Genomic DNA, 230,686 nt, shown 5'->3' with positions numbered 1-230,686 from the left:
GCTTCGCCATAAGGGAACTTCTTATCAGTCTCAAAGCAAGGGACTTCCAGATCGAACCATCTCATGTCGTCCACATTGAGAAGTTCCTTTTTTCTTTGCAGATAATCCCTGAAAAGCGGTTGGCACTCTTCAAGAGCCGCGAGCATCGACTGGACGCTCTTCTCTTGTATACGATTTTGCTCAAGCGCTTCTTTCAACAAGTTGTCCCATCCTCGCTGTTGGTACAATTCCAGCCGGTAACCCGCAATCCGGTTCAAGATCACCGCGAACGTTTCTTCATCGGCGCTGCAAACTTGTGTGATGGCTTTTGCCGCTTGCGTCCGCTTTTTTCGGTCCTTATCATACAGCGCTTGGTTCAGCGCACTTCCAATCGAATGCTCTTTCGTCTGCCCGGTTTGCCCGAGAGGAATTTGTAATTGGTTGAACAGCTGGTTGTGAAGCTGTTCCCAGCCATCAAATCCGTTCACGGAAAGAGCGTTGATTGCCTGTTCGATTTCCAGCTGCAGGCGGTCTTTTACTTTCCGTCTGCGTTCTTCCAAAGAAAAAGCGATTTTTTCGATTCCCTCCTGGCTCAGCAGTTCTTGCCATTTGCCTTCATCCAGGTCTGCCAATGTTCGGTTTAGTAGGGCATGAAGCGTTTTCATCTTCGATTTCATCGTGTTGACTTGTTCCAACAACTGGGCAGCATGCGGATCTGCCGTATTCTGTGAGTAAATGCAGACGCTGAAATCCTCAATCTCCAGCCACCTGCTCATCACATACTGGATATCCCTTAGCATGACTGTCATTTTTTGTGCTTCTGAAGTGGCTGGTTTCAATGCTTCTGACAGACGGCTTATTTCAGAATCCAGACTGCTGATCTTTTCCTGTAATGCCGCCGAGGTGCTTCCTCCCTCATACAAAGCATCCAAATCCCAATTTCGGCTAATTGATGGCTTCAACTTTTTCGCCTCCTGGAAGAACTTTTCCTTATATTATAACTGAATGGAAAAGCGCTAAGTCACATAAATTTTAGGCTGTGTTAATGAATAGTGTTGGTTTGAACAAATAAAAAGAGACCTTCGTTTACTGGAGGTCTCCATTCGTTACACATTTATATTTCATCGGTTTCAGCGTATTCAATTAGTGTCGGAATTACAAATTCAGGAAGGGTTTGACTGATGTTTTCATAAGATGAAAATTCAAGTTGATTTGAGATTGTTGCAATGGAATCCCCATCATGGCCAATCCAGAAGACACTGGTATCTTCCTCCATTTTAACAACGACTGTTTTTTTAATCATTCCTTTATGAACCCCTGTCCATTCTCTGTTTTCCAGGCTGAATACGTTTTTCTTGCTGGACCACACCACCAATTCATTCGAAGTACCTTGTGTAATATATAGTGGGAAAATAGCCTTCAGCTGCTTTTCGTTTTCGATTTCAGAAACGAATAGGGAACTGCCTTTGCGTTGCTCCATACAACGGAATCGAATGCCCGAAGCGTTGCAAATTTGTTCAAATTCATCTTGCAAATAGGAATCAACTTCCACGCAGGAATAAATTGGAAATGCCTTAACATTAGTCATCCAGGAAGGGATAAAGTCATCATCGCATTCAGGTAAATAAATTCCCGAGAAGTCGAAAACATATTTTGTTACCCCATCTAGCGCAAATGGAAAAGACCCAGTAATATCAGGTTTTGAATCGTAGTAGCTTTTCGGGAAATAGCCAACGTCTATATTCATTTTTCTCACACCTTCCATTCCACTGTATCCAGTTTACTGTATCTTGAACTTTTTAGCTTTCCATAAAAGGGTTAGTGCTCCAGTCTTTTGCTTTTTGCGTAGGTAGAAAATTTGCGTATATATCAAATATCAACAGAGTTATTTAACATAGCTAAATTTTAAAAAGTAAATCGAATCCCTTGAGTTTGAAATTCGAGACAGCAGGCGTCAAGCCTCTTTGGTCACCAGCGCCCTCTTGTCTTTTTGTTTTTTGCCGTAAAGACCCGTATAGATGAATGCAGTTCCGGCCATGAGCAATATTCCCATATAGACAGACATCATAGTCGGAGCTAGATAGGCGCCGATGATGATTGAAGCCCTTGCGATCAATTCGGTGCCGCTGAACGATAGGCCGGTTAACGCAGAATAAGACTTCCGCTTATCTGCCGGCATCATATCCGCCTGCTCCGCATTGCGCACCGGTGGGTAGGCAAGTTCCCCGAAAGCGACAATGACGGTAAAAGGATCGGCACATGCCAAGAACTCGCAGAAGCCATTACGGCGTACCCGAATAAACATAGAACAAGGCCGCCTAAAAGAACGTACCGCTTGCTGAAACGGTTCGTAAAGTTATTGACCCAGAAAGTCCAGCATGCACCAAGCAGCATGTTGAGAATGTTGAGCAAACAGCCCGAAAATTTCTTTTCAGGAACCAAGCTGATGGTCATCATGAGAAGCAGGAGTGCATTTGAAGAAAAAGTGACCAGCAAAACTTTTTTTCGCGAAAAGCAGTCAGGGAAAATATTCCTTATGGTACACTTGCTGTTATTTTCTTCATTTAAAATGTGCCTCTTTGAAAACTTTGAAAAGGCAAGGATTTTTAGCATACTGCCGGAACCTCTCTTCCCACTCCTTCCAATAAGGAATTTGACCTCTTCAGGACAGTTTTTTTCGTTTTGTCTGTGATGCCCCTATAACTATTTAACCCTTTTTTTAATTTTCACATTAAACTTTGTTTGTTTACTATACAATCTAACTTTCCATTGCTAAAATCATAAAAGATGGAAGAACAAGAAATTTAAAGCATGGCTTTTATTTTTTGTAAGCGCTTTCCCATCTTGTTTTTCCTAAATCTATCAAAGGAGGAGTATGAAGAGGTTTTTCGAATGCTTTTACAAACCACATCACAAAGGAGATTGAAAACATGCTGAAAGTTCTGCGTAAACCATTGATGACCGGATTGGCCCTCTCTCTTTTATTGCCTGCAAGTATCGGAACCGCTGCTGACCCTGCTGTTGGCGACAGTGCATTTGACGTTCCTGAGCTGGACAACAGATATGAAAAGTCGTTTGATATCGGGGCAGCAGTAGAACCCAGCCAATTGGAAGGCAAGGATGGGGAAATGCTCAAACGCCATTACAACAGCATTGTGGCGGAAAATGTCATGAAACCTATCAACATTCAGCCTGAAGAAGGCAAATTCAATTTTGAGGAAGCAGACAAAATCGTTAAATTTGCCCGCGACAACAATATGGATCTGCGGTTTCATACGTTGATCTGGCACAGCCAGGTCCCTGAGTGGTTCTTCCTTGATAAAGACGGCAACAAGATGGTCGATGAAACCGATCCGAAGCAGCGTGAGAAAAACAAAAAGCTCCTGTTGAAACGAGTAGAAACGCATGTGAAAACGATTGTGAAACGCTATAAAAACGATGTTGAATCGTGGGACGTCGTTAACGAAGCCATTGATGACAATCCGCAAAATGCGAGAGGCCTCCGTGAATCTCCGTGGTACCAAATCACAGGCACCGATTTTATCAAAGTCGCATTTGAAACGGCCGACCGCTATGCCGGAAAAGACGCGAAATTATACATCAATGATTACAATACAGAAGTGGAACCGAAAAGAACCCATCTATTTAACTTGGTGAAAGATTTGTTGGAGCAAGGCGTGCCGATCGACGGCGTCGGCCATCAAGCCCACATCCAGATCGGTTGGCCATCAATCCAGGAAACACGCGATTCCATCAATATGTTCGCTAGCCTCGGTTTGGACAATCAGATCACGGAACTTGACGTGAGTTTATACGGCTGGCCACCGAAACCTGCCTATAAAACTTACGAGGAAATTCCTGATGAGGTATTCAAAGCTCAAGCGGACCGCTATGATGAACTGTTCAAGCTATACGAGGAATTGGATGATAAAATCAGCAGTGTCACGTTCTGGGGGATTACAGACAATCATACATGGCTCGATGACCGTGCAAAGCAATACAATGATGGAGTCGGCAAAGATGCTCCTTTTGTTTTTGATCCGGATTATAAAGTGAAACCTGCTTATTTGGCAATTATTGACTAAAAGCCGGCAATAGCAGCTCCATTTTGGATGGAGCTGCTTTTTTGTTTTAATTTAGTTGAAATTACTGCCGATAAACGTAAATCTTCTCCACAACTTCATCTTTACGGCCCTCAGTTGAAGTCCAGACATCCACTTTATCGCCTTTTCTTAATTCGCTTGTACTCGCTTTCGTCCCTTCTACCTTGGCGCTTTCTTCGATTTGCAGTTCATACGCCGGATAAGAAGCTTCAGGATCGGCAGCCGGCGGCCCTATTAATATGGAACCCCTTCCAATCTCAAGAATCAAGAGGCTTCCATAATCGGGTGCATTGAAAGTTTCCTCTCCCGTCTCATTTAAGGTGAAGGGTTCTTCTTTCGCTTTTTCGGTTTCTTGCGCGCAGCCATAAAACCCTGGAATGGCAACCAAAAATATATGAAATAGCTTCTTCAAAAAAACACCTCCTTCAGATTGGTCATTGCATAAAAAAGCGGCTTTACATTTAATAAAACCCCATTTTTTTCTAATTACTATATAATTATATCTATAAAGTAATATATGCATAAGGAAGTGTCTGAATGTCCCACAAAAAAACAAGTACTGAAAAAAGCGAAAAAGGCAAACCCCTTCCGACCGTTGAAGCATTGGATGCTTGTTTGGATTCGAGTGACGTAGCAATCACAAGTTCAGAGGTTTGCGAAGCTGTTAAGTCCGTTTTTGGAATTGATATCGGTTTGGCGGCTGTGCTTCACGCGGACTATGCCGATCTCGTTTATCCCAGAGCAGCTATCGAAAAATATTTGAAACAAGACAGCACGAGAACGGATGGCTCCGAAATCCGGACAATGATCAAATTGCTTTTCGGGATTAATCTGGTTGGAATTGCAGAGCTATACAAAGACCGTATCGCTTTATATTCCAAAAATCAATGGATTGTCAAAAACGATCAAGCACTATTTCTGGTGCGCACCGGGAAAAAGGATATCGATGTGAAAATTCTCTCCACTCCTTATTTCCAGAAACAAACCAATCTGTCGGAAATGCCGTTAAGTTTGCAGCAAGCCTTGGCACCCCTTGGCTACTCCTACAACGAAAAAGAGCAGACCCTTGACTATATCGATCCTGATGGCCAGCCTGTCTCCGGCCAGTTTAAAGTACAAACGATGAAAACCATAGCCAATATTGTCCATACTGAGTATGATGGTCTGTAGAAAGACCGAAACGAAAAATTCCCCCGAAAAAAATTCCCTTCCAGACAGAAAAAGTTAACGTTGTATGAGCGTCTTCCTTAACCGATAGTTCGCCAACCAGCTGCGCTTGCCGCGGGCGAGCGCCAAGCCTCCTCAGCCGCTTCGCGTCTTGCGGGGTCTCGGCTGTCTCGCTATCCCGCAGGCGTCTCCGCTGCTTGGTTTTCTATCTGGAGAGCAGGACACACTAACAGCGAATTTGCTCAAACAATCATGATTGCAGAGAATCTCTAAATGGAATGAAAAGAAGTACTATGCAGCGGAAGGCAGCGACTCCTGCGGGATTAGTGCGAGTCCTGAGACACCGCAGGGATGCAGGAGCACAATGTTTTCGAAGCGAGCGAGGAGGCTTAGGCCGCACTCCGCGGAAAGCGTCCGCCTGGAGCGCGATGAAAAAAGCTACCGAGAGTTTCTCGACAGCCTAAAAAAACCTCTACACAAAAGTGTAGAGGTTTTTTGCTATAGCTCTTATTTCTGAAAAGAAGAAAGGAATTTGACACGATCCCCCATTGGCGGAATGTTATTGTCGACCAGGGCCACTTCCAACACTGCCGGGCCGTTCAGTGAAGCGAGTTTTAGAACATCGTCCTGATTCAGATCATCCATGGAGTCCACTCTGAAGCTCGGGATATCCATAGCCGCTGCCATAGCGGAGATATTGATCGGCCGCTGTTCGAATGTTGCGTGGCTGCGCTTGTATTGCAGAGTATGGCCATGGTACACCATTCCAAGACGCGCATTGTTCAGCACTACAAACAAGATTGGCAAGTTGTTTTCTTTAGCCGCCAGGATCTCCATCCCGTGCATAAAGAAGCTGCCGTCTCCGGTGATCGCTACAACAGGGCGTTCAGGTTCTGCAAGTTTCGAGCCGATGGCTGAACCGATCCCGCTTCCCATTGCCCCGAAGTGGACATTAATATCGAACGTAAAAGGCTCATATACTTTCATGGAATGGATAACATAAGCCATGAATTCCCCGATATCGATTGTATAGCGTGTAGACGGCGGAAGGAATTCCTGCAGTTTAGCCAGAACGTTTTTCGTGTTGTATTCGTCCCCGCCTGCATAGTCGTCCTCTTTTTCAAACGGTTCTGCAGATTCCCGGGTCAAGCCGAGGTTTTTAAGCTCCTCGATCAAATACATCAAGCTTAAACTGATGTCTCCTAACACCGGCAAATCGATTTCGTATTTCCGGTTGAAGACAGAAGCATCAAAATCAAGTTGGACGGCAAAACGGTTTTTGGTCAAGTTCGTGTTGTAATTGTTGGTCGCGGTCTCTCCCAAACTTGAGCCGATGATCAGCAATGTGCTGGCTTCGCCGTCATTTATCAAAGCAGAAGCTTTTTCCGTTCCGGCAAAACCGAAGACTCCCGCAAACAGCGGATGATCGTTTTGCATCAATCCTTTTGCTTGAGGAGTGACAACCATCGGCCATTGCAGCATTTCGGCCAATTCCACCAATAGCTCCACTGAGTTCCTGGCACCTTGCCCCACAAAGATATAGCCGCTTTTCCTTTCAACAAGTTCCTTGGCTGCCCGCTGGATCACAGCCAGGTCAGGAGCAACCACTGTTTTTCGGACTACAGGAGGAACTTTTGCATCGATAAGTCCTTGCTGCACATCAATCGGCATGGCGATATGGACTGGCCCAGGCACACCCGAAACCGCAATTGTCGTCGCTTTTACCACTTCGTCCAACAAGTCTTTCGAATCTGTGACGGTGACGCTATATTTTGTGACTGACTTGAAAATGGGATCGGCGTCCAACTCTTGCGATGCATTCAAGCCCATTGTGCTTACCGGAACTGCTCCGGTTAAAAATAATACAGGAAGATGCTCGCGCATCGCATTGGCTGCCCCTGTCACTAGATTGGTTCCGCCAGGCCCGCTGCTGCCAATGCATACACTCAATTGGTTGGTGTATTTGGCATATGCCGCCGCCATATAGCCTGCAGCGCCTTCGTGCTTTGTCACGATGGGTGTTATTTCGGGAACATCGTACAGTCCGTCATAAAAAGCGTTGACGGATCCGGCAGGAATGCCGAATACATGCTTGACCCCCATATTTTTTAAATACTCAATTGACGCTTGAACTGCTTTCATTTTTTCCTCCTATTTTGGATCAGTATGGCCGCTCAAATATTTTCGTTCCAGTTCCTCGGCTTTGATCGGCCTGCTGAAGAAATAGCCTTGCATGATTGTGCAATTTTTAGACAAGAGAAACTCCAATTGCTCTGCTGTTTCTACCCCTTCAGCAATAACATTCAAATTCAGGTTTTGGGCCAGTGTAATGATGGTATTTGTGATTGCTGCGTTGTCATTGTCTTCGACCACATCTTGAATAAATGATTTATCGATTTTCAAAGCGTCGATCGGAAAGTCTTTCAAATATCCGAGCGACGAATAACCGGTGCCAAAATCGTCGATAGCAATCTTGACGCCCAAATCTTTCAGTTGCTTCATTTTTTGCATCGTGATTTTTGTGTTTTTGATGATCTGGTTTTCCGTCAATTCAATATGCAGATATTCAGGGGCAAGGCCGGCTTCTTCTAAAAGCTCCCTTACCATGACAACCAAATTATCTTCTTCGAATTGAAGGCCGGATAAGTTGACGGACATGCATAGTGTGGTATGCCCTTGTTCCTGCCATACTTTCAATTGTTTGCATGCATTCTTCAAAACCCATTCACCGATTGGTATGATCAAACCCGTTTCTTCTGCAATCGGGATAAAATCAGCAGGGGAAACGATGCCTTCAGACGGATGAATCCAGCGAAGCAAAGCTTCCACCCCGATGATCTCATTGGATTTGCTGTCGATTTGCGGCTGATAATAAATGACCAATTCATCATTGTCCAACGCTTTATAAAGCGCGTTTTCCAATTTGATGCTTTCCATATTGCGGTTGCTCATTTCAGTTTCGAAGAAATGATAATGGGTCCCGGATTTTTCTTTCGACCTGTACATCGCAGCATCTGCATTTTTTATCAGTGCTTCCGCTGTTTCGCCATCTTCCGGATACACACTGATGCCGATGCTCGTTTTCACGTAAACTTCATTGCCCTTGAGTGAAAATGGTTTTGCGAAAGAATCAATGACCTGCTCCACAACAGTCAATACATCGAGCTCACAGAAAATCCCAGGCAAGACGATGGTAAATTCATCTCCGCCCTGGCGCGAAACAATCGCTTTATCAGGCACGCTTGTAATCAGCCGTTTTGCCACTTCCCGCAAGAGCACATCCCCGTAGCTATGGCCAAGACTGTCATTGACAAGCTTGAAACGGTCCAAATCCAAGTAGAGAAGCGCTAGCTTTTTGCCGGTTCCCAGAAGTCCGTTCAGCTCCTGATTGATTTTATCGTTCAACAAGACCCGATTCGGAAGTTCGGTCAAACTGTCGTAATAAGCAAGGTGCTTAATTTCTTCTTCTAAATGCTTCCGTTCGGTGATGTCTTTGAAAGTGATGACTTCCCCAAGCACTTTGTCCCCTTCTTTAATGAGGGAGATAACATATTCCACCGAAAAGCTGGTTTGGTCTTTTTTATAGAATTTCTGGTTTACTTCAGGATAAACAGCCTTTGCAGCAGAATCCTTTTCCCGCTCAAAAATAATGCTGGAAGGCTTGCCGATCAGTTCGCCTTTTTCATATCCGAGCATCGTTTCACTGGCTGGATTGCAGAAGGTGATGTTCCCTTCCAAATCCAACCCGAAAATCCCTTCACCGGCAGAGTTCAGTATCAGTTCTCTTTCCCTGCTCAGGTTTTCCAGTTCCGAAACGACACGCTCAAGTTCATTGTTCTTGATCCGGATTTCGGAAGTCCGCTCCTCTATAATCATTTCCTGCTTTTCCATATACAGCAAATTGGATAACGTGGAAGCTGTAGCGTCCGCAATCGATTGCGCCAACTGGATATCAGCGGACGGAAAAGACATCCTGCTTTTTTCAAGCTCCGGGACCACCAATGCACCCAATACTTCTCCTGTTGCAACCAAAGGAAGCATGAGCATGCCTTTGACACCAAATTTTTTGCAGACATCGTGGTTCGGCCGCTTATCGGCAAAAACATCAGGAATAAGCAATGGCCGCTTGGTCCTTACGACCTCCTGGAGGACCGCGTCATTTGTCTGGTCGATTTGGTCATCTCCATGGGTCTTGATCCATTCTTCTTCCGTCCAGTCACTTTCCCTGCTTAAATTGGCGGGTTTTATTTTCATGCCGGCCATCGGATCCAGCAAATGCACACCAGTATTGAAGTTATTCAAAACCCTTCCAACATAATGGAAACATTTGTCGAGAACTTCCTGCATAGTCGAACACATTGACAAATCACGCGTCAAATCGAGCAATAATTGCTTTTCAGCTATCAAGTTTTCTTTTCGCGTCAAATTGGTCGCGTTACGGACCGCAACCCCTGCCATATTCACATAAGCTTCCACAGTCTGGATTTCATCTTCTGTCAAATCCATGGTGATGCCATAATCGAACAAATAAACCAAACCGAACAATTCGTCTTCATAGGTGATGGGAAGAACGAGCAGCGATTTGATTTTGAATCCTTCCACCGCTCGCGGATCCGGCCGCTTATCCTTTGAAGTGTCGGGAATGTAGATTGTTTTTTTTGTCTGGATCACTTCTTTTGCCAGCAAATCATAGTCCATGTCGATTACATGCATATCAAGCGTTATTCCATTGATGACTTCCGGTTTTCCTACATAACCCCTGAACTGTCCGTCAGCCTGAGGAAGATAAATCCCTACAGAATCGCACTGCACAATTTCTTCCGAAATGGCCAGTGTCACTTGTTCGAGCACTTCCCGCAATTGAAGCTTCGAATTGATTAGTTTGGTAATATGTGCAAGACGAGAGTATCTTGTCTGTTCTTCAAGCATTTATCCACTCTCCAATACTTTTCTATGTGTTCGATAAACTTAAGCCGCAAAATACGGAGTTCACCTTTTTGTGCGCTTTTTCTGACCAGCATCATTCGGACCAATCAACCTTCTCGCTATGTGTTTATAATACTGTATAGACGGGATTTTTAATATAAGGAAATAAAAATAAAATTTTTGTTAGATTTAGTAAAAAATATCTTGGATTGATTCGGCATCAAGCCTGTCCGCTTAGTTGACGCACCCGTCCATTTAAGGCAGAGGCTTTCATTTTCCCATAAAAAAAGAGGCCTGCTGTTGAAGCGGCTCCCCTTGTAAACACTCATATATCAATAATCGTTCCTATTTCCGTTATTTTCTTCTGCTTTTTTGCATTTACATGCCTTTTATTCAAGTTTCAAGTTCGTTTTTGAAATAGAAATCGCTTCAATCTCGGAACAGTAAAAACAGAGGGTGTTGTTTTCATGATCTTCAATTTCATACTTGATATTTTCCCAGCCATTTTTTCTTAAATCCCGAATAACAAGATCGACAGGCTGAAAGTAGCCTAAACTTTCAAACCGGATATTCTGGGGATCACGGAAACGGAGTTGCACGAGGAAGGACTCTCCTTTTGATTCCACTATAAAATCAATGTCCAGCAACGAGCTGTAAACATTAAAGTCTTTTAGAAAACTTAAATTGAAGTTCGTGATGCATTTGATATCGGCCCAGGAAAAGTCATCTATGTATCGAGCAAGCAGTCCCTTGTTTTTGATCAATGTTATCCCCTTCACATTCTGCTAAATGAAAGCTTAGCGTAATTATTATAAAGACCAATAAGCACCCAAACAAACTTTGCATTCTTCTATTAATCCATCCGGCAACCCCCATCCTCCAGCATTGCGGTGCTGCAGCCTTATTCGAGTTTGCTTGTTCAATACAATGGTTGCCGCGCCTGGTAGAATCAAGGTCCGGTGCCCGACCTTTTCGCGCAGTTCTGATCCATAATCCATATACCGCATTTCTTTTGCAAAAGCCAAGCTTATTGCTAGGTATTTTGTGATGTTTTTCATTTTGGTGATATTATCCTATTATTTATACTATAGAATATATCTAAAGATTTAAACATATTTTTTTATAAGACTTGTTATAAGAAGGGGGACTTTTATGATTAGGATCCATCGCCATCTGACCAGGGATGATTTTCAGGTGTGTTTTCAAAAAAATTGCAGGAATTATTCGCTGCGGAAAAGGGGTGTTTCTTTTGAGCGTTAAATGGCTGGAATGGGCTCAGCGAATCCAGTCCTTGTCCCAAGCGGGGCTGGCATATTCAAACAACGGCTATGATATTGAACGCTATGAAGAGCTAAGAACGATCAGCATTGAAATCATGAAAGAACATACCGGTCTTGAAATGGAGATACTTGAAAATTTATTTGCCGGCGAAACCGGTTACCAAACGCCAAAAGTCGATATTCGCGCCGCTGTCTTCCAAGATGGAAAAATTCTTATGGTAAAAGAAATCATTGACGGCAAATGGGCGCTGCCAGGCGGTTTTTGCGATATCGGTCTGTCCCCGGCTGAAAATATCGTCAAGGAAATCAAGGAAGAATCAGGTTTTGATGCAGTTCCTGTCAAACTTCTCGCGTTGCTTGATTTAAGAAAACACGGCCATCCACCGCAACCTTATCATTATTATAAAGTCTTTATTCAATGCAGCATTGCCGGCGGCCAAGCGGAAAATGGCCTTGAAACTACCGGCGTCCGATTTTTCAATGAACACAGCTTGCCGGAATTGTCGCTGGCCCGCAATACGGAATCCCAAATTTCCTTGCTTTTTGATTTTTTGCGGGACCCTCATAAAGAAGCCGTTTTTGATTGACAGCTGTTCCAAAGCCCGCCTATCTCTTATCGCCTTGAGTTCGGAAGCCGTATAAGAAGAAAACCAAAGAAGGTTGTTAATGTGGAATTGTTTACTGAAAAACTGTTGATGATTGCATTGTTCGTCTTGGTCATCCACTCGATTGAAACGCTTGCTTACGCTGTCCGGTTGTCAGGGGCCAGGGTAAGGCTGCTTGCTTCCGCATTATCCCTGTTCAATGTCATGGTCATGGTTTCCAGGCTTGCAAATATGATGCAGCAGCCATTTACGGGAAGTTTAGTCGACTCGGCTCCGCAAAACAATGCGCTGGCATTTGTCGAGAGCCAGTACCGAATCATTATCGGCTCTTCAACGCTCGGTACGATATTAGGCATTCTGCTCTTGCCGACATTCATCTCGCTTTTCTCAAGAGCCATCATCCACTTGTCCATGGAACGGGGCTCCTTACCCCGTTTGGCCAAAAAAGGAATGACGATGGAATACATAAAGCGTGGCTTCACCCATATCCGGATCCCTAAGCTGTCGTATTTAAAAAACATCTCTTTTAAAGACATGCCGGTAAAATTGTTCCTTATCAATATGATCATCACCGCCATTTACACAATCGGCGTTTTGGCTGCGCTGTATGCCGCTATCCTTGTACCTGAAAGAGCGGCGACTGCCATTATGGCTTCAGGATTGATCAACGGCTTGGCGACCATTTTGCTTATCGTATTCGTTGACCCTAAAATTTCTGTAATGGCGGATGACGTGCTCAATCAGCGCGGCAATTACCTGGGTCTGAAAAGCATGGCTTTGATAATGGTCGCCTCCCGTTTATGCGGGACCTTACTCGCGCAGCTTTTCTTTTTGCCCGGCGCAAACTACATCGCATGGTTCACCCAATTTATCGTTTGAAAAATGCCCGTTCATCTTCTGCGGAAGAACGGGTTTTTCCTTTTGCTTTTTCTTAGGGGAATTTTAGCGAGTGATGCTCAGGAGAATCGAGATATGCCGCTTCGCTCCATTCTTCCTTTGAAGCTCCAGCTTGCGTTTCGGTATTTTTCGGGCTGCCCCTGTGTCAAATGCAAATGAAACGTTCCCCTCTCCCAAAGGCTTCCTGAAAACCGTCACTGCAAAGCTATGCTGTATTTCTCTATCAAATCCTTGAAAGCCGGGCGTTCGTTGCCTCCACGCCCGACCACCGCTTCCGCTGTCACAAGACTATTCAGGACAGCTTCTTCTGCTGCTTCCCCGACAGCACGGAACGCCAAATCCAATTCCTCCTCATGAAGGCGCGGCATGCTCAGACGCCCTGCCGGTTTTTGATGCGGAATTCTGGCCGAGGTGGAAAATCCGATAACGATTTCCCCGCTGCCGTGAGCAATGATGGAACCTGTCCGCGACAAGCCTGCCACCGCCCGTTTAAGAATCCGGTTCAATTGCCTGTCTGATACAGGAAGATCCGTAGATACTATTACCATAACCGAGCCCTTATCTTTTTCTTCTTCCTCTTGTAAAATCTTTTCTTTCAGTTTCTGCCCGACCGCTTGGCCGTTTATGCGCAAATCACTCAGCATCCCGAAATTCGACAGCACCAGCACTCCCATAGTATAAGTTCCATCATCCATTTCCATCCGCCTGGAAGCGGACCCGATGCCGCCTTTCAGTGAATAACAAAGCATCCCTCTTCCCGCCCCTACTGCCCCTTCTTTGAATTCTGAAGATGCAGATTCAAGCGCCTGCAGAACATGTTCCGCTTTTACTGATTTTGCGCGTATATCGTTCAAGAACATGTCGTTGCATTCCCCGACAACCGGATTGACCGTGCCTGTAGTAACGCCTATCTCCGGATTTTTCTCGAGCATATAATCAATCAGCGTGTCAGCCGCGGACGCTATGCTCAATGTATTTGTCAGCAAAATCGGCGTTTCGAGCGTCCCAAGTTCCTCCAATTGAACGGTGCCCATCGTTTTTCCGAAGCCATTGATCACATGGCTTGAGGCAACTAATTTTTCTTTGAAAACATTTCCGGGATGGGGCAGGATGGCGGTAACACCGGTTTGTATATTTCCGTCGCTTAACGTTGCGTGGCCGACAGCCACTCCGGCTACATCGGTAATGGCGTTCAGCGGCCCTGGCTCCAAACTGCCGATCGCTACGCCATAATCGCGGATCCTCTTTTGGTTCAGCAAACAAACACCTTCTATTCCATATATTTGGGCCTTCAGCTTTTTTTCAACCCATCCAGTCTCTTCCTAACTATATCAAGAAGACAAAAAAACAAGCAATGCTTTCCCTGGTTGTTCCACAGGAAGCATTGCTTGTGCAATTTTTTCTATGGTTCGATCGGGCCTTCCAGCACAATCTTGCCTATGGTCCGGCCAGACATCAGCTTGCCATATGCTTGCTCTAAATTTGATGAATTGATCGGCGACATACGCTCGGTCATGGTGGTTTTGATCTTGCCGGCGTCAACCCAATCCGCCAGTTCATCCAGCAGCTCATGCTGTGCGGCCATATCTTCCGTATGGAACATTGAACGGGTGTACATCAATTCATAAGCAAATGTTACACTTTTTGAAAAAAGCGCGATATCCAGCGGCTTCTGTGCAGGCAAAATCGAGCAGATCCTTCCTTGCGGCAAGATCACTTTTGCCATATTGGACATGTGGTCATCGACATTGGTCAGGCAAAAAATATAGTGGACGCCGCCTAATCCAAGCGCTTCAAGCTGCGACTCGAACGGTTCCAGGTGATTGATCGTGTAATCGGCTCCATGCTGCATCGCCCATTCTTTTGTTTCAGGCCGTGATGCTGTTCCAATCACGGTCAATCCCACATGCTTGGCAATCTGGGTCGCGATCGATCCTACGCCCCCAGCAGCTCCGATGATCAAAATGCTTTTTCCGGCATTTCCTTCTACACTGCGGGAAATGCCCAATCGGTCGAAATACGCTTCCAACGCCGTAATGCTGGTGAGCGGCAGCGCTGCGGCTTCAGCAAAGTCCAGACTTTTCGGTTTCTTGCCGACCAGCCGCTCATCAACGAGATGGGCTTCGCTATGCCCGCCCGGTGCAATCGTAGTCCCGGCATAGTACACTTCATCACCCGCTTTGAACAATGTGCATTCTTCGCCTGCCTCCAAGACCACCCCAGAAACATCGCGGCCAACAATTGTCAAAGAATCATCGTTTTCATCTTTCGCATCGCGTGTTCTGAAATCGGTAGGATTCACCGATACGGCCCGCACTTCCACAAGCAATTTCTTCCCTGTGGCCGTCGGACGCGCCACGTCGATATATTCGAATTTCGGCGGTTCTGATTTTGGACCCGGCTTATAGAACCCGAGCGCTTTCATAGTTTGTTTGCTCAATGAGCTTCGCCTCGCTTTCTTTCGTTCAATCTATCGGGGAGATATCTTCCACATATGCATCAATGATAACAGGCTTCCCGCTTTGTTTCGCTTTTGCCAAAGCCGAATTCAATTCGGCCCGATTTTTGCAAGTATAGCCCTCGCCGCCGCAAGCGACGGCAAATGCCGCATAGTCGATATTGGCAATTTCAACATTTGTAGGCGTGTTGCCTTTTTCTTTTTGTTCATGTTCAATCAGCTGGATTTTCTGGTTGTTGAAAATGACAATGGTCATCGGCAGCTCGTACTTGACAGCTGTTGCGAAATCCTGCATGCCCATTGAAAAACCGCCGTCGCCGGTCAGCGCGACAACCTGTTTATCCGGATAGGCAATTTTTGCCGCAATCGCTCCAGGCAACCCGCATCCCATGGTCGCAAGCCAAGCGGACAAGACGAATTTTTGTTTGGAAAGTTTCAAATAGCGTGCTGTCCATATCGTCACACTGCCTACATCAAGCGAAACAGCAGCGTCCGGTTCAAGAATTTTCTGAACTTCGGCCAATACATGCTGCGGCTGCAAAATTTCCGTTCCCTTTTCCATATCGGCTTGCATTTCCTTATGCCAAGCCGACCGCTTTTCCATGTATTTTCTTAAGAAATCCGGTTCTTTCGGCTCCGTTTTCGAAATAAGTCCAGAAAGCGCCGGCTTCAACTCACTGGCAATGCCAATTGCTGCCGGATAATATTTACCGATCGCTTTCGGATCCCTGTCGATTTGAATCGCGGGAGCGTCCTTTGGAAGAAATTGGCGATATGGGTAGGCTGTACCGGCCAATATGACAAGGTCCGCTTCTTTCATCGCATCCGCTGCCGGTTTGGTTCCCAACTGTCCTAAATGCCCAAGGTTTTGCGGATGATCATCCGGTATAATGCCTTTCGAGGGAAAGGATGCGATCAATGGCGCCTTGATCTTTTCTGCAAATGCCAGCACTTCCGCAACGGCTCCTTGGGCCCCTTTTCCCGCAAGGATGACCGGCTTCTTTGACGCATTGACCAATTTGGCCGCTTCCGCTACATCCTCTTCGGCAGGCCGGATTTTAGGAGCGGCGAAGATTGCGGAGGTTCGCGGTTCATCCCGTTTTATTTTCACTGAGAACAGGTCATCCGGAACAATCAGCACCGCCGGCCCTTTTTCCGCGTACGCTGTCCGGATCGCTTGGTTTAACATGTCCGGAAGCTGTTCCGCCGACTGGACGCGCCGGTTGTAGACCGCAACATCTTCAAACATCGCTTCTAGCTTCAATTCCTGGAAGTTATCGGTCCCGACTTTCGTGCTTTCCACTTGTCCCACCAACGCCAAAACCGGCGTTTTATCTTTTTGCGCATCATACAGCCCGTTCAGCAAATGGACTGCTCCCGGCCCTGCAATTGATAGGCATACGCCGATTTTCCCGGTAAGCTTAGAATAGGCGGATGCGGCAAGTGCTCCTGTCTCTTCATGCCGAATCTGGATAAAACGGATGGATTGCTCTTTCCGCAGCTCCTCCATAAACTCATTGATTGAATCTCCCGGCATTCCATAGATGTGGTCGATATTCCATTCTTTCAAAAGATCCATGGCATAACTGCCAGCGGTACGGTCGAACATGGAAATTCCTCCTTTTCCGATAGATGCCAGAGATATTTTCCGTCCGGAAAAATTCTCTTTATCCCCTGAATTTACCTCCAACCCCTTCCCTTTAAACCAACTGCCTCTCTTTGGGCGTTTGCTGCTGCCAGAATCATCAATTGAATTCGCGATTCAGGATATGGACCAAAAGCTGATTCATTTCGACAGCGCTTTTTGTGAAGTCCTGTCTATGCCATTCTATGACCATTCCGAGGATGGCATTTGCCTGATAGGCACAAACCATTGCCAAATCGCTTTTTATCCGGGTTTGGATTTCCACATCTTTTTTCATCAATTCGCACACTTGCCCATGCAGCAAATAATAATAAGCGAGCGGCACTTGTTTTGATAATACGATCCGATAAAATTTCTTATAGCTCTCGATATGATGAAAAATCCGGATTGTAGCCGGATTCAAACTTTCCGGATCCACCGGTTTTCCATGCCGGTAAGGTTCCCTATAAGAAACCGCTAGATCCTCCATGATTTCTTCCAGATATTCTTCGAACAAATCCTCGATCTGTCCATAATGGGAATAGAACGTTCCACGGTTCACTTTGGCCAACTGACATATTTCGGTGACTGTTATTGCATTCAGTGCCTTAGTGTTTAAAAGTGCCAGCAAAGCCTCCCGCAGAGCTTCTTTTGTTTTTATGATCCTTAAGTCAGTCAGTTTCAAATAACATCCCTCCAAAATGTACAGTTTTTAATGTTCTGTTGATTAATGAACAGATCCTGCTTTTTTGTTTATTGTAAGCGCTTACTGTAAAGGATTATACTTTTTATTATACAACTGTTCAATAAAAATTAGGAGGTATAAACTATGAGATTGGAAGGCAAAGTGGCAATAATTACTGGAGCAGCATCAGGAATGGGAAAAGCGATTGCAGAAGGATATGCAAAAGAAGGCGCTAAAGTGGTCGTTTCCGACATGAACTTTGAAGGGGCAGCCGCTGTTGCCGATGCGATAAAAGCGAATGGGGCTGAAGCCGTTGCTGTACAAACAGACGTCACATCCACTGAAGATCTGGAACGGTTGTTCGATGAAACGAAAACAACTTTTGGCGCAATGGATATTCTAGTCAACAACGCCGGAATCATGGACGGCATGGAACCGGCAGGAGATGTTTCGGACGAGCGGTGGGATCGGGTATTTTCCGTCAACACTACAGCCGTCATGCGTTCGATGCGTTTGGCCATGCCAATTTTCCTCGAACAAGGCCATGGCGTTATCGTCAACAACATATCTGCTGGCGGCTTGTATGGAGCTCGAGCAGGCGCAGCTTACACCGCTTCAAAACATGCGGTTGTCGGTCTAACCAAGAACACGGCCTTTATGTATGCCGATAAAAACATTCGATGCAATGGCATTGCGCCCGGCGCGGTCGTTACGAATATCAGCAGCACAATGGCCAACATCAGCCAGGTTGGTGCCGCAAGGCAATCTTTGGGAATGGCGCTGAATCCGCGCGTCGGCCAACCAGAGGAGATTGCGAAACTGGCAATTTTTCTCGGTTCTGATGAAGCTAGTTTCATCAATGGCCAAGTGGTTGCTGTCGACGGCGGCTGGACAGCGTACTGACGCTCCCAGCTTTTAAAACCCATAAAAAGGGGCCATTCGCATCTTTTCGTGCGAATGGCCCCTTTTTGTTCCGATTGGCTAACGGGCTTTCCTTAACAACAGATCATATACATGGTTCTCAACCACATTGTGGGCTGGCACATCGCCATAACGGTAATTTAGGACAAGTTCTGTTTCGGCTTTATCCAACGAATGGGCAAGAAGATGTTTTTTCCCGATTTCATTTACCGCTAGTTTGAAAAAAGCGGCAGTTCCCAAACTGTCCGACAGAAGAACCAATTCGAGCTCTTCGAAATCCCGTTTGAATCTCCTGCCTGTATAAAATTCGAATTCTTGGATAACACCGCTAGAGGTGCGGTGGCTTTTCAGATTGGTTACCTTCTTTATTGAAAAATCCAATTGTTGGACGGCAAACAAAATTTTCTCAGCAGCTTCTGTCCCTACGACCTGAATGTAATTTTTGTCTCTCGGATCGCATTGAAAATCTACGTCGAGCTTTGTTTTTATCCAAACTTCGATTCTTTTGACAGTCATTGGCGTCTCGGGCGTTAAATAGAAGGAAAAAGGAATTGTTTTTTCCTCATTTGATGCGACGGTGAATTTTCCACTGGCTTTGATGCGTTGGACTTCAACTTCTTCCATCGTTTTTTTGCCTGCTTTTTTTGTCAATACAGAGGTCATTACAGAAAGATAAATGCCCTTCACTGTTTGTTCCGATTCGCCTCCCAGAACATACACTTCTCCTGAAATGGGAGTTCCTTGCCTTACTTTCACTTCTTCAATGTACGTGTCAACTTTTGCATTTCCAATTCCGGCACTCGCTTTTATCTTGTCGGAAACAGGCATGTTATCCCCCCTTAATTTTCTGTATTTTCTATTTATTATAGCATTAAAACCATTCATTTTATAAAAATTGTACGAAGTTTGAAGAGCATCTTCTTCTATCCATAAAAAAATGGAAGAGACATGGTCTCTTCCACTTTCAGGCAGACTATACACTTACCGGACATTTTTAAGAAGCGTATCGCGTAATTTACGGGCTACTTCCGAAACGCTTGCTGAATCCCTTTTCTCAAAACGAACGGAAAGCCGGGACTCGTCCATATCCAATGCTTGCGCGAGCAAGCCCCCTAACCCTTTCGCTTTATGGTCCATCTCAATATAAACGGTAGTTCCTGTTGTGTCGGAAAGAAAAATCAGTTCAAGTTCTGTAAAATGTTTTTTGAAATCAGGGCCTGGATAAAATTCGAATTCCTGAACGAAACCGCTTTTAGTCTGGCGGCTTTTCAAGTTTGCGGCAGATTTCAAAGTGAACCCCAATTCCCGGATAGCAGCCAGCACTTTTTCTGCAGCTTCTGTTCCGGCCACTTCGATGTAATCTTTATCTTTCGGATCGAGTGCAAACGGTACGTCCAAAACTGTGTCTAGCCAGACATCGTTTTTGCCAATGGTCATTGGGATTTCATAAGACAAAGCGAACGAAAAAGGCAGCACTTTCTCATCTTTTGCCGCGATTGTCAAAGCGTCGCTCACCTTTACATGCTGGATTTGGAAATCTTGCCGGTATTTGCGGTCATCTTGTTCCACCAGCACCGATGTTTCTATAGAAATTGAAATGGAGTTGATGGGCTGTTCTACTGAGCCGCCTTTTATCACTATTTCTCCTGCTACTTGTCCGCCTTGTTTCACTTTAGGCGTATTGATGCGCGTGTCCACTTTTGCATTGCCGATTCCTGCACTTGCCTTAACCTTATCAAAAAATGACATCGTTATCCCCCTTATTTTCTTTTGTCCTTTTGTTCATAATCTTCTGGTCCTCTGCAATAACTGGATGATCTCTTTATTTACGGTTGGAATTTCGGCAGGTTTCATCCCAACCTAAATTTTCGGGTGAATTTCGGCAAAAAAGCTAAAAAGATGACACTCCTCCACAGAAGCCGCCCTTCTAGGAAGATAAATCACTATATATCCAGAATTACAAAGCGGAGATCTCCTTTAAGGAACCAATAAAATATTTTTATGTATCGGCCGCTAGCTTTCATGTGTTGAACAATTCGCCATTCACCGCAGCAATATATCTCAGGGCCGACCTTTGGATCCGTTCGTTTGCATTTTCCTTCATAATCCGGTGAAAAGCATCATAAACCCGATCAAATTCCAACGGTTTCAGCTGTTCCGCCATCCTTTCGACAATCGCTGCCGGCAAAGGCAGAAAGTTGGGATAGCTATACATGAAAGCGGCCCAATTGGGATTTGCCGATATCCGGACAATGTCTCCGGTGAAGAGATGGCTATTTTTCCTTTGCAAAACGGCAGCCCCTTTAAAATGGCCGCCCAATCGGTGAAGCACCAACCCTTCCTGGACCTGGAGTGTTTCACCTGACCAGAGAACAATATTCTCACTTTGCCGGGTAATCCATTTCCGGTCGTCTTCGTGTATGTAGATCGGTGCGCCAAACACTTCCGCCCATTCTACTTGAGTGGAATAATAATGCGGATGGGACAAAGCGATCGCGTGGATTCCGCCCAGGCCCCTAATTTTTTCGATGGTAGGCGAATCCAGCAGTGTAATGCAATCCCAAAGCATATTGAAACCATTTTCCAAAATCAAATAAGCTGTCTGCCCAATGGCAAAATTCGGGATGGTGCGGATACTGAAAATTCCAGGTTCATCTTGGGTGAAATCGTTATGGAAAATCCCTGTTTCAACCATCTGCCGCAGAGTGGTCCAACTTTGCCCATCCAAGTTCACATACTGGCGTTCCTCGTCACAAATCAAGCACCCTTCCGGCTCTTGGGAAGCAAGATCGTACTGGACACCGCATGTTTCGCAAATATAATTCTCCATCCCGATCCTCCTTTAGCCATATTTGAAGCATCAGTTTCATCTCAGCAAGGTTCAGGAAGACTGATCAAGAAATTCAAGTCAAATCCATCCGCAGCCAATATCCGCAAATCGGAAATGTTTAATGCCACTAAAATCGATGTTCCGAAATCTTGGGCTGTACAGATGGATTCGCCTTCTTCATCCAAAACATCAAAATGGAAAAACGGCGAAAGCTGATTTTCGCATTTCTGGATTTGATGAAGCACATAATCCTTCATTTCAGGATTCAAGTCCACTTTCAGTAGACTCAAGCCATCAAAGTCAATTGTCAGGTTGTATTTCTTTGCCAGTTTCTTGGCTTCTTTTATTCCAAAGCTGGAATAGCCATTTCTTGCTGCCAAATCGCCAGACCAATATTTGAATGTAACAGAAGTTCCTTTTTCAAAGAACAAAAAGGCGAGCTGGCACCATAACACCTTGATTTTCCCTGACCGCAATTCAATAGTCTCTGCCTCATCCATCGGAAGGCTTGTGTCCAACCGGTAGGTGTACGCTATCATCGGCTTCCCGCCTATCTGTACTGTTCTTCAAACACCATTTTGAATCGGGGGTTGAAAGTGAATTCCAATACATTTTGATAGATTTCAGATTCTCCATGGAACAGCCGGATTTTTTGCTGATCGGGATTATCCACCAGTTCAAGTTTTTGGACGGAACGCAGCTCGAGATAAGACAAAGTTTCTTTTGTATCCTTATCTTCGACAGTCAATACGAATTTGTCGTAGAAAGGGGAGAGAATAATCCCGAACAGCTCTTTGTCATTTTCAAAAGCGAATGTTGATGTGTCATAGTGAAAGAATTCCGTTTTATCTTTTCTCACCGGCTTTGATCCGAAAAATGAAATCAACTTTATTTCTTCTGGTACATCCATTGATGCTCTCACTCCATATATCTCTTTTATTTTTCGCCATCTTCGTTTGAAAGAAAATTAAGACATTTCCTTTTTCAATTTTACCATCTTGCGGCGAACAAACAATAGGAGCTGCAAGTTTCTATTGTACACTTGGCATAAATCAACGGAGCCAAGACATCGTTTTATCTTGCTTGTCTTATCAGCTTTTCCAGTTCTTCGTCTATTCTCTTGATATCGTACCGCGCAAACAGCGGTTTAACGTCCGATATTCTTTCTGCTTCATTTCTGATGAAATTCCATTTTAATTCTTCAATTTTTAATGCCGTTTTTATCTCCCCGGTTGAAAACGGCAAAAACGGATGCAGAAGCTGAATCAGGTTATTGATGATCATCACGCATGTAGCGATGGTTTTTTCACACGACGGTGGATTGCTTTTGAGTTCTTTCCATGGTTCTTTCTCATCAAAATATTTGTTGGCGGAACGGACAAAGCTGAATATATCTTCCAGTGCCTGTTTCATATGGCCATTTTCAATATGCCTGCCTGCCTGTTTGTAAACAGCGGCAACCTGTTCTTCTATTTCGGGATCTGCCGCAGTTTGAGGAATGGCCCCTTCATAGCTTTTCTCGACAAACTTTAAAGTACGGTTGATGAAATTGCCATAGGCGCCGAGAAGTTCGCTATTATGGCTGTAGATGAATTCCCGCCACGAAAAGTCGGTGTCCCGATTTTCCGGTGCATTGACAGTGAGAAAATAGCGGATTGAGTCCGGATGGTAACGCTCCAGCAGTTCCGGCACCCACACTGCCCAATTTTTGCTTGTCGACAGTTTCTTTTTCTCGAGTGTCAAATATTCGTTGGAGACAATATGGGTCGGCAAACCAGGTATGCCGACCCCTTTTAATATCGCCGGCCATATAATCGTATGGAACGGGATATTATCTTTGCCGTGGACATAATATGCCCTTGTGTCTTTCTCCCAAAATGCTCCATCGTCTTTGTTTTGGAGTGCCGCCCATTCCTTGCTGGCGGAATAATAACCGGAAACCGCCTCAATCCATACATATATTTTCTTGTCTTCATATCCTTCTATCGGCAAACTGACTCCGTTCGGCAAATCACGTGACACTGCCCGGTCCAGCAGTCCCTCATTCAAATATCTTTGGGTCAGGTTGATCGCATTTTCACGCCATCTGTTGTCGTTCTTTGCATTTTCCACATACGCCTCAAGCTCCTTCTGAAAAGAACTGAGTCTAAAATAAAAATGTTCGCTTTTCTTGACCGTCGGCGGAGAGCCGCAAATCTTGCATTTCGGGTCCAATAATTCCAATGCATCCAGAATGGTCGAACAGTTGTCGCACTGGTCGCCCCGGGACTGGGCGCCGCAAACAGGGCATATCCCCTCAACAAAACGGTCGGGCAGAAACTGCTTGTCATACTCACAGTAAGTTTGGTCGATTTCCTTCTTATATATATAGCCGTTGTCCTTCAAATCAAGAAAAACTTTTTGGACGATCTCATGATGGAAAACGCCATCTGTCCGCGTGTATAAATCATACGAAAAGCCGAGATCTTCAAAGTTCTTTTGGAACTCAGCGTGATAGCGGTCAGCGATCGCCTTGACCGGCACCCCTTCCTGACCGGCTCTTATGGAGATAGGGGTTCCATTGCAGTCGCTGCCTGATACATACAATACACCTTCTCCTTTCAACCGGTAGTACCTCGCCAAAATATCGCCTGGCAGCAAAGCTGCGATATGCCCAAGATGCATCGGACCGTTCGCATAAGGCCACGCTCCTCCAATCAATACATTCATCTCCCTCACTCCTTCTTTAAAGTATAAAAACCCCGCCTTTATCGGTATACGATAAAGGCGGGGTTCATCCGCGGTTCCACTTTACTTTGCTTCCCGTTCACACAGGCAGCCTCATGAAGTACAGAGATTCTCCATACTGTGGCTTTGATAACAAGGGCCCATCCTCGCCGCGTCCTACTGGCTCCTTTTGGCAAAGTGTTCAGCGCGAAGCTCCGAGGCCATTGTTCAATTGTGCATTTCCGCTTCTTTTCAGCTGCCGAAGCTCTCTATAGAAAATGCTTGCAATCTACTTTTCCTCATCAAAGCTTTTTTGTTTTTCCATATTATATCAGATTAAGAAGCTGAATCAACCCATTATTCTAATAATTTTAATGATCCGGCTAGAAAAAAAGGGCAGCCGGTCCGGCGGCTGCCCTTTTTTTAGATTCGCAAATTTGTTTAGTATACTTTATCACCATTGAATATCGAGTTTTTAACGACTACGTAATCCACATTGCGAATAGCCATTAATTTGTCGCCGCCAGCATAGGAAATAGCCGACTGCAGATCCTGCTCCATCTCAACCAGAGTATCTTTCATCGACCCTTTGAATTCCACGTACATTTTCTTGCCTTCCACATTTTTCTTTTCGCCTTTTTGGAACTCGGAAGCAGAACCGAAATATTCCTTCAACAGCTTGCCGTCTTGCTCCACTGTTTGCCCCGGCGATTCTTCATGCCCGGCAAAAAGTGATCCGATCATCACCATTGAAGCGCCGAAACGGACAGATTTCGCGATATCGCCATGCGTCCGGATACCCCCATCCGCGATGATCGGTTTGCTTGCAGCTTTTGCGCACCAGCGAAGCGCGGCCAATTGCCAGCCTCCTGTACCAAAGCCTGTTTTAATTTTTGTGATGCAAACTTTCCCTGGGCCAATGCCCACCTTGGTCGCATCCGCTCCTGCATTTTCCAGTTCGCGTACAGCTTCCGGCGTACCGACGTTTCCGGCAATCACAAAACTGCCTGGCAAAAGTTTTTTGATATGTTTAATCATGTCTATAACGGAATTCGAATGGCCATGAGCCACATCGATGGTAATATACTCCGGCGTAATGCCAGCATCTACAAGTTCCTGTACAAAGTCATACTCTTCCGGTTTTACCCCGACACTGATTGAAGCGTAAAGGCCGCGTTCTTGCATTTCTTTTGCGAATGCCAAACGCTTTTCCGGTTCGAAACGGTGCATGATATAGAAATAATTGTTTTCCGCTAAAAATGTTGCTATCTTCTCGTCTACAATCGTCTGCATATTTGCCGGCACGACAGGCAACTTGAAAGTGCGTCCACCAAATTCCACGGAAGTATCGCATTCTGACCGGCTATTTACCACTGCCTTTGCAGGAACTAACTGAATATCTTCGTAATCAAACACATTTTCCATAATTAACACCCCTAAATACGAATAATAAACCTGTTTTAAACCTTTAATGTTCGTCCATATGATAATGTACTCTATTTGCCGGTGAATGTCAAAACTTCTTCACTTAAATTCAATCAGTGAAATTTCAAGTCATGGAAAATTCATAAGCTGCATTCGATCGTTAAAAAAAGGCCGTTAAAATGTTTTTCAACTTTTTTTATCTCGATGCCGGACTGTTCGAGAAGCTGGAGCGTCTCCCGATTCAAATGGCAGCCGTCGCACATGTTTTTCCAAATAGGCGTAAACAGGTCCTGAGCTTTTCCTAAGGACTTATGTTCCAAGCGCACATGTTCAAAAAGCAATAATTTCCCGCCGGATTTGCTTACCCGCCGTATTTCCTGCAATGCTTTCTTCGGCTCTGGAATCGTGCAAAAAACCAGAGTTCCGACAACCGAATCGAAAGTTCCATCTTCAAAAGGCAACTTCTCAGCTTTCGCCAAATACGTCTGGATTGGAACTTTCGCAGCCTTTTGGCGCTTTTCGGATTGTCTCATCATCACAGGGTCAGGTTCTATCGCATCAACTTGGTCGACAAACCGGTAATGCGGGAAGTTAGCGCCGGTACCTGAACCGATTTCCAAAACTTTGCCTGTCGCATTGCTGATTAAAGCAGCACGGATTTTCTTGAAACGCTTGTGTTCAAGCGGTGCCATCGCCCTGTCGTAAATGTGCGGAAACAACTTTCCCATTCACCATCACCTCCATGTTCCCTTCTACTGAAATAATACCCGAAATCAAAAAGAAAGCGGACTCATTTGAGTCCGCTTTCTTATTCAACTGCGACAGAAGTTTCGACCTCGTCGTCCCTGTTTTTCTTCGCTTTGATGTAGAACATCGCGACAACAATAGCGGTCAAGCCTAATCCGATGATGAACGAAGTATTCAAGTCCATGCTAAAGCCGATTTTTTGATTCAGGATGTAGACAAAAACCATATATGTGATGAACAGCGCAGGCGCCATCGCCACTAAATAATTTTTCCCTTGGATGTACAGGTACATTGCCGCAATCCATAAAGCGATGGCCGCAGTAGCTTGGTTGGCCCAAGAAAAATATCTCCACAGCAAGTTAAAGTCGATTTGCGTCAGCAAAGCCGACAGGACGAACAACGGAACCGCGATCATCAAGCGTTTCATCAGTTTTTGCTGATCTACCTTAATATAATCTGCGATGATGGACCGCGCCGCACGGAAAGCCGTATCGCCCGATGTGATCGGAAGCACGATGGCTCCTAGCACAGCGATTGTTCCGCCGACTGCTCCAAGCAATGTCATGGATACTTCATTGACGACCGCTGAAGGCGTACCGGAATTGATGATGCCGCTCAAAGTTTGGCCGTCAAAAATGCTCATGGCAGCCGCCGCCCAGATCATGGCGATAACCCCTTCTGCAATCATCATTCCATAAAAGATATAGCGGCCTTGCGATTCTTTTTCAACCGTCCTTGAAATGATCGGCGATTGTGTAGCGTGGAAACCGGATAACGCTCCACAGGTAATTGTGAAAAACAGCATCGGGAAGATCGGCAGGGCCGCCGGATGCATATTCGTAAGGGAAAGTTCAGGAATGCGGTAATCCGACATCAATAGCGCAATTCCGACTCCTGCGGTACCGACCAATAAGATTGCTCCAAAATATGGATACAACCGGCCGATAATTTTGTCGATCGGCAAAATGGTAGACAAGAAATAGTAGATGAATATAGCTGTGATGATAATGCCTACAGCTACTTTCCCATCCATCAGGAGAGCCAATAAGGAAGCGGGCGTTGTAACAAACACAGTGCCGACCAAAAGAAGCAGCAGCAAGGCGAAGAAATTCACAATATGCCGAGAAGCTTGGCCGAGAAACTTGCCTGCCAATTCCGGAATATGAGCTCCTTTGTTCCGGATCGAAATCATCCCAGTCAGGTAATCATGCACTGCTCCAGCGAAAATAGATCCAAGAACAATCCATAAAAAGGCGACAGGCCCGTAAAGCGCTCCCATAATCGGACCGAAGATCGGACCGGTTCCAGCGATATTCAAAAGTTGAATAAGCGCGTTTTTCTGCTTGTGCATAGGTACAAAATCCACGCCATCGGCATTTGCGTATGCAGGTGTTTTACGGGACTCTGCTGGATCAAACATTTTTTCAATAAACTTGCCGTATGTAAAATATGAAACAATTAATAGTGCTATTGCCACAAAAAAAAGTTACCATTCTCTCTACTCCATTCTTAAATTAGTAAACGCTTTCAATTCAGTTTAATATAATGAGAATATTGGATTGATATCAGCTCCCCAGGCAGGTTGTATGGCCAGTATCAGCCATGTCTCTACCCATTTTACCATTAAATTTCGAAATTGTCCTTTTTCTTCTAAATATTCCAACTAAATTTTTCCGGACTAAAAGCCGCTGCGGTGCAGCGGCCTTTGGTGAAAAGAAATTTTTTACAATGAACGGGCGCCTGCTGTCAGGCGTTTTTGTTTGCGCTTCCTGTCTCTTCTTTCATCGTTCTCGATTTTAGCAGAGATAAGACCAAGCGCAATGCCAAAAATCGCACCTCCCAGAACTTCTATCGGCTGATGGCCTAAAAGTTCTTTAAGTTCTTTCTCGCGTTTCACAAAAGTCATGCTTGGAAAATCTCCTGATATGGAAACAAAACTATCTTCCAAATCATTTACCAGCTGGGCAATTTCCCCCGTGTGACGGCGGATTCCTTGCGCATCATACATAACAATCGTACCAAATACTACCGCCAATGCCGTTTCCGTGTGCCTGGCCCCTTTGTTGGCGGCCACATAAGAAGCCAACGCGGATACTCCGGCTGAGTGGGAACTTGGCATGCCGCCTGTTGTAAAAGCCTGCTTCCAGTCCCATACTCCTGTTAATTTTTTGTGGGTCACAATTTTCAAAGCCTGTGCAATGCCAATTGCAGATAAAGAAGTTGCGATTCCCCGATTCATCTTGACCATTGTCACCATATTATCCATATCCCTCGTCCTCCGCTCTATGTATCAGTTTTCAACAAGTAAAAAGTTTTTACTGTTGGTCTTCAATACCCATTCTCTTCTCTTTTTATGCGAAATCCTGTGAAAAACCTTTTAACCAAAGGCATCAAAAAAAGAGCGGCGCAGTGTCGCGCCGCTCTTTCAATTGCTTGAAGGTCCTTTAGCCGTTTCTCGCGGATGGATATCAATGCCAGTAGTTTTCAATGTTTTCATAAGCAATTCATGCATCAGCTTATAGCCTTCCTCGTTGGGATGGATGGAATCAAGCCAAATGGATGGATTCTTGCCCATGACATCTGTTCTGGAAATAATGACCCCTTCTTCCCCGATCGCCGTATTCCATAAACGAAACAGCAAGTTGGTAAAGCCGAAGTATTGAAACTCTTTTTTCATGGAATTGTAAAGGTTGTTTTGGACGATCAATACATCGTCATTCAAGCTTCGGATATACTGATAAGTTTCCAGCAGATTTTTCCGGTAGGTACGCTTGAGCTGTGAAAACTGCCGGATCAGCCCTTTTGCTCCACTGCTGCGGAAACCGCGGAGCAAATCATTGCCTCCGATATTCAATAAAACCATGTCAGCTGAGGTTAAATAACGATCCCAAATGCCTGAACGCAGCCGCTCCACCAGTCCGTTGCTCGTAAGGCCATTAATGCCTAGATTGGTGACTGTGCATCCAGAAAACGCTTCTTTCAGGTATTTTGAAATGCCGCCTTTTGTGCCGTATCCATAGGCGACAGAATCTCCTAAAATGACAATGTTCTTTATATGAAACCTTTTTTGGTCTTTGTGAAAAGTTGAAAATGACGCTTCCTTAAAAAGGGCGCCAGGCCGAATTTTCTTTTTCAATCCGCTCCATCCCTTTCCTGATGCTTCACTATTTATTTTAACATATTTTTGCTTCTCCTAGCGATTCGGATGCATTTTTGGACTATGGAGAAAAGAAACCGGCACCATTCCAAAGACCTTCTTCAGTCCTGTGGTTCACTTCCCTTTTTTTAGATTCCGTTATCTTATCCGCAGTTCGGGTATACAGATTTTATCGAGTCCTTGATAAAATCTGTATACCCGAAAAAACCTTGCTTCATCATTCATCATCGCTTTGTAAAATGTAATGATTTGAAGGCATCACGCCTCCAATAACGATTCATATCAAGGCCTTCTCAAGCAAATGGCTTGAGACGGTTTTTCATTTTATCAGCAGCCTTTTACGGCCTATTCTCATAAAGGGAAAGGAAAAATGCACAGAACAACAAGAGAAGCTAGCCGAAAACTTGATTTGATAGAAGAAAACAAATAAAAAAAGGGGAATTCCGAAAAAGAACTCAGCTTTTTATGAAAACATACGGAGATGAGAGGATTCGAACCCCCGCGGCGCTTGCACGCCCTAGCTGATTTCGAGTCAGCCCCCTTCAGCCTCTTGGGTACATCTCCATCCGGCCAAAAAAATCTTAGCAATTGCTTGAAAAAAGCGCGACCAATTCAACCTGGCTGCTCTATGTGAAAATGTTTATAACTGACTGTACTGTTCCCTTCTTATGCCCAATGGAATTGAATTCAACCTACAACAAAGTTTTTTGGATAACCCGAAAAATTCATTAGCAAGCATAGTTCCGAAAGGAGGAAATATGGATTTAATTCTTTTAACACTTGGTATTTTGTTATTGATTGTTGGAACTTTGGACTTTTTTTGGACAGCGCTCTGGGTGGACGGCGGAGCGGGGCCGCTCACCAGAAGATTGGCGAACGCGCTATGGAAATCATTGAGAAAGATTAGTGGTGACCGGCCGCAAATGCTCAGTTTTTCAGGTCCGCTCATTTTATCGCTGACCCTATTATCATGGATTTTCTTCCTCTGGTTAGGGTGGACCCTTATTTTCCTGAGCGATCCAAATTCTTTGGCAGGATCACAAAACAATGAATATGCCAATTGGTCGGACAAATTATATTACACAGGTTATTTGGTATTCACGCTTGGGAATGGCGATTTCAAACCGACCAACGCCATCTGGCAAACCGCTACAGTGCTTGCCACAGGCTCCGGAATGTTGTTTATCACATTAGCTGTCACATATTTGCTTTCCGTGTTGAATGCCGTGACTTTGAAGCGGTCGTTTGCGGAGAGCGTGACTGGCATTGGCGGCAACGGAGGGGAAATCGTGAAGAATGCATGGAACGGGACCGATTTTCATGATATCAATTTGGTTTTAAACACTTATGCCACACAAATCAGCACACTTTGTGCCCAGCATAAGGCTTATCCAATTCTGCATTATTACCAAACCAGCAATGCCAAAGAGGCATTATCAGTCGCATTCGTCATTTTTGACGAAGCATTGACCATTTTCCAGCATGGAATTCCTGAGGGCTTCCAGCCGAACAAGCTGCTCTTGAAAGAATCACGTTCAAGTATCGACAGCTTTTTGGATACTATCAATCCGACTTATGTTTCTCCGTCAAAGAATCCGCCTTCCGCTTTGGAACTTGAAAGTCTAAGAAAAGCCGGTTTGCCGGTTGTTTCCAATGAGAAGTTTGCCCTGGCAGTGGGCGGATTGAAAGGCCGCCGACAGAAGCTGCTCGGCATCATCGAAGCGAACGCACGGCAATGGCCTGCCGAGAAGAAGTCGCAATAAGTAATTTCTGCGAATTCACATAGAAGCTGTTATGGCGACATGGCCTTCACTTATCCGTTTTTCGGCAAGAAATGAAAGGATATGAAAAAGCGAGAGAAAAAACATCTTCCCTCGCTTTTTTCAGCCTTTTAACCGTGATGCTTTTCCAAAAACTCCAGCATCGCACTATAGACTTTTATTTCATTTTCTTTTTTCGAGAACCCGTGGCCTTCATCCTCTAATACCAAGTATTCCACTTCCCGGCCTTTTTCTTGCAGTTTGGCAACGATTTGGTCGGATTCTTCTTTTACCACACGCGGATCTTTTGCCCCTTGGATAACGAGCATCGGTTTTTCCATGCCATCCAGATAAGTGACCGGGGAATCTTTTATAAACCTCTCTTTGTCCCGCACAGGATCACCCAGCCAGCGCTCCATGATCGGTTTCCAATGCGCTGGCACCGATTCAACAAACGTGAACAAATTTGAAACGCCAAAGATATCAACGACGGCTTTGAAATATTCCGGATGGCGCCCATGAAGAAGCAACGCCATATACCCGCCGTAGCTGCCGCCGATCAAAAACAGTTTATCCCGGTCCGCCAGCTTATTGTCAAACAGCCAGTTGATGGCGGCCAGGCAATCAAGCCGCGGCCCCTCTCCCCAATCCTGTTCCACAAGCTTTACAAAACTTGAACCATAGCCCGTGCTTCCACGGAAGTTCGGCGCGAATATAGTATAGCCGCGGTTCAAAAAGCACTGGAACATGGAGCGGAATTGTTTTCGTTCGGCATGCTGGGGACCGCCGTGCGGCCAGAAAATTGCATGGCCGTTGTCATTTTCCGGCTTCGGTCTAAACAGCAGCGCCTCAATCTCCAACCCGTCGAAAGATGTGAAGTTCACTTCTTCCGGATCGGCCAAATCGTCTTCGGACAATCCAAGAACCCGGTTGTCCGTCAATGATTTCCAGTCGGAATCCTCAAGCCATTGAAAAATATTAGGCGGTTTTGTGGCGCTGGTGCCAAGCAAGTACAGGTTGCCGGCTTTTGAAACGATAAATTTATTGATAATGTCGACAGGAGTGGGAATTTGCTCTAATTTTTCTGACTCAGGGGCGAATCGGTATAAAATGTCTATCACCCCTTTTTGGGTGTAAAAATAGAACATGTTTTGTTCTTTGTTCCACTTCATCATCTGAATGCTTTCATTTTCAATCATCAAGACTTTTGAGAACGATTTGTCTTCTAAATCGAAACGGGCCAAATAGACAAAATCACTGCCGTAATCCGTGAGAAAATAAATCGTTTGTTCATCGGTAAAAACGGAATCAAAGACAACGTGAACTTTTTCAGGGTCCGGCGTCAAGGAGTGGGTTTCCTCGCCGACTTTAACAAAACCTAAAACATACGTATTTGCAAATGATTGCGTATAGACAAACGCTCGTTCATCCTGAGAGACAGCTTCCAAATAAGTTGTGGTCTTCTCTCCTTCGTTCAATAACGTGTCTGACTGGTCTTTCAAATTGCGCATGCGGGTATTCAAAAACGACGGGTTCCCTTCGGATGTCAGGTAATACAAGCGTTCGCCGTCTTCACTCAAATGCGCGAAATAATATTTTTCCTGCGGATTCCCGGTGATGAGCGGAAACGGAAGGCCGCCGCCACTCGACAGCGCATATATCTGATGATTTTCATCTCCATCCCTGTCGAAACCGGCCAACACATACCGGTTTTGCGGATCGAACTTTATAAAATTCGTGGATTCGTCCCGGTGCGCGAACAAGTAAGGGTAAAGATTCGGCAAGTCCATTGCCCAAAGATTCACCTTGCCATTCAGATTGGAACTGAAAATCAGCTGCTTCTCATCATCGCGGACCGAAAAGTCAGTTATGGCGTATGTACGAAAAAATTGTTCTACTGTCGGTTTTGGAAATTGAATCATAATATCCCCCTCTTCATTTTTCAGAATTAATAAAATATGGCACCTGTTTCATTATAGCTTAATTTTGCCATTTCAAATAGAATGAAGGAATTTTCATTTTTTATAGCGAAAGAGTATAAAGCAGGATATTGAAAGGAGAACAGCATGATACATAAAATTGATTTGGCTTCAGAGAATTTGCACTCATCATTCAACAAAGACTACAAACCGATATTGACCATCGCTTCCGGAGATTCGATCCAATTGAAAACGCCCGACATCCAATGGGGCTATTCTGAAAAAGAAGGACAAGAACGCACTTTTTTCACTTCCCGGGAACGGGAAGAACAGCTTGGCCATCCGATTGTTGGCCCTATCGCCATCGAAGGCGCCAAACCTGGAATGGTGCTGGAAATCCGGACGAACGACGTTATTCCAGGGTGGTATGGCCGGAACTGGGCAGGAGGAGTGCCAAGCTGGCAAAACCAAAAATTAGGGTTGGCCAACAGCGAACGCCTAGAAGTGGATTGGAAATTGAATACTGAAACTTTGACCGGAAGCTGCGAAATCGGCAGCAAAGAATTCCGGGTCGGTTTGTCCCCTTTTCTTGGGCTTATGGGGGTCGCTCCCGCTGAACCTGGCACCCACCGGACAGCGCCGCCTCGCTATTGCGGCGGGAATATCGATTGCAAGGAACTGACAAAAGGAAGCAGCTTGTTTCTTCCCATCTCTGTAGAAGGTGCAATGTTTTCCTTAGGCGATGGCCACGCATTGCAAGGCGACGGCGAAAGTTCCGGCACCGCTATTGAATGTCCGATGGAGTTTGTGGATCTGACGCTGACTGTCCATGAAAATATGTCTCTGACCATGCCTCGCGCCAATACAGCTGCCGGATGGATCACCTTCGGCTTCAGCGAAGATTTGAACGAAGCGGCTGCCGTAGCGCTTGATGAAATGGTACAATTCATGCAATCTCTTTATGGCATCTCAAAAACCGAGGCTATGGCACTTTCCAGTGCTGCAGTCGACCTTCACGTCACCCAAGTTGTCAACGGCGTGAAAGGCGTACACGCCATTTTGCCACACGGCGTTATCCGTTAAAAACAAAACAGCAGCTGGCCTCTTTAAAAGGGGCCGGCTGCTGTTTTTTTCTTCTCTGCTGAGATTTTTCCGAGATGGAATCGATTCATGGTTCTTTGATGTGATTTCTTTATTTGGAGTTTTTTGGAACAATGCGGTTCTCCGTTTTCGGATTCACTTCTTCCAACGTTTTGATATAATTGATGAACATTTCCCAATCGACGTTGCCAGGTTCGCTGACCCGTCCATCTTCATACGCAGCTGCAAATGACGTATAGCCGTCTCCGCCTTTGGCAGTGAAAGTGTTTGTAGCTACTTTGTAAGTGTCTTTCTCTTTGAGCTTCTTGTACTTCCCATTCTTTTCAACTTGGACCTCCGTTACTCGAGAGCCCGCAGGAGCGCCGGGATCAAACGTAAACTTAAGGCCTGCTACATGAAGGAAGCCGCCAGACTCTTTTGGATAATCTTTCACAGAGTGTTCCAGAGCCGCTTTCAATTCAGTACCGGTCAATTCCATGATCGCCAAGGCGTTGCCAAAAGGCATCACTGTCAAAACCTCACCGACAGTAATATCCCCTTCATTGATCGAAGAGCGGATACCGCCGCCGTTTTGCAAAGCGATTGCCGTCTCGGGATCGATTGTTTTCGCAGTCGCCAGCATGCCATCGGTGATCAGATTGCCGAGGTTGGTTTCAGCATTCCGCACGCCCGCTTCACCTCGTTCGCCGTTCAAGAACACTTTCGCAACCGCTCCAGTGGACTGGTTTTTGATGGCGTCGATTTCATCCGCATAAGGTTTCAGCATTTCCAAAGCTTTGGCATCAGAAGCTGCTTTTGTTACATCATGCAGAGTGCCAGCATGATTTGTAATCACACCTGCTTCATTGAACGTTACATCCAATTGGCCAAGGAATTTATTGTACTGTTCCGCTTGGACGATCAAAGTCGGCTCACCGTGCGTGTTGTTTACGACTGGATCTGCTATTTTTGTGTGGGTGTGGCCACCAACGATCACATCGATTCCCGCAACTGCAGCAGCAAGCAGCTGATCGTTGTCGTAAGCTTCGGAATCGTCAAACCCGATGTGGGTCAGCGCTATGATCTTATTGACGCCAGCCGCTTCAAATGCCGCAACCGCTTCTTTGGCAGCTGCAATATAATTTGTGAATTCTACCGCTCCAGGGCTTGAAATGGCACGTGTCTCTTCAGTGGTCAGTCCGAAAATGCCGACTTCTTCCCCGGCAATTTCTTTGATGATGCCATTGTATATTTCACCGTTGCTGAATTCTTTTGCATACGTATTGTTGTCTAATGGTGCTAAATCTTTGTCATCCGCAACGTTGACATTTGCAGAAACAAATGGAAAGTCCGCTCCGCCGATAAACTCCCCTAAAGCCGCATGCCCTTCGGCGCTTGCCCCTAAGTCGAATTCATGGTTGCCGAATGTCATGGCATCATATTTCATCAAATTCATAAAGTCGAGGTCTGCCTGTCCTTGGAACGCGTTAAAGTAAAGGGTTCCGGAAAAGACGTCTCCAGCATCAAGCAATAAATTGTTTGGATGTTGAGCACGGATTTGGTTCACCAAAGTTACCCGCTGCGCGACCATGTCCAGATTCGCATGCGTATCATTCGTATGCATAATCGTCAGGTCAAAGTCCCCTTCGGCAGCATTTGCCGGAACTGCAGCCTGAATCCCGAGTGCACTTGCCGCTACAACTGAAGCTATTGCCGTCTTCATAAATTTACCGTTCATTCGACACCATCCTTATCGTATTTTGACAGCCGTGCCTACACATTTCCATGAAAGCGCGGCCATGCACCATCAGTTTAGCACGGCAGTTTATTTACAACAATAAGCATATTCCCACTATTCTCTTTCTTTAATTCGGAATGTACATTGTAAATCCTTCAGCGTTTTCTGATCCCGCACAGCTAAAGGCATATCCCGTATGAAAGTGGGATATGCCTTATGAAAAAGGAGCTTTATTAAATTTCCGTAAAAATTGTGCTTTTCTCAAGCAAAGGATTTTACCGTTCAACATCGGCTTTCAAATTTTAAAGATTTTCCCTGTCACCCGGTTGATCACTTTTTTAACTGCGCGGCGTGCCAACCTTTTGTGCAATGTCCCATTTTTGATAGCATTCAAATCACCTACAATCCGTCCTGATTTATAAAGAATGGATTCGATTTTTTTTATGTTCATACCCCTTGCTCCTCCCGAAAATGAAATCATTCAATCAATTCATGAAGTGTAACGCTTTCCAAATAGTTGACATAGCGTCTTAGTTCTTTTGCTTGCTCTCTTGTTATTTGTCCCTCGTCATACATTCTGAAGATTTCAGATCGGCCCATGTCCATGACGATAATGCGCAGTTCTTCTTTTTGAATATCATAATTTTCGTTGAACAAGGATTCCGGTTTCTTCAGGCCGCTTATCATCCGGTTATATTCCATGATCACAGTATCGATCGTTTCATCTTTCTCGTTTTCCTTATGGCCTTCTTCCAACCGATGGAGAGCAGCCTGCAAGGCGGCTAATTGGATGTCTTTGCCGATCTGAAGTTTGATCAGCCGGGTTTCTTCATCCTTTACGTAATGGCCGCGGAATCTTTTCCAAGCTCTCGTCAATTTGCCTTGCAGATAAATTGTGAAGGCTCTTACATTTTTTTCAATCGCTTGCTCTCTCCGGTCCAAGGATTTCTCGAATGCCTCATACATCTCTTGATCCATGCCTTGTTTCTGCTCAATGTCCTCTATATAATTTCTTTCTTCCTTTAAAGCCAATAACCGGGTTTCTTTCAACTTCCGCTGATACTTTTTGCTTTTTTGTTCCATCAATTTTTCATTCGGTTCCAGTTGGTTCAGCCTTAGTTTGTATTCATCCATCAATTCATAGGCGACCGGTTCGTTCTCTTCTGTCATCTCATCTTTGATTTTATTGATCGATGCCAGCAGCACACGCCGCCTCGCCTCTTCCAAGTTCATTTCCGGTTCACTTTCCCCTTCATCCAGCATTCCCCTGCTAAGAAGCGGGAGCAGGAGGGTCGCGGCAATCAAAGTAAACAGGATGGTTCCGGCAGCCAGGAAAAGGATAAGCGAACGGTTCGGGAAATCTTCGCCGCTTTCCAGCACGAACGGTATCGATAACACCCCGACCATTGTCACTGTTCCGCGAACCCCTGTCAAACTGACAAAAAGGGTCGTCTTTAAGTTGGGTTCTGCGAAATTTTCCGTTTTGCTGAACCGATACTCATATGCAGCAAACAGATAAGCCCATACAAAACGAATGCCTAAAATTACAGAGCCGATCAATATCACATATAACAGGAGGCGCCAAAGCCCTGAATCCGCATTTTCCAGGACTCCGCTCATTGAAGGAGGAATATTCAATCCCAATAACAGGAACACTATACCATTAAGAATGAACAGAATGATCTTCCAAATATCTTCTGTTAAAATTTGCTCTTCAGCGATGAATGTTTCCGTCCTTTCCCTGACCAGCGAATGGACAATCCCTGCAACAACAACCGCTATGACCCCGGAAGCATGCAAAAACTCTTCAGTTACGATAAAAATCAGGAATGGGGTCACAACGTGAAGCAAAGTGAAGAAAGTGACATCGCTGATGCCCTGTTTCCGCAAAAGATAACGGATGCCGATTATAAGCAAAGCCAGAAAAAGGCCCAAAAAAGCACCCGCTACAAATTTGTAAGAAAAATCCAGAACAGCTTCACGCAATGAAAAATAGCCGGTCACAACCGCTGCAACAGCATAGTTGAAAGCGACAAGGCCTGATGCGTCGTTGATCAAGGATTCGCCTCTTACCAAATTCAATACTTTTTCAGGAATATGGATCCGTTTCGCGATACCGTTCACGGCAACCGGATCAGTCGGCGATAAAATGGCGGCTAATGCAAAAGATGCTGTCAGAGGAATAGACGGAATGAGCCAGTGTATGAAATAGCCGCCTACAACAGTCGTCAGCAAGACAAGAATTATAGCGTTCCCTAGAATCGGGCCCCTCATTCTCCATAATTCTTCACGGGGAAAATGCCTTCCATCGTTGTAAAGAAGGGGTGCAATGAACAGCAGCAAAAACCATTCCGTTTCGATTTCAAAAGTGAAATCTTTGACAGCCACTACTAGGAGGATCCCTAAAGCTACTTGGATCAGCGCTGTTGGAATATAGGGAGTATAGTGGCTGACGATGTTAGAAATCAACAAGCAAAAAAGCAGCACCAAGACGGTTAGCAGCAAATCCATAAAAGTTCTCCAATCTTATCAAAGGTGGCATCATTTCATTGATGTGCTTTGTGTATACCCGATTTTCCTGCTTTATTGCCTATCAACTTCATAATTTATTCTACAGGATCGAACAAATTCCCTTCTATAAAACAGCGTCACTTCAATAAAGATTTTTATTCTCTTTAAAGCAAAACGGCTATCCAAGCATTGAAAAAATCGCCCTGATTCCGCTTGTTTAGCGAAGGACGGTTTTATTGCGTTCATTCAACAGTGGGACGGTTCAATATCCGTTTTCTCTTGTCCAAAAAAACATTGTTTTTATGCCAGCGGAAGAAAGGTTCATTTTCAGGATAAACGGCAACTTTCATTCTTTTTGCCAATCCATATAAAGGGTACTCTTCTTCCGCGATCTTTTTGGAAATCTGCAGGGTGCCGCTCGGGTTGATCGCCATATAGCCATCCCGGTAAAGTGCGTCATGATTGGCGCACAGGACGATGCCGTTATAAGGGTCCACTCTTTCCGGATCCACACTGTCTTTCCACGGTTTGGCGTAGCTGGCTTTCAATAACGCCCCGAGTTGAACGCCGCAAACTTGGCATTGCTGGTTCCACTTCGGCAACAGCAGCTCACGGAACCGCTGTTCGCTCCGTTCCATTTTAGTTTTCGCTTCAAGCACTGTTTCAGCAATGAGCGTAACAAGCGGATAATGCTCTTTTCTGCGCACCACTTCGATCGCCAGCTCAAGCTGTTCCGCCTCCTTGATAAAAACATTCCGGACGCTGATGATCTCCAGCAATTTGAGCAACAGTTCTTCATTGCAGGCATACAGATATCCCGGATTACCGCTTCCGTCTTCTTGGAAAGCGGAATATTTTTTCGGCAGAAAAGGGGCCAGTTCGATAATGTGCTCGTGTATGGCCACCGGAGTCTCCAATTCCCGGTACTCCGCAACGACCTTATAGCCATCCGCCTCATCCGCACCTTCCAATGAGTTCGGCCGTTTCGCTTTTTTGCAGTCTTCGGCCGCTCTGCTGATCGCGATAATTGCCCCTTTGACATAATGAAGGATGCGATCACCTTTTTTCACTTCTGTCATCCGTTTATACGAATGCGGAACCATGCCGGATTTATCCTGCTGCGGGGACCAAAGGATGCCCAACTTTTTTTCTTGCTGATATGTCTCTCCTTGCATAACGATGAAACTGTTCAATAAACTGCCTCCTAGATGTGCTTTCATATTCCTTGCAAATCTTCTTTCATCTAGTTTACCTTACTTTCTCCTTTTCGTGCGCAAGATGATCAGTTTCTTCGGTATGATAATGAAAAAGTGGCGCTGCCAATCTGGCGGCACAACTTTTCATCCCCATAAACTTATTTGATGCCGGAACTCACTACGCTTCTGACAAAGTATTTGTTTGCCGCCACAAAAATGATCAAGGCCGGCATGGTCGCCACTACGGTCGCTGCCATCATCCTGCCGGGATTGACAAAGTTGGCGCCTTGGACAAGGTTCGCGACCCCAACCGTCACCGTTTTCATCTCATCAGAACTTGTAACGATAGATGGCCAAAGGAAGTCGTTATAGATTGTCAGGAAAGTCAGCACAGACAAAGTAGCGACAACAGGCCGGATTGCCGGAAAAATAACAAAGCGCAATATTTGAAGCAGTGACGCGCCATCGATAAACGCCGCTTCTTCCAGATCTTTTGGAAAGCCCCTTAAAAAACTGTAAATCAGGAAGACGCCCATTGTATTCGCGGAGTAGATCAAAACCAGCGGAGCGTAAGTATCGATCAACGCATATTGCCGGAAAAGATAGAACGCAGGAAATAATGTGACGATGCCCGGCACCGTCAAAGCTGCGACAACAATGCTCAGGAAGAATTTCTTTCCGGGCAAGTTGAGCCTCGCCAAGGAATACGCCGCCAGGACATCGACAAAAACGACTAGGGCGGTTCCGGCTATCGTTACCAAGCCTGTATTGAAGAGCCACCGGAGGACGGGAACCTCGGCGCCAATCCCGAATATGCTGCCATAATTTTCTGCTGTCCATGATTTTGGCAGGAGCGCGGAAGAGGACATCGCCTCGCCAAGCGCCTTAAAGGAAGTGAAAATCATAAAGATCAGCGGAAGAAGGAACAAAAAAGCGATGATGGATGCTGCTATGACAACCAATGCCGTTTTAGTTTTTGACTTCTTCATGTTTCAACCTCCTTATTCTTTTCGGAACGAATAGAAATATTGGGCGGCGACAATCGCCATCATCACTATCCCCATGACAATTGCCATGGCCGAACCGATCCCCAAATTGTTTTGGGTAAAAACCATTTGCTGAATGACCATGATCAAAGACTGGGTGCTTTGTGCCGGCCCACCGGCTGTAATAAGCAGCGTTTGGCCGTACAAATTAAACGAAGCGATGACCGAGATGATCGTCAAAAAAACAAATACGCCTTTTATGGAAGGAAAAGTGATATAGGCGAACTTGTCCCACCAGTTTGCCCCGTCAAGGCTTGACGCCTCATACATGGTTTCGTCGACTTCATCTAATGCATTGATGAACAGGATCATATTAAAACCGATTGTCCACCATATCGTTGCAACCAAGATGGATACCCAGGCATAGGGCTGTTCATTCAGCCAATTGATGGGGCTTAGCCCGATTGAATTCATCAAGTTGTTTACATATCCCCCGTTTCCGGTAAACAGCCATTTGAAAATGGCCGAAACAGCGGTTACGGAAACTGCATAAGAGATAAAGAAGATTGTCCGAAAATACACTTTCAGTTTTTTAGGGATAGCATCCACCAGCAGTGCAAGGGCTAAACTGATCACCACCAGCGGAACGACACTGATCGCAACAAATATGAGTGTATTTTTTAGCCCTAGATAGAAGGAAGTGCTGTAGATGTTCCCTGGAGTCAGGATGGCTATGTAATTGTCAAAACCGACAAACCCGCCATTTCCACCAAACACAGACCAGCTATGCAGGCTGATCCAAATTCCATAAACCAACGGAACAATCAAAAAAAGAACGAAACAGATCAGAAAAGGCAAATACATCACTATGGACCATGTCCGCGAAATCCTCATAGTTCTTAATACACCCCCATCAGTTAAATAAAACGGCATTTCATCAGGCAAGAATGAAATGCCGCCCACCTATTTTTTATCCTTGTTATTGAGGTGCTGTTTCAGCTACCTGAGCAGCTTGGTCAGTCGCTTTTTGCAATTCCGACATCAGTTTATCTTTTGTCATCCCTTCATCCCCCACTAATTGCGGGAACACACTCTCTGTCATATAGCGTACTTGTTCCCGGTATTGGTATAGCTGCGGCGCCCCCACAAATGAATCAAATTGCTGGACGTTCTGTGCGGCGAGCGGATATTTTTCCGCATCTTGCTCAACCAGCTCAATTGTTGCCAAATGGGTCGGCGCTTGGCCGCTGTCCGCCCAGTTCAACAGGTTCTCAGGTGTATACATATATTTCAGAAACTCAGCAATGCCGGCTTTTTTCTCTTCATCTTGAACGGAAGATGGCAGCGCCACCGTATGGCCGCCCCCATAAACGCCCGGCTGGTTGCCCAGTTGAGGAGCTGAAGCAATTCCCAGATCATCTCCATAAGCTTCTTTTACCGCCTGGTAATACCATGGACCAGTGAGGGCGGTAGCAGTCTGGACTGCGCTTCCGCCTTCATCGACTTGCTTCATGAAAGCTTGGAATTCCCCATCGAGACCCAGTCCTGCCGGAGATATATTATCTTTATAAATCATGTCATGGTAAATCATCAATGCTTCCGCAAATTCGTCCTGAGCGAAATTCAGATGGTTGCCATCCACCAGATTGATGTTGTTCTGTGCCGCTATTGTCATATAAAACCATTCAGGCAAACCGCCGCTAGGTATGCCGGTCGCGTAAAGATTCGGATCTTGTTCCTGCAGATTCTGCGTTAAATCGATCATTGCGTCATAGGTCATAGGAGCTTCAGGAGAAAGTTTTTTGTTGTAAAACATGGTCATTGGATGGATATCAAGAGGAACAGCAAATGTCGCCCCATCAAAGGTCACTTGCTCTTTTGCCACCGGGTGAAAATCATCAGGGCTGATGCCGGCAGTTTCAAGCACACCGCCTATATCCTGGATCATATTATCCTGGCGATAAGTTTGGAGATTGTCGGAATGGATCAAGACTAAATCATAGTTGCCTGTTTTAAACTTGGTATAGTGATCTTTTTCTTGGGACTCTTCCACCACATACTGATCCTGTGATTCATTGAATCCATTGGTGATTTTTTTCATGTATTCGCCATCCCCGCCGGTAAAGCCGTTAATATACTTGATGACTATTTTGCCGTCTGCGGTTTCACCACTGGAGCCAGAGCCGCCGCCTCCTCCACATGCGCTCAATATCATCGCGACAATCAACAGTACAGATAAAAGCACCTTGCTCTTCATCAATGTTGCCCCCTTTTTAGGATAATAACGCTTACACAATTTGATGCGCGAGACAGTTCAAAGCACGATTGCACTTGACCCAAACCCAAACAACCACCCAAAATTTTGTTATTTTTCTTAATATTATAATAATTGAGTTTTTAAAGCAAATTCATATTCAAATCCTGTAAGTCTTGTAGGAAGAAATATTCATCCAACCTATAACTTTTACTCTCATATAGCCAGATCTTTCAAGCTCATGGTTCCGGCCTGACACCCTCTAGTTCTTGCAATACTCGCTTTTTCACCGGATTCTCTGCCTGCGTTCAAAGAAAATGCAAATTGGTAAAGTACAGGATTTGAACTCCCCCCTTATTAATGTATTCTTGGATTTGAGACAGCCCTCTTCCATTTTCTGTTTTTTCTGAAAACTATTCATCACTTACTGAATATCCTGACAACCCAGCCTTTAAACCGAACATTCAAAGAATAAATCCACCAACTTTCATGTAAGTCCCATTCTTTCTTTTGCTTTTGCAAAAATCTCCTAAAAAAACCTTGGAGCAGGGCTGCAAAAAAGCAGCCCGCTTCAAGGTTCTTTTCATCCATTACTGGCTATTCCGAGACAGGAACGGCGATATGCTGAAACTTTGCCATATCAAACAATCCGCAATCGGTGATTTTTAAATGCGGAATGACTGGCAGCGACAAAAAAGACAAGGTCAAAAACGCATTGAAATGGGTCGGTGCGCCAAGCTGCAGCAAGCTCTCATCCAGCGCTTTGATTCCTTCATAAACCTGCTGGAAACTCTCCTCCGACATCAGCCCTGCAACCGCCAAAGGCAAAGCTGCCAGCACATTTCCGCCTTCCACCACTGCCAATCCCCCTTCCATGCTTTGGAGGCTTTTGACCGCAGTCAAGATATCTTCATCGTTGGTGCCGGCTGCAATGATATTATGGGAATCATGGGCAACGGTTGTGGCGATGGCTCCTCTTTTTAGCCCGAGTCCTTTGACGATTCCAAGACCGATATTGCCTGTCGCGTTATGGCGTTCGATGACCGCAATTTTCAAAAGATCCTTTTCTGCGTTTGGAACAAAGCGGCCGTTTTCCGCTTCCACTTGTTCGACCAAATGCTCTGTCACCAAATTATTCGGATTGATGCCAATCACATTCGCTTTTACGCTTTCTGCCATCCCAATCTGCAGGCTGTTTTCCGTATAGCCGGAAATGTTCACTGTATCCCTTACCTCCTCGACAGCTGCCCTTTCGCCGACAGGGCCGGTATATGCCCCGTTTTGGCCGACCAGGACCCCGTTTTTATAAACTTCTGAAATGGAGAAGGCTTCAAGATCATCAAGCAAAATCAAATCCGCATCAAACCCTGGCGCAACCGCTCCTTTCATTTGCAGACCATAGCACTGCGCCGCATGGAGGCTTCCGATCGAAATGGCGGTGATCGGATCGATGCCTCGGCGTATAGCTGCCCGGACGTTATAATCAATGCTGCCTTCGTCAATCAGATCGTCCAGATGTTTATCATCGGTGCAAAACAGACAACGATGCGCATTTGCTTCAGTAACTGCTTCCAAAAGAGCCTCTAAATTTTTCGCGACCGATCCTTCCCGCAGCATCACATACATTCCCCGGCGCAGCCGTTCTATCATTTCTTCTTTTGTGACGCATTCATGGTCGGTTGAGATACCGGCTGTCCTGTAAACATTCAAGTCGTTATCCGTTAAACCTGCGGCATGTCCATCCCTTTGGGCACTGAGCATAAGTTTATCGAGCATTCCGCTATCCGCTCGAAGAACTGCAGGAAAATCCATCACTTCTGCAATACCCAGCACCCTTTGGTGACCGACGAATTGCTCCAGGTCTTTTGCGGCAAGAACGGCCCCTGAATTCTCAAAAGAAGTGGCAGGCACACAAGATGGCAGCATAACAAAGATATCTAGCATCACGGATTCTGAATCCTTAAGCATGAAATCGATCCCTGCCGCTCCCATAACATTTGCAATTTCATGTGGATCTGTAATGACCGAAGTGACCCCGTGCGGAAGGACAATCTGCGAGAACTGGTGGGGTGTGACCATCGAGGATTCGATATGGACATGGGCGTCGATCAAACCCGGGGCGACAAAGCGGCCTTCCGCATCGATTTCCTGAACTCCCTCATAGTCCCCGACTCCGATAATAACTCCGTCTGTAATCGCGATATCGCCGGCAGTCAGTTCTTTTGTGAACACGTTGACAATGCGCCCATTGCGGATCACCAAGTCCGCCGGCTTTTGCTTTGTAGAGGCTAGGATACGAGATGTTAATTGCTCTTTTTTCATGGCGATTCTCTCCTTTATTCCATATGATTTTTGGGTTATGTATTGGATTCCTTTCATCCACCGGATTAAAGAAGAAATCATTCATCAATCGATTGTAGATGAGACTAATTTTAACGAAAAGGCCTGTAATTGAATAGCCGGCAATTGTTTTTTTATCGACCCGTGTCCAAAGGGCGCTCGGTTCTCTCATAAAAAATATAGTCAGCTTCTCTAAAGTGAAATGGCTAGTATGGATGCCATGAATGAGCCACAAAAAAAGTTCCCGGCACTATAGGCACCGGGAACCCGTTTCGTCTTATCGCTTCATGTTATCCAATTGCTTCATGACAGCGGCAATCAATGGGTCGCCGGCTTCCAGTCCTGAAACGCTTTGCAGGGTTTTTTCATAGCCTTTTTCAGCAATTTGTTCCCGCAGCCGGCGCGCTTCGTCATCTTGGTCATTTTCATACAGTAAGACGCCTGCAATGACCGCCGCAAGATGAACGGGTTCTTTGCCGGTCAATTGGATGTACAGGCTAGCCGGGCGGATCAGGCGGTCGTTCTGTCCGAGTTTCCTGATCGGCCCCCTCGCTACGCGTGTAACATAATCAGAAACATAGGGATTGCGGAAACGGCCAATGATTTTTCGGATATATTCAGCATGCTCCTCTCTATCGAATTTATGCTGGCGGACAACCACTTCGCCGGTTTCAGCAAGCGCCCCCTGAAGGATAGTGTCAATTTCCTTGTCTCCCATAGCTTCATTGATCGTCGAATAATTTTTGTAATGGCCTAAATACGCTGGAACCGTATGGCCAGTATTGACCGTGAATAATTTGCGCTCGATATAAGGATTCAAATCATCGACATACGTGATTCCTGCAACGTCCGGCTTTTGGCCTTTGATGGCCGCCTCTTCGACCACCCATTCATAATAAGGCTCGACCGCCACCCCGAGGATATTCCCTGGCCGCTGATCTGGTACAATGCGGTCAACTGCAGCGTTGGGAAAACCAATCAATTGTTCTGCCGCTTGTTTTTCCTCTTCGTTTAAATATTCGTAAACGTGTTTTTTCAAGATTGAACTGCCATTGATCATGTTCTCGCATGCTATCACGTTAACCGGATCTTTCCGTGTCCGCATGCGCACTTTAAGGCCTTCTGCAAGAAGCCGAGCGATATGAGGCAAAACATTCGGCCCTACTGCGGCAGTGATCAAATCCGCTTTGCCTAGCGCTTCCGCCGCTTCTGCGGGATGGGTGCTGCTGTTGATGCCGCTGACGTTTTTGACTGAAATGATTTCCTGCTCCGTGCCCACCAATGTCACTTCATATGCCCGCTGCTGGTTCAACTCTTGTATGACCGTATCATTCACATCCAAGAAGAGGGTCTGGTACCCGGACTGATACAAAAGGGCACCGATAAATCCCCGGCCGATATTCCCGGCGCCAAAATGGACCGCCTGCATTTACTTCACCTCGCTGAAAAGTTCCATAATATCTTCTTCTGAAGTGGCATTAAGAATTTTGTCTATGTTTTCTTCTTCAGAGCAGACGATGGCGATATTTGAAAGAATCCCTAAATGTTCATCGCCTTTTCCGGCTATGCCGATCAAAATTTTTGCGATATTGCCGTCCCCGAAATCAACGCCTTCCGGTACAGTAACCACTGAAATACCGGTTTCAAACACATTTTGCTTCGCGTCTTCTGTGCCATGCGGAATCGCCAAGTAATTGCCCATATACGTAGTGGCCATTTCTTCGCGGTCATACATCTTATCGATATACCCCGCATCCACATAGCCGCCTTGAACAAGGATTTCACCCGTAAAGCGGATCGCTTCGGTTTTATCCGGAATTGCCACATTCAACTTGATATTTTCTTTGCTAAGAACCGGTTTCGCCACTTTCCTCACTCCTGTCCAATTTTTTGGTCAAGCCTTCTGCTGGTTGGCCCATAGAAAGCTTCGGAACAGACAATCAGTGGAGCGGAATATCCCCACGGATTGTCCTGCCTTTTATTCGCCCTGCTCTTTCAGCCGCTGCGCCAACTTATCATATTCAGGGCTGTTCATGAAGTTTTCCACCGAAATATGCTCCGCCTGCGGAAGTTTGGCTTTTGCACGGTCGGTCAGGTCTTTGTGAGTCACTACGACATCCGCGTCTGCCGGCAATTGATTGATTGCCGTATTCGACACCGGGATATCAATCTGCGCTTTTTTGAACTTGTTTCTGAGCAAGGATGCGCCCATCGCGCTTGAACCCATCCCCGCGTCACAAGCGAAAACAACTTTTTTGATTTCGCGTGAAGATTTCACGGGAGCCGACCCGACAGCTTGCGTATTATCGGAAGCCAAGTTCCTTGCGCCGGCATCGCCTATAACGCCTGCAGCCGGTTGGGGAGTCAAATAACCGGTGGCGTCGCTTTTCTTCCCTTTCATTTCCTGCATTCGGTTAGCCGCAGCAGACAAATCTTCTTCTTCCACTTTGCTTGTTTTCAAAACGACGGATGCTATGGCAAAAGAAACGGCCGCCGCTATAAGCACCCCCAGTATGACGCCCGGATAGTTCCCGGGAGGCGTCAGGGCCATCAAAGCGAAAATACTGCCGGGTGACGGTGTGGCCACAAGACCCGCGTTAAATAGCGTAAAAGTGAAGACGCCGCTGATTCCGCCTGCGATGACCGCTAAAAGCAGCATCGGTTTCATCAAGACATAAGGAAAGTAGATTTCATGGATTCCACCCAGGAACTGGATAATCGCAGCCCCTGGAGCCGAACTTTTTGAAATGCCTTTTCCAAAAACCGAAAAAGCAAGCAATATTCCGAGGCCAGGTCCTGGATTGCTTTCCAGCAGGAACAAAACGGATTTTCCTGCGTCCGCCGCTTGCTCAACGCCCAATGGGCTCAAAATCCCATGGTTGATTGCGTTGTTCAAGAAGAGGATTTTAGCGGGTTCAATGATGATGCTAGCCAAAGGAAGCAATCCCATATCCACGATCACTTCGACACCGGAAGCTAAGGCATTCGTCAAGCCGTTGACAAGAGGCCCGACAAAATAAACTGAAATACCGGCTAGAAAAGCCCCCAATATACCCGCAGAAAAGTTATTATAGAGCATTTCAAAGCCTGGACGGATTCGATGCTGAAATCCGCCGTCGATCAGTTTCATTGCGAAACCGGCCAGTGGCCCCATGATCATTGCGCCGAGGAACATCGGAATTTCGGCTCCGACGATTACCCCCATCGTTGCGATGGCTCCAAGCACACCGCCCCGGAAGTCATAAACCAAACGGCCGCCGGTAAAGCCGATCAACAGCGGCAATAAATACGTGATCATCGGGCCGACAAGAGTTGCCAATTTTTCATTCGGAATCCAACCATCCGGGATGAAAAGAGCTGTTATAAGACCCCAAGCAATAAAAGCGCCGATGTTCGGCATGATCATTCCGCTCAAATAGCTGCCGAAGCGCTGAATTCGAGCGCGAGTCGTTGCTTCTGCCATGATGTTCCCCTCTTTTCTTCAAAATAATTGCAGACACCAATTGCAGCTGAGAATTATTTTTCTTTAAAAGAAGACAAACCGCATCTTGTCCCACTTCCACTAGTCTTTTTTATTTCCTCCTTTCTGTTGATCAGGCATCATATAAAAGCATAAAGAAGACAGGCCGAAATTACTTACAAAGAAGCTGCCGTTTCTTCTTTCACCTTTTGGATTGGTGTCCATCCCGATTCTGTGCCTTCCTAAGTTGAAAGAATTTTCCTTTTTGGGCTATGCTTATTTGCATATGCTTGCTCCAGCTAAACAGAAATACTTTATTGAACCAATAGTATCACACGATAGGTTCATTTGTTCATTGTTATCTGAATTATCAGTCATAAAAGAAAAAAAAACAACCTCAAGGAAAGATAGGCAATCCAACCCTCAAAACAAGGCTGCATAGGAAACGAGGTTTCCTGGAGGAAGAGGAAACTTCAAGCCCAAAAGAAATAGGAAAAGCCGCCTATTCATAATTGAATCGGCAGCTTTTCCATACCATTGCTATTTAGGAAATAATTTATGATCAATAACTTAACGCTTTTTCATACATCCACATTTTTAAGTTGCCGATTGATGGAAATGAAACTTCTTCACCCGTGGTTTTGTTCTCGGCTTTCACAATCACGTCGAATTCATCAGGGACGAATGACCAGCCTTCACTCATTAAAGTCCGCGCCATTTTCACAATCATGCTTGATCCTTTGATCGATTCCATGTTCATTAAACTCCACCCCTCTCACTTGTAATGAATAGTTTAATATAATCTTATAATTAAAGTAAGATTAATGCTCAATTCCTTCTTTAAAATATTTTCAAACCACATATTATAAATAAATTAGTTAACATAATAAAAATATTTAATATTTTTTAAAAGTGAATAAATATGCATTTCTATAGCATAAAAAGAATAACCGCCATTTTCCTGCCGGAAATAGCGGTTATATCTCTTCTTCCTTGCATAATGAACTCAAATGATAACTGATGATTTCTTTTGCTTTGGCTTGAGTGTTCGGCTGCCGCAGGCTTTCCAATCCCAACCCATTGATGAGCGCATATAGCCTTTCGGTTTCGATAGTGGTGTCCAGATCTTTCTTCATGAGATTCAACAGCCGCAAGTTCGACAAAGCATTTTTCACAGCGAGATAAACATCGTCCTTCCCTTTCTCTTCAAAGACACCCGTTTTAAAAACTATCCTCACTCGCGTCTCATGCTCCAGTTCTCCGGTTGACGGCAACAGCGCCAACAACACCAGCAGAATTTTCTCCTTTGGGGGCTGGTCGCCGGAAAAAATTCTGTCCACTTTTTGCATTATCCTTTCCGAGGCCAGACCCTTTACATATGCCATCAATTCTTCTTGTGAATGAAAGCAATGACGCAACGAACCTAACGATAATCCAGCCTCTTCTGCAATGTTTCTTACTGATGCACCCGCAACCCCTTTTTCTAACATGATCTTCCATGTGGCTTTTGCAATTTCAGCTTTTCGGTTTTCGAGATCGATAAGTTTTGGCATAAGACTATTCTATCACAATAGCAAGAATTTTCAGATTTTTTAACACAGCTGTATTAACTCTTTTTTAGAGTCCATTTTGTTTTAAAACATTTGTATTATCAAAAACTTGATAACTTTCTGCTATTGTGGATAACAAGGACAACTGTGGGCTGCTCCACCACAGCCGAAGCATTCTGATAAAGAAAAGGGCCATGCTGTCAAAATGATTTACAAAACACCCAGCATAAACAGGCTCCTTAAAAGGCTTCACGGAACTTTTCTTTCGGCAGCTCAACAAAATAAACCCAATCCCTTAGCATGTGCAGCCATCAAAAAGCCTTTATCCACTTATGAATAAAGGCTGCTAGAATCTCATCATCCAATGATAGAGGACATCGTTTCCTTCAGCAAGGTTACTGAATGGTCAAACTGTTCCTTTTCCTTCGCATTCAAATCGACTTCCATCACCTCCCGGATTCCAGAGCGGTTGATGATAGCAGGTGCACCGATAAAAACATCGTCATGGCCATACTGTCCGTCCAAATAAACCGAAACCGGAAGGACACTGTTTTCGTTCCTTAAAATCGCATTGGTTATGCGGACAAGCGACATTCCTATTCCGTAATAGGTGGCTCCTTTTCGTTCTATCACGTGATATGCAGCATCCCGGACGTTAATGAAAATATCATCGAGATCTTCCTGGCTGTAGCTGCTGTTTCTGGCAAGCAGCGATTCAATGCTGTCCAGGCCGATGCTCGTCCGGCTCCAGACCGGCAATTCTGTATCGCCATGCTCCCCGATAATGGCCGCATGAACATTTCTTGAATCCACATGGAAATACTGTCCCAATAAATAACGGAACCGTGCTGAATCGAGCGTCGTTCCCGAACCGATGACGCGTTCTTTCGGGAGGCCCGATTCTTTCCAGGTCACGTACGTTAAAATATCGACCGGATTTGTCGCAATCAGGAAAATTCCATCAAAACCGCTGGCCATTACTTGCTTGATGATCTCCTTGAAAATCTGTGCATTTTTCGCCAACAAGTCCAACCGTGTCTCTCCCGGCTTTTGTGCCACACCGGCCGTTATGACGACCAATTCGGCTTTCCCGCAGTCAGCATAGGTCCCGCTCCAGACATTGACCGGAGAAGGAGCGAACGGGATTCCGTGGCTCAAATCCATCGCCTCCCCTTCCGCCCTTTTCTCGTTGACATCGATCAAGACCAGTTCTTCCGCAACACCTTGGTTGATGAATGAATAGGCATAGCTGCAGCCTACAGCCCCGGTGCCCACCAATACCACCCGATTGACATTTTGTCTTTTCATATAGCATACGCCCCTTTTCTTAAAAAATGGCTTTCTTTAAAGAGAAAAAGCATCGCCTGGACGATGCTTTTCAGTTCTGCTGATTATGCTTACAAATTTACCCCTCTCATGCCGGCTTCCGGGTATCGGGTCCCTGAGGCCACTCCTTTTGGTGCAATCTCATCGATACGGTCCAAATCTTCCTGTGACAGCTCCACTTCCAGGGCGCCCAAGTTTTCCTCAAGGTATTTGATCCGCTTTGTCCCTGGAATCGGGACGATATCTTCGGCCTGTGCAAGCAGCCAAGCTAGTGCAAGCTGTGCTGGCTGGCAATTTTTTTCGCCGGCCATCTCTTCCACTTTCTTCACCAAATCCATATTCTTTTGAAAGTTCTCTCCTTGAAAACGAGGAGAAACGCGGCGGTAATCATCTTCAGCCAAATCATCGAACGATTTGATCTGCCCGGTCAAGAAGCCTCTGCCGAGCGGGCTGTACGGCACGAACCCGATTCCGAGTTCGCGGACAGCCGGCAGGATTTCGTCTTCCACATCGCGGCTCCAAAGTGAATATTCGGTTTGGAGAGCTGTGATCGGATGAACCGATGCCGCTTTTTGGATGGTTTGGACGCCCGCTTCCGATAAACCGAGAAAACGGACTTTCCCCGTTGCGACCAAATCGCTCATGGCACCCACCGTTTCTTCGATAGGCACTTTCGGATCGACCCGGTGCTGATAATACAAGTCGATATGATCGACACCTAACCGCCGAAGGCTCGCATCACACGCTTGTTTGACATAATCCGGGTGGCCATTGATGCCCAGGAACGAGCCGTCTTCCCCCCGGACATTGCCGAATTTCGTTGCGATAATGACACCGTTGCGCCGTTCCTTGACGGCGCGCCCCACCAATTCTTCATTGGCACCTACACCGTACATATCCGCTGTGTCCAAAAACGTGATTCCCTGGTCAAGTGCATAATGGATCGTTTTGATTGATTCATTGTCATCGCGGCCGCTGTAAAAGTCAGACATGCCCATGCAGCCAAGGCCTATCGCTGATACTTCAAGCCCCTGAGTTCCAAGTTTTCTAGTTTTCATCGGTCATCACACTCTTTCCTTAGAATTTTCGGGCGTCCAAACGGTCGGTTCGCTGTTTGGCAAAGGCGCCCAACAAGCATCATCTGCGGTTTCCATTTTTAGCTGCCTGGTTAAATGCGCTTGTTATATGAGGCATTTTGCTGACTATATGAAAATAGACGGTTTGGCAGTAATTCTTCAAAACCTGTATTCCCCGATCGATTCATGGAACGGTAAATTTTCTAGTGCCAAAAATACATTCCTTACTATACCCCTTTTCATTTTGTTGAATCCGGAAGCACGAAAAACCCCTTCTGCTTTTTCTAAAGTTCTTCTTAGGAGACGAGGAGTTTTTCGAATAAGTCAGGGGAAATACACAAAGGTTTTCAACAAAACTACTTTAAAGAATGGCCAGAGAAAGCAGGTGGGTACGTCTTCTATCTCTTATTTAAAAGCACACTTTTACAAGGAAAGAAAAGAGCAGCGGTTTTTACAACGCTACTCTTCATAAGGATGGGAGCCTTAATAAAGCTCACTAAATTAGAATTTAGCTTAAACTTAAATTTAAAAAGAAATTTACTGTTCTTCCCTCCCTCTAACATAAATGGGCTTTGAGTTTGTTCGTTAAATTGATATTTTGCGAACATATAATCTGAGGAAGCCCTATAATCTGCACAGGCAGCAAAAAAGAAGCAGGCATTCATGGATTTCCATGAATGCCTGCTTCTTTAATATTGTCAAGCGCCTTAAGTTAATGACATTGACATAAGGTTGGGTGCTTTTAGAGAATAATAAATTATTCAGCGTTGTCGTCTTCATCAGTATCAACATCGTCTTCTTCTCTGCTTTTAACTGTGTCACCTTAACTTGCTGCAGTAATCTTATAAATCTTACCGCCATCAGTGGCTGCAATAAGCGCGCCATCCTCAGTTACAAGAATATCACGGAAACGTTCGCCTTCATCAGTTAATAGACGTTCTTCTCCAACAATGGTGTCACCTTCAATAACGACACGTGCAATATAGCTCGACACTAAACCACCGATGAACAAGTTGTTCTCCCATTCAGGAATTGCGTCGTTATCATAGAATGAACTACCACTTGGCGCACTTGTTGGATCCCAATAATATCTTGGTTCAATAAAGCCCTGCGCTTCGTGTTCTGAAATACCATCATTGATTAATTCACCAGTGTACTCGATACCATAAGAAACAATCGGCCATCCATAGTTATTGCCTGGTTCAACAATATTCAGTTCATCCCCAGCTTGTGGACCGAATTCAATAATCCATAAGTCTCCTGTTTCAGGGTGGAAGTCCACACCTTGAATATTACGGTGACCGTAGCTGTAAATACCATCCAGTGCGTCTTCATCTTCGACAAATGGATTCGTCTCTACTGCTTCTCCATCTTGTGTAATGTGAATGACTTTCCCTAAATAAGCATCCAAGTCTTGTGCACGTTCGCGAATTGGATCATCTGAACGCTCACCAGTTGTTAAGAACAGGTTGCTATCTTCATCAAAAATTATACGTCCACCATAGTGCAAGTCACCATCATATGCCGGTAATGCTTGGAAGATTGTTTCGAAATTTTCAAGTGAAGTTTCATCTTCTGATAAAACACCTTTACCGACAGCAGTTACAGTACCATCATCGGCATCTTCAGAATACGTCAAGAATACCATTCTTGATTCATCGAAATCAGGTGCAACGGCTACATCAAGTAAGCCACCCTGACCTGCGTTATTTACTTCTGGTGTACCTTCGATTGGTTCTGAAACAGAGCCATCTTCAAGGTTTACAATAAGAAGTTCTGCTTCATCTCTTTGCGTAACAAACAAGCGGTTTGGTTCAAACTCTTCCATACCCCAAGACACACCAAGACCCTCAGCAATAACTTCCACATCATATTCTGTTTCAGTCACCACTGCAGGTGCTCTTGTTTGTTCTGGAAATGCCGGTTCAAACTCAGTAACTTTTGGTTCAGATTCTGCACTTCCATCAGTGCCTTCTTCAGCGCCCTCGCCAGCGTCTTCTTCAGTGCCTTCCTCAGTACCTTCTGCTGTTTCAGGGCTCTCGTCAGCATCCTCATCAGTATTTTCTTCTGTTGTGTCACCCGTTGGTTCTTGGTCTGAAGTTTCATTATTGCCACCACATGCTGCCAAAGCCATTACAAAGATCAGCATCATAAGGAACAGTAATCTTGACCACGAAACTTTCGTCATCGTTTTTCCTCCCTTTCCTAAAATATTAAACTGAAAATATACTAAAATTCAGTCCCCTGAAACCCAGTACCAAAAATTGGTTAAGACCTTCATATCATAACTAAAAATATGAAACTCCTTTGAAAATAATGTTATCATAATTATATGAAAAAAACAAAATAATCTGACTATTTTTCATGATTAATGGAAATTATACTATTAGTGATTGGGATAACGGCCTTGAGAATTATGAGCCGCTTTCAGATATGGCCGTATTGTATGCCTTCTTGGAAGAGCTGAATAACTCAAAACCTCTATCCTATGAACAAAACTCCGACCCGATCGGAGACTCCCAGAATAATGAGGAATACAAAGAGCTGACTGTTCACTTGGATGACGGTTCAAGGATCCGCCTAACTCTACTCAAGGATGGATATATCTATTACGGGTTTATGGGTGTATAATTTGAAATGAATCAAAATGCGTTTGCCATAATGTGGAGCCTACTTCAGCAACAGCACTATGGAATACACGAATGCGTTTCCACACTAAGCGGTCGCATATGTACTTTTTAGGAAAAAATAACAAAGGGAGAGAAGATGTGCCTTATTGGCTTCTTCTCTCCCTTCTATTTTTGTAGTTTCAAATAATCCTTCATATGTAAACTGAAAATTATGAAGCACGTTCAGTATAACGATTTTGGACCTCTGTTTTCATTCCGGGGGTAATCGATTACTAAATTCTTGACAGATGATTTCTAGATAAAATTGAAAATCATTGTATAAAATTCGATTCTTCCTATTGAAATAGTTCTGAATTATAGTTTACTGAATCCTGTTCCAATTATTAGTAGATAAGCTATTCCCAACATAGTAATGTTTGATAAGGTGCCTATAAAAACATACCAAAATTCTTTGGAGGCCAAAGCAAACCCTATCCCTAATAACGAAATTAAACCAATTATGATTGCATCGATTTCATCATCTATTGGTAAAAAGAAGAAAATCACACTTATTACTGCTGCAATTATTGATAAATATCCTAAGATATTTCTTTTATTTTTCTTCATAATGATTTCCCCCTACCAACCCTGACTCCATTATTTTAGGTTAAAGATACCTTTTCCGGATTGTATATCTATTGGCAAGGATGAATGTTCGTGTGTTATAAGCCAAGACTCATTTATTTTTTTCAAACAAAATGTGAACCGGTCGAATTTTCTCTTCAACATTGTCTTTATATGCAGCGTACGTAACAGCACAATGAACAAAAGCAACATCCCTATTTTCCACGATAGTCACGTCGTTAAAATCTACATTCAGTAAATATCCGTCTTCATTCAGTTCATTAAACCAACCTACTACACTTTCTCGCCACAAAGAGATCCCCTGAGACTCCCACCTTCCCCAACAATCGTAAATGTGTACATCGTCAGCATAGGCAGATAAAAATTTTTCAGCATTTTTCTCATGAACAGCATCTTTGTAATTTTTAAGCATGTCCTCAACTCTAAGAATTGCATTTGCCATAAAATCACCCCCTTAATAAAAGTTGCCTATCAGAAAAAAGAAACTATCTGTCAGATTCATTGCATGTACTTCCCGTTAAGTTGGACGTATATTGGTTGGTTTCACAGTTTTACAGCCACACTGACCCACTTCAGAGTCAGTGTGTAAACCATTATGAATGACAAGAGCTACTTTATTAAGCTCACTTATTTATCATTCTTAAAGTAATGAACGGGACGAACCTCGATACGCCATCCCAACTCTTCTCCTTTGTCTACTTGTGTAGTCGGATGAATAGAGGCTAATTCAATCGCCTCATCCATATCCTCGGCTTCAAAAACGAATATACTGCCAATTAGCTCTTTCGTTTCTGTGAACGGTCCATCTGTTACGACAACTTTATCTTTAATACGCTGCAAATTCTTCATTTCTGACTCCAGACCGGCATCAAGCAGTACCTTACCACTCTCATAAAATTTCTGAATATGCGGTTGGCATTCTTCCATCACTGCCTCAATCTCTTCTGTCGGGCGTGCATTCATTTTCTCAGGGTTGAAATACCCCATACATAAAAACTGCATGATCATCTCTCCTTAATTACTCATATTTTGTTTCTATTAATACAACGATCAGCAAAATGAAAAATCGACAAAACTAATTTTCATTCCATACAATTTCTAACTTGTTTCAATAATAATTTTTGTTCTTGAACATTTTGCGTTAGCAAAGAAGCCCGCTGAAATTCTTCCATTGCTTCCCTCTTTCTTCCGAGCTTCAAAAGAAAATTACCTTTTACACTTGGAAGTAAATGATAATTCTTCAACTCTGGTTCCAACAGTAAAGAATCAACAATCTCCAACCCTGCTAATGGTCCATAAACCATTGATACGGCAACTGCTCGATTCAATTCAACGACTGGCGAAGGAGAGATTTCAGAGAGAGCATCGTAAAGAGCAGAAATTCGCTCCCAATTTGTTTTCTCTGGCGTTTCTGCTATTGCATGGCAAGCAGCTATAGAAGCTTGCAATGCATATATACCAAGTGTGCCTCCCGAGTCTTCTGCTTTTTTTAAAGAGTTTACCCCCCTTTTGATGTGTTCCTGATTCCACAAAGAGCGAGTTTGATCCAGCAGCAAAATCATTTCGCCTTCAGTATTCGTTCGTGCTTTAAACCGGGATATTTGTATTTCCATTAGAGCAACAAGACCATAAACTTCCGGTTCTGTATGAATGAGTTTTGCAAGAGCTCTTCCCATTCTTAACGCTTCATTACTAAGATTCATTCGAATTAAATTATCGCCCGAAGAAGCCGAATACCCTTCGTTGAACATAAGGTAGATTACTTCCAACACTGAAGAAAGCCGTTCCGCATAAGCACTCTTTTGCGGGACTTCAAATGGAACATTGGCAGCAACAAGCGTTCGTTTTGCCCGAACTATTCGCTGCGCAACCGTTGGTTCAGGCACGAGAAACGCATTTGCTATTTCTTCCGTCGTCAGGCCCCCAAGAAGTCTCAGCGTAAGAGCAACACGTGCATTTTTAGACAATATCGGATGACATGTCATAAAAATTAGCCGCAATAAATTGTCCTTAATATCTTCATCAAGGTGTTCAATCACATCAGGCTCGTAATGCTCGTTCATTTGATAAGCCATTTGTTCATATTTTTGATCCAGACTTTTTTTCCGACGAAGCGTATCAATAGCTTTCCTTTTTGCCACAGTCATCAACCAGGCACCAGGATTATTTGGAATACCCCTAATTGGCCAGCTTTCAAGCGCTTTAATCAGTGTGTCATGCGCAACATCTTCGGCTATACCGATATCCCCAACTACCCGCGTTATAGAAGCAACTATAATAGCTGATTCTGCTCTCCAAACTGCTTCAATCTTTTGACGGATGAAAAGCTCATTCATATACTTACTCCTCCTGTCTCCGAAGAATTCTCACCTCTATAAAGTCAACGAATGAAATTTGGTTTTATCGACATTTTTTTTGAACTTTTATCTTCTTATTTTTAGAAAAGCCTTTTCTTCTTTTAGGACTAAACCATTCAAATCTAAATTTTTTAAAAAAATTCAAATGCTAAGGCAAGGTCCTGGATATTACAAATAAAACCCTTCGCATACTCGTATTTACTTTAACACAAATGATTAATTATTCTGTTAATTGTTAAAGTGCGAAAGATTTTTTATGGTAAGGAACGAAAGAGCTAGCTTTCTAGAAGAACATTTTAATTAGCATTTTTCTTCATACACCAATCTAATATTTCCGATTTAGTATCTCATTTAAATTTTATTATTTAAGTTTTTAAATCCTTATTCATAAACTTGAACAATGACTGATAGTTAAACTTAGACATTCTACAAGCATGTAATGAAAAGTAAATATTATAAAATTATTTTACTTATTCTAAGTTAGCGTTCATAAGAGTATACTTACACGAACGAAAAGAAGGAGAGGATTCGTTATGAAGTCTCTTCCCTACGATAATCTCATATTATATTACATTCATTTCTAATAAAGTATTCCATTAAAGTTCCTATCTTTTTTTAAAAATGAAACTTTATGAAAATTAAATTGGTATAGTAAGGGCAAGCATGTTCCAGAAGGAGGAATGAAATTGAATCGAGCAATTGATTTTTTATTTATTTCATTATTTGTCCTGGTTTTTTTAAGTGGTTGTATTTCAAATGCGAAAAGTGCAGAAGCTGATTTATTTAGCTATAAAGGTTCATATGTAGGGGATAATAGTGCCGTAGTTAATACGGTTATCCAGTTGAAAGGTGCTGAACACTTTAGTGGAGTTGCACTTCAAACAAAGGAAGAACCATATGGGATAATTATCGATTATGATTGGGCAGCCTCAGAAGAAGATGAGCAAAAAACAGTTATTCATAATGCCTCCTATTTATTTGCATTGATCCAAAACGTGGACTGGGTAGTTCTAAATTTTGAAACAGCAGAAGGTGTGAAAGAGTTTAAAATCACAAGAGAAGAATTGGAAAGCTGGTACAACTTAAAATTAAGCGAAGTTGAGAATGAAGAGAAACTAACAGAGCTTATACAAACTCATTCAGAAGATGCTGAGGAGATAGCGCAGCTTTTAAAGTAAAGGCTCTAGTCCATATACATTAACGAGAAAGCCTTTTAAGCAGAAGGCTTTTATTATGCCTCTTATTATATATTTTACCCAATTTGAAAGTAACTTACTTGCTAATAAGTTACTTTCAAATTCAATAGAGAAATTCCCTTGCATATCTGTATTTCAGAAAAGATAAAACCTCGCTGGAAATAATTTGGTATAGTAGCCACATATAATTTAAAGCAAGGAGAGAGGCCAATGTTCACAGAGAAAATGCATCAGTACGAAACTTTAATTTTGGTTATTAGCGCTGCCTTAGGCGTAATATTGATGAGTTTTTATGAAAATGATTATACTAATACCCTTGCTATTCGACTGGCTTTATTCTCTCTTTTTGTCTTTCTTTTTACCGTTGCATTCAACCGAAGAGAAGGTAAATTGACTGTTTCAGTGGTGACTATTTTATATATTTGCCTTTTTTTATATTGGTTTAAATAAGTTTAATAATTAAAAAAATGCCTTCATAAAGCAAAGTTCTGAATGTAACTTACTTCACATTTAGTTACATTCAAAATTTAAAAAATTTATTCGTTAAGCTCTATAAACTGAGTGAGTTTGTAAAATGCTTCTGATAATTGAAACTCTTCATTTTCAAAAAGGGTTATAAGAGGATTTTCCTGAAGCATGGCGAACTGGTTAGTGAGTCTGAATTGAATATTTGCAACGAACTGCTCACTGCATACATTTGGAGGGACAATTATGAAGCTGAAAATGAACAGAAAAGATTTATTGACCAACGATGATATATGGAATGCTGTTATTACTGTGATTAGTGAAAAGGATTTCCCATTTGAAAGCAAGAGAGTCAATGAAACGTGGGTTGTATATCATTATTATTCAGAGCTTGAAAGCGGCGGTCATGAGATGCTTCTCCATTGGCTAGGAGATTATATCAAGGAAGTTGGGATCCAACAGTATCAGAAAGAACTTATAAACATCCTGGAAAAGATTGGCGCTGCTGATTATGCCGTCGTTGAAATGACTTACCTTGAACAATTGTGGCAACTGTACCAAGCCCTGGAAGAGAATGAAATCGAGGAAGAGAAATTTTACAGCAAGATAGAATCCGCGGATAGTGCGTATTACGCACAGGATGGGAAGTTAGGAACTTTGTTAGAAAGTTACTTTATAGAAATACATACTGACTTGATCAATATAGTGGAAGATTAATGAGTTTATGCAAATGGGAGAAGTATACCAATTATTCAACGGCACGACGACATTTGAAATTTCCAATTCATAGACATAAGAGATTATTCAAAATGATTCGATTGATGAAACAGCCCAATACATTGTAGCGTTTTTAGCTTCCCATGAATTATCGAGTAGCTCCTGATTGTTCAGGAGTTTTTTCTCGGATTAAATGCGCGAGAATTGGGTAAAAATCCTTTAGTTCGACTTGATATACTACTACGTCACTGAAGGAAAGAGCGTGCACGTTATGAAATTGAACTATATTAGAAATTTATTGCAGCTTTCGTGCACCTTCATTTTTTCTTCTATCAGTCATTCCTTCACGATTGGGGTGCAGGAAACGCTAACAGTGAAGTGCCTAAAAGGGACGTTCATACTGGAAGTGACCTCCAGTGAAAATCAGCAAGTCCAACATTATACGCCGGCTGATCAAGCAGCGGAAGCCCTCTATCAACGAATTCGTACCATTAAAGCGAACTGACTTCTTTAGAACAGGGGACAGTTCATTTTTTGCTATATTCGACCACTTATTCCGGCATTTGTAATTAATAGAAAGTGTTTGTAAAAGTAGACTTATACAGACAAAAGGGGAAAAGCAATGCTGATCAGCATTGCTTTTCCCCTTTTGTGTATTGCTATTAGAATACCTACTACTTCTAATAATCCCTCATATGTAAACTATAAAACTATGTTTAATTAACCAAAGGCTTCAAACCTCCGTTTGACTTTAATCTAATACAAAACTGTGCCCCCCAAGGCTAAAGAAAATTCAACTTGTGGGAGGCAGCATTTCTCATGTGCAACTACTAAACACTGTATTAAACAGATTTATGCTTCAGTCTTAATGCCATCGCGTTGACCGCAACGATCACAGTAGACACGGACATCAGAAAAGCGCCGACTGCAGGCGCTAATGTAATACCGATAGAAGCTAAAACACCGGCCGCTATGGGAATGGCAATAAAGTTATAGCCGGCTCCCCAAATTAGATTTTGTTTCATTTTGCTGGTCGTTTTGTTAGCCAGTTCGATAAAGGATGCGATATCTCCCGGATTTGACTGCGTCAATATTACATCAGCGGAATCAATCGCTACTTGTGTTCCGGCTCCAACTGCAACCCCGACGTCTGCCATCGCGAGGGAAGGGGCATCGTTTACTCCATCGCCGACCATAATCACTGTTTTCCCTTGATTCTTCAGTGATTCAACTAGATCATATTTATCTTGCGGGGATTGATTAGCTCTGTATTCTATGCCCAGTTCCTCAGCCACCCCTTGAGCGGCAGTTTCATTGTCACCGGTAGCCATAAACGGCTGTATATCGTTCTGTTTCAATGCTTGTATCAAAGCTTTGCTCGATTCTTTTAATTCATCACCTAATGCAACCGTGCCGATGGGTTTTCCATCTTCCACCAGAATACTTAATGTGGCACCTTTCGGAATTTCAACTGCCAAGTCCTTTCCAAATGCCTTTTGACTGATCAATTCATATTTACGGCCCTTGGCATTCCCTTCCACCCCGGCACCCGTGACAATATCAATCGAATCGAAACGGGCAGGCTGAATCCCCTGATTTTCAGCGTAATGGACAATAGATTGGGCAATCGGGTGGCTTGACCCGCCTTCGATCCCTCCCATAAGCGCTGCGATTTCTGATTCAGTATATTGTTCAGCCAGCGTTTCCATCCTCAATACTTTAAATTCTCCAGTGGTCAATGTGCCTGTTTTATCCAGTATCATGACATCTGCCTTGTTTGCCAGTTCCAACGCTTCCCGGTCTTTTACCAACAGCCCGCGACTTGCACCTAAACTGGTGCTTCGTGCAATCACTAAAGGAATGGCAAGACCGAGCGCATGCGGACAAGCGATAACCAACGTCGTAACCGTAAAAAGAATGGCTGTTTGAATGTCTGCGATGTACAGCCATACGACAAAAGCAATGACGGCCGCTGCAATTGCGATATAAAATAGCCAGCCGGCTACTTTTTGAGCTAGATTTTCAGCTCTGGAAGGCTGATCTTGAGCCTGTCCAATCAAGGCTTGGACTTGGGAAATGAAGGATTGGTCGCCTGTTTCCTGCACTTCCAGATACAAAACCCCTTCTCCGTTCGTAGAACCACCGATTGCTTTGTCTCCGATTCCTTTTTCAATGGGTTTGGATTCGCCTGTCAGCAAGGCTTCATTGATCCGCGAGGCTCCACGTTTGATGATGCCATCGGCAGGGACATTTTCACCGGCCTGGACACGTACAAGGTCTCCAACTTTTAAATTGGTTACCGGACGCGTCTCGATCGAATCGTCTTCCAGCACCACATGCGCATCTTTCGGCACTAATTCAGCGAGCGATTTTTGCGCGTCCCCCGCTTCTCCGACAGCTTTCATTTCAATCCAGTGGCCCAGAAGCATGATTAACAGCAAAGAAGCAAATTCAAAGAAAAAGTCCATGACGTGTGCGCCGGTTACATAGCGTGCTGCCACTGCGTAAATACTATAAACATACGAAACGGAAATCCCTAGAGAAACAAGGGCCATCATACCCGGAGCTTTTTGCTTGAATTCGGCTACTGCACCTTGAAAGAAAGGTTTTCCGCCATAAACCAATAAGATGGTTGCCAGTACAGCGACTAAAATGTCCGAGTACAAAAAAGTGAATTGAAAAGGAAGCCTAACGTCCATCATTGGCGACAATAACAGAATGATGATACCAATTGGCAGCGACTTCAGAAAAATTTCTTTGAAGTTCCCATGGTGCTGATGGTGATTATGTTCACCGTGATCATGGCCCTTCCGCATGTCATGACCACCATGATCTTGGTGATCTTGGTGCTGGGAAGGATTGCTGTAATCATGAATGCCCTCTTCTACTTGCGCTTCATGATAGGCATGTCCAACATGTTTCGAATGGTCCATCTTACTGTGATCTACCTGTTCATGGTGATGATTTTTCCCATTCCTTGCCATTAAGAACGCCTCCTTCGAAATGGTTACTTCCTTATGCCATATATCCCTACTTACATGATCACCTATGAGAATAACCTATGGATTCATTAACACTTGCGTCGCCGTTCTGTAAGTCTTTAGTTTGAAATTTTTTCGCTTCATCTTGATGCATCCTATTGAGTCGATGACTTTTCAAATGCCAAGTTGACATCCTCCTGTACAACGCTTGCCATCTTATTGATGCCTTTTTCAATCCGTTTGGCGCAGGTTAGACGCGTCATTGTGGTAATTTGGAATTTTTCTTCTTTTAACTCAATAGCCATTATAAATCTCCCAGAATACTCCTCGGGGGTATATTTCATTTAAAAGCAAAGAGTGCTGCGAAAGCACTCTTATACAACGTCATACCCTTGGTCTTCGATTGTTTCTTGGATTTCACTTAATGAAGTTTTGCTGGTGTCATACTCTACTGTTACTTCGCCCTGATCAAGGTTCACTTTTACAGAAGAAACTCCTTGAAGTTCGCCAACACTTGATTCAACTGCATTTACACAATGGCCGCAAGACATGCCTTGTACTTTTAATGTTTCATTCATTAGTTTTGCCTCCTCAATTATTATTTGTTCCCACTTTATCATACCCCCTTAGGGTATATCAACTGTTTTGCTTACCTTTTATTTTGTCATGGTTCTCAAAACATCCATCAGTTTATGGATTGCTTCTTCGCCTTTATTTTCTTTGACGGTATTGCAAATGCATATTTGTATTTTTCTATATGTTATGCACATGAAATTTTTATAAAATAAAAAAGAAATACAGATTGCTGGGCAACCTGTATTTCATTTCACTCCTCTTCTATATAAATAAATACTTTATTTTTGTAGCTAATGCTTCTGATAATTCGGGATATGTTAACCTAGTGCATATACCTAATACAAACTATTTAAGTAATTGAATCGATGCTCTTTGCTTTCCATTTTATCGAATATCTGTTATTCTAAAAAAGAATTATTTTTGTTCGTTTTCAGATTGAGAATAAAGTTTGTTTTTCGTCTAAGGTATTTGAGCAAGGGTAGTAACACATTGTGTGGATAGCCGCACTAGGAGGCAACAATTATGGAACAAGGTACAGTTAAGTGGTTTAATGCAGAAAAAGGTTTTGGATTTATCGAGCGTGAAGCAGGAGATGACGTATTCGTACATTTCTCAGCAATCCAAAGTGAAGGTTTCAAATCTTTAGACGAAGGTCAAAATGTAACGTTTGAAATTGAACAAGGACAACGTGGCCTACAAGCTACTAACGTTCAAAAAGCTTAATAATAGCTAAAAAAAAGACCCTACATGTGTAGGGTCTTTTTTTTATGTGCTTAAATTTGGGGTCAACTACTTCCGTGAACTGATTTTATCATATGGAATGAGAGATACTTTATAACTAATACTTAATTAACCGTTCGTAAAAGTACACCTTATCAGACATTTTGATTAATGCATCGCTATAATGAATAAAGAACTGTTGTTAGAGATTTGCTTTATTGAATTAAACTAACAGATAAACAAAAATGTCTCTTGAAATTTATCGGAAAAGGAAGAGTGCCCATGACTTCAACTCAACCAATTGAACCGATACAAGCAAAAGAAATTAGAGCGAGTTTGAAAGCAGATTGTTCTCAGTGTTTCGGTTTGTGCTGTACTGCACTCAACTTGATGGCTTCTAGCGACTTTGCAATCAATAAGCCTGCAGGAGTACCCTGTCCAAATTTACAGGATGATTTTCGTTGTCAAATCCACAGTGAATTGCGTGAAACCGGCTTTAAAGGGTGCACAGTCTTCGATTGCCTTGGCGCCGGCCAAATAATTGCACAATCTACATTTGGTGGACAGAGCTGGCGAACAAAGCCCGAGAACGCCGAGAAGATGTTTATGGCGTTTCCCGTTATGGAACAGCTGTTTGAAATGATCGCCTTTGTCGCAGAAGCGTTATCCTACAAACTCAGCCCCTACCTAAAGCAGGAACTGACAAATCAGTTAGATTTACTGCAAAGACTGACAAAACTCAGTGCTGATGAGTTGCTGAACCTGGATTTGATTTCGTATCGCTTTACAGTCAGTGAGCTCTTAGTAAAGACCAGTACAGAAATTCGAAATCAGGCAGCAAACAAAGCGGCTAAACGGAATGGTAAACGCGAATTGGAGCAACGGGGCGAAGACTGGATGGGTAAGAAATTAGCTGGCCAAGACTTGAGAGGAACAAATCTAAGAGGTGCTTATATGATTGCAGCTGATTTGCAAAAGTCCGATTTAAGAGGTGTCGATTTTATCGGTGCTGATTTACGGGATGCCAATCTAAATGGAGCGAACCTCTCTACAAGTCTTTTCTTGACGCAGATGCAAATCAATTCAGCAAACGGCAATAGGGAAACGCACTTGCCTGATCATTTGGATCTTCCCTCTCATTGGATAGCATAATCAAATGTTCATCAATAAAATGGTTATATTCATACACTACAGGAAGATCAAAAGCTTGCGGAAAAGCTACTTGATCTTCCTTTTGTTTTTGGAATACTCTTAATATGGAATTAAAAATCTATGTTAAATTTTAAAAATATTAAAACAAAACAATAGGATAGAATAAACAGGTCTTGTCATCAAAAAATTAAATTCAGATAGTTTTTTCAAGAGGAGAGGAAAAAGAGTGAAACAGCAACAGAGAGATTCTATATCGGCGGGTCGACGTCATACTGTTGGACTTCGTTCAGATGGCACCGTGACAGCTGCAGGTGATAACAAATACGGCCAATGTGAGGTCAAAGACTGGCACAACATTGTGGCAGTCTCGGCCGGCAGTGTTCACATGGCCCCAAACTCGGGAAATGCCCATACAGTTGGGCTTCGATCGGACGGAATCGTGACAGCAGTGGGATGGAATAACAATGGGCAATGCGACTTAAATCACTGGCGGGGTATTGTAGCGGTTGCTGCGGGTTGGCGTTGTACAATCGGGCTTCGATCGGATGGCACAGTGGTTGCAGTCGGACGAAATAATGAGGGTCAATGCAATGTCAGTGACTGGCAGGGTATTACGGCGATCGCTGCGGGAGATTGGCATACCATCGGTCTTCAATCAGACGGGACAGTGACAGCTGCCGGGACTAATCGGTATCGTCAATGTGAAGTAAGTGAGTGGCGTGACATTGTAGCGGTAGCTGCAGGTTATCTGCACACCATTGGCCTAGAAACGAATGGCACCGTGTTAGCTACGGGTGACAATAAGCTTGGCCAATGCCAGGTCAGCGATTGGCAAGATTTACTAGCGGTAGCTGCAGGCAGTAAACATACCGTTGGTCTTCAAGCAGACGGAACGGTCGTTGCGACTGGGTGGAATAAATATGGCCAATGCAATGTTACGGAGTGGTCTGATATAGTCGCGATAGCTGCAGGCTGTAGCCATACCATCGGAATTAGATCAAATGGGACGGTCGTCGCTGTTGGGGATAATGAGTATGGTCAATGTAATGTTCGTGATTGGAATGGAATCGACCAGATCAATAACCAATGAATCAAAGATTAAAGTACCTTTTTCTAAATAAAGCGTCCTTAAATACACTTAAACGAAAAGAAGGAAGGAAAGAAGCCACAACCTTATGCTTCTTTCCTTCCGATAACCTCATGATATGTAAACCTATTTCGTTTAAAAACTCTTACTTTGAAGCCGTTGAGAATAACCTTTTGAATGTATCTTTTTTCTAGTGAAATCAGTTTTTTTGATTTTCATAAAAAGCCTTTGGAATTAGGGATGTGAATGTAACTTAATTAGGATTATGTTACATTCAAATTAACCAATTCAATTAATTTCAGGTCTTTTTAATATATACCTCGGTGCTGGTCCAAATCCTTGCTCAGCTTCAAAATAGGCTAATTCACCAGGAACGCACAAAATGAGGGAAGGAAAACCAAAACCGACAGCCTGTTCCAAAGCTTCTTGCAGCGGTAGTTCTTTTCCATCTATCTTTTCATTGTAAGACAGGGAGTAGCACTTTTTTTCAGCTCCGTTTTTTATAAGCAGCTTGTAAATGTCTTGTGGGTCGGAGTTAGGCGGTGGAATTTCGACCATGTATTTCCCCTTCAACATTCTATGATATTCATGACAAAGCCGATTTAAAGCATGATCTCTTTTCTTTGATGAAAACAATTCATGAAGCACTCTTTCCCGAACGTTTTTTTCAAAGAAAGATTTCACAATCAGTTCTTCCATTTCCTTCTTCATTTTGCTTCCCTCCTATCCTATTTTTCTTGTTAAGCCTTTTCTAATTCAAGCTCTTCCGAATGTAACTTAATTTTCTATTAAGTTACATTCAGATTGACTAATCAATCTTCCTTTTTATAACTTTTGACTAATCATTTCCTTGAACTTTTTACGTGCAATTGAATTATGTAACACTTTTTTCAGTTTCCTCCTGGAAGTCAAATAGGCTTGTAGTTCATGATCATTTTTAATAAGTTGAACAAGAGATGGAGATTCAGAGACAAGTTGTTCAAACCAATACTTTTTTTGAAGTTGGCTTAAGTTAAATTCGATTTTCTGATCTTTAGAAAGAAGACTATATTTTATTCTCTCAAGAATTGACTTCAAAAGCTCCCAGAGACTTTCTGCACCTACATCTATCATTATTTTTATCTCCATTTTCTATTTATTTTGCTTAAAACTGAATGTAACTTAATTCACAATAAGCTACATTCAATCTCTTACTAAGCTCGTTATATACTAATGAGAAACATCATAGTTAATATTGCGGTAAGTAAAGAGCTGAAAAAATATACATTTTTTGTCCTTTCTCTGAATTCGGTATATTTAAATGGTGAATCTCGTAGTAACAACGAATAGGAGAGTAGAATCAGAAAAATCACGAAGCTTCTCATAGCGTCAGTAGCATTTAAATTAGTGAGAGGCCCGTGAATGTTTTCGGTCAAATAAACTATACAAAGAAAAAATATAGAATTTAAAAAGAAAAGATATAAAAAGTATTTCAAATGTGCCATGTTGGAAATAACTCCCTTAGTTAAAAATTAAATTTTAGCTTTCTTAATTATAATTTTTTGCTATTTCATTCTTAATAAAACCTGAATGTAATTTAACTGCACTTAAGTTACATTCACTTTCAAACATCATCTACATTTAGATTATCATTAATATTCCTAATATGTAGATGGAATAATTACCTTTGCTTTCTCGAATAAAAGCGTTCGTAAAAGTACACTTTTACGAACGCTTCAAAAGAGCTGAAAAGCGGCAAACATAGCGTTTGTAAATGTATCCACACACTTTACGAACGTTCACAAATTCACTGACACTTTTGCGAACGCATTTTATAGAAGGCAAGGGCTATTCCCCATTAATTAAGTTATTTGGAGGCTCAGGATGCGGTGATGATGAATTTAAAAGAAGGCTTCGAATTCCTGTCGTTCTCGCTTTTTCCTGTACAAGGCAAGTAATCAACAGATAAAAAACGCTTGGATCACCAAGCGTTTTTTCTTTTGATATAATGTTGTCTTTCTTGACGAAAAGGCAGTTACTTTCGCTTATCGTAATCCGCTTCGATGTCTTTTTTCCAGTTGCGTTCCAGTGTCGCCCCTTTTCGGATTGAAGAAATGGTTTCGCTCATGACTCTGTAGTTCAGTTCGGTGCCCTTTTCGTCTGCGTGGTAATCGACCGCAAAATCTTCATCTATTCCGAACTTGCCGGCAGTTGAGATGGCATCGATATTCGCGCCCATAAAAATAAATTCCCAATTGTATTTCTCTTTTTGGCTGGCGATCATGGTTTTGATTTTATGGTAATTGAATTCGCGGCTGGCGTTTTCCATGCCGTCTGTCGTAATGACGAAAATCACTTTTTCCGCGCGGTCTTCTTCCCGCGTCCGCTTTTGGGCATTGCCGATCTTTTGGATCGCAGCGCCGATGGCATCAAGCAGCGCCGTCGTGCCGCCCACTTCGTATTCCCTTTCGGTGATCGGCGATACGCTTTTCACCGGGATGCGATCGTGGAGCAGTTCAGATTGATGGTTGAACAATACGGTCGTTACCGTCGCATCGCCTTCCTCGCTTTTCTGCTTTTTCAGAAGTGCGTTGAACCCGCCGATTGTGTCCGCCTCGAGCCCCGCCATCGAGCCGCTTTTGTCGAGAATAAAAACCAGTTCCGTTTTGCTGTTTGCCATTTTGTATTCCTCCTTAAGCAAGTCTTAACACCTTAAGGATAGCTTTTAAAATCGCCTTGCTGGTCGCTTCGAAAGCGACAATTACGCACCAAGAAGCATTTGGTCATAGACAAATAACGCTTCATTGATCTCAAAAATGTTGTAGTTGTTTCTTTCGATGAAATACCGCACGATAACGTCGAATTTGCTGCTGTTGGAAAGCGCATATCCCGCCGTATTGAGCAGTTCGTTTGTTTTGTCAAGGTCCAGTTGGAGTGCGATGGCAAAAGCGACGATGGTCTTTTTTTGCGGCGTGTACGTTTTTGAATTCTTGATTTTATTGAAAAGCTTGCGGTCGATATTCGCTTTTTTGTAAGTTGCGACATCCGTCATCCCTTTTTCATCGATAAAACGGAGCAACCGCTCAGAAAACGATTCATCAATCTGCCCGAGTATATCTTCCAAGCTTCGGTCCTGCAGAACCTCAAGCTGGCTTTTCGGCGCCAGCTCTGATTGCATTTCAGCATACCGGCGGTCCCTTTTTGAAAAAATCATTGTTTGTTCATCGACATAATGCTCATCGATGTATTCATCGATTGAATTGAAAAGTTTTTCACTTAAGCGAAACGCTTTTTTATCGAAAACTACGATGTAGGCGAGCATTTCATGCTCCATCAAAAAAGCGCTGATTGCAGAAACTGCGACCTGCAGCGCCTGTTCTTTCGGATAGCCGTAGATGCCGGAAGAAATAAGCGGAAAAGCGATCGATTCATATCCATTGTCCGATGCAAGCTTCAAAGAGTTTTCGTAGCATGACCGCAAAAGCCTTTCTTCGTTTTGGCTGCCGCCGCGCCATATCGGACCCACTGTGTGGATGATGGATTTCGCGTCTAACCGGAAACCTTCCGTTATTACTGCGCCCCCGACCGGACAATGGCCGATTTTATCGCACGCCGCCTGCAGTTCCCTCGCGCCAGCAGCTTGGAAAATGGCGCCGCATACCCCGCCCCCCATCTGGAGTCCAGAATTTGCAGCATTGACTATGGCATCCACTTTCATTTTCGTGATATCGTTGCGGACAATTTCTAATGGCATGAGAGTTGGCTCCTTCTGATTCGATTTTTCTTGTCAAAGGTTTTTGCGGTTCTTTAAAAAATACTTGAAAAACACTTCATCCGGCCAGGCCAGCCGGTGCTTCAACTCACTCAAAAAAGCCAAAATCCGAAATGGCCCTTCCGTATTCCAGTCGAATTCAATGCCCTTTCTGTGCAAAAAATTCCACAGCGGCTTTACAGCGCCATAGTTCCGATTGCTGTATACATTCCGACTGCTGGCGGCAACCTCTTCTGCGAATTGTTCGATCCCCCGATTTTTCAATGCAGCATATTCAAAATCATCCACTACATAGGCGCACTGAAACAAAAGCCCGATGTCCCGGTTGGTCATTTTTTCAATACCTACAAACAAGAGGTATACTTCCCTTTCAAACTCCCGCAAAAAAGGAACATCTTCATTTCTGTCTTTCAACGCTTCAACGATACTCATGTAATACCACGATTGATCCCGTTTCCCGCGATTGAAGCGTGACCATACTGCATCGCCGTTTTTGTTGACATCCTGCTGAATTGAACGCAAGTTATGTAATTTGTCTGCCAATATCAGGGCGAGTTCTTCTTTTGAACGTCCATCAAGCGCATCCACCGTATGCTGTTTCCGTTCTTCCCAAGGAAGCGCCTTGTCCGGTTCAGATGCAGCACGGACCAAGCGATAGACTTTCTCCCCGAACAATTCCAGCAATTCCTCTTTTGTTGTGTCAGTGTCTTCCAATGTGTCGTGCAGCAGCCCTGCCGCAACCACTTCTTCCGGTTGCCTTTCGGCTTGCAGCATCATTGCCACTGCAAATGGATGAGTGATGTAAGGTATATTTGTCGATTTGCGCACCTGCCCAGCATGCTTGATAGCTGCGAACTGAATCGCATTGTCGGTCAACCGGCTCATTGTTCAGCCTCCCCAGTAACGTTTTGATTGAGATAATTGTAGCATAACCGGCAAGATTTCCGGGCAGATGAAAAGACAGAACAAAAAGTGTGCCCATTTTATGGGCACACTCCTTTCAAAGGGGTATTCAAATGCTGGTTTTTGAAGAAGCAATTTTCTCTCCACCCTCTTCTTTGGTTTTCAATCGAGTGATTAAAAACGCAGTAACCAATAAGAGCATGAAAGCCAGCAGCAGCCATGAGACAAAAGCTGGCATCAGTTGAAATGCCAGTGCTGACCAGGCGAAAAACAAAGCGGTTGGACTAGCTGCACGAAGCACTCTATAAAGGGTTTTAGTAAATCCTGTCTGGTATAAAGGCGTGGCTTCAAGCAGGAAAATAAACGGGTTGCAAAAGGTGCCGAAAGCGAGCGGAATGACAGCGTACAACGGTAGCTTTGCCAGAGTAGCCAGCTCCACCAAAAGGACCAGTCCGATTGAAAAAGCCTGCAAGATAAAATCCAAGTGCGCTGCTTTCAACTTTCTCGCATTCGTGAAAAATTGCTTTACATGCGGATTATTCAAGTAAAAGACGGCTCCGAGTGGCAATGATAAAAGAAGACCGACCATAAACAGGAAGGTTGCCCAATGCACGAGAAAATCATTCATTCTCCATCACTCTCCATTTGCTTTGGATATCTGCAAAGTGTTCAAACACTTCTTAAAGCATCGATCGGGTGCAACTTTGATGCTTTTCTTGCGGGCGCAATCCCGAATACGATTCCGATCACTGTGGAGAAGCCAAGCGCCAGCAAAACCGTTGAAAAAGACAAGGAGAAGCTGACGCCAATCAGTGAACACACAGTAAAGGAAAGCAATGTGCCGCTCAGCAAGCCCAGAATCCCGCCGATTGATGACAGAAATACCGCTTCGAGCAAGAATTGCTGTTGGATTCTTCTCGGTTCCGCGCCCAGCGCTTTCCTCAATCCGATTTCAGTGGTCCGCTCCGTCACAGAGACAAGCATCATGTTCATAATTCCGATGCCCCCCACTATAAGTGAAATGGAAGCAATGCCGCCGAGCATGAGAGAAAGCATAGTCGTCATCTGATTGATGGATGCTAACATGTCTTGCATATTCATGACGGAAAAGCCTTCTTCGTTATAGTTGAACGCTTCATTCAAAGCAGCTTCAATATCACTCGTGATTTTTTGGGATTCTTCCGCATCAGCCATATAAACATCTACATTTTTAATATATCCTGTACCCAGCAATTTCATCGATGCGGTATAGGGCACAATTACCGCATCGTTTGTAGAACTGCCTGAAAAAGAGTTTGATTCTTGCAATGTGCCGATTATGGTAAAGCTGACTCCTCCAATCACCAGCTTCTGGCCGATCGGATCTTCACCAAAAAACAAGTCTTTGGCTATTGCGGATCCAATGAGACCCACTTTGTTTTCACTCTCGATATCCAAAAGGTTGATGCCGCGCCCCGTATCCAGAAGGTCTTCTGTTTTTGAAAAATACACATCGCTTTTCCCTTGTACAGTTATATCTTTTTTTTCAATTCCATCAGCAGCGACAGATGCAACACCAGAAACAGTAGGGGAAACGCCTGCAATATTTTCAATCTCCGAAAGCCTCTGGATATCGCTGTCCAGAAGTCCTTGTTTCAACGGTGTCCCCATAACGGATACAGTGATTTTATCAGCGCCAAAAGAAGCGAATTCACCCGTCATTTCACTGGTGGCCCCTTTGACGATAGTGATGAGCGCGATGATGGAACCGACTCCGATGACAATTCCGAGAATTGTCAATGCCGAACGCATTTTATGATGGATGACATTCGTCCAGCTCATTTTCAGGTTTTCCTTGAACATCAGGCATGCTCCTCTCTCAGCCGGCCGTCGAGAATATGGACAATGCGGTCCGCATTTCTCGCGATATCCTGGTCATGCGTAATCATAATAATCGATTTCCCTTCCTTATTGATTTCATGAAAAAGCTCCATGATTTGCTGCCCCGTTCTTTGGTCGAGAGCTCCAGTCGGTTCATCGGCCAGAAGTATAGTGGGCTCTGTGACCATCGCACGGGCAATCGCCACCCGCTGTTGCTGTCCGCCGGAAAGCTGATTTGGTCGGTTGTCCATTTTTTCCGCTAATCCCACTCTTTCTAACATTTCCTCTGCCCGCTTTTTTCGGTCCTTTTCAGAAATCCCCGCATAAATAAGCGGCAACTCTACATTTTGCCTGGCACTTAAACGAGGCAACAATTGAAATTGCTGGAAAACAAAGCCGATTTCCTTGTTGCGGATTGCTGCCAGTTCGCTTTCATCCAGCTCATCGACTTTTTGACCCGATAAGCTGTAATCACCGCTCGAAGGTGAATCAAGGCAGCCGATCATGTTCATCAAAGTGGATTTTCCGGAACCCGACGGACCTAAAATTGCGATAAAGTCCCCTTTTTTGACAGTCAGGCTGACGTTTTGGAGTACAACTTGTTCCTCATCCCCCAGGAAATACGATTTGCTGATGTTTTGCATATTTAGTATTTGCCCGGCCATTATTGTTCCTCTCCCCGCATAGAAGCTGCCGCCTGCGCTTCCTCGTTGTCTGTATACATTACGCTATCCCCGGCAGAAATACCGCTTTTGATTTCAACTACCGTCCCATCATTGATCCCTGTCGAAATATATTTCTTAGTAGGCAAACTCTGTTCTGACGGCAACAGCACATAAGGTTTGTCGCTGCTGTCAAATTGGATCACTTTTATCGGCAAAGTTGTCACTTTTTTTGCTTCTTCTTTTAATATTTTCGCTTCCGCACTCATTCCTATTCGCAGTTCTTCATCTTTTGCAAGGTCGATAGTCGCTGTAAAATAAGATATGCCATTTTCGTTTGCCGCTTCTTTTGAAAGTTCCGATATGGAGCCTGCTATTTCTTTATCCAGCGCATTAATTGTGACATTGACTTTCCGGCCTTCTTCCAGGAATTTCAAACTATATTCATCGACTTTAACATTTGCCTGCAAATCGGAATAGTCAACAATTTCAAGCAACTCTATGCCAGACATCAATTCCGCGTTTTTCTCCACTAGGACTTTTGAAATTTCCCCATCCACTGACGCCTTTATTTCTTCTCCCATTGCCGTCATCAATAAAACATCTCCTGTTTTGACCTTGTCTCCTTCTTTCACTTGGATCTCACTGATCTGCATCGCTTTTTCGCTCATTACAGTTTCCCTGTTCTTAGCTTCAATCACTCCGGCAAAACTATAAAAAGTGGCAATATCTCCTGTTTCAGCAACCGCTTCTTGGAAAGCCCCTGTCCCCTTTGGCATGAAAACAGCGGCAACTGCTAACGCTGCGACCAAAATTCCGGCAAAACTCCAAACCACCAGCTTCTTTTTGCTTTTGTTCTTCTGCTTTTTGTTCATTTTCTTGCCCTCCTGTGTTTGTTGTAGCCTTACTATAAAATCTCATTGTGAACTGAATATGAACTTTAGGGAGAAATAGCAAAACTTTAAATTTGCGTTGTTTCATGTAAAACTACACATGCTACCATCCCACCTCCATCCAAGTAAGGACCATCAACAAAAAAGAAAAAGCGGCAAATACAGTTATGCTGAGGATTCCGCTCCAGGAGAGTGCGGAATCTTTTAAAAGAATGAAAAACGCATAAAGGATAGCAAGCAGGGCGAAGATGGAAAGGATCCTTCGAACTATCACTTCCATTTCGATCAAGGCTATCAAGCTGGAAAGAATGAGCGACAAAATTATAATCCGTCTAGCATTCATACCTGTTCCCCTTTGGATTTGTTCTATTGAAGCCACTATAATCGGCAAATATGAACTCAGTATGAATCGTGAACAAAAAAAGAGAAAGGGCCGGAGCCCTTTCTCTTCTTAGTTATTCCACTGTACAGGCAACACAACTGTGAATTTCGCCCCGCCCTTTGGCCCTTCTGAAACATGGATTTTCCCATGGTGCAAATCGACGATTTGTTTTACGATCGACAAGCCGAGGCCGTTTCCTTTTACAGCCGCGTCACGGGATCTATTCACTTTATAGAAGGGTTTGAAAATATCCTTCCGTTCTTCTAAAGGGATTCCCATACCGCTATCGGCAAACGATATGGAGATCGAGTTATAGCCGGATGAAGCTTTGATGCTGATTTCCCCATGTGCAGGCGTAAATTTAATGCTGTTGTTTAGGAGATTTGTCCATACTTGTTTGAGCTGGTCAGCATCCGCTTCAATCACAGCCGCCTCCAACTGGATGTTTAAAGCTAAATCCTTTACAGACCATTGCGGTTCGGAACTAATGATAACGTCGCGCAATTGTTCGTCCAACCGGAAAACCGTCAATTTCAATTGATGCTGGGAATGCTGCAAATGGGACAGCCGAAGCAGATTTCTGCCTAAACGCGACAAGCGGTCGCTTTCCTGCTCGATAATGTTCAAGTAACTGATTCTTTTTTCTTCACTTATCTGTTTTTGCTTTAACGCTTTTGAAAATCCGGATATTGATGTCAACGGCGACTGGATTTCATGGGAAACGTTGGCTACAAACTCTTGGCGCATTTGGTCGAATTGCTGGAGCTCCCGCGACATCTCATTGAAACTTGCACTCAATATGCCAATTTCGTCTCTCCGCTTGGTGGGAAGGACAACGTCAAAATTGCCATGCGCCATCTTCTTCGTCGCTTCTGTCAGTTTGATAAGCGGATGTACCACATAGCGGGCAGCAAAGATGATCAATAAGCTTCCAAAAAATAAAATGACAATATACATGATATGAATGGAATCCATGATTTCCGCTTCAACTGCATTTGGCTCCACCGTTAAAAATAGCGCATATTGCTCGCTTTCATCCTGGAAAGGTATTCCTACAATCGGATAATGGCTGTCCCTGTCATGGAGATTATCCGAGATCCCACCGGCAAGCACCGTTTCAATATCGGAATTGCTTACATCCATTTTACTGTCCAGAAGCGCATCACCTTCCAGATTGTAGAGCTGAAGGCGGGTTCCGGCAGTTCCGTTAAAAGCCTCCATATAAGAGTGCGCGTTATCCGCATTGGTAGTACGGTAAATTTCAATCACCTTCTCGGCATTTTCGATCAAGATATTCCGTACTTCATCGTGGATCCGCCCTTGGTACATCATATTGGTTCCGATATAGGCAATAACTAGGCTTAACATAACAATACTGACGAAAATGACGACAATGCGTGTATAAAGTGATTTAATCCTGATACACCTCCAGACGATAGCCAAGGCCGCGGATTGTCACTATTTTAAAATCCGATTCGTGTCCGGCAAACCGTTCCCGGAGCCGTTTGATATGAACATCAACCGTCCGCTCATCACCTTCATAATCCAACCCCCATATTTGCTCGATGAGATGGTCCCGCGTAAACAATTGGTTTGTGTAGCTCCCCAACTTATACAGCAGTTCGAATTCCTTCATTGGAATGGTCACCCGTTTGCCATCTGTGTAAATAACCTGGTATGTTTTGCGGTCCAGCACGATAGATCCGAGCCTGATGACATTGGATGCATTAAGGCGGTAACGTTTTAACAAAGCTTTGACCCTTAATACCAATTCCACTGGATCAAATGGTTTCACCAGATAATCATCAGTTCCCAGCTTGAACCCCTTTATCCTGTCTTGTGCTTCTCCTTTTGCAGTAATCATCAGTATCGGCATCTCATCCAGCTCACGCAGTCCACTGCACAATTCCCAGCCATCCACCTTCGGCATCATGATATCAATAATCGCCAAATCAACCGGCTGGTTCTCTGCGTATGCCAATGCATCTTCTCCATTCGATTTTTCAATAACCTCAAAGCCTTCATCTTCAAGATACAGCCGTACAAGCTCCCGAATATGCGCTTCATCGTCAACCACCAGAATTTTTGGCAATTGACTCCCTCCTTTATCCACAGTAGGATCAAAATCTCTTTTGTCTCCATATTTAATTTCATATTATCATGGTGTTTTTTATTTTCCGTACTTTTCTGAATATTAACACACAGTTTTTATGCGAAGTTTTGCTGTCCAGCCAACCTGCTAAATTTTTTTAATACAAACCTAAGATTTTTCCTGTTTCAGTAAACGATCGGTACTTGACTGAATAGATATGCTAATCGTGCTGTGCATGCAAGGCCTCATTCAACTGCATCTGCCACGGCTTGTTTCACTATATAAAAAAGAGGCCTTTCTGTTGAAAGGCCTCTTTTTCCTAAATACATGGTCCGGGCTATAAAATAGGGGCAACAAGTTTTGCTATTCGCTGTTTGGCATACTCGTAAAACGAACGGCCTTTGAACTCATCCAGCGTCAACTCCCCCGACAATTCTACGTCCTGAAGGAAAATCCGGACCATTTCTTCAGCTGCTTTTTCATCAAATGCAAAAATATTCGTTTCGTAATTCAACGAAAAACTTCGTATATCCATGTTCGCAGAACCAATAGAAAATGCTTTACTGTCTATCACCACTGTTTTAGCATGCAAAAATCCATTTTCATATTCGTATGCTTTGACACCAGCTGATAACAGCTCTTCGACGAATGACAAACTTGCGGTATGGACAAATAAATGGTCGGATTTGTTCGGGATCATGATTCTGACATCCACTCCGCTAAGCGAAGCGGTGCATAGCGCATCTAAAATTGATGGATCCGGAATAAAATAAGGAGTCTGTATATAAACAGAGTTCTCTGCGCGGGAAATCATTTTTAAAAAACCGTTTTTGATCTGATCTATTTTTTCATCCGGGCCGCTTCCGACCACTTGCATCGATATGCCTTCAAAGCCGGGACTGGCCGGGAAAAAGTTCTCGGCATATTTTAACTGATTCTTTTCACAAGCCATATTCCAGTCGGACAAAAATTGATTTTGCAGGGAATGGACAGCATCTCCTTCAATCCTGATATGGGTATCTCGCCAGTAACCGAATTTCCCCTTTTCCCCGAGATATTCGTCTCCAACATTAAAGCCGCCGACATACCCCACTTTGCCGTCTATAACAGCAATTTTCCTATGGTTCCGGTAATTGACGCGCGGATTGCCCATAGGGATTCTTGAAGGTAGCGAAGCAGCCGCTTTTCCTCCCGCTTTAAAAAAGGCGGAAAAGAATGATTTCGACAATGACTTTGAGCCAATGTCGTCATAAAGAACACAGACTTTGACTCCTTGCTTTGCTTTCTCGGTCAGCCGGCCGATCAATTGCCCGCCAATCCCATCGTCTCTCACAATGTAATATTGAAGATGGATATGGTCTGCGGCGGCTTCAATGTCTTTGAACAACGAATCGAATTTTAATTTGCCGTCAGTGTAGATATCCAGGCTGTTGTTGGCAGATAGCGGTGCTGTCGCGGTTTTCAGATTCATCCGGACAGTTTGCCTGAAGGCCTTCACCGCTTCCGGCAAATCCGTAAAAGCGCCTCGATCTATTTCCTGCAGTTGTTGCCGTGATGTTTTTTGCATGTTTTGATTGGAATAGACAGAAGACTGCTTTCCTTTGTTTTTCCTGTGCGGCAGGCCGAAAAACAAGTATAAGATCAGGCCGGCTACCGGCAGGAAAAACAAAAGGAGAACCCACGCCCAAATGGAAGTCGCACGTTTTTGTTCAAAAAAGAGGATGAAAAAAGCCAATGCGGTATTCGCTAACAAAATGATATTGCTGACGGTATTCCACCATTGAACAGAAATCCACCAATCGGAAGAAATGGCGGCCCACTCCTTTCGTTAGTTTTCGATGATTTTCACTTTTAACCCTGGTTCTGCTCCAACTGCTATAAGGACCAGTTGATAAGCAGCCCCGCATGGGTCAAGCCTCCGCCAAATCCATATAACAGCAGCTTATCATCCCTTTGGATTTTCCCTTCCCGCACGCCTTTATCCAGCGACAATGGAATCGTAGCGGCTGAAGTGTTCCCAAAGTGTTCAAGGCTGTAGATGGCGCGTTCAAGCGGAAGCCCGCTTCTGCTGCAGATCGATTCTATAATTCTTAAGTTTGCGCTATGGGGAACAAACCAATCCACTTCATCCAACTTCAACTCGGTTTTCCCCATCAATGCTTCCATGCCTTTCGGGACCGTATTGACAGCCCATTTGTAAACTTCTCGCCCATTCTGGGCAATAAATCCGTTGACGGGAAGTTCTTCGCCGAACATGCTGTCGGAAAGATCTGTACAATATAGATTTTTCCCCAATATTCCATCTGTACCCATATGTGAAGCGATAAAACTTGGCTGCTGCTCATCGTATTCCACGAGCACCGCACCGCCTCCGTCCCCGAATAAGATGCAGGTTGTACGGTCGCTGTAATCGATGATTTTAGAAAATGTCTCAGCACCGATCACCAGCACTTTCCTATGCAATCCGGCACTAACTAAGCCGTTCGCGACATGCAGGCCGTACGCGAAGCCAGCACAGGCAGCATTCAAATCTATAGCGCCTGTATTTTTTATTCCAAGCTTTGCCTGCACCAAAGCGGCTACGCTCGGAGTCTTGAAATCGGGAGTCATTGTGCAGACGATGATCATATCCACATCATCAACCGTTTTTTGATACCGCTCAATTAGATTTTCTACAGCTTTGATGCTGATATCACTTGTGTATTCATTGTCTGCAGCGATACGGCGTTCTTTGATCCCTGTTCGCTGGACAATCCATTCATCATTGGTATCCACCAATGCTTCCAGGTCATTGTTGGTTAATCTCTTTTTTGGAACATACGAACCGATGGCTGTGATTCTTGCGTTTGAAGTGTTCATAAGTTTCGCCCCTTTTTAACATACTAGCCCTATTCTAACACCACATATTAGTATTAGGTACTAATATCTCTAAAAACTTTTTATACCAAACACTATTGCAGGACATATAATAGAAGAAGCTTGAATTTCCATACTAAGGGGCGATGTCCGATGGCAAATGAACAGGCCCATCCTAGCGCTGTTATTTTGTTGCATGAGATATACGGCTTGAATGGCCATATGCGATATTATGAAAAACGCTTTTCCGAAATGGGCCTTCATGTTTTTTGTCCCGATCTGTTGAACCGGGAGCAAAGTTTTTCGTATTCGGAAGAAAAGCAAGCCTACCGGCATTTCACCCAGAATGTCGGTTTTGAAAAAGCGGCCCAACAAGTTTCAGAGCTGATTGATGAGCTTTCCAAACACCATGAGCGCATCTACCTGATAGGTTTCAGCGCGGGAGCCACTATTGCGTGGCTCTGCAGTGTGAAACAAGAGGTAACTGGCATAGTTGGCTATTACGGATCGCGTATCCGTGATTATTTGGAAATCTCGCCTGCTTGTCCTGCTCTTCTGTTTTTTGCTGAGCATGAACCTTCTTCCAGTACTGCTTCACTCTCAGAGCAGCTATCTAAGCGGAACATCGAAACCATCGTATTCGAAGCTGGCCACGGATACAGCGACCCCTATTCCAAGGGCTATGATGAGGAGAAAAGCACAGATTCATTTCGGCGAGCGGCCCGTTTCCTGAATATGCATGAAAAAAACACCTCCATGGACCGTTGATCCATCGGAGGTGTTTCGGCTTTTTTCATTGTCAGTCTAATGCATCAACAGCATCAATCAATCCGAATCCTGATTGCTTGTCATATCCTTGTTTGAATATATCTTCAGAAGAGGATTGGATAATGTGTTTCACTTGCGCTGGAGTCAGTTTGTCTTTGCCATGCTGGGCGATAATAACGCCTGCAAGGCCAGCCACTTTCGGTGCAGCCATGGAAGTTCCGCCTTTATAGCCGTATTTGCCGCCTGGAATTGTAGAATACGCTAAATATGAATTATCGCGCCCTGTCCCGGTTGACGGGTCATAATTCGGTCCCAAATCTCCGCCTGGTGCCATAACGTCGATCTTACCTACACCATAGTTTGAATAGAACGCCAGGTTCTTGTTGGCGCCGCCAGCTGAAACACGGATAAGCGTCTGGCTGCTTGGGCTCCGGTGCGTGGCACCAGCATCATCACCGGACAATTTGCCCGGGCTTGAAATGTCTAGGCCATTGTTGCCGGCAGATCCGACAACCGTAACTCCTTGCTGGATGGCATACTGGATCGCGCGGTTGAACAAGCGCATATCGGCCGCAACATCACTTGTTTCCTGATTTGGATCTTGCATCCAATCATAGCCGCCCAACGACATGTTCACGACGTCAACATTGTCATCCGCAGCAGTTCTCAAAGCTTCCGCAATGTTTGCAGTCGAAGCTCCGCCTGTAGGACCGAAGACGCGGTATGCTGCCACTTTAAGATCCGGCCCGACACCCATGGTCCGCCCGTTTGCCGCAATGGCGCCGGCTACATGTGTGCCGTGGCTGTTTTCATCCATCGCGTCCGGATAGCCTGGAACAAATGATTTTCCGTATGCGTAATTATCTTTCAGGTCCGGATGGTTATAGTCAATCCCAGTGTCCACAACCGCTACGACAATATCCTTTCCATCAACAGATTTCCCTGTTCCGCCAGGCAACTCCCAAGAAGCCCCATTTCCGGTCACTTGTTTGATATCCCATTGATAATCGTTATACAGATCGGCGCCATCCGCGATGCCTTCTTCCGAAGCTTCAACCGCTGCCGCAGGCGTTTCCGGATAAATCACTTTTTCAATGTCGACATCCAAGACAGCAGAGGATTTTTCGACCTCATCCATAAAGTTCGGATTAGCAGAAGACACTTCTACCGCTCCCAGTTTCGCCAATTTGGTTTTGACTTCGCCGCCTGCTTTTGCCAGTACGTTTTCATAGCCGCTTGGCAAGCTATTCTGGTTTTTATAAACTACGATATAATCCTCTTTTGAAGCTGCTTCTTCTGCGCTGACAGTGCTGCCTAACAATGAAGCCGCCCCAAGAGCCAAAGCGAATGTTCCCGCTGTAATTTTCTTTTTCATCGCCATTTCAAATGAACCCCCTGTAATTAGTTATATTTTTCATTCTATTTAAAATATTACAAATGTCAACGTGATATTCCCTTTTTCTGGAACGGATTGCAACTAAAAAATGTTTGTTAATCATTAATTTTATGTCCATAACAATAATATTTTATCTTTAAATTTTAGTAAGCGAAAAATATCTCATCAAAGCCTGACTAGCTGCCTATGGAAACTAAAATAAAAATAAGTGTATTTACCTGCGGTTTAATCCATGCAATTTTAACAGGCTTGTAGAAATCCTTGTAATGAAGCAGATGGAACTTGCATGGTTATTCAAAAGCATCAATTAACTTTTGACAAAAAACAGATTGTTCGAGAAAATAAAGGAAGTTAGTTTAATCATTAAACAAAGAGAGGATGTCAAAAATGGAATCAATCAATATTGGCATGGTCGGCTATAAATTTATGGGCAAAGCCCACAGCAATGCCTACCGCACATTGCCTATGTTCTTCTCGGAAAGCATGCAGCCACGGATGAAAGCAATATGCGGCAGAAATTTGGAAGCGGTTACAGCTGCAGCCGGACAATTTGGGTGGGAAGAAGCCACATCGGATTGGAGAAACCTATTGTCCCGAGCCGATATCGACGTGATCGACATCAATGCACCAAGCAATATCCATAAGGAGATTGCCATCGCTGCAGCAGAAGCCAAAAAACACCTGTACTGTGAGAAACCGCTGGCCCTTTCTCTGGAAGATTCCCGCGAAATGCTGGAAGCCGCTGAAAATGCAGGCGTCAAGCACATGGTCGGCTTCAACTACCGCTTTACTCCGGCCGTCATGCTGGCAAAGAAACTGATCGACGAAGGGCGTTTGGGTGATATCTATCACTTTCGGGCCTGGTTTATGCAGGACTGGATTGTCGATCCGGACTTCCCTCTTGTCTGGCGGCTTCAAGAGGAAATCGCCGGCTCAGGCGCCCATGGAGATTTAGGCGCCCACCTTATAGATTTAGCCCATTACCTCGTTGGCAGCATGGAGGAAGTGATCGGAATGAGTGAAACCTTCATCAAAGAAAGGCCTCTTCCTGAAGAAAGCGGCGGACTGAGCGCGACGGGCGGCCATACAGCCGAAAAAGGCCCTGTTACGGTTGATGATGCCACTTTGTTTTTGGCCCGCTTTACAAACGGTGCCCTTGGCAGCTTTGAAGCCACCCGTTTTGCGACCGGACACCGAAGCACCAATTCATTCGAAATCAATGGCAGCAAAGGCAGCGTCATATTCGACTTTGAACGCATGAACGAGCTGCAAGTGTATTTCACTGACGACCGGGACGATGTCCAAGGATTCCGCCGTGTCTTGGCAACGGATCCGGCACATGCCTATTCGGATGCCTGGTGGCCGGCGGGGCATCCAATTGGATATGAACATACATTCACCCATGCTTTTGTCGAGTTGCTGGAGGCCATCAAGGAAGATCGGCAGCCGATCCCTAATTTCAGCGACGGGGTGAAATGCCAGCAAGTTCTTGAAGCCGTGGAAATATCCATCAAAGAACGGAAATGGATCCAAGTTTCCAGTCTCTGAAAAACGAACATTATCCGAAAGGAATGGATAACTGATGAAGAAAAAGGCATTGATAGTACAAGGCGGATGGGATGGCCATGAACCTGAACAAGTTGCGAGGATATACGAAAACCTGCTGGCAGCAGAAAATTTTGAAGTTGAAATTTCCGATACGCTGGAAGCTTATGCAGATGCAGAAAAGTTGAAGGCGCTCGATTTGATTGTTCCACACTGGACAATGGGTGAAATTGAACCTCAATATGTGCGCAATGTATCTGAAGCCGTCATAAGCGGCGTCGGTCTCGCAGGCAGCCACGGCGGAATGTGCGACAGCTTCCGGAAAAACGTGGACTGGCAATTCATGACAGGCGGAAACTGGGTTGCGCATCCTGGAAACGATGGCATTGAATATCTGGTCAACATAAAATATTCTTCAAGTCCGCTGCTGGAAGGCCTCAATGATTTTAAAGTGGTCAGCGAACAATACTATCTGCATGTCGACCCGGCTGTTGAAGTGCTTGCCACCACACGCTTCCCCATTGCAGATGGTCCGCATGTTCTGAACAAGGCCGTCGATATGCCGGTTGTCTGGACAAAACGCTGGGGCGTCGGCCGGGTATTCTATAATTCTTTGGGCCATGCTGCGGATATTATCGCCATGCCTGAGGTTTCACTTATTATGAAAAGAGGATTCCTATGGGCCGCAGAAGGCAGAACGCTATCTGCCAATGCGGACGGTCTAAACTACTCGGCTGCCGGCAATGGGCAAAACTATACCGGCATGGGCGACAGCCAATGAAAGATGGAGGGATCGAATGAGCACATTAAAGATCGGCATAATCGGCTGTGGATGGATCAGTTCCGTCTATATGGAGAACATCCGCACCTATCCCAATTTATCCCTTGTCGCTTGCGCAGACCTAGACTTGGAAAAGGCGCGCGCTCAAGCCGAACGATACGGAATCCCGAAAGCGTGTACTGTCCAAGAACTGCTTGAGGATCCGGAAATCAGCCTGGTCATCAACTTGACGCTTCCAAAAGCGCATGCGGAAATCTGCCTGCAAGCTCTTGAAGCCGGCAAACATGTGTATGTTGAAAAACCGCTCTCCATCAGCCTTTCAGATGCAAAGCTGGTGTTGGAGAAAGCACAAGAAAAAGGGCTGCTTGTCGGCGGCGCCCCGGATACGTTTTTGGGAGCCGGCATCCAGACTGCCCTGCATCTGATAGAAAGCGGTGAAATCGGCGTTCCGATCGGCGCGTCCGCTTTTATGATAAATCGAGGGCATGAACACTGGCATCCGAATCCTGCCTTTTACTATGAAAAAGGCGGCGGTCCCATGTTTGATATGGGTCCATATTATTTAACCGCATTGATTGCGCTGCTCGGCCCCATCAAGCGGCTAGCCGGGGCTGCGCGGATCAGTTATCCGGAAAGGACGGTATCAAGCGAGCCTCATGCAGGCGAGAAGATTACGGTCTCAACCGAGACCCACATTTCCGGCACTGTTGAGTTCACGGGTGGTGCAATCGGAAGCATCACGACGAGTTTTGACGCGTTTGGCGGTTCTTCCCTTCCGCCGATTGAAATTTACGGCAGCGAAGGCACCCTGCTTGTGCCTGACCCGAACACTTTCGGCGGGCCTGTGCGGCTCCGGAAAAAAGGGGACGACCAATTCAGCGACATCCCATTGATATCCAAACTCGAAGAAAATGGGCGCGGCATCGGCGTAGCGGATATGGCACAGGCGATAGCAAATGGCACAGCCCATCGTGCGAACGGAGTACTCGCATACCATGTGCTCGAAGCTATGCATGGTTTTCATCAATCTGCGAAAACCGGTATATACTACCGGATGGAAAGCACATGTACAAAGCCCGATCCGTTTTCAATTTCAGCCGGGATTTCCACTTGACGTTTTGACGGTGCGGCCGATCCCCTTCAAATAGGTTTCGGCATTTTATGAGCAACGGCATCAAACAAACTTAGCCTAACCAAAAAGGAGGCGACCTCATCATGCCGGTCGCCTCCTTTTTTTCGTTCACTTCTTATTGCGGTACAAGTAAATCGTGACAGGTGCAAATATCGCAGTCATGGCAACAGAGGCGAGCAGAACCCACATCACCTGCCCCGCCGTCAAGCTGCCATGCATAGCCCCCCGTACTGCAGTGGCAAGAACCGAAACGGGATTGACTTCCACAAAACTTTGAAGCCATGATGGCAAGGTTTTCGGATCGACAAATACATTGCTGACAAAAGTTAAAGGAAACAATACCATAAAACTGATCATCATCAATGATTTTTCGGAGCGCACGACCAGCCCGACAGCCGTCCATATCCACGAAAAACTGAAAGAGAACACCAAAATCAGCGTAATGGCAACAAGTATCCCCATCATTCCGCCTTCAGGACGGAAGCCGAGCATAAACCCGAGCGCTATCATGATGACTGAGGCAATGGAGTAGCGGATGACATCGATCAGCAGCGCCCCGACCAATGCGGACGGCAGCCAGATCGGCAGAGTCCGAAAGCGGTCGAAAATGCCTTTGCGGATATCATTGTTCAAATCGATGCCGGTATACATCGTAATCTGCGAAACCGTCATGACGAGAATTCCCGGAAGCAGGAATTGAAGATATTCCGCAGTAGAACCAGCAATAGCGCCGCCGAACAAATACGTAAACATGAGCAGGAAAATAATCGGGAAAACTGTCACATCAAACATTTGTTCAGGAACATGTTTGATGCGCAAGAGTGCGCGTGTTGCAAATGTGAGAGTGGAAGAAAGGGCGCCAGGCGGTTTTGGGCGTTTGCTCGATGCAATGGAATCACGTAATTTGATCTCCTTCGTGCGGCTGCCGCTTTCGGTGAAATCGGTCATGATATTTCCTCCTCACGCTTTGCCTCTTCACCCGCTGCATGTCCGGTCAACGTCAAGAACACTTCATCAAGGCTTGGTCTGCCGAAAGAAAAATCACTGATTGCAATTCCTTCTTTTGCTAAAACACCCAAAGCACCCGCGACAAGCCCAGGATCATTTATCTGTGCGCTCAGCAATGTTGAATCCCGGGTATAGTGGACAGGCACAGAAAGCTGCTGTTCCAGAATTTCCGCTGCAGGCACTTGATCTGCAGCATCGATCAACTGGACATTCAATGTTCCGCTCCCTACCGATGCCTTCAATTCCCCGCTTGTGCCTTCCGCAATAATTTTCCCGTGATTGATTACTGCGATGCGGTCCGCCAATTGGTCTGCTTCATCCAAATATTGTGTCGTAAGCAAAACTGTCGTACCCGAACCGACAAGCGCCCTGATAATAGCCCAGACCTGATTTCGGCTTCTTGGGTCGAGTCCGGTTGTCGGTTCATCCAAAAACAGCAGGTCCGGTATTACCACTATGCTTGCGGCAATATCAATGCGACGGCGCATCCCTCCCGAATAGTTTTTCACCTGGCGTTTTGCTGCCTCCTCCAGCCCGAAAGCCCCCAGCAATTCCTTCGCCCGCACTTTTGCATCTTTGCGGCCATAGCCCATCAGCCTTGCCATCATGACAAGATTCTCCATACCGGTCAAGTCTTCATCAATGGAAGCATACTGTCCCGTCATGCTGATGCGGCTTCTGATCGCATCCCCTTCATCAATCAGGTCATGCCCGAAAATCCGTGCATTTCCGGCGTCGGGCTTTGTCAAGGTCGCTAACATACGGATGGTGGTTGTCTTCCCCGCTCCGTTCGGCCCCAAAAAACCATAAACCGTCCCTTTCCGAATCGCCAAATCCACTCCATCCACGGCCCGCTGCTTGCCGAATATTTTCACGAGCCCTTTCGCTTCAATCGCCAAATCGCCGGTTCCAAGAAACTGCCCTTCTTTTCCCATACCCTTCACCCTTTCCTTTCGGATCACCAAGCGGCGCAACAGGCGGTATCCAAGGTCATAACGGTCAGACAAAAGGAAAACCCCTAACTTTTCAATCACCCCAAAAAGAACGTATGTTCTACAACATTAAAATTCCCTTGTCTCAATGAATTAAACCCGATGCCATTTAAAGTTTTGTTTTTATTTTATTGGGATGCGGCCGACAATTCTTATTGAAAAGAAAAGCGAACATCTCGAATCATGTACAAAAAAGGGAATTCTTAAGCTTTTATCGAAGTTAACTTTATCGATGAAAAGGAGGAGAGGAAATGACTCGGAACTTTACCATATTGGAAGGCGCTGAACCTTATACAGCTGAGGGTGGCCGCATCGGCATTTTGGTTTCACACGGATTTACGGGCACCACCCAGAGCATGAGGCCGCTTGGAGAAGCTTTTGCCAAAGAAGGCTACACGGTATCTGTTCCAAGGCTCAAAGGACATGGCACTCATCACGAAGAAATGGAACAGACGACCTACCATGATTGGGTCGCTTCGATAGAAGAAGCCTATGCTTGGCTGCGCGAACGCTGCGATACCATTTTCATGGCAGGGTTATCGATGGGCGGGACGCTTGCATTGTACATAGCGGAAAATCATCCTGAAATCCAGGCGATTTCTTTGATCAATGCCGCAGTTGACGTACCTTCAATGGTGGCGGTAAACGATATGCAAGATGTCCGCTTCTTGGACGCCATCGGATCTGATATCAAAAAAGCGGGTGTAACGGAACTAGCCTATGAAATGACGCCAGTCGCTTCGGTCAAACAGCTGTTGAAATTCATGTCGGAAGTGCGCGCCGGCTTATCAAAAGTGCAATGCCCGGCGCTGATCTTCGTAGCGCCGGAAGATCATGTAGTGCCTGCGAACAATGCCCAAATTATCTTTGATGAAATCTCCTCCAAAGAAAAAGCCATTATTGAAATGCCGGACAGCTATCACGTTGCCACTCTCGATAACGACCAGCAGCGCATCATCAAAGAGACGCTCGCTTTTTTCCACAAGCATGAACCAGGAGACTCACCGGCAAAGAAAGACCAATAAAAAAGCGGGAGGCGAATTTCACTTTGCCTCCCGCTTTTTCTTTTTTGTCCCTGCTCGCATTTTAGCTGAAGAGACCATCTTAGGGCTTTACAAAAAACGCTCCTGAAAAAACATGCATCTCCATCGCTCCCTTGACTAAAGAATTCTCATTTCACAGGGACGATGCCTTCGGCGAAAAAGGGATTTTCGCACTGAAAATAGAACCTTTTCCGCCTTCACTCTCCACTTTTATTTCGCCTTCATGGGCAGCCGCAATCATTTTTGCAATGGACAAGCCAAGCCCGAATCCCCCTTCCTTTCTGGACCGGACTTTGTCTGTCCGGTAAAACCGTTCGAAAATCTTCAATTGATCTTCCGGAAGAATGCCGATGCCGGTATCCGAAACTGACAAGACAAATTCATCAAGCTTTTTGTTGCTGTGCTTATCCAAGGCCATTTCCACTTGGCCGCCGGCAGGCGTATATTTGATGGCATTATCCATCAGGATATACATCAATTGGGCAAGTTTATCACGGTCTCCGACAACAAAGACCCTCTCCGGTGCCGCCAGAATCAAGTTGATTTGTTTTTCGCTTCCAAGTTTGCTGAAAGATTCTACCACCTGTTCCGCAATCGGGCGAATATCAAAATGTTCTTTCTTCAATTCCACTGATGCCTGTTCTGAATCTGACCGGGCCAGCGCAAGCAATTCCGATATTAGGCTAGACATCCGCTTCACTTCATGTTTCAAAGTTCCCAGCACTTTCGCCGTAAAAGGATTGTCTTTGTCCGCTTCCATACTTAATGCTTCCACTGCCGATAAGATGACACTGAGAGGAGTCCGAAGTTCATGAGAAGCGTTTGAAACAAATTCCCTTTGCAGATTGTAAGCAAATTCAACAGGCTCGAGGGCGCGCTTTGACATCCAGTGGCTCAACACTACTCCGATGACAGCAAAGACAAGCGCAAAACCTACAAAAATAAGCACGATCCATTTGATGATGCTGCTGTAAAATGAATTGTCAATCGCCATATACAACATGGCAACCCGTTCGCCTTCATCCTTAACCGGCCGGGCAAGAAGCAGCAGTTCCATGTCGGTGTCCTGATAATCCACATAAAGCGGGTCATTTTCACTTATCTCGACCGTCGTCCTATTTACTTCAACTTCATCGGTGACCCATTCATCAACTAGGCTTAAGTAATGGTCTTGTAGATCTTCGTTATTGTCTTTATTGATCTTTAGGTCCCCGTCGTTTTCAATAACGTAATAAAACACTTGATTTTCCGCTAACATTCGGCGCTGCTGTTCTTTCCATGCCCCGCGGCTGCCGTCAAGTGCCCGTTCAGCCATATCGACTTCCCGGTCTGACAAGATTCGGAGAGTCTGTTCCTGTTCGTTTGTAATGACAAAGTAGAACACCAGCAATGCAATCCCAACAAAAACCGCAAGGAACAACGTAAGAATGGTGCTATAGAAAAGAGTCAAACGATTACGGGTCTGTGCAAACATGCTTTTTTCACTTTTCCTGAAAACCCTAGATTTTTTCAATTTCATACTCCATTCCCCTAACAGTTTCAATCCCATCCCCTCCTTTTTCACTGTAAACTTTCCCTAATATAACTTAACCGTTACCTCAATGGTTTTCATTGCCGATTCAACGTCATACAATGAGCCACTGGCGAATTCATACGAAGCTTTTTCACCCAGCCGGCCTTTTGGCTCTCTTTCTCTATAATAAATGAATCGCAAGTTCATCAAACGTCTCATCATTTTCAGCCAATAAAATCTTTGCAGTAAAATCCTTTCCACTCAACATTGCAAATCCTCTTCCTAGTTCACCATATGAATGTTAAAACCAGGATAAAAAACAAGTTTTTTAAAGAACAAGCCATTTTCATGACTGATTTTCATTACAAGCCATAATTTTTATACATGTTTTTGTTTAATTTTATAGAGCATTGATATGACTATTAAAAGGCTGCAGTTCCCTTTTAGGGGACTACAGCCTTTTGTTTGCAGTGAGTTCAAAATTATGGAGACAAACAAGATTGCTGCCCCCTTTCCTTTTCAAAGCTCTTTGTTGAAAAGCGAGCTAATATACAGGGATATTGCTTTTTGCTTCCAAGGAAACAACTTCAGTTTCATTAAAGCTTTTAAGGATGAGCCAAACCGCAAAGGTTATTTCATAGACTGCAATCGGCAGCGCCATCAGCCCCCCTGAAATTGAAACTTGCTGGATGGCACCGAATAGGACCAGCAAAGCACAGATAAAAACAAGTATGGCACCCGCCATGCCCAAAAGAGCGATAGCCGTTGGTACAAGTTTCGATCTATAGAAGATGAAGCTGTACATGATCGTATTGATGCCGAGGAAAAAAAGCGGCCATTCGAACACTTCCAACTCTGACTATTTGTGTATTATCGCTTTCTAATTTCATCATAGAATTTAATAAATCTAATTTCTAGCGTTCATAAGCGCAGCCGCTTTTGATTTAATTTCTTTTGTAATTGAAGAGTGCTTCGATGACATAACTTCTCTTAATGCATCTTCTTCCCAACCATTTTAAAAATTAAAAGCCGCTGATTACAGGGAAACATCTGTAATCAGCGGCTTTTTCATACTTCTTAAATGCGGCTCTCCTGAAGAAAATGATCCTTCAATTTCTCTTGCATCGCCGCTTTGTTTTCAGCGAATTGCTTGTGACGATGGCCGTTGCCGCCTGAAGGGTGCGGGAAACCAGACAGGATATTTTCCGTTGCCACTAGTCCTTGATCGCCCAAATAATTCAAGGCGTTCGAAACATTAACTCCTAACCGGTCGTTCTCCGGTTTCATAACGAGCTTGCTTATGAGCTTTTCAATTTTGATGCAGTCCCTCTTTTCTTTTGCGGGCTGAATATGGAAAGAGTAACGCCACTTTTTTTATGGGTTTTGCCAATGATTTGATACAAGTTTTTCTCAATATAACGTAGCTGTTGGTGATTTATTTTTTTTGTAGCAACGATATCGTATCCCCATAGAGGTGGCTTTAAGATATTTACATATTGATTGCTTTCTCTAACGCGCTTGAAGTGACGGTGCGAATGATCCCATACGATATAATGCTTCTCATACGTGCTCTCATGTTCGTTCTTTAGACAGGGCAACACGATATATACGTCTCCCTTTATTCCTTGAGTTCGCTGATGATGTATGTCAGCCGTTGCGGCTTGCCACGTGATATACGCTATACGATTTTTGTAATCCGAATTCGTCTCTTCTGCCATTTTCTTCGGATAAGTTGGTTTTTGTTTTCTCGAAAATAATTCAACAATGATAAAAGAAAAATCCCCCTCAGAATGAGACAAAAATCGCTGCTCCATATGCCTTACATCAATCCACTTTCCCTTCGTGTCTATATCCTTTACCATATCCCGCACAATCAACACAGCGGTGGATTCACTGCTTTTAACATATTCAATATAGGCGGCATCGTATTGTCGACTATTTATCAAGGGCGGTGGTTTAACTATATGTTGACCTTTTTGCTCTGCTTTACACGTAGCATAATCAATATATCTCTCAATGTAATAAGCTCGTGTTTCTCCCAAAGGCCCCTGTTTTCTTTTAGCTTTTCCTAGTTGTTTCTTACGCTTTTTCTGGTTCTCTATTTTTTGTAGAACTTCAGAATTATCTACAAGATTGTCATTCGTATACGATTCACTACAGTCATAACAGATTTTCCATTGTTTAATCCATCGATGCTTTACATCTAGTTCGCTGGTTGTTTTCAAATAATCTTTCACTTTCTTTTGCAACCGATTGTTTTCATTTACTACTTGTTTCCCACAAATGATACAGTCCATCGTACACCTCCAATCGTTGCGTTAGTTGAAGAAGGAAAAAGCTTTACTCCTTGTTCAAGTGAAGCACCCATTCAAAAACCACATTATAAATAATAATTACATCTATCATTAGAAAAGCTAAGAACACTAAGCATTTTAATAAGAGCCCGCTACGAGGCTTTTTTTTATATTATCATTTATTAGTAAATTGTTACATATTCACCAAGGATTCAAGGATTCATCTTTACTTACCTGTTTCTATATCACTAGACGTTTTAGTGCGGCAAACATCATATTTGATCAGTTAAACGTGATGTTTCGCGTTAAAATCGATACTTTTGATGATTTATTTAAATGTTTTTTCTATGGATAATTCTCTATTGTCTATATCAATATTTTAGAACGTAAAAAGCCATCCTCCAAAGAAGATGGCTTTCCTTTTTCCGACTCCTGTATCCTCGGGTCCTCATATATGATGAAGCAATTATTTATTCTTGCCGTGTTAATATCATTGGAACCTAGTTGGATTTTCTTTTCACCAATCCAAATTTCATCTATTTCACTAAAGTGATGCCTCTTTAATACATTACGTACTTGTAATACTGTTTTAAGAGATTCAATTTATTGCTCATATGCTTTCAACTTAGGCTCAATAAATATAGTTGAGTAATTAATTTTCGATTTCAAGAATAGCCTCGATTTCTTCTTGGATCTCTCTATTCACCAAAAGAGAACGTTTTTTTCTCAATTCAAGATCCATTTCTTTGTCAATGAAATTATTCGTATGTTTGTCAAAACAATTAAAACAAATAAAGTAAAAGTCTTTTTTCTCTTTCTTTAAAAAATTAAATTCCCACGTTTCAAGTTCCAAATAACTTACTTTATCTTTCGTTTCTTTTTCACATAATTCGCAAGTTGTTTTCATGATAAAAAAACCCTTTCATACATCTACTTTTTATTTTTTTCTAGCTGGCGATCTGTAATTCTTTTTAAACGCCCATGATATTTCAATATATTCGCTTGTGATTGTTTGGCATCTTCGCTAGTAGGTTGCAAGTTGGCAATATCCCAGTATTTAACAACTACATCTAATACTTGGTCAAAGTATTGTAGTGGTCCATAATTCGTATCTATTGCAATGGTTTTCATTCTCTCGTTAAAGTCTGGCATAACGGCACCTGGCATAGAGAAATTAATAATTACCTTCTCAAAATAAACAATGAAATTCGGATCAAGTTCAAGATGTGCTTTCACTGTATCGCGATAGAATGCATAATGAAGTGCTTCGTCTTTCGCTACACGTCGAAGTAATGTTGCTAAATCTTTGTCGTAAAGACCTGCTACCCTAGCTACATTATTATAAAAAACTAGTGTAGCTAACTCTTGCAAAGTAGTATAGGCCATTGTTGCTAGAGGATTAGTGAAGTCTGGAAACCAGCCACTTTCAACTACTCGTTTTCTTAATTCATGCAATCTTACGGGATTTACGTTTCGTGTCACCAATAAATACGTTTCAAGTAAGTTAGAGTGCTGATCTTCTTCAGCCGTCCAAGTGCGTACGAAATCATTTATTACTTCCATTGAATTTTTAAATGTATAATCCAAATGCGAAGTATACCAAGGTAAATTTACTTCTGTAAGTAATGCTGTTTCTACCGCAATAATTACACCTTCTGGAAGAGTTACTTGACTCTCATCCCAAGGAACTCGTTGGAAGGACATGGCCTTGTCCCATGGAATAAATTCGTGATAGCTCCAGTCAATATTTGCAGAACGTTCCTTGTGTAATTGGTATAATTCTTTAATTCGTGATTCTAAGCGTATATCCAAATCTGAATTTAACATTATCTTTTCTCCTTTAGGTGTTTTCCTAACTTTAAACCATTTGAATTTTTTTAACAATTATAATGTTAGAACGTTAGTGTAACCGCCAAGTAGGATAGATCAATTTTTCACAAATTCGATTTTTTAACTTTTATTATTAAATATAGACATTCCTCTATTGTTTTAACCAATGGAGATTAAATACATCTAACTTTCTTTAGATATTATAGTTTGAACATGCTTATTTTTTTCTTGACAAATACACAAGACAATACTTTTAATTATTCTAGCTTCTTTCAAGCCCGTCAATAATTAAGTAAAAATAGGTAAATCATTTACCTGTGTTTGCCTTGTCAATTAAGCTTTTAAAAACATCTCTGTCAGTTCGGTATGAGCTTGATTGAATGCCAATAGAAGTTGAAGATAACATGAATTGATGCCTACGATATCGTCATTATTGATTGGTGATTTTCCATTTGCCGATAAAATTTTTCAAAATCTCTTCGTCTAGGGTCTGTCTTTCTTCCCGGTCCGTGACAAGAACTCTATGGGAAAGACCGTGTGATAGATGCAGGCAGAAGACCTGATACTTAGCGTCTGGAAAGGCGGCAAAAGTACGATAGGTAATTCAAATGTTACTTCGACTTTCTCATAATCTTTTCAAACTTTGCATCATTATTTAGTCAACTGCCGATCCCTAACCGGCTCAATCCCAAGCGCATCCAACTGCACCCAAAGACTCTCTAAAGCTTTCGCCTTATCAAAATAAAACTCTCTTCCGAGTACCCGCCAGAATTTCCAGCCTGCGCGTTCCAAAGATTCCTGGCGCTTCATGTCTTCTTCGAATTTCTCGGGGCCTTGCCATCTTTCGCCGTCGCATTAGGCGGTCGCGGATGCCTTCGACGACCAAGTCGATCCGGTACTGGCCGCCTTTGACTTGCGGCGTGACTTTATAGCCGCGCGCTAAAAGCATACGCAGCACGTCCACTTCGAACGGCGAATCGCATTGCTCTTCGAGGTTCTGGACTTCCATATTGAAGCGGGTCGGGTTTTGGCAATAGCTCAGCAAACGGTAGCGAAGATCTTCCGGATTCAGCTCTTCCAAATCCACGGAATGGTAGAGCCGCATCTGGTTTTTCGCCCGGCTTACGGCAACGTTGAACCGCTGCATGTCGACATTTTTGGTCAACGCCATAAATCTCCGGTTCGGCGCTGACACCATCGACAGGAAGATGATGTCGCGCTCGTCACCTTGCAGCGTATACGGATTTCCGCAGATGATTTTCCGTTCGACAAATTCGCGGTCGCCGATTTCTTGGCGGATGCAGGATTCTAGCAGCTTGTGCTGATCCTGCCCGAGCAGCGTGATGACGCCGAACGTCTGCCCTTTCAGCTTCGGATCACGAATCATGGCTGCCATATCGGCGACGATTGCATCGATCTCGCCTTCGTTGACATCTTTTCGGTCATCGATGCGGCCGTCATTGACTTTGATCGCTGTGACCGGCGGGTCGATTTTGTCTTCTTCGAGCGGCAGGCGCAGCGGAATCATTTCGCCGCCGTAGCTCATGTCGTTCGAGAACTGGATGATTTCCGGCATGCAGCGGAAATGTTCGCGCAGCATCAATTTCCCTTCTTTCGAGAAAGTCTGTTCGGCAATCTCGTATAGGGAGAGATTGCCGTCAAACAAATCGGCATTCGGTATGCCTTTCAAGTGGCGGCGCAGCAATTCGTATACATCTTCTTGCTTCGTCCCGATGGATTGCGGGCTGATTTGTTCGTCGTCTCCGACAACTACGACCTTTTTCCCGCGGAGCAGCACATTGATCGAAAACAGATCGCATTGGCTGCTTTCATCGAATATGATGACGTCGAATTTCTCATTGGTGTCCGAACTGTTATATCCGCACTTTTCAGCCGCGAACCAGTTAGAAATCCGTTAAAGATTACGAATTGATGGTGTCGATATATGAACTTCTATCCTACTTCTTACTAAATTGCCTAGTGCATAAAATACTGCCTCTATGTACAATAAGAAAATGATTGGAAGTAAGTTCTTTTAAAATGGAAGGTTCGAGGAGGTGCACTATTGGAAGCCCATTTAATTTGTCAGAGCAGCTATTCAAACAAGTTTTGGAAAATAACTGTGGCAAAAAATTCGTTTGCCGTTACATACGGAAGAATAGGAACTGCTGGCACGATGAGAGCGAAAGATTTTTCTTCGCCGGAGGCTTGTCTGAAGGAAGCGCATCGGCTCATTGGATCCAAATTGAAAAAAGGCTACCGGCCGGCTGTGGCTGTTCCACACAAAATAGCAGAAAGTGCAATGACAGACTCCCGCTTCTGGGAGCTTTTAGAGGAATGCAAAGAGCATGGTGGAAATCCTTTCGAACCCTTGGAATGGCTCGTTTCTCATTTATCCGAAAAATCAGTGACAGACATTATCAGTTTCGACTCCTTTTTGCGTGAGCATTATAGCAAGTCGTATACAAAGGATTTATGGGCCGCTGCTACTATTGCCATGGGAGGATGTTCTGAAGAAGGCTTCCATTCATTTCGAGCATGGATGCTTTCCTTAGGGGAAACCATTTATTATGCGGCGATTAGAGACCCAGAATCCCTTCTTCCCTTTCTAAAATTGCTTGAAGAACGAGAAGGAAGTCCCCAGCTGAAAGCGTTGCTACGAGTCGCAAGCAACGCTTACGAAGTGAAAACCGGTTCAGGTTTCGAAGACTATAAGAGATTATACGAACAATTGATGGGTGAAGATTTTAACCTGAATGAGTTTGAAATAGTTTGGGAGGAAGATATGAAGGAAAGTTTACGCAGAACGCTTCCTCGTCTTTGGGCAGTTTTCGGAGAAAATCCGTTATAAATATTAAAAACGCCATGAAAAAATTTTCCCTTTCGTCTCATAAAGTAAATTCAGTCAACTATTGGCCTCTACCATAATGCTTTTACTGGTAATGGCATTTGCGTAGCTTTTATTTTTTAACTTCTCATTTTAATCAAATGAAACAGGGTATACCATATGAACGAGCCTGATTAATTCCAATTGGGAGCAACTTTTTTCAGAGATTTTTACTATTTAATTGAGGTGAATGGGATGCGAAGTGGAAATCCAAGTTTGAAAGCTGAAGCGTTTGAAAGATATAAGGACCAGGGATCGGGCCGAACTATGACCATTATGGGTACTGTCAACAAAACATTCATTTTGTTGTTGTTGCTGCTCGCTACTTTCGTCTATTCGTGGAATCAGTTTCTCGCCAGTCCAACTAGCGCAATGCCGCTAGTTCTTATTGGAGGGATCGGCGGTTTTCTCGTAGCCTTGGTGACGATTTTCCTTCCAAAAGCTTCGCCATTCACAGCTCCTCTCTATGCTTTGTTGGAGGGATTGTTCCTCGGGGCAATATCCGCCCGATATGAACTTCAATACGGCGGCATCGTGTTTCAGGCGGTGCTTCTTACTATTGCGGTGTTGCTGAGTTTGTTGGTCGTCTACAGATCTGGCCTCATTAAGGTCACACATAATTTCAGGCTGGGCGTGGCCGCCGCCACAGGTGCCATCTTTGTTGTGTACCTGGTCTCCTTTATCGGCCGATTTTTCGGGTTCCAGATCCCGCATCTGCACGAAGCGACGCCTCTCAGCATTGCGATTTCGGTCATCATCGTCATTATTGCCGCGCTGAATCTCGTATTGGACTTTGACTTCATTGAGAATGCATCAAAGAAGCGTGTCCCAAAATATTTTGAATGGTACGGCGCGTTCGGATTATTGGTGACATTAGTATGGCTATACCTCGAAATCCTTCGGCTGCTGTCAAAATTGCGCAGATAACAAACCAAACGTCCTTCGGGGCGTTTTTCTTTTTGCGTTTTTTATAAATCTGTATCGAGGATTCGAGAAGTTTAGCTCAGGAATCCTGGAGTATGAAGATTATAGTTTTGACTATTCAGAAGCCAAGTGCTTATATGTTTCAATAAAAAAAGTAAACCTAAATTGTCAAAATATTTGAAATAATTATAGTTTCGAGATAATCTTAAGGTGCTTGCTAAATTGATTGGAGGAATACATATGAGTAAATTACAAGGAAAAGTGGCGATTATTACAGGCGGCGCATCAGGCATCGGTGCGGCAACAGCGAGGCTTTTTGCGGAAAACGGTGCGAAACTGGTGATTGTGGATCTGAACGAAGAAAAAGGGGAAGTTTTCGCCAAAGAACTGCCGGACGCTGTTTTCATCAAGGCGAACATCACGGATGAAGCGCAAGTTCAAAGCGTCTACGAAAAAGCCGTTGAAAAATACGGCCAAATCGATATCGTCTTCAACAATGCAGGCATCGGGAAAGTGACGCCAACCCATGAACTTTCTTATGAAGAATGGAGAAACACAGTGAACGTTGACCTTGATGGCGTTTTCCTAGTGGCGCGCGAAGCGATCCGCGCATTCCAGAAATCTGGCGGGGGCATAATTATCAATACAGCCTCCATGTACGGGTGGGTCGGTTCCCCTGGTTCTGCCGCTTACAATGCAGCAAAAGGCGGGGTCGTCAACTTGACGCGGTCCCTTGCGCTTGAGTATGCCGAGCAAAACATCCGTGTGAATGCCTTGTGCCCTGGATTTATCGATACACCGATCATCCCCGAAGAAATGAAGCAATTCTTGTCTGATGCTACGCCGCTGAAGCGCCTTGGCCAAGCCGAAGAAATGGCAAAAGCGGTTCTGTTCCTCGCTTCGGATGATTCAAGCTTTATGACAGGCAGCAGCTTGATAATAGACGGCGGATATACAGCTCAGTAATGCCAGAGTCCCTGGTATTTGAGTGACGGAAAGAATTGGACAATTTTGCATGGCTAAAGCCTCTTTCTAAGCATTGCATGCCCTTCAAGACAATTTGTGAATTGGCACGAAAAAGCAAGATACTCTTTCAATGAGTGTCTTGCTTTTTTTGCAGACTCATACAACCACCCGTACGAGGTATCTTGAAAATGTAATGGCCAACCCTTGATCTGTCGCATGTTCTTTAAAAATGCAGCTGACTGCATCTGAATTTTCCCTTTGCAGCTCTTCAAAGATAGCGGGTGTCTGGCCGAAGCAGCGATACTTCAAAACATCCAATGGGGACTGCAAGAATTCTTTTGTCTCCACAAAATCGATAGCAGTTTTTGCGAATCCGCTCATATGCAAGCGGTCTTTTAGCAGCTGCAATACAGATGCTCCGGAATGCGGAGTAAAAAGATTTGGGAAAAGCGCATTGAGCTCTTTTCCTGTTGACTCCCCAGGATGAAGCCCTAAAACTTCTCCTCCTTTTCGGACCACCTTTTGAAGATTCGGATAAGCGGAGGTCGGTCCTTTCCGGATATAAGCGCAATCAAAAGTGTCCGAAGCAAACGGCAAGCCGTCCTTAGTGTTCCCTACTACAAAAGAAACGTTCGCCTTTCGTGACTGCAGGCCTTTTGAGACAAATTTGTCAGTAACATCAAGCCCTACAATCCCTTTCGCCTCCCTGGCGCTCTTCAAAGCGAACTCCCCGTGGCCGCATCCGACATCCAGCGCAATTCTGCCTTTGACCATATTCATCACTTCCCGGTCAAATAGCGATTCGCCATTCGGCTCTTCACGAATGGAATTCCATGGATACAAATAAGCGCCTTCTGTTTCGCCGAGCTGCTGGTACCAGGCAAGTGAATGAGGTATAAGCCAGCCGGGAAGGCGGGTTGGGTCGATGAGTTCCATAATATCGCTCCTGTTCTATTCATTTAGAAAAGCATTGTCCGTTATCCCCAAAAGAACCCTATGCCTAGGAAAATCAGCCAAAACCCTTCTGCTGACTTATGCTTCCGTTTTTGTCCTCTTCCATAGCCATATTCCATTGCATTTGGCAGGTTTCTCTCCCGGTAATCAGGAGGATTTGGAGTGCTTTTCTGTTTCCCCTGCATCCAAAATACTCCATGATGCAAACGCTTTTACTGCTCCAGACTATATTTTCAGCGAGTTTTATGCAAATCACAAGGCAAGCAGACAATAAAAGTGTATTATAAAGACTAGTTATTTTTATCAAGTCTTATTAAAAAGGGGCAACCAGATATGCAAAATAAGTTTGCAAAAAGAGCAAGTTCACTCCAACCTTCTGATATGCGCATCATCCTGACTGCAGGAGAGCGCCCAGAATTGATTTCTTTTGCGGGAGGTCTTCCGGCCCCGGATCTGTTTCCAATTGAGGCATTAAAAGCGGCAAGCGAGGCTGTTCTTTCAGAAGAAGGCCCTGCTTCCCTCCAATATAGTGCGACAGAAGGCTATATCCCACTTCGGCAGAAAATCATTGAACGGATGAAAGCTGTCAACATACCGGCGGAGTTGAGCCAGATCATGATCACTTCCGGCTCCCAGCAGGCGATCGACCTGACGGGCAGGCTCTTTTTGGACGAAGGGGATACAATCATTTGCGAAAGCCCTACTTACTTGGCAGCGATCAATGCGTTCAAAACATATGACGCCAATTTTGTGGAAGTGGACATGGATGAAGATGGCATGATCATGGAAGCTTTGGAAAAACGGCTTCAGGAAAATCCCCATACAAAATTCATCTACACCATTCCCGATTTCCAGAATCCGACGGGACGAACACTCAGCCTTGAAAGAAGAAAACGGATGATCGAGCTTGCCAATCGCTATGACGTGCTTGTCCTGGAAGATAATCCGTACGGAGCCATCCGCTTTTCGGGAACTCCAATTCCTCCGGTCAAGCATTTTGATACGGAAGGCCGAGTCATTTACTTGAGCTCGTTTTCTAAAATTTTCGCACCAGGGCTCCGGTTGGGCTGGATTTGCGCGGATCAGGTCTTCATTGAAAAATACATAGCCCTGAAAGAATCGTCGGATATGCATACCGATGGTTTTGCCCAGCGGCTTACATCTAAATATATGGAACAAAACGATATCGAGAAACATATTGCAAATATAAAAGCCGTCTATAAAGCGCGATGCACTACGATGATCCAATGCATCGAGGAGTTTTTCCCTGAAAACATCTCTTTCGTCAAGCCGGAAGGCGGCCTGTTCCTGTGGGTCGAGCTCCCGCCTTTGATGGATTCACGCAAAATCGCTTTGGAGTGCCTGGAAAACAATGTGGCTGTGATCCCCGGCGGCGCCTTTTTCGCCGATAAAGCAAAAACGAACACAGTGCGGCTGAATTTCTCGAACACTTCCGAAGAGCGCATCAAAGAAGGCATGAAACGCATCGGCAAAGTACTGCACCGCGAAATGGCTAGCGAACCGACTCACATCGAAACTGTGACATTGGGAGAAAACTCTCTTTCAACCAGCAGCTGAATGGACAATATAGAAAAGCAGCTTCATTATAAAATGAAGCTGCTTTTTTGTATCAAACACCCTTTTGCTACCGGACGTTTCTTTAAATGAACTGCCAGCTGGCGTTTATCTTTTGAATAAAATCGGTTTGCAGGCAGTTTTTTTCTTGTCTGCGGGTTTTGTTTTTTATATTTCCTTATGTAAATAAATACATTTACAATCTTTAACAAGATTTTCTTCTTATCACTCAAAATCCTTTTCCTAAATAGGACCAGTCGCATAAACGCGATGGCCCTACAGTTTTTAAGCGCTTTTTTTCTTGCAGGCGTTCAATTTCTTCTCAACAAGTTGCAATTCGGTCCCATAAGTCGGAACTGAGCATCTAATAGTTGGAACTCGCGCCTGCTAAGTCGCAACTCACCCCGAATAAGTTGGAACTCGCCTCGCTTCTGCCTTCCGCCCAAAAGGCACTCTTATAAAATCAGTTCATCAAAAGATCAATCCGCTCCACACCAGCAACATATTCAGCCCACCAATTGAAAACGCAATGCAAGCCGGCCACGGAAAGCCAAGGGAATAATGCTGGAGGCCAAAGCCCAAACTGGTTATTGCGACGGCCCATTTGTCGCCTAGGCGTTCGGAAAATCGCCCCAACAAAGCCCCCTCCAAACCAACTCTTCAAGCAGCGCATTCTTTCCGGAAAATGAGAAGGCAAGAAGCCAAAGTTTCTGGATGAGCGGTTCTTCGTTCCAGATGATAAAAGGCGCAAATACCGCTCTATTCACTGCCAATGCAATAACAAAGTTTCTGCGCTTTTCCTTTTTCATCTGACATTACACGCGCTTTTTTATCCCGACTGGGAAAATCGGATTCAGAAGGCCGGTTTCAAAGAAGTCCCTTGATGGGTCGGCCATTCTTCCAGCTTATAGGCCATATCAAAAAAAGCGTATTCATACTGGCAGCTCAAGATAAAATGCTCCTTCATCTTCTGCCTTTCTTGTTCCGATGCTCCTTCAGCCAAAAAATCCATTTTATTGATATAGGCATTCATTCTCGGTTCTTCTTGCGCGCCGTAAAAGCGGATCCAGTCATAAAATGGGTGCGCCGCCTCTGGTTCATAATCTTTGATGATCCGCTCACCGATATAAAGGTAAATCCACGGACAAGGCAGCGAAACAGCAATCGCTTCGCCAAGAGTCCCGGTTTGGGAAACTATCAGCATGTGGTTGATGTAATTGAGCGCTGTCGGTGCCAACGGAAATCCTTGAAGATCTTCATATTGCACTCCGGCAACTTCGCAGAAATTGCGGTGCGGATGCACTTCGCTATTGAGTATGAAACCGATGCTGGCATTGAACATTTCCATGTCTTCACGATTGGTGCATTTTGCCATCGCAAAAGCTTTTGTCTGGATCATCGCGTTCAAATATTCAAAGTCCTGTTTCACATAGTGGACCAGCTGCTCTTTGTCCACTTGGCCTTTTGCAATTCCTTGGACAAAAGGATGCTGGTAGCACGCTTCAAAAATCGGTTCCGCTTCTTGCCATAATTCCTCTGAAAAAGTCATCTTCCAACCTCCTAGTTTTTCTCAACACTTTCCACTGAACCAAACCAAAAAGGCCGCCCCAAATGGAGCGGCCTTCAAACAGGAAAAGAGCCGATCAGAAAAGAACGGGAATCTTTGGATCACTAGTTGAAAGAAATGATTGGACCGGCTCCACTTTCCTACGCTGGTGCTAACCAGATCAGGTTCAAAGGGACAAAGGAAACTCCTTATCTCAGCCATTGCGGCACCCCTAGCGGATTTCGTATCAAGTTGTTTTAACAATACCATAGTTGCCAATAACTGCAAGGGTTCTTTTTCAATCCCATTTATGAGGAATGTTGTTTTGCGCAGCCCAAATAAAAAAAGCAGAAGGCTAATTGAAAGCCTTCTGCCCGTTCTTTCGGTTGTTTGAAAGTCCATGCTTTTCTTAGTTCACCGTTTGTATTTTTTCATTCAATTCTGCAGAGAGCTCGATAAACCATTCTTCATCGCCTGTTGACAGCGCCAGGTCGATCAGGAACTCCAGCTGACCGGCATCTTTCGTATGGCCGGATGGAATGTTTTCGACCTGTTTGACCGACATCGGGATGGTTCTGCCGATCAACTCCTCGTTATCGCTTTTCACGACCGTAACATTCACCGCTTCTTTGGCAACGTTCATGGATTCGACAAACCCGATGATCAGCTCCCCGTGGCGGGAAACGCCTTTTACCCAATCGCTTGTTTTTAAAATGGTCTGATTTGTATTCAACATAGGTTTGCACCTCTTTTTTTAGTATCGTCTTAGCAGAATCCGTCTATTCCACAAGCAATTCCTTCAAAAAGAACTTGCGGTTTTTGCTTTTTCAGTTCTTCTTCGATAATCTGCTCGATCTTTTCTTTCGGGTGGATGCCGGCAATCGCTGTTTCACCGATAACAAATGTCGGCACCGCTGTGATGTTCGCCTCTTCATAAGCGTGCCGGAGGGCTTTCTGATGGGCTTCTTTGTACTTGCGTGTTTCAAGTGCCGACCGGTATTCTTCTTGATCCAGCCCAATTTCTCCAGCAAGCGCCGTCAGTATATCGACATTGCCGATATCAAGCCCTTCCTGGAAAAATGCCCGAAGCATCCGGTCGTTATAGGCTGTCGCTTTCCCGTTTGCCTTGGCGTATTGAAAGCCTTCAAACGCTAAATGGGTGTGCGGCTGGGGTGAAACGTCAGGCAGGACAATATCAATTCCCATGTTTTTCGCCATCGGGTATACCGATTGCGCCCAAGTGGTCTGGAGGTAATTTTCTTCCGGCCGCAAAGTCGGATTTGGCGCTGGGCGAAGTTCGAATGGCATCCATTCCACTTCTACATCTTTTCCTTTGATCGCTTCTTCAAGCGGCTGTTCAGCCAGGAAGCAAAACGGGCAAACATAATCGGAATATATTTTCACTTTTAAAGTCATATCTGAACCGTCCTTTCAAACGCAGAAAAAAGCTATATTTTGTTGCGGAAACCTTCTATTGCAACAAACTGAGGTTTTCCGTCTTTTAACAGAAGTTGTATCAAAAAAACGTTACTATGGCAGTAACTCTCAAACGCCAATCCAAGCAACGGCCGATAGAAATCATCTGTTGCCTGATTAGAATCTTCTTTTTTATTGGTGCTAAATAGAATTTTACGCCCAACAAAGCCTTATTACAATTTATTTGCTCTGAATTCGAGATAAGCTCATCTGTATATTAATATAAAGCTTTCCCTTTTTTTCTTAGACTAAACAAGCTTAAATGATCTTTCATTCAGTTGTAAAAAAACTTCCATAAAGCAGGTGCTATAATGTAAGTAAATGGTATATAATAGGCAAAAAGACACCCAGGAGGAATGTCATGGATAAAGAATTCTTTACGATCACTGAAGCTATGCCGATTTTTGGAGTCAGCCGTACAACAGTTACATACTGGATTACTGAAGAGATCATCAACGCCGAGAAGATAAAAGGGAAATGGATGATTGACGGCCATTCTGTGAAAAACTGGCAGGAATTTCAGGCTTCAGGATTTCCTGCCGGCAATAAAGTGATAAGGAAAAAATTTGAACTTGCTTTTAGAAAGAACAAAACTACCATCTAATGTTTTCCATGAAATTCATATAAACACATTCAACCTCTTCATCGATCTTTCAATAAGATCTTCTGACTAGTCCACTTTATCAATACGCTATGCCGAAAAATCCCTGCAGGTAAAGCTAATGCAAGCACGGCCAGTAAAAAGGAGCCGAAAAGAGCATATACATACTGTGCTATTCGTTTGCAAAAGACCTTATTGGCAATAGAGGATGCCCCGTTTTCCAAAGATATTAGTCGGGTCTCTGCGATATTAAAACTAATTCATTGATGAAATCCTTTTCTATAGAAGAAACCTGGATCCCCCCACTAATCCTCTTTCAACAATAAGTTCAGCAATTCATTCATCTAAATTCCGAATGAACGGAGAATGATTTCATTTTATTGAGATTACTCTCCGCTTATCGGAAGCTATCAAAATCCGGCAAATCTGTTGTCCTTAAAGTTCATCCGAGTTGTATTTCATGTTATCTATAAGTCCTTTATACGGAGTTCAGCATTGGTATAAGATTTCTTCCATGTTCGAAGAAGGAAATAGCACCTTACTAAAAACGTCTAAATAAATTTTCCCGAAACTTAGTTTGATTATTGAACTAACTCAAAAACCATGACATAATGAAAGCGCATACAAAATATTTTTGTTTGCATACTTTTTACTTGTTTAAGAAAATATGCAAACAAATGCGAAAGGTGGGTCGGGCACTCCTTTACACTGGAAACAGCAGATAGTTTATCTACATACCCGCAACAAGAATGGTAGTGAAAACGAATCTAAATGGAAAGGATGATTTTTCATGAAAAATTTACTGGTAGTTCCCCTGCTTCTTTTTTCCCTTTTATTGATGGGTTTCTCCCATCAACCGGCTTCAGCTAAAAAATCAACCGACATTGAAATTCCCGTACTGCTTTATCATGTTGTCTCCCATAATCCAGACCCGAACAATTTTTACCAGTACAGCGTAAAAGAGTTTGAGAAACAAATGGTTTACTTGAAGGAAAACGGCTATCGCACATTGACCATTAAACAATACTTCAACATTCTGGATGGAAAGGCGGCAATGCCGGCTAAACCGATCTTACTAACATTTGATGACAATTCCAGCGATTTTTATCCGAATGTCTATCCGATCCTGGACAAATATGATTTGAAAGCCACACAGTTTACAGTTTCCAATTGGGTGAATGGCAGCTGGAACATGACCGCCGAAGAAATCACAACTGTCATGGATAACGGTGTCGATATCCAAAACCACACAGTAACCCACCCATTCCTTAACCAAATGAGCTACGCTCAGCAATACACAGAAATCAATGATGCAACGGTGGCTCTCAAGTCGCTGACTGGCAAAACGGCCAACGTTTTCGCTTATCCGTACGGAGCTTATAACGCCGATACGATTTCAGTCCTTGAAAACCTAGGATTTGAAGGCGCGTTCACAGTAGCGGGCGGTTTAAGCACCGATGAGGGCAGCCGATTTGAAATTCCACGCATCATGATTCTGAACGGCGATACATTGGAAGATTTTGCACGAAAAATAACAACTGGATATTAAAATTGCCAACAAAAACAGCAGCTGGAGCCCCAGCTGCTGTTTTTGTTCGCCACTATTGTATATTCGTATGAAGGCATCGGTGTTAAAATCTGTCCCTTCTTTCCTTTCGCATTCAAGCAGCTTCTGAAAATTTCTGATATGCAAGCCTCTCTATCCAGTTGCTGGTTCAGATCATTCTTCTGCCCGCAAGAAATAACCTATCACGAAACAAATAAAATCAATTGAAAAATTAGTGAAAGGTGGCTAAATTGGGTGAGGTATATGATTACAAAGTTGCGTGGTGCAAAATATGGGAACAAGGCTGGATCACTATAGGAAAAGATAGCGTAACAGGTCGGTAGTATGTTTTGTATGAAGAGTGTGAAACGGAATGGAATCATTCCCGCATGCTCAATTCAATATAAAGATCAAAGATCCTAATCATCATCCGATAGTAAAGCCTTCGGCCGAAGCTGTTCAGGAAATTGGATGGGACCGATACATTTTCAACGAGTAATAAGGCTAATTTCGTAACCTAATGAATCGTATTGATCTCCTTCTTTACGCAACAATCGTAAAAGTGCATTCGCCAGTAACAGAAGAGAAGAAATTGCCTGGTTACCTACGGCTTCCCCAAAAATCCGACGTCGATGCATCCCTATTCTCTATAGCATGCTCTCTAATCTATCCCTTACCTTCGGCCATTCTCCATCTAGTATGCTGTAATAGACGGAATCCCGCACAAATCCATCGGGCAAGATCCGATGCTGTCGAAGAACCCCTTCTTTAACAGCCCCTAGTCTTTCAATAGCCTGTTGAGACCTTATATTGCGGCCATCTGTTTTGATTTGAACCCGGATGGCCCGAAGAGCCTCAAAGCAGTGTTTCAACAGAAGATACTTGCACTCAGTATTTACCTGGGTTTTCCAAACAACCGGAGACAGCCACGTCCACCCGACTTCCAAACTTTTATCATGGACAGATATATCAAGAAATCGGGTGCTCCCCACTATTTTCCCCAAGATTTTATCGAAGATAACAAAAGGAAACTCGGTCCCTTGCTCTTTCGCTTGAAGCGCTTTTTCTACAAGGCGCTTCATATCTTCGATCGATTCAACTTTCATTGGCATGTATGCCCATATATCGGCACTGTTTCCTGCATTGAACAAGTCCCGGACATGATGGATTTCCATAGGCAGCAAGATCACTCTTTCTCCTGCTAGCTTTACTGGTATGATCTTCATTATTCCCTCTCCTTTTTGATCCATTGCGGATTAAGCAGTCTTTTTATTGCTTTTCTTCCTTAAAAATTTCATCTGCCCGTTGCAAGGACTATACATTGAATTTTGGCTGCCGTAAACCATTCACAATGCCTGTTTGATTTCCGCCGCCATTAAGTTCTGGACATCAAGTTAACATGATCGGCTATATACTCGGAACTATACTGAATCCCTTTTTTAGCAGCCACATCAGGCTGCCTGTTGATGAAGCCACTTTAAAATCACTGGAAACATAATCCGGCGGCAAGGCATCTTCCTTTTCTCTATGCTTGATTCTAGAATTCTATGTATTCCCTTCTTTTCCACAAAAAGAATCTTAAGCAATAAAAATGAAAGTCGTATGATTAGGGATTGGCTTTCAATGGTGTTATGCTGGGTCTAAGTAACACATGGATTCTCTTAGACTTTTTTTAGTCACTTTCCATACGTGGAAAGGAGTGTTCATATGCAAGTGGATCACATCAAAGCGTTTCTGGAAACGATGTGCGAATACAATACGACGAGGATCAATCAGGTCTTCACTTCGGAAGAGGGACACAGCTTATCGATTCGTTGTCTTCCTGATACCCGCACTTTTGAAATAACCGATTCCCAGACCCAAGAAATTCGCTACAACGATTCTGTTGAGGAAACAGCCGAATACGTCATTGCGTTTCTAGCTTCTCATAATTTTTCCAGCAACTCCTGAATGTTCAGGAGTTTTTTTGATTAGCTGCCGGAAAAAAGGGTAAAAACCTTATAAATCGACTTGGAATCACTTACGGTTGAAACCAATACGTCACAAAAGAAGAGAGCGCGATCGTTATGAAGTTGGAACACATTAAAAGCCTTTTGGAGCTTTCGTGCACCTTTAATTTTTCTTTCATAAGCCATTCCTTCACGATTGGGGTGGAAGAGACGCTGACGGTCAAATGTCTAAAAGATACATATATCCTGGAAGTGACATCCACTGAAAACCAGCAGGTTGACTATTACACGTCGATTGATCAGGCGGCTGAAGCCCTCTATTACAAAATACACGGCCATGAAACGGATTGAGCGCGTTCGAAAAAGGCAGCTTTTCGTTTTTATAGTAGCGGGAAATGTATTTCCGTGTTTACTGCAAAAAAAGACCGCCTAAAATGGGGGTCTTTTTTTTGCTGGCTAATCATTGTGCATATTTCTATGAAGGCCCTCTGGTTTCTCTTTCTGATTCTCTTTTGCTAACCGGAACACGGTATACCCCCGGTCTTTCTCAAAGTTCCAGAACAAAAATGTTTCTTCAATGCTGCCCCTCAACACATTTTCCGGCCTTGCTTCTTGAAACGCTCTTCGTTCCAATTGTCGCTTGGATAATTTCAACTCATCCAGGAAGCCGTTTCGGATAAACTCTTTTTCAATTTCAAGCAGAATTCCGGAACGCTGGACCAAAAGCGTCCGGTCATTTAGCCAAAATATATCTGTATGCTCCGGAATTTTCTGTGCAATAAGGCTAGCCCGGTCTAGGTAGTCGCGCAACGCCTGTTCGTCTTCGGAATTTGGCCAGGGCATGGGTTGTTTTTCAAGTTCTTTGTTGATGATACCAATCATGAGGCCTGTCTCTTTCTCGAAATTCCAGTCGGTATAAAATTCTATAACTCCATATCCCGTAAGCTCTTCAATTTGTTGCATAATTTCGGGTGTGAGGTTGCGGATCACCATGTCTCGCGAAGCCAGTACACGTTTCACTTCATTTTGACCCAAGAGGTTTTTCTCCATCCCAGCCAAAAACCCAAGGAAATGAATCGTAATAAACGATTTTTCAATAGTGACATAGACTGCGGTGGGGCCTTTACCAAAATGGGTCCGGAATAAGTTCGAGATATACCCGCCAATTTCAATTTGAACCGTCTTATTATGTGACACGTGAATCCCTCCTGTAAGCCCTTTGCCTTCAATTTACGCAAAGCACATTTATTACCTCATTTTCCCGTTCCAAGATAAGGCTAATCAAATTAGAAGTCCAATAGATTTGAGCTGTCTTTGGGCATGATTTCAACTTCTGAATTAAGAATGGTTTTTGTCTGGTTTCTCTTTTACATCACAATCGATATGTAAAATGTGGATCAGAACCAAAGAAGCACAGGATCTCTAAAAATCAGAGATCCTGTGCTTCTTCTTGAGGTTTTCCATTCAATCTTCATGATCTAGCTTACGGGTTTCCTTCAGGAAGCAGCTTCGCCATTCCAACTCATCATGCCACCTTCGACATTCACAGTTTCAATTCCCTGCGATTCTAAAAATTCACATGCCTTGGCACTACGTTTTCCTGCTTTGCAAATCAAGTAAACAGGCCCAGTGTTTTCTAATTCCACAAAGCGCTCCGGCAATTGACCAAGCGGGATATGCTTTGCACCTGGCACCATTCCTAGTGCCACTTCTTCATCTTCACGGACATCGACCAACTCAATCTTGCGGCCATTCTCCAGAAGTGCCCGCAACTCATCTGTTGTAATGGACTTCATGATTCAATTCCTCCTTCTTAATAAATACTGATATGTATTAAGAAAAAGTATTGTTTTCACCTTGAATTATATACCTATTTTTCTTAATTTCAATGCAAAATTCCATTCCGCTGAACTATATTTTCCGGGAAATTCGACCATACCGCCGCATTTTCAGCAGTCAGACCATAACGCTTGCGCCAATTCTGCTGCCTCAACACCTGCACAAGCACTATCATCTGATACGGACCCTAATCCAATCCATGAAGTCAGAAAGAGACTTTTTAATATAGTTGACTGATGAAATTTTAAAAAACTAGAGAAGTTTTATTAATTTCCTTTTGGATTTTAAGGTTGGTTTAAGGTTGGTTTTTAATACTATAGTTAGAACCGCCATTTCCAGAAAGCATCTTGGTAGGGACCCTCTGCAAATCCCTAATTTGATCGAAGGAGATGCCGGCTCTATATCATGTATTGCTGAAATGAAAATAATCTATTTTAGGAGGAAGAAAAAATGAGAAAAAAATTATTTGCTTATGCTTTATCGGGAGCTTTGACTTTAGGGGCTATTGGAGGAACAATCACATACGCCGCTGAATCGACTGATACGGCAACACCATCCGCGGAAACAACCGGACAAACGAAACATGGTTTTGAAGAACTGGATGAAGCAACGAAAACCAAAGTAAAAGAGATTCAAACCCGCGTAACAGAAGAATTGGAAGCTCTAGGAGTTACAATCCCGGAAAAAGGTGAGGAACAAGACCTTTTTGCAGATCTGGACGCTGCAGCAAAAACGAAAGCACAAGCGATCTTGAAGCAGCTGAAGGAAGACACTCTGTCCCGCGAAGAAGCTCAGGAACAACTTGAGGCATTAGGCGCCGCTCTTCCCGAAAAACGCGGAAAACGTGATTTGTTTGCTGATTTAGACGAAGAAACCAAAACAAAAGCTGAAGCTATCCGGGATCAAGAAAAAGATGGCTCGCTCACCCATGAAGAAGCACAAGCGCAATTGGAAGCGTTAGGAGTAAGCTTGCCGGAAAAAGGTGAAAAACAGGAACTGTTTGCTGATTTGGATGAAGCGACCAAGAAGAAAGCACAGGCAATTGTCGATGAAGCGGAAGCTGAATTAGCGGAGCTGGGTGTTGATCGCCCTGTACTCGGGAAAGGCCATCATCACGGAGTGGGAAGAAAGTAAGATTCCCCTACCCCCAGATTTGAAAAAGTTGACAGGGAAACAAGCGGAAGATGAATAAATCGATAATAGCAAACGGCAGACCGCTTCTGATTGGACGGTCTGCCGGTTTTTTGATACAGAATTAATTCGAATCTAAACCGTTCGGAAAAGTATATATTTTTGAACAAAAGAAGGAAAAGAAACTGATTTTCCAGCTTCTTTTTTTGCGCTATACCATTGCAGCTCGGTTAAATTATCTCTATTTAAAGGTTTTAACGTTATATCTTACAGTAGGAAGCATCTTCTTGATGAAATAATGTAAAGGTAAAGTCAAAAAAACTAATCCCCACGATGTCGCATGAACAACCTGACACTGCTGAATAACCAAAAGTTAACGGATGTTAGATCGATCATGACCATACTCCTGCAAGTTGCCCAACAAAATTCTGCTGAGTACGAGACGAGAAAGATTGAGGCCAAAGTGGAAAAAATTTAAACGCCTCATCGTTATGGAAACGACGGACATCCATCCCTTTATCTCGAAATCAAATACAACAAAAGCTATCCCGCCAAGCCCGAACCCGATACTGTCCCATACGAGCGTAAGCAGCGAAAGCCCCTGCTCCAAAAGAGAATGCCTTGGTTATTCATTTGTAAACCGTTCATCCTTTGTTTTTCCCCTTGCATCATCATTCAAAATAGACCTCCCGTTAATTAGTCCATTAACGGGAGGTCTATTTTAAAAATTTGATCCTTAAAAGGATCTTTTGATTTGCGGGTCATCTAGCCAATTGGATTTTTGAAAGTTTTATTCGCAATATGACTTTTTTTATACCGTAATAAAAAACAACTGCTGAGAAAAGGGCGATTCCAATTTTGAATTCATCAACACCCTGTGATACCAACCCTTCCTGAATAAGGAAGTACAAACCGATAAAAATGAGATTCACTAATGCTGTCGCGATAGTAAAATGAGAAAGCCGGACATTGCTCATACCAGAAACGACATTAAGTATACTTGTCGGAGCAAGAGGAAAGAGCCTCGTACCCAATACGGACCAAAATCCGTTCCGTTCAAACTTGCCCAAAAAAGTCTTACTAGCTTTTTTCATCAGCAAATCTTGAAGGGCATATCGGGCACTTAAAAATACAATTACCGCACAAAGAGTACTAGTTAGAACACTCCACACCAGACCATATTGATAACCCAATAGGCTATTATTTATCAAAACGACTAGAAAAAGCGGAATAACAGGAATAGCATTATGAATTAGCATTATGATCAAAGTGATCATCAAAATGTAAGCTATATTCCCCTCATTCCCCATCTTTAAAGTAAAACCTTCTATATTTCCGGAGATAAGGTTTTGCAATAGTTCTGTATTCAAACCGAGGAAAAGCAAAATTATGAATGCAATTAAAATTATTATGTTCTTGTTCCTTTTCATCAAGAATCTTATCCTTCCTGAAATCCAGTTCAATTTTAGTCCATGCCATAAGCTTTGTTTTTAATTATGAAGAAGAACCCTTAAAAGAACCTTAAAGAAAACGTGAAACATATTGTGTGAAGTAATAAATAAAAAAAGGTTTTCCTATGGATCAGTTCTCAAAAAACACTATGCAAGCTCCAGCAAAGAAACTTCACTGCTTTCCATTTCCAATTGCCTCCATGATTGAAATCCCAGCTCATGTATATGAATTACTTAATCCTAGAGGCAGCTCTTTTTAGTCTTACGGCCCTCTATTTTATAATTTCCCGTTCTTTAGCAATACCAGGTAAACCGATGAGTTTCCCTCACTGAAAGTTATCTATCCTGTTATCAAGTTTGTCCGGTCCCAGTCAGATTCATAGGTTCTTGAAACCTATTATTAGATGCCAACCTTAAACAAACCTTAAAACTTTAGAAGAATAAGAAAAAGAGACCACCATGTTGTGATCTCATACTTGGCAATTCCACTTTGAAGGCTGTTCCTTGCTGCTTGTCGAAGCTGCACTGATTGTTCCTTAATGGCTGGCACCGATCCACTGGTCAATTAAGACATATTTTTTTGCAGGAAAAAACAACACACTTTATTCCTTCAGCCCGGCCTTTTCACTTCAGGCAGACACTTTCTGCGGGCTCGAGCCAAACCAGCTGGACACTGGGAATCAACATAAAACTCACCGACTGCACATTTCTTCCGGTTTTCTATCTAGAGATATTTTGAATGATTTCAAAAAGCGATACTGGAATGATTTCACCATTATCGCTTTTGTAAATATTCATATGCTATTTGATTGGAGAAATATTGAATTCATCTAGATATTTTTGTACTTTTTCCAATTCCTGAGCCCTTATCGTTAAAGCGATGTGACCGTCCGGCCTAATCAGCATTATAGAATTTTCTTTGATGCCAACTTCATCCATCTCTTTTTTCCATTGAAATACATACAAAGGAATCGCTATAGATTCTGCAATTTCACGAAGTTCGAGGATATCCTGTCCATAAACATGAAACTGCCAATCCATAGATTTCAAAGGTTCATGATTATCACTATTTCCGATGGCTACCCATGGCAAGCGATCTCCGCCGTGTATTTTCCCTACTTTTCCTTCACTTAAAACACTGTCTCTATACTTCACTTCGGTTTGTGAGACTTTTTTATACAATTTTTTTCTTAATCGCGAAAAAGTGATCAGTCTTGGCAGCATATAGGGAATGATAGCATTTTTAAAAAGTTTAGTCTCCACCCCTTTGCCTACAACTGAATTGAATGCTCGGTCGGTGGTTGATATCAACATCTTGGCAAACGCCATCCGTTCAGTTTCATACGTATCCAGTACCTTTTCATCCGTTTTTTTCAGTATGACAGCTGCAAGTTTCCAGCCAAGATTCACTGCATCGCCAATCCCGGTGTTCATTCCCTGTCCGCCGGCCGGACTATGGATATGTCCGGCATCACCCGCGAGGAAAATTCTTCCTTTTCTAAAGTGGTCACTTAACCTATGGTGGACTTTATAAGATGAGTACCAATTTACTCGTTCAATTTTTATCCCTACATTGTTCTCTATAAAAGGGATAACCGGGGCTAGTTCTGAAGGGATTCCGTGTTTTACTAGTTCTTCCGGAAAAATACCGATCAATCTCACATTCCCGTTTGGGAGTGGAATTAAGATGCAAAACCCTTCTTCAAACATGTTTCCGCTTATTCCGGCATATGGGACGGAACTTTTCACATCAGCTACATAGAAGGTCTGCGCATATGTCCCTCCTTCGAATCCAAAGCCCAGTTTTTTTCTCACGCTGCTATGCGCACCATCGCAACCGCAAAGGAATTCGAAATTTTCTTCTTCTGGAATTCCTTCTTTATCGATGACCACTTGTACATGATGGTCAATTTCTTCAAAGGATACTAACCGAGTGTTCCACTCTACTTCGACCCCTCTTTCCTTTAGTACGCGCACTAAAATCTCTTCATGTATATCTTGGGGTAAGCTCAGAATATATGGGAAGCGGCTAAGATTCTCACCTATATCCCCGATATTCATTTTTGCCTTTAAGTTCCCTTCCATAAAAATCCGTACGTTTTCGACTTTATTCCCCCGTTCAACTATCTTTTCTACAAAACCCATTTGACGGTAATGCTCCAATATTCGTGAATGTACTATCATTGCTCTAGAGGCAGTTCCTGATCCGCTGTTTTTTTCAATAATCCGAAACGGAATTTCCTGCTTTTGAAGCGCCAGCGCCAATGCTAGCCCAGTTGGACCAGCTCCAACGATCAATACTCGAGCTTTCATGCCATCTCCTCCCTAACTTGATAAATATTCGTCCTACAGAGAATTCTCCTTGAAGTTGACTGCCATAGTTGCTCAATCGAGAGGTCGGATGCTTGAAGCTATTAAAAGTGAAATTTTGGATTTATATTTTTGCTGGAGTTGCTTTAAAATGACAACAACATACCAATTCCAGAATGAGTATCTTTTCTTATTTATATACCCATCTCTTTGCTGATGATTCTTTGAATTACACTTTTACAGACCGAAAGGCAGAGTGGATTCTAACCTTAAGCACTTCTTCTCTACCTTCGTTACTTGATAGCTGATGATAACAGGTGATATGTAAACTATAGCTGCCAAGGCAGTTCATTTAGGAAGGCAAGTATATCTTCGTTCACTGCATTCATATCCTTGCCTACTGTCATTAAATGGATGGAGTTCGGATACCCCTTCACGTTTTTTTGATTCGATGCGACGCTTTGAAAAATTGCTTCGGCGCTCGCTTGATACAACGGTTCATCCAATTCCCCATATAAGATGTGAATCGGCGCGGTTAAACCGGCTAAGTTGTCTCTGATTCCATCAATGAGCTTTTGGAATTCAATCAATGAGTCGAGAGGCAGATGGCGAAGGTTTTCCATTTCCAGCCGGATTTGATCCTCATCCTTCCCTTCCAGTTGTTTGTATCGTTTTGCATAATAGAAGGCACGCTTTTGCAGAAAAGCCGCTTTCCTCTGGATCGGCACGGACATCGTCACCACACCAATCACCTCCAGTTCTTGCCCCGCTTTTAAGGCCAACACTCCGCCAAGTGACAGGCCGGCCACCGCTATTTTTTCAAACCCTTTGTTCTTCAGGAACTGATAACCGTTGCATGCATCCTGCCACCAATCGGAGGGGCCATACGTGAGAAGGTCTTCCGCTGGCAAGCCATGGCCGCTGTATACCGGGGCATAACAGGAATAATGGTTCTTCTGCAAATGCCTTCCCAACTTTTTCATATCGCTCGGATTGCTCGTGAAAGAATGCAGGAGCAGAACGGCTTTCTCGCCGCCTTCATAATAAAAGGGCTTAGGGGGCAGCAGTTTCCTCATCATTTCGAACACCTTCACTTTCCATTTTTTCTCGTTGATCAACTATCTGTACACCAAATTTTCAGCCTTTTCTTCAAGTGTTCCACCCTGTTGGCATTAAACGCATTTGTCCAATCGGTTTAAGCACATCTCTTCTTTATCTAGTAAGACAGATAACAGCTTTCAATCAACAAAAATTCAATTTTTAATTTTGTAGTATAACTAACGTAGCTTCTCGCCGATATTACCTAGTGCTGACAATTTTCATATAAGTGCGCCTCAATCAAGTTTCAATGGTTATCTCTTTGTTAAAGGGGTATAAAAACGCCTATTCGTATAGAATGGCGTTTTTCATTGTAATATGTTGAATGAGCACTTGTTCGGTTTCCAATAGAAGCACTTTTTCAATAGATTTAGTTACCCGGAACTCTTTTCTGTATGATGAACCCTTCTTCGTCTGTTCACCCATACTCGTTCAATGTAACCTGTACCGAACAGAACACCGAATACAATAAATGCAAATCCGATCAATTGTGGTATTGTAATGGATTCACTTAAAAAAAGTGCGGAAAACACAAGGCCGAAAAATGGAACAAAGTTATTGAATATGGCTGTTTGCCCAGCGCCAATTTTTTCGATGGCTGCATTAAAAACCATATATCCCACTCCTGTCGCCACAACTCCTGACACAATAAATAAAAAATAAGTAAAAGGAGAAGCTGAAGTCATCTGGCTGAGTCCCTCAGGCTCGGTGATCAAACTAATAATCAGCAAACCAATCGAGCCGATGAGGTACATGATGGTTGTGATTTGTTTTGAATCCAGTGTCGCTGTTGCCTTTTTCACGAAAATAAAACTAATCGCTTGGACCAACACGGCAAGGAACAAAAGCAATTCTCCTTGAGATAGCTGCATATCACCGAAAGAGCCTCCCTGAATAAAAAAGACACCGATCAAGGCAAGGATAAAACCAATGATCCGTAATTTAGTCAACTGTTCTCCTAGAATAAGGACCGCGAGTATGGCGGTTGTCAACGGTACTAAGGCAAGGATCAAGGAAGCGTTCGAAGCATCGATCATGGTTAACCCGACGGCTATCAGCAGATGATGGAGGACGACTCCGAACAACATCCCCAGCAATGTATAAATCCATTCTCTTTTTGATAAACGGCGAAATGATTTTCCAAGTACGATAATGATAAGTGCTGTGACCCCCGCCATCATAATCCGGAATGCTGTCATGGTTTGAGGCGGCAAATCTTCCACCAATACTTTGATGATGACCATGTTAAGTCCCCAAATAGCAGTGACTAAAAATACTGAGACGTATGTTAGTAATAATTTCTTTTGATTCACAAGGGATCCCCCATTCATTCTTTTTTATGAAGTTTTTTCAATATCCTTCGCCTAGGTTTCTATTAGCGTAGCACGCACAAAAATGCCACACAATAATATAATTGTATGGCATACAAAATAGTATATAAACGATTCGTGTTTTTACACAGCCAGCAATTTTTTTAAGATCACGAGAGCCGTCTCCAGTTCCGCTCTCGTTTCGGGCGTACAAATGGCTAAGCGTACAGCATTTGCCGGAGCAACATTTCCTACTGCAAAACGGCCACCGCTGTATACTTGTACCCCGTGGACTGAGGCAAGCTTTTCAAATTGATCACCTGTAAATGAACTCGGCAAATGTAACCATCGAAAAATCCCGGTGGCTTTTCCTATACAGTTCTCCTTGCCCAAATAATAATCCACTAATTGATTCCGGGCTTTGGTTTCCTCTTTATGGAGAGCAATCACCTGTTCGAATTGCTTCGACACTATGGCTCGTGCTGCCAACTCTGCAAATAGCGGCGACACGGAGATATTCAGATTATAGAGAGCTTTCCGGACCGGATCCAAAAATTTCAGAGGAAGGGCCACATATGCAAGCCGGAGCCCTGGTGCCATTGATTTCGATAAACTAACAACATAAATTGTCTGCTCAGGAGCGTATGATGCTACGGCAGGCAGCACTTCATCCTGAAGCAAGTGAAACATTCCATTCTCGATGATGAATAAATCATGCTGTATCGCAATCTCTGCAATCGCTTTGCGGGTCTCGGCACTCATTGTATACGTCAATGGATTCTGATAATCCGGAATCAGGTATAACCCTTTGATGTTTTCATTTTTGCATGCATATAAAAGAGCTTTCGGACTCATTTCATCTCCTTCCGACCGAATCGGAACAAGCTGGATCCCCAGCATTGCGGCAGCTGTCTTTAATCCCGGATAAGTATGGTGATCGACACCGATCCGATCGCCATGCTGGCAAAGTCCCGCAAGGGTTGCTGTAATGGCGTTTTGTCCGCCATTTGCCATCAAAATATGTTCCTTTTTCGTTTTGATCCTTGCATACTCCATCAGTTTGACTCCTGCATCTTTTTGCCAAACCGTATCGCCAGGCCGGCTGTAATCAAACCATCTGGCATAATCCGGCTCCTGCAGCATTGCTTGCAGCAGCTCGAATAATGGCCTATAGGATACCCGGTCCGTTAACATGGCACCCATTTCAATCAAATGTTTCGGTTTTTCTTCCGCAAGCAAATAGGCGTTGGAAACAGCATCATAGGAAACATACGTGCCGCTGCCGACCGTTGCACTGATGAGCCCTTTCAACTCAGCTACTTTAAACGCTTTCGATATTGTGCTTAAGTTCACTTCTAAATAATCCGCTAATTCCCGTTGCGGCGGCAACTTTGTGCCAGGCACCAGGTGGCCTTCTTTAATATCATCTTCCAGTTGCTTCGCCAATGCCTGATAAATAGGGCGCTCTATTCGAGTAATTGTCGGCTTCCAGCTCATGGGATAATTTTCAAACGAATTTGTTGGCATAGTTCCCATCCTTTTTCATACAATCATATAATTGTATAGCAACAACTTCAAAAACATAATTCCCTTATGAGAATTTCTATCGGAATAGATAACCATTTGTAAAAGTACATTTAGGCAGATAAAAGAGATTCCAAGATATATTTCAATGCTGATGTCCAGATATTTAGATAATACATTTTATCAAAATAAATTATGACTCCCAGCAGGACTATAATTGCTCCACCGAATTTCATTAGAACAGCTGAATATTTAAGAATAGATCGTGTCTTTCCAATAAAAAATGCCATGATAACAAATGGAATACAGAATCCGAGAGAATAAGCAGTGACAACCGCTATCGTGTGGGCTGGATTCACCAAACTGCCGTAGGTAATGATCGCACCGAATATGGGACCAATACAGGGCGTCCACCCAGCCGAAAAAACAAAGCCTACTATAAATGAATTCAAGTAATTGGTTGATTTTTTCTGGTGATTCAGCCGCTTTTCCTTAAACATGAATTCGGGTTTGATGATCCCCATCAAAAATAGGCCCATAAATACCAGGAAAATACCTCCAAGCATCTGAATCAATTTCTGGTTGGCCGCAAATAAGCCACCAATCGTACTGAGTGAAAACCCTAGCACAAAATAAATCACCGAAAATCCAAGTGAAAAGAAAAAAGAATGAAGCAACACTTTTTTTCGGAAAGAAGCCTGCTTGTTTTCTTTTAGTTCATTTACTGAAACCCCTGTGATATAAGAGACAAATGAAGGATATAAGGGCAAACAGCAAGGGGAGATAAAGGCCAGGAAACCGCCAGCCAGCGCTACAAATATCGTCATATTTTCCATAATTTACACCTCAATGATATTCTAGCATAGAGGCAAAATAGATATTCATCTTATTTCCAGCAACTATTACAATCTGATAGACAAGCTATTCATCCAATAAGTTATATTCAGACTTATGAAATCACCTCAAGCCCCCTATTCATAGCATAGGGGGCTTGTTTGATGAGGAACTTATCAAAGAGAAGAAGGGAAATGTTCAGCTCTCATAATCGCATATTCCGAAGTTTCCTGTTTGATACAGCTGAATATTTCTATTGGCACATGGAGCGGTCAAAACCAGTCTCACCTTATCTCCATATAAACAATAGTTCCTTTCAATTCAAGGTCCTGTCATTCTCACGTCTTCAAAATTTCCCATTAGAAAAATGCATGACCTAATATAGTTGCCGGCTTATCGGAATAAACGGCTTACCGAAGTTTCCTTGGCAAATCCAAAGCCAATATTTTATTTCTGTATTTCGACCTCAACAAGATTTACAGTTTTGTCAATACGGCTCTTGTACTGCTGTGGGCAGCTTGTTGGAACTGCTTTGCTTCCTATTTCGTCACAAAGCCCAAAGACAATATGACCTGTTTCTTCTTCGAGATTCCAAGTAACAGACAGGTCAGTTACGAGTATTCCCAAAGTTTTCTTTGCCTGTTTCTTAAGGGTTTTCTCCATAGCACGCATCAGTCCACCTCTTATTTTCAGGACCTGCTCTGTTTCGCTTCGCTTCAACAACGTTTTCTCAAACGGCATCACGAAATCTGAAAGGAAAACCGATAAACAAGAAGGTTCTATAATCGCTTTTACTGACGCAAAGCTGACATCAAAATATGTATGCAAAACATACGAAATATGATGTTCAAATTGGATCGTTCTATTTCTATTCACGGAATCTCTCCCAAATTAGAATTTATTATGAGTTTTTCACAAGCAGAATTATTCAATAAGAAGCCGCAATTTCAAAAAAATATTTGCACTTCGATCAAAAAGCGGCTCTATCTTCCATCAGTTTCCTGCTTACTGGTAGATATCCGTTAGCTGGCATGTTTTAGGTTCAAACCACCCTTCAACACTTTGTAAAGGTGCTTTTTATCATCAGAGAAAAAGGAGAAATGCAATAAGAAGTCCCTCCTCTTTCATCAAGCAAAAAAGTTGGATTCAAGTATTTGTCTATTTTCACCGTTAGCTTGCAAACCTTTTAAATCCATGTATATTCTTTCGGGAATATACATGGATGATTTTTTTTGCGTTTGTCTTATGAAAAGTTGAACGCACCTGGACACTTTATGATTTCCTTAGAATTGGATAAGTTAGGCCTTATGTGCGAAATGCTTTTCCAAAGCATCTACTATTTCTTCCATTAATTCGCTAGTTGTTAAAGGTTTTTTGGATTTTAAGGACAGGAGATGGGCAGAATGCTGCTGTGCTGGAGGATGTTCGATCAAAAGCACTTCGCCTTTTGCTTCCGAGCCATCATCAGAGAGGATGTATACCGAGTAGAGTCCGGTTTCCATGATGGTTTTTTGTATACGGTGGCTTGCAGCCAGTCCATGCAGGCCCATAACTTGAATAACATTATCTTTACAGGTCTTGAAACCTGTTCTCATACCACCACTCCTCCTTTATTTTCTAGTTGGCTACTTTAATGATTTCCCGCTGTACTAAAGACTAACCCTATTTCCCCCTTCAAAAGACACAAAAAGTTATACATATTGGCGGGATAAGCAAATTTGCAATTAAAAGACTTTTCAAGAAAGGGATTAAAAGGAAGAAAGGAGGGTAGTTTACTTAAGGCAAGGACAAAAATTGCAGAGGAGGAAATCAAATGAATCACGTAAAAGCACTTATTTTGAAATTCGTTATGATTGCAGTCGTACTTTTAGTCATCCTAACAGGAATCTACGACGTTGAAATCGAGAAAACCCTTTTGATTAGCCTCTTTTTGACACTGATTGCTTATGTACTAGGCGATTTGATGATCTTTAGAAAAGCCGGCAACGGCGCATCGGATAATCAAACTGGCAACAACCACTCAGCTGGCCACGATCGCCATGAAGACCATAAAAAACGAAACATGATGGCAACCATTGCCGATATCATCCTTTCGTTCCTGGTCATTTGGCTGATGGGCGACGCGTTGATCGAGAACGCGGAAGACATCATTCAAGCAGCTCTTATCTCCGCTTTAGTGATTGGCGTAGGGGAATGGTTCTTCCATAAATACCTGGATAAGAATGTCTTCCCTGAAAAAGATGGACGCGCTGTCTCAGGAAATACACATCGTTAATCAGTCGATAATGATATAGCAAACTGCCCTTCCTCGGTAATTCTTACTTGAGGAGGGCAGTTTTTCCTTTCCTGCTCTTCTTTATCTGCAATCATAGGTGTGGAAGTTTAAGGAGCACAAGATAAAAAGAACTAGGCAAAAAGCGAAATTCCTTATTAGTGGTTTCGCTTTCTTAGTGTGTCTTTTGCCTTTATTTCTGATGGCAAATCGCAAAAAGGACAGGCCTGCAGCCCACTTCATGAAGTGAGGCATTGAAATGAAGCGACAATTTTTGAATCAGTGATGTCAGAAGGAACAAACTATCCTTTCCTTAAGGAGACAAATAAAAAATCCCACTGCTATCATCGGCGGAGGGCTGTAAATTTGAAGACCAAACCAGCGTATCGTTTATACCAAATACACATAAGATGGACAGCAGGCCCACGACGCCAAAGAAAAAAGAAACAATTTGAAGCCGGTAGTGGGCGAATCGAAGAGGATTCCACAACCGGCGAGCGATGCAGCCGCTATCAACAGCAAGAAGCTGTTCTACATTTAATCCTTTATTAACTCATTATATAGGGCTTCATTGCTTGAAGCCCTTTCTCCATTCCGTAAAACTAAAGTATCTTCCAAACCAATCCGGATGCCGTAATTTTTTTTCAAAGCATTATCGACAATTGCCCATGTATTGATCCCTTCTCCATGATGCACCTGCTCCAATGTATTGTTGTGCTCTTTTAAAAAAGCACTAATTTGATTGGCTTGAAAAACTGCTTCTTCTTCCTCTTCAAAAAACATTTCAATCAGCGCACGTTCGCAATACTGATCCAGTTTATTCTTCACAAAAATTCTTGCGTCTTCCATCGTCCATATACCTGCTTCTGGCATAATTTCTTTTTCCTTCAACAGATTCCAAATTTCTAAGCTTCCTGGTTCTGATAGATTCACTGAAACATAATCCGTCTTGAATTTCCATTCGCTAATTTTTTCATGCCTGATCTCCGGGGTCATGCTATCAAACAAATTTGAACTTATGCCAATTTTAACACCTGGATAGCGCTCCCTTAAAACTTGCATTTGCGGTGCAAGCAACTGGTTATCGAACGTTTCTTTCCCATCGCTCCCCCTTAAGTGGACATGAAAATGCTCCACTCCAAATTTTTTCAAGACATGGATCTCTTTTATAATTTCATCGAGCGTAATAGGTATCTGTTCATGTTCTTGTTTAGTCCGGCCGCCATTCAAACAAACTTTAATAACCATTACTCCTACACCCCATATGTGAAAATTTAATTTTCATCCTTTACAAACAATTACTTATCTTACTTTTTATCATAGTCCACAATATTTGGCTCGCAATCAATCCTTTCCTCTCATAGCACAACCACAGTTTTTCTGCTTTTCTCATTACTATGAATAATTAAGGCAATCTTTTAAAGAAAGAGAACTTTCTTTAAATTGATTAAATAAATTTTTTGAAAACAATTCGTAAACGTATAGGTTTACAGACGAAAAGGGAGAGAAGATGTGGCTGTTCCCTCTTCTCTCCCTTCCTATTTAAATAGCTTACGATAACTACATGATATGTAATCTGCATTCTATTAGGATTTTTTCTTATTATGTTATTTGATTTAGCGGTCCTTAAATTTCTAAAATGAAGGATATTCTCTTATAACGAATTAATATTGTGCCAGAAAACACCTAAAATCGTCGATTTCAGAAGCCGCTAATACTTTCAGCTCCCTAGAAAGTTGCAGGAGTCGATTTTCCATCTCTTCCTTGTTGCCATACCGGATTCTTGTTTCCTCAGTTAAGTCTTCCGAAAGCAATTGAGAATGGCTGTATGCTGTTTCAAGCAATTTCAGCAGTTGTTCTCCCCTGACTTCGCTGGCGATTTGCGGGTTTCCTGCAATATATCCTTCTATGAATCCCTTTGCAATCATTTTCAAGTTCTCTTCGCACTCTTTAAACTGATGCTTTTGGTAGCGTTCAGTATGTGCCAAACTAATAAAGAAAGTCTCATAGAGATTCATGAAATTCCCGGCCATCGTTCTGGGATAATTAATGCTGGGGTAAGGATCGATCAAACAAACCCGATTGCCGTTCAGCAGGATATTTTCCGGTGAAGCATCCTGATTAACCAAAAGCGGTTTTGTGAATGTTTTTTTTCTATGAGCCACAGCCAACTGGATCGCTTCGCTGACTCTATTATCTTTGTATTCTGGATGCGCTGCACATAATGCTTGATAATCCGCAATTTGCTCATCACTTTCTTCCTTTAGAAATTCGCTTGCATCTCCTTTTATAGTGCCCTGCAATCCCTTCTCCTGCGACCAGTTCAAATAACCAAAACCATCTACGTTTAGCGGTACCTCTTCGGTCTTTCGGTAAATCTCTCCTATTTCTTTCCCGGTTTGAAAAGCTGTTTTTTCCGTCAATGCATGCAGGTCAATTTGTTTTCCTCCGTAAGATTCTAGTGTGTACGTCAGTTCAGATGACACATGGAATTCAAAAAACTGTGGCGCCGATCCTTCCACCGCTTTATTGACAGATCGGTAATAAAGTTGAGTACCTGCGTATTCTGCTTTTAATGCCTCTTCATTAAACGGGACTGGCTTACGATAGGCTACTGCTTTCGGAATTCGCAGCACTAATTCGTCGCTCCCTTTTAGGACTTTCCAAGCGAAGTGCCAAGCTCCTTCGCCAAGGAACCCTGTTACCTTGACACCTGAATGCTTTTGCACTGCTTCCAATTTTGCTCGATCCATTATAATCCCTTGCTTTCTGCGGTTATTCCCCTCAAGTTTTATTGAAAAATATCCCAATTATATTTTACCATATAATTCCTGAAACTAGATTTAGAATGACAGTTTTCAAGAATAACCTAGATTGAAAAACCGTCCGTAGAAGTACACAATCTCTTTTTCAAGGTCCTCTTGTCTTCCCTATTCACTATGCCCCCATGTTTGAAAAAAACTAACCTCTATGAAAGCGCCGCTGTGTATGTTATCAAAGCGCTGAATAACCGATATCTGGATAAATTTCCCTTCTTTCAAATAAAACTGGAGAACTAGCCGGACTAAGGGAGCATATCGCCCAGAAATTTATTCTAAGCTTTCACATACATAAGCTTCTCTTTGTATACCCTCTTATATCCATAGGTTGTGTTTCATCTCTTCTATAAGTGGTAGATAAACTAAGAACCTTTCAAATACTTAAACGAGGAGAGATAAAATGACGAATCTGCAGAATCCTAAAAGTCATTATACTACTGAAAATTTCCCGAAACAGTATCAAGAGCCTCCTGGCCTGCAAACCCAGATGAGCCCGAAACCTGATTGCGGCGAAACAAGCTATGTAGGGTCAGGCAGATTAAAAGGACGAAAAGCTCTTGTTACCGGCGGTGATTCAGGAATCGGCCGTGCAGCAGCGATTGCATATGCAAGAGAAGGGGCCGATGTTGCCTTAAATTATCTGCCCGAAGAACAACCGGATGCTGACGAGGTAAAAAAACTTATCGAAGCTGAAGGACAAAAGGCTGTTTTAATCCCAGGAGACTTGAGCGACGAGTCATTTTGCAAGGAACTTGTCGAACAGGCGCATTCTGAACTTGGTGGTTTGGACCTTCTTGCACTGGTTGCGGGAAAACAGCAAGCCGTGGAAAGCATCTTGGACTTGCCGACTGAGCAGTTAGAGAAAACATTTCAAATCAACGTCTATTCACTATACTGGACTGTAAAAGCTGCACTTCCCCACCTGCCAGAAGGAGCTTCAATTATCACCACGAGTTCCGTTGAAGGGTTTGATCCAAACCCTATTTTGCTCGATTATGCCGCTACAAAATTCGCTATCATCGGCTTTACTAAAGCTTTATCAAAACAACTGGCAGACAAGGGAATACGTGTAAACTCCGTAGCTCCAGGTCCTATTTGGACGCCTTTACAAATTTCAGGCGGGCAACCGCAGGAAAACATTCCAGAATTCGGAAAGAGCACACCTGCTACCCCGATTGGCCGTGCTGGGCAGCCTATAGAACTTTCTGCAACATATGTTTTCCTAGCTTCAACTGATTCCAGCTATGTTACTGGACAAATATACGGGATTACCGGCGGAATGCCGACAGTTTAATGAAATTTCCGATTTCAAATCAAAAAACGTACTGACCATTTGAAATCGGTCAGTACGTTTTTTCAATAAATTTCATACTAGCAATAAAAGCGGTATTAATAATCGTATTAGGTAGTTTTTGATACCATCTTTCTAAAGGCAGATAACTCCGATTCAATCTGTTCAGGTTGGTTTGATGGACCGGGTGTTAGCTATTCCTTCAATTGCCTATACCTATATACTTCCTTGATTTTATTCCAAGTTGAACTGCAGTCTGAGCAATAACCGGATTGAAACCTGTCAATGCTGTTTGAACTCCGATCATTTTAAGTCGATCAATCAATTGGAAAAGCTGCTGAGCTGCCACCATATCAACAGTGGCCACCCTGAAAGGTCGATAAACAGTTTAATCAACCTATGAAGCAAAGGCGCTGTTTACAAGCTAAAACGAGCAGCGGACACGCCAAATTTTTTTATTTTACCCACTGAACAATGTCACTCATCGGTTTTCTTGTTTTCGGGCGGGGTTCCTGGCTGCGATAGCCAAATGCCACCATTGCTGAAACTGCTAAATGGCCGTCTTCAAGCAAATCCGCTTCCTCAAGCACTTCTTGCACTTTCTCAAACTGGAAGCCTTCGATCGGACAAGAATCGATTCCGATTTGGGCAGCGGCTGTCATCATATTGGCGAGTGCAAGATACGTTTGCTTGCCAGCCCAATCAAGCATAGAGCGCTCACTTTCAAGTAGCTTAAGATCATTTTCCTGGAAGCTTTTATAGCGAACTTTCATTTGACCAAAAATATCTTCCGGAACTTTTTTTACATTCAGCATTAAATTTTCCACATATGCGGAATCATATTTCGTATCTTTTATTGTTCTCGCTAAGATTACCAAAAAATGGCTGGCTGTCGGCAGCTGACCTTGTGCTCCCCACGATACTTCCCGCAATTTCCCCCGAAGTTCTTCATTTTGAACAACAACAAACTTCCATGGCTCATAGCCGACAGAGCTTGGCGATAGCTGTCCTGTTTCCAAAATGAATTCGAAATCTTCATCGGAAATTTTCTTTTCTGGGTCAAATTGTTTTGTTGCATGTCTGAATTGAAAAGCTTCGAGTATTTCCTGCTTTTTTGCTTCTTTGTTGTTCATGGTTTTGCTCCTTCTTAAATTATAAGGTTGATTTATGGCTACTGCTGTTTGGCTGCTTCAAATACATGTGCTTCTAAAGGAGCAACCATAAACTCAGCAGCGTTGCTTACAAACAATTGAAAATGAGCCGATTCTTCATGAACTCGAATCGCTTCTTGGTCTTTCCATTCCTCAACCATCACAAACGAATTAGCTGTTAACGGATCTTCATAAAGATGATAGCTAATGTTGCCAGGTTCGGCTTTGGATTGTTGAATAAGAGTTTTCGCTTCATTTAAAAACAAATCACGTTTTTCCGACGAAATTTTTATATAAGCATGAATAATTTTCATTTTTTCTCTTCCTTTCACTTATGTTTAGTGGAAATTCATTATAGTATAAAAAAGCTTAAAAGTGAAAAATACTGCTTGATGCTGCAAGCATGGAGCAGCCATAGCCAGACAAAGGGACAAAATGGCTTTCAGGGTTTTGAATGTAATATACTAATATAACGAACTATTACTTATATTCCTTTACTGTGGAGCTTTGCTCGAATGAATTTGAGCTTTACCGAGGATATATGAAGTCTGAAAGCAGCATTCAATCAGAAGCACATCAATCAGGCGTGCCGGAATTTGTCACTGTTACGGAGGGAGAACTAGTCTTAGAAGCAGATGAAAAATCATACCCCTTGCTGAGTATGATTCCATTCGTTTTAAGGTGGACCGACCATATGAATACACAAACCCTTCTTTAAAGACAGCCATCCCTCACTTTCTTATTTCATATATAATTTTTAAAATCCCACTCAATAGAGCTAGATGACTAAAATCTAAAGAAGGCAAAGTTGAGAAGAATTTTTGAACGTTCGTAAAAGCACCCTTTTTTAAACGAAAATAGAGAGAAGAGGCTATGAGATCAGCTTTTCTCTCTATTCCTATTCAAGTAGCTTCCGATACGAAATCATATGTTAACTAAAACATAACAATAATAACAGAGCAAAATGTATATTGCCCTGTGCTTAGTTATTATTGTTATAGATAAAGGACAAAGACTACAAACGCTAGAATAGCCAAGCTTCTAGTAAAGCGAGATTCAATGGCATTAACACCAGGTGAATGCCGTGTTATGGCTATGTTCCGATTTGGCAAAACAGACCAATGGTGTCATTTTATCGGTTGATGGAGAATTCGTGGCAGGTAAATTGCAGAAATAAAAATACTATCCCAATAGGTTATACTCATGACCTTTTGGAATAGCTTTGTTTAATTTCATTTAGTATGTTATTGAGCGCCCAGTCCTCCATCAATGACGAACTCAGCTCCAGTGGAATAACTGGATTCGTCTGAAGCAAGATAAACGACGATATTCGTCACTTCATCGGGTTCGCCTGCACGACGAAGTGGGAAACTCGCTTCGAGTTCCGGTGTAACAAGCCCCTCTGTCATCGCTGTTTTGATAAAGCCAGGATGTACAGAGTTGACGCGGATGCCATATTGTCCAAGTTCCAAGGCAGCTGCTTTTGTCATTCCGCGCACAGCGAACTTGGAAGCAGTGTAGGCAATTTTCTGCGGAGCTCCAATAATTCCAGCCAATGAAGAAATATTGACGATTGAGCCGCCGCCATTTTTCCGCATGGAAGTTGTAGCATGTTTCATTCCCAAGAAGACCGAAAGTTGGTTAACATCGATAACTTTTTGATAAGAAGCGGTTTCCACTTTTTCAATTTCTTCGGCCGGCAAGTCGATCCCAGCGTTGTTGACCAATACATCAAGTGGACCAAATGTTTCTTCAGTATGTCGGATGACATCTATCCAGTCTTGTTCGTTTGATACATCTTGTTTGAAAAAACTAATGTTTTCACTGAATTCACTTTCAAGTTGTTTACCTGCTTCTTCGGAAATATCGGTAAATACCACTTTTGCTCCCTCAGATGACAATCTGCGTACTCCTGTTTCTCCCATACCGCGAGCACCACCAGTGATCAAAACGACTTTTCCCTCTAATCTTTTCATTTAAATCTCTCCTCCTTCATTTTTTAAAATACAAAATAATAGATAAGCTATGTCGAAAAGTCAAGCACCCATCAGGTTACTTGTACATATTGTTACGAACGAGAAATCCATCCGCCATCTACGACCAGTTCCAGTCCTGTTACATATTTTGATTCATCAGAAGCTAAGTATAGATACGCGTTCGCAATGTCAAAGGCTTCTCCGGCATAAGGCGCTAAAGCTGATCGGCCTTCATAATGTGTACCCATTTCTTCTTGGGATTTAATACCGGCACTTGCCACCATACCAGTATAAATCGCACCAGGATGCACTGAATTCACTCGGATATTATCTTTTCCAAACCACTGGGCTGCATGTTTAGTCAATGCGCGGACGGCTCCTTTAGAGGCGCTGTATGCTGCACCGTGCCCATCGCCCATGCCGCCGAGGATAGCAGCGATGGAAGAAGTATTGACAATCGAACCTCCTCTATTTTTTTGCATGTGAGGAATAACTGCCTGCATCCCTAACCATACGCCAGTAGAATTAATGGCCATCACTTTATTCCAGTCATCCATCTCGGCTTCCAAAATACCTTTGGCAATATGAATTCCTGCATTATTCACAAGAATATCGATTTTGCCATAAGTCTCAATGGTTTTTTCAATGACATCTTTCCATGAATCAGGTTGTGACACATCTAAACGAATGGCAATTGCTTCTCCGCCATTAGAATTTATTTCGTTAACTTTTTCTTCCAAAGTATCTGTTACGATATCCGTAGCAACAACTTTTGCTCCTTCTTTTGCAAACAAATTGGCACCTGCTAATCCCATCCCGCTTGCAGCCCCTGTAATAATTGCTACTTTCCCCTCTAGTCTTGGCATATTAATCCCCCTAATATATAGATTTTTCAGAATTATGAAAGCGCTTTAAATTCACTCTTATACCTAAGTCTAATATAATGAAAGAAAGGCTCAACCAACAAATCAGGAAGAATTTGTTGGGCAGCGCCAAAAGCTAAGAAAGTGCAGGTGGATGGTTGGATGCAAAGACAACATAGTAGTGCAAAGTCGAAAATTCAAAAAGCTTTGGTCACTTTGATGCTTAAAAAGCCATTTGAAACAATTACCATTTCGGATATTACGCTTCATGCTCGCGTTAATCGCAGTACTTACTATTATCACTATTATAGGAAAGAAGAAATTCTAGAAGAAGTGGTTAAAAAATCAGCCCATGATTTAGTTGCCGCTATGAAAGCTCCTTACCTAAGCGGCTCTGAATTCCTAATTAACGACTCAGTTTTACCATCCACTCAGACGCTGTTCGAACATGTCCATCAATACAGATACTATTATCAAGCATTATTGACCAAGGAAAAAAGTTTGAATTTCCAAAACGAATTCATCAAAATTCTTAAAGAGTTTTTGGAAAATGCAATTACAAATATATATAAAGGGAATGGTGATTCTTTAATCGATCAAGGCATTTTTACCAGCTATCAAGCCTATGCTGTACTCGGTATGCTCAAGCAATGGATTGAAGATGAGTTCCAACAATCCCCACAATATATGGCGGAGCAACTGACAAATATTCTTTACTTGAAAGTTGATAAAGTTCACTTTAATTTCACTTAATAATCGCGTCCCTGTGTCAGACCCAATTCAGTATATTAGCTACAATTGTATTGAGAAAAAGCCGTATCCAGTAACCTCATAGGTTAACGAAAACGGCTTTAGTATTTTTATCTGGGGAGTTAAATATTCATAATTGCTAGTAACAGGGTTGTTACCCATGTATCGTTTGTTCGATAGTTAAAAAATCATCGTAAGATTCTTGGATAGTGCTCAACATGACCACCATTGATTCCAGCAAGAGCTGTACGTGTTCAGACGTTTTTGACTCCATTTTTTCAGGTATAGTCACTTCCAAATATCCGTGATCTACCGTATGTTTTGGAACAATCTTCAACAATGCTTCTATTGAGTTAAATGTTCCAAATGTTACTGCCGATACACCAGCACAAACAATGTCCTTGCCATGCACGTCATAATTCGCATGCCCCATAGATCGATAAGACATGATTTTACCTTCAGGAACGCTTCTCGTAACTTCTACTTTAACCAATTCACTGTACCTCCTTTCATAATGGCAATTATCCTATATTGCCATTCATGAAATACCAGCGATCCCCTTTATTATGAAGGTTCCCTTTTTTCAGGGTCCTTAATTGTTCTAAAATAAAAGCTTGCGAATTCGTTTCTTCCGTTACTAATATATACTTTTTTACGCGTTTCCTGATTAGGGTGAAACCAGAAAGCATCACTGCATCAACTCGTATTTCTATAGCCATTCCTGGACTTGATGACTACTTTTCAAAGCGAACCAAAGAATAACGTCGCATTAATAAAATCTGCTGCGGATCGTCTTTTTAAAACAATCCGTGCCTAGCGGATCTTCGCCTCGATATTCGCTCAATTGCCCCGACCGACCTGCGGAGCGCGCCAGGCATTTTCAGTACCACATACCCGTCCATGAGCGCTGTACCGCAGATAATCTACTGGTCTGTTAACGGGTTTTTCCTGCTGGTCCGGTTGCGATGCGAGGGTCGAGTCCGTACTGCGCTGGCAGGCCCAGGTGGTCACGGAGGGTCTCCCCCTCGTATCCGTCGTGGAGGAGGCCGCGTTCGCGCAGGATCGGGACGACGCGATCGACGAAATCACCGATTCCGGTGTGGAAGTCGTCGAAGTTCGTCACAAACCCGTCCACTGCCTCGGCTTCAAACCATTCCTGAAGATGGTCGGCGATCTGCTCGGCGGTGCCTGCCACGTAAGGATTGGGGTCGAACACACCGTGGGCGAGTATGTCGCGCGGCGACCATCCTGCTTTGGCTAGCTCGACTGCGCGAACGGACCGTGCATCGTGTGGATGCGCCCGGACGGAAGCTAGCTGCGCCGCGGTGAGGGGCTCGTCGGGCCGGACGAGTTCCCCGTGCAGACCAAGATAGGCACTGAGGCGTGACAGCGGCCCATGTACATCTATCTGGTCATCGAGTGCACGACGTGCGTCAAGGGCTTGGCGTTCAGTGTCGCCGACGGTGTAACCGACGAATGCGACGAACTTGATTTCCTCGGGGTCCCGTCCGGCCTGTACTGCGGCCTCTCGCACGGTGTTGCGTAAGGCTCTGCCTTCCTCGATGCTGTTTGGCATGCCGATGACGACGTTCGCGTACATGCCGGCCGCTTGCAGGCCGTATCCGCTGCTGGCGGGCATCATGATGACCGGTTGGCCTTGCTCTGAAGGTGGGACGGGAAGGGGTCCACGTGTTCCGACGTGCTTGCCTTGCAGGTTGACCGGGCGGATATGGGACGGATCGGCGTACATGCCGGCTTGGTCGGGCTCACCCGCCTCATACCCCCAGCTTCCCCAGAGCGCATGGACGACCTGCATTGTTTCGTGGAGACGCTCGTACTTGTTCTCTCTAGGCGGCAGTGCCTTGCCGAAGTTCTCGAAGGCGGCGGATTCGTAGCTCGGCACGGCGTTCCATCCGGCACGGCCACGGCTAATGACGTCGAGGACCTTGAGCTGACGGGCAAGCAGGTATGGTTCGGTAAAAGAGGTCGACGCCGTGCCCATCAGTCCGATTCGTGCGGTCGCCTGTGCCACCGCCGACAGCGTAATGATCGGGTCCATGTTGAACATGGAAGCGGATGTGGGGTCGCCAGCCATGAAGAGACGGTCGGGCATGAAGACAAAATGCAGTCCCCCTCGTTCCGCCGTCCGTGCCTGCTCCACCGTGGCATCGATGTTCGTGTAGGACCGAGGGTCCACGTGCGGCATCCGCCATGTGGCGGGGTGCGTACCAAAGTTGTTCCCCAGGGTCACACCCAGGATCATTTGCTTGTTTTTCGTTTCCGACGTACCTTCGTCTGTTTTTGATTTTTTTCGATTATTCATTGATAAACCTTCTTTCTAATTAGAATACTTCAGAAAAACCTTCATATATATTGTGTTCTGGCACAATTCCCAACCATGCTTCTATTAGTAAGGCTATTGTGACTAGAGCGATTATGCTTTCATCAACTCAGCGAATAATGCATATCCTTTTAGTCGTGTACGCTGATCCGCATACCAATCCGCTATCATAATCTCGTCGATGCGTGCTGTACGTTCAAGTTCTTGAATTTGTGCCTTAACTTGCTCGGGGTTCCCAATAATGAAGCGCCCTTTATTTTGTTCACGGATGGCTAATTCATGCGGAGTAAAATCATAGTTAGCCGCTTCTTCCACCGACAATAATTGCAGTTCCTCTGTTTTTGCACCCATATACATTTTCATCCAGCTAATTTCAGCGGGTAATGCCGCAAACTTTGCCTCTTCCTCAGTGTCTGCTACAAAAATAAATTTCGATAGAATGCTATACGGCTTTTCTTTATGACCTTGCGCTTCAAAGCGCTGTCTATATAGGTTTAATAATTGTACCTCTTGATGCGGGTTTAATTGACCGGCAAAGGCGAATTTCAAACCAAATTTTGTTGCTAAGCTTAAGCCACCATCGGATGATCCCAACATAAACATATTCGGCTTATACGGTGCACCAGCAATTTTTAACGTTTCTAGTGGATGACCAGCCGGGAAGGATTTCGTTAAATGATAGATGATCTCTTGAATCTGATCAGCTGTATTCACCTCAATCATTTTCTCTCTTGTCATTTGGAGGGCAATTTTCGCTAAGAAGTCTGTGCCAGATGCACGTCCCATGCCTAAATCCACACGATTCGGAAACGCTGCTTCCAACAACGCAAAGTTTTCCGCCACTTTATAGGGGCTGTAATTAGGCAACATGATACCGCCTGCCCCGATGTTCATCTTTTTCGTCAATGTCCCTGCGAGCATCATTAATAGATCTGGTGCCATGCTAAATATGGTCGTTGCGTTATGGTGCTCAGTAAACCAGTAGCGTTTATACCCTAAAGAATCAGCTAATTGCAATGTTTCTTTTGTGTTTTCCAGTGCTTGTTGCGGTGTTTCTCCCCTAAAAATATGCACGTAATCAAGTATTGAATAATTCATATCGCCATCTCCTGTTTAACGGCCTTTAGTTAATTTAATAACGTGGCTATTTTTTAAAATTTTTCTGCATAACGATTCGGTATATAACGCAGAATTATTTAGCTAACTCCATAAAGTAATACAGTTGTTTTTTCGTACGTTTTAACGTGTCCACATCAATGATTGGAATTTCTCCCTGTTTATCAATTTGAGCGTCTACGAAATATAACCCTTTCAAGTTATGTGCTTTTAACGAGGCTAAGACTGGTTTTAATGTGTAGTCTAATGCCAGAAGATGTGTAGAACTGCCACCAGTCATTAAAGGAAGAACTGGTTTGTGTTTCAATACATCTTGCGGAAGTACGTCAATCAATGTTTTCAGGACCCCTGAATAGGCACCTTTATATACGGGTGACCCAATAATGACACCTTTCGCATTTTGGATTAAAGTTGCGATACTGCGAATTTCAGGACTGTCATATGCCCCTTCGAACAATATATCTTTTGAAACATCCCTTACTGAAATATGTTTGATTGAAAATCCTTCCTGCTCCACAATGGTCCCCAAATAATCAAGTACTTTCTTCGTTCTGGAAGTATCAGAAGGACTTCCAGAAATAATAATAATGTCACTCATAATTTTTCTATCCTTTCATTTCAGCGATTTTGTACTTCTATGAATAGTTAAATACCTGGTTTTTCTTCTATTTATATAAGAATAATATCCTCGATTTTCGATGATATCTTTTTATCATTTAATGCGATGAGTTGACTATCGCACGGTCGGTTACAACACGCCGGATAAAGAATCCGAAAATTAAACCAATCAAAGCGATAATCATCGTGAACAGGAACACATCATGAGAACCGGACGTCATCGCGTTTGCAAGTTCCGTCGGCTTGCCCGGCGCGGAAGAGCCGTGCAAATAGTTCTCCATCCCGCCCGTAAGAATGCTGATGGCCACCGCTGTCCCCATTGCGCCAACAACCTGTTGCAGCGTGTTCATGACTGCCGTACCGTGGGGATATAATTCCGGCGGCAGTTGATTCAATCCGTTCGTTTGAGAAGGCATCCAAATCATCGCCACCCCAACCATAAGCCCGATATGCAGAGCCACCATAAACGCCACTGACGAAGCAGTGGAAAGCGTGGTAAAAAACCATAACATCGTCGCAACGACAATCAGACCTGGAATAACGAGCCATTTCGGTCCGAATCGATCAAATAACCGGCCAATAAATGGGGAGAGCAGTCCGTTCAGCGCACTTCCGGGCAATAACATAAGCCCAGCAGTAAAGACCGAGAGCCCTGCACCTGTCTGCAGGAACATCGGCAGAATGATCATGCTCGACATAATAACCACCATACAAATCATCACCAAAAGCAGCCCGATAACGTACATCGGAAACTTGAAAACGCTCAGATTCAACATGGGATCGTTCATCGAATTCTGACGTAATACGAAGAAGAACAAAGCGACAAGTCCAATGATGATAGACATCACAACAACCATGCTGCCCCATCCCTCATCTCCTTCGCCTGCCTTACTGAAGCCATAGACCACTCCACCGAATCCGATGGTTGACAACAGGACGGAGAACAGATCGATCCGGGGTTTTGTCACTTCGGTCACGTTTTCCAGATACTTCAGCCCAATCAGCAGTCCGATGATCAGAAATGGCAGCGAGAACCAAAAGATAAAATGCCATGTTAAGTATTCGATGATTAGACCGCCTATCGTCGGTCCGGTTGCTGGTGCAAACATAATGACAAGTCCGACAAACCCCATGGCCGCCCCCCGTTTTTCCGGAGGGTAAATGACCAGAATGGTGTTGAACAGGAGAGGCAGCAATAAGCCCATGCCTGCCGCCTGCAAAACCCTGGCAACCATCAGCATCTCAAAGTTGATTGCAAGTGCCGCAACTAATGTCCCAACAATTAAACTGATAAGTGAACCCACGAACAGCTGCCTCGTCGTAAACATCTGCAGCAGCAAGCCGCTGATCGGCATTATGATGCCAAGCGTTAGCAAAAACCCGGTCGTCAGCCACTGTGCGGTTGCCGCCGAAATTTGGAACACGTCCATTAAATTCACCATGGCGATGTTTAAGGCAGTCTCACTGTACATGCCCACAAACCCGACGATAAGCAGCGACGCCAAAATCGCTTTTGTATTGTATTGTTTCTTCAATTTTCTCTCTCCCAGTAACCTAATTAACTTAATAATGGTTTATTTTTTTGCAAAGCCCTGTTTATTTAAGTACTCGCGCATGAAGGGCAGTTTACTTCTCTCCAAATGCTCTTCAATATGATCTGTCCATCCCTTTACTTTCCTTACACTAAAGGGCGCGCTAATCGGACGATTTTTGTAGTAGTCCCGCATCTGCTGGTCATAAGATGCTAATTTTTCATCATCCAATTTTCGATATTGATTATCAAACATAACCAGCGATTGAGGCAAGCGTGGCTTTAATCCTGGTTTCTCGCCTTTAGGATGACCAATGCATAATCCCACTAAAGGCACTACATACTCCGGCAAGTTCAATACTTCAGATAATTCATTGATATTATTTCTGACGCCGCCGATATATACGCCGCCAAGTCCCATTGATTCAGCTGCAGTCAAAGCATTTTGAGCCATTAATCCCGCATCGAATGAACCGATTAGCAGAAACTCAATATACTCGAGGTCTACATGAGGCGCAATTTGATGATTCCGGTTAAAATCGGCACAAAAAATCCAAAACTCCGCCGCCTCTTCAATGTAAGGTTGGTTGGCCGAGAGGTGCATCACTTTCTTCCGAAGTTCCGGATCGGTAATCCGAATGATTGAAACAGCCTGCAAGAGGCTGAAAGATGAGGTTTGGTTGGCTGCTTTAAAAATGGCTTCCCGTTGTGCCTCAGTCAACGGTTCGCTTGTATACGTTCGAACAGATGTGTGATTATGAAGCAAATCCACGGTATCTGTCATTTACATCCACTCCTTTATTGATTTTCAATCCCAGTTCTTCCGTATTGGTATGGAACGCCCATATGCTCACGCAGTGTTTCTCCTTCATATTCCTTATGGAACAAGCCGCGCTCCTGCAAAATTGGCACCACCTGTTCCACAAAATCGGCCACTCCATCATGTGCGATATCCGGAACAATCGAGAAACCGTCACAGGCGCCGGCCAAAAACCATTCTTCCAGGAAGTCCGCCACTTGCACAGCAGTCCCTGCAACGACAGGATGGTAGTTGATGACACCGTGGGCAAGAACATCACGAACGGACAGCCCTTGTTTCAGAAGCTTTAACGCGATGGCAGAACGTGGATCCTGTGGACTCGGATATGCCCGCTTCAACAAATCAGTTGCTAAAGGCTGGTCAATGTCTACTGAGTTTACTGAAAGATGCAAGCCGACCATGGAACCAAGGTAGCTTACCCGGCTTGGGATCTCATCCGGATTGAAACTCATCAGCTGTCTACGGCGTTCCAGCGCCTCTTCTTCCGTAGAAGCCAAGGAGAACATGAAACCCGCATACATCTTGATGTCATCCGGATTTCTTCCGTAACGAACCGCACTTTGTCGAATCATTTCTCTATGTAAGCGAGCCGACTCGATATCATAGGGATTGGCATAGACACCAGAGGCGTAGCTCCCCGCCAATTCCAACCCTTTCTCTCCCCCGCCAGCTTGGAAAATTACCGGCTGCCCTTGCTCAGATGGCGGGATTGGCAATGGACCACGAGAAGCATAATACTGACCTTGAAGATTGATCGGCTTTATTTTGTCCATGTCGGCAAACTTTCCACCTTCTACATCCAATGTCCAAGCATCTTGTTCCCAGCTTCCCCATAAAGCTTGGACAATCTGGATGGATTCATGAGCCATGTCATATCGTTCTTTGCGGCTGGCAACCTGAGCACCAAAATTTGCTGCCGCTGCTGGATCGGATGTTGTGACCGCATTCCACCCTGCACGTCCATGGCTGATCACATCCAGTGCCTTGAACTGACGCGCTATGTTATAGGGATAATTGAACGTCGTTGAGAGCGTAGCAACAAGCCCGATCCGTTTTGTTTCCCTGGCTACAGCCATTAGTGCCAACATAGGATCCATAGGGAAACTAGGGGTTTGAAGACCTAAATCATTGTTTAAAACCGGGGTATCCGCAATGAAAATCATCTGGAATTTCCCTTTTTCCGCTAATTTAGCCCGCTCTACGTAACTATCCGTGTTGGTGTAGGCTGCAGGATCAGTACCCGGCATCCGCCAAGCGCTGAATTCACCCCCATAGCCTGAAACCATCTGTAACGCTAATGCCATTTGTTTTTCTGTTTTCATGTCTTTTCGCTCCTGCCTTCTTTTTACACTAGAGCTATATTCATCAAAGATCCCTTATCGTCCCATGATGGGTTTAGCTTGTTGATTGTTGAATTCCTATCATATTGCCGCACACATTGAGCCTATTTTGAGAGAACCTCTTCTATTATGATTTCTCTATTTCATTGCGTTTCATGAAGTACCAGCGATCGCCTCTGTTATGAACATTCCTTTTTCTCTTTAGCGCACGCAATTGTTTAAAAATCAATCCTGGAGAGTTAGCTCTTTCTGTACTTAATGAATTGATTATTCCTGAATCCAAGCACGAAACAATCTTCTTGGCGCTGATTCCTGGTTGTTCTTTTATACAAGTAAGGATCATATCCTCCATTTTCATTGTTCACACCTCTTTAATGTAATTGACAGCGAACTTGAAGGTTCAAAGCTAGAGAGAATTTAAAAGCTCTTGTTATTTAGCCTGCTAAATATTTTCTTGGAAATCACGTAACAAAGACTGCCTTTTGGTATCCTTACTAAACTAATGGATATGAATCACTTTATCTTCTGGAAAGATGCAAGAAGTTGAAAAAATTCATATTGACGCTTCCGATATAATATAATTTACTCATTGAGAATAATTATTCTTTGCAGGATATCATGAAGAAAATCTTCTCCATGAAATTAAGAGAATACATGTTAGCCATAATACCGTCCATATTTTAGTGGGATCCCCAGGCTTCAACCGGTGCCCATAACATGTCCTTATCTAATGACCGTCCAAAAACATTTAGCAGGCTAAATATTAACTTGAAGAAAAATCAGAATAAGTTTTTCTCCATCCGCATCATTAGTTCTCTTAAAAATAAGCGTTCTTCCGCTGAAATCGAATGCAATAATTTTTCTTGCTGCTGTTTCCATTTGAAATCAACTGGCTTCTCTAACTGTTTTCCTTTATCTGTAAGGTATATTCGCATCACTCTTGCATCATGTTCATCACGTTTACGGTGTATGAATCCGTTTTGCTCCAGTGATTTGACCATATTCGTTACAGTAGGGGGCTCACATTTTAAATGTTCACATAGTTGCATCTGTGTGATTCCATCACCTGCCCATAGGCGAGAGAGCAAATTGTCCTGGCCTACATAGAGGTCAAGTTCTCTTAGACTTTCACTGTAATCTCGACGCATTCGGGATGAAATTTTATCTAAAGATTGGCGAATATCACAGTCCACCTTATTGTTCATAGATAAACCTCCGCTGCTTAAATATATTTAGCAGACTAAATATATCAAGTTAACATTTAGCTGTCAACTTATTCAGATAAACTTACCGTATTAATTTGCCCTCTTCCGTTAGCAAGGGCAAATATTATAATAAGATAAAGTAGTTTAAAAAGTTCGATTTTACATAAAAAAAGGAAGAATAGGTGCTGATCAAATTGCCTCTTCTCCCCCTTACTAGTTATGCAGCTTCCGATAACACTAATGATATTTTAACTTATCTTTTGTCAGCCCCTTTCTTGAAGAGCCTTTCGAATCACTGGTTCGAATATAACTATTTTATTTTTAAAGACCTAGATAATCACAATCCTGATTACCCAGAACTTCAAGATTCTGCATGTTATTTAATTCTAACAAGTTATATTCAACATCCGATTGATTAGATATTTAAAGATAAGAAGCAACTCAATATACTGATACAAATCCTTAATTCAATCTAGTTAGTAAAAACTTATATGTTCAAAAGTATTTTCACCCTTAATGTCGAATCCTTGATTTTTAATTTAACTGCTTACCCAGCCCCTACCAGTGAATCCCTTATCATTTATAATTCAGGCCTAACGATGATTAGTTTGTTTAGGGCTTATTCGATCGTTCCTGTTATCGGTTTAAAGCTATTTTGCTCTTTCAATTTCGTATCAATAGCTAAAAAACGTATACACTTCCGATGCTTCTATGCAGAAGTAGCCAATTAACATTTATGGCGACCCAATTCCTCCTCTCATAAAATAGTACGGTTAATAAAAATTTTATATAAACCCCAATCAAAAATAAAAATAAGAAAATACAAAAGAAAATTTTGAATGCATTTCTTGACCCTAAAACTGGCGATATATCTGATCATCCCTTCCTTTCTTGCCATTTTGTATGATGGATTTGCTTAACTGGTTATATTTACACGGAAATTTTTATAAAAAAATTACAGCAGAGCTTAAATGTACGTCTATCACTCTTCGGGCTAGTCTATATAGACCAAATTTAGTAAATATTCAAAAAACTATGGTATTTTATTGATATTTATTATAAAATAATCGAGCAAGCATCAAATTCCTATTATTTCTTAAAAATAACTGAAATACCACATTTTTGTTATTTAATTTATTGGAAAGAAAGGGTGATGAGTCTCTTAGAATACATTAATGATGAAAGTTTATACCTCTATATCCCTTGCCTAGAGAATAAACAAAATCCAATAATGAAATGGAGAGACAAAAAATGAAAAAATTCTTAACGATTATAATGGCTGTATTCCTCATGTTTGGCTTCTCAGCTAGTGCCACATTTGCTTCTGGTGATTATTCTGAGAACAAAGACTATTATGGTGATAAAGACTATTATGGTGACAAAGATAAAGATAAACGAAAAGATTATGGTAAAGGCAAAAAAGGTAAAGGTAAAAGCAAAGGGAATTATAAAGGCAAAGGCCATTACGGCGATAAAGATTATAGTAAAGGAAAAGGCAAGGGCAAAGGCAAAGGCAAAGGCAAAGGCAAAGGCAAAGGTAAAGGCAAAGGCAAAGGCAAGGGCCATTACAAAGGCAAAGGCAAAGGACATGAAAAAGGCAAAGGCAAAGGCCATTACTACGACAAATGATTTCAGACATTGAGAAATGAAACAAGGAACAAGCTCCTTTACTAAATAAGGGGTTTGTTCCTTTTCAATGTTTTAAGAATTTCGCATTATTTTTCAAATAACTTGGATCCTAGAACGCAAAATTCAGGTATGTAGAAGCCTATACACGACAACAAATCGATTGGGATGTACAGAGGCATTGTAGATAAATACAACCTTTTTCTCTAATTTAATTCCCTACATAAAGAAACTAAGACCACTACAGGAATCTTAGTTTCTCAAGAGAAAACGAGTGCAGAAGCAGCGGAAGAAACACCTGAAGAGGATTCTTTGGAAGAAAGTTCACCTGAAGCTAAGAACGGTACTGTCCTGATTTATTGTTAAATGGCTTTTTAGCAATGATTAACTTCATCATCTTCATAGAAATAGTAGCTTTGTTGAAATTCTACTTTAGTAGGAAAAAGGAAGAGAGAAGGCTCTGTAATTAGCCTCTTCTCTTCCTTTCTATTTATGTAGATTCCGATTACTGCTGATATGTAAACTATTTTTTCGCAAAGAAAAGCTTTATTAAAAAATATAAAATAATTTTTAATAGAGAAGCAAATCAAATGAGCACTAATTAACTCAAGCCGTTCGTAAAAGTACCCATTTATGAACAAAAAGAAAAAGAGTTAAGATAAAACAAAATAACTCGTTTCGATAAGTTAAAGGACAGACAGCTTTGATAAGCTGTCTGTCCTTTTTTATTGATTAATCTTTCCTATAGGTCGCAATTCATCCTTTTATTTTCATATTTGAAATTAAAAGGATATGGAGTTTCTTACATAACTTTTGACAAACCGACCGTCTTTTCAATGATGAGCAATGCAACGACTGAAAACACAATGAATATAACTGAAATTGCATTGATGCTTGGATCAAAGGTTTGTTCAATATAGCCAAATGTCCGGACTGGTACGGTGATTGTCGACGGAGACGAAACAAACAGGGAAATCGAGATTTCTCCGAACGACGTGACCGCTGCAAATACAGCCCCTGCAATGATTCCTGGCTTGATGAGCGGCAAAGTCACTTTGAAAAACGTTTGCATCGGGGTAGCGCCGAGATTCATCGAAGCGAGTTCCAGCCGCGGATCTAAGTTTGATACACTGACACTGACCGTCCTCACCACATACGGGAAACTGATCAGCATATGCCCGATGACAAGCCCTGTAATGGTGCCGATAATCCCCATTGTCGTAAACAAGTAGAGCAAAGCAATACCCAGAACAATTTGCGGGATCATTAATGGTGAGAGGACAAAGGCTTGAATTAATCCTTTTCCTTTAAACTCGAGCCTTGCAAGTGCATAGGAAGCCATCGTGCCCATGACTACGGTTATCGGCGTTACAATGAACAACAGCAAAATACTGATCCATAAGGAATCCATCCATTGCGGATTCGTGAAAATCGCTGTAAACCATTTGAGCGAGACTGCTTTCGGCGGAAATTCAGGATATTCACTCGGACTGAACGCCGAGATGGCGATGACGAAAACGGGAAGAATCATGAATAGATAAACCAGGATTCCAGAAGTCCAAACGATGAAATCAAGCAGGCTGAACCGTTTTTTACCCATTCATTTTCGCCTCCCAACGCTTAAGGATATACCCCAATAGACCAACAATGATAAATACGAGGACTAAGAGGCTGATTGACATAGCTGCGGCAAGCGGAAGATTGAATACTTGCATCACTTGCTGATAAATAGATAACGGCAATAACGGCTGCATCCGTCCCCCTACAAGAAGTGGGGTGATATAGCTTCCAGCTGCCAAAGAAAAGACTATAATCGCTCCGGTAATGGCTCCCGGTATGGTCAGCGGCAAGGTCACTTTCAAAAATGTCTGGATACGGTTCGCTCCTAGAATCATTGATGCGTTCCGCAGATTCACATGCGTTTCACTAAGCGACGTCGCAATCGGCAATACGGCAAACGGCAGCATGACCTGAACATACGCAATAATAACGGCCTTCATATTCCACAACATCGAAAGCGGTTCTTGGATAACATTCAATTTCAACAGAGAATCATTGATGAGCCCATTTTGCGCCAGCAGCACAATCCATGCGAACGTCCGAATGACCACACTTGTTAAAAGCGGGGATACAAGCAGAATATAAAACAATGCCCGCATCTTGCGGCTCGGTGCACGAACAAGCAAATAGGCTGCCGGATAAGCCAGCAGCAAACAAAAGACAGTCGTCAAGGCAGCAACCCAGATGGTGGACCAAATGGTTCCCAAGTAAACCGGGGAAGAAAACACTTCAATGTATTGAGACAAACTATACGTATTCAAGGTGATTAACATCGCATCTACATCTTGGAAACTCAATTTAATCAATAAGGCGAAAGGCAGGACTAGAAATACGCCGAAAAACAGCAGTGTCGGCAGCAAGAAGAGCCAATGGAACAATTGATTTTTCTTTTTCGTTGAGGTTTTCTTCATTCTACTCGCCCGCTTCCAAAGCGTATAAATCTTCCGGGTTCCAGTATACATAAAGCACATCGCCTGGTTTCGGCAGTTCCGCAAACATCGGATCTGGAGTATGGATGACCAATTCCCCTTTTGCCAACGCTACTTTCAACCGTAAGGCATTTCCTACATAGCTCATTTCCAACAAGCGAGTTTCCGCGTAGTTGGCGGTCAAGTCAAGTGGCACAAAAGCAAGTTGAATACGTTCAGGGCGTAGCATGAACAATGCCTGTCCATTTTTAAATTCCGGTTTCTGCGTTGCAGCTAGTGCTAATGGCTGAATGTTGCCGTCCATGTGGGAAATTGCCTCATAAGAAATTTCCCCGGCAGGAGAGGGCTGGTTCGTCTGGCTTAAAGCAACCTCAAAAAGGTTTACTTGGCCGATAAACTCCGCTACAAACTGATTTGCAGGCGCCCGGTATACTTCAAGCGGAGTGCCCACCTGCTGCAGCCGCCCTTTCCCGAGAATTCCGACCCGGTCCGATAAGCTTAAAGCTTCTTCCTGATCATGTGTCACCAGTATGGTCGTGATACCGACCCGCTGCTGAATATTGCGCAGTTCAAACTGCATTTCTTTCCGCAGCTTCGCGTCCAAATTGCTCAAGGGTTCATCAAGCAACAATACTGAAGGCCGAACGGCAAGCGCTCGTGCAATTGCCACCCGTTGCTGTTGCCCGCCGCTCAATTGATGAGGTCTACGTCCCGCAAACTGCTCAAGCTGTACAAGCGCTAAGCTCTCTTCGACCCGTTCCTTTATTTCTTGGCGGCTCATTTTTTTGATTTTGAGCCCGTAGGCGATGTTTTCAAATACGGTGAGATGCGGAAACAACGCATAGTTTTGAAAGACCATACCCAAATTCCGACGATAAGGAGGGAGATTGGTGACGTCTTTCCCACTTATATGCACTACTCCGTCTGTCGGTTCCAAAAAGCCGGCAATGATATTCAGTAAAGTCGATTTTCCACAGCCGCTTGGACCGAGAAGGGAGAAAAATTCCCCCTCCTTGATCGTCAAGCTCACATCGGCCAATGCGATATTGTCATCGAAATGACGGCTGACATGATCAATATGGATCTCACTCATCAATTACCACCCAGTACTTCTGTCCAGCGGTTTGTCCAATCTCCTAGCTGCTGTGTGGCGGTTTCATAATCCACCCATTTCAATGAGCTATAAGCTTCTTCCCCAACCTGTATTTTTCCTAGCAAAGTCTCGCTGTATTCGACATTTTCATTGGCCATGCCATAAAACGTCAAGTCGGAGAATTCTTTTTGGACTTCCGGACTGCTTAGGTGGTTCAACAAATCATATGCATTTTGTTCGTTCGGACTGCCTGTGGTAACTGCCCAGCTTGCGACTGCTGCCACTGCGCCTTCTTCCGGATAAGCAAATCCAAGATCTAAGCCGCTTTCCTGAAGGGCGAATATTCGACCATCCCAAAATGGTACAACCCACGCATCTCCACGCTCCAATAAAGTCTGGATGGAACCTGGATTATCCGGATACGCCACGATGTTTCCTTTTAACTCTCCAAGCTTTTCAAATGCTTGGTCCACATCTTCCGGATTGCTTTCTTCCCCGCCTTGTGCATTGATCAAGCCAGAAAGAAACTGCAGCCCAGCTGAATAAGTCGGAGAAGAAACCGCTACATGGCCTTTATACTCCGGGTTCCATAAATCAAGCCAAGCAGTCGGCTCAGCAGGCACTAAATCTTTGCGGTAAGCGAGGCCAAGTTGCCCGATACTGAATCCAGCTGCATATTGTTCACCATCAATTGTTAAACGTTCCTGAATGCTCGGATACAAATCTGCTGTATTCGGAGCTTTTTCCGCATCGATCGGCTGGATCAGCTTCGCCGCCACTGCCCGTTGAATTGTATCTGGCTGTAGAATCAGCAAATCGTATTGCGGGTTTTTGCCATTGGACGCTTTTAGTTTCGTAAACCATTCGGAATCGGCGCCCGCTACGATTTCCACATCAATTCCCGCTTCTTCCGCAAATGCTTCGATGCTCGGACGAATATTTTTCTCCCAATCGCCACCGTAAACCCCTACTACTACTTTATCTGTTTTTTCACTTTCTCCGCCTTCAGTAGTCGTGCCGGTTTCAGAAGAACATGCTCCCAGCAGCAACACCGTTGAAAGGGCGCCTGCCAGGAAAGTAGATAATTTTAATTTTCTCATTTGATGATTCACTCCATTTCTAGTTTTTCTAGGTTATTCAATTTTCTCATTCAGTAGCTGATCCAACTGGGTTTCCACTTCTTCTTTGTTCAATGGAGACATTCGATTTTCATTGTTCTTATGCATCAAGTGCTTATAATGCGACCGCTGATTGGCAGGCAGTTCGCGGAGCAGCCGTGCAAGCGTTGAACTGGCTTTCGGGGTCCACACTGCCTCATATGCTTCCCGCGCTTCGCCAAAGTTCCAGCTTGGTTCATAATGAGGTGTTCTTTCTTTCCGTTTTTGTTCTGTAGCTATTTCGTCAACCGACAGTCTGCCATCTGGACCAATAACGACGGAAACGCCATATAAAGATTCTGCGTTTTCCCGGCTCAATAGCCCGGCCTCCACTTCTTCCAAAACGAACCCGCTTTCCCGTTCAAGCGGATTTCCCCAACCACCGCCGCCAGGAGCACTGATGGAAATGACATCCCCTTTTTTCGGTCTCAGAATTTCGATTTTCGGCAACTGCACAGCATCAGGCTGTCCAGGATTCCGAACAACTTTTCCGACCGCTCCAGGTTGGCCGCCAAGCAAGCCCCACGGCTGGAAGCGGAGCCGCTCCATCCCCCGCGCAGTAACGATCGATTCCGGCTTCATGATTTCAAAATCCAGCTGAATCGCATGACCGCCGCGGTGGTAGCCCGCCCCTGCTGTATCGGCAACTAATTCATATTTATGGACAAAAATATCAATGTGCTGCTCCAAGCTTTCGATTGGTGTATTTTTCAAGAAACCGGAAGCATGATCGATGCCATCGACGCCATCCATATCAAATTGGCCGCCACCACCGCCGCCCATCGGTTCCACAACCGCCATTTTCCGCGCGCCCCCTGCACTTTCAGGCGTAGACAGCACCACGATTGCCGACTGGCCGGCCCCTGCAGCAGGAATCATTTCTGGAAGAGCTTGCGCCAGTGCACCCAAAATCACATTATACAGCCTCATCGTGATGGAGTGGCGAATTCCGACGGATGCAGGGTATTCCGGATTCACCAACGTCCCTCTTGGTGCAATTACGTGAACAGGTCTTGTCAATCCACCGTTTACCGGGATGAACGGATCACTGCTAATAATATAGTTGATGAGCCCTTGGAAGAGGAAAGAATGCCGCGAACCGTTGGTGACCAAATTGAATGCCGTCTGGACCTGGGGGTCGCAATCCGAGAAGTCCAGCGTAATCGTGCTGCCTTCGATCGTTACTGTGACTGCCAGACGGATTGGCACCTCGGACACCATATCGTCATCCAGGTAATCGGCAAATGAATACGTACCATTTGGAATTTCACGAATGATATTTTCTGAACGCATCTCGGCCTGTTCCAACAAATCCGTCATGGCATTTTCAACCGGTGTCATACCAAACTTCTCCACCATGCCCATGAAGCGGGTTTCCGCGGTATTGACCGCTGCAATCATGGCATTGATATCCCCGTAATTCAAATCTGGAACCCGGCTGTTGGCGTTTAGGAAAGCCAACACATCCTTATTTTCTTTTCCTGCCCGGTAAAGTTTCACCGGTGGAATTCGCAGACCTTCCTGATGAATATCCGTTGCCGTCGGCGAAATACTTGCAGGAACCAAACCGCCCACATCACTGATGTGAACGAATGCCCATGCATAGCTGGCAATCTTACCATCCACGAAAATAGGTTTGAAAACATGGATGTCCGGAAGATGTGTAGCTAACCCATCTGTTGAATAAGGATCATTGGTAATAATGATATCTCCCGGTTCCAGCTCGCCGCTTTCTTCAATAGCCCGCTTTAGCGTCAGACCCATAAAAATGGTCACACCTACGGTTTTCGGGTAAACGAAAAACTCACCATCCGGCGTTGCAAGAGCTGTTGCAAAATCGGCAGATTCCTTTACAAACGTCGTAAAAGAAGTCCGTTCAATGACATGCCCCATTCCAGACGCAATTGCGTTAAAATAACTTCTCATGATTTCTAATTGTGCCGGATCTGTACGCATCAAGACTCACTCTCCAAACGTTCGATAATCAGATTGCCTGCCAAATCTGTTCTGCCAGTCCATCCTGGAAGGATTACAGTTGTAGTATCGTCCTGTTCCACAATGGCTGGGCCTGCGACCCGATACCCTTGTTTCAGGTCTGTTCTTGCATAGACGTCCGCTTCGTGTTCGACGCCGTTCAATATGACATACCGTTTCGATACAATGTGCGGTTCTTCTTCGCCTGCCGCTTCGACTTGTTTAAAGAAAGGCTTTGGTGTATGGCCAATGATTCGGACGCGCAAATTGATCACTTCAATGTTTGTTTCCGGATCACTATGCCCATATTGACGTTGGTGAATTGCATGGAAGGAGTTTTCAATCTCCTGAATCCCAGCACCGCTTAACCATTCGGCAGAAAGTGGCAATTCGATTTCAAATGCTTGCCCTTTATAGCGCGCATCCATTGAGAACAACAACGTAGTACCTTCCAATATCGAAAGCTGCTGTTTTTTGATCCAGTCCTCGGCTTTATCAGTCAATTGCCCGAATTCCGCTTTCAGTTCATCGCTTGACAGGTTACTCAGCAAATCCTGCCGGGATGAAACAGCATCGTAGAGAAAATCGGCAGTCAAGGCGCCCAAGGCAGACAACGTTCCGGGACTCGGGGGCACCAGAACATTCTTTGCCTGGATTTCTTGCGCAAGGAAATTGGCTGTCACAGGTCCAGCGCCACCGAATGCCAGCATGCTGAAATCCCTTGGGTCGATGCCGTGTTGCTCCATCACATTGCTCAATTCCGTGTACATATTTGCCACAGCCACTTGAATCATCTGATCCGCTGTTTCCCGGACGCCTTTTCCTAAATAATCGGCAATCGGTCGAAGCGCTTGTTCAGATTTCTCTCGGTAAAGCGGAAGCCTTCCCGCAGCAAAACGGTCAGGATTCAAATAGTCGCAAACAAGGAACGCATCTGTCAGCGCCGCTAATTCTCCTTTTCCATAACAAGCCGGCCCTGGATCAGACCCTACCGATTCAGGCCCTATTTTCAAAAGGCCGCCCTTGTCAATCCAGGCGTAAGACCCTCCTCCCGCACCAATTGAATAAATGGAAACGGATGGAATCATAATTGGAATGCCAGCCAGCTGGTTGGTCTGGGTAAATGTCGCTTGCCCTTTTTCAATAATGGAAATATCGGCACTTGTACCGCCAAGATCAAATGTTAGGACGTTTTCAAATCCGGCTGATTCCGCTACCCGGATCGAACCGATAACGCCAGCAGCCGGGCCAGAGAAAAGCGTACGCACAGGGGCACTTGCCGCCGTTTCAATATCCATTAAGCCGCCGTTGGATTGGGTAATAAACGGGGTGGCTGCAATGCCTTCGTCCTGCAGCCGCTCCTTTAATGTGGCAAAGTACTTTTTCACATTCGGCTGAATGTATAGATTGGCAGACGCCATTACTGTACGTTCGTATTCTCTCATCTCGGACCAAAGCTCCGAAGACGTGACAATGTCCAACTGAGGCGCCCGTTGCCTGATGATTTCCGCTGCTTGTTGTTCGTGCATCGGATTTTTGTAACTATGTAAAAACGATACGACAATCCCTTCTATGCCGTTTGCTACAGCTTGATCCACTGCTGTTTCTATAGCCTTCACATCTAGTGGCCACCGTTCGGAACCATCATGGAGCAGTCTTCCATGGATTGGGTAGGTGTTTTTCCGGGGAATCAGTGATTCAGGAAGCCGAGATCTGAAATCATAAGGCACTGGCAAGCGCAGGCGCTGCAAGGATAGGATATCCCTAAAGCCTTCCGTAACGAATAATGCGATATCCGCTCCTCTCCGCTGAAGAAGAGTGTTTAACCCGATTGTCATGCCATGGACAAAATAATTGATTTCTAAAGGCTTGATGCCCTCTTCCTGCAATAGCGCTAATCCATTCGTAATGCCACGCGCGGGATCTTTCGGAACGGTAGGTGTTTTCAGACCCATAAATTCTCCCGTTTCAGTATTGAACAGGGTTAAATCAGTAAATGTTCCGCCAATATCAATTCCTAATCTATATATATTTTTCACCAACTGCTACATCCCCTTACATCATTCACCCATGAGTGATATTTATGTTGTATTGACTTAGTTATAAAAAAAAACAACCCTCTTTCTCAAATTTCGAGTAAAGAGGGTTGTAAATTTCTTAAATCCACTCTTATCTTCAAGAAAAAATTCTTGCAGGAATTAGCACCTTTCTGTGAATTCAGAGGTTGCTGAAGCTTCGACGGGCCTGTCCCTTTGCTTCTCTTGATAAGACTATTCAACTTAATACCAATTGTAATACTAGGTATTTAACGTGTCAACTTTATATTTCTATTGAAAGAGGATCAACTTGTTAATGCTTCTACTCTTCCTATAACCCCACATATGTAGACTTAACTTGGCTAATATTTATTTGTTAAGTTAAATTTTGCGAACAAATAAACCAGATTACTACAAAGGAGGCCAATCTGATATGGCATTGACACCTGAAGAACTCCAGATCCTCCTGCGGAATCAATTAAACCCCAGCAGCATCGAAACTACCTTCCTCTGCACCAAATTGTCCAACAAAGACAGTGAACAGGTCTTATCACGGATGGAAGCAAATCGTTTAACGCAATCGAACAGAGTAAAATAAATACAAGTAAAGGACAGATAGCTTGTTATGCTATCTGCCTTTTTTATTTAATATAAAACAATAATTGAAGTAGATAATGAACGGACTTGAAGAAATCTAAAACCTTTATCACTATACTCTTTTCACTTAATATAGAACATACTTCAAATAAACATCCAGTGCAGGTTATGCACCGCTAATCCTATCAGAAAAAATTCATGGAATTTTCACGTTTGTTTTAGTAACGGTTAATGGAACACGCTTAAAAGTGAACCAGCCATTCATTTTAGCTATTACAAATATGACAAGTCCAAAAGTAAGCGTAATTCCGATGAATAGCCAAGACTGGGAATTTACGATTAATAGCGGTGCAAAGGTGACGATTAAGATTTCTACTGGTGCAATTGGAATATAAGCCATCCCAAAATCATCCAAGGTATTACTCTCTAATTCCGGGTCTACAATCCGTAATAAAGCAATGCCCATAGCGACGGTGCCTGTTGTCCATCCCCATGTGAAAATGCCTTTTTCAAACCAGTGTTGTTGGAAGAAACGGCGAGAAAGGATGTAAAAGAACGTCCAAGCAAAAAACAAGCCAAAGGCAAATAAAATGGAGAGTGGCACAATATATTCAAGAACAACAGGTAAACTGATTGAAGCAATTCCGAATGCCACCAATAGGTCCGTGGCGCTTCCACTTATGCGGTTGATAACGTCCTTGCTGACATAGTGATCCGCCTTAGTTGAAGACAAAACTTTCTTGAAGGCAAGCCCTACTAAAAATGCAACAGAAAAAGCAGGTATTGCCAAATTCGGCAGCAAAGAAGCGACCCAACTGCTGATATAGTAACCAGTCATAGCTACTACAGCAATAATGGAACCATGAAAAATATAAGGATCAATGGAAATTGAAGAAACAGTATCTGTCTGTACATTTTTCCGTAAATGTTTAGGTACTAACCCGGTTTGCAATTCTTTAGGCAAGTCATCGAAGTTCCCGATAAAATTTGTATGACCTTTTGATGCGCCCCGTTTAATGAATACTAATCCGATTAAAATGGCACTAAGAATGCCGACTGTCGCAGATGTCATTGCCAAAGAGGTTGCATCTTCCCATCCTTGTTGAGCAAAAGTAGCGCCAATAGCCGCTGCAGTACCGTGCCCTCCGACAAATCCAGCAGCTAAAATCAATCCGAATCCGTTATGAAGGTCTCCCCAGATAGAGTTAAGCACTAATAAACTGAATAACAGACCACCGCCCCACATTAAAACCATGGCTGCCTGAGAATATGCCCACATCCCACCCACACGTTTCGAAATTTCCTTCCAATTAATTTTTGGAGAGACAAGCGGTAATGCTCCAAAAACGACAGCAATCAGCACTCCTGGATATGTACCTATTTGATCCGAAAAAGGAATTAAATTGAATCCACTCGGTCCGAACGCAAGCCCAATTATACCGGCTATAATGCTCGCTGGCAAAAAAAGCCGTTGGATTAGTGAGACTTTCGCGCGGATAATCGTACCTAACAGCAACAGTCCTGCAATCAATCCTAAATCAGTAAAAAAACCCCATGCAGTCATTCACAACACACTCCTTATATAGTTTTAATACTTTGTATATAGCGTTCCGGATTCAACGTTTCAGTCTGAAAATCCGACTGTTTTTCCATAATTAAATTAGCAGCAAGTTCTCCGAAAGCCGGAGCCATTTTGAAACCATGACCTGAAAACCCACTTAATGTATAAGTATTTGGCATATCAGGTACTTTGCCTACAATCGACTGATTATCTGGAGTAAAAGCATCCATATAAACATCTGCCCTCACAGGATCAGCTCGGACACCTCGGAAGTATTTCTGCACGATTACACTGCTATCCGCTAATTCTTCAAGACTTATAGGGGCTAACTGATCAGGAGACGCAACTTCAGAGCCAGGTTTACTTGTACCTATTTTAATCATAGATCCTTCAAGTGTAGGAGCTCCAAAAAAACGGTATCCTTCTGTTCTCCGAGTGAAGACCGGGAAATTCTTTGGGCCAAACAGCTCTATATCTTTAGCTGGAAACCATGTTAAAAAGATTCTTTTCACTGGTAAATAGGGTTGAAAAGCTGGAAGGAAATTTTTCGCCCAAGGGCCGGCAGTGATAAGCAATTTTCTTACTTTATAAGTTTGCCCCTTTGCTGTCACAGCAACATGATCGTTCTTCGGCTCTATCTTTTCAACAGTCGTATACCGCAAAATTTCTGCACCAAGATCTTCTGCTCGCGTCGCCGCAGTGACTACTGCTAATTCTGGCCGAATGTATCCGGCTTCTTTATCCAAAACCATAATTTCGTCCTTAGATAGCCGGTGCTGTGGATATCTCTTGCTGGCTGAAACATAGTCTAGAATTTCATGTTCTATCGAAAAATCGGTTACTGCCTTCAAGGAATTTTTCACCGTTTCCTCTTCTGGTTGTCCAATCGTCAATCCTCCATTAAGGTGTAACAAATAGCTGCTGGTCTCTTTTTCCAGTTGACGCCATAACTCTTGTGATCTCTTTAAAATCGGTACGTATTCCGGTCCCTCTTTATACGCCGTACGGAACAGCCTTGACTCTCCTCCAGCAGCCGAACGGTCATGCCCTATACCGAACTGCTCAAAACCAATTACGGATTTGCCCTTGCTCGACAGCTGCCATGCTGCCATGCTGCCCATTGTCCCAATTCCTATAATACCGACATCCCACATAGGTTCCTCACCTCACTCAAGATTAATAATGCTAATAATTTTGTAGCTTCTGATGCTTAGTGTTGGTTTAGCTGATTGAGTGTATCATATGCAAGTTCTCTGTTTCTGCGACATATCTTGCCTAGGTTGCTCTATGTTGCTTATTCATCGCATCACACTCCCACCTGATATTTTCAAAGATTCACCTACAATGTTCTTGGCTGCATCAGTCAAGAGAAACGCAATAGAATTCGCTACCTCATACGGTTTCGTCAAACGTCCTGATGGAATACTCTTTTCTGCATTCGCGAATGCTTCCTTATAGGTATTGCCGGAGTTTTCAGCGTTTTTTATAATCAGCATTTTCGCCATATCGGTTTCTACATAGCCTGGACAAACAGCATTAACTCTTATGTTATGTGCAATAGCTTCGACTGCCATGCACTGGCTCCACCCTACAACTGCGAATTTGCTGGCTGCATAGGCGCTATTGCCATAGGTCCCTCTTAACCCTGACAGAGAAGCGACGTTTACAATATCTCCTTCTTGTTGTTTGATCATGTCCGAATAGATGGACTGTGTCAGAAAAAAAGTGGATTTAAAATTTACATTCATCATATTTTCCATAAATTGCTCATCCAGTTCTTCCGTAACTTTAGTTCCTGCAATTCCAGAAGAATTTACCAAACCATTAATGAAGCCTAACTTTTCTTTCGCACCGCTAATTAATTCTTTTCGGCTCGCTTCATTTGTAAGATCAGCCTCTTTTGTAAAAACTTTATCTTCTTCTGTCAGTAGAAAAAGTTCAGTTTCCAGCTCATTAAGCTTTTCCCTATTTCTTCCCGTGATTGTTACTTTAGCTCCCATCTTGACTAACAGCTTTGCCGTTTCATAACCGATTCCACCTGTAGCTCCTGTAATCAACACATGTTTATGATTTAATGCTTCAGCCGAAAAGATACTCATGGGCTCCTCCTTCGGTTCAATATGCTTATTTGAAAAGTAGAGTTTTTTAAAAAGAATACTGTTTGGCATTCTCATTAAGACTACGGATAAATTGTTTGAATAATCTGACAACTAAGAGTACAAAAAGAGTATAAAGTGATTGTCGTCTCACATTTATTTCGTTGGATTTGATGGAAGAACATTACTAACACATTCTTGTTCGGGTCCCAGGATGCGGATCATGCAACTGGCGCCGAACTAAATCTGAAAGCAACTGAAGTGTTTTGTAAAAGCTAGTTTCTTTAGTTCAACTTTTATAGATGCTCATTAGTGGACGCTTCCTTATAGAAACGATTCAACTTTAAAAAAGATATATTAAGGTCTGTTTTACCTTCAATCGCTAAGTCAGTTAATATTTTTCCAATAACACTGGCGAATTTGAATCCGTGTCCAGAAAATCCACCTGCAATAACAAGATTGGAGTGTTCAGGGTGGAAGTCGATGATAAAATCATTATCTGGCGTCATAGAGAACAAGCAAACTTTCCCCTCATTTAATTGACCGTTTGCTTGAGGTAAAAATCGACTTAAAAATGAACGTAGATCATCTTCTTCATGAGAAGTTGTAAAAAAGTCGCGATTCACTTCATCTGGATCAACCACATCTCCTAAATCCATTCGTCCAACTTTCAAACCTTTGCCGTCATAGTCGGGAAAGCCATAATAATGACCGACGTTATGTGTATCAAAAACGAAACAAGGGAATTCGTTACCGTATAAATCTTCCTCTGATGTTTCGAACCATCCAAATGTTTTACGAAGAGGTTCTATATCCAAGTCTAGTTCAGGTAGTAATTTTGGAATCCAGGCACCTGCTGTGATAACAGCTTTGCGAGCTACTAAAGTTGCATCCGCTGTTACAATTTTCACTTCTGCCTCTGAAGTTTGAATATCTTCTACTCGCTGATTTTCAAGAATTGTTACACCTAATTTTATAGATTCTTCTTTATAAGTTTGGACGCATTCTTCGCTATAGAGAAAACCAGAATGCGGATCATAACAGGCTATGTAATCGTCGGGAACCAAAATACCTGGCCATCTGGCCATCAAGCTTTTAGCGTCTAACTTTTCATGAGTTAAATTGTATTGAAGAGAACTTTCAATAGTTTCCTTGACGAAATCGGAGCCAGGATGCCCGACGGAAATTGCACCTGTTTGATTAAATAATATTTTACCTGTTTCTTGTTCAAGGTCTTTCCATAAAACTAGGGCTTCTTTTACTAGAGGTACATAGATTCCGCCGTTTCCGTAACCAAGACGCAAAATTCGTGTTTCTCCGTGATGACTGCCAAAATTATTAGGAATAGAAAATTGATCGATAACTAAGACTTTTTGCTGCGCCTTAGCTAAATAGTACGCTGTTGCAATACCCATCGTTCCGCCTCCGATTATTGCAACATCATAAGTAATATCTTCCATTTCAGTTCCTCCCTTCTAATCTAATGTTACATCCAATTTAAATATTGCCTGCAATAAAACATTCGCTGCTTTTTCAATATCTTCCATTCTGCTATATTCTTCTGGGCAATGGCTTTTCCCATCAATACTTGGAACAAATAACATACCAGCCTTTGTAATAGAAGCTAGATGTGTTGCATCATGACCAGCCATGCTCCCTAAGAGAAGATAGTTTTCTTCAGGTGGAACAGCATTTTCAAATGCCCGGATGATTGTCTCATCCATTTTCGTTGGTGCTTGATCTAAAATGATATTTCTAGCAATTTCAAGAGGCTGTCGGCTCGTTAGTTCCTCAAATACTTTTTCAACTTTTTTAATAATATGTTTAATTTTTTCGGTCGTGTCTCCTCGAACTTCCATCAATAGTTTCACTTCATTTGGGATGATACTTGGAGCTCCAGGTGAAATAGAGAACTGACCAATTGTCCCTACCACTTCATCAGAAGGATCATTACGAACAATTTCTTCGAAAGCTACAACAAATTTTGATGCAGCTACAAGCGCATCGTTTCTCTCTGTCATTAATGTTGTCCCTGCATGATTTGCTTCACCTTTAAAAGTAATTTCTTCTCTATAAATTCCGGTTATAGCTGTAACAACCCCAATAGGAATTGACTGATTTAGGAGACGTTTGCCTTGTTCAATATGAACTTCTAAATATGCTGTTAAATCAAGTGAATTCTTTCTTGCAGTTTCAATTTCCTCAATAGAACCACCTGCTAATGCCAATGCAGTTTTTAGTGAAAGACCATCTTTTGTCTGAACATCTGCAATATCTGACTTTTTGAGTTTACCTGTAACAACTCGACTTCCAAAAGTAGAAAGGTTAAATGGATTAGGCTCTTCGGCGGTGAATGAAACCACCCCAATAGGATGTTGCATTTCAATTCTATTTTCAAGTATGGTCGTTAAAATTTCTAAGCCAATTAAAACTCCTAACGCACCATCATATTTACCACCGTTAGGTACAGTATCAAGATGTGAACCTATCATTATAGGATTTTTATCACTAGAATTAGGTGAGATGGCCCAGATATTTGCTGCAGCATCTATGTCATATCCAAGATTTAATGATTTCAATTGACTAATAAACCACTGTCTTGCTTCTAAATCATAGGAGGAAAAAGTGATACGGTCTAAGCCGTAGGATTCGTTCAATCCAATTTCGCCCAATTTTTCGATGTTAGTTTGTAACCGGGCTCCATTGATGGTTAAGGAAGTATTTCTAGAGATATTCTTCATTAAATTCCACCTAATTTCTTGTCATATTTAGAAAAAACTTGGTTTGTTTTATATGTTTCTTCAAGTTTCGTTAAACGGTCCTTTGTTTCCTCAAACTGTACATTACTCATAATATTTAGAAGGATGGTTAAGAAAGCGAAGGTAGATATATAAGAATCAAATAATGAATTCAATGTAATCGGGGTTACAATTGAGATTTTACCAATCCCTTGTTTCTCCAATAGCTTACTATCTGCAATCGTGACATACTCGAAATTTTCATTTTCTAAATAATGAAGCATAGAAACCATTTCCTTCGGGTAACGAGGAAACAAAAACATTACCACCAGAGCCTGAGAATCCTTAAAATTCTCTAAGACATCATAGGCTTCACTGCCGTCAGTAGTGTGAATAAATACAGATGGCCGAATTTTACGCAAGAAAAAATATAAGTAGTTAACTAATGGTGTTGCAGTTCGCGATCCTATAACGAGTACACTTTTAGCATTCATTATTTTCTTAGAAGTGGTGTCAATTTGGTCTTCATCGATAAATTTAAGCAAGGATTTCAAATTATCAATTTCTTTTTGCAGGAAATTTTCGACTGTCTCTAGTTGAGTAAATGAGTTTATACTTTGGCGTTCTACGGCCGTGATCTCATAATGCGTTAATTGCTTCATCTTATTGTTGAACAAAGAGAAACTTGGATACTCCAAAACATTTGTAACAAAACGAGTAATGGCTGGTTGACTGACGCCAATTTTCTCAGATAACTCCGAAGCTGTCATAAAGGCAATTGATTTATCGTTAAATAACATATATTCTGCAATTTTTCGGTTATTATTAGATAATTTTTTTCGTAAAATTACTTGAAGAATTTTATTAAACTTCTCGAGACTATCAATTTTATCCATAACATCACTCCGCTTTGAATAAAGTTATTCATTAATATTAACTCCAAATAAATTTATTTGATATGTTAGTTAATATAACATAGCATGTAAATATGTAAAGTTATTTTCTGAATATTTTATTTTTTAAAACTAGAATAAAAGGGGAAAACATATGAAATTAATTCAAAAAGACAAATTACATACTATCTACTGGAGCGGAGGGGCATCAACAGAAATAATGATTTATCCAGAATATACTTTCTACGCTGGGAAAAAATTTAAATGGCGAGTGAGCATAGCTACAATTGAGAAAGAGAAAACAATTTTTACACAATTACCGGGCTATAGCAGACGAACAATGGTGCTTGAAGGAAATTTAACATTGGTACACCGAGGTCATCACACTTCGACTTTGGCACCATTTGCTCAGGATAGATACGAAGGTGATTGGTATACAACCAGTGAAGGAATGGTAGTAAATCTCAATCTTATGACTGCACCTTTTATTTCCTCTCTCATGAAAGTGGAATTTTTTCATGAAAGATATGTAACCTATCCATTAAATTGTTTAAAAGAACAGAACAATGAAACTCACCTCTTATTAATAGCCCTAACTTCATTTGAAGTTCAAGGAACTGTAAACGTTTCTTTAAATAATGGAGACACCCTCTATTTTAAAAAAAATGATCTGACAGATAAAGACGAATTGAAGTTATATACAGAGACTAATTTTATTCGATTTGTTTACATAAAAATTATTGAAGAATAATGAACGCATAGACTATAAATATATTCAGATTACAAATATCCTGAGAAGTTATAATCTATATTGAAAACACCAACAATCAGTTTTATTCAAAATGTAAATAATTAAGTTATGAACCCTACTTTATATTCAATCGACTTTATCATGCTGGATATAAAGAAATCATTTTTCTGATTGCTCTGTCTCGGTTTACTTCACTAACTTATGAAGTAGCTGAACACTGTACTGAAAAGAATATTCCTATTTTATTGATTTCTGATAGTATGAAAATTTTATGCTGCCTTTTGCAAATCTAATTTAAGCATTTGCAAAAATACACGTTTACGAACAAAAAGAAAAAGAAGAGGCGCTTGAACCAGCCTCTTCTCTCCATTTAAATGCTTAAATTTATTCATGAAATTAATATTTTGCGAACATATATTAATAACCATCTAAAAGTAAATCTTTGATAACAAGTTATCCTTCCTTCCCCTCCAACCTTATATTTCAATTAAAATCACCTTATTACCAGGACGCCTCAACATAAGAACTGCCAGAAAAATCCTTTTTTCAAATAATATCTAGTGGAAGGAATTCAAGTACGTTAATTTCAACTTGATAAACAACATTCATATCGAGGAGGAAATAATTGAATATAACGCTATGAAAATGAAGATCGAATTGTATAGAAAAATAGGCTACTGATACCCAAAGAATTCAGGGCTCCAGCAGCCTAAGGCAATATTATAGATGGGTCTCAAATCACTAAATCAGTCTCGAGTAATCTGCACTTTTTAAAAGTACGATTGATGAAATTGACCCACCTTATTAAAAAAAATCATTGTTCAAAAGTTTAGACGCAATAGCAGTAAGCTTTAAGTCACTGAGTTACAGTAAGAGAAAAGACATTTAACTATTAATAAAAGAAAGACCGCTTTTTAGATTTGAAAAGAAAGTGGCATGTTTGAACTCCGAATGCAAAGAAATTGCTTTTCGAGCTAAGTCAGGACGCATGCCCGTGAAAACAACTTCAACACCAAGTAATTTTAAAGTTTGCGCTACACTAAGTAAATAAGAAGCTGCATTATGTGAAATGTCTGTAATACCAGATAAATCGATGACTAAATGTTCAAGATCAAGCCTTTTGCTTTCAAATAAAATCGTTTCCATCATTTGATTGCTTCGTTTAGCGTGAATATTTCCTATAACTGGAAGAACACCGACTCGAGCTGAGACCAAAACGACTGGAGTAGAGAGTTTCAATACCTCTTGGTATGCATTATCTACTTCTAGTATGTAGGTAAGCAAGTCAGCCATCCTCTTAAATAAAGAGATGTCTTTTTCTTGAAACTCGAATGGCACATCATCCATCCCGCATAATGTACCAAACTTCTTACCTGTCTTAGAAATGATGGGAATTCCGATCAATGATCCCCCTCCCCATCCTTTCGTGACTTCCATGTTTTTGGTTAAATCGTTTTCATTTAAATTCGGTATAATGAGCGGTTCCCGACCACTCCGAATAATATGTATTCAATAAGATTGATTGAATTCCGTTTGAAATCCTTCTTCCAGCAACAATTTTTCTCGGTTAAAAGCTTTTAGCACATCCACTGTATAGCCATCATTCTTTGCAATAAAGAACGTATTTACTCCAATACTATCTTTTAAAATATGGAATACAGTTTCAGCAGCTTCCTCAACATTTGAATATTCAATATCGAGCGTTGACATATAATCCCCTCCCAACTATTTGATTTTTATTCTATGTATAACTTTTCTTCATTATAGCTTTATAACTTTACCATACTTCTTGTAATATACCCTTGCTACTATACCTTAATCCTTCTTCCGATAAAGCGGTGAAATATAAACTAAATACCGACAAGTTTTCAGAAGCTTTTATAAATAGAATTTATATTTCTGAAAACCAGTTTTTTTTAAGGGTACTGTTTTTTTAGAGGCTGTGCAAATCAAAGTCTCCCTTCCTACTAGTCACTACTAAAAGATGTTTGACTACCGGTAGTTAAAGCAATAACTGTTATTTAATCAAAAGGGGAAATCCAATTGATAAGAAATTCAATTGCTTGTCACTTTAGGCGTTATTTTGCACTATAAGTAAATATAAAAAGCCCAATTTCTCAACATTAATTTGAGAAATCAGGCTTTTTCTGTGCACACTGATATATCAGTGTTTCTATTAACATTTTGAGAACCGTGGTGATTTACGTACTTTCTTAAGACCTGGTTTTTTACGCTCATAAAGAAGCACAGGCCATTATCAGCCTGTGCTCTATATTACTTCTATTAAGATAATCGTTTATCTACACCATATTGATAGGGCACACCAAGATTTTCTCTTAATGTCTCTCCATCATAATCTTCATGGAATACACCACGTTCCTGTAAGATAGGGACCACTTCTTCTACAAAACGTTTAAAGTCGGTTTCATAAGCATCTGGTAGTATCCAAAAGCCATCTGCTGCGCCACTTTCAAACATTTCAGTTAGGTAATCCGCAGTTTCTTTTGCATCACCTAATGTTGCAGGATGGTAATCAATCACAGAATGATAAATGATATCGCGTAATGTCCAACCTTCACGCGCCACCTTTAAAACATTCTCAGCACGAGGATCAGAGTAACGGTCGATTTTTACCTTGTCTAAAAGTTCTGGTGCGATCGGGCGTTCTAAATCTTGAGGAGTTAAGCTGATTCCTAATATCATTCCGATATGAAATGCACGTTGTTGTACTATATTTTCATCCATAAAACTTGCGTGACGATCTATTGCTTCACGTTTAGAATTTGCAACAACCGGCATGAGTCCTGCGATAAATTTAATCTCATCTGGTTTTCGACCCGCGTCTATCGCAGCCTGGCGTAGTGCATTTCTTGTAGCAATACCTTGTTCTTTCGTCCACACTTCACCAATCATTGCACTCGCATAGCGTCCTGCAAACGCAATACTATTTGGAGATCCACCAGAGTGAAAGATGACCGGTTGTCCTTGTGGTGAAGGTGGAATTGGCAAGGCTCCATTTGCCTGTATATGTTTACCAGATATATGAACAGGTTTTACTTGGCTATAATCCGCAAATACACCGGTTTCTTTATCAGCTTTTAGAGCATCTTTTCCCCATGTTGCCCATAAGTGCTGTACAGTTTCTACGAACTCATAATGACTTTCATAACGTGATCTACTATCCATTAGTTTTACACCAAAGTTTTCTGCTGCCTTTGGACTTGATCCCGTAACAGCATTCCAAGCAATACGTCCACCACTCATTAAATCTATCCCTTTAAATTGACGTGCTAAAGTAAAAGGATAATTCCACTGAGTATGTACAGTTGACGCCACACCAATGTGTTTTGTTTGTTGTAATATTGCAGTGGCAGTAATGATAGGTTCAATCGTCATCGCTGGCACCTCCCTGTTATCATCGGGTATTGCTCCAGGGAAATCACCTACAAATATAAATTGAAATTTACCTTTTTCGGCAAGTTGAGCATAGCGAATATCTGCATTAATATCTGGATAAGTAGTCACATTGACACCCTCACTTTTCCAAGCTTTAGCATTTGCACCGAATGCCCCTGTAAATCCTAAACCAAGCAACATTTGTTTTTTTTCAGACATAAATAATTCCCCCTAATTTATTTTCATATGGTATCTACTTGCTAATATGATTCAAAAATCTGAAATATGTTTTATTGAAAATCCTTCCAACTCCAAAATTGTCCCCAAATAGTCAAGAACCTTCTTCGTTTTTGAGATATCAGAAGGACTTCCAGAAATAATAATAATATCACTCATAATTTTTCTATCCTTTCATTTCAGCAATTTAGTATTTCTCTGAATATCTAAATACCTGGTCTTTCTTCTATATCAATTTATCTAAAAAACCGATCTTAAAAAGACCCTTTTTTATTAATTTCTTCAAGCAATTTCGATATTAATAGCTTTAGTGAAGAATTAACCTCATCTTTTATAAATTCCCCGTCTTCGTTCAATCTATTGTTTTCACCGGAAATTAATAAGGCTCCGCCATCGAACACATTCGCATTGACCATAGACAAATTAAGTTGCAAGGCTTGATGAGCATTTTCCCCATCACATGAAGCTGTAATAACCGCTACTGGTTTCGCATAAAGCTCGGCAGACGAAACCAACCATTCAATTGCATTTTTCAAAACTCCCGGCACTCCCTTTATATATTCGGGTGTACAGATAATGACTCCATCTGCTCTAGAAAGTAATTCTCTATATACTTCAACCTCTGCTGGAGGGTTATCATTATCTAATTCACGATTAAAATGTGGAAGTTTTTCAATGCCATCGTATATTTCATAATTAACATTGCTGGGTACGAATTTATTCAGGCTATTGAGCACTTTTAGAGTTGAAGATTTTTTCCGACTACTTCCGGATATGGCGATAATATTAATTTTTGTTTCCATAAGAATCTCTCCTTCGATAAACTGTATTTAAAATCTCTTCAGAATTGTTTGGAAATCGAAGCTTGCGGCTTCGTTTCTTCGGTTACTGTGAAACCGTTTGTTTTTGAATCCAAACATGAAACCACCTTCTTCGCACTCATTCCTGGGTGTTCTTCTATACAAGCGAGGATGATATCTTCTAGTTCCATTGGTCACACCTCTCTTCAATTTATTCAGATAGAATATCTATTTTGGGGATAAGGCAATCCTAAATTTCCTCGTAAGGTATTTGATTCATATTCTGTACGGAAGATGCCTCTATCCTGTAAAATTGGAACGACTAAATCAGCGAAATCTTTTAAAGCTGTTGGATGCTCTTGTTGAACCAGCAACATATCCATGGCACCTGCTTCATACCATTCCTGAATTTGATCGGCGACTTTCTCGGCCGAACCGAAAAATAAAGGTTTTGGAATTCGATACTGAGGGATTAAACTTTCCATTTCCCGGAATTTTTCTTCGGCTTCTTTTTCAGTTCTGCCAACAAGCACTTGCTGTGAAACCGCAACAATAAAGTCCTCAGAGGATCGTCCTTCCAATGCTACCTTTTTTTTAATTTTTGTCACAATTTCTTTTAAATGATCAACTGATTGAGCAAAGGTAAAGACGCCATCCGTATACTTCGCAGCATTATTCATAAAATTATCAGACATACCCGCCGTGAAGAGTACCGGTCTACCTTGGACTGAACGACTAAGATTCAATGGACCATCTACCGAGAAATAATTCCCCCTATAGTTTATGGGATGCATTTTTTGTGGATTTAAATAGATTCCATTTGCTTTATCTCGTATAAAAGCATCATCTTCATATGAATCCCATAAACCTAAGAGAATCTCCATAAATTCTTTTTGCATCGGGTACTGATCTGCTTTTGTTAGATGCCCTCTACTGTAATTCACCATTCCTCCCGGATTAGAGGTAATCGCATTTAGGGAGGCCCGGCCTTTGCTGATTTTGTCGAGGGATAATATCTGTCTTGCAGCAGAAAATGGATCTCCGTACGACGCAGCAATGGTTGCTGAAAGGCCAATATTCTTAGTAACCATGCTGAGCGCAGACATGATGCTGACCCCTTCAAACATACTCAAGTAATGCGGTATGTTTCCCGGCCCAACATGGCTGACATCGATTAAAAACAAAGTATCGAATTTCGCCTTTTCTGCAATTTTTGCTTGTTTTACATAGTAATCGATATTTTCACTCGCATCAGCAGGCATGTCAGGGTGTCGCCACCCCATATGGTTATAGCCCACCCCTTCAATAATAGCCCCCATTTTTAACATTTTTCTATTATCCACTCTTTTACCTTCTCTCTATCGGAATAAAATATGATGATTATCTTAAATTTTAAGTATTTATTTTCTTATGTTGAATGCAAGAATTCTTCTGCAAGCAAATTATAGGCTTTTAAACGCCCTTCTTGTTCCCCATAAAAATCAACAATCATAATTTCATCAACTAAAGTCTCTTTTGCCAGTGCTCTTAATTTTTGTGCGACTAACCTCTCTAACTATCTATTTACACATAATTCTTTAGGGTCTCTGTTAAGAAGATAGAGAGAATCTTTATATTTCTAGACAGTTGTTTAATAAGTTCAATTAAAGTCTTGCATTAAAGTATCAACCACTTCTTTTACGGTTCTGATTTCTTTGATTGGCGTAATTCCAGTACCTATAGAAATATAGCCATCCTCTGTATTGCCTTCCAGCATGCCGATACGCATTCCAATTGAGCCAACCATCGTTTTTGCTATTTCTTCACGACTAACACCTTGGTTATCCATTTCGACTAGTTTATATGCTAATTGAGTTGGTAAAGAACGATAGTATGCCGGCAAAGTACGGAACATCAGTAAATCTTCTGCTGTAGCATCTACAATCATTTGTTTCACGTTTTCTGCAGCTGGGTTTTCTTTTGTTGGAATAAAGACACTCCCAGCAAACACACCTTCAGCGCCTAAAGCAAATGCAGCCCGCACTCCTCTAACGTCTCCAATACCACCAGCTGCCATTACAGGAATATTTATCGCATCTGCAATCATTGGAACAATCGAAAATGTTCCTATGACTTGTTCTGGAACCGTCCCACCTTCATCAAATCCAGTCGCTACATAAACATCTACTCCAAATTCTTCTGCAGCTTTTGCATCTTTAATAGTAGGAGTAAGGGGTCTATAAACAATTTTAATATTGTTTTCTTTTAATGGTTTAAAGATTCTTTCATCCAGTAGACCGTTCACGATAACAACAGGAACTTTCTCCTCAATAACCATTTCTAAAATTGGCCATGTGTAAGCTAAATCAGAATGTACGATTACAGGTATTCCAAATGGCTTATTCGTTAAAGTTTTTATTTTTTGTATTTCAGTTCTCATTCGTTCCGCACTTATTTCAGGTGAACGAGTTGTATCAATCTGACCGGCATTTGGACCTAGAAAACCTAATCCCCCAGCATTGCTTACCGCTGCAACAAATTCGGCATTTGTAATCCAAGACATTGGGCCTTGTACAATTGGTTTTTCTATATTTAATATTTCGCATATCCTATTAGGCATTCTTACTGAAATCATTGACTACACTCCTTATAAAAAGTCAGCATAAGTCCGAGCATGGACCGATACTGACTTCAGAGAATACATGTTTTTTATATAATTGATTTATTCATCCACCAGCTGCGAAGAATTTATGCATTCCGTTCTCCTTTGATGAAATCAATGGATGGATGGCGCCGACTTATGGCTGGCAACTGTGTGACGGATGAAGAACGCGAAGACAATGCCTAGCAATGCAACGAACATTGCAACCAAGAAGACATTTTGTGAACCTGCAGTTATCGCTTTGGCGATTTCGGTTAGCTTTGTCGGATCGGAGGAGCCATGCAGGTACTTCTCCATACCACTCGTCAGGATACTGATGGCGACCGCTGTTCCAATCGCTCCCATAACCTGCTGCAGCGTGTTCAGAACGGCTGTACCGTGCGGGTATAATGCCGGCGGCAATTGGTTCAAACCGTTCGTTTGGGCTGGCATCCAAATCAAGGAGATCCCCACCATGAGCCCGATATGCAATAGTACAATAAAGGCCACGGAAGAAGCTGGGGATAGCGTGGCAAAGAACCAAAGCATAACCGCAACGAGAACAAGGCCTGGAATAACCAGCCATGTCGGTCCATACTTATCGAATAACCGTCCTACTAATGGTGACAGAATACCATTTAGCGCACTGCCCGGCAGAAGCATGAGTCCGGCGATGAATACTGAGAATCCGGCGCCAGTTTGAAGGAACATCGGCAAAATGATCATGCTTGACATAATAATCATCATGCAGATCAGGACCAGAAGCAGCCCAATGACGTACATGGGATACTTGAAAACGCTCAGGTTTAACATGGGATCTTTCATAGAAGTCTGACGCAGGACGAACAAGACTAAAGCAACGAGCCCGACGACAATGGAAGCGACCACCACTGTACTAGTCCAACCTTCCGAGCCTTCGCCTGCTTTGCTGAAGCCAAAGACCACTCCTCCAAAGCCGATGGTTGATAAGGCAATCGATAAGAGATCGATCCGGGGTTTTGTGACCTCGGTGACATTTTCCAAATACTTTAATCCAATCAATAACCCCACGACTAAAAGTGGCAGCGAGAACCAGAAAATGTAATGCCACGTAAAATACTGGATCAGTAAACCGCCGATGGTCGGTCCGGTCGCTGGTGCGAACATAATGACCAATCCGACGAATCCCATAGCTGCTCCCCGCTTTTCAGGGGGATAGATGACAAGAATCGTATTGAACAGGAGGGGAAGCAGCAAGCCCATGCCAACTGCCTGTAAAACCCGGGCAAACATCAACATTTCAAAATTGAACGCGAGCGCCGCAATCAATGTGCCCACAATTGAGCTTATTAGCGAACTTACAAACAGTTGTCTTGTAGTAAACTTCTGCAGCAGCAATCCGCTTACTGGCATCAAGATGCCGAGCGTCAGTAAGAACCCGGTCGTCAGCCACTGGGCAGTTGCAGCCGTAATCTGGAACACGTCCATTAAATTCGTCATGGCAATATTTAGGGCTGTTTCACTAAACATCCCCACAAAACCAACGATCAGCAGCGACGCCAAGATGGCACGCGTATTGTATTGTTTCTTCATCTTTTTCTCTCCCAGTAACCTGATTAACTTAATAACGGTTTATTTTTTGCAAAGCCTTAGTTCTTTAAATCGTTAAGTATGAATTGCTGCTTACTTTTTTCTTGATGAATCCCAATGCTTATTGTTATTAAATTGGTTTATCAATCTTCTCCTTTTCCATCTCGGTTCCCAGGAAATTGAAGAATCGCAAGTAAAGTGTCTCCATCTTCTTTCTACAGATTAAAGAGTATACAAATGTTTATTAAGCTACATAAACGTTTGTAATTCTGCAGGAAAGAAAATTTCTTTCCCTATATCTTTAGATACACCTGAAATTCATCCTTCTCAAGAGAACAAGCGATATAAAGGCATTGAATGTTTAGTTAGCTAAAGGTTGGTTTAGAAAAACCTTAGAATAAGTTTTTTCCATCCGAAGCACGAGTTCCCTTAACACCAAGCGTTCTTCTGATGAAATCGAATGCAGTAATTTTTCCTGCCATTTTTAGTATGAACGCTCTTCATAGACACCGCTAAGGGATTCCTGACGAAACATTAATGTTACGCCTGCACTTCTTTGCGCCGGACTACGCCACGGCGAATGAAGAATGCAGTGACCAAACCAATCAGTGCCAGGATAATCATGTACAAGAACACGTTATGTGATCCTGCCGACATCGCGTTTGCCATTTCAACCTGTCTGGCGGGAACGGAGAAGCTGTGCAGGTATTTATCCATACCACCCGTAAGGATACTGACAGCTACAGCAATTCCAATCGCCCCTGAAACCTGCGGCACTGTGTTGATGACTGCCGTACCGTGCGGATATAATTCTGGCGGTAATTGATTTAGTGCGTGCGTTTGAGCTGGCATTAATATCATGGCTGTCCCAATAGAGAGCCCTATATGCAAAGCCACCATTAAAGCTACTGAAGAAGCAGGAGATAGGGCAGTAAAGAACCATAACATGACTGATACGATCACGAATCCGGGAATAGCGAGCCATTTTGCGCCATATAGATCAAACAAGTGCCCTATTCGCGGGGAAAGAAGACCGAAAAGCGCACTGCCCGGCAACAGCATGAGCCCCGCAGTGAACGGAGATAAACCTGCACCCGTCTGCAGAAACATCGGCAGAATGATCAGGGTCGCCATAAAAATCATCGGGACTATCGCTACTAGAACCAGTCCCACAACGTACATCGGATACTTGAACACGCTCAGGTTCATCAATGGATTGCTCATAACGTTCTGACGCCACACGAACAGTGCCAGACCGACGAGGCCAACAAGAATCGAAGAAATCACAACTGGATTGCCCCAGCCTTCAGATCCTTCGCCCACCTGACTAAAACCATAAACAACTCCTCCGAATCCAATCGTTGACAGTAACACAGACAGTAAATCGATCTTTTGCTTTGTGACAGCGGTAACGTTCTCCAAATACCTTAACCCCATCAACAACCCTATCACTAAAAATGGGAGTGATAACCAGAAGATATACTGCCATGTTAAATATCCGACTACCAGACCACCAAAGGTCGGTCCGATTGCTGGGGCAAACATGGTAACAAGCCCGACTAACCCCATTGCAGCCCCCCGTTTATTCTGTGGATAGATAATGAGAACCGTATTGAACAGGAGTGGGATTAAGGTGCTCATACCTATTGCCTGGAAAATCCGGCCGAACATTAACATTTCAAAATTGAGCGCCAGCGCCGAAATCACTGTACCGACGATTAAGCTTGTGAGCGAAATTGTGAAGAGCTTTCGTGTAGAAAACATCTGCAGCAACATCGCACTTATTGGCGTTAAAATGCCTATAGTCAACATGTACCCAGTTGTTAACCATTGTACAGTTGCCGCTGAAACCTGGAATACTTCCATTAAATTAGTCATTGCAATATTGATGGCCGTTTCGCTCAAATAGCCGGAGAAACCGCAGAGCAGCAGCGCTGCCATAATGATACGTGTATTGTAGTTCTTTTCCATTTATATATATCTCCTTGTAAATCACTTTAAGTAAAAGCGTTTATTTTTTAGCAAATCCTTGCCTGTTCAACTATTCAAGCATGAAGGGCAGTATGTAACTCCATCATGGGCTCTATCCGGAAATTGTTTCAAAGTGAGTATCTATTTTCAGGATAAGGCAAACCCAAATTACCGCGTAAGGTGTTTGATTCATATTCCATACGGAAAATCCCCTTTTCCTGTAAAATAGGAACGACTAAATCAATAAAGTCATCAAATCCGGAAGGATGCTCCTGCCTGATCAGCAACATATCCAACGCCCCTGCCTCGTACCAGTGCTGTATTTGTTCTGCCACCTTTTCGGCTGAACCAAAAAATATCGGCTTCGGTATCCGATAAATCGGCATCAGGACCTGCAGTTCCTGAAATTTTTCTTCAGCCTCTCTTTCTGTTCGGCCGATAATCGGGTTTTGGGAAATGGTAAGCAGAAAATCATCAAACGAACGCCCTTCCAACTCCACCCTCTTCTTTAGCTCCTGACTGAAAGCTTTTGCATCTTCCAAACGTTCAGCCGGGAGAAATACTCCATCGGCATGTTTTGCAGCAAGGTCCATGAATTCCGGAGAGGTGCCCGCCTGGAAGATAACGGGCCTTCCTTGTCTCGAGCGGCTGATGTTGAGCGGACCATCGACGGAAAAATAATTTCCCCTGTAATTGAGTGGATGCATTTTTTGGTGATCAAAGAACACTCCGCTTTCTTTATCCCGTATAAAGGCATCATCCTCGTAGGAATCCCAAAGGCCTTCGACAATCTCTAAAAACTCTTTTTTCATCGGATACAAATCCGCTTTTGAAAGGTGCGTGCGGCTGTAATTCGCCATCCCTCCCGGATTGGACGTGACGGCATTCCATCCGGCTCGGCCATTGCTGATTTTATCAAGAGAAGCCATCTGACGGGCAACCGTAAAAGGATCCGCATAGGAAGTGGCAATTGTGGCAGTCAGCCCAATGGAATGTGTCACCATGCTTAAGGCAGACAGAATACTTACGCCTTCAAACATACTGAGATAATGCGGAATCATTCTTGGTCCGATATGGCTGACATCAGCTAAAAAGATCACGTCAAACTTTCCTTCTTCTAATCTTTTTGCTTTTTCTACATAATAATCAATGCTCTCGCTGGCGTTAGCCGGCATATCCGGGTGACGCCACCCCATATAATTAAAGCCTACTCCATCTATAATGCCGCCGATTTTAAGTCGTTTTTTCTCTGCCATTCACACCTTTCCCTTTCTTTTTGTCTATTTTGGTTAGTTCATTACCCGTAAGGTTAAATTTTCCATCTAGTAATTATTGTGTAACAGTGGAAAGATGGAATAGAATAACCATGTTTCGGCCTTCCACTGCTCCGCTTCTTAGTGCTGTTAAGTTTTGAGACATAACCTTTAACAGCTCAATGTTATGTAATTCTATGTTTCTAAAAATATAGAAATATAAATCAGTTGGATCTATTATTGCTCTAATCTTTATCGCCATACCAAAGTATAAAACAACCCTTCAAACGAATAAGTTCAAATTATTGTAATTTAAAGAGACGTCGTGTTATCAATCCTCCATTCCTTTTAGGATATAACATTTTATATTTCGAAAAAAATAGAAATAACAAACAAAAAAATAATTCCATAGGAATACAGAATTATTGTATTTATGATTTTAGTTTACCTGGTTTAATGGATATCGTATAGGTCAGGTACAAATTTCTTTGCAATATCCTCATTTAAACTATAAAAAATATAAGTTCCTCGCTTCTCAGGAATTAAAATTCCACAATCTGATAATTGCTTTAAATGATGAGATAATGTGGATAAAGGAATACCATCAAGACGGCCTTCAAGCTGTGCTGGACACAAACTATTTTCCTCACCGATAATTTGGATAACTTTGTATCGGGTACTATCCCCCAATGCTTTATAAACTTTAACAATTTGATCATTATCCATTTTTTATGCAGCCCTTTCTCAAATATAAAATGTTTTACCATAAAGTATTTCGATATAACTCGAATTAAACATTATCATGAAATAAATGTGATGTAAAGGATTCGGGTTTCCGACTATTGGATATCCATTTGTTCCTCATAACGCATAGGTGTTCTGATAACTGGAAGAAATCTATGTTTCCGTATCCGGACAGGAAATGTAATTAGACTATCTATTACATGACCAAAGTAGACACATAACGGAAATAACTTTGGAGGAGCATCTATCCTTTCACCAATAATTATCATTTTACTGTCTCCTTTTCTCCCTTGTATTCAAGGACCTTTTGATAATCTGATGATATATAAACCTTTATTCTGCTTATAAACAGCATCGCTGTTAATGTAAAATTGGATTTTCAGAAAACTCGATGATTGGAAATTCCGGGTTTTCCAACTCTTCATAATACTTCATGACAGCTTTTTCTTCTGTCGTTAACTCGGTTGTTGCATGCTTCATGTTCTGAATGGCTGTATCATCCTGCAAATAGACCCCATACCAATTTTCCTGATCTGCATCTTCCAATTCAACTGACACTGTCCTGTATTCTTCTTTTAGCAAAGCAAAAGAATCTGCAATTGATTTCTTCGCATCTTCTTCTCCTGAGCCTTCTGTCATAAGCTTGACTGCAATTAGGCTCTTATTAGCCCCTTCTTGTCTTTCCGTTTCATTAAATGGAGGGATGTTGTTTTCGTCCACACCCATTTCCTCATAGACTGAATTATTGCAGGCGGAAAGAAACAACACAGTTACAAATAAAACAGCGATTAATCTCTTTTTTTTAATAAACATTTATTTCCCTCTCCCTATAGTTAATGGCAACTATACAAAAACAACTTTCCATTTAATTACCATACCATAAACACCTCTTCTCTTCCTTCTCGATAATAAACCTTGAAAAATATCCAGTTGTGACCTTATTCGATACCCTACTATTGTAACCGTTCGTAAAAGTACAGGTAAGCAGACACATGAGGGCAAGCAATGCTGTCAGCACTGCTTGCCCCTTTGTGTTTTGCTATCAGAATAATAACTACTGATAATCCCTCATATATAAACTTAATTAAGATTGAGCAATAAACAACTTATAATCTAAGAGCGTAGGAAATCCCTTAGATTCCTTTTTAGACATTAGTTAAATGTTTCTTTTAATAGTAAGTTAATGCTCAAGCTTCCTGTTCTCTCTTTGCCTTCACATTTCTAAAGTCTGCGTAAATATTTCTATTGACAGATTCTCGTGATAATCTATCGGCTCGTATTGATATCACATACGCCTTATTTCTCCCTTGTCTAAATAAGTTTTCTTTAGCATACTAAAAAATATGCCATCTTCAATTTTCCACATAAATTTACTGGCATTCAAGGGTTTTTGTATTTGAAATAGTCTTTTTGCATACACGAGAGAATACAAAAGGAAAGCGATAGTAAAATCGCAAGACTCAGGTTGCTGAACCCTTCGAAAATAGTTTACACAGTATGTACAGAAAAAAACCAGCTATCTTCCTAAAGGAAGATAGCTGGTTTTTGCACGATTAAAAAGATGAAATGAAGTTTTTCAGCCACTAAAAATCTTGCTTTTACTTGCTCCTTAATCGCAGAGTCTGAAGGTAATTCAACTGATCAGTGACGCAATAACTCATGAATTTTTCCTTCGTTCACACTATTTGCCGCTTCAGGTTCAAATATATGGCTTCTAGTATCCAAACCCTTTATAGCATTCACTTCTTTATGGATCCTTTCCATATTTTTATCTAACGCTAAAGCAGAAAGTGCTGCTTCCTTAAGTTCTCTAGTAAATTTTTCTGGAATCGCTTCATTAAATTTATAATAGATTTTGTGCTCAAGACTCGCCCAAAAATCCATCGCAATCGTCCTGATTTGAACCTCTACATAAGTATGTTCCACGCTGTCAGACATGAAAACAGGAATTTTAATGATCATATGGAGACTTTGATACCCATTCGGTTTTGGATACTTGATATAGTCTTTATACTCAATTACCTCAATATCTTTTTGTTTTTGCAGCATTTCACAAACTGCATATACATCGGAAATAAATGAACAGGTAATGCGGATTCCCGCTATGTCTTTAATATTCTCTTTTATTGTTTCCAATGACAGCTCGCATTTCTTTCGCTTCGCCTTCTGCAGTATACTCTCTGACGACTTTACCCGTGAGCTGATATTTTCAATTGGGTTGTAGTCGTGGATATATTTAAACTCTTCATTCAAAATGTTGATCTTTGTATTAACTTCATCGATCGCGAATTTGTATATCATGAGAAACTTCAGCAGATCATTCCGTGTTAATTGCATTTTAAGGTCATCTAAAGAAGCCGTAGTCATTTTAATCCCCTCCCCACATCCATCTATTAATAGCATCTGCTTTCCACAAATAAAGAACTTACAGCATCAAAACAAGTTGAGGCCTTTTACAGGTTTGGGCATTCACACCCTTTTCTTGAAGCTTTTGTACAATGGCATATAGATTTATCCTTTTTTCTTTCTTAGATTCTTTAGGCTTCATTTTTTAGCACTCCTTAAGAATAGTGTTCTTTAAAAGACTGAGTAACGCGCATGCTTTCCAATTTTCTTCTATCAGGTTTCTGCCCGTGAAAATGAGCGTGGATAATCAAAAATCTCTTCCATACCCCAAGGTATATTCCTGTTCAGCAACAAGAGATTTTTTCTCTCCTTTATGCTTCTTGAAACTTTATATTTTTATGATTATTAGTGCTTTCTATAAAACCCTTTTGAAAGGAAGTAAGGGTAACCGATGATAATAAAGGGAGCTGCCAAAGCCAAGAGCCCTTTACAGTCTTTGCGTCCCGTATCCTTCACTACCCATCCAAAGACGATCAACCCCAAAAGCAAGTAACTTAAAATGCTGAATCCTACTACCATAACACCCCTCCTCCCTTTCAAAATGAGTCTTTATAGGCTTTTCTTTGACATGATGCTGTTTTTACAAGACTCAATGTCCGCTTTTTTTACACAAGATCTTCCGATGGCTGCTTTTGCACCATTGGTTTCTTTTCCTTTTCTGTCATAAGTGTCGTGCCTTCAATGTCAATATTAGGAAGTATGCGGTCTAACCATTTTGGCAAATACCACGAAGATTTGCCCATCAATGTCATTACGGCCGGAACAATGGTCAATCTGACAACGAATGCATCAAATAATACACCGAATGTAAGCGCTAAGCCCATCTGTTTGATAATGGGATCGCTGGCCAGGATAAAGCCTGCAAATACCACGGCCATAATCAATCCTGCTGCTGTGACAATTGGTCCGTTTTCTTTCATCCCAACAAAAATGGCTTTTTTTGCATCTCCTGTATGCGTATAGACTTCGCGCATCTTACTAACCAGGAATACTTCATAATCCATTGCCAAACCGAACAGAATTCCGATGCTTAAGATTGGCAATAGGAATAAAATAGCTGTAGGTCCAGGAAGTCCGAATAGATCCTGCAGATAACCATCCTGTACGACCAAGACGGTAAATCCGAACGTGGCCGCCATGGATAGAACAAAACCAAGAACTGCCTTTAATGGGATTAACAACGATCTGAACACGACCATCAATAATAAATAAGCGAACAGGATGATCAAAGCCGCAAATATAGGCAGTGCGTCCATAATTTTTTGGGAAATATCAATGTTAATGGCTGTAGAGCCGGTGACCATTAATTCTGCATTCCCGGATTTGGAAAGTTCACGGATTTCTTTGACCAAATCCTTGGTTTCGGCATGGTTTGGCCCGTGTGTAGGTGTGACACTGATGATGAACATGTCCCCAGATTCATTTGGCATTGCCGGAGATACGCTTTTCACATGAGTCAAACCGCCAATATCTTCAACCACTTGGTTTATCTTGTCCGGGAATTCTTGCGCAGCGCCTTCCGGTTCTGCCAATACCGCTAGTGTCGCATGGACCCCATCCCCGTATCCTTCGGTCATCAACTCATAGCCTTGTCTTTCTGTTTTATCGAGCGTCTTATCTCCTTTGTTTGGCAGCCCAAGTTCCATATGGAAGAAAGGAACACTCATGACCACCAGAAGTACGATACCGAGAATCGCTACAGTTAACGGTTTGCTTGTAACAAATCTCCCCCATTTATTGCTGGAGGCGGCTTTTTTCTTATCTGTTCTTGTAATCAAGTTGATCACTCTGTTCTTTCTTGTCGCTGCCATTTTATGGCCGAATAAACCCAAAATCGCTGGCAGTAAGGTAAGCGAGACGAAAATCGTCCCTAGTACTACCGCAGCTGCTGCAATTCCCATCGAACCAATGAATGGGATTTCCATGACAACCAGCCCTAACAATCCAATTATGACGGTTACGCCGGCAAAGACCACTGCGCTTCCCGCAGTTCCAGTTGCGATGGCAACCGATTCTGTTACGGAATTCTCTTTTTTCATTTCCAGTCTAAATCGTGAAATAATGAATAATGCATAATCGATTCCTACTGCTATTCCTAACATTGCTGCCAAGGTAAGCGAAATCGAAGGAACATCAAAGAAATTTGTTCCAATGAGGACCAGTAAAACACCCATTCCTAAACCGAAAAGCGCCATAATGATCGGCATTCCAGCTACCAGCAACGAAGTAAAGGTAATAGCTAACACTACGTATGCAGCGATGATACCCATCACTTCTGAACCGCCGCCTGTTGTCACATCAAATTCCACTGTTCCACCGAGTTCTGTCTGAATGCCGGCATCACGGGTAATCTGCAAATTGTCTTCGACAATCCCCTTGGACTCATCAGACACTTCTGCCGCTGGCGTGTCATATGTAATCACAGCATAGCCGATTTGTTTGTCCGGGTTGATGTTCTTTAGTTCTGCCGGTGTCGCAACTGAGGTTACTGCCTGATCTTCCTGTATTTTTTCAAGAGCCTCCTGGATCAGTTTATTGTTTTCTGCTGAATCCAACGTTTCATTTTCCGGAGCTTTCATCACCAGATAAGCTTGCCCTCCGCTATCTCCACTTTGAAATTCCTTTTCCAATACCTTCATCGCTTCTTCAGATTCTGTTCCTGGAATTGCCAAATCATCATTAAAGGATATTCCCATGCCAAGAGCGGCAGCTCCCAAACCTCCCAAGATCAGCAGCGTCATCAATATGACTTTTATGCCGTTTAAACTCGACCACTTTCCGATATTATATAAAATTTTCGCCATTTTCCTCTTCCTCCTTTTGATTTCTTTTTTTCGTCAATACTTGTCCAGAAATTACTGAAAACACTAATGCTGTTGTTAAAAAACCTGCTATTAATTTCATTATTGCCGTCATCTCATTTCTCCTTTACTTAGTGGGTTTCCTAAATTCACCTTTCTTTGCGTTTGATTATTTCTTCAACCACTAGGATTATCGCGTCAATTTGTTTGTGGAATGTCAAAGAAATGTTTATGAAATGTTAAATGATACGCTTTTAAAAGTATTTTTATAAAACGAATTTGAATGGTTAATCTCTTTGACTCTTCGATTATGTCTCTCAGTTGTTTGTAAGATGTCAAAGATATGTGTGGGAAATGTTAATTGGTTTTTTTAAAAAATCATGACAACAAAATAAAAAGCAGTTCCAATCCCTGTTTTTCTAGGGTCTGAAACTGCTTAGCATCTGGTAAGCCTAATCAATACTCTTTTTTGTCTTTAGAACAATTGTAAATGCTGTTCCCGATCCTGGAAGGTTCTTCACTGATATCCGGCCGGCCAGTAAATCAATCACCTTCAAAGATAGCGCGAGGCCGAGCCCATTGCCTTTTTTCGAATGGAAACTGTCGGCCCTGATAAAATTTATCGAAAATGTGCTTGATTGTCTCTTCGCTCATTCCCGGTCCATTATCTTCTATTATAACCGTTACCTTATCAGCATCTGATGTCTGCGTTAGTTTGAGTGTGCCGCCAGGGTCAATAAACTTCACGGCATTGGCAAGCAAGTTGTTCCAGACAATTTCTTACATCTCCTCATCTGCATGAATCATTGCCCGCTCTTCAACTTCTGCGATAAATGCATTGTTCTTTTGCTCCCATGACTCTTCAAAGGACAATGCACAATCGATAAGTTGCCGGCATACATTATAAGGGTTTGCTGACGATATGATTTCCTTATTCTCCACCTTATTAAACTTGAGAATATTAGTCACCAATGTAGTCAACTTTTTAGAGGGTGTTATGATCGTCTCCATATATTCCTTTTCCTTTGTCAGATCTTTTTTGCAATGCTACAGCATAGCATTGGACTCTTCAATCATCACTTCCACATAATCCTTTTTGCCATCCTTGCGAAGAGGCGAAATCCGGACAGAACAATCGCCTTCCGCCATTTTTTCCGCCTTGCTAAGGATCGACATTGGCTTGTCATAAGCCACATGCCGCTGACTTGCACTTATCCGAGAAAAACCAAGGAAATGATGACCCAGTATGCAACTGTTCGCCTCTTCCATGTAATTTTGTTCTTCCATATAACAATGCGATAAATTTTAAATTCATTAGGTAACGGACTTTATCTTATCTATAAAAACTATGTTAATAGACTGAATATCACATTTAACATTTCAAAAACATTTTTTTGACATTTCTCAAACAAAATCAAGAAATAATACAATTATTAAAGAAACTATAGTCAAGAGATAACTATTGATGTGTTTTTAGCAGAAAAGAAAGCATAAGTGCCATCGATTTTTTTAATGGAAAGTGTAAAAAGCCTTTTTGAAAACATAAAATGATGAAGGAGATGGAGTGTATGTTAATCAAATACAAAAAATCATATGAAAAAATCGCTATGGGCTTGCTGTCATTTATGCCAAAAGAGCGGACGCTTAAAAATCTTCTGCAAACGATGAAACAATATAATCTTGCTCCGGACTGGCAGTTTTACCTATGGAAATACCAAGAAGATATTATTGGATTGATCGGTGTTGAAGTAAAGGAAGACTTTGTCACGGTCCAACATGCTTCTGTTAATCCTTCCCATCGCGGAGAAGGAGTCGGCCGGACTATGGTGGAAGAAATTCATCGTCTCATGCCTCATCATAAAATGCGAGCAACCAAAGAGACGGAATCGTTCCTTCTAAAGTGCTATAAGTAAACAATTTGCTGTTAAGTCAATGGAAGTAATTCAGAACGCTCATGAAATAAACCAGGAATGGATGTGTATACGATGAACCAAATGGAGACAATTGCAGAAAAAGTAACTTTTCTCTTAAAAGCAAATATGATCTTGTGTGAAGAAAAATGCATCCTTAAAAAGAAAAGAACCATTTCAATCCATGATGGCCATGTCTGCATCAATTGTCAGCTTAATCATCACATGTCATTTGAACGGCTACAGGAGAATGGTTTTGCCTTTAACCAGGCAGAAATCCTTCTTCTTCCCGAAGAATTTCCAACATTCGCTTACGCTCTCCAAGACCATCAACTTCCATTTCCGAGCACCTACAGACAATCGCAAGGAAACCATCCTCATCTTATCGTATTTTTCATAGAATCAATAGAGCCCCCGGATCAATTTGCTGAAAGGCTTTCAACCGCCCTGCACACTCTTGAACAATGCTCCACCTCTCATCTAAGCTAGAACGGACCTATATCCCCTTTTGCTTCATTACTATACGCATTTTGCTACATTTATCTATTATGAAAACTAGTCGTTCTATATGAAAATCCAATACAGAACCATTTTAGTCGTGAGTTTGTTTACGATGATCGCTGGATTCTTTTTGTTCTGACTATTTCGGCTGACAGCTCTCTTGTTCTCTTTGGCGTTTGTGCTGGTATTTTAGGGGCAGGCATGGGAATGTTGATGCCTACTTTAACTACATTAACGCAAGAACTCGTTCCCAAAGAGGATATCGGTTCTGCAACAGCTTCCATCAACCTGTTCCGTTCACTAGGAGCTACAATTGGAGTGAGTGTTTTGGGAGCTGTCCTGAACAATCGATTGGCAACGAACTTGCAAGCAACGATAGATGAAAATCCGGAATATGCTTCCGCCTTATCGCTGAATATACAAGAATTATTACGCAATGGAAGCGGCCTCTCTCCTGAAGTTTATAGTGATTTGCTGAATTTGTTTATCGATAGTCTGAATGTATTATTTGTTCTTTCAGCAGCCTTACTTGCTGTGGCTGTTTTTGCCTCTCTTTTTGTCGGGAATGGAAAACTTGCTACTCAAAATCCGAATGATTGAGAAATAGTTGAGCGTTCTATTTTGAACTTACAGATACGCATGCACTTCGAATCGAATAGTAAGGAAACTGATAGAATGTCCAGTATTTTTATTACTTGATAAACAACTAAGCTTCCATCCCCCTTTCAGACTTCTATAAATTTTTTAAGAGCCAAAGATGCTGAACCCTTATTTATAAAGGTTCAGCATCTTTGGCTCTTTGACATTTCCGGCCGATCTGTAGGGCTGTATTTTAAAATTTATCCTCACTGTAATAAATTCACCTGTCGAAATCTTACAGACCACGCATTATCATAAGGTGCACTGCTTGCCACCTTACCTATTCTCCATTAACAATTTGCAAACATTTCACTGACAACTCCTAAACATCTATTCCATATAATCCGAATGTAAAAATAAAAAATATGAATAAACTTTAGATTCTTATAGTCAAATTACATGGAGGTGATATGCGTTGAGAGCTACAACTGACTTAACTATCGATAATCATCAAGATGACCGAATCTCTAAACCAAGAGGTTTATTTGCAATATCAATTTCTGTGAGTTTACATCTCTTAGTCGGCACCACATTGATCCATGCCGCGGTGCAAGGGAACTCAAATGATGTGGCAACTTGTCTTAAAATCTTGTTCTTGTTCAACTTACCTTTACTAATTGAAAACTTTTTAAAATTTAAACTATCAGCTCTCTTATTTGTAACAATTCAATTATTTATATTCGCATCGATGCTGCTTGGTGAAATCAATGCCTTTTACATAAAATTCCCTTACTGGGATACGATGCTGCATACTGTAAACGGATTTCTATTTGCTGCGTTAGGATATATACTGCTGAAATTAATTAGTGAACAAAATCATTCTGGTAGGCAGGCTGCCAAATCGATCTATTTTATTATCACAGCATTTTGTTTCTCTATGACTGTGGGTGTTTTATGGGAGTTCTATGAAATTACGATGGACACCTTTTTTGGAAGAGATATGCAGAAGGACACGATTATACAGACGATCAATTCCATGAAAATCAATGAATCCACACAAGCAATGACCGTCTTTAACAATATAAATGATGTATCTGTAAATGGACAAAATCTTGCTCTTGATGGTTATCTTGATATAGGCCTCTACGATACCATGAGCGACCTTTTTGTTAACTTGGTCGGAGCATCCTTCTTCTGCCTTTTAAGCTACCTTGAATACCAACTATCTCCTAAATTCAAGATCTTCAGTAATCTAATTAATTGTTCTAAAATCAAATGAAGTTCATGCTGTTAAAAAGATTTCTTAATGCAGCCAATGGACTGGTATAAACCCAAAAACCTGCTTATACCAATCAATTTTTAATCGATGCGCTCGTGGATGCGGCAAGCAATACACCTTTCATATTCAAGCTTCATTTCTTCACAAGAGTTGTTTACTTTCTCTTTGAAATCTTATTTTTGATGATTCCGCTCCCCCCTTAGAATCTTCTCAAAATATGCATTATTTTTTACTGTTTATAAAACTAATACAAATCAGAAGTCATTGGTAAGCCAACTTTCATTTTTATTGAACGAGGATAAGAAAATAAAAAATTGGTTTAATCATAGTAAAAGCCACCTAATCGTAAAGATAAGGTGGCTACATCAGCTTACAGCTCTTATTGAATATTTTGATCGGTTGTGCCGGCTTACTTTTGATTCATCAATTCATTGCTCAACTCCATAATTTGAGGAGCTAGTTTTTCCCGCCGTTTCATCGTCATTTTTGTGTAAACGGGATAGGCTGCTGCCATAGAAGCTATTCCGATTACTCCGATAGCTACTCCAAGAGCAAATAAATCTGACCAGATCAAGATACAGCATAATCCTAAGCCTAATAAAACGGAACCCATTAAGCCAATAATCAATGCCGCAATCATTCCAGGCCGTTCTGCTCTTTTGTCCAACTTCTTTAACTGGGTCATTTTATTTTCTTCTAGAGGCGCATATTTTTTAATGATATGTTTGATTTCTTCCTGCTGTTTTCCTGAATACGTATATGAGAAAAATTCATTTTTATTATCCATTTGCTCTCCTCCTTTGATTCATAACTATAGTATGCCTGCTTATTGTTCATGAAATGATTGTATTATGTTTTCGAACTGTTAATCATGATCGTTTTTAGTTTTTTATTTGCTTGGAGAACCATATAAGCTGCCATGTAAATGACAATAAAGCAGATGATGGCGCCCGTAAGTGCATTCATAACTCTTCGAAAAATATCTCCACCACCAAATTCAGCAAACATAGCGGTTTGTAAAACAAAAAGCGACATCAAAGCAGATACAAAATTCATCATTTTTACGGCTGTAAGTATCGGACTATTTTTTTTACGAAATTTTACCATATTCACAATCACGATAAACAAGCGACAAAATGTAAACCCTGCTGCCCCATAAATTACCAAACCTACATATACATAGCTTTTGTCCTGCCATATTATTTGAAAAACGATTCCTGTCATTGTGAGGTTAAGCAAGAATAAAAGAAACCCGCATAACCGATAGCTATAAAGTTCCTGTATTTGCCGTCCAACACCTTGTTCCTGACTGAATATCTTCCGAGACTTTCTTATGAGGACAAAATAGATCAAGCTGAGAACCATGTAATAGATTGCTACAGCCCCGTACCAAATAGAATGATATATAAAGCAAGTCACCACGTTGAATAAGACATACAATAAATTGATTGCCATTCCGGAGTACATAAAAAGCATGGCCCGATAGTTTACTTCAGTTAAAAAACGCGAGCCAAAAGGATTGTTGTAAACTAGCAGTTTCCCGCTTTTGATTACAGAGGGAATGCCGACAACCATTATTATGAGTGTATATGCCGACACTACATAGCCCATATAAGCAACAGGCGAAAATTGGTTTCCCCATAAAAAAATATATACAAGGACTGATGCCGACAATAACGTCAAAAGAACTTTGAAAACATTGCTAGGAAAAAGAAATTTATCTGTCGTTTTCTTGGCCCGCTCCATCTGTTCTTCTCCTTAATCGCACTATGAAAGTACTGCCTTCCCCCAATTTGCTTTGTACAGAAATTTCACCTTTCATAATGTCTATGACCCGTTTTACGAGTGCAAGACCCAGACCATTCCCTTGTGTTGCGTGAGAAGTATCACCTTGATAAAATCTTTCAAAGATATGCGCACCAACTTCGGCGCTCATTCCACAACCGGTATCCGATATTTGAACAACAGCTGTATCATTGTCGCTTTTCAAGCTTACCGAAATTCTGCCTCCCGGTTTTGTGAATTTAATTGCATTTGAAAGCAGGTTATTCCATACAAGGCTCATTAATTCGGGATCAGCGTTTATGGCTATATCCTCTGCAATATCGGTTTCGATTTCAAGATTCTTCTTTTCCCATATGCTTTCAAAAGAAAGAAAGCATTCGCAAAGTTGTTCACCCAAATCATATTTTTGCTCTTCAGGAAAAATTTGCTGGTTTTCAAGTCGATTCAGTTTAAGAATATTGGTTATTAAATCCGCCAAACGACGAGAAGCTTCTGTCAGTCCTTTTGCATATTCCAGCCGTTTTTCATCAGCCAAATCAGGCGCTTGCAGCATGGTCCCGTAATTTTGTATGATCGCCAGTGGTGTTTTTAATTCATGGGATACATTGGCGACAAAATCCGTTCTTAGCGTCTCTATGCCGGATAACTCTTTTGCCATTTTGTTAAAATTTTCAATAATAAGATCAAACTCATTTCCCTTTCCAGACGTTCGAAAAGGCTCGTTATTTATATTAAAATCTCCTTCAGAGATTCTGTGTGTCATTTCCAAAATTCGTTTGACCGGGCGTTCCACAGTGATTTTTCTGCGGAGACCGTCTATTAATGTGAAAACCAAGGTCAAAAACAAAATATTGAAAAAGGTAGTACTAGCGTTATCTATTATCAATTCCTCTTTAATATCTATTGAATTTAAAAATAAAAAAAAGCTGCAGGTGACAACAAAGGCAATTAGAAGAAAGAAGATCAAATATCGATAAAAAGAAAATAAACTTTTACGCAGGAGCCTCCTCCCTGCTGTTTTGTCTTTCGTCACTTTAGCACCGCCTTATATCCCATACCGTGAACCGTAACAATCTCAAAATCGTCACACTCAGAGAACTTATCACGGATCTTTGTTATATAAACGTCTACAGCTCTCGACCCTGTAGAGGTTTCTACATCCCAAAATTCATCCATTAACTGAGAACGGGTAAAAGTCTTTTTTGGGTAAGAAAGCAATTTGTATAATATGTTAAATTCCCGAACGGTCAAGGGAATTTCTGTTTCGTTCAAATAGGCGATGTGCTCATCAGCATCCAGTAACAGACTACCAACAGCCAGCCTTTTGCTTGTTGCAATTTTTGCACGGCGAAGCAGTGCACCAATTCTCAAGAGAAGTTCATCCAAATCAACGGGTTTTACAAGATAATCATCGATACCGGCACGAAATCCTTTTTGTTTAGCTGAAAAGTCATTTCGAGCGGTCATGAATAGAATTGGAATCTCTTTATTGAGATCACGAACGGTTTGCGCAAATTCAAACCCATCAATATTGGGCATCATAATATCGGAGATTATTAAATCAAACAGATTGCCGTACATGGTATTATAAGCATCGTTGGCATCCAGACAGCCGATTGCTTCATAGCCGTTCTGATTTAAAAAAGTGCACACGGTGCGATTTAGTTCTATATCATCTTCTACGAGTAATATTTTTAGCATAAGCAATTCTCCTTGGAATTTTTGTTTATTATACTATAGAATTGTTAAAGTTTTGTTTCTGTTTCCTCGTCTTGAACAGGTTTTCTAATTAAAAAAAAGGAGCGGCTGATGCCACTCCCTCCTGTTTTTCTAGCGATAGTTCCAGTTGCGCGCTCGATTGCATTTCTAAATATTCTTTCTGTTGCATTTGAAATATTGATTTTTGCCATTTAGCAAACAACTGTCATAAATATTTTAATTTGTTCAGTTTAACTTGTTCACTTTTTAACGTATATTTTTTAATAGAATAACAGTTATGGCAATTGTAGATACCATACCGGCAGCTTTGATAAATTTTTTCACTTTATTGGCCTCCTTCTACTAATTCAAGTTTTTTATAGACAGGAATTGAGCAAATCGAAATCAAAATGCCAACAACGCCGACAACAATGCCTGCTACTATCATATCTTCCCATAGCATCACCATACACATGCCAACCCCTAATGCTAATGCCCCAGCTATGCCAAAGGTGAATGTCGCAATCACTTTTGGATTGAGGCGAATTGCCGGTTTCCCTTCCATTTTGCGACGAACAATCAGCATAGCCAGTAGAACCACTATACCGGCACAGGCAACTCCTATCCCTTCGTTGAAGACATCCCATTCCGGAAGCAGGGTCATGCACATGCCGATGGCAAACAGGATCCCTCCAACGGTGCCAGAAATCAGCGATACAAAATTTTTCTTTTCCATAATAAACGACCTCCTTATTTAGTTGATAGTTGTATTCTGCATGTCATTTGTTCAGAAGATTTTAAAGAAATGTTTGAAACTTGTTAATCCTTAAACTTTGCTCTACATTTCAAAAGTCCTTTGGTTGCATATCTAAATTGTTTTATTTAAAAACAGTTTTTGGGAGCAAAAGATAATCATATTTGTGCTGTTATGAAATAAGTTGTCGCTCTTTCCCTTAAAAAGAAAATGAATTTCCACTTTTAATGGAAGCATCATTTTCTTTTTGTGGGTAAACTTATAAGATGTCTTTTCGCTTTAACGCTTTAGCGCCTAATGCGGAGCAGACAGCCGCCCAAAGAACACTGCCGATAAGTATGGTAATAAATACAGATCCTTGGAACTCCAGATTGGCTTGTCCGGAAAGCCCAGAAATTGTGTATTTGGATACGTCAGTAATAAAACTAAACTCTAGATATTCACCGAGTACACTAAGGAGACTGCTAATAGTGCCTGTTGCTACAAGAACGCCTATTATCATTGCAAGAGCAATATGGCGAGTGAAAAGGTATACCATTAGAATCAGTGCTGCAAGTGCTCCTGCTACAAATATCTTTTCAATCAAATACGCAAACAGTCCAAGGTAACCGCCTGTCAAGCTAACGCCCGTTCCGGTGAATTCAAACAGGAGCATGGAAACTGCCGTATGGGCAATGATGGCGATCGCTCCAATAACGGTTAAGGAAAGTAGTTTTCCGCCAATGTAGCGGATAGGATTTGTGTGCCGGGAGAATATGTTTTTTGAGAATCCACTGGAAAAGTCAGTCGAAATGCCGATCGCAAACAAGATGCTCAATATAATAAACACCATTCCAACACCCATCATGGTGCTCATCATATCCGTTTCACCGCCAACACTTCCCGTAGCTGCAGCAAAATCCGGAAGCATACCAAAAAGTATCATCGTTCCTGAAACAGTAAGCAGAAAGGCAATACAGCTATAGAGTGCCTTTGAGCGAAATAAGCGTCGCATATCCATGTTAAATATATTAAGCAAGCTGAAAACCTCCCATTTGGGCGAGAAAATATTCTTCTAAATCTTGCTGATGCCGGTAAATTTCATCTACGGCCAACCCGTTTTTCCAGAGCATCTCGTTTACCGCTCTGGAGTTGTCAACACCAAACACACGCACACTATCCTCAAGAACAGTACATTCAGTTGGATTCATCTTTTCCATTATCAAACGATGAGCCTCTTGGCTATCACTCACCCGGATTTGCAGATAGTCGCGGCTTTTTTCTGCCAGTTCTTTTGCGCTCAACTGCTGGATAAGCTTTCCATCGTGAAGGATGCCATAATGTGTGGCTATGCGGCTCAATTCTCCAAGAATGTGTGAACTGATAAAGATGGTGATCCCCATTTCCTTGTTTAGCCGTTCAAAGACTCCGCGCATCTCAATGATCCCCTCCGGATCAAGCCCATTGATTGGTTCATCCAAGATAAGAAGGTTCGGAGAAGCCATCATAGCAACTGCTACGCCCAGCCGCTGCCTCATGCCCAAAGAAAGCTGCTTTGCTTTTTTATTTGCCGCTTTGGTCAGGTCTACTAACTCAAGGCTTTTCTTTGCCTGTTCTTTTGGATTTTTAATTCCCGTATTATGCCCTTGCAGTATTAGGTTTTCGTATGCGGATAACTCTGCGAACAATGCAGGTTCTTCAATTAATACACCAATCTGATCCCGTACATCCTGTGACTCAACTGATTTACCAAACAGCTTGATTGAGCCGGAAGTTGGGCGGGCAAGCCCGCTGATCATTTTCTGCGTTGTTGTCTTACCGGAACCGTTGCGGCCGATAAAACCATAGATGGAACCCTTAGGCACAACAAGGTCAATATTGTCCACCACTGGTTTGTTTCCATAATGCTTGGTTAAACTTACTGTTTCAATGGCATTCATAAAATTCCCCTCGCTTCAAAAGTATTGCCCTTAGGATATAAAAGGTATGTATCTGAAATGTTAGGGAACTGTTTCTAAGATGTTAATGGAATCTCTTATCTCAAATAACGGATTTGTAGGTTGCGTTAGAAGGTTCGATAAAGTCTTTGGCCTTGAATTGAAGAAGGGAAAAAGCAGGTGTAATTATCAGTTAACAGTAGAGATATTCTTGAAACTATTAATCAAAAAGTGCCTGTCACTCCTAGTTTCCTCTTGCTTCCTATTAAATTCAGCAAAAAACTTTTTAATTAATGAAACGTTTAACTAAAGGGAAAAAAGAAGCTTCTTGTATCTACCTTTACATCTTTTTCTCTATTTGGATAACAGTTTGTAAAAGTATACTTTTACAGACAAAAGAGGAAGACGGACACTAATCAGCATCTACCTTCCTCTTTTGTGTTTTGCTATTGTAACTCCTACTTCCGATAATTCGGGATATGTAAACTAATAGCCTAGTCGAAAATATCTTCTTAAACTTATCATTTGAAAGAAGGATACCCTTGCCTCTGTTTATTCATTTTCTACTATTGTACCTTTAGGCAACTGGCTAATGAGTCTTTCCAATGTTTTGTATCGTTCATTACTCGTATAAAGATTAAACCCTTGTCCATCATGCCAAGTCGTTTTAACTGTAGAATCTTCCTCCATCTGAAAGTAAGGCAACATATAAGGCTTCTCTTTTCTCCCTAGTATTTTTTTCATGATCAATTTGTACGTGCAGTTATCGGTAAAGGAAAAGGCGAAAAATTGATTGGCAGCTGCCATCCAAAACGTCTCTTCTAAGACAAGCTGCAAATCTTGTTTATTCTTCAGCGTGATTGTGAAAACGGGAAACGTTCTGTTTCCAATACCTTCTACACGAGAGGTATAAGAAATCGTATTGTCGTTAAGCAACTTTTCAAATTTCACTGATTGATCACTGTAAGGTTCAAAGGTGAGAAAAACGGGGAACGAATCCTGCGTGCAAATAAAGTCAGACAAGAATTCACGGGTTCTATCATCATAGTCTTCATATTCTGAAGGTCCAATATACCATTTCGAAACCTTCTGAAAATCATTAAATATAATAAACTCTTCTTCCGAGCCCCATTCTTCCTGACTTATGTAAATCTTGCCCATAGTCTATCACCTCTTTAGATTTTCTAACGCCTTTGAACCACAAAGAGCTCTATTCTGCTTTTTAACAATTCCAGTACTTTACCGTTTAACTTTATGCCATGTGTACATATTATTTAATTCACCTAAATATCTCGAATTCCTTTTTCAAAAACTTCTATTTCACTTTTCAAAGCGTTCGTAAAAGTACACGTTTCCGAACTCTTCAAATAGGCCAGAAACCAATAAAAAATACGTTCGCAAACGTGCAAGTGCACTTTACGAACGTTCATCTTCCTCAATCCACTTTTACGAACAGCTGCAAGCCTTTTCTTTATCTCTGCACAATCAAAACCACAGAATTACCGTCTGACTCTCTGGAATATATTCGTTTCCATGTCGCGAAATGGAACGGACCCGAGGTTATTGGTTTAAAAAATCAGGCCATTGAAAACCCCGCTCCTTGTAGACCAAAGAACGGGGTTTTTCTCTGAAACTATGAGGTCCTTCACACCACAACCAGCCTTGCCGGTTTCTTCTTCCAATGGTTCATAAAAAGGCTTGGCCTTACTTTACCAGCATCAACTCCTCGAGCTCTCTCATGGCCGCAGCCACTTTTTCCGCTGTGACAGGCTCTTCTTGCAGCACATGGATGGTCTCGTTCTCGCGCGTCGATTGAACCGCTATCGCCTCGATCCAAGTGGAAGGAATGTTCAGGTCCTCCAAAGAGACCGGCAAACCGATTTTCTTGTAGAATGCCGCCAATTTCTCTATTTCATCGAATTTCCTTTCCAACACCAATTGAACGAGAACTCCGTACGCAACTTTGTCACCATGGAGCGCATGGTGCGATTCCGGGGAGAGGGTCATGCCGTTATGGATGGCGTGTGCTCCAGCAACCCTGCCGTATTTATCGCCGAATCCGCCGACCATGCCGCCAAGCATGATGATGGTTTCAACAACCTTGATAAATGGCTGCGACAGCTTGCCTTGTTCGGCGTCCGCAATCGCTGATTCCGCGTTCTGGAACATTTCATCGGCGCAAAGTTTCGCGGTGTAATGGGAAACCTTCAAGGCAATTGGCGGATCTTCAAAGCGGCTGATTTGCACGTCCGCTTCGTACCATTTGGCGATTGTGTCCCCGATGCCGGCGACAAGGAGCGAAACCGGCGCGTCAAGCAAAATTCGCGGCTCGACCAGCAACAGATCGACGCTTTCAGGATAGACCGTAAAATGGGTCATCGTCCCTTCTTCCGAATAGACCACACTAAGCGGCGTCCACGGTGCGCAATTGGATGCGAGCGTCGGGACCAGCACCGATCTGATGCTGTTGTCATGGGCGACTCCTTTGGCAATGTCGAGCACCTTGCCGCCGCCGGCCCCGATAATGGCATCGGCCTCTACAGCTTTGGCAATTTGGCCTATCCTCGCAATTTCAGCCAGTGAACTTTCCCCGCAATATTTTACGATCGTCAGGTCCACCGCCTCCAGGACAGGGAAATAAGGCTGCAGCGCTTTCCACGATTTATCGCCAGTCAGGAGCAGCGCTTTACGGATGCCCCTGGCGGACAGTTTTTCTTCGAGTTCTCCAAGGACGCCGACTTTGCAGATGTATTCAGCCGGTGCTCCTTTTACTACGATTCCTTCCATAATGACCCTTCTTTCCTAGCGAGATTTCATCCATTCCGGTTTTCCGAATCCTTCGAATTCCGCATCGATCAATTCTTCAAATTCCGGCGACTCGACAATTTCCACCAAGTCTTTTGCCAGCTCTGAATCTTTGTTTTCTGTCTTCACCGCAACCAGATTGCGGTACTGGTCCGGCATATCTTCCAGCACCAAGGCATCAAGCAGATCCATTTCCGCCGCCAAAGCGAAGTTTCCTGGAACAGCTGCTAAATCAGAGCTTTCAACAGCACGCGGCAAACCGCCGGCTTCGATCGGCTGGAACACCAGGTTCTTTGAATTTGATTGGATGTCTTTTTCTGAAACTGTCAGTTCTTCAGCTGCCGGGTCTAATGTGATCAATCCATGGTCCTGCAAAATCAGGAAAGTGCGTGCAGCGTTGACCGGATCGTTCGGAATGGCGATTGTCGCACCGTCTTTCACTTCTTCGATCGATTTGAATACGTTGGAATAGATGCCCATCGGCGCAGTCGGTACGGTGATAAGCCCCGTCAAGTCCATATTGTTCTCTTTCGAGAAATTCTCCAAGTATACAGAGTGCTGGAACAGGTTCGCGTCAAGGTCGCCGTTGTTCAGCGCATTGTTCGGCTGGATGTAATCGCTGAATTCAGTGATTTCCACCGTGTAGCCTTTTTCTTCCAAAGCCGGTTTGAACGCTTTGTTCAGCATGTCGCTATAAGGTCCGGCAGTTCCTCCGAGCTTCACCGTTTTGCTGTCGGCGCTGGATTCCTCTCCGCCGCAAGCGGCAAGCAGTGCAAGTAAGACGAGTAAGATGGCTGGCAAAAAGAATTTTTTCATGTGTTTTTCTCCCCTTTTTATCGTTTGTCTATTGCTTTTGACGTCCAGTCCCCAAGTTGCTGGAGAATCTGGACGAGAACAATCAAGATGATGACCGTGACAATCATGATGGTGTTGTCATAGCGGTAATAGCCGAAACGGATCGCCAAATCGCCGATGCCGCCGCCTCCGACAACTCCTGCCATGGCCGAGTAGGCGACCAATGATATGATGGTGATGGTGATGCCCTGGACGATGCCCGTTTTCGCTTCCGGAAGCAGCACATCTTTGATGATCATCCAAGGAGTGGCGCCGACCGCCACTGCGGCTTCAATGACCCCTTTGTCGATTTCCCGGAGCGATGTCTCGACGATGCGGGCAAAAAACGGAATCGCTGCAACAGACAGCGACACGCTTGCCGCCGCGGGACCGATTGTCGAGTCCACCAACAGCTTTGTCAGCGGAATAAGCGCAACCAATAGAATGATGAACGGGATCGAACGCACCATATTCACAACGAACCCGAGAACAGATTTGACAAAACGGTTTTCCAGGAACAATCCCTTGTCCGTTACAAAAAGCACAATGCCCAGCGGCAAGCCGATGACAATGGCAATCGCCAAAGAGATTCCGATCATATACAAGGTCTCGCCGAACGCCTTTGATATGTCCGGCCAAAGTTCCATCATATGCTGAAAATCAAAGCCCATTTTGCATCACCTCCACATTTGCTCCCCGGCCTTCCATATATGTGATGGCCCGGTTGATATTCGCCGGATCCCCCTGGATTTCCATCAAAAACAGTCCAAGCGGCTTTTCTTGTATGTATTCGATAGACCCATGGAGGAAGTTGCCTTTCACGTCGAAATGCTGGACGGTATCGGTGATGACCCCTTCTCCCGCTACAGCCCCTTTGAACTGCACTTTGATGATGCTGCCTGTGCAAGCGGCCAGGATCGGTTGGGGCACGTCGAACGACACAACAGACGAAATGAATTCTTTCGTCAAATCGGCTTTTGGCTCCGAGAAGATATCGTAGACCTCCCCTTCTTCTATGACACGGCCCCTTTGCATGATCGCCATGCGGTCGCATATTTCTTTTACGACATTCATTTCATGGGTGATGAGGACGATTGTGATATTCAGCTCCCGGTTGATTTTCTTTAACAGGCGCAGTATGGACAAAGTCGTATTTGGGTCGAGTGCGGACGTCGCTTCGTCGCAGAGCAGGACGGACGGGTTATTGGCAAGCGCCCGCGCAATGCCGACGCGCTGCTTTTGCCCGCCGCTGAGTTGTGCCGGATAGACGTTTTTCTTGTCTGATAGCCCGACCATTTCAAGAAGCTCATCGACCCGCTTCGCAGTTTGCTCTTTCGGCAGTCTGGCCGCTTTCAGGGCAAAGGCCACATTTTCCGCAACGGTCTTTTGGCTGATCAAGTAGAAATGCTGGAATATCATGCCGATCTTCAATCGGGCTTGCCGCAGTTTCTCGCCTTTCAAGCCAGTCAAATCCAATCCATCCACTTGGATTTCGCCGCTCGTCGGCCGCTCCAGCAAATTGATGCAGCGAAGCAGCGAGCTTTTGCCGGCACCGGAATAGCCGACAATGCCGAAAATTTCGCCTTCATTGACCGTCAGTGTTACATCATCGACGCCCTTGACTGTGCCGGTTTTCGTCTTGTAGTCTTTCGATAGATTTTTGATGCTGATCATAATGCGCTCTCCTCTTTCCAATAAAAAATGCCCCTTTCATTCTGAAAGAGGCACCGAAAGTGGATTTGGTTTATCTCCCAGAATGAAATCATCCTGCAGGAATTAGCACCTTTCCAGATTGCTCTGGAGGTTGCTGGACGTCTTAGGGCCTGTCCCTCGGTCTCTCTTGATAAGTTTCCATATGTAGTTGTTTGAAGCATGTACCAAACTTTATATGAAAACCGAAGAGCCGTCAATCATTTTTTGAAAAAATTTTATTTTCCCGCTTTTTTTGCAACTGCCCTCAAAAAAGTGCCAGATTATGAACTGGCACGCGCCGCCTGAATGGGGCCGTGCAACTGCCGGTCCTCAATCTTCCCTTTACTTCCCGCTTTCCATCCGCTACACTGAAGCTATCGGGACCACCCGTTACACAAAAAACTGCATACCGTTTTCTGCACTAGGGGTGCCCATTTTGGCTGAGATGCAAGCGCAAGCTTCGATCCCTTATGACTCGATCCAGGTAATACTGGCGTGAGGAAGTGCGGCGCATTTCTTGGATAAATCCTTTTTGAATTTATTGGCATAGAGATAGTGGCTGCTTCTTCGCGGATGCAGCCTTTTTTTGTGCAAATTTTTAAGGAGGAAGATAGATATGGAACCATTGCAATGCGGCACGAGCCCGATTGTGGGATTTCGCTTTTCCCTGCACCCTATGACCGGGGATTTTATCAAAGTAATCAAAGGAGCACTCCAGGAGACGGACACTTCGAACGTCTGGATGCATACGGATGATGTGTCGACGGTTATCCGCGGCAAACAGAATCATGTTTTCAATGTGGCAAAAGCGCTAACTCTGCACGCAGCGAAAACCGGCGAACACGTTGCCCTTTCAGGCACTTTCTCAATCGGCTGCCCGGGAGATTCAGCGGGGGATGTGTATTTGGATAAAGACGATAGGCTGTTGAATACAGATTCCACCAAGCAATACGTATCATCCCAGTTTGCGCTTTATCCGATGAACAACCCTGATTACATGGCGGTCATTTACCGAGAAGTCGACCGGGCGAAACAGCGCGGCGTCTTTAACGAATCAATGCATTACGCGAGCGGCATCCACGGGGATATCCATGATGTGTTCGCATTTTATGAAGAGGCTTTTACCAATGCACGGTCGGACGAGCACCGCCATTTGGTGATGACTGTCTCGATGAGCATCAACAGCCCATCGCACCGAGGTGCTTGACATGCTGAAAACCTGGAAATTGAAAGAGATCGTATTAATGTCCTTGTTTGGCGTAGTCTTCGGCATCGTATACTTGCTTGCTGTCCACTTGGGCAATATTTGGGCCGCCGCAATCGGGCCGATTGCCTATGAATGGATGTTCGGCATTTGGTTTATCGTCTCGATCATCTCGATGCACATTATCCGTAAACCCGGGGCCGCGGTGCTTCCGGAAACGCTCGCTGCGATAATCGAAGTGATGCTTGGGAACGCGGCGGGCCCAAGGCTCATCCTATCCGGCGTTATCCAAGGTCTGGGTGCGGAAGCCGCCTTTGCTTTGACCGGCTACAAGCGCTTCAACTTGGCCATCTTCATGCTTGCTGGTGCAGGTTCGGCCGTGTTCAGTTTTGTCTATGGCTACTTCGTGTCCGGCTATGCAGCGCTCGACCCTTCTTTTGTGGCATTGATGTTCACGCTCCGGGTGCTTAGCGGGATGATCATCGCGGGAATTGGCGGCAAATATCTGGCCGATAGCCTGCTTGCGACCGGATCGCTCCGCGGCTACGCTATTGCCCGCGCGAAAAAAGGTGATGCGGGTGCATGAAGACCTCTTTTTGCTGCAGAATGCATCATTCCGTTTTCCGGAAGATGCCAAAAATACGCTGAATGGCGTTTCCTTTAGTGTTCGCCAAGGGGAGAAACTTGTGATTTCCGGTCCAAGCGGCAGCGGCAAAAGCACATTGCTGTATTTGCTGAACCGCTTGTATCCGGCAAACTGCGACGGCATCGTTGGAGGTGAAATCCGCCTCTTCGGCAAGCAGGCCGATGAATACATGCCCGGTGAAATAAACCACCGGGTGGCGACCGTCTTCCAGGATCCGGATTCGCAGTTTTGCATGCCGACGGTCGAAGAAGAACTGGCTTTTACATTGGAGAATCTTCACATTCCCCGTATCGCGATGGAAGGAAGGATTGCAGAAGTATTGGAATTGACCGGCTTGTCGGCCCTTCGGCATTCTATTATCCAGTCACTTTCCAGCGGCATGAAACAGCGTGTGGCAACAGCCTGCGCTCTTGCCATGAAACCGGAAGTGCTGCTGCTGGATGAACCGCTGTCACACCTTGATCCTTTCACGGCCCAGCAATTCATCATCTGGCTCGACGGGCTGCAAAAAAAGGCCGGCTTGACAGTCATAGCAGTAGAACACCGCCTGGATTTATGGGACGCTTTTTTCGACCGAGAACTGTCAATGGGTCGCTCCGGCCGCATAACAGCAGATGAACTTTTCCAGCCAAAAAATCCGGTCCTTTTTCCTGAACGGGTTTCAGCCGTTGAATCTTCAACCGCATTAGCTGTAGACCAAGTTTCAGTGGAGATCAAAAACAAAAAGCTCCTTTCCTCCCTATCGTTTGAGGCGAAACGCGGCGAAGTGCTGGTCATCGCCGGCCCGAACGGCAGCGGAAAATCGACGCTGTTGAAAGCGCTGTGCGGGATTTACAAGCGCTCATCCGGCACCATCCAATCCTCCGGAATCGGCTACGTGCCTCAGTCGCCAGAGTTTTTATTTTTAGCGCAGACTGTCGAAAAAGAGCTGGCTTTTTCCGGCACCAGCTCTCCATCAGAAGTCGCAGAATTGCTGGACCGCTTGGCGCTCGTACAGCTGAAGGATGCACACCCATTTTCAGTAAGCCATGGCCAAAAACGGCGTGTCGCAATTGGGGCGATGCTTGCCGACAACCATCCGGTGCTCTTGATGGATGAACCGACTTCCGGCCAGGATTCCGCAGCGTTACAGGAGTTGTTTGCATTGATCCATGAACGGGTGCAAGAAGGCCTTACCTTTTTAATTGTCACCCATGATATGGAATTTGCAGCTGCAGTGGCGGATTCCGTCTTGCTCATCAAAGACGGCAAAATGACAGGCAAGTTTTCGGCAAGCGAAGTCTGGGGCGATGAACAGCTCCTTGCTTCCCACCAACTTTTGCCGCCAAAAGGAGCTGATCGCTATGCAGGATCTTTTGCATGAAATGAATCCGTCAATAAAATTCGTCCTTGTGACAGGATCCATGTTGACGCTGGCGTTTTTCTTTGATCCTTGGACACCGGCCATCTTCTGGCTCGCCATCGTGTTGATGCAGCTGTTCTTAAGCCGCGTGAACTGGAAACTCTGGTGCTTGATGATGCTGCCTTTTACTCTCGGGTCTTTCGGTTATTTATGGACCACTTTAGTATTTGGCGCAGACGACACCAGTGAAATCCTTTGGACGTTCGCCGGAATTTCGGTGACTGAAGAGCAGTGGAAACACGCTTTGTCGTTGTCTTTCCGTGTAATGGCCTTGTCGACCCTTTCACTGTTGTTCGCCCTGACGACAGATCCGGTGAAATTTGTCATGAGCTTGATGCAGCAATTGAAACTTCCACCTAAACTTGCATACAGTGTAATGGTCAGTTATCAATTTTTGCCCGTCCTGAAAGACGAATTCATCCAAATCCAGCAAGCCCAGCGCCTTCGCGGCGTCCTTGTCGAAAAGCACTGGTGGCAGCGGCTTTTGAACCTACGCCGCCTTCTCCTGCCGATGCTTGCCGGCGCTGTCCGCAAAGCGGAACGCGCGGCATTCGCCATGGAAGCTCGTGGTTTTACGGGTGCTGCCCGGACAGAATTTTTTCGTCCGGTCACGGTGACCCGGACAGATCTTTTCATGGCCATTCTTTTTTCATCAGTCCTGGTCGGCAGCTGTGCCGCAGGCATAGTTCTAAGCAACTGATTTTTTCCGTCTGCTTTTGCAGACGGTTTTTTCTTGTTTGCTTGTTTTGTTTTTCAATATTACCTTATGTAATTTATTACATTTATTTCTCCGAACAAACTTTTCCTCCAACCAATGATTTTTGAACGGCCTGGCCCTGAAATCCATCCACCCCTTCAGCTATCGGACAGAAATCTGTTTTCCATGAAAGGCCTTCGCTGATCCAAGTAAAAGCGCCAGTAGTTCCTGTTAAAACTTCATTTCTGCATGAAGCGATTTTATTATCTCTCTTTCTGAAGTTTCCATCCTTTTTCCGTCCATGAAAAAAAGAGGGCTGGAATCAGCCCTCCCCTTTTCCGTATGTAATTTCATCTTCGTCTTCAACATCTATGCCGTTGTCGATATGGACTATTGTACGTACAATAAGCTTCGTTTTTTCGTTGTTGAAAAGCCAGCGTTCATCCGGGACAATCTCAAACTGCCTCATGATGGTTTCTTTTGATTTGACGGATCCCGCAAATTCTATCGACTGCTTGCCGACCACGGTTTCGATATAGTCGAAATCACTGTCTTCACGGTAATCCTCCACCAATTTGATCACTTTCAATTCGACGTATTCGACATCTTGTTCTCCATCGCCGCCATGGAAGTAAATCGTGCCATTCAAGGTTTCCCCTTCATCCAGATGCGGCCTTTCAATTACCGTTTCAACTTTCATGGAACCAAAACCTATGCTTGTTAAAAACTCGCGGAACTTCATATAGTGACAACCTCCAAGTATAAGTAATCAATATTTACCACAACACAGGCTTCTTTAAACCGTCAAAGAAGCTCTGTGTAGTCGTAATGATTTTCCAGATTGGCTTCATGTTTGTTATAGCGGCGCTTGAACAACTTATACATATGGGCCACCAGTACTTTGACCAGCGCATATGCCGGTATACCGAATATTACACCGACAATGCCAAACAATGAGCCTGCTGTCAGGAGCACAAAAATGATGGTGATCGGGTGGATAATCATCGTTTTCCCCATGACTTGAGGGGAAATGATGTTGCTTTCCAGTATTTGGACAATGGTCCATACAATACCGACCTTCACGAGCATGAAGGGGGAAATGACGATCGCCACAATGGCAGCTGGCGCAAACGCAATGGCTGGGCCGATATATGGCACAATGCTCGTCACCCCTGCGATAAAACCGAACAGCAGCGCATAATCCAGGCCAATGATCAGGAACCCTATATACACCATGACGCCGATAAAAGCACCGACGATCAGTTTTCCTTGTATATAAGCACCGATTTGCTTGTCCGCCTCTTTCAGCACCACCCGAGTGTCCTGGCGGAAACGGGGCGGCAACGCGTGAATGAAAGTTTCAGGCAGTTTTTCACCGTCTTTCAGCAAATAGAACAAGATGAACGGCACGATGATAATCGATAGGATCACGCCCGTCACAGTGGAAATAAATCCTGTAATGCCTGTCAGCACCGTAGTCGCTGTCGTCTCGAACGTTTCATTGATCGTGTCCGGCAGCGTTGTCAGCAGCTCCTCGATATTGAAGCTCGAATTGACATAATACTCGCCGATATATGCATTATTGCGCAAGAATGCATCCGTATCTGTCAGCAGCTGCATGAAATAGGTTGGAAACTCCATGATCAGCGTCTGGGTCTGCTCCCTTAAAAAAGGCACCACCAGTACGATCAATAAGGTCAACATGCCTGTCACCCCAACAAATATGATGACTATCCCCCAGATTCTCGGGATTTTCAGGCCTTCAAGCAACCGCAGCACCGGACGGAGCAAGTAATACAAAACGAGCGCCAATATGACTGGCAGCACGATTGTCTTCATGAACACGAGCAGTGGATTGAAAATAAATGACACTTCACGGAAGATGAAAATGACCAAACCGATCAAAACAAGCGCAATCAAGGCAAATAACGTGTTTGTGCCACCGAGAAAACGAATGAAATTAGTTGAGAAGAAAGATTGTTTTTCCGGCTCCATTCCACTCCTACTTTCTATGTCTGTTGTAACCCCAATCTAATTTTAACATATTATCAGACTCTTTAATCAAGCGGTTGTGATAAAAATCCGCTCAAAGCCTGCTTGTTTTGCTCGATATCCATGTCAATGACAGAACCGGCATGCGCATAATTCGTGAACGTATAGCTGTTTTCAACCGGAAGCGTCAAGCGCTCCACGCCTGTCCCGCCGTTCATCGCGATGCTCGTCGCCATTTTGATCTGGTCGGCGGCGGTCAAATCCGTCTGGATATAGCCTTGGGCAGCTCCCGCCAGTTTCGGGTATTTCGGAATTGCCGAAACGGAAATCAGTTCGTCTTTCATGGCTGAGACTACTTGCTGCTGGCGCCGCACACGGCCAAAGTCGCCTTCATCATCAGCACGGAAACGCGCATAGCCAAGAAGTTCTTTGCCGTTCAATTTTTGGACGCCTGGAGTTAACGTCACGCCGATGTTTTTGGACATCTCCTTTTCGACATCAATTTCTACGCCATCCGGTGCCGAGATATCGACCAGCTTTTCAAAACTCTTGAAGTCGATCAGCGCAAAATGCTGAATCTCCAGCCCGAACATCGTGCGCAAAGTGTCGGCCAGCAAATCCACTCCGCCTTCCATTCCGCCTTCGACTGCCCCCAGATAATAAGCTGTGTTCAATTTGTATGATTGATAGCCGGGAATGGTCGCATAAATATCGCGCATGAAGGAAGTGACTATCACTTCGTCTGTTTTTTTATTGTGCGATACGAGCATCATCGTATCCGTGCGGGAAGTTTCTTCGCCGCGGGCATCTACACCCAGCACCAGGATGTTTGAATAATCTTCATTTTCAGGATCCCCATCAAATGCGATGGTCGGCAATTCCGAATTTTCTTCAGCAAGTTTATGGCCGCTTTGGAATTGCAAAAATACATAAGCGCCTATCGCCAAAAAGGCAATCAGCAGCAAGAAAAGCAATCCGCGCAGACGAAATCTTTTTTTCTTGCGCCGGTTTCTTCTTATTTGTTGTTCTTGTTCCATTGGATGACATTCCTTTCTACAATTCCTATAGCCATAAGACGTCCATTCGCACCAGGAAGTTTCTTTTTTTTGTTTAAAACATTTTGTTTGTCGGAAAACCACGGTAATGATAAAATTCACCTTATACAGGCGAGAGGAGACAACCATTCATGACAGAAAAAGCGACATTCGCAGGCGGCTGTTTTTGGTGCATGGTCAAACCGTTCGACCAGTTTGACGGCATCGAAAAGGTGGTTTCAGGCTATACAGGCGGACATGTTGAAAACCCGACTTACGAACAGGTGAAAACCGGAACAACTGGACATTTGGAAGCAGTGGAAATCACATTCCAGCCAGACGTTTTTCCATATGAGCAATTGCTTGAGATATTCTGGCAGCAAATCGATCCGACCGACAACGAAGGCCAATTCCAGGACCGGGGGCTGCAGTACCGTCCCGCCATATTCGTCCACAGCGAAAAGCAGCGCGAACTGGCGGAACAATCGAAACAGGCGCTGGCTGACAGCGGCCGCTTCCAAAAGCCGGTTGTCACGGAAATATTGGACGCCGCTCCATTCTATGATGCAGAAGATTACCATCAGGACTTCTACAAGAAAAGTCCCGAAGAATACAAAGAAGATTTGGCGAAATCCGGCAGAGTGGAATTCATCGAAGAGAATTGGAAAAAAGTTGACGCGTGATGCGTCAGCTTTTTTCTTTTGTCCCGGAAATGATTTCCGCAAGTTCTGAAAGATGTTGGATTTCATAAGTCGGTGAGAATGCCGTCAGATTTTCCTTTTGCAGAGGATTGAACCAGCAAGTGTCGATGCCGTAATTTATGCCTCCCTGGATGTCCGATTGAAGCGAATCGCCCACCATCAGCACTTTGCTCTTATCCGTAAGCTGCAGTTTTTTGAATGCGTAATCGAAAATTCCTTGGTGCGGTTTTTGATAGCCGGTTTCTTCCGATACGATGATATGCTCAAAGAAATTGCAAAGCGGCGAATTTCGAATCCGGGCATGCTGCACTTCGCCGAAGCCGTTTGTGATGATCGCCAGCCGATACCCGGAGAGCTGTCTGCAGAGTTCAGACGCCCCCGGCATCAAATGAGATTCATTGCCCAGATTTCCAAGATAGGAACGGTTGAAAAGCAAAGCATCCGTTTCCAGTTGGTGTTCCAGGAACAGGCGTTTGAAGCGTTCGATGCCAAGGTCTCTCAGACCGATTTCCCCGTTTTCCAGATCACTCCACAGCTTGTGGCTGATTTGCCGGTAGCTCTCATGATAGTCGGATAATCCTTCAGGCATTTTGTATTCCATAAAAGTATTATGTAAAGCATTAATCTCTGATTTTTTAAAGTCAAATAATGTATCGTCCACATCAAACAATATCGTGTTGTATTTATCCATTTTTTTCTCTCCCATACAAATTTCCTGTTCTATTTTAGCTGAAAAACACTCTAAAGAAGAGCAATTTATCAATTTAGAAAATATAACCATTGACAGACATTTCTGTTTATTTAAAATCAAATTAGGAGAATATAGCTTCCCCTCTTCTATATATCATTTTAGGCATCCAGGAGGAGTTTTTGTGAACCTAATTGAAACCATCGATCCGTTCATCATGCAAGTCGTGTTTGTTCCGCTTGTAGTTATTGGCATTGGAATCTTCGCTGCAGCGGCCAGCAAAAAAATATACATGGGGCCGATAACAACGCTTGCGGTGACTTTGGCTTACAACAGCTGGTATTTCCCGCATACGTTTCCTGGAGCTCCGATCCCGATTGCCATGATTTTTTCCTGGTGCATCATCTTCCCTTTTTTTTCGCTAGTTCTTTCCTGGTTTTTCGTTTCTTATGCAAGGGCCTTCAGAGATTTTTTGATTCTGGTTGCTAGGGAAAAGAGTTTCTATTCGAAATGAACAGGCGCTGCGCTTTGCAGCGCTTTTCTTATTGGCGTTTTTGATAAAGCAGGAATGCAAAGATTCCCAATATGGCGATGAATCCTAAAAACAGGGCAAGGGTGATGCTGTGCGTAGCATAGTGGTCGTACAGCACTCCGATTGCGAAAGGCATCACACTGGAAACAAGATAGCCGCCCGTTTGGATCATGGCTGTCCAGCTGTTGACCCCTTCCGCTGAAGTGTTTTCATCAAGCGGCATAAGCAGAGCCAACGGGAACAAGCCCCCCAGCATCAGCCCAAGCAGAGCCGCAGCAATCCAGACGGAGGCTGTTCCGCCGGCTAACAGCAGGATGGTCCCGGCTGCACCGGCAGCAAGGCTGAGCCCGATCCATAACAGGCGGCCCGGAAACCTTTCAAGCAGCAGCGGAATGGATAGATTGCCCAAAAGCTGGACAGCGGACATCAATGTCAAAACGGCTCCCGCAGCGAGCACCGACAACCCTTTGTCTATAGCAATGGGAGCAAGCCACGTGATCGCCGAGAAAAAAAGCGATGATTGAAACGCGAAAAAGATAAGCATAAGCCATGCCCGTCTGCTTTTCCATGGTGACCTTGCAGCCGGCACTTCTCCCATTTCTTCTTTTCCCGCCTGCTGCTCAGGGGGGTTGACGCGGAGCCATAAACTGATGGCGGCAATCGCCAGCAAGCTCCAGACCGCCAATGCGAACGGCCAACCTGCCCCAGCATAAAAGATGCCGGTAAGCCCCGCAGCCAATGTCGCGCCAAAACCGAGGCCGAATGAATAAACTCCGATCAGCGGAGCTGTCCGCGTCGGGAAATTCCGTTTGATCATGGCGGAAAGCAGCGGACCGATGACCGCAATCGAAAGGCCGATGAAAAAAGAGCTGATAAACAAGACAGTATAGGATGGAACAAGCCCACGGAGCAAAGTGGACAAGCCGATCGCTGCCAACAAAATCGTGATGCCGCTTTTGATGCCGAACTTTCGATTGACCCATACCGCAAACGGCGCAAAAAGCCCCATGCAAAAAACCGGAATCGACGTCAGCAGGCTCACTTCGCTGTTGGTCAACTCCAAGTCGCTCCGTATCGTTTCCAGAAGCGGACCGATGGATGAAATGGCCGGGCGCAGGTTCAGTGAAATGAGAAATATAGCCGCAACCATCAAGCCTAAAGCTGATTTTCGGGGTTGAACTGCCACGTGGAATTCCCTCCAGACATATGTATATATACAAACTTGTGTTCCCCGCCGCTTTTGATTAAGATAGAGGTGTGAAAGGCAGGTAACCCGATGAAACTGATAAATTGGAGCTATGCGAAACGCTACAATATTAAAGCTGTTTTCGATGAATTTCCGCACGTAGTGGTGCTGTTCCGCCAGATCGGCGGCTATTATTTCATCTTTTCCATGAAAGGTTTGACAAAGGAGCATATTCCAAATCGCAAAGACTATGTCCGGATGGAATATTTGTTGAACAAAGACCTTGGCTTGCTCGATGCTTACAAAGAGAGAAAATATAAATAGAAAAAAACATTCTGCTTAAGTTTATCCCAGACGACGGTCGATTGCTATCGATTTCCCGCCGTTTCGTGGTATACTCTTCTTATTGTGAAATTTAGGAGGTACGTAAAAATGATAGCAGTAAATGATGTAAGTCTTCGCTTTGGCGACCGCAAATTGTTTGAAGACGTGAACATTCAATTCAACCCAGGAAATTGCTACGGTTTGATCGGTGCAAACGGCGCCGGGAAATCGACGTTCATCAAAATCTTGTCCGGTGATATTGAAGCACAATCCGGAAATGTTACGATGGGTTCCGGCGAACGCTTGGCCGTATTGAAGCAGGACCACTTTGAGTACGAAGAACATGCTGTCCTTGAAACGGTCATCATGGGCCATAAGAAGCTTTACGAGATTATGTCCGAAAAAAATGCCATCTATATGAAAGAAGATTTCTCAGATGAAGACGGCATGCGCGCTGCTGAACTTGAAGGCGAATTCGCGGAACTGAACGGCTGGGAAGCTGAATCGGAAGCGGCAATCCTCTTGCAGGGCCTTGGGATAACCGAGGATCTGCACGACAAGAAAATGGCCGAATTGTCCGGTTCTGACAAAGTGAAAGTGTTGCTTGCCCAAGCCCTGTTCGGCAAACCGGATGTTCTTTTGCTGGATGAGCCAACCAACCATCTGGACTTGAATGCCATCAAATGGCTTGAAGAATTCCTGATCAACTTTGAAAACACCGTTATCGTCGTATCCCATGACCGCCACTTCCTAAACAAAGTGTGCACGCACATTGCGGATTTGGATTTCGGTAAAATCCAGCTATATGTCGGAAACTACGACTTCTGGTACGAATCCAGCCAGTTAGCGACACGCTTGGCTTCTGACCAAAACTCGAAAAAAGAAGAAAAGATCAAAGAGCTTCAGGCGTTTATCGCCCGTTTCTCGGCGAACGCTTCCAAATCGAAGCAAGCAACATCCCGGAAGAAAATGCTTGATAAAATCCAATTGGATGATATCCGCCCTTCTTCCCGGAAATACCCGTTCGTCAATTTCACGATCGGCCGTGAAATCGGCAACGACGTACTGGCGGTAAAAGACTTGAGCCAGCAAGTTGACGGCAATCAGCTGTTGAACAACATCAACTTCAATATGAACAAAGACGATAAAATCGTTTTGCTCGGCGATCCATTGGCGAAATCGGCGCTTCTCCGCATACTCGCTGAAGAAGACGAGCCGGCTGCAGGGTCTATCCGCTGGGGTGTCACAACTTCCCGCGCATACTTGCCGATCGACAATACCGCTTACTTCGAAGGCAATGAATTATCGCTAGTGGACTGGCTGCGCCAGTATTCCCCTGAAGATGAAAGCGAAACTTTCCTTCGCGGATTCCTTGGAAGAATGCTGTTCTCCGGCGAAGAAGTGAAAAAGAAACCATCTGTCCTGTCAGGCGGCGAAAAAGTCCGCTGCATGCTGTCGAGAATGATGCTATCCCATGCCAACGTCTTGTTGCTGGATGAGCCGACCAACCACTTGGATCTGGAATCCATCCAAGCCTTGAACAACGGCTTGATCGCCTTCAAAGGCGCCATGGTCTTCACTTCCCATGACCATCAATTTATCCAGACCATTGCCAACCGAGTGATTGAAATCCGTGAAGACGGATCGATCCTTGACAAGCAATTGACTTATGATGAATTTTTGGAGTGGAAAGAAACACAAGGCATCACCAACTAAACACTTTCAAAAGCCTTCACTTCCCATATGGATCTGAAGGCTTTTGATTTTCCCTGGTCAAACAAAGGTGGAATCCCCTGTTCTAAAGTCGGAACCCATCTTCTTTCCATTCCGGGTTCCCATAACAAAACCCGCGGCTTTGCTAGCCGCGGGTTTTTCATTATTTCAAGAATCGTTTGACCAGCCGTCCTGCAGGCAGTTTTGAAACGAATTTGCTGCCTGAATCCGAAATGCCTCGGACAACGCTTAGCAGTTCTTCATCCCCTGCCCAATGTTCTTCGATGATTTCACTCGGGAACTTGTTAAGGAGCGTATTGACGATATAGACCGCAACCACTACGTCATCGGCAAATCCTCCAGGTCCAACCAGAATCTCCGGAAGGAAATCCAATGGAGCGAAAAAGTATAAAATACCGGCGCCGACCATGCCTTTGCTTTTTGCGTCGATCCGGTTATCGAACATCATTTTTGTCAACAGATGAAACAAGTCAGGCGCAAACAGCACATACTTGCCCAGTTTTCCTACCATACCTGATTTATTGTCAAGCCATGTCTGCACTTTTGCGCGCAGTTTCTGGTAGAAGTCCTGCTGTTCTTCTACGCTTGGCAGCGGCTTGCTTAAATATTCGTTCGTCATCTTATCTCCCCTCTCAATTTCTATAAGCTTCTATACCTTTTTTCCTAACAATCAAAACTTCTGATATGCGGAACGGCAGCGTCTTTGAAAAATCGGAAAAGACCGCCTTTTTCAAAAGGAAGCCGCAGTTCTTCAGAAGGCCATATTAACATTCGTGGCGATCCGTTCCTTTTCAGGCGTTCCTTGGATAATGGTGAAAGTGACTTGCTGACCAGGCATCAGCACTTCCAAATCCATATCGATATTGATTTTTTCGACGAAGAGCAACTCCCCGTCCTCTCCTTCGATAAAGCCATTTCCTATGTCTGCATCAAATGATTTCACATGCCCTCTCCCGTTGTTCAACCATAAAACCTCCGATTTGTACTTTTCAATGTCTTTCTTTATACCCTGAACGGAACATCCGTCAAACTTAGGAGCAGGGAGGCGTCAAAATCACCCGCTTGCTGTCTTCGCCCTCTTCCCGTCCCCCTTGTTTCTGCCCATAAAAGAAAAGAACCGTCCAAAAACGGTTCTTTTCCAGCCCAATTCACTTTAACCCGACCGCTGCAAAGGCCGCTTTCACACTGGCAACTTCTTTGCTCGATGCTCCGTACAAATCGGTTGCCGCTTGGACGGCTGCAGCCTGATATTGCCGGTATGTCGTATTGGGAGTCAAATATTGGGACAGTGTACGGTAAAGGACCTTTCCAGTTTTGCCTGCGCCGATCCCTTCTACGGTCACGCTGTAATGGGTCCCGCCATTGGCCATCAAAAACGCAGCTTTGTTGCCGATCCCTGAATTGATGTGGACACCCCCGTAATCATCCGTTCCTCTGTAGATTTTTGTGTAATGGTCCGGCTGTCCTTGCACGGTGGGGTCAGCCAGTGAACGAAGCGCATCGCCTTTCTGTTTTGGCGTATAGATGTCCTCGCCGATCAACCAGTCAGGACGTTTGCCGTAATGGCCTTCCACCAACGCGCCGAACACATCGGAAATCGACTCGTTGATCGCCCCTGAATCCCCTTGGTAAACCAGATTTGCTGTCGAAGCGGTGACTGCATGGGTCAACTCATGGGCGACCACGTCAAGAGAGCCTGACAGCGGGCTGAAAAGTATGCCATCCCCATCTCCGTAAACCATCTGCGATCCGCTCCAAAAAGCATTGTTGTAATCCGTTCCATAATGTACAGTCGAAATCACGCGGGCGCCTTTGCCATCGTAGCTCGTACGGCCATGTAGAGTCTTGAAATAATCATATGTCTGGCCAGCGTATACATGGGCATCAACTGCCGCACCGTCATAAGCTTTGTTGAAAACACCATCCCCGTCTTTCCAGAGCTTGCCCGGCAATTCAAGCAGATTAGCGCCATCATATGTCAGTATGCCTTTGCCGCGCGTCCGGTCCATCAAAAATGTCCCTTCACCATTTTTAACAGTTTGAACGGATTTTTTATCGCCCCTTAGCCCTTTTCCGGCCGCAACGGCATCTTTTCCTACCGGATCCACTTGATGGATTTGGTTATAGGCTGTTAGAATTCCGGCGTTCTCCGCGTCTATAAAATAACGCATATTTCCTGGTTCAGGATCCAGAAATTCAACTTCGCTGCTATAGGCCAGCCTCGCTTTGCCAGCCTCGACAAAGATGACAAGGGATGGATTTTCCGCCTGGACGATTTTGGGAGCAGAACCCAGCTTTGCCGCCAAATCCGCTGAAACCGCTGCCGCTGCCTTTGCAGGCGGCAAAAAAGCGCTTGTACCAACTGTCTCGAGCAGCGAAACCGGAACCAGGTTTCCTGAAACGGCAGTCAATACCCCTGTTTTATCGATATGCGCAGATAAAACTGAACCGGCTACAGGAATGCCATTATACAGCTGCTGCAGCTTAAGATTGGTGAAACCCAACTCGTCTGTCGTTTCGCTGATGATTTCAAACGACTCTGCCCGGGGATTTTCAATGGAATAGAGTTTCGCTTTCTCTGCCAAATAAGAACGGACAATTTCATCCGGTTTGTCTTGTGAAGGAACTGTCAATTTCCCGGCGATGAAATTTGGCAGGCCTGTTTCGGAATCGATGATGGCCTTTTCGGAGATGCTGCTGGCAGATGCGGCTGCTGCAGATGGAAAGTTCAATAACGTCAAAACAACTACAAAACAAAAGCTAATTGTCCGGTTCTTTTTCACAGGGCTTCTCTCCTTCGCTTTATTCAAAATGATAACTAATTATATCCATAATAAAGCTCCGAATAGTCAGAATATATAGTTTCCTTCGGCTGTTTTTATCTTTTTTGAGCGGGTATAAATACCTGAACTGCTTCTTTAAAACGCAAAAGAAGGCATCTGCGGCCTTCTCTTGTATTGGGATCTGACAGATTCAGCAAACCATTGCAGCGGATTGCATAAAAAAAGACCCGCTCATGGATGAGCGGGTCTTGGAGATTAGATTTTAGTTACATTTGTAGCTTGAGGTCCGCGGTTGCCTTCCTCTACTTCAAATTCTACTTTTTGTCCTTCATCAAGCGTTTTAAAGCCTTCGCCTTGGATCGCTGAGAAGTGAACGAATACGTCATCTCCGCCTTCAACTTCAATAAATCCGAAACCTTTTTCTGAATTGAACCATTTTACTGTACCTTGTTGCATGTGAACAACCTCCTGAGAATAAAAAATTTGCAATATGGAATTCCCATAAAAAAATTCACATATTCAAAAAAGTACCAACACGTGCTGATCACTTTTTTGAATAGGTGAATAGCTCTTTGTGGTGCGTGTTTTTAATTCTTAATTGAATTATATCAATTTTTCATAAAAAGTCAAATAAATCTAAAAACTTACTAAAATTTTAACTTTTCTGCACATTTTTGAAATTCTTTTAGTCTTTTGGACTCAAACTTATTAAAAAAAACGTTTTTTATCAATATCTCCTCATCTCTTTCTACTATAAATTGTCTCAAAAAGCGATTTGATTGTCCACCTTTTTTTAAATTTTCTGATAGTCCGCAAGTTTGTATTGGCCTTCCCTTTCCCGTAAAATAAGAATATGCAAGCAGATCGACGAAACTTTTTATTCGGCGAAACGTATAAAGAGTAAGCAGAGAAGGAGGACCTTTTCATGAAGCCATTTGAAAAATTCGTCATTCGGCATGGAGTCAGCCTGCCAATCATGACAGCCGTTTTTCCTGTTCTTTATTTGGGGGCTGAAATAGGCATAATCGCATCCGGGGCTGTGGCAGCCGGTTCTTATATCGCAAGCACCTCCACCATAAAGCAATTTCAGTTTTCTTCCGACTCAAAAAGGTTTCATATGACACGAAGCGAATATAAACATGTACGGACACAACTCAAAGAAGCAAAAACGAAAATCAAACAACTGCAAGGAACTTATTATCGGGTCCGTTCGATTTCTTATTACAAGCAGATCAGGGAAATGGTCCGCTTGGGACAAAAGATCATCACGCATGTCCAGCACAACCCGCGAAAGTTTTATCTTGTAGAGCCGTTTTTCTATTCCCATTTGGATTCGGCGCTTGAATTGACAGAGAAGTACTCGCTTCTTGTCGGGCAGCCGGTCAAAGACAAAGAATTGAAAATCGCCCTGCAGGATACCCGGGATACGCTCGGTTCAATGATCGGCGTCATGGAGAAGGATTTGAAAAAAGTCTTGTCCACAGACGTTGAACAGCTGCGGATGGAATTGGAATATGCACAAATGACCCTCGGCAAGCAGGAAACCCCGCCGCTCAATATGCCAGCTCAAACAGACAGTGAAGGAGACATGGACCATGACAGAAAATCGATCAACACAAAGTGAACTGGATGATTTGCTCGGATCGCCTTTCGGCAATCAGCCCCAAAAAACGGAAGCGAATATTGCAGAAAAAAACAACGGACAGCCTGTCGCTTTGATGGAACGCCTGTCAAAAGACGAACAAGAAAAAGCGCGCAACCTGGCCAAGCAGATTCCTGCGGGAAATTACGAAGCGATTTTGACGTACGGTGCCAACGCCCAAAATCAGTTGGGCCAGTTTTCCCATAAAATGCTGGACCATGTCCAATCGAAGGATATTGGACCGGTCGGCGATGTGCTGCACGATTTGATGAAAAAACTACAAGAACTGAATCCGGAAGAATTGTCCCAGAAAAAGAAATCCGGCCTTCGCAAAATGTTCGCGAAAGCGAAATACTCTGTCCAGGAAATGATGACCAAATACCAGAAGTTGAGCACCCAGGTCGACCGCATCAGCATTCAGCTTGACCATGCCAAGCGCGGGCTGCTTGAAGATGTCCAAATGCTGGATCAGCTGTATGACCAGAACAAGACTTATTTCCAGGCACTTAATGTCTATATAGCAGCTGCTGAACTCAAGCGAGACGAAATCATGAATGAGACCATTCCGGCCCTCCGCAAAAAAGCGGAAGCTTCGAACGACCAGATGGCTTATCAGGAAGTCAACGATATGGCACAATTTTTAGACCGGCTGGAAAAACGCCTGTACGACCTGCAGCTGTCGCGCCAAATCACCATCCAGAGCGCGCCGCAAATCCGCATGATCCAACAAACGAACCAAACACTTGCCGAAAAAATCCAATCGTCTATCATGACTTCCATTCCGTTATGGAAAAACCAGATTGCTATCGCTTTAACGCTTAACCGCCAAATGAAGGCTGTGGAAGCCCAAAAGCAAGTGACTGCTACAACCAATGAATTGTTATTGAAAAACTCCGAAATGCTGAAAATGAATTCGATTGAAACAGCCAAAGAAAATGAACGGGGCATCGTTGAAATCGAGACATTGAAACAAACCCAGGAGAACTTGCTGACAACAATCGAAGAAACGCTCCGCATCCAGGCGGAAGGCCGCAGGAACCGCAAAGCTGCAGAAGTGGAAATTGGCAAAATGGAAGAAGACCTTAAGCAACGACTGCTCGCCATACATGACGGCCAAGAAGAAAAAACTCCCTATTAAAAGCGAGACCCCGGAAAGCATAAGCTTTCCGGGGTTTTCTTTGAACAAGCCAAAGCCGATTCTTTTCTTTTGAAACAATTTGGCTTTTGCCGCCCCCAGCCGCGTCATCCAGATTGGATCACCAGATGCAGCGTCCGCTTCAGCAGCCTTAGCGTTTGTTCGACAAACTGTTCCAGTGAATCGGCGCTGACGGATTTATTGCCATACATCATGCGGTAGAAAGCGGCTTGCTCATCGGAAATCGGATCGCTGCTCAAAAACAAATGCAGCACTTCAATCCCATGTTTTTTTGCTTCCGCTACTGCATTTGCCGTGTCGACAATGCCATTTTCCGCATAATTGTAGGCAGACGGCTCCCCGTCGGAAAACACCAGCATGAACCGGTGCTTTTCTTCCCTTCTTTTCATGCGTTGGGACATCCAGCGGATAGCAAAGCCATCCCGATTGTCCTCATGTGCTTCCATGGAAAAGATGGCCTGTGAATGATCGCGATTTCCATCTTCCAATTTGTGAAGCCATTCAAAATAATTCGGCTGGCTGGCGTCGCTCGCTTCAAAAGCATCTTCGTAGAATAGCACAATTTCATGCGGCACGTTCAAGCCCCTCAGCACATCGTGGAACAGGAGGACCGCTTGTTTTGTTTCATCAAGCTTGTCGATCATCGATGCAGAGCCGTCAATTAACAGGCAAAACACTGCATCCAGTTCTTTTGACGGCGCAGTTTTCCTATAAAATGGCTTTGGGCGCTCGTCAATGAGAAGAGGCATCAAGTTTTTTGATAAGCGGCCCGCGTTCAAATTTTGGCGGACGCTTTCCTGCCGCTGATTCATTCGTTTTTTTAATTCCTTCAACAATGCCTTTACGAACGGCGCCTGCTTTTTACGCCAACTGTCGATAAGCGGCTGTCCATCGGGCTTGATATGGATGCGGCTTTCGCTATAGACAACCTGGTCATTGGCCGAGCCGAATTTGCCATTCGCTGTTTTCGGGGCCTTGTCCATCTGGCGGTCTTCTTCCTCGTTCTCTTCCAAATGGTCGCCTTGTGATGCGCCACGGGCCGTTTGCTGCACTTCCGCATCGCCTTGCTCTTCCCTGCCGCCTTCTGCAAACTGGGAATCTCCACGCTCAAGCTCAAATTCCATTGCAGGCGCTTCTGAAAGTTCTGTTTCACGATGCCAGGATTGAAACCATTCTTCTATCGTTTCTATTTCCTCTTCCTTTTCCGTTTGCTCGGCCTCGACGCCTTCATGATAATGGAAAGGCGGCACCTTTTCAGCAGATTCTCCGAAAGTGTAATAAGTATGGATCATATCCGTTTCCATCTGATACTCGAGCTTCATCATCAACTGTTCGACAACCCGGACCGAATCGCTGGTCGATCGGCTGTCGAACAAATGGGTCCACGTATAAAATAACGGCTCCAGCGCATCACTCACGACAGCTTCTTCTCCGCGCAGCCGCAAATAGGCGGCATTCAAGAAAGCATCCGCCGCAAAGCCTTTCTGCCGGTTCTGCTGAAACTGGTTTTTGTGGTAGTCGGCATAGACAGTTTCCCTTACTGAAAAAGCGCCCGCCGTTCCCGGCCGCTCTTTGGCAACTTTCTCCGTCAGCCGGAATTCTTCTGCACATAACAGCAATTGTTCCTTAAGTTCGGGAAGCCTGGATTCTGCCCGGGCAAAATTGCGCCAAGCTTTCAAGTCAAAATGGCGCCAATAGCCTGCTCCCAGCAAATACACATCCGATTTGTACCCCATGCGTTCAACATGCTTCGGGCGGTGCTTCCAAAAGACACTAATGGAAATGGCCGATTCGGAAGGGCGCACTTCCATCAATTTCCGGGTGGTCACTTTAAGATATGGGGCATCTGCCAACGCACCGGCAAGCATTTCCATTTGATGAAGCATTTTTGTATCCAATGTTTCGTTATTGAATTGAATAAAGCGGTTTACCGAAGCCATTCTTATCACCTACTTTTTCCAAGTATGGGCCAAGTCCATAAACAATTCGCGTTCGCTTTCGTCTTCCAGTTTTTCTGCTATCGCGTACTGGACTGCGCGCAGGGGATCCATATGCATGGACAATGCCGTAGCGTCCAGCAAACTGCGAATTGAAGCCGCCTCTTCAGACAGCAAACCGTTTTCCACTTGTTTCATCAGGTCTGCCGCAAGTTCAAGCATGAACCCTTTCAATTGGCGTGGAGCTTCCGGGAACTCCCGATCCCATAATTCAGCCAGCTGGCTGCCGGACAGATAAGGAATCGGGTACGCGATAAAACGGTTTTTCAACGCTTCATTCATCGGCGTCGTGCCGATATACCCTTCATTGATGGCGGCGATCACTCCGAAGTCCGGATGTGCCTGGATGACTTCTCCTGTGAACGGATTGGTCATCATGCGGCGATGGTCCAAGGCGCTGTGTAAAATCGGCAATGTTTCAGCTTTTGCCATATTGATTTCATCAATATAAAGGAAGTGGCCGTTTTTCATCGCGGTCACCACAGGCCCTTCAACAAATTCGATGGCGCTTTGGCCGTCTCGTTGAACGAGTGTCTTAAACCCAAGCAATGCTTCCGCATCCAGATCAACAGAGCAATTGATGCTTTGCATCGGCTGGGAAAAAGCTGCGGAAATGCTTTCCGCAAGCTTTGTTTTGCCTGCACCGGTGGGCCCTTTCAAAAGGACAGGTTTGCGCAAGACGACTGCTGACATTATATCCTGCCATAAATATTCGTCCGGCGCGATATAGCCTCCTTCTCCGATCAATGTGCTGTATTCCCCGTGGACACGGCCACTTCTTGTTTCGATATCTTTTTCGATTAACGACATTTCTGTCCCCTCTTTTCCATAGAAAAAACCGATGAACAGTCATCGGTTTTTTGTTTTTCGGCTTGGACCAGTCAGCTCCGGCACCCAGCTCCTCGAGGTCGCTTCGGTCTGGCTGCTAATGGCTCAAAACCGCCATTATCTTCCAGTCCTCCAGCGCTTGTCGGAGCTTCCTCAAGTGCCTCCGCTTTTCTTATTCAAAATATGTTTTGTAGTAGCCGCCGACTTTTCCTGTGTTGTCTACAACAAAGATGAATTCTTCGGTTTCGTTTTTCACTTCGTAGGTGTTTCCTTCAGTCAATACATTAGAGACCAGAAATTTTGAAGCGTTTGTATGTTTGCAGGTTACCATTTTGATGGTTTCTCTTTCTTGCCATTCGTTGTGAATCACAGTCCTCATCCTTTGCTATCTGTTTATCCTTCTAGTATAAGGAAAAAAGCGGTGAATATCAAACAAGCTATTTGCGGGCAATTTTGGATTGGTATAAATAGCGGACCAGAAAAAACAAAATAATCAAGCCCGATAATGAGACAAGAACCGCTTGCAAATTTCCTAGGATTTTTTCATATGCAAAAGGAAAGGCCCTCCCTATATTAAAATATATAAGCAGCCAGAGGCTTCCTGCTGGATAGGCATATAGAACATAACGGAAAAAAGGGAACCGATTGGCACCTACAACATAGGGCATCGCCCAGCGGATGCCCGGCAGGAAAAAACTGAATGAAATCGCCCAACGCCCGTGCTTTTCCAAAAAAGCGCTAAAACGTTCAACCGATTTTTTCAACAATGTTTGATCCAGGCGGACGAGCAATCGATGCCCGAACACTTGACCGATAAAGAACGCAAATGTATTGCTTGATATCAACCCGAGGTAAGCTGCAATATAGGCATAAACTGGATTGAAAGATCTGATCTCCGTCAGAACACCGGAAAAAGCAGCAGCCAATTCGTTTGGAAGCGGTACTCCCAAAACGAGGATCCAATTGAACAGGAACATGGCAAAATAGCCGAATTTGTCTGCCAGTTTCACCAATATGTCTATATCCATCGCTCCACCCGCCTTTCGCCGATACCCATACTTATATCTATAATGGCAAAAAAAAGAAAGCCCTGCAACACAGGGCTTTCTTCAGTCGATATTTTAAGACTCAAGCAGCAAGTCTTCCGGGTTTTCAATCAAATCTTTAACCATTTTCAAGAAACCGACAGAATCGCTTCCGTCAATTACGCGGTGGTCGTAGGAAAGCGCCACATACATCATTGGACGGATTTCGATCGAATCCCCAACTGCTACCGGACGTTTTTGAATGGTATGCATGCCAAGGATTCCGACTTGTGTACCATTCAAGATTGGAGTGGACATCAATGAACCGAAAACTCCACCGTTTGTGATTGTGAAAGAACCGCCTGTCATATCAGCGATCGACAATTTTTTGTCGCGTGCTTTTTTAGCAAGATCCGCGATGCTTGCTTCAATTTCAGCGAAGTTTTTCTTGTCGGTATCGCGGACGATCGGAACAACAAGTCCTTCTTCAGTTGATACCGCAACGCCAACATCGTAGAATTGCTTCAGCAATACATCATTGCCGTCAAGCTCAGCATTGACGTATGGATATTTTTTAAGTGCAGCAGTTACTGCTTTCGTAAAGAATGACATAAAGCCTAAACGTGTGCCATTGTGATCTTGTTGGAACTTGTCTTTTTTGCGGCTGCGAAGCGCCATCACGTTCGTCATATCGATTTCGTTGAACGTAGTCAACATTGCTGTCGATTGTTTCACTTCAAGCAATCGTTTGGCAATTGTTTGGCGGCGTCTTGACATTTTCTCGCGTACGATGCGGCCGTTTTCTTCATCAGAAGATGGAGCGGCAGCGGCTTTTGGAGCTTCAGCTTTAGCTGCAGGTGCGCTTGCTGCTGCAGGCTGTGCACTGTGAGCTTCCACGTCTTGAACACGTACTCGGCCCATCGGGTCTACAGGTGAAATCGCCGCAAGGTCGATGCCTTTTTCGCGCGCCAATTTACGGGCTGCCGGGCTGGCGATTGTGCGGTCAGCAGAAGTCTGTTCTTCTGCAGCCACATCTTTTGCGACCGGCTCCATTGTAGCTGGAGCTTCCGCTTTAGCTGTTGGTTCTGCAGGCGCCTCTTCAGCTTTTGAAGCTGGAGCAGAGCTTGCGCCAGAAGCAGCACCGACAATTGCAATCACTTGTCCGACTTCAACTGTGTCGCCTTCTTTAGCCAGGTGTTCTTGAACAACTCCCGCTTCTTCCGAGATGACTTCAACGTTCACTTTGTCTGTTTCCAGTTCAACGATGAATTCACCTTTCTCCACTGTTTCACCCGGCTGTTTAAGCCACTGGGCGATTGTTCCTTCAGTAATCGATTCCGCTAATTCAGGTACTTTGATTTCTGCCACAAAAAATTCCTCCTTAGATTATCCCGCTTCAAGCAGCAACCGCTTCCCGCATTTCGAGGAGGAAACCGGTTGTCCTTTAAAGCCCGATTGCTTCAATTAACAAATGCTTTTTATCCATCCGGGAGCCTTCCCGGCGAATGATGATGTTTTTAAATGATCAAGATTGCGCCAAAGCCCCATCAAGGATTCTTGCCTGTTCAGCTTTGTGCGCTTCTCCGTCGCCTTCCGCAGGGCTTGAGCGTTTGATGCGTCCATGGTAATTCACCGGCTTGCCGTTTGCGATTTCACGCAGATACGGTTCAGCGAATGACCATGATCCCATGTTTTGCGGCTCTTCTTGAACCCATGCAAGTTCTTTGGCGTTAGGATAACGATCCACGATCGCCTGGATTTTTTCAGCCGGGAAAGGATACAGCTGCTCGACGCGGACGATATGCGCCCACTCAAAACCAGCTCCATCTTTTACGCGCTCAGCCAAATCGATCGCCATTTTCCCGCTTGCGAAAAGGATGCGCTCCACTTTCTCCGCTTCTTGGCCCATTCCCGGCTGTTCGATAACAGTCTGGAAATGTCCTTGGGCCAAATCGTCAACTTCCGCCCCCACTAGAGGATGGCGAAGCAAGGATTTCGGCGTCACGATAATCAGCGGGCGGATTGAATCTTCCCCAAGCATCTTCGCTTGTCTGCGCATGATGTGGAAATAGTTTGCCGCGCTGGAAAGGTTGGCCACAGTCCAGTTGTTTTCGCCGCCCATTTGCAGGAATCTTTCCAACCGGGCGCTCGAGTGCTCTGGCCCTTGCCCTTCGTATGCATGCGGCAGGAGCATAACCAAACCGGATTTCTGGCCCCATTTTGCATGGCTTGCAGAAATAAACTGGTCAAACATCATTTGCGCCATGTTCGCGAAGTCGCCATATTGCGCTTCCCAAACAACGAGCGCTTTTTCGTTTTCCACATTATAGCCGTACTCATAACCAAGAATTGCGGCTTCGCTAAGCGGGCTGTTGTAGACGACGAATGAGGCTTTTGCGTCTGAGATATGGTGAAGCGGAACAAGTTCAGCCCCTGTTTTGTCATCATGCAGCACAAGATGGCGATGAGCGAAAGTACCGCGCTGTGCATCTTGTCCGGTAAGGCGGATCGGATTTCCTTCTTGGAGGATCGAGCCGAACGCTAATACTTCAGCATGCGCCCAGTCAATTTTCCCTTTGCCGGTAAACGGTTCTTCCCGGCGTTTCAAAATACGCGCCAATTTCGAGAACACGCTGAAATCGGCCGGCCATGAAAGCAACTCTTCGTTCAGTTTTGTTAAAACGGCTTTGTCTATGCCTGTTGGAACTTCAGGGAAGCCGTTCAATACTGCTTCTGGAATTTGGTTGTTGGCGTCATGCGAGCTATTTTCCTTCACTCGGTCATACGCTTCCTGCATTTCTTTTTGCGTATCCGCATCAAGTTTTTTAACATCATCTTCAGCTAAGATGTTCTCGCCTGTCAATTGGCGGCCATACAATTCGCGCACGGTCGGGTGCTTATGGATGCCGTGGTACATCAACGGGTTCGTGACCAAAGGCTCGTCCATTTCATTATGGCCGTAGCGGCGGTAGCCGATCAAGTCGATCAAAATGTCCTTGCCGAATTTTTCACGGTATTCAAATGCCAGACGCGCAACTGCTACTACCGCTTCCGGATCGTCCGCGTTCACATGGATAACCGGAATTTCATAGCCTTTCGCTGGATCTGAAGAATAGTGGGTGGATCTCGAGTCGTATTGCTCAGTCGTAAATCCGATCAGGTTGTTGGCGATCACGTGGATGGATCCGCCGGTCTGATATCCCGGAATGCGGCTGAAGTTCAAGGTTTCCGTTACAACGCCCTGTCCCGGGAATGCAGCATCACCATGCACAAGAATCGCATATGCTTTTTTCGAATCGATGGCAGGCTTGCCTTTTTGGTTTGTCAGCTCTTGTGCCGCACGCGTTTGCCCCGCGACAACCGGGCTGACAACTTCCAGGTGGGAAGGGTTGTATGCAAGTTTAATGGTAGGGCCGGCAGGCGAAGTGTACGCTGCACCCATATGGTACTTCACATCGCCAAACCAGCCTTTTGTGATTTTCAGCGAGCCGTCTTCCGGCAGAAATGCTTCGTCGCCTACATGGGCGAATCCGGCGAACATCATCTCATACGGTTTGTTCAATACATGTGTAAGCACATTTAAACGACCGCGATGCGCCATCCCGATCATGATGTTTTCTTTTGATTCGGACAAACGGACAAGTTCATCCATCAATACCACCAAAGTATCGAGCCCTTCGATAGAAAAGCGTTTTTGGCCGACGAATGTGCGGTGGATGAATTTCTCAAAGCCTTCGACATGCGTCAGCAGGTTTAAGAGTTCTTTCTTCTTTTCCGCTGAAAGCGGCAGCTTGACTTGGCCTGATTCGATTTTCGATTGGATCCAGCTGCGTTCCTGCGGCTGTACGATATGTGAAAATTCATATGCAACTTTATCGGTATAAAGAGAACGCAAATACGTGATAGCTTCTAAACCGTCTTTGACCGAGCTTGGTGCATCAGGCAACAAAAGTGAAACAGGCACTTCTTTCAAGTCCTGTTCTGTCAATCCATATGCAGATGGCTCTAAACGTGAAGCGTCTTTCGGCCGGTCGTTCAATGGATAGATATTCGAAGCAAGATGGCCGTGCGCGCGGATGGCATCTGCCAATTGAACCGCTGCCAGCACTTTTCCGAATTTGTCTGCAGACACATCAGCAGTCGCTGAAGGCGCTGCAGCTGCCGGTTGTTCAACTATTTCAAGGGGTGATCCATACTGTCTGAAAAGCTCAGCAAATTCCGGGTCGATTGCTTCCGGAGATTCCTGAAAAATGTCATACATTTCCATTACATATCCAAGGTTGGGGCCAGTAATGGAACTCCATGGGGAGTTTGCATCTGTAAACTTGCTAGACATAAAAAAACCTCCAACTATTTGCCTACTGGCATTTACTTGTACTATACTGAGTCCTCTATATTTTATCACGCATTCCGCTAGACATAAAGCAGAAGGCGCTTCTACAATGAAGAACGAATTTCCCTATCAATCTTACTACTTCCCTGAAAAAAAACAAACCTTTTTCGTGAAAATATTCACACACATCGCTTTTGACGCTTTTTGCCCGTTCCATTTCCGGAAACACTGCTCCATTTACACTCTTCAACGCAATATCCGCTGAATTTCATGCAATCTCTTCTGCCCAAGCTTGGAAGTGGCGCCCATCCAAAATTTGCAGCGGCCTGCTTGATAAGAACCCGCATTACTGGGGTTCCAATACGGCAAAGCCGCCTGCTGCCCCTTTGCTACTGCACAAATTGGCCGGACACAGAAGAAGTCTGTTCGATAAACTTCTCGTACAGCGCCTGTTCATCAAGTTCTTCCACTGACTTGAAGGTGCTGTCGTCCACTTTTTCTTCCCAAAGGAATTGATGGACGGATAAAACGGTCGCATTGCCAGTCAGCAGAAGTTTGATCTCTTCTTCATTTTTCTCAACTTGGCACTGGACCATGCCGCCTGGATTATAAACGTAGACATTGCCATATGGCACAAGCCCCGCCATGCAGCTGATCAAAGCGGAAGCCGTCATTGCAGTCCCGCAGGCGTTGGTGAAACCGACACCGCGCTCGAAAGTCCGCACAAAAATTCCTTCTTTGACTTTGGTGACGTAGCTGACATTGACGCCATCCGAAAAATGTTCATTGGGGCCGTTAAACCGTTCAGCCCATTTCTGCTGGTGGCTTTGGTCGGCTTGGTATGCTGCCGGCACAATGCCGATCAGATGCGGATTCGGTACAGCTACTGCCGAATAGACGATGTCCTCAGAAATGAACGGCAATGGCTTGAGGAGCCACTCCTCGTTGCCTTCATATTCCATCGGCAAATCTGCCAGTTTGAACGAAACCGGCGAAATTTCAACTGAATATCTCGCAATGCCGTCCATCAAAGTTTTTTCCTTTTTCACTTGAAGCGGAGCTTTCATCGTCTCGATGACTCCTTCTTCAATTCCGTCCCGCTCACAAACATACCTTGCCACACAGCGAAGCCCGTTGCCGCACATGGACGCTTCGGAACCGTCCCGGTTGAAGACGCGCATCTTGGCATCCGCATCAGCTGCGGGCAAAACGACAAGCAATCCATCAATATCCGGATCAATTGCTGCCAACTGCAGTGCCAGCTGGTCATAATCATCGCGTTCTGGCCCGTCGACCATATAAAATGTGTTCATCGAACCATGAACTTTCTGTAAAGTTATTTCCATCATTGTCACCTCTTATATCGGATTTACCGTTTTTTTGTATGGGCCGCCACCAATTTGGCCATTTCATATGCCGTTTTCGGCGGTTCCGCGCCGATCATATTCTCTACCAGAAGTTCTTCATCAGCACGCAGCTGATCCATAGCCTTCATAAAACTTTCCGGTGTTAAATCCTCTTCTTCAATCACATGGGCAAAGCCCTGCCGGCGGAACAATTCCGCATTCAACAGCTGATCCCCCCGGCTTTTGAGTTTCGAAAGCGGAATCAGCAGCATCGGTTTTTTTAATGCAAGAAACTCGAAAATCGAGTTTGAACCCGCCCGGGAAACCACAAAATCTGTCATGTGAAGCAAATGGGAAAGTTCATCAGTAACATACTCGAACTGGCAATAATTCTCTTTGCTGCGCAGTGCTTCATCAAAATTGCCTTTGCCGCATAAATGGATAATGTTGAATTGCCCGCTCAATTCGGGAAGGTTTGCCCGGATTGCATCGTTGATGACAGCAGAACCTTGGCTGCCGCCCATAACCATTAATACAGGCATGTCGTTTTCAAAGCTGCAAATCTCTTTGCCTTTGGCAGCAGATCCGTCCATAAGCTCGCTTCGGATGACTGATCCTGTGCACGTGGATTTTTCAGCCGGAACATATTTCATCGTTTCTTTGAAAACCGTGAAGATATGGTCAGCAAACGGCATTGCGATTTTATTGGCCAGCCCCGGCGTCACATCCGATTCATGGATGATGACCGGAACCGACATCAGTTTGCCTGCCATCGCAACTGGAACCGATACAAAACCGCCTTTTGAAAAAATGGCGGCAGGTTTTGTTTTGCGGATGATGTTCAGCGCCTGCATCAACCCTGCCCCTACACGGAAAGGATCCGTGAAGTTTTTCATCGAGAAGTAGCGGCGCAGCTTGCCGCTCGGGATGGCATGGTATTTCACATCAGGAAACGCCTCTGAAATGATCTCGTATTCTATGCCGCCTTTCGAGCCGATATATTCGACATTGTAATTCATGTTCTTCAATTCCGGAATCAGCGCCTGGTTCAACGATACGTGCCCAGCGGTACCGCCTCCGGTCAACAGAATGGTTCTTTTATTCATGTACTGTCCTACTCTCTCATGTATATATTCACTTTTACCAGCCGCTTTAAAGCGATATTTTCTATGCTATACTTGTTTTTGTTGTTTAAAGGGATATTGGAGGATGAAACATGTACGAAACCGAAACAAAAAAAAAGAAAATGAAATTATTATTGAAAATCGTTTTCCCTATTTTAGTTACCCAAGTGGCAATGTATTTGGTGACCTTTTTTGACATTTACATGACCGCACGCTACGGAACCGACGATCTCGCCGGAGTTTCCATCGGTTCGTCTTTTTGGGTTCCCGTCTACATCGGCCTTGCCGGCATTTTGATGTCCATCACTCCAATTGTAGCACAATTGATGGGCGCTAAGAAAAAAGATCGAGTAAAAGATACAGTCCAGCAAGGGATTTATCTGGCGCTCCTGCTCGCCATCGCCGTATTTTTCTTTTTCGTATTCGGCATTGGTTTTCTGCTTGGATTTATGGAGCTGGAGCCTGCAGTCGCTGATGTGGCGACCGAGTATATTTTAGCGATGAGCCTCGGCCTGATTCCGTTGTTTGCATACAACGCTTTGCGTTCTTATATGGACGCTCTTGGTTCAACCCGCATCACAATGTTCATATCGCTCATTTCCGCTCCGATCAACGTCTTCTTCAACTACTTGCTGATCTTCGGGAATTTCGGCTTCCCTGAACTCGGCGGCGCGGGTGCCGGTTACGCTTCAGCCATCACTTATTGGCTGGTTTTGTTTATAACGGTATGGATCATCCGCACGAAAAAACCGTTTGCGTCTTTTGCTATCTTCAAAGGCTGGCCAAAACCTTCCTTATCAAAAATCGGCGAAATCAGCCGTATTGGCGTCCCGATCGGCATTTCGATATTTGCCGAGACCAGCATCTTTTCTGCCGTCACGCTGATGATGAGCACATACGGGACTATCACCATCGCCGCCCACCAGATTGCCATCAACTTCACGTCGCTCTTATACATGCTGCCGCTCAGCATTTCGATGGGCGCAACCATTCTAGTAGGATTTGAAGTCGGCGCCAGACGCTACCGCGACGCAAAACAGTACAGTTGGCTGGGTGTCGGTGCAGCGGTCGCATTCAGTTTCATCTCTGCCTGCATCCTGTTTTTCATGCGCGAACATATTGCCGGCCTGTATTCGAATGATCCTGCTGTCATTGAACTTGCCGTGCAATTCTTGGTCTTCGCGGCGCTTTTCCAGCTGTCGGACGCCATCCAAGCTCCGGTCCAAGGGGCTCTGCGCGGCTACAAAGATGTGAACATCACTTTCATAATGGCCTTGATCTCTTATTGGGTCATCGGATTGCCTGTAGGCTACCTGCTTGCCGGATTCACCGGCTTCGGAGCGTTCGGCTTCTGGATCGGGCTCATCGCTGGCCTTACAGCCGGCGCGGTCACTTTATCCATCCGCCTCATCACTATACAAAAAAAGATTGCGGCTCAATGAGCCGCAATCTTTTTATATAGTTCAGCCAATTCTTTTTTCTCGTCATCGGCCAAGTCCGATTGCCTGATCCGCTCCAGCGCCAGCCCGAGTTTTTCTTCCTTGGTTTTCCTTACCCGCGGGTGCGTCAATTCGTCGTTCAATTCAACTCTCACATACCTTTCGAGTTCTTCCATGCTGCGGATCCCATCCACAGCCGCTCGCTGCGGCCACAGCTTTTTGAACGCTTCGATCATGGCAGCTCCACCCCTTCCAGCCCTTCCCCGATGACGACAATTTGCGGCTGCATCTTCATATATTCAGGCAGCCACTGGGCCATGCCGTATGCATATTGGAAAGCGTGGGGGTATTTGTCCCCGTCCAATGGCACATATCCCTTGATGCGGTAGACGGTTTCCGGAAGCGCACGCAGCCATTCTTCAAAACGCTCCCTTTTAACGCCTGACTGGAAACGCAATACTTTGGTATCCAGGTTCAATTTCGCCACCGGCGCTTTTACGGCCTCACCGGATTTTTTCGCCGCAGTCTTTTCCAATTGTTTGAAAGGCACTTTCGAGTGGACCGTCTGGATGATTTGGGCAGTGGGGTTCAGCGATTGAAGCTCAAACACCGTTTTCGCTTGTTCACCTTCCGTCAGCAAATCCGATTTGTTTGCCAGAATCAGATCGGCATGGCGGATTTGCTCCAGAAACAGGGAACGGATTTGCGGGGACAATTCATCCCGGCTCATCCAGCGTTTGCTGTCGGCGACGGTGACAATGCCTTTGAAATTCAATCGGTCCGCAAAAAGCGGAGAAAAAACAGCATCCAGGGCTTCAACAGGGTGAGCGGCCCCCGTCGTCTCGATCAGTAAGACATCGAATGTCTCCTCGGCAAGCAATGTCTGGATCTGGGCTTCCGACTTTTCCGACCCCGAGCAGCATATACAGCCGTCAAGAAGCTCTTTTAGCGGCACCCCGTCCTCCACTGCATCCGAATCGAAATTCATTTGCCCCAGCTCATTCATAAAAACAGCCGGTTTTAATCCTTGGTCCTTCACTTGTTGAATCATATGTTTCAATAAGGTCGTTTTGCCGCTTCCTAAAAAGCCGCTGAACAAGTAAACGTCAATCATCCAATCATCCTTTGCTGTTCAGGCTAAGAAAAGGCCCGCAAATGCGGGCCTTTTCGCTTTCTTCACTATTGCTGATTGAAGCTTGTGTTATTCCGCTTCTTTCAAGATGATCTCTTGCGCTTCCTGCAGCATCGGATCATCTTTTTCAATTTTTTCGCGGAGGGCTGTCATAACCGCATACGTGCTGTCGCCTGTTAAAACGCCATCCGCTTCTAATTCTTTGTCTTCTTGGAAAGCCTTGACGGCCGTTTCCATTTCCTCTTCAAAGACCCCATCAACTTCTCCAACTTCATAGCCCAGCGCTTCCAGCATTTTTTCTGCTGTGCGCACTTGTTCCGATATTGTGCCATCTTTCAATTCGACACTCGGATCCAGCACAGGCAATGATGCATATTCAGGATATTCCACTTTCACATCAGGTTCGATGCCTTTTTCATGGATCCAGTTTCCATCAGGAGTCAGCCATTTGGCAGTCGTGAATTTCAGATTGGATCCATCCGACATATTGTTCGCTGTTTGCACAGTCCCTTTGCCGAAAGTTTTTTCTCCGATCAGTTGGACATCTCCTGATTCGCTGACTGCACCTGCCAAAATTTCCGCCGCAGAGGCGCTTCCGCCGTCGATCAGCAGCGTCACCGGAACTTCCACTTTTGTATCAGAAGTAGCTGTATAAATTTCCGGTTCCTGGCCTTTTGCCTGCACTTCGAACAAGGTCTTCCCTTCTTCCACAAACAGATTGGAAATGTCCAGTGCAGAAGTCAGCAAGCCTCCCGGGTTTTGGCGGACGTCCAGGACCATCGCTTTCATGCCCTGTTTTTCCAAATCCTCGATTGCCGCAAGCAGCTCATCGTATGTCTTTTCCGCAAAGCTGGTGATTTGAATATGCGCGACCTTGTCATCGCCCATTTCGGAATAAACCGTTTCTATCGGAATTTCGTCACGGACAATTTCAATTTCGATCGGTTCTGAGTTTTCTCCGCGCCGGATGGTCAAAGTGACCTTCGTGCCTTTTTCCCCCCGGATTAGCATAACCGCTTCGGAAGAACTGAAGCCTTGAATGCTCTTTCCATCCACTTCAAGAATCAAGTCATTCGGCAAGATCCCCGCTTTTTCAGCAGGTGAGTTTTTGATTGGAGACACGACAGCCACATAGCCGCTGCGCTCTTGCACTTCCGCTCCGATTCCTTCAAAGCTGGAAGAAATGCCTTCTGTAAACTGGGCCGCTTCCTCTTCGTTCATGTAATCGGAATAAGGATCTCCGAGGGCCTCGATCATGCCGTTGATTGCGCCATTGACCAATGTATCGCTTTCAACTTCTTCGTAATATTCGCTTTCAATCTGGTCATATGCCGCATATAGCTTTTGAAACTCTTGCCGTTCAGGCGAATTCACCTGGACCGCTTTATCATCGCCGAAAGTCAACGCAAAAATCGTTACCCCGGCCGTCAGCAATATCACTGTAAAGACGAGCATGATAAATGAGAAAGTCTTCATCCGGATAAAATGAGACGGAGTTTCTTCAACAGGAGGGATTTGTTCCTGATTTTCATCAGGACGCTTTTCGTCCATTTTCTTCACCACTTTCATTATTGCCTTGCTTGTTCTTGCTAAAATCCCATTTCCAAAGCCTTAAAAGAAAAAGACTGGCTAAGCAGTCTTTTCCCTTATTCTTGAATTGCAGCGTCCAAAGCAACTACGATCATGTCGTTGAACGTCGTCTGGCGTTCTTCGGCAGTCGTTACTTCACCAGTCAACAGATGGTCGCTGACTGTCAAAATGGCCAATGCTTGGCGTCCGAATTTCGCAGCCAGCGTATAAAGGGCTGCTGATTCCATTTCCAAGCCAAGAACACCATATTGTGCCCATTTTTCATGTTCTGCAAATTCGTTATAGAATACATCTTCAGTGAAAACATTTCCGACACGCAAGTTCAATCCTTTTTCAACCCCTGCATTGTAGGCTTTCAGAAGCAAATCGAAATTCGCTGTCGGTGCGTAAGAAATGCCATTGAAAATAAGTTCGTTCATTTTTGAGTTTGTAGAGGCGCTTTGAGCGATAATGACATCACGCAATTTCACATCTTTGTGGATAGAGCCGCATGTGCCGACACGGATCAATTTTTGGACACCGTATTCCTGCATCAATTCTGTTACATAAATAGAAATGGATGGTACGCCCATGCCGGTTCCTTGAACAGAAATGCGTTTTCCTTTATATGTACCCGTATAGCCGAACATATTGCGCACTTCGTTATAGCACGTCACATCTTCCAAAAATGTTTCCGCGATGTATTTTGCGCGAAGCGGATCTCCTGGCAATAAGATTGTATCTGCAATATCGCCTTGTTTTGCATTGATATGAACACTCATTTAAAAAACCTCACTTTAATATAGTCGGTATAATCATACTGGTTTTTCAACCGGAGTGCAATGACTAGCCCTATTGGCCAGAATAGTCTTCCCATATTTGGTCGAACGTCGAAGCCCTCATGACCGGATGGGCTTTTTCTTCAATGTACCGCGACAGTTTTTCAAAATCCTGTGATGCTTTCGGGAAACTTGGGTCCATAAACATTGCATCCGCAAAACGCGAAAAATCATCGGGATTGATCTTGCCGCGATAATTCAAAGCGAAATGGTAAAATGAACGGTCCATAGCAATCTCCTTTCTTAATCGGCGAACAAAAAACCCGGACTCTGGTCCGGGTTTCCATCACTCAAACAATTGTTTGTATTCGGACAAACCTTCTGCATCCAATTGGTCTTTCGGCACGAAACGGAGCGCTGCAGAATTGATGCAATAGCGGAGTCCGCCAAGTGATGACGGGCCGTCCGGGAACAAATGCCCCAAATGGGAATCAGCGGTTGCCGACCGGACCTCTGTGCGCCTCATGCCATGGCTTGTATCAAAGTTTTCTTTGATTTCTTCACTTTCCAGCGGCTTTGCAAAACTCGGCCAGCCGCAATGCGAGTCGAATTTGTCTTTAGAGCTGAAAAGCGGCTTTCCGGATACGATATCCACGTAGATGCCTTCTTCAAAATGCTGGTCATACTCGTTGCGGAATGGAGGTTCTGTACCATTCTCCTGTGTAACGTGATACTGCATCGGCGTCAATTTTGCTTTCAATTCGTCTTTCATTGTCCCACGCCCCAATTCTTTTCGATAAATCCGGCTCGACCGGAACCGACAGAATAACGGTTATAATGAGCCGGGTTTTTCTTATAGTAATCCTGATGGTATTCCTCTGCCAAATAGAACGGCTTGGCTTCCAGAATCTGCGTAGCCACCGGCTTTGAAAACTTGCCGGAATTGTCCAATTCCTGCCTGGATTTTTCTGCCGCTATACGCTGTTCTTCAGTATGGTAGAAAATTGCCGTCTGATAAGAAGCTCCGCGGTCAAAAAACTGTCCGCCGGCATCCGTTGGATCGATTTGTGTCCAAAACACATCCAGCAGTTTCTCATAAGGAAAAACGTCAGGCTGGAACGTGATTTGGACAGCTTCTACGTGCCCTGTCGCGTTCGAACAGACTTGCTCATAGGTCGGGTTCTGCAAATCGCCTCCCGTATAGCCGCTTACCACTTCTTCAATTCCCGGAAGCGTATCGAAAGGTTTGACCATGCACCAAAAACATCCTCCGGCAAATGTAGCTTTTTCAGTCTTCATGCTCCCACTCCCATCTTTATGGCCGGACGGTCACTTCAAGGCGGATATCATCTTCTTCCAGATCAAAAGAAGAGGCTCTCACTGAAATGCCGTCTTCCAACGGTATTTCCGTCAATTTCAGCAATACTTGTTTTTCTCCTGGATTCACTTCCATAAAATCGGGAAGCTCAACTGAATCTCTTAACAACTTTAACGCAGATTCGGGTGGAATATCCAGCATTCCGATTTCCACTGATCGCTGCTCAAGCAACAAATTCCCATCTTCTTGCACATGGGGTTCGAATTTCATCAATATCGGCAAAGCTTGTGAAAACACCACCAACTCCGTGGAAAGGTTCACTTCGCCATTCAAAGTCAGCGTTAACGGCACTGGTGAATCTGCCATTTCTTTTCGGATATACGTATTGGCGATCCCTTCAAAATCCGCTTTTGTCGTGCGGACCATGAGAGAATTCCCTTCAATCTGGTCTCTCTTGACAGCCTCGAACGCACTGTAATCAGTGGCCGGAGTCGTTACGTACAGAAAGAACCCAACTATCGCTACTATGTTTATTGCAAGCAGTGCGAAAAAAGCGATTTGCCATTTTTTCACTCGCTTACACCCCCTCCCTACTCTTGGAAGCTGAATCCGCATTCTTCCATGCGTTCAAAAATGCGTTCTGCCATCAAATCATAACCTTTGCTGTTCGGATGAAAAAAATCAGTATGATAAACCAAATTATCGTTGCCCATAAACAAATCGTTGACGGGTACAAAACACGCTTGCGGATCGGTTTCGGCCACTTCTTGCATTGAACTGTTGTACTCTGCAATGATTTCCTCAAATTCCTTGACGTCCCGGGTAATCAAAGAAAATGGGTTGTAGATGCCTAATACGATAACCGGGACAGTGGGATTGATGGAGCGGATGGATGAGAAAATTGTTCGATACCGATTTTCGTATAGGATCAATTCGTCTTTGAAAGCTTCAACGGTCAACGAAAACAAATCGCGTTTCACAATCCGCATCACATCATTTCCGCCAATCGTCATCACCACGTAATCCGCTTGCGCTACCGGCCCCGTCAATTCCCCTTGCTGGAACATTGCGAGCAATTGGTCGCTGCGCCGGCCGCGCTTGGCCGTGTTTTCCACGACCGCTCCCTGTACGCCGGGCCATTCCCTCATTTCCTGGGTCAGCCTGCCGACATAGCCGCCGATGTTTTTTTCATCTCCGACTCCCTGTGACAACGAATCCCCGATAGCTGTCACAAGCAATGCCTGTGGCACAAAGTTGGGCGGAACTGTATAAGCCGAAAAAGCAGATGGAATTCTCGGTTCCGCTTCTTCATTTCCGAAAATGAAAGGTGAATTGCATCCCGCCAAGAAAACCATGACTGCTATTAAGATAAACAGGATGCGTTTCACATCATTCTCCCCTTTTGGACATCAATCCGTGTAATACATAAAACCGACAGCGCCAACCCCTGTATGAGTGGAGATGACCGGCGTCGTAAAATCATACTTTATGTTGGAGTATCCCGCTTCTAGGAGCTGCTGGCGAAGCGGCTCTGCCATTGCCTGTCCGCCGGCATGGGCAATGCCGATGCCTTTGACCGTTTTGCCTGCTGTTTTCTCCTTTATATCGTGCATCAAATACTGCACTGCCTGTTTATGGCTTCTCGCCTTAGCGACAGGCGTGTATTCCCCGTCGTCAAGCGAAGCAATCGGCTTGATCTTCAGGAAAGAACCAACCATGGCCCGGCCTTTCCCGATACGGCCGCCTTTCACAAGGTTGTCGAGCGTATCCACCACTACATACAGCTTTGTATGCTGCCGGATCTTTTCAATCCGGGCAGTGATTTCCTCCACCGATTTTCCCTCCATCGCCATTTCAGCAGCTTCTATCACTTGGAAACCTAGTGCATGGGTAATATAACGGGAATCGATTACAGTAACATCCGAATCCGACAGCTCCGCAGCGGTGCGTGCCGATTCGACAGTGCCGCTCATACCGCCAGTCATATGGATTGATATGATTTTATCTCCATTTCCGCCAAGCTTGTCATATAGGTTTTTGAATACGCCAGGTGCAGGCTGGGAACTTTTCGGCAACTCCGGAGACTTCTCCATCAATTGCAAAAAGGATTCCGGCTCCAAGTCCACACGGTCCAAATAAGTTTTCCCTTCTATTTGTATCGTCAGCGGAACAACATGCAAATTGTATTTGCTGATGATGTCATCTTTCAAATCTGCTGTAGAGTCTGTCACAATGTGAATCTTCGGCATTTCTTCACTTCCTTTTATCTTTAATCCTATTGTAAAAATTATTGATATATGCCGCAAACGATATGTGCTTTTCTGTAAATCCTATAAAAAACAGACCTTTTCAGATCTGTTTTTCGTCTAACGGCCATTTTCTTTATGGGACCGTTCATAGATCAAATACGAAAAAGGAATTCCATTTGAAACCAATTCTTCGGATTCCGACACCGCTTGCCATTCGGTTCCATACTCGGGGAAGAAAGTGTCCCCCTCGAACGGTTTTTTGATCATTGTGATATAAAGGCGGTCCGCACGCGGCAAAACCGACCGGAAAACTTCTTCTCCGCCAATGACCATAATTTC

At 43.5% G+C, this 230,686-nt stretch carries 221 protein-coding genes, 1 tRNA gene, 2 pseudogenes, 4 riboswitches and 1 other annotated feature (1 of these 229 cut by a window edge); of the genes and pseudogenes, 48 read left to right on the top strand and 176 right to left on the bottom strand.

The window, feature by feature from the left end; genetic code table 11:
- The 3 genes from FQV30_RS08970 to FQV30_RS08960 all read right to left on the bottom strand — a co-directional run.
- A protein-coding gene (locus tag FQV30_RS08970) for a M3 family oligoendopeptidase (RefSeq protein WP_146499819.1) crosses the window boundary here: on the bottom strand, nucleotides 1-941 show its 5' portion. Its footprint begins 853 nt before the window's first position; only the first 941 of its 1,794 coding nucleotides appear in the window; the start codon lies at nucleotides 939-941; the stop codon falls past the left edge of the window.
- Between the two features lie 152 nt (nucleotides 942-1,093).
- The gene (locus FQV30_RS08965; RefSeq protein ID WP_146499818.1) at nucleotides 1,094-1,726 is read right to left on the bottom strand and encodes a hypothetical protein; all 633 of its coding nucleotides are present in this window, start codon (nucleotides 1,724-1,726) and stop codon (nucleotides 1,094-1,096) included.
- Nucleotides 1,727-1,933: 207 nt separating this feature from the next.
- The gene (locus tag FQV30_RS08960) at nucleotides 1,934-2,284 is read right to left on the bottom strand and encodes an MFS transporter (RefSeq protein WP_146499817.1); all 351 of its coding nucleotides are present in this window, start codon (nucleotides 2,282-2,284) and stop codon (nucleotides 1,934-1,936) included.
- A gap of 625 nt (nucleotides 2,285-2,909) precedes the next feature.
- Between FQV30_RS08960 and FQV30_RS08950 the strand changes: the two genes are divergently transcribed.
- The gene (locus tag FQV30_RS08950; RefSeq protein WP_146499815.1) at nucleotides 2,910-4,064 is read left to right on the top strand and encodes an endo-1,4-beta-xylanase; all 1,155 of its coding nucleotides are present in this window, start codon (nucleotides 2,910-2,912) and stop codon (nucleotides 4,062-4,064) included.
- A 61-nt stretch (nucleotides 4,065-4,125) separates the two neighbouring features.
- Here FQV30_RS08950 and FQV30_RS08945 read toward each other — a convergent pair whose 3' ends face one another.
- A complete protein-coding gene (locus tag FQV30_RS08945) occupies nucleotides 4,126-4,494 on the bottom strand; it encodes a hypothetical protein (protein WP_146499814.1) in 369 nt (122 codons plus the stop codon).
- 125 nt (nucleotides 4,495-4,619) lie between these two features.
- On the opposite strand from FQV30_RS08945, the gene FQV30_RS08940 reads away from it, so the two are divergent.
- Nucleotides 4,620-5,252 (top strand): hypothetical protein, encoded by a 633-nt coding sequence (locus FQV30_RS08940; RefSeq protein WP_146499813.1) that lies wholly within the window; start codon nucleotides 4,620-4,622, stop codon nucleotides 5,250-5,252.
- A 504-nt stretch (nucleotides 5,253-5,756) separates the two neighbouring features.
- On the opposite strand, the gene FQV30_RS08935 is transcribed toward FQV30_RS08940, so the two are convergent.
- The 4 genes from FQV30_RS08935 to FQV30_RS08920 all read right to left on the bottom strand — a co-directional run bounded on the left by FQV30_RS08935 (nucleotide 5,757) and on the right by FQV30_RS08920 (nucleotide 11,233).
- Nucleotides 5,757-7,391, bottom strand: coding sequence for a thiamine pyrophosphate-binding protein (locus tag FQV30_RS08935; protein WP_146499812.1), 1,635 nt, complete (start codon nucleotides 7,389-7,391; stop codon nucleotides 5,757-5,759).
- 9 nt (nucleotides 7,392-7,400) lie between these two features.
- Entirely contained in the window at nucleotides 7,401-10,178 is a 2,778-nt protein-coding gene (locus FQV30_RS08930) for a sensor domain-containing phosphodiesterase (protein ID WP_146499811.1), read from the bottom strand.
- Between the two features lie 386 nt (nucleotides 10,179-10,564).
- Nucleotides 10,565-10,939 (bottom strand): hypothetical protein, encoded by a 375-nt coding sequence (locus FQV30_RS08925; protein ID WP_146499810.1) that lies wholly within the window; start codon nucleotides 10,937-10,939, stop codon nucleotides 10,565-10,567.
- 45 nt (nucleotides 10,940-10,984) lie between these two features.
- Complete coding sequence (locus FQV30_RS08920) at nucleotides 10,985-11,233, bottom strand: NUDIX hydrolase (protein ID WP_146499809.1); 249 nt, start codon at nucleotides 11,231-11,233, stop codon at nucleotides 10,985-10,987.
- A gap of 191 nt (nucleotides 11,234-11,424) precedes the next feature.
- On the opposite strand from FQV30_RS08920, the gene FQV30_RS08915 reads away from it, so the two are divergent.
- Entirely contained in the window at nucleotides 11,425-12,042 is a 618-nt protein-coding gene (locus FQV30_RS08915) for an NUDIX hydrolase (RefSeq protein ID WP_146499808.1), read from the top strand.
- A gap of 81 nt (nucleotides 12,043-12,123) precedes the next feature.
- On the top strand, nucleotides 12,124-12,939 hold the full coding sequence (locus FQV30_RS08910; RefSeq protein WP_304608846.1) for a lipid II flippase Amj family protein: 816 nt from the start codon (nucleotides 12,124-12,126) through the stop codon (nucleotides 12,937-12,939).
- A gap of 212 nt (nucleotides 12,940-13,151) precedes the next feature.
- Here FQV30_RS08910 and FQV30_RS08905 read toward each other — a convergent pair whose 3' ends face one another.
- The 4 genes from FQV30_RS08905 to FQV30_RS08890 all read right to left on the bottom strand — a co-directional run bounded on the left by FQV30_RS08905 (nucleotide 13,152) and on the right by FQV30_RS08890 (nucleotide 17,724).
- Nucleotides 13,152-14,216, bottom strand: a complete 1,065-nt coding sequence (locus FQV30_RS08905; protein WP_146499807.1) for a DmpA family aminopeptidase — start codon at nucleotides 14,214-14,216, stop codon at nucleotides 13,152-13,154.
- A gap of 143 nt (nucleotides 14,217-14,359) precedes the next feature.
- Nucleotides 14,360-15,382 (bottom strand): zinc-binding alcohol dehydrogenase family protein, encoded by a 1,023-nt coding sequence (locus tag FQV30_RS08900; protein WP_146500358.1) that lies wholly within the window; start codon nucleotides 15,380-15,382, stop codon nucleotides 14,360-14,362.
- Nucleotides 15,383-15,422: 40 nt separating this feature from the next.
- The gene (locus FQV30_RS08895) at nucleotides 15,423-17,024 is read right to left on the bottom strand and encodes a pyruvate oxidase (protein ID WP_146499806.1); all 1,602 of its coding nucleotides are present in this window, start codon (nucleotides 17,022-17,024) and stop codon (nucleotides 15,423-15,425) included.
- A 136-nt stretch (nucleotides 17,025-17,160) separates the two neighbouring features.
- Nucleotides 17,161-17,724, bottom strand: coding sequence for a TetR/AcrR family transcriptional regulator (locus tag FQV30_RS08890; RefSeq protein ID WP_146499805.1), 564 nt, complete (start codon nucleotides 17,722-17,724; stop codon nucleotides 17,161-17,163).
- Between the two features lie 144 nt (nucleotides 17,725-17,868).
- Here FQV30_RS08890 and FQV30_RS08885 point away from each other — a divergent pair, with 144 nt between their 5' ends.
- A complete protein-coding gene (locus tag FQV30_RS08885; RefSeq protein ID WP_146499804.1) occupies nucleotides 17,869-18,627 on the top strand; it encodes an SDR family oxidoreductase in 759 nt (252 codons plus the stop codon).
- A 78-nt stretch (nucleotides 18,628-18,705) separates the two neighbouring features.
- Here the strand turns inward: FQV30_RS08885 and FQV30_RS08880 are convergent, their stop codons facing one another.
- The 12 genes from FQV30_RS08880 to FQV30_RS08825 all read right to left on the bottom strand — a co-directional run bounded on the left by FQV30_RS08880 (nucleotide 18,706) and on the right by FQV30_RS08825 (nucleotide 30,074).
- The gene (locus FQV30_RS08880) at nucleotides 18,706-19,473 is read right to left on the bottom strand and encodes a sporulation protein (protein WP_186725596.1); all 768 of its coding nucleotides are present in this window, start codon (nucleotides 19,471-19,473) and stop codon (nucleotides 18,706-18,708) included.
- Between the two features lie 153 nt (nucleotides 19,474-19,626).
- Nucleotides 19,627-20,394, bottom strand: a complete 768-nt coding sequence (locus FQV30_RS08875; protein WP_146499802.1) for a sporulation protein — start codon at nucleotides 20,392-20,394, stop codon at nucleotides 19,627-19,629.
- Between the two features lie 271 nt (nucleotides 20,395-20,665).
- A complete protein-coding gene (locus FQV30_RS08870; protein WP_146499801.1) occupies nucleotides 20,666-21,475 on the bottom strand; it encodes an MBL fold metallo-hydrolase in 810 nt (269 codons plus the stop codon).
- Nucleotides 21,476-21,516: 41 nt separating this feature from the next.
- Nucleotides 21,517-22,014, bottom strand: a complete 498-nt coding sequence (locus FQV30_RS08865) for a hypothetical protein (RefSeq protein ID WP_146499800.1) — start codon at nucleotides 22,012-22,014, stop codon at nucleotides 21,517-21,519.
- 11 nt (nucleotides 22,015-22,025) lie between these two features.
- On the bottom strand, nucleotides 22,026-22,397 hold the full coding sequence (locus tag FQV30_RS08860; protein ID WP_186725594.1) for a hypothetical protein: 372 nt from the start codon (nucleotides 22,395-22,397) through the stop codon (nucleotides 22,026-22,028).
- A gap of 152 nt (nucleotides 22,398-22,549) precedes the next feature.
- Entirely contained in the window at nucleotides 22,550-24,184 is a 1,635-nt protein-coding gene (gene metG / locus FQV30_RS08855; RefSeq protein WP_146499798.1) for a methionine--tRNA ligase, read from the bottom strand.
- A gap of 50 nt (nucleotides 24,185-24,234) precedes the next feature.
- Nucleotides 24,235-24,496 (bottom strand) — a binding site (T-box leader).
- Nucleotides 24,497-24,622: 126 nt separating this feature from the next.
- Nucleotides 24,623-25,606, bottom strand: a complete 984-nt coding sequence (guaC, locus tag FQV30_RS08850) for a GMP reductase (RefSeq protein WP_146499797.1) — start codon at nucleotides 25,604-25,606, stop codon at nucleotides 24,623-24,625.
- A gap of 140 nt (nucleotides 25,607-25,746) precedes the next feature.
- A complete protein-coding gene (locus tag FQV30_RS08845) occupies nucleotides 25,747-26,334 on the bottom strand; it encodes a class I SAM-dependent methyltransferase (RefSeq protein ID WP_146499796.1) in 588 nt (195 codons plus the stop codon).
- 80 nt (nucleotides 26,335-26,414) lie between these two features.
- A complete protein-coding gene (locus FQV30_RS08840) occupies nucleotides 26,415-27,830 on the bottom strand; it encodes a carbon starvation CstA family protein (RefSeq protein ID WP_255473377.1) in 1,416 nt (471 codons plus the stop codon).
- A gap of 246 nt (nucleotides 27,831-28,076) precedes the next feature.
- On the bottom strand, nucleotides 28,077-28,601 hold the full coding sequence (locus FQV30_RS08835) for a divergent PAP2 family protein (protein WP_146500357.1): 525 nt from the start codon (nucleotides 28,599-28,601) through the stop codon (nucleotides 28,077-28,079).
- 177 nt (nucleotides 28,602-28,778) lie between these two features.
- A complete protein-coding gene (locus tag FQV30_RS08830) occupies nucleotides 28,779-29,489 on the bottom strand; it encodes a GDSL-type esterase/lipase family protein (protein WP_186725593.1) in 711 nt (236 codons plus the stop codon).
- A 497-nt stretch (nucleotides 29,490-29,986) separates the two neighbouring features.
- A tRNA-Ser gene (locus FQV30_RS08825) sits at nucleotides 29,987-30,074 on the bottom strand.
- A gap of 194 nt (nucleotides 30,075-30,268) precedes the next feature.
- Between FQV30_RS08825 and FQV30_RS08820 the strand changes: the two genes are divergently transcribed.
- Nucleotides 30,269-31,273, top strand: a complete 1,005-nt coding sequence (locus FQV30_RS08820; RefSeq protein ID WP_146499794.1) for a potassium channel family protein — start codon at nucleotides 30,269-30,271, stop codon at nucleotides 31,271-31,273.
- 128 nt (nucleotides 31,274-31,401) lie between these two features.
- Here FQV30_RS08820 and FQV30_RS08815 read toward each other — a convergent pair whose 3' ends face one another.
- Nucleotides 31,402-33,192 (bottom strand): S9 family peptidase, encoded by a 1,791-nt coding sequence (locus FQV30_RS08815; protein ID WP_146499793.1) that lies wholly within the window; start codon nucleotides 33,190-33,192, stop codon nucleotides 31,402-31,404.
- Between the two features lie 144 nt (nucleotides 33,193-33,336).
- Here FQV30_RS08815 and FQV30_RS08810 point away from each other — a divergent pair, with 144 nt between their 5' ends.
- A complete protein-coding gene (locus FQV30_RS08810; protein WP_146499792.1) occupies nucleotides 33,337-34,272 on the top strand; it encodes an acetamidase/formamidase family protein in 936 nt (311 codons plus the stop codon).
- A 109-nt stretch (nucleotides 34,273-34,381) separates the two neighbouring features.
- On the opposite strand, the gene FQV30_RS08805 is transcribed toward FQV30_RS08810, so the two are convergent.
- The 20 genes from FQV30_RS08805 to FQV30_RS08705 form a co-directional block, all read right to left on the bottom strand.
- Nucleotides 34,382-36,007, bottom strand: a complete 1,626-nt coding sequence (locus FQV30_RS08805) for a bifunctional metallophosphatase/5'-nucleotidase (RefSeq protein ID WP_146499791.1) — start codon at nucleotides 36,005-36,007, stop codon at nucleotides 34,382-34,384.
- Between the two features lie 295 nt (nucleotides 36,008-36,302).
- Complete coding sequence (locus tag FQV30_RS17955) at nucleotides 36,303-36,458, bottom strand: hypothetical protein (protein ID WP_186725591.1); 156 nt, start codon at nucleotides 36,456-36,458, stop codon at nucleotides 36,303-36,305.
- A gap of 26 nt (nucleotides 36,459-36,484) precedes the next feature.
- Complete coding sequence (locus FQV30_RS08800; protein ID WP_146499790.1) at nucleotides 36,485-38,518, bottom strand: Na+/H+ antiporter; 2,034 nt, start codon at nucleotides 38,516-38,518, stop codon at nucleotides 36,485-36,487.
- A gap of 242 nt (nucleotides 38,519-38,760) precedes the next feature.
- Complete coding sequence (locus FQV30_RS08795; RefSeq protein ID WP_146499789.1) at nucleotides 38,761-39,711, bottom strand: HNH endonuclease; 951 nt, start codon at nucleotides 39,709-39,711, stop codon at nucleotides 38,761-38,763.
- 161 nt (nucleotides 39,712-39,872) lie between these two features.
- Complete coding sequence (locus tag FQV30_RS08790; protein ID WP_146499788.1) at nucleotides 39,873-40,703, bottom strand: carbohydrate ABC transporter permease; 831 nt, start codon at nucleotides 40,701-40,703, stop codon at nucleotides 39,873-39,875.
- A gap of 12 nt (nucleotides 40,704-40,715) precedes the next feature.
- Nucleotides 40,716-41,594 carry a carbohydrate ABC transporter permease gene (locus FQV30_RS08785; protein WP_146499787.1) on the bottom strand — a complete coding sequence of 293 codons (879 nt, stop codon included), beginning with the start codon at nucleotides 41,592-41,594 and terminating at the stop codon, nucleotides 40,716-40,718.
- 85 nt (nucleotides 41,595-41,679) lie between these two features.
- A complete protein-coding gene (locus FQV30_RS08780; RefSeq protein WP_146499786.1) occupies nucleotides 41,680-42,957 on the bottom strand; it encodes an extracellular solute-binding protein in 1,278 nt (425 codons plus the stop codon).
- 594 nt (nucleotides 42,958-43,551) lie between these two features.
- Complete coding sequence (ade, locus tag FQV30_RS08775) at nucleotides 43,552-45,276, bottom strand: adenine deaminase (protein ID WP_146499785.1); 1,725 nt, start codon at nucleotides 45,274-45,276, stop codon at nucleotides 43,552-43,554.
- A gap of 295 nt (nucleotides 45,277-45,571) precedes the next feature.
- Nucleotides 45,572-46,723 carry a mannitol-1-phosphate 5-dehydrogenase gene (locus tag FQV30_RS08770; RefSeq protein ID WP_146499784.1) on the bottom strand — a complete coding sequence of 384 codons (1,152 nt, stop codon included), beginning with the start codon at nucleotides 46,721-46,723 and terminating at the stop codon, nucleotides 45,572-45,574.
- A complete protein-coding gene (locus tag FQV30_RS08765) occupies nucleotides 46,724-47,161 on the bottom strand; it encodes a PTS mannitol transporter subunit IIA (RefSeq protein WP_146499783.1) in 438 nt (145 codons plus the stop codon).
- A gap of 111 nt (nucleotides 47,162-47,272) precedes the next feature.
- On the bottom strand, nucleotides 47,273-48,757 hold the full coding sequence (locus FQV30_RS08760; RefSeq protein WP_146499782.1) for a PTS mannitol transporter subunit IIBC: 1,485 nt from the start codon (nucleotides 48,755-48,757) through the stop codon (nucleotides 47,273-47,275).
- Between the two features lie 559 nt (nucleotides 48,758-49,316).
- On the bottom strand, nucleotides 49,317-49,514 hold the full coding sequence (locus tag FQV30_RS08755) for a hypothetical protein (protein ID WP_146499781.1): 198 nt from the start codon (nucleotides 49,512-49,514) through the stop codon (nucleotides 49,317-49,319).
- Nucleotides 49,515-49,731: 217 nt separating this feature from the next.
- Entirely contained in the window at nucleotides 49,732-50,307 is a 576-nt protein-coding gene (locus FQV30_RS08750; RefSeq protein ID WP_146499780.1) for a TetR/AcrR family transcriptional regulator, read from the bottom strand.
- A gap of 354 nt (nucleotides 50,308-50,661) precedes the next feature.
- A complete protein-coding gene (locus tag FQV30_RS08745) occupies nucleotides 50,662-51,612 on the bottom strand; it encodes an L-lactate dehydrogenase (RefSeq protein ID WP_146499779.1) in 951 nt (316 codons plus the stop codon).
- Nucleotides 51,613-51,701: 89 nt separating this feature from the next.
- Nucleotides 51,702-52,688 carry an aldo/keto reductase gene (locus tag FQV30_RS08740; protein WP_146499778.1) on the bottom strand — a complete coding sequence of 329 codons (987 nt, stop codon included), beginning with the start codon at nucleotides 52,686-52,688 and terminating at the stop codon, nucleotides 51,702-51,704.
- 841 nt (nucleotides 52,689-53,529) lie between these two features.
- Nucleotides 53,530-54,894 carry a PQQ-dependent sugar dehydrogenase gene (locus FQV30_RS08735; RefSeq protein WP_146499777.1) on the bottom strand — a complete coding sequence of 455 codons (1,365 nt, stop codon included), beginning with the start codon at nucleotides 54,892-54,894 and terminating at the stop codon, nucleotides 53,530-53,532.
- A 796-nt stretch (nucleotides 54,895-55,690) separates the two neighbouring features.
- Nucleotides 55,691-55,942, bottom strand: a complete 252-nt coding sequence (locus FQV30_RS08725; protein ID WP_146499775.1) for a hypothetical protein — start codon at nucleotides 55,940-55,942, stop codon at nucleotides 55,691-55,693.
- A 109-nt stretch (nucleotides 55,943-56,051) separates the two neighbouring features.
- On the bottom strand, nucleotides 56,052-56,402 hold the full coding sequence (locus FQV30_RS08715) for a nuclear transport factor 2 family protein (RefSeq protein ID WP_146499773.1): 351 nt from the start codon (nucleotides 56,400-56,402) through the stop codon (nucleotides 56,052-56,054).
- A gap of 185 nt (nucleotides 56,403-56,587) precedes the next feature.
- Entirely contained in the window at nucleotides 56,588-56,962 is a 375-nt protein-coding gene (locus tag FQV30_RS08710; RefSeq protein ID WP_146499772.1) for a YciI family protein, read from the bottom strand.
- Between the two features lie 80 nt (nucleotides 56,963-57,042).
- Nucleotides 57,043-58,296, bottom strand: a complete 1,254-nt coding sequence (locus FQV30_RS08705) for an RNA polymerase sigma factor (RefSeq protein WP_146499771.1) — start codon at nucleotides 58,294-58,296, stop codon at nucleotides 57,043-57,045.
- A gap of 701 nt (nucleotides 58,297-58,997) precedes the next feature.
- On the opposite strand from FQV30_RS08705, the gene FQV30_RS08700 reads away from it, so the two are divergent.
- The 4 genes from FQV30_RS08700 (at nucleotide 58,998) to FQV30_RS18200 (ending at nucleotide 61,200) form a co-directional block, all read left to right on the top strand.
- Nucleotides 58,998-59,495 (top strand): DUF4825 domain-containing protein, encoded by a 498-nt coding sequence (locus tag FQV30_RS08700; RefSeq protein WP_146499770.1) that lies wholly within the window; start codon nucleotides 58,998-59,000, stop codon nucleotides 59,493-59,495.
- A 228-nt stretch (nucleotides 59,496-59,723) separates the two neighbouring features.
- The gene (locus FQV30_RS08695; protein ID WP_146499769.1) at nucleotides 59,724-59,963 is read left to right on the top strand and encodes a hypothetical protein; all 240 of its coding nucleotides are present in this window, start codon (nucleotides 59,724-59,726) and stop codon (nucleotides 59,961-59,963) included.
- A gap of 261 nt (nucleotides 59,964-60,224) precedes the next feature.
- The gene (locus FQV30_RS08690) at nucleotides 60,225-60,695 is read left to right on the top strand and encodes a hypothetical protein (protein ID WP_146499768.1); all 471 of its coding nucleotides are present in this window, start codon (nucleotides 60,225-60,227) and stop codon (nucleotides 60,693-60,695) included.
- Between the two features lie 373 nt (nucleotides 60,696-61,068).
- Complete coding sequence (locus FQV30_RS18200) at nucleotides 61,069-61,200, top strand: hypothetical protein (RefSeq protein ID WP_255473374.1); 132 nt, start codon at nucleotides 61,069-61,071, stop codon at nucleotides 61,198-61,200.
- Nucleotides 61,201-61,537: 337 nt separating this feature from the next.
- On the opposite strand, the gene FQV30_RS08685 is transcribed toward FQV30_RS18200, so the two are convergent.
- The 3 genes from FQV30_RS08685 to copZ form a co-directional block, all read right to left on the bottom strand.
- Nucleotides 61,538-63,679 carry a copper-translocating P-type ATPase gene (locus tag FQV30_RS08685; protein WP_304608845.1) on the bottom strand — a complete coding sequence of 714 codons (2,142 nt, stop codon included), beginning with the start codon at nucleotides 63,677-63,679 and terminating at the stop codon, nucleotides 61,538-61,540.
- A 152-nt stretch (nucleotides 63,680-63,831) separates the two neighbouring features.
- Nucleotides 63,832-63,981: a heavy metal-associated domain-containing protein gene (locus tag FQV30_RS08680; protein WP_146499767.1), complete on the bottom strand. Its 150-nt coding sequence runs from the start codon at nucleotides 63,979-63,981 to the stop codon at nucleotides 63,832-63,834.
- Nucleotides 63,982-64,050: 69 nt separating this feature from the next.
- Complete coding sequence (copZ, locus tag FQV30_RS08675) at nucleotides 64,051-64,254, bottom strand: copper chaperone CopZ (RefSeq protein ID WP_146499766.1); 204 nt, start codon at nucleotides 64,252-64,254, stop codon at nucleotides 64,051-64,053.
- Nucleotides 64,255-64,774: 520 nt separating this feature from the next.
- Between copZ and FQV30_RS08670 the strand changes: the two genes are divergently transcribed.
- The 3 genes from FQV30_RS08670 to FQV30_RS08660 all read left to right on the top strand — a co-directional run bounded on the left by FQV30_RS08670 (nucleotide 64,775) and on the right by FQV30_RS08660 (nucleotide 67,214).
- Nucleotides 64,775-64,975, top strand: a complete 201-nt coding sequence (locus FQV30_RS08670) for a cold-shock protein (RefSeq protein WP_036810671.1) — start codon at nucleotides 64,775-64,777, stop codon at nucleotides 64,973-64,975.
- A gap of 279 nt (nucleotides 64,976-65,254) precedes the next feature.
- Nucleotides 65,255-66,124 carry a pentapeptide repeat-containing protein gene (locus FQV30_RS08665; protein ID WP_146499765.1) on the top strand — a complete coding sequence of 290 codons (870 nt, stop codon included), beginning with the start codon at nucleotides 65,255-65,257 and terminating at the stop codon, nucleotides 66,122-66,124.
- Nucleotides 66,125-66,350: 226 nt separating this feature from the next.
- Nucleotides 66,351-67,214 carry an RCC1 domain-containing protein gene (locus FQV30_RS08660; RefSeq protein WP_255473373.1) on the top strand — a complete coding sequence of 288 codons (864 nt, stop codon included), beginning with the start codon at nucleotides 66,351-66,353 and terminating at the stop codon, nucleotides 67,212-67,214.
- Between the two features lie 285 nt (nucleotides 67,215-67,499).
- Here the strand turns inward: FQV30_RS08660 and FQV30_RS08655 are convergent, their stop codons facing one another.
- From FQV30_RS08655 to FQV30_RS08595, 13 genes are all read right to left on the bottom strand, one after another.
- Nucleotides 67,500-67,922 (bottom strand): hypothetical protein, encoded by a 423-nt coding sequence (locus FQV30_RS08655; RefSeq protein ID WP_146499763.1) that lies wholly within the window; start codon nucleotides 67,920-67,922, stop codon nucleotides 67,500-67,502.
- A 114-nt stretch (nucleotides 67,923-68,036) separates the two neighbouring features.
- Nucleotides 68,037-68,324, bottom strand: a complete 288-nt coding sequence (locus FQV30_RS08650; protein WP_146499762.1) for a hypothetical protein — start codon at nucleotides 68,322-68,324, stop codon at nucleotides 68,037-68,039.
- A gap of 901 nt (nucleotides 68,325-69,225) precedes the next feature.
- Nucleotides 69,226-69,870, bottom strand: a complete 645-nt coding sequence (locus FQV30_RS08645) for a vWA domain-containing protein (protein ID WP_146499761.1) — start codon at nucleotides 69,868-69,870, stop codon at nucleotides 69,226-69,228.
- An 81-nt stretch (nucleotides 69,871-69,951) separates the two neighbouring features.
- Nucleotides 69,952-70,944 (bottom strand): macro domain-containing protein, encoded by a 993-nt coding sequence (locus FQV30_RS08640; protein WP_146499760.1) that lies wholly within the window; start codon nucleotides 70,942-70,944, stop codon nucleotides 69,952-69,954.
- 33 nt (nucleotides 70,945-70,977) lie between these two features.
- A complete protein-coding gene (locus FQV30_RS08635) occupies nucleotides 70,978-71,847 on the bottom strand; it encodes an HD domain-containing protein (protein WP_146499759.1) in 870 nt (289 codons plus the stop codon).
- 127 nt (nucleotides 71,848-71,974) lie between these two features.
- Nucleotides 71,975-72,493 carry a hypothetical protein gene (locus FQV30_RS08630; RefSeq protein WP_146499758.1) on the bottom strand — a complete coding sequence of 173 codons (519 nt, stop codon included), beginning with the start codon at nucleotides 72,491-72,493 and terminating at the stop codon, nucleotides 71,975-71,977.
- Nucleotides 72,494-72,534: 41 nt separating this feature from the next.
- Entirely contained in the window at nucleotides 72,535-73,707 is a 1,173-nt protein-coding gene (locus FQV30_RS08625) for an ABC transporter permease (protein WP_146499757.1), read from the bottom strand.
- Nucleotides 73,707-74,378 (bottom strand): ABC transporter ATP-binding protein, encoded by a 672-nt coding sequence (locus FQV30_RS08620; protein ID WP_186725629.1) that lies wholly within the window; start codon nucleotides 74,376-74,378, stop codon nucleotides 73,707-73,709. The genes FQV30_RS08625 and FQV30_RS08620 overlap by 1 nt, the downstream gene beginning before the upstream one ends.
- 11 nt (nucleotides 74,379-74,389) lie before the next feature.
- Complete coding sequence (locus FQV30_RS08615) at nucleotides 74,390-75,262, bottom strand: efflux RND transporter periplasmic adaptor subunit (protein ID WP_146499755.1); 873 nt, start codon at nucleotides 75,260-75,262, stop codon at nucleotides 74,390-74,392.
- Nucleotides 75,263-75,731: 469 nt separating this feature from the next.
- Nucleotides 75,732-77,030: a sensor histidine kinase gene (locus FQV30_RS08610; RefSeq protein WP_146500355.1), complete on the bottom strand. Its 1,299-nt coding sequence runs from the start codon at nucleotides 77,028-77,030 to the stop codon at nucleotides 75,732-75,734.
- A 43-nt stretch (nucleotides 77,031-77,073) separates the two neighbouring features.
- Entirely contained in the window at nucleotides 77,074-77,754 is a 681-nt protein-coding gene (locus FQV30_RS08605; protein ID WP_146499754.1) for a response regulator transcription factor, read from the bottom strand.
- A gap of 337 nt (nucleotides 77,755-78,091) precedes the next feature.
- On the bottom strand, nucleotides 78,092-79,546 hold the full coding sequence (gene cls, locus FQV30_RS08600) for a cardiolipin synthase (protein WP_255473419.1): 1,455 nt from the start codon (nucleotides 79,544-79,546) through the stop codon (nucleotides 78,092-78,094).
- 83 nt (nucleotides 79,547-79,629) lie between these two features.
- On the bottom strand, nucleotides 79,630-80,613 hold the full coding sequence (locus FQV30_RS08595) for a ketoacyl-ACP synthase III (protein WP_146499752.1): 984 nt from the start codon (nucleotides 80,611-80,613) through the stop codon (nucleotides 79,630-79,632).
- Between the two features lie 150 nt (nucleotides 80,614-80,763).
- On the opposite strand from FQV30_RS08595, the gene FQV30_RS08590 reads away from it, so the two are divergent.
- The gene (locus FQV30_RS08590) at nucleotides 80,764-81,378 is read left to right on the top strand and encodes a dienelactone hydrolase family protein (RefSeq protein ID WP_146499751.1); all 615 of its coding nucleotides are present in this window, start codon (nucleotides 80,764-80,766) and stop codon (nucleotides 81,376-81,378) included.
- 31 nt (nucleotides 81,379-81,409) lie between these two features.
- Here FQV30_RS08590 and FQV30_RS08585 read toward each other — a convergent pair whose 3' ends face one another.
- Nucleotides 81,410-82,759 carry a S8 family peptidase gene (locus FQV30_RS08585; RefSeq protein ID WP_146499750.1) on the bottom strand — a complete coding sequence of 450 codons (1,350 nt, stop codon included), beginning with the start codon at nucleotides 82,757-82,759 and terminating at the stop codon, nucleotides 81,410-81,412.
- A gap of 402 nt (nucleotides 82,760-83,161) precedes the next feature.
- On the opposite strand from FQV30_RS08585, the gene FQV30_RS08580 reads away from it, so the two are divergent.
- The 3 genes from FQV30_RS08580 to FQV30_RS08570 are packed head-to-tail and all read left to right on the top strand — an operon-like array spanning nucleotide 83,162 to nucleotide 86,214.
- Nucleotides 83,162-84,322, top strand: a complete 1,161-nt coding sequence (locus FQV30_RS08580) for a Gfo/Idh/MocA family protein (RefSeq protein WP_146500354.1) — start codon at nucleotides 83,162-83,164, stop codon at nucleotides 84,320-84,322.
- A gap of 34 nt (nucleotides 84,323-84,356) precedes the next feature.
- The gene (locus tag FQV30_RS08575) at nucleotides 84,357-85,100 is read left to right on the top strand and encodes a ThuA domain-containing protein (protein ID WP_146499749.1); all 744 of its coding nucleotides are present in this window, start codon (nucleotides 84,357-84,359) and stop codon (nucleotides 85,098-85,100) included.
- Nucleotides 85,101-85,116: 16 nt separating this feature from the next.
- Nucleotides 85,117-86,214 (top strand): Gfo/Idh/MocA family protein, encoded by a 1,098-nt coding sequence (locus tag FQV30_RS08570; protein WP_146499748.1) that lies wholly within the window; start codon nucleotides 85,117-85,119, stop codon nucleotides 86,212-86,214.
- 126 nt (nucleotides 86,215-86,340) lie between these two features.
- Here FQV30_RS08570 and FQV30_RS08565 read toward each other — a convergent pair whose 3' ends face one another.
- Together FQV30_RS08565 and FQV30_RS08560 are read right to left on the bottom strand one after the other, a co-directional pair.
- Nucleotides 86,341-87,180 (bottom strand): ABC transporter permease, encoded by an 840-nt coding sequence (locus FQV30_RS08565; RefSeq protein ID WP_146499747.1) that lies wholly within the window; start codon nucleotides 87,178-87,180, stop codon nucleotides 86,341-86,343.
- On the bottom strand, nucleotides 87,177-88,175 hold the full coding sequence (locus FQV30_RS08560; protein ID WP_146500353.1) for an ATP-binding cassette domain-containing protein: 999 nt from the start codon (nucleotides 88,173-88,175) through the stop codon (nucleotides 87,177-87,179). The genes FQV30_RS08565 and FQV30_RS08560 overlap by 4 nt, the downstream gene beginning before the upstream one ends.
- 308 nt (nucleotides 88,176-88,483) lie before the next feature.
- Here FQV30_RS08560 and FQV30_RS08555 point away from each other — a divergent pair, with 308 nt between their 5' ends.
- Nucleotides 88,484-89,257, top strand: a complete 774-nt coding sequence (locus tag FQV30_RS08555) for an alpha/beta hydrolase (RefSeq protein WP_146499746.1) — start codon at nucleotides 88,484-88,486, stop codon at nucleotides 89,255-89,257.
- A 151-nt stretch (nucleotides 89,258-89,408) separates the two neighbouring features.
- On the opposite strand, the gene FQV30_RS08550 is transcribed toward FQV30_RS08555, so the two are convergent.
- From FQV30_RS08550 to FQV30_RS08520, 8 genes are all read right to left on the bottom strand, one after another.
- Nucleotides 89,409-90,794, bottom strand: coding sequence for a sensor histidine kinase (locus tag FQV30_RS08550; protein WP_146499745.1), 1,386 nt, complete (start codon nucleotides 90,792-90,794; stop codon nucleotides 89,409-89,411).
- A gap of 538 nt (nucleotides 90,795-91,332) precedes the next feature.
- Nucleotides 91,333-91,635 carry a DUF4386 domain-containing protein gene (locus FQV30_RS08545; protein WP_186725588.1) on the bottom strand — a complete coding sequence of 101 codons (303 nt, stop codon included), beginning with the start codon at nucleotides 91,633-91,635 and terminating at the stop codon, nucleotides 91,333-91,335.
- A 230-nt stretch (nucleotides 91,636-91,865) separates the two neighbouring features.
- Nucleotides 91,866-92,075 (bottom strand): hypothetical protein, encoded by a 210-nt coding sequence (locus FQV30_RS08540; protein WP_186725587.1) that lies wholly within the window; start codon nucleotides 92,073-92,075, stop codon nucleotides 91,866-91,868.
- Nucleotides 92,076-92,086: 11 nt separating this feature from the next.
- The gene (locus FQV30_RS08535; RefSeq protein ID WP_146499743.1) at nucleotides 92,087-93,085 is read right to left on the bottom strand and encodes a hypothetical protein; all 999 of its coding nucleotides are present in this window, start codon (nucleotides 93,083-93,085) and stop codon (nucleotides 92,087-92,089) included.
- Between the two features lie 649 nt (nucleotides 93,086-93,734).
- Nucleotides 93,735-93,989, bottom strand: a complete 255-nt coding sequence (locus tag FQV30_RS08530) for a hypothetical protein (RefSeq protein ID WP_146499742.1) — start codon at nucleotides 93,987-93,989, stop codon at nucleotides 93,735-93,737.
- 23 nt (nucleotides 93,990-94,012) lie between these two features.
- Nucleotides 94,013-94,909, bottom strand: coding sequence for an acyl-ACP desaturase (locus tag FQV30_RS08525; protein WP_146499741.1), 897 nt, complete (start codon nucleotides 94,907-94,909; stop codon nucleotides 94,013-94,015).
- A gap of 654 nt (nucleotides 94,910-95,563) precedes the next feature.
- On the bottom strand, nucleotides 95,564-95,722 hold the full coding sequence (locus tag FQV30_RS18360) for a hypothetical protein (protein ID WP_186725628.1): 159 nt from the start codon (nucleotides 95,720-95,722) through the stop codon (nucleotides 95,564-95,566).
- Complete coding sequence (locus FQV30_RS08520; protein ID WP_146499740.1) at nucleotides 95,649-96,710, bottom strand: AAA domain-containing protein; 1,062 nt, start codon at nucleotides 96,708-96,710, stop codon at nucleotides 95,649-95,651. Before FQV30_RS08520 ends, FQV30_RS18360 begins: the two co-directional genes overlap by 74 nt.
- A 267-nt stretch (nucleotides 96,711-96,977) precedes the next feature.
- Between FQV30_RS08520 and FQV30_RS08515 the strand changes: the two genes are divergently transcribed.
- From FQV30_RS08515 to FQV30_RS08505, 3 genes are all read left to right on the top strand, one after another.
- Nucleotides 96,978-97,763 (top strand): DUF4240 domain-containing protein, encoded by a 786-nt coding sequence (locus FQV30_RS08515; RefSeq protein ID WP_146499739.1) that lies wholly within the window; start codon nucleotides 96,978-96,980, stop codon nucleotides 97,761-97,763.
- 231 nt (nucleotides 97,764-97,994) lie between these two features.
- Nucleotides 97,995-98,726, top strand: a complete 732-nt coding sequence (locus FQV30_RS08510) for a Bax inhibitor-1/YccA family protein (RefSeq protein ID WP_146499738.1) — start codon at nucleotides 97,995-97,997, stop codon at nucleotides 98,724-98,726.
- Between the two features lie 237 nt (nucleotides 98,727-98,963).
- Nucleotides 98,964-99,689: an SDR family NAD(P)-dependent oxidoreductase gene (locus FQV30_RS08505; protein WP_146499737.1), complete on the top strand. Its 726-nt coding sequence runs from the start codon at nucleotides 98,964-98,966 to the stop codon at nucleotides 99,687-99,689.
- Nucleotides 99,690-99,845: 156 nt separating this feature from the next.
- On the opposite strand, the gene FQV30_RS08500 is transcribed toward FQV30_RS08505, so the two are convergent.
- Nucleotides 99,846-100,625, bottom strand: coding sequence for a class I SAM-dependent methyltransferase (locus tag FQV30_RS08500; RefSeq protein WP_146499736.1), 780 nt, complete (start codon nucleotides 100,623-100,625; stop codon nucleotides 99,846-99,848).
- A gap of 351 nt (nucleotides 100,626-100,976) precedes the next feature.
- Between FQV30_RS08500 and FQV30_RS08495 the strand changes: the two genes are divergently transcribed.
- Complete coding sequence (locus FQV30_RS08495) at nucleotides 100,977-102,221, top strand: aminotransferase-like domain-containing protein (RefSeq protein ID WP_146499735.1); 1,245 nt, start codon at nucleotides 100,977-100,979, stop codon at nucleotides 102,219-102,221.
- A 468-nt stretch (nucleotides 102,222-102,689) separates the two neighbouring features.
- Here FQV30_RS08495 and FQV30_RS17940 read toward each other — a convergent pair whose 3' ends face one another.
- The 4 genes from FQV30_RS17940 to FQV30_RS08475 form a co-directional block, all read right to left on the bottom strand.
- Entirely contained in the window at nucleotides 102,690-102,854 is a 165-nt protein-coding gene (locus tag FQV30_RS17940) for a hypothetical protein (RefSeq protein ID WP_186725585.1), read from the bottom strand.
- 217 nt (nucleotides 102,855-103,071) lie between these two features.
- Complete coding sequence (gene tenA / locus FQV30_RS08485) at nucleotides 103,072-103,767, bottom strand: thiaminase II (RefSeq protein WP_146499733.1); 696 nt, start codon at nucleotides 103,765-103,767, stop codon at nucleotides 103,072-103,074.
- Nucleotides 103,768-103,905: 138 nt separating this feature from the next.
- A riboswitch (TPP riboswitch) is annotated at nucleotides 103,906-104,008 on the bottom strand.
- A 165-nt stretch (nucleotides 104,009-104,173) separates the two neighbouring features.
- Nucleotides 104,174-104,500 (bottom strand): IDEAL domain-containing protein, encoded by a 327-nt coding sequence (locus tag FQV30_RS08480; RefSeq protein WP_370512380.1) that lies wholly within the window; start codon nucleotides 104,498-104,500, stop codon nucleotides 104,174-104,176.
- Between the two features lie 29 nt (nucleotides 104,501-104,529).
- Nucleotides 104,530-105,180 carry a DsbA family oxidoreductase gene (locus FQV30_RS08475; RefSeq protein WP_146499732.1) on the bottom strand — a complete coding sequence of 217 codons (651 nt, stop codon included), beginning with the start codon at nucleotides 105,178-105,180 and terminating at the stop codon, nucleotides 104,530-104,532.
- A gap of 421 nt (nucleotides 105,181-105,601) precedes the next feature.
- Between FQV30_RS08475 and FQV30_RS08470 the strand changes: the two genes are divergently transcribed.
- A complete protein-coding gene (locus FQV30_RS08470) occupies nucleotides 105,602-105,844 on the top strand; it encodes a helix-turn-helix domain-containing protein (protein WP_146499731.1) in 243 nt (80 codons plus the stop codon).
- A gap of 787 nt (nucleotides 105,845-106,631) precedes the next feature.
- Nucleotides 106,632-107,390, top strand: a complete 759-nt coding sequence (locus FQV30_RS08465) for a polysaccharide deacetylase family protein (RefSeq protein WP_146499730.1) — start codon at nucleotides 106,632-106,634, stop codon at nucleotides 107,388-107,390.
- Nucleotides 107,391-108,034: 644 nt separating this feature from the next.
- On the opposite strand, the gene FQV30_RS08460 is transcribed toward FQV30_RS08465, so the two are convergent.
- Nucleotides 108,035-108,613 (bottom strand): GNAT family N-acetyltransferase, encoded by a 579-nt coding sequence (locus FQV30_RS08460; protein ID WP_146499729.1) that lies wholly within the window; start codon nucleotides 108,611-108,613, stop codon nucleotides 108,035-108,037.
- Nucleotides 108,614-109,094: 481 nt separating this feature from the next.
- On the opposite strand from FQV30_RS08460, the gene FQV30_RS08455 reads away from it, so the two are divergent.
- Together FQV30_RS08455 and FQV30_RS08450 are read left to right on the top strand one after the other, a co-directional pair.
- Nucleotides 109,095-109,337, top strand: a complete 243-nt coding sequence (locus FQV30_RS08455) for a hypothetical protein (RefSeq protein ID WP_146499728.1) — start codon at nucleotides 109,095-109,097, stop codon at nucleotides 109,335-109,337.
- Between the two features lie 116 nt (nucleotides 109,338-109,453).
- Nucleotides 109,454-109,687: a hypothetical protein gene (locus FQV30_RS08450; protein ID WP_146499727.1), complete on the top strand. Its 234-nt coding sequence runs from the start codon at nucleotides 109,454-109,456 to the stop codon at nucleotides 109,685-109,687.
- Nucleotides 109,688-109,792: 105 nt separating this feature from the next.
- Here the strand turns inward: FQV30_RS08450 and FQV30_RS08445 are convergent, their stop codons facing one another.
- Together FQV30_RS08445 and FQV30_RS08440 are read right to left on the bottom strand one after the other, a co-directional pair.
- Nucleotides 109,793-110,533 carry a Na-translocating system protein MpsC family protein gene (locus FQV30_RS08445; protein WP_186725583.1) on the bottom strand — a complete coding sequence of 247 codons (741 nt, stop codon included), beginning with the start codon at nucleotides 110,531-110,533 and terminating at the stop codon, nucleotides 109,793-109,795.
- A gap of 299 nt (nucleotides 110,534-110,832) precedes the next feature.
- A complete protein-coding gene (locus FQV30_RS08440) occupies nucleotides 110,833-111,132 on the bottom strand; it encodes a rhodanese-like domain-containing protein (RefSeq protein ID WP_146499725.1) in 300 nt (99 codons plus the stop codon).
- Nucleotides 111,133-111,625: 493 nt separating this feature from the next.
- Between FQV30_RS08440 and FQV30_RS08435 the strand changes: the two genes are divergently transcribed.
- A complete protein-coding gene (locus FQV30_RS08435) occupies nucleotides 111,626-112,309 on the top strand; it encodes a hypothetical protein (RefSeq protein ID WP_146499724.1) in 684 nt (227 codons plus the stop codon).
- 758 nt (nucleotides 112,310-113,067) lie between these two features.
- Here FQV30_RS08435 and FQV30_RS08430 read toward each other — a convergent pair.
- The 8 genes from FQV30_RS08430 to FQV30_RS08395 all read right to left on the bottom strand — a co-directional run bounded on the left by FQV30_RS08430 (nucleotide 113,068) and on the right by FQV30_RS08395 (nucleotide 122,428).
- A complete protein-coding gene (locus FQV30_RS08430; RefSeq protein ID WP_146499723.1) occupies nucleotides 113,068-113,736 on the bottom strand; it encodes a TVP38/TMEM64 family protein in 669 nt (222 codons plus the stop codon).
- 822 nt (nucleotides 113,737-114,558) lie between these two features.
- Complete coding sequence (locus FQV30_RS08425) at nucleotides 114,559-116,070, bottom strand: FAD-dependent monooxygenase (RefSeq protein ID WP_146499722.1); 1,512 nt, start codon at nucleotides 116,068-116,070, stop codon at nucleotides 114,559-114,561.
- Between the two features lie 326 nt (nucleotides 116,071-116,396).
- Nucleotides 116,397-117,146: an alpha/beta hydrolase gene (locus tag FQV30_RS08420; RefSeq protein WP_255473372.1), complete on the bottom strand. Its 750-nt coding sequence runs from the start codon at nucleotides 117,144-117,146 to the stop codon at nucleotides 116,397-116,399.
- Between the two features lie 393 nt (nucleotides 117,147-117,539).
- Nucleotides 117,540-118,478 carry a DMT family transporter gene (locus FQV30_RS08415; protein WP_146499721.1) on the bottom strand — a complete coding sequence of 313 codons (939 nt, stop codon included), beginning with the start codon at nucleotides 118,476-118,478 and terminating at the stop codon, nucleotides 117,540-117,542.
- Nucleotides 118,479-118,619: 141 nt separating this feature from the next.
- Complete coding sequence (locus FQV30_RS08410) at nucleotides 118,620-120,002, bottom strand: aminotransferase-like domain-containing protein (RefSeq protein ID WP_146499720.1); 1,383 nt, start codon at nucleotides 120,000-120,002, stop codon at nucleotides 118,620-118,622.
- 110 nt (nucleotides 120,003-120,112) lie between these two features.
- Nucleotides 120,113-120,835, bottom strand: a complete 723-nt coding sequence (locus tag FQV30_RS08405; protein WP_146499719.1) for a cytochrome c biogenesis CcdA family protein — start codon at nucleotides 120,833-120,835, stop codon at nucleotides 120,113-120,115.
- Nucleotides 120,836-121,280: 445 nt separating this feature from the next.
- Entirely contained in the window at nucleotides 121,281-121,709 is a 429-nt protein-coding gene (locus FQV30_RS08400) for a Na-translocating system protein MpsC family protein (protein ID WP_146499718.1), read from the bottom strand.
- Nucleotides 121,710-122,131: 422 nt separating this feature from the next.
- Nucleotides 122,132-122,428 (bottom strand): hypothetical protein, encoded by a 297-nt coding sequence (locus FQV30_RS08395; RefSeq protein WP_146499717.1) that lies wholly within the window; start codon nucleotides 122,426-122,428, stop codon nucleotides 122,132-122,134.
- Nucleotides 122,429-122,646: 218 nt separating this feature from the next.
- Here FQV30_RS08395 and FQV30_RS08390 point away from each other — a divergent pair, with 218 nt between their 5' ends.
- Nucleotides 122,647-123,108 carry a YndM family protein gene (locus FQV30_RS08390; protein ID WP_146499716.1) on the top strand — a complete coding sequence of 154 codons (462 nt, stop codon included), beginning with the start codon at nucleotides 122,647-122,649 and terminating at the stop codon, nucleotides 123,106-123,108.
- 534 nt (nucleotides 123,109-123,642) lie between these two features.
- On the opposite strand, the gene FQV30_RS08385 is transcribed toward FQV30_RS08390, so the two are convergent.
- Nucleotides 123,643-124,353 (bottom strand): 3-keto-5-aminohexanoate cleavage protein, encoded by a 711-nt coding sequence (locus FQV30_RS08385; RefSeq protein WP_146499715.1) that lies wholly within the window; start codon nucleotides 124,351-124,353, stop codon nucleotides 123,643-123,645.
- A gap of 416 nt (nucleotides 124,354-124,769) precedes the next feature.
- On the bottom strand, nucleotides 124,770-125,858 hold the full coding sequence (locus FQV30_RS08380) for a hypothetical protein (RefSeq protein ID WP_146499714.1): 1,089 nt from the start codon (nucleotides 125,856-125,858) through the stop codon (nucleotides 124,770-124,772).
- A gap of 466 nt (nucleotides 125,859-126,324) precedes the next feature.
- Here FQV30_RS08380 and FQV30_RS08375 point away from each other — a divergent pair, with 466 nt between their 5' ends.
- Nucleotides 126,325-127,218 (top strand): SDR family oxidoreductase, encoded by an 894-nt coding sequence (locus tag FQV30_RS08375; RefSeq protein ID WP_146499713.1) that lies wholly within the window; start codon nucleotides 126,325-126,327, stop codon nucleotides 127,216-127,218.
- A 199-nt stretch (nucleotides 127,219-127,417) separates the two neighbouring features.
- On the opposite strand, the pseudogene FQV30_RS18195 reads toward FQV30_RS08375, so the two are convergent.
- From FQV30_RS18195 to FQV30_RS08355, 5 genes and pseudogenes are all read right to left on the bottom strand, one after another.
- Nucleotides 127,418-127,614 (bottom strand): annotated as a pseudogene (locus FQV30_RS18195) (STAS domain-containing protein); the annotation flags it as partial.
- A gap of 56 nt (nucleotides 127,615-127,670) precedes the next feature.
- Nucleotides 127,671-128,348: an NAD(P)H-dependent oxidoreductase gene (locus tag FQV30_RS08370; protein ID WP_146499712.1), complete on the bottom strand. Its 678-nt coding sequence runs from the start codon at nucleotides 128,346-128,348 to the stop codon at nucleotides 127,671-127,673.
- 38 nt (nucleotides 128,349-128,386) lie between these two features.
- On the bottom strand, nucleotides 128,387-128,680 hold the full coding sequence (locus FQV30_RS08365) for a putative quinol monooxygenase (protein WP_146499711.1): 294 nt from the start codon (nucleotides 128,678-128,680) through the stop codon (nucleotides 128,387-128,389).
- A gap of 930 nt (nucleotides 128,681-129,610) precedes the next feature.
- On the bottom strand, nucleotides 129,611-130,342 hold the full coding sequence (locus tag FQV30_RS08360) for a glucose 1-dehydrogenase (RefSeq protein ID WP_146499710.1): 732 nt from the start codon (nucleotides 130,340-130,342) through the stop codon (nucleotides 129,611-129,613).
- Between the two features lie 92 nt (nucleotides 130,343-130,434).
- Entirely contained in the window at nucleotides 130,435-131,208 is a 774-nt protein-coding gene (locus FQV30_RS08355) for an SDR family NAD(P)-dependent oxidoreductase (RefSeq protein ID WP_146499709.1), read from the bottom strand.
- A gap of 159 nt (nucleotides 131,209-131,367) precedes the next feature.
- Between FQV30_RS08355 and FQV30_RS08350 the strand changes: the two genes are divergently transcribed.
- Entirely contained in the window at nucleotides 131,368-131,958 is a 591-nt protein-coding gene (locus FQV30_RS08350) for a TetR/AcrR family transcriptional regulator (protein ID WP_146499708.1), read from the top strand.
- Between the two features lie 151 nt (nucleotides 131,959-132,109).
- Here FQV30_RS08350 and FQV30_RS08345 read toward each other — a convergent pair whose 3' ends face one another.
- The 9 genes from FQV30_RS08345 to FQV30_RS08305 all read right to left on the bottom strand — a co-directional run bounded on the left by FQV30_RS08345 (nucleotide 132,110) and on the right by FQV30_RS08305 (nucleotide 140,926).
- The gene (locus FQV30_RS08345; protein ID WP_146499707.1) at nucleotides 132,110-132,448 is read right to left on the bottom strand and encodes a ribosomal-processing cysteine protease Prp; all 339 of its coding nucleotides are present in this window, start codon (nucleotides 132,446-132,448) and stop codon (nucleotides 132,110-132,112) included.
- Nucleotides 132,449-132,889: 441 nt separating this feature from the next.
- Nucleotides 132,890-134,278, bottom strand: a complete 1,389-nt coding sequence (locus FQV30_RS08340) for an NtaA/DmoA family FMN-dependent monooxygenase (RefSeq protein WP_146499706.1) — start codon at nucleotides 134,276-134,278, stop codon at nucleotides 132,890-132,892.
- A gap of 111 nt (nucleotides 134,279-134,389) precedes the next feature.
- Complete coding sequence (locus FQV30_RS08335) at nucleotides 134,390-135,394, bottom strand: LLM class flavin-dependent oxidoreductase (protein ID WP_146499705.1); 1,005 nt, start codon at nucleotides 135,392-135,394, stop codon at nucleotides 134,390-134,392.
- Between the two features lie 94 nt (nucleotides 135,395-135,488).
- Entirely contained in the window at nucleotides 135,489-136,010 is a 522-nt protein-coding gene (gene ssuE, locus FQV30_RS08330; protein ID WP_146499704.1) for an NADPH-dependent FMN reductase, read from the bottom strand.
- 118 nt (nucleotides 136,011-136,128) lie between these two features.
- Nucleotides 136,129-137,589: a DHA2 family efflux MFS transporter permease subunit gene (locus FQV30_RS08325; RefSeq protein WP_370512391.1), complete on the bottom strand. Its 1,461-nt coding sequence runs from the start codon at nucleotides 137,587-137,589 to the stop codon at nucleotides 136,129-136,131.
- Nucleotides 137,590-137,604: 15 nt separating this feature from the next.
- The gene (gene nfsA, locus FQV30_RS08320; RefSeq protein ID WP_146499702.1) at nucleotides 137,605-138,345 is read right to left on the bottom strand and encodes an oxygen-insensitive NADPH nitroreductase; all 741 of its coding nucleotides are present in this window, start codon (nucleotides 138,343-138,345) and stop codon (nucleotides 137,605-137,607) included.
- A 14-nt stretch (nucleotides 138,346-138,359) separates the two neighbouring features.
- Nucleotides 138,360-139,703, bottom strand: a complete 1,344-nt coding sequence (locus FQV30_RS08315; RefSeq protein WP_146499701.1) for an NtaA/DmoA family FMN-dependent monooxygenase — start codon at nucleotides 139,701-139,703, stop codon at nucleotides 138,360-138,362.
- A gap of 145 nt (nucleotides 139,704-139,848) precedes the next feature.
- Nucleotides 139,849-140,079 (bottom strand): hypothetical protein, encoded by a 231-nt coding sequence (locus FQV30_RS08310; protein ID WP_146499700.1) that lies wholly within the window; start codon nucleotides 140,077-140,079, stop codon nucleotides 139,849-139,851.
- A 421-nt stretch (nucleotides 140,080-140,500) separates the two neighbouring features.
- Nucleotides 140,501-140,926, bottom strand: a complete 426-nt coding sequence (locus FQV30_RS08305) for a MarR family winged helix-turn-helix transcriptional regulator (protein ID WP_146499699.1) — start codon at nucleotides 140,924-140,926, stop codon at nucleotides 140,501-140,503.
- Between the two features lie 1,251 nt (nucleotides 140,927-142,177).
- On the opposite strand from FQV30_RS08305, the gene FQV30_RS08300 reads away from it, so the two are divergent.
- Nucleotides 142,178-142,555: a hypothetical protein gene (locus FQV30_RS08300; protein WP_186725582.1), complete on the top strand. Its 378-nt coding sequence runs from the start codon at nucleotides 142,178-142,180 to the stop codon at nucleotides 142,553-142,555.
- Between the two features lie 799 nt (nucleotides 142,556-143,354).
- Here the strand turns inward: FQV30_RS08300 and FQV30_RS08295 are convergent.
- From FQV30_RS08295 to FQV30_RS08235, 12 genes are all read right to left on the bottom strand, one after another.
- On the bottom strand, nucleotides 143,355-144,152 hold the full coding sequence (locus FQV30_RS08295) for an ABC transporter permease (protein WP_146499697.1): 798 nt from the start codon (nucleotides 144,150-144,152) through the stop codon (nucleotides 143,355-143,357).
- Nucleotides 144,145-145,023 carry an ABC transporter permease gene (locus FQV30_RS08290; protein WP_146499696.1) on the bottom strand — a complete coding sequence of 293 codons (879 nt, stop codon included), beginning with the start codon at nucleotides 145,021-145,023 and terminating at the stop codon, nucleotides 144,145-144,147. The genes FQV30_RS08295 and FQV30_RS08290 overlap by 8 nt, the downstream gene beginning before the upstream one ends.
- 1 nt (nucleotide 145,024) lies before the next feature.
- Nucleotides 145,025-146,134, bottom strand: a complete 1,110-nt coding sequence (locus FQV30_RS08285; protein WP_146499695.1) for an ABC transporter ATP-binding protein — start codon at nucleotides 146,132-146,134, stop codon at nucleotides 145,025-145,027.
- Nucleotides 146,134-147,234 carry an ABC transporter substrate-binding protein gene (locus tag FQV30_RS08280; RefSeq protein ID WP_146499694.1) on the bottom strand — a complete coding sequence of 367 codons (1,101 nt, stop codon included), beginning with the start codon at nucleotides 147,232-147,234 and terminating at the stop codon, nucleotides 146,134-146,136. The genes FQV30_RS08285 and FQV30_RS08280 overlap by 1 nt, the downstream gene beginning before the upstream one ends.
- Nucleotides 147,235-147,267: 33 nt before the next feature.
- Nucleotides 147,268-149,247 carry a hydantoinase B/oxoprolinase family protein gene (locus FQV30_RS08275; protein ID WP_146500350.1) on the bottom strand — a complete coding sequence of 660 codons (1,980 nt, stop codon included), beginning with the start codon at nucleotides 149,245-149,247 and terminating at the stop codon, nucleotides 147,268-147,270.
- A complete protein-coding gene (locus tag FQV30_RS08270; RefSeq protein ID WP_255473417.1) occupies nucleotides 149,247-151,304 on the bottom strand; it encodes a hydantoinase/oxoprolinase family protein in 2,058 nt (685 codons plus the stop codon). Before FQV30_RS08270 ends, FQV30_RS08275 begins: the two co-directional genes overlap by 1 nt.
- Before the next feature lie 127 nt (nucleotides 151,305-151,431).
- Nucleotides 151,432-151,536: riboswitch (SAM riboswitch) on the bottom strand.
- 558 nt (nucleotides 151,537-152,094) lie between these two features.
- On the bottom strand, nucleotides 152,095-153,462 hold the full coding sequence (locus FQV30_RS08260) for a sodium/glutamate symporter (RefSeq protein WP_146499692.1): 1,368 nt from the start codon (nucleotides 153,460-153,462) through the stop codon (nucleotides 152,095-152,097).
- Nucleotides 153,463-153,476: 14 nt separating this feature from the next.
- Nucleotides 153,477-154,613: an N-methyl-L-tryptophan oxidase gene (gene solA, locus FQV30_RS08255; RefSeq protein ID WP_146499691.1), complete on the bottom strand. Its 1,137-nt coding sequence runs from the start codon at nucleotides 154,611-154,613 to the stop codon at nucleotides 153,477-153,479.
- Between the two features lie 144 nt (nucleotides 154,614-154,757).
- Nucleotides 154,758-155,558 carry an SDR family NAD(P)-dependent oxidoreductase gene (locus FQV30_RS08250; protein ID WP_146499690.1) on the bottom strand — a complete coding sequence of 267 codons (801 nt, stop codon included), beginning with the start codon at nucleotides 155,556-155,558 and terminating at the stop codon, nucleotides 154,758-154,760.
- Between the two features lie 293 nt (nucleotides 155,559-155,851).
- Complete coding sequence (gene solA / locus FQV30_RS08245) at nucleotides 155,852-157,015, bottom strand: N-methyl-L-tryptophan oxidase (RefSeq protein ID WP_146499689.1); 1,164 nt, start codon at nucleotides 157,013-157,015, stop codon at nucleotides 155,852-155,854.
- A 15-nt stretch (nucleotides 157,016-157,030) separates the two neighbouring features.
- Nucleotides 157,031-158,296, bottom strand: a complete 1,266-nt coding sequence (locus FQV30_RS08240) for a M20 family metallo-hydrolase (RefSeq protein WP_146499688.1) — start codon at nucleotides 158,294-158,296, stop codon at nucleotides 157,031-157,033.
- Nucleotides 158,296-159,189 (bottom strand): MurR/RpiR family transcriptional regulator, encoded by an 894-nt coding sequence (locus tag FQV30_RS08235; protein ID WP_146499687.1) that lies wholly within the window; start codon nucleotides 159,187-159,189, stop codon nucleotides 158,296-158,298. Before FQV30_RS08235 ends, FQV30_RS08240 begins: the two co-directional genes overlap by 1 nt.
- 151 nt (nucleotides 159,190-159,340) lie before the next feature.
- On the opposite strand from FQV30_RS08235, the gene FQV30_RS08230 reads away from it, so the two are divergent.
- Entirely contained in the window at nucleotides 159,341-159,937 is a 597-nt protein-coding gene (locus FQV30_RS08230) for a HutD family protein (RefSeq protein ID WP_146499686.1), read from the top strand.
- 885 nt (nucleotides 159,938-160,822) lie between these two features.
- On the opposite strand, the gene FQV30_RS08225 is transcribed toward FQV30_RS08230, so the two are convergent.
- From FQV30_RS08225 to FQV30_RS08150, 19 genes and pseudogenes are all read right to left on the bottom strand, one after another.
- On the bottom strand, nucleotides 160,823-161,413 hold the full coding sequence (locus FQV30_RS08225) for an STAS domain-containing protein (protein ID WP_370512390.1): 591 nt from the start codon (nucleotides 161,411-161,413) through the stop codon (nucleotides 160,823-160,825).
- A 33-nt stretch (nucleotides 161,414-161,446) separates the two neighbouring features.
- The gene (locus FQV30_RS08220) at nucleotides 161,447-161,647 is read right to left on the bottom strand and encodes a hypothetical protein (protein ID WP_146499684.1); all 201 of its coding nucleotides are present in this window, start codon (nucleotides 161,645-161,647) and stop codon (nucleotides 161,447-161,449) included.
- A gap of 573 nt (nucleotides 161,648-162,220) precedes the next feature.
- A complete protein-coding gene (locus tag FQV30_RS08215) occupies nucleotides 162,221-163,552 on the bottom strand; it encodes an NtaA/DmoA family FMN-dependent monooxygenase (RefSeq protein WP_146499683.1) in 1,332 nt (443 codons plus the stop codon).
- A 272-nt stretch (nucleotides 163,553-163,824) separates the two neighbouring features.
- The gene (locus FQV30_RS08210) at nucleotides 163,825-164,373 is read right to left on the bottom strand and encodes an NADPH-dependent FMN reductase (RefSeq protein ID WP_146499682.1); all 549 of its coding nucleotides are present in this window, start codon (nucleotides 164,371-164,373) and stop codon (nucleotides 163,825-163,827) included.
- A gap of 38 nt (nucleotides 164,374-164,411) precedes the next feature.
- A complete protein-coding gene (locus FQV30_RS17935) occupies nucleotides 164,412-164,561 on the bottom strand; it encodes a hypothetical protein (protein ID WP_186725580.1) in 150 nt (49 codons plus the stop codon).
- Nucleotides 164,562-164,585: 24 nt separating this feature from the next.
- The gene (locus FQV30_RS08205; RefSeq protein ID WP_255473371.1) at nucleotides 164,586-165,713 is read right to left on the bottom strand and encodes an NtaA/DmoA family FMN-dependent monooxygenase; all 1,128 of its coding nucleotides are present in this window, start codon (nucleotides 165,711-165,713) and stop codon (nucleotides 164,586-164,588) included.
- 296 nt (nucleotides 165,714-166,009) lie between these two features.
- On the bottom strand, nucleotides 166,010-166,969 hold the full coding sequence (locus FQV30_RS08200) for an NAD(P)H-dependent flavin oxidoreductase (protein WP_146500348.1): 960 nt from the start codon (nucleotides 166,967-166,969) through the stop codon (nucleotides 166,010-166,012).
- A gap of 156 nt (nucleotides 166,970-167,125) precedes the next feature.
- Nucleotides 167,126-168,562, bottom strand: a complete 1,437-nt coding sequence (locus FQV30_RS08195) for an MDR family MFS transporter (protein WP_186725578.1) — start codon at nucleotides 168,560-168,562, stop codon at nucleotides 167,126-167,128.
- 537 nt (nucleotides 168,563-169,099) lie between these two features.
- Nucleotides 169,100-170,530: an MDR family MFS transporter gene (locus FQV30_RS08190; protein ID WP_146499680.1), complete on the bottom strand. Its 1,431-nt coding sequence runs from the start codon at nucleotides 170,528-170,530 to the stop codon at nucleotides 169,100-169,102.
- Nucleotides 170,531-170,658: 128 nt separating this feature from the next.
- Nucleotides 170,659-171,786: an NtaA/DmoA family FMN-dependent monooxygenase gene (locus FQV30_RS08185; RefSeq protein ID WP_146499679.1), complete on the bottom strand. Its 1,128-nt coding sequence runs from the start codon at nucleotides 171,784-171,786 to the stop codon at nucleotides 170,659-170,661.
- Between the two features lie 450 nt (nucleotides 171,787-172,236).
- Nucleotides 172,237-172,509, bottom strand: coding sequence for an ArsR/SmtB family transcription factor (locus FQV30_RS08180; protein WP_146499678.1), 273 nt, complete (start codon nucleotides 172,507-172,509; stop codon nucleotides 172,237-172,239).
- A gap of 378 nt (nucleotides 172,510-172,887) precedes the next feature.
- The gene (locus tag FQV30_RS08175) at nucleotides 172,888-173,340 is read right to left on the bottom strand and encodes a hypothetical protein (RefSeq protein ID WP_146499677.1); all 453 of its coding nucleotides are present in this window, start codon (nucleotides 173,338-173,340) and stop codon (nucleotides 172,888-172,890) included.
- A gap of 828 nt (nucleotides 173,341-174,168) precedes the next feature.
- Nucleotides 174,169-174,894, bottom strand: a complete 726-nt coding sequence (locus FQV30_RS08170) for a GTP pyrophosphokinase (RefSeq protein WP_146499676.1) — start codon at nucleotides 174,892-174,894, stop codon at nucleotides 174,169-174,171.
- Nucleotides 174,895-174,952: 58 nt separating this feature from the next.
- Nucleotides 174,953-175,075: a hypothetical protein gene (locus tag FQV30_RS18190; RefSeq protein WP_255473369.1), complete on the bottom strand. Its 123-nt coding sequence runs from the start codon at nucleotides 175,073-175,075 to the stop codon at nucleotides 174,953-174,955.
- A 203-nt stretch (nucleotides 175,076-175,278) separates the two neighbouring features.
- Nucleotides 175,279-175,452 carry a hypothetical protein gene (locus FQV30_RS17930; RefSeq protein ID WP_186725577.1) on the bottom strand — a complete coding sequence of 58 codons (174 nt, stop codon included), beginning with the start codon at nucleotides 175,450-175,452 and terminating at the stop codon, nucleotides 175,279-175,281.
- Nucleotides 175,453-175,538: 86 nt separating this feature from the next.
- Nucleotides 175,539-177,737: an MMPL family transporter gene (locus FQV30_RS08165; protein ID WP_146499675.1), complete on the bottom strand. Its 2,199-nt coding sequence runs from the start codon at nucleotides 177,735-177,737 to the stop codon at nucleotides 175,539-175,541.
- Complete coding sequence (locus FQV30_RS18185; RefSeq protein WP_255473368.1) at nucleotides 177,718-177,849, bottom strand: hypothetical protein; 132 nt, start codon at nucleotides 177,847-177,849, stop codon at nucleotides 177,718-177,720. The genes FQV30_RS08165 and FQV30_RS18185 overlap by 20 nt, the downstream gene beginning before the upstream one ends.
- A 337-nt stretch (nucleotides 177,850-178,186) precedes the next feature.
- Nucleotides 178,187-178,496, bottom strand: a pseudogene (locus tag FQV30_RS18355) (sensor histidine kinase).
- Nucleotides 178,497-178,514: 18 nt separating this feature from the next.
- Entirely contained in the window at nucleotides 178,515-178,745 is a 231-nt protein-coding gene (locus FQV30_RS08150; protein ID WP_146499674.1) for an ATP-binding protein, read from the bottom strand.
- Between the two features lie 557 nt (nucleotides 178,746-179,302).
- Here FQV30_RS08150 and FQV30_RS08145 point away from each other — a divergent pair.
- From FQV30_RS08145 to FQV30_RS08130, 4 genes are all read left to right on the top strand, one after another.
- On the top strand, nucleotides 179,303-179,647 hold the full coding sequence (locus tag FQV30_RS08145) for a GNAT family N-acetyltransferase (protein ID WP_146499673.1): 345 nt from the start codon (nucleotides 179,303-179,305) through the stop codon (nucleotides 179,645-179,647).
- A 72-nt stretch (nucleotides 179,648-179,719) separates the two neighbouring features.
- A complete protein-coding gene (locus tag FQV30_RS08140; RefSeq protein ID WP_186725575.1) occupies nucleotides 179,720-180,133 on the top strand; it encodes a DUF1259 domain-containing protein in 414 nt (137 codons plus the stop codon).
- Between the two features lie 90 nt (nucleotides 180,134-180,223).
- A complete protein-coding gene (locus FQV30_RS08135; RefSeq protein ID WP_370512389.1) occupies nucleotides 180,224-180,745 on the top strand; it encodes an MFS transporter in 522 nt (173 codons plus the stop codon).
- 454 nt (nucleotides 180,746-181,199) lie between these two features.
- Entirely contained in the window at nucleotides 181,200-182,003 is an 804-nt protein-coding gene (locus FQV30_RS08130; RefSeq protein WP_146499670.1) for a DUF2238 domain-containing protein, read from the top strand.
- 409 nt (nucleotides 182,004-182,412) lie between these two features.
- On the opposite strand, the gene FQV30_RS08125 is transcribed toward FQV30_RS08130, so the two are convergent.
- The 13 genes from FQV30_RS08125 to FQV30_RS08070 all read right to left on the bottom strand — a co-directional run bounded on the left by FQV30_RS08125 (nucleotide 182,413) and on the right by FQV30_RS08070 (nucleotide 193,469).
- Nucleotides 182,413-182,790, bottom strand: a complete 378-nt coding sequence (locus FQV30_RS08125) for a hypothetical protein (protein WP_146499669.1) — start codon at nucleotides 182,788-182,790, stop codon at nucleotides 182,413-182,415.
- A 62-nt stretch (nucleotides 182,791-182,852) separates the two neighbouring features.
- On the bottom strand, nucleotides 182,853-183,749 hold the full coding sequence (locus FQV30_RS08120) for a hypothetical protein (protein ID WP_146499668.1): 897 nt from the start codon (nucleotides 183,747-183,749) through the stop codon (nucleotides 182,853-182,855).
- Nucleotides 183,721-184,821, bottom strand: a complete 1,101-nt coding sequence (locus tag FQV30_RS08115; protein ID WP_146499667.1) for a HAMP domain-containing sensor histidine kinase — start codon at nucleotides 184,819-184,821, stop codon at nucleotides 183,721-183,723. Before FQV30_RS08115 ends, FQV30_RS08120 begins: the two co-directional genes overlap by 29 nt.
- Entirely contained in the window at nucleotides 184,818-185,489 is a 672-nt protein-coding gene (locus tag FQV30_RS08110) for a response regulator transcription factor (RefSeq protein ID WP_146499666.1), read from the bottom strand. Before FQV30_RS08110 ends, FQV30_RS08115 begins: the two co-directional genes overlap by 4 nt.
- Before the next feature lie 44 nt (nucleotides 185,490-185,533).
- Entirely contained in the window at nucleotides 185,534-185,698 is a 165-nt protein-coding gene (locus FQV30_RS17925) for a hypothetical protein (protein ID WP_186725574.1), read from the bottom strand.
- 134 nt (nucleotides 185,699-185,832) lie between these two features.
- Nucleotides 185,833-186,222: a hypothetical protein gene (locus FQV30_RS08105; protein WP_146499665.1), complete on the bottom strand. Its 390-nt coding sequence runs from the start codon at nucleotides 186,220-186,222 to the stop codon at nucleotides 185,833-185,835.
- Nucleotides 186,223-186,499: 277 nt separating this feature from the next.
- On the bottom strand, nucleotides 186,500-187,258 hold the full coding sequence (locus tag FQV30_RS08100; protein ID WP_146499664.1) for a hypothetical protein: 759 nt from the start codon (nucleotides 187,256-187,258) through the stop codon (nucleotides 186,500-186,502).
- Nucleotides 187,251-188,159, bottom strand: coding sequence for an ABC transporter ATP-binding protein (locus FQV30_RS08095; protein ID WP_146499663.1), 909 nt, complete (start codon nucleotides 188,157-188,159; stop codon nucleotides 187,251-187,253). The genes FQV30_RS08100 and FQV30_RS08095 overlap by 8 nt, the downstream gene beginning before the upstream one ends.
- Before the next feature lie 549 nt (nucleotides 188,160-188,708).
- Complete coding sequence (locus FQV30_RS08090; RefSeq protein ID WP_146499662.1) at nucleotides 188,709-189,317, bottom strand: hypothetical protein; 609 nt, start codon at nucleotides 189,315-189,317, stop codon at nucleotides 188,709-188,711.
- A 543-nt stretch (nucleotides 189,318-189,860) separates the two neighbouring features.
- Nucleotides 189,861-190,943 (bottom strand): iron-containing alcohol dehydrogenase family protein, encoded by a 1,083-nt coding sequence (locus FQV30_RS08085; protein ID WP_146499661.1) that lies wholly within the window; start codon nucleotides 190,941-190,943, stop codon nucleotides 189,861-189,863.
- A gap of 15 nt (nucleotides 190,944-190,958) precedes the next feature.
- A complete protein-coding gene (locus tag FQV30_RS08080; RefSeq protein WP_146499660.1) occupies nucleotides 190,959-191,777 on the bottom strand; it encodes a MetQ/NlpA family ABC transporter substrate-binding protein in 819 nt (272 codons plus the stop codon).
- Nucleotides 191,778-191,794: 17 nt separating this feature from the next.
- Nucleotides 191,795-192,466: a methionine ABC transporter permease gene (locus FQV30_RS08075; RefSeq protein WP_146497574.1), complete on the bottom strand. Its 672-nt coding sequence runs from the start codon at nucleotides 192,464-192,466 to the stop codon at nucleotides 191,795-191,797.
- Nucleotides 192,456-193,469 (bottom strand): methionine ABC transporter ATP-binding protein, encoded by a 1,014-nt coding sequence (locus tag FQV30_RS08070; RefSeq protein WP_146499659.1) that lies wholly within the window; start codon nucleotides 193,467-193,469, stop codon nucleotides 192,456-192,458. Before FQV30_RS08070 ends, FQV30_RS08075 begins: the two co-directional genes overlap by 11 nt.
- A gap of 67 nt (nucleotides 193,470-193,536) precedes the next feature.
- Nucleotides 193,537-193,645: riboswitch (SAM riboswitch) on the bottom strand.
- 255 nt (nucleotides 193,646-193,900) lie between these two features.
- Nucleotides 193,901-194,006, top strand: a riboswitch (TPP riboswitch).
- Nucleotides 194,007-194,103: 97 nt separating this feature from the next.
- Between FQV30_RS08070 and FQV30_RS08065 the strand changes: the two genes are divergently transcribed.
- From FQV30_RS08065 to FQV30_RS08050, 4 genes are read left to right on the top strand one after another with little or no spacing between them, the layout of a single operon-like run.
- The gene (locus tag FQV30_RS08065; protein WP_146499658.1) at nucleotides 194,104-194,694 is read left to right on the top strand and encodes a YkoF family thiamine/hydroxymethylpyrimidine-binding protein; all 591 of its coding nucleotides are present in this window, start codon (nucleotides 194,104-194,106) and stop codon (nucleotides 194,692-194,694) included.
- 1 nt (nucleotide 194,695) lies between these two features.
- Nucleotides 194,696-195,277, top strand: a complete 582-nt coding sequence (locus FQV30_RS08060; protein WP_146499657.1) for an ECF transporter S component — start codon at nucleotides 194,696-194,698, stop codon at nucleotides 195,275-195,277.
- Nucleotides 195,270-196,700: an ABC transporter ATP-binding protein gene (locus tag FQV30_RS08055; RefSeq protein ID WP_146499656.1), complete on the top strand. Its 1,431-nt coding sequence runs from the start codon at nucleotides 195,270-195,272 to the stop codon at nucleotides 196,698-196,700. The genes FQV30_RS08060 and FQV30_RS08055 overlap by 8 nt, the downstream gene beginning before the upstream one ends.
- On the top strand, nucleotides 196,681-197,439 hold the full coding sequence (locus tag FQV30_RS08050; protein ID WP_146499655.1) for an energy-coupling factor transporter transmembrane component T family protein: 759 nt from the start codon (nucleotides 196,681-196,683) through the stop codon (nucleotides 197,437-197,439). Before FQV30_RS08055 ends, FQV30_RS08050 begins: the two co-directional genes overlap by 20 nt.
- A gap of 319 nt (nucleotides 197,440-197,758) precedes the next feature.
- On the opposite strand, the gene FQV30_RS08045 is transcribed toward FQV30_RS08050, so the two are convergent.
- From FQV30_RS08045 to FQV30_RS08035, 3 genes are all read right to left on the bottom strand, one after another.
- On the bottom strand, nucleotides 197,759-198,178 hold the full coding sequence (locus tag FQV30_RS08045) for a sporulation protein (RefSeq protein WP_146499654.1): 420 nt from the start codon (nucleotides 198,176-198,178) through the stop codon (nucleotides 197,759-197,761).
- Nucleotides 198,179-198,240: 62 nt separating this feature from the next.
- Nucleotides 198,241-199,431: an AI-2E family transporter gene (locus FQV30_RS08040; protein ID WP_146499653.1), complete on the bottom strand. Its 1,191-nt coding sequence runs from the start codon at nucleotides 199,429-199,431 to the stop codon at nucleotides 198,241-198,243.
- Nucleotides 199,432-199,493: 62 nt separating this feature from the next.
- Nucleotides 199,494-200,465 (bottom strand): LCP family protein, encoded by a 972-nt coding sequence (locus tag FQV30_RS08035; protein WP_146499652.1) that lies wholly within the window; start codon nucleotides 200,463-200,465, stop codon nucleotides 199,494-199,496.
- A 149-nt stretch (nucleotides 200,466-200,614) separates the two neighbouring features.
- On the opposite strand from FQV30_RS08035, the gene msrA (FQV30_RS08030) reads away from it, so the two are divergent.
- Nucleotides 200,615-201,145 carry a peptide-methionine (S)-S-oxide reductase MsrA gene (gene msrA, locus FQV30_RS08030; RefSeq protein WP_146499651.1) on the top strand — a complete coding sequence of 177 codons (531 nt, stop codon included), beginning with the start codon at nucleotides 200,615-200,617 and terminating at the stop codon, nucleotides 201,143-201,145.
- Between the two features lie 4 nt (nucleotides 201,146-201,149).
- On the opposite strand, the gene FQV30_RS08025 is transcribed toward msrA (FQV30_RS08030), so the two are convergent.
- Nucleotides 201,150-201,854, bottom strand: coding sequence for a YjjG family noncanonical pyrimidine nucleotidase (locus FQV30_RS08025; protein WP_146499650.1), 705 nt, complete (start codon nucleotides 201,852-201,854; stop codon nucleotides 201,150-201,152).
- A 181-nt stretch (nucleotides 201,855-202,035) separates the two neighbouring features.
- Between FQV30_RS08025 and FQV30_RS08020 the strand changes: the two genes are divergently transcribed.
- Nucleotides 202,036-202,365, top strand: coding sequence for a hypothetical protein (locus tag FQV30_RS08020; RefSeq protein ID WP_146499649.1), 330 nt, complete (start codon nucleotides 202,036-202,038; stop codon nucleotides 202,363-202,365).
- A gap of 28 nt (nucleotides 202,366-202,393) precedes the next feature.
- Here FQV30_RS08020 and FQV30_RS08015 read toward each other — a convergent pair whose 3' ends face one another.
- Nucleotides 202,394-203,569, bottom strand: coding sequence for an MFS transporter (locus tag FQV30_RS08015; protein WP_146499648.1), 1,176 nt, complete (start codon nucleotides 203,567-203,569; stop codon nucleotides 202,394-202,396).
- Between the two features lie 90 nt (nucleotides 203,570-203,659).
- Here FQV30_RS08015 and FQV30_RS08010 point away from each other — a divergent pair, with 90 nt between their 5' ends.
- A complete protein-coding gene (locus FQV30_RS08010; RefSeq protein WP_146499647.1) occupies nucleotides 203,660-203,893 on the top strand; it encodes a hypothetical protein in 234 nt (77 codons plus the stop codon).
- A gap of 108 nt (nucleotides 203,894-204,001) precedes the next feature.
- On the top strand, nucleotides 204,002-205,609 hold the full coding sequence (locus FQV30_RS08005; protein ID WP_146499646.1) for an ABC-F family ATP-binding cassette domain-containing protein: 1,608 nt from the start codon (nucleotides 204,002-204,004) through the stop codon (nucleotides 205,607-205,609).
- Between the two features lie 160 nt (nucleotides 205,610-205,769).
- Here the strand turns inward: FQV30_RS08005 and FQV30_RS08000 are convergent, their stop codons facing one another.
- The 4 genes from FQV30_RS08000 to FQV30_RS07985 form a co-directional block, all read right to left on the bottom strand.
- The gene (locus tag FQV30_RS08000) at nucleotides 205,770-206,246 is read right to left on the bottom strand and encodes a YkvA family protein (RefSeq protein ID WP_146499645.1); all 477 of its coding nucleotides are present in this window, start codon (nucleotides 206,244-206,246) and stop codon (nucleotides 205,770-205,772) included.
- A gap of 132 nt (nucleotides 206,247-206,378) precedes the next feature.
- Nucleotides 206,379-206,591 (bottom strand): cold shock domain-containing protein, encoded by a 213-nt coding sequence (locus FQV30_RS07995; protein WP_146499644.1) that lies wholly within the window; start codon nucleotides 206,589-206,591, stop codon nucleotides 206,379-206,381.
- Nucleotides 206,592-206,775: 184 nt separating this feature from the next.
- Nucleotides 206,776-208,410 (bottom strand): M4 family metallopeptidase, encoded by a 1,635-nt coding sequence (locus FQV30_RS07990; RefSeq protein WP_146499643.1) that lies wholly within the window; start codon nucleotides 208,408-208,410, stop codon nucleotides 206,776-206,778.
- Between the two features lie 255 nt (nucleotides 208,411-208,665).
- A complete protein-coding gene (locus FQV30_RS07985) occupies nucleotides 208,666-208,866 on the bottom strand; it encodes a cold-shock protein (protein ID WP_036803234.1) in 201 nt (66 codons plus the stop codon).
- A 469-nt stretch (nucleotides 208,867-209,335) separates the two neighbouring features.
- Between FQV30_RS07985 and FQV30_RS07980 the strand changes: the two genes are divergently transcribed.
- Nucleotides 209,336-210,034, top strand: a complete 699-nt coding sequence (locus FQV30_RS07980) for a 5-bromo-4-chloroindolyl phosphate hydrolysis family protein (RefSeq protein WP_146499642.1) — start codon at nucleotides 209,336-209,338, stop codon at nucleotides 210,032-210,034.
- The gene (locus FQV30_RS07975; protein ID WP_146499641.1) at nucleotides 210,006-211,190 is read left to right on the top strand and encodes a toxic anion resistance protein; all 1,185 of its coding nucleotides are present in this window, start codon (nucleotides 210,006-210,008) and stop codon (nucleotides 211,188-211,190) included. The genes FQV30_RS07980 and FQV30_RS07975 overlap by 29 nt, the downstream gene beginning before the upstream one ends.
- 104 nt (nucleotides 211,191-211,294) lie before the next feature.
- On the opposite strand, the gene FQV30_RS07970 is transcribed toward FQV30_RS07975, so the two are convergent.
- From FQV30_RS07970 to FQV30_RS07935, 8 genes are all read right to left on the bottom strand, one after another.
- Nucleotides 211,295-213,148 carry a vWA domain-containing protein gene (locus FQV30_RS07970; protein WP_146499640.1) on the bottom strand — a complete coding sequence of 618 codons (1,854 nt, stop codon included), beginning with the start codon at nucleotides 213,146-213,148 and terminating at the stop codon, nucleotides 211,295-211,297.
- Between the two features lie 9 nt (nucleotides 213,149-213,157).
- On the bottom strand, nucleotides 213,158-214,015 hold the full coding sequence (locus FQV30_RS07965; RefSeq protein WP_146499639.1) for an ATP-binding protein: 858 nt from the start codon (nucleotides 214,013-214,015) through the stop codon (nucleotides 213,158-213,160).
- Nucleotides 214,016-214,205: 190 nt separating this feature from the next.
- Nucleotides 214,206-214,403, bottom strand: coding sequence for a DUF6501 family protein (locus FQV30_RS07960; RefSeq protein ID WP_146499638.1), 198 nt, complete (start codon nucleotides 214,401-214,403; stop codon nucleotides 214,206-214,208).
- Between the two features lie 67 nt (nucleotides 214,404-214,470).
- Complete coding sequence (locus FQV30_RS07955; RefSeq protein WP_146499637.1) at nucleotides 214,471-215,061, bottom strand: DedA family protein; 591 nt, start codon at nucleotides 215,059-215,061, stop codon at nucleotides 214,471-214,473.
- A 93-nt stretch (nucleotides 215,062-215,154) separates the two neighbouring features.
- Nucleotides 215,155-216,426, bottom strand: coding sequence for a 2-oxoglutarate dehydrogenase complex dihydrolipoyllysine-residue succinyltransferase (odhB, locus tag FQV30_RS07950; protein WP_146499636.1), 1,272 nt, complete (start codon nucleotides 216,424-216,426; stop codon nucleotides 215,155-215,157).
- Nucleotides 216,427-216,583: 157 nt separating this feature from the next.
- Nucleotides 216,584-219,394: a 2-oxoglutarate dehydrogenase E1 component gene (locus FQV30_RS07945; protein WP_146499635.1), complete on the bottom strand. Its 2,811-nt coding sequence runs from the start codon at nucleotides 219,392-219,394 to the stop codon at nucleotides 216,584-216,586.
- Between the two features lie 386 nt (nucleotides 219,395-219,780).
- Nucleotides 219,781-220,737 (bottom strand): diaminopimelate epimerase, encoded by a 957-nt coding sequence (gene dapF / locus FQV30_RS07940; protein ID WP_146499634.1) that lies wholly within the window; start codon nucleotides 220,735-220,737, stop codon nucleotides 219,781-219,783.
- A gap of 23 nt (nucleotides 220,738-220,760) precedes the next feature.
- Nucleotides 220,761-221,843 (bottom strand): undecaprenyldiphospho-muramoylpentapeptide beta-N-acetylglucosaminyltransferase, encoded by a 1,083-nt coding sequence (locus FQV30_RS07935; RefSeq protein ID WP_146499633.1) that lies wholly within the window; start codon nucleotides 221,841-221,843, stop codon nucleotides 220,761-220,763.
- A gap of 110 nt (nucleotides 221,844-221,953) precedes the next feature.
- On the opposite strand from FQV30_RS07935, the gene FQV30_RS07930 reads away from it, so the two are divergent.
- On the top strand, nucleotides 221,954-223,303 hold the full coding sequence (locus FQV30_RS07930; protein ID WP_146499632.1) for an MATE family efflux transporter: 1,350 nt from the start codon (nucleotides 221,954-221,956) through the stop codon (nucleotides 223,301-223,303).
- Here the strand turns inward: FQV30_RS07930 and FQV30_RS07925 are convergent.
- The 11 genes from FQV30_RS07925 to FQV30_RS07875 all read right to left on the bottom strand — a co-directional run.
- Nucleotides 223,297-223,536 (bottom strand): hypothetical protein, encoded by a 240-nt coding sequence (locus FQV30_RS07925; protein ID WP_146499631.1) that lies wholly within the window; start codon nucleotides 223,534-223,536, stop codon nucleotides 223,297-223,299. The two genes, FQV30_RS07930 and FQV30_RS07925, sit on opposite strands and share 7 nt — an antisense overlap.
- Nucleotides 223,533-224,414 (bottom strand): CobW family GTP-binding protein, encoded by an 882-nt coding sequence (locus tag FQV30_RS07920; protein ID WP_146499630.1) that lies wholly within the window; start codon nucleotides 224,412-224,414, stop codon nucleotides 223,533-223,535. The genes FQV30_RS07925 and FQV30_RS07920 overlap by 4 nt, the downstream gene beginning before the upstream one ends.
- An 87-nt stretch (nucleotides 224,415-224,501) precedes the next feature.
- Nucleotides 224,502-225,983 (bottom strand): lmo1851 family serine protease, encoded by a 1,482-nt coding sequence (locus FQV30_RS07915; RefSeq protein ID WP_146499629.1) that lies wholly within the window; start codon nucleotides 225,981-225,983, stop codon nucleotides 224,502-224,504.
- A gap of 95 nt (nucleotides 225,984-226,078) precedes the next feature.
- Nucleotides 226,079-226,783 (bottom strand): purine-nucleoside phosphorylase, encoded by a 705-nt coding sequence (deoD, locus tag FQV30_RS07910; RefSeq protein WP_146499628.1) that lies wholly within the window; start codon nucleotides 226,781-226,783, stop codon nucleotides 226,079-226,081.
- A gap of 70 nt (nucleotides 226,784-226,853) precedes the next feature.
- Complete coding sequence (locus tag FQV30_RS07905; protein WP_146499627.1) at nucleotides 226,854-227,069, bottom strand: YozE family protein; 216 nt, start codon at nucleotides 227,067-227,069, stop codon at nucleotides 226,854-226,856.
- Nucleotides 227,070-227,126: 57 nt separating this feature from the next.
- Nucleotides 227,127-227,552: a peptide-methionine (R)-S-oxide reductase MsrB gene (gene msrB, locus FQV30_RS07900; RefSeq protein WP_146499626.1), complete on the bottom strand. Its 426-nt coding sequence runs from the start codon at nucleotides 227,550-227,552 to the stop codon at nucleotides 227,127-227,129.
- Nucleotides 227,549-228,079, bottom strand: coding sequence for a peptide-methionine (S)-S-oxide reductase MsrA (msrA, locus tag FQV30_RS07895; protein ID WP_146499625.1), 531 nt, complete (start codon nucleotides 228,077-228,079; stop codon nucleotides 227,549-227,551). Before msrA (FQV30_RS07895) ends, msrB begins: the two co-directional genes overlap by 4 nt.
- A 16-nt stretch (nucleotides 228,080-228,095) precedes the next feature.
- Nucleotides 228,096-228,671 (bottom strand): YpmS family protein, encoded by a 576-nt coding sequence (locus FQV30_RS07890; protein WP_255473367.1) that lies wholly within the window; start codon nucleotides 228,669-228,671, stop codon nucleotides 228,096-228,098.
- Nucleotides 228,672-228,688: 17 nt separating this feature from the next.
- Nucleotides 228,689-229,486 carry a GDSL-type esterase/lipase family protein gene (locus tag FQV30_RS07885; RefSeq protein WP_146499623.1) on the bottom strand — a complete coding sequence of 266 codons (798 nt, stop codon included), beginning with the start codon at nucleotides 229,484-229,486 and terminating at the stop codon, nucleotides 228,689-228,691.
- A gap of 21 nt (nucleotides 229,487-229,507) precedes the next feature.
- Complete coding sequence (locus FQV30_RS07880) at nucleotides 229,508-230,347, bottom strand: DegV family protein (protein WP_146499622.1); 840 nt, start codon at nucleotides 230,345-230,347, stop codon at nucleotides 229,508-229,510.
- 117 nt (nucleotides 230,348-230,464) lie between these two features.
- Nucleotides 230,465-230,686, bottom strand: a 222-nt coding sequence (locus tag FQV30_RS07875) for a dihydrofolate reductase (RefSeq protein WP_146499621.1), incomplete at its 5' end; no start/stop codon positions are given.

Origin of the sequence: Planomicrobium sp. CPCC 101110 (assembly GCF_007859395.1) — a bacterium.
Classification (GTDB): Bacteria; Bacillota; Bacilli; order Bacillales_A; family Planococcaceae; genus Planococcus.
The sequence above is the reverse complement of the archived record's forward strand: the minus strand, read 5'-3'. Positions and strand labels throughout refer to the sequence as shown.

What these genes read in the sequence shown, in the direction of transcription:
- msrB (WP_146499626.1), bottom strand. Translation starts at nt 227,552, where the DNA reads ATGAAAGACGAATTGAAAGCAAAATTGACGCCGATGCAGTATCACGTT.
- FQV30_RS08580 (WP_146500354.1), top strand. Translation starts at nt 83,162, where the DNA reads ATGGAATCAATCAATATTGGCATGGTCGGCTATAAATTTATGGGCAAA.
- FQV30_RS08365 (WP_146499711.1), bottom strand. Translation starts at nt 128,680, where the DNA reads ATGAAAATTATTCATGCTTATATAAAAATTTCGTCGGAAAAACGTGAT.
- FQV30_RS08690 (WP_146499768.1), top strand. Translation starts at nt 60,225, where the DNA reads ATGAAGCTGAAAATGAACAGAAAAGATTTATTGACCAACGATGATATA.
- copZ (WP_146499766.1), bottom strand. Translation starts at nt 64,254, where the DNA reads ATGAATGAAACATTAAAAGTACAAGGCATGTCTTGCGGCCATTGTGTA.
- FQV30_RS08570 (WP_146499748.1), top strand. Translation starts at nt 85,117, where the DNA reads ATGAGCACATTAAAGATCGGCATAATCGGCTGTGGATGGATCAGTTCC.
- deoD (WP_146499628.1), bottom strand. Translation starts at nt 226,783, where the DNA reads ATGAGTGTTCATATCAATGCAAAACAAGGCGATATTGCAGATACAATC.
- FQV30_RS08435 (WP_146499724.1), top strand. Translation starts at nt 111,626, where the DNA reads ATGAGAAAAAAATTATTTGCTTATGCTTTATCGGGAGCTTTGACTTTA.
- FQV30_RS08395 (WP_146499717.1), bottom strand. Translation starts at nt 122,428, where the DNA reads ATGAGAACAGGTTTCAAGACCTGTAAAGATAATGTTATTCAAGTTATG.
- FQV30_RS08745 (WP_146499779.1), bottom strand. Translation starts at nt 51,612, where the DNA reads ATGAAAAGACAAAATGTCAATCGGGTGGTATTGGTGGGCACCGGGGCT.
- FQV30_RS18360 (WP_186725628.1), bottom strand. Translation starts at nt 95,722, where the DNA reads ATGAAGCGCCAGGAATCTTTGGAACGCGCAGGCTGGAAATTCTGGCGG.
- FQV30_RS08535 (WP_146499743.1), bottom strand. Translation starts at nt 93,085, where the DNA reads ATGGACTGTATCATTTGTGGGAAACAAGTAGTAAATGAAAACAATCGG.
- FQV30_RS08615 (WP_146499755.1), bottom strand. Translation starts at nt 75,262, where the DNA reads ATGAACAAAAAGCAGAAGAACAAAAGCAAAAAGAAGCTGGTGGTTTGG.
- FQV30_RS08360 (WP_146499710.1), bottom strand. Translation starts at nt 130,342, where the DNA reads ATGAAAAGATTAGAGGGAAAAGTCGTTTTGATCACTGGTGGTGCTCGC.
- FQV30_RS08625 (WP_146499757.1), bottom strand. Translation starts at nt 73,707, where the DNA reads ATGTTCAAGGAAAACCTGAAAATGAGCTGGACGAATGTCATCCATCAT.
- FQV30_RS08870 (WP_146499801.1), bottom strand. Translation starts at nt 21,475, where the DNA reads ATGGAGAATTATATTTGCGAAACATGCGGTGTCCAGTACGATCTTGCT.
- FQV30_RS08085 (WP_146499661.1), bottom strand. Translation starts at nt 190,943, where the DNA reads ATGGAAGGAATCGTAGTAAAAGGAGCACCGGCTGAATACATCTGCAAA.
- FQV30_RS08170 (WP_146499676.1), bottom strand. Translation starts at nt 174,894, where the DNA reads ATGACTACGGCTTCTTTAGATGACCTTAAAATGCAATTAACACGGAAT.
- FQV30_RS08145 (WP_146499673.1), top strand. Translation starts at nt 179,303, where the DNA reads ATGTTAATCAAATACAAAAAATCATATGAAAAAATCGCTATGGGCTTG.
- FQV30_RS08300 (WP_186725582.1), top strand. Translation starts at nt 142,178, where the DNA reads ATGAAAAAATTCTTAACGATTATAATGGCTGTATTCCTCATGTTTGGC.
- dapF (WP_146499634.1), bottom strand. Translation starts at nt 220,737, where the DNA reads ATGGAAATAACTTTACAGAAAGTTCATGGTTCGATGAACACATTTTAT.
- FQV30_RS17925 (WP_186725574.1), bottom strand. Translation starts at nt 185,698, where the DNA reads ATGGCAAAAATCAATATTTCAAATGCAACAGAAAGAATATTTAGAAAT.
- FQV30_RS18185 (WP_255473368.1), bottom strand. Translation starts at nt 177,849, where the DNA reads ATGACGGCAATAATGAAATTAATAGCAGGTTTTTTAACAACAGCATTA.
- FQV30_RS08090 (WP_146499662.1), bottom strand. Translation starts at nt 189,317, where the DNA reads ATGGGCAAGATTTACATAAGTCAGGAAGAATGGGGCTCGGAAGAAGAG.
- FQV30_RS08920 (WP_146499809.1), bottom strand. Translation starts at nt 11,233, where the DNA reads ATGAAAAACATCACAAAATACCTAGCAATAAGCTTGGCTTTTGCAAAA.
- FQV30_RS08630 (WP_146499758.1), bottom strand. Translation starts at nt 72,493, where the DNA reads ATGAATGATTTTCTCGTGCATTGGGCAACCTTCCTGTTTATGGTCGGT.
- msrA (WP_146499625.1), bottom strand. Translation starts at nt 228,079, where the DNA reads ATGAAGACTGAAAAAGCTACATTTGCCGGAGGATGTTTTTGGTGCATG.
- FQV30_RS08770 (WP_146499784.1), bottom strand. Translation starts at nt 46,723, where the DNA reads ATGCAGGCGGTCCATTTTGGCGCCGGGAATATCGGCCGGGGATTTATC.
- FQV30_RS08835 (WP_146500357.1), bottom strand. Translation starts at nt 28,601, where the DNA reads ATGGTCAAGATGAATCGGGGAATCGCAACTTCTTTATCTGCAATTGGC.
- FQV30_RS08960 (WP_146499817.1), bottom strand. Translation starts at nt 2,284, where the DNA reads ATGTTTATTCGGGTACGCCGTAATGGCTTCTGCGAGTTCTTGGCATGT.
- FQV30_RS08565 (WP_146499747.1), bottom strand. Translation starts at nt 87,180, where the DNA reads ATGACCGATTTCACCGAAAGCGGCAGCCGCACGAAGGAGATCAAATTA.
- FQV30_RS08235 (WP_146499687.1), bottom strand. Translation starts at nt 159,189, where the DNA reads ATGGATAAAATTGATAGTCTCGAGAAGTTTAATAAAATTCTTCAAGTA.
- FQV30_RS08045 (WP_146499654.1), bottom strand. Translation starts at nt 198,178, where the DNA reads ATGAAGTTCCGCGAGTTTTTAACAAGCATAGGTTTTGGTTCCATGAAA.
- FQV30_RS08180 (WP_146499678.1), bottom strand. Translation starts at nt 172,509, where the DNA reads ATGGATAATGATCAAATTGTTAAAGTTTATAAAGCATTGGGGGATAGT.
- FQV30_RS07975 (WP_146499641.1), top strand. Translation starts at nt 210,006, where the DNA reads ATGACAGAAAATCGATCAACACAAAGTGAACTGGATGATTTGCTCGGA.
- FQV30_RS07915 (WP_146499629.1), bottom strand. Translation starts at nt 225,983, where the DNA reads ATGGACGAAAAGCGTCCTGATGAAAATCAGGAACAAATCCCTCCTGTT.
- FQV30_RS08050 (WP_146499655.1), top strand. Translation starts at nt 196,681, where the DNA reads ATGCAGGATCTTTTGCATGAAATGAATCCGTCAATAAAATTCGTCCTT.
- FQV30_RS08390 (WP_146499716.1), top strand. Translation starts at nt 122,647, where the DNA reads ATGAATCACGTAAAAGCACTTATTTTGAAATTCGTTATGATTGCAGTC.
- FQV30_RS08305 (WP_146499699.1), bottom strand. Translation starts at nt 140,926, where the DNA reads ATGAACAATAAGGTGGACTGTGATATTCGCCAATCTTTAGATAAAATT.
- FQV30_RS08440 (WP_146499725.1), bottom strand. Translation starts at nt 111,132, where the DNA reads ATGAAGTCCATTACAACAGATGAGTTGCGGGCACTTCTGGAGAATGGC.
- FQV30_RS08190 (WP_146499680.1), bottom strand. Translation starts at nt 170,530, where the DNA reads ATGGAAAAGAACTACAATACACGTATCATTATGGCAGCGCTGCTGCTC.
- FQV30_RS08200 (WP_146500348.1), bottom strand. Translation starts at nt 166,969, where the DNA reads ATGCCTAATAGGATATGCGAAATATTAAATATAGAAAAACCAATTGTA.
- FQV30_RS08710 (WP_146499772.1), bottom strand. Translation starts at nt 56,962, where the DNA reads ATGCAGTTTTTATGTATGGGGTATTTCAACCCTGAGAAAATGAATGCA.
- FQV30_RS08525 (WP_146499741.1), bottom strand. Translation starts at nt 94,909, where the DNA reads ATGTTAAATTCAGATTTGGATATACGCTTAGAATCACGAATTAAAGAA.
- FQV30_RS08150 (WP_146499674.1), bottom strand. Translation starts at nt 178,745, where the DNA reads ATGGAGACGATCATAACACCCTCTAAAAAGTTGACTACATTGGTGACT.
- FQV30_RS08610 (WP_146500355.1), bottom strand. Translation starts at nt 77,030, where the DNA reads ATGTTAAGCCTAGTTATTGCCTATATCGGAACCAATATGATGTACCAA.
- FQV30_RS08065 (WP_146499658.1), top strand. Translation starts at nt 194,104, where the DNA reads ATGGAACCATTGCAATGCGGCACGAGCCCGATTGTGGGATTTCGCTTT.
- guaC (WP_146499797.1), bottom strand. Translation starts at nt 25,606, where the DNA reads ATGGAAAATGTGTTTGATTACGAAGATATTCAGTTAGTTCCTGCAAAG.
- FQV30_RS08175 (WP_146499677.1), bottom strand. Translation starts at nt 173,340, where the DNA reads ATGTTTATTAAAAAAAAGAGATTAATCGCTGTTTTATTTGTAACTGTG.
- FQV30_RS08685 (WP_304608845.1), bottom strand. Translation starts at nt 63,679, where the DNA reads ATGGCAAGGAATGGGAAAAATCATCACCATGAACAGGTAGATCACAGT.
- FQV30_RS08645 (WP_146499761.1), bottom strand. Translation starts at nt 69,870, where the DNA reads ATGGCAAACAGCAAAACGGAACTGGTTTTTATTCTCGACAAAAGCGGC.
- FQV30_RS08215 (WP_146499683.1), bottom strand. Translation starts at nt 163,552, where the DNA reads ATGTCTGAAAAAAAACAAATGTTGCTTGGTTTAGGATTTACAGGGGCA.
- FQV30_RS08410 (WP_146499720.1), bottom strand. Translation starts at nt 120,002, where the DNA reads ATGCCAACAAATTCGTTTGAAAATTATCCCATGAGCTGGAAGCCGACA.
- FQV30_RS08380 (WP_146499714.1), bottom strand. Translation starts at nt 125,858, where the DNA reads ATGGATCGAGCAAAATTGGAAGCAGTGCAAAAGCATTCAGGTGTCAAG.
- FQV30_RS08275 (WP_146500350.1), bottom strand. Translation starts at nt 149,247, where the DNA reads ATGCGTACAGATCCGGCACAATTAGAAATCATGAGAAGTTATTTTAAC.
- FQV30_RS08965 (WP_146499818.1), bottom strand. Translation starts at nt 1,726, where the DNA reads ATGAATATAGACGTTGGCTATTTCCCGAAAAGCTACTACGATTCAAAA.
- FQV30_RS08875 (WP_146499802.1), bottom strand. Translation starts at nt 20,394, where the DNA reads ATGTCATTTTTTGATAAGGTTAAGGCAAGTGCAGGAATCGGCAATGCA.
- FQV30_RS07980 (WP_146499642.1), top strand. Translation starts at nt 209,336, where the DNA reads ATGAAGCCATTTGAAAAATTCGTCATTCGGCATGGAGTCAGCCTGCCA.
- FQV30_RS08470 (WP_146499731.1), top strand. Translation starts at nt 105,602, where the DNA reads ATGGATAAAGAATTCTTTACGATCACTGAAGCTATGCCGATTTTTGGA.
- FQV30_RS08335 (WP_146499705.1), bottom strand. Translation starts at nt 135,394, where the DNA reads ATGAATTATTCAATACTTGATTACGTGCATATTTTTAGGGGAGAAACA.
- FQV30_RS08070 (WP_146499659.1), bottom strand. Translation starts at nt 193,469, where the DNA reads ATGATCAGCATCAAAAATCTATCGAAAGACTACAAGACGAAAACCGGC.
- FQV30_RS08845 (WP_146499796.1), bottom strand. Translation starts at nt 26,334, where the DNA reads ATGGGAAAGTTGTTTCCGCACATTTACGACAGGGCGATGGCACCGCTT.
- FQV30_RS08935 (WP_146499812.1), bottom strand. Translation starts at nt 7,391, where the DNA reads ATGAAAGCAGTTCAAGCGTCAATTGAGTATTTAAAAAATATGGGGGTC.
- FQV30_RS08550 (WP_146499745.1), bottom strand. Translation starts at nt 90,794, where the DNA reads ATGAAATTGAAAAAATCTAGGGTTTTCAGGAAAAGTGAAAAAAGCATG.
- FQV30_RS08810 (WP_146499792.1), top strand. Translation starts at nt 33,337, where the DNA reads ATGATACATAAAATTGATTTGGCTTCAGAGAATTTGCACTCATCATTC.
- ade (WP_146499785.1), bottom strand. Translation starts at nt 45,276, where the DNA reads ATGAAAAAAGAGCAATTAACATCTCGTATCCTAGCCTCTACAAAGCAA.
- FQV30_RS08595 (WP_146499752.1), bottom strand. Translation starts at nt 80,613, where the DNA reads ATGAACACTTCAAACGCAAGAATCACAGCCATCGGTTCGTATGTTCCA.
- FQV30_RS08370 (WP_146499712.1), bottom strand. Translation starts at nt 128,348, where the DNA reads ATGAACAACAAAGAAGCAAAAAAGCAGGAAATACTCGAAGCTTTTCAA.
- FQV30_RS08350 (WP_146499708.1), top strand. Translation starts at nt 131,368, where the DNA reads ATGCAAAGACAACATAGTAGTGCAAAGTCGAAAATTCAAAAAGCTTTG.
- FQV30_RS08450 (WP_146499727.1), top strand. Translation starts at nt 109,454, where the DNA reads ATGAAGTTGGAACACATTAAAAGCCTTTTGGAGCTTTCGTGCACCTTT.
- FQV30_RS08705 (WP_146499771.1), bottom strand. Translation starts at nt 58,296, where the DNA reads ATGAATGAGCTTTTCATCCGTCAAAAGATTGAAGCAGTTTGGAGAGCA.
- FQV30_RS08010 (WP_146499647.1), top strand. Translation starts at nt 203,660, where the DNA reads ATGAAACTGATAAATTGGAGCTATGCGAAACGCTACAATATTAAAGCT.
- FQV30_RS08060 (WP_146499657.1), top strand. Translation starts at nt 194,696, where the DNA reads ATGCTGAAAACCTGGAAATTGAAAGAGATCGTATTAATGTCCTTGTTT.
- FQV30_RS08465 (WP_146499730.1), top strand. Translation starts at nt 106,632, where the DNA reads ATGAAAAATTTACTGGTAGTTCCCCTGCTTCTTTTTTCCCTTTTATTG.
- FQV30_RS08185 (WP_146499679.1), bottom strand. Translation starts at nt 171,786, where the DNA reads ATGGCAGAGAAAAAACGACTTAAAATCGGCGGCATTATAGATGGAGTA.
- FQV30_RS08375 (WP_146499713.1), top strand. Translation starts at nt 126,325, where the DNA reads ATGACGAATCTGCAGAATCCTAAAAGTCATTATACTACTGAAAATTTC.
- FQV30_RS08680 (WP_146499767.1), bottom strand. Translation starts at nt 63,981, where the DNA reads ATGGCTATTGAGTTAAAAGAAGAAAAATTCCAAATTACCACAATGACG.
- FQV30_RS07920 (WP_146499630.1), bottom strand. Translation starts at nt 224,414, where the DNA reads ATGATTGACGTTTACTTGTTCAGCGGCTTTTTAGGAAGCGGCAAAACG.
- FQV30_RS08530 (WP_146499742.1), bottom strand. Translation starts at nt 93,989, where the DNA reads ATGAAAACAACTTGCGAATTATGTGAAAAAGAAACGAAAGATAAAGTA.
- FQV30_RS07970 (WP_146499640.1), bottom strand. Translation starts at nt 213,148, where the DNA reads ATGGCTTCGGTAAACCGCTTTATTCAATTCAATAACGAAACATTGGAT.
- FQV30_RS18190 (WP_255473369.1), bottom strand. Translation starts at nt 175,075, where the DNA reads ATGAAGCCTAAAGAATCTAAGAAAGAAAAAAGGATAAATCTATATGCC.
- msrA (WP_146499651.1), top strand. Translation starts at nt 200,615, where the DNA reads ATGACAGAAAAAGCGACATTCGCAGGCGGCTGTTTTTGGTGCATGGTC.
- FQV30_RS08420 (WP_255473372.1), bottom strand. Translation starts at nt 117,146, where the DNA reads ATGATGAGGAAACTGCTGCCCCCTAAGCCCTTTTATTATGAAGGCGGC.
- FQV30_RS08340 (WP_146499706.1), bottom strand. Translation starts at nt 134,278, where the DNA reads ATGAATAATCGAAAAAAATCAAAAACAGACGAAGGTACGTCGGAAACG.
- FQV30_RS08210 (WP_146499682.1), bottom strand. Translation starts at nt 164,373, where the DNA reads ATGGAAACAAAAATTAATATTATCGCCATATCCGGAAGTAGTCGGAAA.
- FQV30_RS08715 (WP_146499773.1), bottom strand. Translation starts at nt 56,402, where the DNA reads ATGGCAAATGCAATTCTTAGAGTTGAGGACATGCTTAAAAATTACAAA.
- FQV30_RS08430 (WP_146499723.1), bottom strand. Translation starts at nt 113,736, where the DNA reads ATGAAAAGGAACAAGAACATAATAATTTTAATTGCATTCATAATTTTG.
- FQV30_RS08820 (WP_146499794.1), top strand. Translation starts at nt 30,269, where the DNA reads ATGGATTTAATTCTTTTAACACTTGGTATTTTGTTATTGATTGTTGGA.
- FQV30_RS08385 (WP_146499715.1), bottom strand. Translation starts at nt 124,353, where the DNA reads ATGGTTATTAAAGTTTGTTTGAATGGCGGCCGGACTAAACAAGAACAT.
- FQV30_RS17930 (WP_186725577.1), bottom strand. Translation starts at nt 175,452, where the DNA reads ATGGTAGTAGGATTCAGCATTTTAAGTTACTTGCTTTTGGGGTTGATC.
- FQV30_RS08120 (WP_146499668.1), bottom strand. Translation starts at nt 183,749, where the DNA reads ATGGAGCGGGCCAAGAAAACGACAGATAAATTTCTTTTTCCTAGCAAT.
- FQV30_RS08695 (WP_146499769.1), top strand. Translation starts at nt 59,724, where the DNA reads ATGTTCACAGAGAAAATGCATCAGTACGAAACTTTAATTTTGGTTATT.
- FQV30_RS08315 (WP_146499701.1), bottom strand. Translation starts at nt 139,703, where the DNA reads ATGAAAACAGAAAAACAAATGGCATTAGCGTTACAGATGGTTTCAGGC.
- FQV30_RS08650 (WP_146499762.1), bottom strand. Translation starts at nt 68,324, where the DNA reads ATGATAGATGTAGGTGCAGAAAGTCTCTGGGAGCTTTTGAAGTCAATT.
- FQV30_RS07905 (WP_146499627.1), bottom strand. Translation starts at nt 227,069, where the DNA reads ATGGACCGTTCATTTTACCATTTCGCTTTGAATTATCGCGGCAAGATC.
- FQV30_RS07930 (WP_146499632.1), top strand. Translation starts at nt 221,954, where the DNA reads ATGTACGAAACCGAAACAAAAAAAAAGAAAATGAAATTATTATTGAAA.
- FQV30_RS08285 (WP_146499695.1), bottom strand. Translation starts at nt 146,134, where the DNA reads ATGAGTGAGATCCATATTGATCATGTCAGCCGTCATTTCGATGACAAT.
- FQV30_RS08165 (WP_146499675.1), bottom strand. Translation starts at nt 177,737, where the DNA reads ATGGCGAAAATTTTATATAATATCGGAAAGTGGTCGAGTTTAAACGGC.
- FQV30_RS08455 (WP_146499728.1), top strand. Translation starts at nt 109,095, where the DNA reads ATGCAAGTGGATCACATCAAAGCGTTTCTGGAAACGATGTGCGAATAC.
- FQV30_RS08260 (WP_146499692.1), bottom strand. Translation starts at nt 153,462, where the DNA reads ATGACTGCATGGGGTTTTTTTACTGATTTAGGATTGATTGCAGGACTG.
- FQV30_RS08555 (WP_146499746.1), top strand. Translation starts at nt 88,484, where the DNA reads ATGACTCGGAACTTTACCATATTGGAAGGCGCTGAACCTTATACAGCT.
- FQV30_RS08505 (WP_146499737.1), top strand. Translation starts at nt 98,964, where the DNA reads ATGAGTAAATTACAAGGAAAAGTGGCGATTATTACAGGCGGCGCATCA.
- FQV30_RS08575 (WP_146499749.1), top strand. Translation starts at nt 84,357, where the DNA reads ATGAAGAAAAAGGCATTGATAGTACAAGGCGGATGGGATGGCCATGAA.
- FQV30_RS08640 (WP_146499760.1), bottom strand. Translation starts at nt 70,944, where the DNA reads ATGCCATTAGAAATTGTCCGCAACGATATCACGAAAATGAAAGTGGAT.
- FQV30_RS08220 (WP_146499684.1), bottom strand. Translation starts at nt 161,647, where the DNA reads ATGTCAACGCTCGATATTGAATATTCAAATGTTGAGGAAGCTGCTGAA.
- FQV30_RS08040 (WP_146499653.1), bottom strand. Translation starts at nt 199,431, where the DNA reads ATGGAGCCGGAAAAACAATCTTTCTTCTCAACTAATTTCATTCGTTTT.
- FQV30_RS08495 (WP_146499735.1), top strand. Translation starts at nt 100,977, where the DNA reads ATGCAAAATAAGTTTGCAAAAAGAGCAAGTTCACTCCAACCTTCTGAT.
- FQV30_RS08005 (WP_146499646.1), top strand. Translation starts at nt 204,002, where the DNA reads ATGATAGCAGTAAATGATGTAAGTCTTCGCTTTGGCGACCGCAAATTG.
- solA (WP_146499689.1), bottom strand. Translation starts at nt 157,015, where the DNA reads ATGGAAGATATTACTTATGATGTTGCAATAATCGGAGGCGGAACGATG.
- FQV30_RS08585 (WP_146499750.1), bottom strand. Translation starts at nt 82,759, where the DNA reads ATGGCGATGAAAAAGAAAATTACAGCGGGAACATTCGCTTTGGCTCTT.
- FQV30_RS08105 (WP_146499665.1), bottom strand. Translation starts at nt 186,222, where the DNA reads ATGGAAAAGAAAAATTTTGTATCGCTGATTTCTGGCACCGTTGGAGGG.
- FQV30_RS08125 (WP_146499669.1), bottom strand. Translation starts at nt 182,790, where the DNA reads ATGGATAATAAAAATGAATTTTTCTCATATACGTATTCAGGAAAACAG.
- FQV30_RS08295 (WP_146499697.1), bottom strand. Translation starts at nt 144,152, where the DNA reads ATGGGTAAAAAACGGTTCAGCCTGCTTGATTTCATCGTTTGGACTTCT.
- FQV30_RS08560 (WP_146500353.1), bottom strand. Translation starts at nt 88,175, where the DNA reads ATGGGAAAAGAAGGGCAGTTTCTTGGAACCGGCGATTTGGCGATTGAA.
- FQV30_RS08230 (WP_146499686.1), top strand. Translation starts at nt 159,341, where the DNA reads ATGAAATTAATTCAAAAAGACAAATTACATACTATCTACTGGAGCGGA.
- FQV30_RS07880 (WP_146499622.1), bottom strand. Translation starts at nt 230,347, where the DNA reads ATGCCGAAGATTCACATTGTGACAGACTCTACAGCAGATTTGAAAGAT.
- FQV30_RS08725 (WP_146499775.1), bottom strand. Translation starts at nt 55,942, where the DNA reads ATGAAGAAAAATAAAAGAAATATCTTAGGATATTTATCAATAATTGCA.
- FQV30_RS08080 (WP_146499660.1), bottom strand. Translation starts at nt 191,777, where the DNA reads ATGAAAAAATTCTTTTTGCCAGCCATCTTACTCGTCTTACTTGCACTG.
- FQV30_RS08475 (WP_146499732.1), bottom strand. Translation starts at nt 105,180, where the DNA reads ATGACTTTAAAAGTGAAAATATATTCCGATTATGTTTGCCCGTTTTGC.
- FQV30_RS08405 (WP_146499719.1), bottom strand. Translation starts at nt 120,835, where the DNA reads ATGGAAAATATGACGATATTTGTAGCGCTGGCTGGCGGTTTCCTGGCC.
- FQV30_RS08900 (WP_146500358.1), bottom strand. Translation starts at nt 15,382, where the DNA reads ATGAAAGCGCTCGGGTTCTATAAGCCGGGTCCAAAATCAGAACCGCCG.
- nfsA (WP_146499702.1), bottom strand. Translation starts at nt 138,345, where the DNA reads ATGACAGATACCGTGGATTTGCTTCATAATCACACATCTGTTCGAACG.
- ssuE (WP_146499704.1), bottom strand. Translation starts at nt 136,010, where the DNA reads ATGAGTGACATTATTATTATTTCTGGAAGTCCTTCTGATACTTCCAGA.
- FQV30_RS08735 (WP_146499777.1), bottom strand. Translation starts at nt 54,894, where the DNA reads ATGACGAAAGTTTCGTGGTCAAGATTACTGTTCCTTATGATGCTGATC.
- FQV30_RS08280 (WP_146499694.1), bottom strand. Translation starts at nt 147,234, where the DNA reads ATGAGAAAATTAAAATTATCTACTTTCCTGGCAGGCGCCCTTTCAACG.
- FQV30_RS08665 (WP_146499765.1), top strand. Translation starts at nt 65,255, where the DNA reads ATGACTTCAACTCAACCAATTGAACCGATACAAGCAAAAGAAATTAGA.
- FQV30_RS07955 (WP_146499637.1), bottom strand. Translation starts at nt 215,061, where the DNA reads ATGGATATAGACATATTGGTGAAACTGGCAGACAAATTCGGCTATTTT.
- FQV30_RS08755 (WP_146499781.1), bottom strand. Translation starts at nt 49,514, where the DNA reads ATGAACATGGAATCGATCAAAGGATCAAGCATGATTGTGAAAATGGCG.
- FQV30_RS08075 (WP_146497574.1), bottom strand. Translation starts at nt 192,466, where the DNA reads ATGGGCTTTGATTTTCAGCATATGATGGAACTTTGGCCGGACATATCA.
- FQV30_RS08290 (WP_146499696.1), bottom strand. Translation starts at nt 145,023, where the DNA reads ATGAAGAAAACCTCAACGAAAAAGAAAAATCAATTGTTCCATTGGCTC.
- FQV30_RS08310 (WP_146499700.1), bottom strand. Translation starts at nt 140,079, where the DNA reads ATGAAAATGGAGGATATGATCCTTACTTGTATAAAAGAACAACCAGGA.
- FQV30_RS08950 (WP_146499815.1), top strand. Translation starts at nt 2,910, where the DNA reads ATGCTGAAAGTTCTGCGTAAACCATTGATGACCGGATTGGCCCTCTCT.
- FQV30_RS07985 (WP_036803234.1), bottom strand. Translation starts at nt 208,866, where the DNA reads ATGCAACAAGGTACAGTAAAATGGTTCAATTCAGAAAAAGGTTTCGGA.
- FQV30_RS08590 (WP_146499751.1), top strand. Translation starts at nt 80,764, where the DNA reads ATGGCAAATGAACAGGCCCATCCTAGCGCTGTTATTTTGTTGCATGAG.
- FQV30_RS08355 (WP_146499709.1), bottom strand. Translation starts at nt 131,208, where the DNA reads ATGCCAAGACTAGAGGGGAAAGTAGCAATTATTACAGGGGCTGCAAGC.
- FQV30_RS08805 (WP_146499791.1), bottom strand. Translation starts at nt 36,007, where the DNA reads ATGAACGGTAAATTTATGAAGACGGCAATAGCTTCAGTTGTAGCGGCA.
- FQV30_RS08425 (WP_146499722.1), bottom strand. Translation starts at nt 116,070, where the DNA reads ATGAAAGCTCGAGTATTGATCGTTGGAGCTGGTCCAACTGGGCTAGCA.
- FQV30_RS08895 (WP_146499806.1), bottom strand. Translation starts at nt 17,024, where the DNA reads ATGTTCGACCGTACCGCTGGCAGTTATGCCATGGATCTTTTGAAAGAA.
- FQV30_RS08865 (WP_146499800.1), bottom strand. Translation starts at nt 22,014, where the DNA reads ATGATAGCGTACACCTACCGGTTGGACACAAGCCTTCCGATGGATGAG.
- FQV30_RS08510 (WP_146499738.1), top strand. Translation starts at nt 97,995, where the DNA reads ATGCGAAGTGGAAATCCAAGTTTGAAAGCTGAAGCGTTTGAAAGATAT.
- FQV30_RS08880 (WP_186725596.1), bottom strand. Translation starts at nt 19,473, where the DNA reads ATGCCTGTTTCCGACAAGATAAAAGCGAGTGCCGGAATTGGAAATGCA.
- FQV30_RS17955 (WP_186725591.1), bottom strand. Translation starts at nt 36,458, where the DNA reads ATGAACATAAAAAAAATCGAATCCATTCTTTATAAATCAGGACGGATT.
- FQV30_RS08785 (WP_146499787.1), bottom strand. Translation starts at nt 41,594, where the DNA reads ATGAGGATTTCGCGGACATGGTCCATAGTGATGTATTTGCCTTTTCTG.
- FQV30_RS08800 (WP_146499790.1), bottom strand. Translation starts at nt 38,518, where the DNA reads ATGGATTTGCTGCTAACCGTCTTGGTGCTGCTTTTTTGCTTGTTGATT.
- FQV30_RS08025 (WP_146499650.1), bottom strand. Translation starts at nt 201,854, where the DNA reads ATGGATAAATACAACACGATATTGTTTGATGTGGACGATACATTATTT.
- FQV30_RS08500 (WP_146499736.1), bottom strand. Translation starts at nt 100,625, where the DNA reads ATGGAACTCATCGACCCAACCCGCCTTCCCGGCTGGCTTATACCTCAT.
- FQV30_RS08815 (WP_146499793.1), bottom strand. Translation starts at nt 33,192, where the DNA reads ATGATTCAATTTCCAAAACCGACAGTAGAACAATTTTTTCGTACATAC.
- solA (WP_146499691.1), bottom strand. Translation starts at nt 154,613, where the DNA reads ATGTGGGATGTCGGTATTATAGGAATTGGGACAATGGGCAGCATGGCA.
- FQV30_RS08940 (WP_146499813.1), top strand. Translation starts at nt 4,620, where the DNA reads ATGTCCCACAAAAAAACAAGTACTGAAAAAAGCGAAAAAGGCAAACCC.
- FQV30_RS08110 (WP_146499666.1), bottom strand. Translation starts at nt 185,489, where the DNA reads ATGCTAAAAATATTACTCGTAGAAGATGATATAGAACTAAATCGCACC.
- FQV30_RS08480 (WP_370512380.1), bottom strand. Translation starts at nt 104,500, where the DNA reads ATGTTGAATACAAATCAGACCATTTTAAAAACAAGCGATTGGGTAAAA.
- FQV30_RS07945 (WP_146499635.1), bottom strand. Translation starts at nt 219,394, where the DNA reads ATGTCTAGCAAGTTTACAGATGCAAACTCCCCATGGAGTTCCATTACT.
- FQV30_RS08700 (WP_146499770.1), top strand. Translation starts at nt 58,998, where the DNA reads ATGAAATTGAATCGAGCAATTGATTTTTTATTTATTTCATTATTTGTC.
- FQV30_RS07925 (WP_146499631.1), bottom strand. Translation starts at nt 223,536, where the DNA reads ATGATCGAAGCGTTCAAAAAGCTGTGGCCGCAGCGAGCGGCTGTGGAT.
- FQV30_RS08195 (WP_186725578.1), bottom strand. Translation starts at nt 168,562, where the DNA reads ATGAAGAAACAATACAATACGCGTGCCATCTTGGCGTCGCTGCTGATC.
- FQV30_RS07935 (WP_146499633.1), bottom strand. Translation starts at nt 221,843, where the DNA reads ATGAATAAAAGAACCATTCTGTTGACCGGAGGCGGTACCGCTGGGCAC.
- FQV30_RS08790 (WP_146499788.1), bottom strand. Translation starts at nt 40,703, where the DNA reads ATGAAGAAGTCAAAAACTAAAACGGCATTGGTTGTCATAGCAGCATCC.
- FQV30_RS08740 (WP_146499778.1), bottom strand. Translation starts at nt 52,688, where the DNA reads ATGAAAACTAGAAAACTTGGAACTCAGGGGCTTGAAGTATCAGCGATA.
- FQV30_RS08655 (WP_146499763.1), bottom strand. Translation starts at nt 67,922, where the DNA reads ATGAAGAAGGAAATGGAAGAACTGATTGTGAAATCTTTCTTTGAAAAA.
- FQV30_RS07965 (WP_146499639.1), bottom strand. Translation starts at nt 214,015, where the DNA reads ATGTCGTTAATCGAAAAAGATATCGAAACAAGAAGTGGCCGTGTCCAC.
- FQV30_RS08000 (WP_146499645.1), bottom strand. Translation starts at nt 206,246, where the DNA reads ATGACGAACGAATATTTAAGCAAGCCGCTGCCAAGCGTAGAAGAACAG.
- FQV30_RS08885 (WP_146499804.1), top strand. Translation starts at nt 17,869, where the DNA reads ATGAGATTGGAAGGCAAAGTGGCAATAATTACTGGAGCAGCATCAGGA.
- FQV30_RS08670 (WP_036810671.1), top strand. Translation starts at nt 64,775, where the DNA reads ATGGAACAAGGTACAGTTAAGTGGTTTAATGCAGAAAAAGGTTTTGGA.
- metG (WP_146499798.1), bottom strand. Translation starts at nt 24,184, where the DNA reads ATGAATGTATTGATTGGAGGAGCGTGGCCTTATGCGAACGGTCCGATG.
- FQV30_RS08095 (WP_146499663.1), bottom strand. Translation starts at nt 188,159, where the DNA reads ATGAATGCCATTGAAACAGTAAGTTTAACCAAGCATTATGGAAACAAA.
- FQV30_RS08635 (WP_146499759.1), bottom strand. Translation starts at nt 71,847, where the DNA reads ATGAGCCGGTTGACCGACAATGCGATTCAGTTCGCAGCTATCAAGCAT.
- FQV30_RS08250 (WP_146499690.1), bottom strand. Translation starts at nt 155,558, where the DNA reads ATGAGTATCTTTTCGGCTGAAGCATTAAATCATAAACATGTGTTGATT.
- FQV30_RS08930 (WP_146499811.1), bottom strand. Translation starts at nt 10,178, where the DNA reads ATGCTTGAAGAACAGACAAGATACTCTCGTCTTGCACATATTACCAAA.
- FQV30_RS08540 (WP_186725587.1), bottom strand. Translation starts at nt 92,075, where the DNA reads ATGAAACCGGAGAACGACCGGTTAGGAGTTAATGTTTCGAACGCCTTG.
- FQV30_RS08035 (WP_146499652.1), bottom strand. Translation starts at nt 200,465, where the DNA reads ATGGAACAAGAACAACAAATAAGAAGAAACCGGCGCAAGAAAAAAAGA.
- FQV30_RS08760 (WP_146499782.1), bottom strand. Translation starts at nt 48,757, where the DNA reads ATGGCAGAAGCAACGACTCGCGCTCGAATTCAGCGCTTCGGCAGCTAT.
- FQV30_RS08140 (WP_186725575.1), top strand. Translation starts at nt 179,720, where the DNA reads ATGAACCAAATGGAGACAATTGCAGAAAAAGTAACTTTTCTCTTAAAA.
- tenA (WP_146499733.1), bottom strand. Translation starts at nt 103,767, where the DNA reads ATGACTTTTTCAGAGGAATTATGGCAAGAAGCGGAACCGATTTTTGAA.
- FQV30_RS08240 (WP_146499688.1), bottom strand. Translation starts at nt 158,296, where the DNA reads ATGAAGAATATCTCTAGAAATACTTCCTTAACCATCAATGGAGCCCGG.
- FQV30_RS08750 (WP_146499780.1), bottom strand. Translation starts at nt 50,307, where the DNA reads ATGCCAAAACTTATCGATCTCGAAAACCGAAAAGCTGAAATTGCAAAA.
- FQV30_RS17935 (WP_186725580.1), bottom strand. Translation starts at nt 164,561, where the DNA reads ATGGAACTAGAAGATATCATCCTCGCTTGTATAGAAGAACACCCAGGA.
- FQV30_RS08460 (WP_146499729.1), bottom strand. Translation starts at nt 108,613, where the DNA reads ATGAAGATCATACCAGTAAAGCTAGCAGGAGAAAGAGTGATCTTGCTG.
- FQV30_RS08780 (WP_146499786.1), bottom strand. Translation starts at nt 42,957, where the DNA reads ATGAAGAGCAAGGTGCTTTTATCTGTACTGTTGATTGTCGCGATGATA.